The following is a 205,995-nucleotide window of genomic DNA, read 5'->3' on the forward strand; positions in this document are numbered from 1 at the left end:
TCATCAGCATCATGGCCGGTGTCGCCCGCAAGAGCCTCATCGAAGTGCTCGGTGAAAAGAATCAGGTGCTCCGCGTGATGCCGAACTTGCCGCTCACTGTTGGCAAGGGCTCCGTTGGCCTCGCCACCGACGGCGTCTCCGAAGAAACGCTCAAGCTCGCCGAAGAAATCTTTGGCAACATCGGCGTGACCTGCCGCGTTGCAGAATCCCTCATCGACGCCGTGACCGGACTTTCCGGCAGCGCCCCGGCATACGTCTTTGAATTCATCGAAGGCCTGACCCGCGGTGGCGTGAAGGCTGGCCTCACCCGCGATGTCGCCTTGAAGCTCGCTCTCGGCACCATCGAAGGTAGCGTCGAACTCGTCAAGCAGTCCGGCAAGAGCCCGAGCGACCTCTGCGCCATGGTTTGCTCTCCGGCAGGTACGACAATCGCAGGCATCGATGCCCTCGAAGAAGGCGCATTCCGCAGCACGCTTATCAAAGCTGTTGTCGCCGGTACGAACCGCAGCAAGGAACTGGGAAAATAAACAAGTAGACGGTAGACAGTAGGAAGTAGACTGTAATAAGTTTGGCGGCAAAGCCGCGATTATAGACTTCCTACTTTCAACTTCCTACTTCCAACTAAAATGCCATCCATCGACTTTTTCACAAAAGAAACTTCGACGTCCTCGTTCATCTTGGACGTCCTTTCTTCTGTGGATAACACCGTCGATGTTCACACCCCAACAAGCGACAAGGCGCCCGAAATCGCAGAAGCTTTGCGCACTCCGCTCGCCGCAATTGTCATCTGGGACCTCGATTCTTTCACTGCTAAAAATGCAGAATTGCTTTCGAGCCTTCGCGAATTCAGCCCGGATTCCATGATTCTCGCCTACGCGGAATCACCCGAACGCTACAGCGAAGTTTCAAGCAAGCTCTACGACACGATTCTCTCCGTCGAAGCGCTTCGCCTCCACCTGATGAGCAAGATTGCGAGGCTCAAGGAAATCTACAACGCAAAGCGCATTTTCCGCGAAAGAATGTCGCACCTCGTCGGCAAAAGCGAAGCCATGCAGCACCTCCGCAAAAAAGTGGAACGCGCCATCTTGCACACGGGTCCCGTCCTCATCCAAGGAGAATCGGGCGTCGGCAAAGACCTAGTCGCACGAGCCATCGCTTGCGTTTACGACAAATTCGTCACCGTCAACTGTAGCGCCATTCCAGAATCACTTTTCGAAAGTGAACTTTTCGGCCATACGCGCGGAGCATTCACAGGCGCCCAAAACGAACGCATAGGTCTTTTCGAAGATGCAAACGGCGGCGCCATCTTCCTAGACGAAATCGGCGATATGCCACTACACGCACAAGTCAAGCTGTTGCGCGTCATCCAGAATCACGAGATCCGCCCCATCGGTGCAAACAAGACGCGACACATCGACGTGCGCATCATCGCCGCCACAAACCGAGACCTCCGCGAAGAAATCCGCGAAAAACGCTTCCGCGAAGACCTTTACTACCGCCTGAACGTAATTCCGATGCAGCTTTCGCCGCTCCGCGACCGCAAAGAAGACATCGAAGACTTGGCGAATTACTTTATCCGCCAGTACGCCCCCGAAGGCGAGCCTTACACGCTCTCGCCAGAAGCTTTACAAAAGCTTCAGAACCACAACTGGCCAGGCAACATTCGCGAACTCGAAAACGTCATCCAGCGCGCCCTCTGCTTTACAGACCCAGGCATTTTACGTGCCGAAGATTTGCAAATCGACGAAAGTTCCGACAGCTATTCAACAAGCTTTACTAGCGCCGATCGTGCCGCGATAAAAGCATTCAACGCGAGCAATTACGAAGAATTCCGCGACTTGCAGCTCGACGAAGAACGTGAATTTTTGAAATCGACCATCCGCAATTGCGATGGTTCCGTAAGCCTTGCCGCCGAACGGCTCCGCATGAACCGCACGGCCCTCTACAACCGACTCACACGACTTGGCTTAAGCGTTAAAAACGTTCAATCTTAAAACCGCGCTTGCGAAGCGCATCAATCACGTTGTCTTTTTCAAGCGCCAAGTGCGCTACGCCGACCACAACAAAAACATTCCTATTTTCGCGCAAGAAAGATGCAATTGATTCGGCCATTTTAGCATTGCGATTCAAATAAACACGTTGTTCGAAACCTTCCTTAAATTTCTGATCGCTAGACGACGTTTCTTCACTTTCGTCTTCTTCGTCATCTTTATTCAGCAAACTACGCAACAAATCGTCATCACCCGTTTTCCAAGCGTGAATCAAGTTTTTCACAAGCGTTTCAAATTCCGCAATTTCACGCAAAGTCGTCTTTAAGTAATACACTCCCGCCGAATCCGATTCCGTCGTATCAGCAAGCGCGCCAATCTGTTCTTCAGCTGTTTCCAGACCGACAATGGCCTTGCCGTTTGCAGCCGCTCTGTCCAAAAGCACATAGTCAATCCCGTATTCAGGATTCAATCCAGCCTGTTCAAATGCATACGCACTCAGCGTTGTCGCTACAAGCCAGGGGCGCATTTTTTCAAATACCACCATAGGAATATCCCAGGCCGCACAAAGGCTATCCAAAGTATTCCACATTTCCGGCGGCAGAATATCACGGAGTAATCTTTCATCAAGCATTCCCTGCGAAACTGATTCCTTGCCAATCTCTTTCACGACTTCTTCATCGTTCATGTTGAGTTCTACGGCAAGCTCCTCCGCATGGGCAAACGCAGAATCAATCACAGGAGCAAGCGGGTACAAAGTCGAATCCGCCAAATGAATGCTTCCGAGCACCCACACCGAAGAATTTTCATCGGAGACCTTCCAAAAGAAATGCTTCTGTTCCGAGGTGCCAGCCGCACTCCGGTTCCCCGCACACGATGACAAGCAAAGCGCAACACAAAACACACCAATAGCGTAAAATAAAATCAAAGAGCGTCGCATATTTCCGTCCAGTCTAACAAACCCGTTTTTCTCGCATCAGCCGCAGACGCCACGCGCACAGCACCACCATTCACGACCATAATCTTATCGCAATAGCGCTCCGCATATTCCACGGAATGCGTCGAAACAACAATGCCCATTTGACGTTCCACGGCAATTTTTTTGAGCAATCTGAAAAGCGCATGGCTACGCGGAATATCCAAAAACGCATTCGGTTCATCAAGCAACAAGATTTTCACCTGCTGCGCCACAGCCTCCGCCAAAAACACACGGCTACGTTCACCATCGCTCAGTTCTGCAATCGGGCGATTCGCAAAATTTGCCACATCCAAAAGATCCATCGATTCTTTGACAATGCGGTTATCTTCATCCGTACGGCTGTCAAAAATTCCCGAATACGGCGAACGTCCCAAGCGCACAAATTCACTCACGCTCATTCGCGGGGGCACAGCACTCGACATTCGCACGAGCGAGATTTCCTGAGCGCGTTCACGAGGCGCCCATTCCGTAAGAGATTTACCTTCAAGCGAAACCTCGCCTGCCACCGGCGCAAGCAAGCCTGCAAAAGTTTTTAACAGCGAGCTTTTACCGCAACCATTCTCGCCCATCAAAGCCACAACCATTCCCGACGAGAGCGAAAAATCAAACGGGCTTTTCATTGTTTCAAGCGCCTTGCCATAGCCGACAAGCAAATCCTTACATTCCAACAAAGCGTTCTGCGATTCAACATTCGTCATAAAGCCCCCTAAATCCGCGAACCGGAACCGCGCACAAGCACCCACAAAATCACAGGAACACCCACCAGCGAAAGCACCGCATTCAACGGCACCGAAGCCGGGAATAGTCCGCCCAAAAGCGCAAGCGCCACACCACACAACGCCGCCCCGGGCAAAAGTACGCGATGATTCGTCGTCTTGAAAAGCAGATAAGCTAAATGCGGCACTGCAATCCCGATGAACGCGACAGGCCCGCAAAACGCCGTTGTCGCTCCCGCCAAAAGGCTCGCCCCGAGCAACACACAAATCTTGGAACGCTTCACGTTTAACCCAAGCCCATGCGCAAAATCATCGCCCAAAAGCGCCGCATTCAAATACCGCAGCGAAACGCCAATCATCACCAATCCCACAAGCACAGCGGCCACAAAAATCCAGACATCACCGAGCGTCACGCGCCCAAAGCTACCCATGCCCCACGCCACATACACGCGCAGCGATTCCGAAGAGTTCCCAGCAATCAAGACGCTTACAATCGAATCGATAAAGTAACCTGTCAAAAGTCCGACAATCAAAAGTACGCCCGTCTGCGCAAAACGCGTCGCCGCAAACATCACGACAAGTGTCACAAGCAAAGCTCCAAGCGCCGCCGATCCCAGTACGCCGACACTTCCAAAGCCAATACCCGCCAAAAGCGCAAGCGCCACACCGAGACTAGCACCACTGCTAATGCCAAGTACAAACGGTCCCGCAAGCGGATTCCGGAATACCGTCTGTAGCGACAAGCCCGACACAGCAAGCGACGCACCCGCCAAAATCGCGGCAATCATTCGCGGAATTCTCAAGTTCCACAAGATGTTCGACGAAACATCCGCACCCGGACTAAACAGCGCCTGCACCACCGACGAAAACGGAATGTTCACCGCGCCAAAGCAAAGCGTCGCCACGCACAGCAACACAATCAAAATCACCAACGCTATAAAACCAATCAACAACCGCCGCAAAACAATCCTCCAATTATTCAAACACAACCATAGAAAATTTCAATAAATTTATAAAAAGCTCCGATTCAATACATCTGAATAATACAAAAAAGCATTTGAGCGACAAGACAATAATTTCTATCTTTTTCACCATGCTCGACTATTCTCAAGTTCCAAGTCCCTGTTTCGTACTTGACGAAACACGTCTCCGCCGCAATATGGAAATCCTCGACGATATCCAGAAAAAGACCGGCGTCAAAATCATCTGCGCTCTCAAGGGTTACAGCTTCTGGCGTTCCTTCCCACTCATCGGCGAATACCTCGCCGGCGCCACCGCCTCTAGCCTCAACGAAGCCCGCCTCGCACGCGAAGAGATGAACAAGGAAGTCCACGTCTTTGCACCCGTCTACGAAGACGACGAAATCGACGCCATCCTCGATGCAGCGGACCACATCACGTTCAACAGCTTTTCTCAGTGGCTGCGCTTCAAGGACAAGACGCTCGCCCATGGCGTGAGTGCCGGCATCCGCGTGAACCCGGAATTTTCGACAGTCGAAACCGACATTTACAACCCTTGCGGTAAGTTCTCCCGCCTCGGCGTGACCGAAAAAGAATTCAAGCCCGAACTCCTCGACGGCATTGACGGGCTACACTTCCATGCACTTTGCGAACAAGATGCCGACGCCCTAGAAGGCGTTCTCGCCGCATTTGAAAAGCACTTCGGCAAGTACCTCCCGCAAATGAAGTGGGTGAACTTCGGCGGTGGCCACCACATCACCCGCAAGGACTACCACCGCGACGAACTCGTGCGCATCCTCAAGGATTTCTCCGCACGCTACCCGCACTTGCAGGTCATCATGGAACCGGGCGAAGCCATCGGCTGGCAGACCGGTGAACTCGTCACAAGCGTTGGCGACATCGTCCACAACGAAATGGACATTGCAATACTCAACGTATCCATCAGCGCCCACATGCCGGACTGCCTCGAAATGCCTTACCGTCCAAGCGTCATCGGCGCCGCATTCCCGGGAGAAAAAGCTCACACGTACAAGCTCACGGGCAATTCCTGCCTCGCCGGCGACCAGCTCGGTGATTTCTCGTTCGACGAACCGCTCAAGGTCGGCGACCGCATCATCTTCGAAGACATGATCCACTACACGATGGTCAAGACCACATTCTTCAACGGTGTGCGCCATCCGAGCATTGGCAAGTTCGACGAAAACGGCAAGTTCCACCTGCTGCACAAATTCACGTACGAGCAGTTTAAGGATAAGCTGTAGACTCGCAGAAATATAAAGTCAAGCGCTCCACATTTCTCTATTTAACACAAACTATTCGTTTTGCGTTTCCTATTACTAAAACATAACTGCCTTGCCGAGGCACGGGCACAACAATGTTTGTTGCGGAAACTGAGCCATTAACGACAACCTGTCCCTGCATGTCAAAAACCGCATAAGGAGTTCCTTTATGGAATCCCGAAACATATATCCTTCGGGATTCTAACTGAACTTTAATTTGAGGAATGACCTTAGAAATAAATGTTTCAGAGCCTACATGAGAGCTACTGGAAACACTATTTGAGCTACTAGAATTGCCTTGGGAGCTAGAAGACAGCACATCCTTACCGGGTTCAACAGGAGAAACAGTGCCATCGATATATTTCCACACAGAAGGAGCCTTTGCATTTAACGTATCCGCAAAAGCCCTTGACGAAAAAATATTTAAAGGCTTGCCGATCGCCTTCCCCGGTTCTCCATACGTTCCATTGCTGTTATAATAAAGTCGCATATCAGTAGTGGCGTTCATCGCTGTAGCGTAAATATAGCGGCTATAGCAATCGCTCGAAAGTTCCGATGCCGCAGAAAAGGAATTGAACACTTTTTTTGTATTTGGTGTAATCCCCCCTACATACGCCTGACAGTCACTGTTTGCGAAAACCGGTTGCATATTGGCGACAACATTTCCCCAGTTAGCATTATTTACCAAGGAATCCTGAGCATACCCCACCACACCGCCGGCAAAAAGCATGGCGACATCGCCCACAATACTCATTAAGATTGTCACATCTCCCTTATTGACAGATCTACTCACCATTCCGTGGGGAGCATAGCCGACGATACCTCCGACATAGCCATCCATACCAGCAAAACTCGTCTTGTTATCGATCATAATGTTTCCATAGTTTATGGAGTTTTCAATACGAGCCGACATCCCAGAAACCTCAGCAGCTATACCACCAGCATGAAACTTAATCGAATAAGTGATGGAAACCGTACTACTAGAGCGATTATCTTTTATAGCCTTTTCAAAATCACCTTTAACAGTAATATTTCCGCGGTTTATGCAATGGCTAACAATACCGTCTTCCATTTCACCGACAATACCACCCATAGAAAAGACAGCCTCGTCATTTGTTCCATTGAATTCACAATAAGAAATTGTTCCTGTATTTGAACCAACAATTCCACCCAAAAACGCGGGTCCCGAAGCGTTCATCCTATCATTGAAATCTTTAAAAGAAATATTTTTTGCATATTCCAGGTAATCTCGAAAAATCGCATAGACCTGCGTTTCAGTCTCTTCCAAAGAAGCTTCTACAACGCAGTCACTGATTGAACCCTGATTTACCGCAGCAACGCCTCCACCAAAGCCACTGTTTTCCGCAACTATAAGAGAAGACGTTATTTTTAAATTGGACACCATACCATTTGTGCCGATATAACCAAAAAGCCCTGCGATTTTACCTTTACTATAAATTCCTTGAATAGTAAAATCATCTCCATCAAAAATTCCGTCAAAGGCATGGCTTTCTTCAGAGCCAATCGGAATCCAAGAAAGTGAATTTGATGTTGCAGATTCGTTAATTACAATATTCTTTGTCAACACAGCATTTGCATTCGTATTCCCGTCATTCACAAATTCCGCAAACCAAGCCAATTCCTGCGGTGTTGATATGAGATAATATTTTTTCCCATTTCGCATCGATTGTTGCGGCTGAATCGTAGAACCATCCCAAGTGGCCATGGCAAAAGATGCACAAAGAAAGATCGTTATAATTATTTTTTTCATTGTACTCGAACCTTTTAAGCCCCCCAAAAGTAAACCTTCCACAATAGTAATAATAGCTTTTTCAATCACTCAAAAGAAACAAGCAATATTAAAAACTATATTTAGGCGTGATTATGCGTTTCACATCAGAACAAGACACATACAACTGGGCGCTTGGATTTGCGAAGGAACTCAAGGTCGGCGACAAAGTCGCCCTCTACGGAAACCTCGGCGCAGGCAAGACCGTCATTAGCCGCGGCATCTGCAAAGGTCTCGGTTTCGATGGCACGGTCTGCTCCCCGACCTACACCATCCTCCACGAATACCCAAACAACCCACCCATTTTCCACTTCGACCTGTACCGTCTCGAAGGCGGCGCAGACCTTTATGAAGTCGGCATGGACCCGGACTATCTCGAAAGCGGCATCAGCCTCATCGAATGGCCCGAGCGATTAGAAGAAAACGACGCAGGCATCACCCACGTCGTTAAAATCCAAATCATTTCCGAAACCGAACGCGAAATTTCTGTTGAGAAAATCGCGAAGTAATACCTTTTTTCGTAGAAATTGTCATTCCCGATTTAATCGGGAATCTCCATCTCGCTCATAAAAAGGCGATGCCGGAACAAGTCCGGCATGACATCTTAATTCCTAATTCCGAAATCCTAATTCCGAATTATTTTAGACTTTTTTGCGTTTCTTACGAGCATGTTTCTTGTTCGCTTTTTCAATGGAATCAGCAACAGCTTTTGCACGGAGTTCCGCAGCGACCTGTGCCAAAGAATCCGCAACAGCCTTAGCCTTCGCAATCGAATCGGCACGAGCAGCGGCAGCAGCGACACTAGCCTTGATGGCATCGTTTTCTGCAATGTTGTTCCAGTCCTTGCGGTCCCCCTGACTTAAAAGCATCGGCCCCTTGTAATCCTTCACGACATTGAATGCTGCAACGGTATCACGGGCAGCCATGGCACCCATAGCTTCAGCATACAGGTCCTTCTGCTGGTTGCGCAAGTCTTCAATCGCGCCCAGACGGTTCTGGCGGAGGATTTCCATGGAATCGCTCACAAAGCCCAAGTCCCACGTTTCGTTATAGCAGGCTTCGGCTTCCACATACTTAGCTGCATCCGTTTCAGCGGCTACATACAAAGCATCGCACTTAGCAAAAGCATCCGCACTCTTTTGCTTGGCATACTGGTAGTAGTAATAACAACCGACAATCAAGCCAGCAAGCACCAGCAAGAACACGCCGTCCTGCCAGCCCATAATCGGCGCCTGCGGAAGTTTCGGTCTCCCGTTAACGGTTTCACCGGCTTCCAGTTTTTCTTCAGCCTCGTCAAACGGGCTTTTTCCATTCAAGAAACTAAACATAGAGTCGTCCTATTTTTTTGAAATTGCGTCAAAGACGCGTGCGTATAAATAAATCTGTTTCAAAAGGCTTGCAAAACCGTTCGAGCGCGTCGGCGAAAGCCCGACATTGAGTCCAATCTGCTGGAAAAACGTCGGATCTACCGAAAGGATATCGGCAGGAGCCATGTCATTGAAAATCTGCAAGGCAAGCGCACCGAGGCCACGGCTAATGAGCGGATTCGTCGTACCGCCTTCCACGTCCATCTCAAAATGGATTTTTGCGCCATCAAATTTCGGCACAAGATACATTGTCGAAGCACAGCCCTGAATAATGAACTTCTCCGCCTTGAGGGAAGCATCCATACCCTTGTGCTCACGGGCCAAATCCAAGAGGAATTTCCACTTGTCATCCGGGTCTGTGAACGAAGCAAATTTTGCTCTAATCTTTTCTTGACGATCAACAATACTTTCTGACATAATCATATTAATGCAAAAAAGAACGCATTTTCCAAATTAAAGACGGACAGGACCAAAGCACGGCCCAGAAGATTCTAAACAGTGTCTGCTTTTCGCGCGGAAGCTTCGAAAGGCTCTTTGCAGCCTTATCAAACTGTTCGTCCTTGATTTTTGCAAAGCCTGACTTGGCTCGCGAAATCTGCAAATGAGTCTTACCCAGAGCGGCCATCCAACGATCAAGGACAGACGCCTCAATACGGGCACGAGAGTCATCATCTACAGCATTCAGCCATTCATTGACCGCTTCAGCTGTAATCTTTCCGCTAAGGAGCGCTTCGACAATGCCCGAACGGCTCATCGGATTCACGCAGCTCGCCGCATCGCCCGCCTTAAAGAGACCACACTTGGCAAGCGGCTTATCAGACTGCCCGCAAGCAATCATACCGCCATAAATAGCCTTCACCTTGGCATCCGGGTAATGGGTAGCAATAAACTGCTTCAGTTTTTCACGTAAAGGCATATCGGGCTTTGCATTTTTCGCAAGTACAAAGCCAATATTCACTTCCTTGCCATCACGCGGGAAAATCCAGCCATAACCGCCCGGAAACTCACTCCCATAAAGCAAATCAATATGGTCGCGGTCGTGCTTGATGCCTTCGGCCACGGCAAAAATTCCAGGTTCCAAATCAGTATCGCCCGATTCAATCCCTTCAAGGCAAGGAATATCACGTGTCAGACGGCAACCAGGGCCACTTGCGTCAACAAATGCCTCTGACGAAAGCGAAACAAGTTCGCCCCCCACCTGGACATCTAAATTCCAGCCATTTTCAGTCTTTTCGATTCTCTTGACGAGAGCATCAAAACGGCATTCCACGCCAGCCTCGACACAAGCATCGGCAATAGCGTGGTGGAACTTCGAGCGGTCGAGCAGCCGCCCGCAATCCTTGCTATAAAATTCAGCCTTGTATCCCTTTGGCGACGTAAAATAGATGCCCGAAAGGCTTCCACGCACCCAGGACTCATCAATAGGCCATAAATCGTTCAAACGGTGGGTAGATACAGCTTCTGCACAAAAAATAGGCTCCTTCCAGGGTTCCTTTTTATCCAAAAGAAGGATTCGTCCGGCACCGCCCGTCAATTTTCCAAGCTGGAATGCCGCCATAAGACCGGCCGGACCTGCACCGCAGACCACCACTTTGTAAGAATTTGAACGAAAACAAGTCATTTCAACGTAAAATTAGTATTTATTTGGTCACTTTTTATTTTTAGTTGTTAGTTTTGCAAATTTTTTAGTTATTTTAGGGCTATCCGTTATTTGATTTACTTTTTCATAAAGGGAATTTGACTATGAATATGAAGAACGTCTATAAATTTGGTCTTTGCCTCCTTAGTGCCCTTGCGCTCAACGTATCTGCGCAAGATTTTAGAGGTAAGGACCTGAACACCTCCTTCCGCGACAAGCGTATCGACAACTACCAGTTCCAGAAGGCAAGGGCCATCAAGGGCGTTACGGACTTCCAGCGCTCTGCCGGCGACTCTCCGAACTTCGAAGAAGCAAACCTCGCCGAAGTTTCTTTCCGCAATGCTGTGATTAGCGGAGCCAACTTCGAAAAGGCAAACCTCAAGGGTGCAACAATTAGCGGCGCAGACATCCGCTCTGCATCCTTCGAAGGCGCAAATCTCGAAAACGCAAACCTCTATCGTGCAACGCTTCTCGATAGCAAATTCCCAAAGGCAAACCTCAAGAACGCCCGTCTCGATGCTATGAAGGTCTCTGACGAATGCGATTTCAGCAAGGCAGACCTCACCCAGGCTTCCGTGATGGACATGGACCTCACCCGTGCTGACTTCAGCAAGGCAAACCTTACCAACACGAACTTCTCCCGTTCCTTGATGGCTAACAGCGACCTCCGCAAGACCACCATGGACAAGACAGACTTTACAGCATGTAACCTCATCGCTGCAAACTTCTCTGGCGTGAAGCTCAATAACGTGAATTTCGCCAAGGCCGGTCTTTCCCAGGCTGATTTCGACGGTGCAGACTTCATCAACGTCAACCTTCAGGAAGCAGACCTTTCCTTGACCTACTTCAATGACGTGGATCTCTCCAGAACGCAGCTCCAGAAGGCCAAGTTCGCTCAGTCCAAGCTCAAGAACATGAAGTTCAACAACCAGGACTTGAACGGTGTCGTTTTCGACAAGGGCGAAGTTTCCAAGAGCTCTTTCGACAAGACCAAGCTCAACAAGTCTTCCTTCTTCGATGCTAGCGTCAGCAAGAACGTGTTCAACTACGCTGAACTCATGAAGGCTGTCTTCGACGGTGCCTACGTTTTCAAGGACATCTTCGATAACGCAGACCTCACCAAGGCAAACTTTGCAAACTCCACCATCGAACGCTCTGCATTCAACAATGCCCAGCTCTCCGGTGCAAACTTCTCCGGTGCTAAGCTCATCAAGGTCACATTCATCAACGCCAAGATGGAAGGCGTCAAGATCGACGCAGATACCAAGATGGAAGACGTGGACTTCTCCGGTGCAGACTTGACCGGTGCAAAGATCGAAAAGTTCACTGCCAAGCGTGTTCTTTATAACGAAAGAACCAAGTTCCCCAGCGGTTTTGATCCGCGCGCCTTCGGTTTCTCTAAGCCGGGCGAAAAGCGCAAATAAGCCTTTTTGAATAACGGAAACGAGGGACGCTCACAAGAGCGCCCCTTTTCTTTTATTTCTTATCCATGAGCCAGCTTATCGCTTCGGAAAGCGTATGCACGTGCACAATTTTCATCCGCCCAACATTCTCTGAAAGTTTACAGCTCGCCGGCACAACCGCTTCAGTCATTCCCAAGCGACTCGCTTCCTTGAGCCTCTGTTCCAGAAGGCTTACGCCACGCACCTCGCCCGACAGTCCAAGCTCGCCAATCGCAATAGTCTGTCGAGAAAGCGGGATTCCCAAGTGATTGCTCGCCACAGCAAGGGCAAGAGCCAAATCTGAAGAGGCGTCATTCACCTTCATGCCTCCGGCGATACTCGCAAATACGTCCGAAGCACCAATCGTCACGCCACCGAACTTTTCCAAAAGCGCAAGGATAATCGTCAGGCGCTTCGGGTCAATACCCGCCGCCACACGCTGCGGCACCGCAAAATTCGTCTGGTTCACAAGAGCCTGCGTTTCGAACAGGAGCGCCCGCGAACCCTCCATCGTGCAACACACAGCACTCCCAGGTGTCGGCGGGACGCCTTCCTGCAAAAAGACCTTGCTCGGATTAAGCACCGGGTTCAGCCCGTGACTCGTCATCTCGAAAACGCCGATTTCATCGGTCGCTCCAAAGCGGTTCTTTATCGTGCGCAATAGCCTGTACTGGTGATTTCGGTCGCCCTCAAAATAAACAACCGTATCGACCATATGCTCCAGGATTCTCGGCCCTGCAATCTGACCATCCTTCGTCACATGCCCAATCAAGATCGTAATGCAACCGGAATTTTTCGCAAAAACCATCAAGTCTAGCGTACATTCACGCAACTGCGTCGCACACCCGGGAGTCCCAGCAAGATCGCTCTTGTAGACAGTCTGGATGGAGTCAATCACAAGCACCTGAGGCTTGACCTCTTTTGCCTGTTCCAGAATCTTTTCGAGGTTCGTTTCGCAAAGAAGCAACATATCGCTCCCTGAAACATTCAACCTTTCGCTGCGGAGCTTAACCTGACATGCGCTCTCTTCACCACTCACATACAAAGCCTTGACTCCAGCAGCGTTCATCGTCGCAAGCGTCGTGAGCACGAGCGTCGATTTGCCAATTCCAGGATCGCCCCCTATCAGCACTAAACTTCCTGGAGCAAAGCCACCACCAAGCACACGGTCAAATTCCGTATTCGCAGTACTCAGGCGACGCGTATTCTCCGTTGCAACATCCCTCAGCGGAACAACCTTATGGACTGGACCGCCAAGCCCTCGCCCAGTACGTCCCGCCCCCTCCGTAATCCGTTCAACGACATGTTCCTTCAGCGAACTCCACGCCCCACAGAATGGACACTTACCCGCCCACTTAGGAGTCGTATTGCCACATTCTGTACAGAGATACTCGATTTCTTTCTTAGACTTGTTTACTGCCACCATGAGCACTAATATAATAAAAACAGAATGTCAAAAGGTGACATTCTGCAAAATAGTGTTCAAAAAAGCAGTTTTTGTATTTTTTTGCAGCTTATTACTTGATGGAGAACTTCTTGAACCGACCCGCAGTATAAAGCAAATAGGAACCAGAAGAATTTAAAGTTACATCAATTGAGCCTGCAACTGCATAGCCGCTATGAACAAGGCTTCCCTGCATATTGAAAATCGCATATTTTTCGCCATGAGGAACACCAGAAACATGCAAAGCCTTCCCCGAAACATCTATATGGATACTCCGATACACAATGGAGGGAATGTCTTGCTTTTGCATTGAACTTGAAGATTTCTCCGCACTGAATGACGACTTACCGACACTTGAAGAAGACTTCACAGAGCTGGATGAAGGTTTCGTTGAGCTAGACGACAATTTTTCAGAACTTGATGAAGTGCCAATGACACTAGCACTGGATTGATTTTGTGAACTGGACGAAATTATACCGCTGCTAGACAGCAACATTTCAGAGGAACTAGATTCTTCAAAAGAACTGGAACTGATCAAAATCTCGATTGAACTTGAAGAGACTTCAAATTCAGAAGAGCTTGAAAGCAACAGACTTTCTGACGAGCTGGACATTTCTTCTTCTGACGAGTTTGAAAGAACAGGTTCTTCCGAGGAGCTTGATTCTTCAGAAAAACAGGAACTGATCAATTCCTCGATTGAACTTGAAGAGACTTCAATTTCAGAAGAGCTTGAAAGCAACAGATTTTCTGACGAGCTGGACATTTCTTCTTCTGACGAACTTGAAAGAACAAGTTCTTCCGAGGAACTAGATTCCTGTTGTTCAGATGAACTAGATTCTTCAAAGGAACTGGATGAAACTTCTATTTCTAAAGAATCATAGACGGCGTAATATTTTGCATCAGCTTTCGCAGGCACAACAGCCTTATCCCACCCCTTGAACGAGTAAGAATACTTTTCTGTAGATTCTCGCAGCGGAGTCCCTTCATACACGTACGTCTTGCCATACTGAACACTCTGCGATTCGATCAACGTAGAATCCCAATTAAAGAACGAAATTTCATAAAAGACATTGCTCATATCCTTGAACTTTGCCGAGACAGTCTCGTTCTGCGTAAACACGCTAGAAGCACTTACTTGTGTACCACCACTCGTAAACCAGCCCTCAAATACATAATTTTCTGCAGCCGAAGGCGTTGCCGGGAACGCGACTTGCCCCTTGGCATTGGAATATTGAGTAGACAAAGTCGTGCTGCCATTCTTAAAAACAATTTTATTCGTCTTCTTATCGCTGAGCATTGCCACATAAGCATAGCCTCCATTGATAGTCCAGACTCCATTACTAGAAGTTTTGGTGCCGCAAAGCATATTCATGTCGTAAGCAAATGAACCCACTTTCATTTGTGCTGTCGTTCTTCCCTCAACCTTTTTTCCAATCGATCCGTTATTCTTGCCAACGGCACTTTTGTTTGCCAATACTGTTTTATCATAAATGACGCAATCCCCAACCGTTCCTGAATTTACGGCTACAGCACCACCTACATAATAATCGCCACTAACACTCCCTTTTACTTTACTTGTGCTTAAGGCATCCCAAAGTTTTGCACCGTTATTACTCATACCAACAAGACCACCGGCATAAGCATACCCGTAATCTGTAGTAGACCCCGTAGATCTCGCCGACGCTTGCCCGACAACTTCGCCGTGGTTGCTCACGTGCTTGATTTCACCATCGTTCGTTCCACTTATTCCCCCGGCGTACGATGCGGCCATCCCATCATTAGCGGTCATTTGTGCCCCAACCCAAGCGTAGTTGGCACTGTTCCAAATGAGCTTTTCATTGACTGCTGCAATGCCTCCTGCATATCCGTAAAGCATCGACAAGTTATTCGAGGTTACGCTTGCCTTCGCGCTAATAGAGGCTTTATTGAAACAGTAACGAATTTCGCCCTTGTTTTCACCAGTAATACCACCAGCATAAAGATACGCCGTTCCAGAACTTACCGTACTTGTCACCTTGACACTGTTGTTACCGACATTGTAAATTGTTCCGTAATTATGAGCCGCCACAGCCCCCGCATATTCTGAACTTGTAACAGAGCCCACATTTAGGCGCAAATTTTTCACTGAGCCACTGCTACCGATATATCCAAACAAACCGACATTCGAACCACTCGCCTTAAGACCGTAGACGACCTTTCCGTTACCCTCGAAAATGCCATTGAACGGTTTGCTGCTTGAACCAATCGGAGTCCAGTTGGTACCACAGGTTTTCGTTTCATCGGCTCCCATGACAATATTCGCCGAAAGCACCGCATTTATCGTATTTTTTCCGCCATTCACCGTTGCGGCAAACCAAGCCAAATGATTCGGAGTGGAAATCGAGTAGTAGCTCTTGCCATTGATTGTAGTCGTTCCAGGCTGAATCTTGCCACCAGTCCATGCTGCGAATGCTTGATTAAAAAGCGAGAAAATGAGTAAAAAAACAAGGGACTTGATTTTCATGCGCGCAAATGTAAATATTTCGTAAGCAAAATTCAAGATTCTTTTTATTATGAAATATCACATTCCAATCCGCCACACATGCCTTATTCATGGCGTTCCCTCCCCATAAACTCCAAAATTATATATCTTAAAGGAAATAACAGCATTGAGGTGTATTAAATGAAACTCAACCTATCATTGAGGATCACTTCTGAAAATGACAAGAACATTTTCAGGACCTTTGTCGTCGAAAAGAAATTGATGTGGGATACCAGCATTTCAGTGGATTCTCCAGCTGAAGATTCTTTTGAAGTTTTACTTACCGACAATGCAAATGAAGCCATCAATGCTGTACAGGACAAGCGCCCCCAAAGCGAAGTCATTTATATCGGCGACATGTCCGAGGTGCAAAACATCTACACCTCACTTCTTGACGTCTGGCCAAGGGCCGAATCAAGTTCCATTCGCAGGATACGCATAGAAAAATTACTCCAGAATTTGCAGACCCGCTTTGACGCCTACCATTACCAGAATCTACTCACGACAGCAATCGACAGCGTCCCAGACCTCGTGTGGTTCAAAGATAAGATCGGCGCCCACATGATGGTGAATAAAGAATTCTGCAACACAGTCCATAAGACAAAAGAAGATATTCGCGGTCGAGGGCACTATTATATTTGGAACATCTCCGAAGAGGAATACAAGAAGGGCGAATACGTCTGCATGGAATCTGAAGAAGAGACGATGTCTTCTGGCCATACCTGCATTTTCGACGAACCGCTCAAGACAAGCGAAGGCATGAAGCAGCTCAAGACCTACAAGACCCCGCTTTACGACATGTTCGGCAATATCGAAGGTACAGTCGGGATCGCGAAAGACGTCACCGACTTTGGCAACATGGGGCTTGAGCTTTCAATTCTCGTAGAGAACCTCCCTTTCCCGCTTATTCTTTGCGATACAAACAGGAAAGTTCTCAAGATGAACGATTCCTTTAAAAAGCTTATCGAATCGATCGACGGGACCTTCAAAAGCTTCCAATACCAAGAATGGCTACAGCACAACATGACTCCCATTGGGGAAGAAGATGTTGATTTGGAAGGCAAGTCTAGAAAGAGAGAATATGAAATAAATCTCGCCGGACAAACGCGCTATTTTAAAGTCATCGAACAGGAAATCATTGACTACTTCAAGAATACATCTGGCTACTTCGTGATTTTCAATGACGTGACAATGGTACGCGAATATGAAAAGATGATTCTGAACGAAGCGAACACCGACGCCCTAACAGAGCTTTACAACAGGCGTTATTTCGAGGACTTCATCCACAACAACGCCAAAAAATCCATGACGCTCATTTACATGGACCTCGACCGCTTCAAGGAAATCAACGATAATTTCGGGCACAAGCGCGGCGACCAGATTTTGAAGGGTTCGGCAAAGTTCATCCAGGAAACATTCCCCGACGGAATTGTCGCACGCCTGGGCGGCGATGAATTTACAGTCATCTTAGAAAAAGAAATCACCGAAGAAGAAATCAAAATACGATGCGAAGAGCTGAACAAAAAGATTTGCACACTCATTCGAGCAAGCGATTTACGCATATCCATCAGCTACGGCATTTCTTCAACAGACGGCAGTCGCAACACGGATGAGCTTTTGCGCGAAGCGGATAAACGCATGTACAAAAACAAGCGGGCAAAGCAGGGATATAAATAAAAGGGGCATCGCCCCTTTTATTTATCAGTCGTTATATCTCATATTCGTTATGTCCGATATGGTAACGATGTATTTTTGAGAGCCTTCGTAAAGTACTCGTCCACGAACAAATTTAATCTGCCCATTCTCGAGCTTTAGCGATTTGCCATACGGTTCTCCCGAAGCACTATACAGCTTTGCACGTTCCAAGAATTCTTCCGCAGAGCAAAGCGGTATCTGGAAAAGCTTACAAAGGTTGTCCATAGAATTCGTAATCGTTCTCTGGACATACATAGGTTTTCCATCAACACAGGAAAGGCTCAATATTCTATCGTAATTGCCATCGATATAGATAATCTGGTCATACAGATTCAAAACAACAGCATCCGTCAATTCCTTATAGGCTTCGACATCGGTATCGTTTTCATTCTGGAGTTTCAGAATGACATCGCCTGTATCTGGATCTGCCATCATATCAAACGTGGACTTGATGGAGAACCATCCATTTTTAAAATTATAGCTCAAATTGAGCGGCGGAACAGGCCGCTTATTCACATAGTCAAGAATCAATTTTTCACGAGTGTAATCTGACACCTTTTGGACATTTACACAATCCTTTGACATAAGCCCTGTCAAATAATTGTAATGGACATCGTAAGTATAATTACCAGAAAAGCCTTCCGGAATATACGTTATGCCTTCCATTCTCAACACTGGAGAATTCTTCGTGAGGTTCCAGAACAGGAATGCCTTGTAACCCGGTTCATAAGACTTGGTATGCGAAGCTTCACCAGAAGACATGAACAATTTGAAAGCATTCTTTCGGCCAAAATAATTCTTTAGGGCCATATCGTCTTCGGAGACAAATACTGATAAAATACGTCCATACGGAGTATCTCTATAGAATCTGCCCACATGATAAATCCGCTTAACAACACCTTTCTTCGTCTTAATACGATATGTTGTCTGAGTCGGCATAGAGCTACCACTGCGGAAAAGCGTTTCAAGCTTTTCATCGACTCGCGCATAGTCTTCAGGGAGAACTGCACCTTCAAATTTATGCCCTGTCAACGCACGGAAATCATCCTCGTTATCGCAATCAAAAATTTCGAGCGCCTGCCCATTGACATAAAGAATGTCTCCGCTTACGGCTTCCAAAAGAACAACTCCGCCAGGAACATATTCCATATAGTTCAAAGCAAGCTGGTGGAGCAGCTCTGTATTCTTGATGGCACCATCAATTTTAGACTTGACCTGCTCCTTGTTTTTTATAGGCGTATGAATAAACTGATAAGCACCCAAACGGACACTTTCTTTCGCCAGTTCCATATTATCCGTCATCACCACAAACGGCATCTGGAATTCTCGCTTCTCGCCTCTAAATTTTTGAATAATCTTGAAGCCATCAATTTTCGGAAGAGCGGCATCAATCAGGGCAAGCGAGATTTTGTTACCGTACTCCAGCAAAATATTGAGGACCTGTTCACCATCATTAGCCAGCATCACGTTGTAATCCGGCCTCAAGATTTCTTCTAGGAATGCCCGATCTTGCGAGTTCACCGTTGCAAGCAAAATATTCTTCGCCTCGGCAGGGAACCTCACCATTTTTTGCGATGACGAAGCACTTTCAACAGCGCTCACATGCGTATTGCGGAACGTCAAATCATAAATATGGCAACCGTTAATATCGGCAATCAAACGCCCTCCCAAGAACACATAGGTTCCATGGCTAGCATAAGTCGTCTGTAACGGGGCCTTATACGCAGCGTGTTCAGCCTCGCGTAATTTTTCATAAACTGGATTACCAGGATCATTACAAGCAACCTCAACATCCTTAAAACTTGTAAATCCTAGACTCAGGAGTTGTTCTTCGTACTGCTGGTTTACAAACAGGAACTTAAACTTTCCATCTTCATAAGACATGATTGCCTTGGGAGTATCAACCAGATAATCGAGGCGCCCAAGCCTTGAATACACATGGCGAGCCTTCGGGTCTTCAATAGGCATTCCTATAGAAGTCATGTGTTTAAGCGTATCCTTCAAAGGCATCGGTTTTCCGTAATAGTACCCTTGAACCTTTTCGCAGCCAATGCCCTTCAAAAAGTCCATCTGTTCCTTAGTCTCAACACCTTCAGCAAGAGTCTTAAGGCCCAAATTTTTCGCCATACGAACTGTCGAACGGATAATGGTACGGGAAGTCTCGTTAAAATTCGCCAGGAACGCCATATCAATTTTCAGTTCATCAAACTTATAATCCTTCAGCGTATTTAGAGAAGAATAGCCGCTACCAAAGTCATCCATCCAGACTTCATAACCAGCAAGACGGAATCGTTCAATTTCGTTTCGGACATAAGAATCCGACGCAATGATACTTTCCGTAATCTCGACACGAATATAGTCACGATCAATTTTATATTTTTCGAGCGCTTCTTCAACAACTTCGAAGATATTGCAGCCAATAAAATCTAGACGCGAAAGGTTAAACGAAACCGGGACAACCTGATTTCCGCTATCGATTTCCTCTCGCATTTCCTTACAGACTATATTGATTACTTGGCTATCTAGCTTATGGATTTGTCCCGATTCTTCAAGAGCGCCGATAAAGACAGCAGGATTCAAGAAACCATATTGCGGGTCAATCCAGCGAGCAAGAGCTTCCATACCGCAGAATGTTTCCGTAATTGTACGGACAACCGGCTGATAAAAAACTTTGATGTAGCCATTTTTTATAGCTTCGTCAATGTGGTTCACAACGTAATTCTGCAAGAATAGCGCCTTGCGCAGATCTTCGTCATAATAACGAATAAATCCGTCACTAGCCTTCTTTTTGACTTTACATGCAATTTTTGCCTTTTCGCAGACATCAAGCATCGCCTCAAATTCATCGACTTTACAAATGCCGACGTTGACATCCATCGAAATTTTAGAAATGGTACTCTTGACAAACCTTCGAATTTCATTCAGTTTGCCTTCAACATTCACCATGTCCGCAACAATCGTAAAGTGATCATTGGATTGACGGCAAATCAAATTTTTCGGGAATAATTTTTTTAGGAATGCCGCGAAATGAAGCAGGAACTCGTTCCCCTTACTGTAGCCGTTGGCATTATTATAAAGCTTCATCCCGACGATGTCAAAGTAGATAACCGACGGTATACCGCCAGCATTTCTAATATCGTCCGCATAGTTTTCACCGCGCATGCGACAGTACTCCATGTTCGGGAGTCCTGTCAAAAGGTCGAAATAACGGTCCGTCCTTTCACTTATGCGATGGAAAATAGCATCCACACCATGCCATTTGATCAATGAAGCTTTTAAAATAAGGTCCCCGCCCGTACGCGAATTCGGCACAAGGACTTCGCCTCTTTCAAGAACCTCGTCAAGAGTAATCAGTTGCGGTTCTTTCGGATCAAAAAAGTATTCTTCAAAAGTGATTCCCGAATTAAAGGGCTTTACCGGCGTCCAGATTCTCTCTACAGAAGCGCTGATCATGTAGATTTCGTGAGTCTTTGCATCGACAATGACAAAAGGCTCGACAGTATCACTATTTAAAAATTCAATCAGGCTCTTATCAAATTCGAGACGCTTTTCCCTGTTCTGTTCCAGCGCCTCGGTCACATCGTCATAAACGACAACCGTATATTCCGTAGAATCATCCAAAAAATGGTGATAGCCTACGGAATGGATGGTACGGTATTCCTCTTTCCCATACAGTTTTTGACGGTAAATAACCTCGTAACGCCCGTCCTTTGATTTTGCAAATTCTTTGGCCTTGTTCGCTACATATACAATATCTTCATGATGAACATCCTTATACATGTCCGTATCAAGAAAATGCATCAAATCTTCACGTGTACAGCCAGGCTTCTGCCAGCGAACAAGTCCATTAGAGACGAGAATAGTTTCAAGATGTCCATTTGCAAACCGATAGACCGCAAGCGGAATATCGGAATTTTCCAATTCCTTCTTTATCCCCTCTGGAATGATATTTTTTTTCTGCTCAGACATAGCCACACATCCTCTACAAAAAGGGGAGCGAATGAATCTTACAGTAAAAAAATCAATGCTCCCCTTAAAAAAATAGCTTCTAATGTTTAAAATAATTTAATATTTCAAACTTCGCAAGTTTTTTAACATATTTTTATAATGTTTTTGATAAGAAATGTGATTTTCTTTACTTTTTATGGCCGCATAAAAAACTACGCAAATACTTTGCTTCCCGCTTCAACAGCATCCGCAATGTCCATACCCACGTAATCCTGGGCGCTAAACCAGCGACCGCTCTTCTTGTCGTCTAGAAGCACACTCACAAGAGCGCCCGGCACAACGCTTTCGGGAGCATTCGGGGCGTTCGGGCCACCAAGATCCGTGCGCAGCCACCCCGGATCCATGACGTTCATCATCACGTCAGTGCCGTTCAGCTTGCAGGCGAAATCCTTCACGAACTTCGTAAGGGCAGCCTTCGCGCAGGCGTAAGCGGCCAGCTCCGGCTCATTGGCGATTCCGCTCGTGGTGAGCTGCATGCGGCCAAAACCACGCTTGATCATGCCCGGCAAAAAGTGGTAGGCAATTTTCATCGGAGCAAAGAAGTTTACAGCCATTGCCTGACGGAAATCTTCCATCGTATTCGTCGTGTAATCGGCAAAATAGTGGCTCATAAGGCCCGCATTGTTGAACACGAGGTCCACCTGGACGCCAAAGGAATCGATTTCATCAAGGGCTGCGTCAATTTCGGCTTCATTTTCGAGGTTGCAGCCCACGGCCTTCACTTGAACACCATACGGAGCAAGTTCGTTAATGACCTTTTCGGCATGGCTCTTGTCGCGGCCCTGCAAAATAAGATTTGCACCGAGTTTTGCCATTTCAATCGCAATGAGGCGGCCAACACCACGGCAACCTCCCGTCACCAAACACCACTTCCCTTTGACGTCAATCATTCGTATCCCTTTGCGCAATGCGCGATAAATTTACCCTTACGAAAAATAATCAATCTTTTTCAAAACAGGCGCCAAAACGAAAGACGATTCTGTATACAAATGTAAAGACTTATCACACGCCCTTTAAATTTACACCAATTTGATTTTAAACAACAAAATTTTGAGTCAATAAATTAATAGACATTTTATGACAATAAATAAGAAATAAAATCCAAAATATCAAAGTTTTACGTCATTTTGCAAACTAAAGCATGCACTTAACATTTCCAAATTTTCATAAAATTATGCTCCAATGAATTACGAAACACTCCTATTACACGAAGCCATCAGGCTCCTCCTTATTTCGATTAGGCAACAGCGTCAACACACGCAGCAGTCCCTATCCATCGAATCAGGAATTTCAAGACAATTCATATCGCAAATGGAATGCGGGAAACGCGTTCCCTCAATAGACACGCTCTCCCAGCTCGCCATAGCTCTCAAAACAAGCATCAGTTCCCTTTCCGTAGAACTTGACCGCATATACCAGCATCTTTTTTGGCAAAAACACCCAAAACAAGCCGGGAAAAACGACGACGAGCCGCTCCAGAATGTCGCTGAAAATGATTTACCTCGCTTAGAGTACATACGCAAGGCCAAGGGATTACGCAAGCCCTAGCCCTTAACAAGAAGCTTAAAATTTTCTATCTTTACAGGATATGGAATGGCAGCGCAATATAAAAACTTTGACAACCGACGAGCTCAAAGCTTGGCTTCGGGATGTTGACGAAAAGCCCTACCGCGCCGACCAGATTCAAAAATGGCTATTCTGCCAGCAGGTGCGTTCTTACGACGAGATGGTGAACATCTCCCCTGCCCTCCGCGAAAAAATGGCAAAACAGTTCACGCTTTGCGGTCTCAAGGAAGACCAGCGTTCTGTTTCTGTCGATGGAACGGTAAAGTGGCTTTTCCAGACCGAAGACGGTCACCATATTGAAACCGTGATGATCCCGGCAAACGGTCGCTATTCCGTTTGCGTCTCGACCCAGGTCGGCTGCGCCATGAACTGCGCTTTCTGCCGCACCGCAAAAATGGGCTTCACGCGTAACCTCGAAGCAGGCGAAATTCTCGAAGAAATCATCAACGTCAACTGGTACTTGAAGGACAACGGCTTCATGAACGAAGAAGGCGGAGTCGCCCAGGTGACGAACATTATCTTCATGGGCATGGGCGAACCGCTCAACAACCTCGAGAACGTCCACCGCGTCTGCTGCACACTGCACAACCAGAAACTTTTCAACATGGGCGCAAAGCGCATGACCGTGAGCACTTCGGGAGTCGTCCCGAAGATCAAGGAACTCGTGGACCGCAACACGCCCTGCTGCCTCGCCGTGAGCCTCAACAGCACGAACAACGAATACCGTTCGTCCGTGATGCCGGTGAACAAGACCTGGCCTATCGAGAAACTTTTGGAAGCGGTTGACGAATACATCCGCCGCACCGACAACTATGTGACGTTCGAGTTCGTGCTCATCCAGAACATCACCTGCACACCCAAGGCAGCAAAAGAGCTCATCCGCATTTGCGCTCCGCGTCGCGTGAAGGTGAATGCCATCGTGCTTAACGACGGCGACGACCCGACGCTCCACGCCCCCACCCCCGAAGAGGTGGAAGATTTCCTCGCCGCCGTGCGAGCTGCTGAAATTCAAATAACGATCCGCAATCCACGCGGTAGGGACATCCTTGCTGCGTGTGGACAATTAGCGTACAAAAAGGAAGGTAAAGAATGTTAACGCAAAACCTCCCGGAATTCTGGGACAATCTCTATGCCGAAGGCAAGGACTACTGGAATTTCAAGAAGGCGACTCCGGCCCTGCTTGAGTTTTTCAAGCACCCCTCCTGCCCCGCAACCGGCTCTGTGCTGATTCCAGGCGCCGGGTTCGGCTATGATGCCGAGGCATGGGCTTTGCGTGGACATGATGTTTTGGCAGTCGACTTTGCTCCGACCGCCGTTGATGAACTGGACCACTTGAGCCGCAAGCACAAGAACTTGCGCTCCCTCGACCTCGACTTGTTCACCCTTTCTCCGAAGGATGCCAAGCGCGGTGGCCAGCAGTTCGATATCATTTATGACTACGGCACGTTCTCGGCAATCCATCCGGGCCGCCGCGACGAATTCTTCGAAGTCTGCTACAAGATGATGAAGGACGACGGCGTGTTCATCTGCCTCATGTACCCGCTCATGAACGGCAAGACCATGCAGGGTCCTCCGCACTGCATGAGCGAAGGCGAACTCTTGGCTCGTCTGGACGGCGTGTTTGACATTGTCGAACGCATCAAGCCCACGAACAGCATTCCGGGCCGCGAAGGCAAGGAAGAATTCTGGCTCCTGAAGAAATGCCTGTAATGCCTTTGGTCATTGGTCAATGGTCATCAGTCATTAGAATTTGAGTTCGTTGCGACTTTAGCTGTCATGCCCGCCTCCGAGCGGGCATCTCTTTTTTATAGACTTGAGGCTTGTAAAAAAAGCGCGAAAGACTCCACAGGCGCACCATTTTTTTGTATTTTTAGCCCAGTTTTTTATAAGGATTTTACTATGGCTAACGATTTATGCCCGTGCGGTTCTGGCAAGGCCTACTGCGACTGCTGCGAACCGATTATTAAGAAGACCGCCCTCGCCCCGTCCCCGGAAGCCCTTATGCGCTCCCGCTACACTGCTTATGCCAAGCACGAAATTGCATGGCTCAAGGATTCCCTCGAAGCCACCCAGCGTGACGACTTTGATGAACCGAGCGTAGAAGCCTGGAGCCGTCAGTCCGAATGGCTCGGCATCGAAATCAAGCAGACCAAGACCGAAGAAGAAAAGAACATCGGCTGGGTCGAATTTGTCGCCCGCTTCAAGCAGGGCAACATCACTCGCAACCACCACGAACTTGGCGAATTCCACAAGGTCGGCGGTGCTTGGTACTTCTATGACGGTCGTGCCGTGAAGCAGGAAACTGTCCGCCACGAAGGTCCGGTTGTCGGCCGTAACGACCCGTGCCCGTGCGGTTCTGGCAAGAAGTACAAGAAGTGCTGCGGCGCTAACAAGTAAACAGTAGGAAGTAGGCAGTAGACGGTAGACAGTATTAATTAGGCGGCTTTGCCGCGATTATAAAACTTCCTACTTCCGACTTCTAACTTCCTACCAATCACTAATCACAAACCACCAACCACTAACCACTATCCAATGTTCAAGATATTCGTAGATGGCGAAGCAGGAACCACTGGCCTGCAAATTTTCGAGAGACTTGCCAAGCGTAACGACCTGGAAATTCTCAAGATCAATCCAGAACTCCGCAAGGACGTGAACGAACGCCAGAAGATGATCAATGAATCTGACGTGACGTTCCTTTGCCTCCCGGACGCAGCGTCCATGGAAAGTGCCGCCCTCTGCACGAATCCGAACACGCGCATCATCGACGCCTCCACGGCTCATCGCGTGAACCCGGCTTGGACATACGGTATGCCGGAACTTTCGGCCGAACAACGCGAAGCGATTTCCAAGAGCAAGCGCATTGCAAACCCCGGTTGCCACGCCTCTGGATTTATCCTCGGCGTCCATCCGCTCGTTGCCTCGGGAATCCTCCCGAAGAGCGCAAACCTCGCCGCATATAGCATCACCGGTTACTCCGGCGGCGGCAAGAAGCTCATCGCCGAATACGAAGCCGAAGACGCCCTCAGCCACAAGGCCGGTGAATCGAAGGCCATCATGGCTCCCGCCCCATACGCGCTTGCGCTCGCCCACAAGCACCTCCCCGAAATGAAGAAGTACTGCGGACTCGAAAACGTCCCGTTCTTCAATCCGGTGCTTGGCCCCTACTACAAGGGTATGGCCGTGACGGTCGCCATCTTCCCGAACATGCTTTCGAAGGATTTCGGTCCGCAGGACTTGACCGAAATCCTCGCCAAGCATTACGAAGGTTCGAAGTTCGTGAAGGTCTTGCCGTACGAAGCCGCTCCGGTGCTCTTCAACGGTCGTTTGGACCCGACTGTTTGCAACGACACGAACAATGCCCGCATCCAGGTTTTCGGCAACGAAAACATCATGCAGGTCACGACGATCATCGACAACCTCGGCAAGGGTGCTAGCGGCGCCGCTATTCAGAACATGAATATCGCGCTCGGCCTCGACGAAACGATTGGTTTGGTTTAACCCGCATTCGTCATCCTGAGCAACGCGATATATGAAACTCGGCAACTTGTTGCCTTAGTTGAATTAGGTTCGTAGGAGCAGGATCCAGTCAAATTTCAAAAAAGCGCCAAAGCTCCATGAGTTTTGGCGTTTTTTGTTTTTGGAGGTGAAATTTGTACTCTATGAATTTCATCAAAAATTTCTAAATTTGGGCTATGTTCTTAGACGAAAAAAATATTGAAGTTCGCTCCGGCAGAGGCGGTGACGGCATCTGCAGTTTCCATCGTGAAAAGTTTGTACCCCTCGGCGGTCCCGATGGCGGTGATGGCGGTCGTGGCGGCCACGTGATTTTGCAGGTGAACGAGCAGTACACCACGCTCCTCGACATGGGCAACACGCACATTTACAAAGCAAAGAGCGGTCAGCCCGGCGGCGCAAAGCGCTGCTCTGGCGCATCGGCCGAAGATTTGATCATTAGCGTTCCGCGTGGCACAATCGTCAAGGACGAACAGGGCCACATCCTCACGGACTTGACCGAACCGGGCCAGAAGTGGATTGCGGCTCGCGGCGGCAAGGGCGGCATGGGCAACCAGCATTTCGCAACTCCGAAGGTGCAGGCACCGCGCAAGTGCACTCCGGGTGAAAAGGGCGAAGTCCGCCAGCTGTTCCTCGAACTCAAGCTCATGGCAGACGTGGGTCTCGTGGGTTTCCCGAACGCAGGCAAGTCGAGCCTCGTGAACAAGATTTCTAGCGGTCGCCCGAAGGTTGGTGACTATCCGTTTACGACTCTTGAACCGGTGCTCGGCATCGTCCAGGTGAACGGTCACAGCTTTGTGGTTGCCGATATTCCGGGTCTCTTGGAAGGCGCAAGCGAAGGCAAGGGCCTTGGCCACCAGTTCCTCAAGCACATCGAACGTACGCACACGTTGCTCTTTGTGATTGACGGTTTTGCCGAAAACGCCTACGAACAGTTTAAGGTTCTCAAGGAAGAGCTCAAGGCATTCCACCCGAAGCTTGCCGAAAAGAACTTTGTCGTAGCGCTCAACAAGAGCGACCTCGGCATCGAAAACGCCATCAAGGAATTCAAGAAGCACCGCCAGAAAGTGGTCATCACATCGGCGGTCACTGGCGAAGGTTGTGCTGAATTGCAGCAGGCTTTGGACGCTGCAGTGCCCCATATGCACAAAAAAAGCATCGGTTGGAGCAAAAAAGCGTAACAGTTGCTTAAAATTATTGTAAATTCTTTAATATGAAGGCGACTCCGTCCAACATAACTAAGAAGGAAATCGTTGATGAAATCGCTTCCCAGACTGGATTTACGCAAGTAAAAACCAAAGTCATCGTGGAAGAACTCATCGACGCGATTTCCAATTGCGTTATCGAGGGCAACAATATCGAGTTGCGTGGATTCGGTCGCTTCAAGAATAAACAGCGCAAGGAACGCCGCACCCGGAACCCCAAGACTGGCGAACTCGTGAACATCCCCGCCAAGGTGCGCCCGGTGTTCGAGCCCAGCAAGGACTTGATCGAAAAAATCAACAACGTTCCTTTCGACTTAGAAGAGGCTTTTGTCCCTAAAGATGATCAAGAAAGAATCTAGTACGCCCGTTATCCAGAACCGCAAGGCGAGCCACCTCTATTTTGTAGATGAAACTTTTGAAGTGGGAATCATGCTCATCGGTTCGGAAGTCAAGTCTATCCGTAACGGCAAGTGCACTCTGGGCGAAGCGTGGATCGATATCGACGAAAACAAGGATGAACTCTGGCTCGTCGGTGCGCATATCGATGAATACCTTTTCGCAAACCGTTTCAACCATTTCCCTGCTCGCAGGAGAAAGCTCCTCGCCCACACGCACGAAATCCAGAAGATGCGCAAGGCGAAAGAATTGAAGGGTTGCACAATCATCCCGCTGAAAATGTACTTTAAGAACCGTATTGCAAAACTCGAAGTAGGAATATGCCGAGGCAAGGATCAACACGACAAGCGACAGGACATTCTAGTCCGCGACGCCAAGATGGAAATGGCTCGCGCCGCAAAGGCACATCGCTAATTTTAGCTTTACTGCTAGTCGCATGTAGTCTATCCCTCGCTGCTACGGCAAGGGTCGATGTGGAGTCTGTCGCCCGCGAAATCAAGGGTTCGTTCCACTGGTATCCGGTGCAAAAGACATTCTCGATTGTTTCAGCAAAGGACACGCTCAAGTTCGCCGTCGGCATTCCGTACATGACGCGCAACGGTCGCACGGTCGATTTGTCGACAGCGCCGGAACTCGATAACGGGCATCTGTGGATTGCCGAGAACGACGCCAAAAAGATTTCCAGTAAGGTCGCGGCAGTCCCTGTAACGAAGGACGAGATTGCACAAGCCAAAGCAAAAGAAACAGCGACTGCCAAGCCGGTTGCAAAGCCCGCCGAACAGAAACCAGCACAGCCGGTTGTCGTAAAGCCGAAGGCTCCGAAGCAAGAAATCGCAGGTACGCGCGAAGTCCGCACCATCGTGATTGACCCCGGACATGGCGGCAAGGATCCAGGCGCATCGGGCAAGAAGTCCCAAGAAAAGGATATCGTTCTCGCCGTCGCAAAGCTCTTGCGCAAGAACCTCGCGGACGAAGGCTTCAACGTGAAGCTCACCCGCAGCAAGGACGTTTTCATTGAACTGCGCCAACGCGCAAACTTGGCAAACCAGTGGGATGGCGACCTGTTCATCAGCCTGCACTGCAATGCCATTGACGCAAGCGAAGAGCGCAAGAAGATTATCCAGGGCTACCAGTTCTACGTGCTGCGCGCCCCGGAAAGCGAAGAAGACAAGGCGATAGCTCGTCGTGAAAACGCGGTCGCCACGCTCTACGGCGAAAAGAATGCCAAGGACGAACTTTCACCGTTGGAATGGTTCAAGCTCGAAGCCCGCCTTGAGCAATATAAGCAGACGAGTTATCTGTTCACCGAAAAATTGCTAAACAGTTTTGAAGGCGGAAAAATCAAGAAGATGAATACAGGCGTCGGCGGTGCGGGATTCATGGTTCTCGTAGGCGCGATGATGCCTGCCGTGCTCATTGAACTAGGCTTTATCAGCAATGAAGAAGATGAAGCCTACATGATGACGAAGGCTGGCCAGCAGGACCTCGCCGACCGCATTGCACAAGCCGTCAGCAAGTACAAGGACGCCGTCCACACCTACCGCGAAACGCTCGGAAGATAGCGCCTTCGGCGCAGTTACTAGATACTAGTTATAATTTCTAGAACCCAGCTATTAGAAAGACGAAAAAAAGGAATCCGCAAGATTTGACTGGATTCCTCGTTACACTCGGAATGACGAGATGTTTGCGGAATGAAGTGAAACTTTCAGAATGACGAAAGGCTTTCGACAAACAAACTATTCAGCAGCCTTTGAATCTTTCTCAATGATTTTAAGGCATTCCGCAAGAATCGCATCATATTTTTTCTGATAAGTTTCAGTTGTTGCAGGAGTGCCATCATCGCAAGTCTTGGTCTTTGCAATATAGCCATTGAACCAATAAGCAGAATATTGACTCAACCAGGAATCGGATTGATCCTCATCATCCATGGTATAAGGGGCAAAGCGTCCCTTCAAAGTTTTATTCTCACGGTCCACAAGACTATTTAAATATTTTTGTTCCGATTCAGATCTGGCAATATCTTCCATGAGCCTTCCAGAAACAATCTCATACAGTTTTTTCTGAACATCGGCAAGGACATCCGTAAACAGGGCAAAATTTTCCTGCGGACAATTTTTCACAACAACATCAGGAGCGACGCCATGAGCCTCATTATATTCTTTTTCGCTCGTATAGAATTTCTTCCCATCTAATTTAACATCGACGTACGAGCTGTCGTTGGAACATTTCATGTCCACGAACATGCGCATCGGACAACCGCCATACGTAATGCCATAAAGAGGTTCTTCCCGAAACAGGTCTTTAACAGCACCGCAAGACTGGAGGGCACTTTCCCATCTCGATATAATTTTTTCGGATAAAGTTGTATCTGACTTTAAATACTTTTTATAATCATCACAGGATAGACTTTCTGTACTACCGCAAGATACCATTCCCATATAAGAACTTTTATAGCAAGTCACCGAAGGATCTCTCGCCAAGACATAGTCTGCAGTTCCAGAAGAGCTTTGGGCTTTTAGGCTACTCGAAGAAAGAGATGCGCTAGACGAGCTTCCAACTTCTGCCGAACTTGCTGCGGATTCTTCAGAAGAACTTTGCGGTAGAGCAATTTCAGATAAGCTTGAAGCTTGCGCTATCGTAGAACTCGAAGAATCCTCTTTTGCGTCACTTCCGCTCGCATCGGACGAAGAATCTGGATTTGCAGCTTGCATTGCGGGAAATTGCGGATTGGAATCCGTACCGCAACTCGCCCAAAAAAGTGATGCGACCGTCAAGTAACTCAGGCGCCAAAACTTGCGGATATTCATAAAATTCTCCTTTACTCTCTAAATTATAATTTATCAAAATTGATTTTTTAAAAAACATTCAATACAAACAAAAAGCGTTGACATTCCGTCAATAAGCACAACGAACACAAGTTGTCATTGTAAAAAAGAACTGTCACTTTCGCAACAGTTCTCTCCAAAATTGACTGGATCCTTCGAGGCGTTGCCTCTCAGGATGACACAAGGCTATTTACGGACTTGCACGGAGTGCTTGCTTATGGCCGGGCGACCAAGCAAGTCAAAGTATTTGAACTTTTTAATATTCGCCGCTGATCGGATTTTTCGGATTCCAATCGTCGTTTGGGGATTCACCGGAACCAAGAACAAATCTGTAACGCTGTAATGGGAATCGGTAATAAAATGAATCGTATCCCCTTTGGTCTCGTATGTAATCTTCTTGAAATTTTCATCTTCAGGATCGGTACCATCATAGCAAACATTATTGTTATTCGAATCCAAATAAAGAACAGACTTGTAGCCAGAATCATCCGTAAAAAGAGTATCGTTTCGAAGGACGAAAGATCCATGAGTCGTAAAATTTTCCCCTTCATCAACACTCGTATATTCAAAACTTATCGAGTCTGTACCGGCAAAATATTTGACACTGCTATAAAATTCTCCATTATTCTTTACGACGATTTTTTTCAAGCCATCTTCTGTTGTCGTTTCTTGTGTGAAGTTAAATACTTTCTTAACCGTTTTATTTTCATTCGCCATAACAATGCTATCAGGGAGATAATTTCCAGGCGTGTAATACTGTTTCTTGAACCACGGTTCGGATTCCATTCCTTCCTTAGGGGTTCTATAGAGACTATCAAGAACATAGTCTCCAGGAATATCAGCTTCCAAAATTATAGTCTTGAAATAAGCCTCAACACAATTGAGAGCGTTAGCGTAAATGGAAAGAGCGGCAAGAAAAAAGAGGGTCTTTTTAATCATAGTTATTTCGAGGGTTAAATATTGTACAAAATATACTCATTTTTCACATAAAAAAAGAACCGCTGCCAAAGCAACAGTTCTTTAAAGGAGATTCCCGCTCAGTGGCGGGAATGACATGCAAGACAAGCCACTCTTTCGTCTCTCGTCTGTAGCGAGCGACGCGAGCGTTCTCTCGTCTAATTATTGACGCTTACGCCTTCGGCTTCGGCGTCCGTCCTGCGGCTCGGTTATGGGATTGCAAGCAATCCCGCATCACTCGCCTTACGGACTATTCTGCGTCCATGTCAGCTTCGTCGATTTCGGCGTTGTGGTAGACTTCCTGAACGTCGTCGTGATCTTCGAACTTGTCGATGAGCTTGAGGAGCTTCACGGCGTCGTCGTGACCGAGCTTGACCGGGTCATTCGGGACGTAGCTGAGTTCAGCGCTCATCATTTCGATGCCTGCATTTTCGAGAGCCTTGGAAACAGCGTCGAAAGCTTCCGGAGAAGTGGAGATTTCATGAACGCCATCTTCGGTGCTCATGTCTTCGGCACCAGCTTCGAGGACGAGGTCCATGATCTGGTCTTCCGGATACTTTTCAGCATCGACGACAATCACGCCCTTGTAGGTGAATGCCCAAGAAACGGACCCGGATTCGCCCATGGAACCGTTGTTCTTGTTGAAGATGTTACGGATTTCAGCAACCGTACGGACCTTGTTGTCGGTCATGCACTGCACCATGATAGCAATGCCTGCCGGGCCGCGTCCTTCGTACAGCGGTTCCGTCATTTCGGTACCGGAGTTAGCACCCGTACCCTTGGCAATAGCACTTTCAATGTTCTTGGTCGGCAAGCTCTGGCTCTTGGACTTGAGAATTGCAGCACGGAGACGCGGGTTAGCGTCAGGATTGCCGCCGCCGAGCTTAGCAGCGATGGAGATTTCCTTAATCAGCTTGTTCCAAGCCTTGGCACGAGCGACGTCGGTTTTGGCTTTCTTGCGTTTGGTGGTGGCCCATTTGGAGTGACCGGACATAATTTACCTCTACTTGAGTTTTGTAATAAAATTTAGTAACTATTTTCCATTCATCTTGCAGCGGCGTTTCTGCTTGGCAGTGAGCTTGCGGCTAGAGCAATCAAGGTCATCGTGCTTTTTAGACTTGAACTTTGCCTTTTCAGCTCTTTCACGAGTCCTGCGGTCGGCCTCTTCCTGAGCCTTGCGCTCAGCTTCAGCAGCCTTAGCCGCTTGGCGCTTCTGCTGCATATCGATAAGCTTTGTCTTATCTATAGGAACAGCGGACGCCTTAGTAATTTCTCGTTCGTACTTACCGCTCCAGATTTTACCGAGAAGCGAACCAGACTGGAGAGCATCATCCAAGATGCTCTGTGCCCAGCCATCGTTTGCAGGCGGCAAAAGCTTGAACGACAAGTTGCGAATTCTAGTCGGTTCTTCGTCGTAATAAAGCATCATATCGAAGAAGCCCACGTTGTATTCTTCGCCATCGGAACCGGCAGCAATCTTGTCCGGAATATAGGCAAGCACAGCGTAAAGCGCTCTATCGAAAAGAGCTGTTATAAGGACATCGGAATCTCCACCGGGAGCCTGCACTTCGCCTTCCGCAAGGAATGCCCACGGAGCCACATCGACTCGGAGCCTAAACTTGTGGAAACCCTTCTCAGCCTTTTTCAGCTTGATCAAGGCGCCAGAGAAAGCCTGGAATTCCGGCTTAATGGAGCCTTCCTGCGCGAACACCATGGCACACGCAAGGAAGATGACCGTTAGAATTTTTTTCATTTCCCTAACCCAATTCGCTTAATTTGTCCTTAGTTCTTGAAGAACAAAGCCTTTGCAGCTTCGAACATCGGATCCTTTTCATCCGGGTTACGGCATTCCGTATAAATACGGACCTTCGGTTCCGTACCGGACGGACGCACGAGCATCCAGGAATCGTCGTCGAAGATGACCTTCACGCCGTCGAGCGTGAGGAGCTGCTTCACGGTCTTTTCGTTGTTGCCAACCATGACCTTTGCACCCGGCTTAGCGATATCGGCAATGGCGTTGACCTTGGCCTTGAGCGGTTCGCCAACGAGGGACTTGTCGACTTCGAAACCAGAACGGGTCGGGTAGAAGCGGCCGTATTCTTCATACAAAGCGTCGAGGTATTCGCCGAGGTTCTTGCCAGTTGTCGCAAGAATTTCGAGAGCGATGAGGAGGCCGAACTGGGCGTCCTTTTCGAGCGTGTTGTTGAGTCCGGAGATACCGTCAGATTCTTCGAATGCAACGAGAGCCTTCTGCTTGGCATTGCGGCTGAGCCACGGGCGGAAGTTCTTGAAGCCCACCGGAGTTTCCATGACAGGAACGCCGAGCTTTTCAGCAATGATGTTCACGAAGTTGGAAGTTGCAACGGACTTAGCCACGCAGCCCTGTTCCTTGCGCCAGGTTGCCATGTAGTGGAAAGCGATTGCACCGAACTGGTTCATGTCGATTTCGCGAGTGCCGTCGTAGAAACGGATACGGTCGCCATCCGGGTCAAAGATTGCACCGAGACGGAACCAGGACTTGCTTTCGTCGAGGACCTTGCGGACCTTTTCGAGGTTCTTGCTGGACGGTTCCGGAGCGATACCGCCGAACAAAGAATCATCTTCGTTGCGGAGCGTGATGAGGCATTCCGGATTGTCGAGGAGAGCAGCCGGACGGCGGCGGGTAGAACCGTGAACATGGTCGCACACAAGCGTGAGGCGGCCCTTCTTGATGAATTCCTTGATGCGGTCGAACTTGATCGTGCCCTGCTTCACGAGGAATTCCTTGTAAATCTTGAGGGAGTCGATAATTTCCCAGTCAACCTTGGAGACCGGTTCGAACTTCCAGGTAGCCATCATTTCGTTAGAAAGCTTGGTGATGACGTTCGTGATTTCCGGACCTGCAGGACCGCCGTCTGCCGGGTTGAACTTGATGCCGTTGTAGTGGCTCGGGTTGTGGCTCGGAGTCATGTTGATGGAGCAAGCAGCACCGAGCATTTCGATGGCAGCGGAGAATTCCGGAGTCGGCATTTCGCCACCGTAATAGACCTTCACGCCAGCCTTTGCAAACTGGTCTGCGACAGCTTCGCAGAATTCGTGACCGAGCAAGCGGTTGTCATGACCAACGACCACGCCACGCTTCTGGAGTTCGGCAAAATCCTTGACACCCAGAGCAGCGAAAAGTTCCGGAGTTGCTTCCTTGTACAAACGCACAATAGCAGCACCGACAACCTGCAAGTTGCGGAGTGTGAATTCAGAACCGATTTCACCGCGCCAGCCGGAGGTACCAAAGCTGACCTTAGCCGGTTCCTGGGAGGTCAAAGCGACCTGCTTCACGGTTTCAACCAGGTTCATATCGGTAGCCGGGTTGAATTCGGGGGACTGAATCTTTTTCCAAATCTGGGTAATGTTTTCCATAAGGGTTCCTTTGTAGTTTTTACGTCGCAAAGATAGAAATTTAGTAGGAAGTAGGAAGTAGACAGTAGGAAGAAACGCCTAAAACAAGGGGTTACAATTCTTGTAAAAAAAAGACTCACTTTTATGTGAGCCTTGACTTTTACCTATTTCTTAAATTGCAACGACTACTTCGATTTCAAAGCTTCAAGCCGAGCCTTCGCCTCAGCAATTTTCTCTGGGGGCAAGCCCATTGCCTGCATAACGCTTATAGCATCGGCATGGCCTTCAGTTTTGCCTTCCGACTTGCCTTCAGCCTTTCCTTCAGTCTTACCCTTGAGAAAATTCTCAGCAATAACGGCATCGTATGCATGCATTTCGTCGAACATGAATTGCTCCATTTTTTTCAAAAGTTCAGGATCAGCATTGCTTACCCGCAAGCGGTCCAAAGCGTTCTTGAGAAGCGGGTCTTCCGATTCGGGGACTTCAAGCGGGCCCCTTGAAATGAGCCTAAGCCAGAAATCTTCACGGGAGTTCACGCCCTTGCGAAGCTTCAAGAACTTAACCAAATCAACTATAATATATTTATTTTTCGGAAACAGCGGCAAGGCCATCCCCGCCTTTACATCGTGCTTACTATAAAGCATCCACGTGTCCTTATAAATCTCCCTCGACTCCAAGATCGGGAATCTGCAAAGCCAAATGGAAACAGTTTCAGGAACCTCGTAATAATGAGCCATCTTTTCCTTTTCGGACATCGCAAGGAACTGTTCCGACCGATTATAATCATGCTTGCCACGTATCGTTAGATACGCATTGTAAAGCTGCATACGGTCCAAAAAGAACGGATGTTCGCGGTTTTGTAACTCGATATTCATGAAGCGGTTGTCACGCGTCGCCACCCACACATCAAGCCGCATGGGCTCATCGCCAGGCATAAACACGTCGATATATTTTTCGAATGCGTAGCTGAGGTCGACAATTTCGTGGTCATTGTCAAGTTCAAGAATACTGTTCAGCAGGTCACGAATCGTATCCTTGTCATCCAGCAAGGCGCGGAACGTCGCCGGATAATACGGAAGCAAGTATTCTACGCCATCTGCGTTTTTGACAATATACGGTTTTGTTGTTGTATTATTTTCATTTGCCATTAGCATGTCCTTATAATGGTAAGGAACATCCCCTACCCGTTATATTAACACGCTTTTGACGCCTACGGCGTCCGCGGCTGCACTCGGTCATAGAAAAATGCAAGCATTTTTCTGCGACTCTCGTTTTGCACGCTTTTTTGCCCCATTTGGCCCAAAGCTTTTTTTTGAATTCGAGTAAAATGATTTTAACACAGACAACAAAACAATTTCGGACAAAGTTAATTTTTCAGCATCAAGCCGGGGCGTTACGGGACCGGCGTATGAGGCCCCGTTCGAGGGGGTGGAGAGCAACGAAGTGCGAACCAGGGGGACACACCCCCACCAACCTTAACTAGATTGCCGCGTCGCTACGCTCCTCGCAATGACGTTTTTTCAAGCTACAGCTCTTGATTTACAAGCCTTTAATTTCGCCACATTTTTCTCTCATATCTAGTCTTTGCTCGTGGCAAGCTCCGCGATATTCTTCACATTTTCACATGCAAAATTCCAATAACTAATAACCCAAATCTATCGGTAATAAAATTATTTGATGATGCAAATTCATTACTTTTGCAAAACGGTGCAATTCCAATAACAATTTACTGCCTACGGCCTACTGTCTACTGCCTACTTTATTATATTATGGCTACTATGCAAATTACAAACGCTTCTCAACTTACTGGTGTTTTCCCCGCGTTGTTCACCCCGCTCAAGAACGACGATCCTAAGAACCTTCGCAACTCCATCGACTATAAGAAGATGGGGCAGATGATTGACGATGTTATTGCAGCTGGTGCTAGTGGTGTGCTCCCCGCCGTGACGACGGGCCAGAGTGCAACGGTCTCTCCGCAGCAGCACTTGGATATCATTAAGTTCACGCTCGACTACGTTGACGGTCGCGTTCCTGTGATTGCAGGCGCAGGCTCCAACTGCACGCGCGAATCTATCGAGATGATCGAAAACGTTTTGAAGATTGCTCCGGTGGCGGTCCTCTGCGTTACAGGCTACTACAACAATCCGCCGCAAGAAGGCCTCCTCAAGCACTACCAGACGCTCAGCAGCGAAACGGGTGCCAAGATTGTTATTTACAACGTTCCGGGCCGTACCTCCAGCTATGTCCATCCGGACACCTTGATTGCTCTTGCCGAAGACAAGAACATCATCGGTCTCAAGCAGGCGGTTGAATTTGGTTTTGGCGAAAAGTTCCACGAAGACACGATGCGCGTCATCAAGGAAACAAAGGGCAAGGACTTCGCTGTGATGAGCGGTGAAGACGGTCTCTTTGCAGACCTCCTCGAAATGGGCGGCACGGGTATCGTGAGCGCAACGGGCAACATCCCGGAAGCTTGCAAGACTTTCGTTGACCTCTACAAGGCTTTCCAGGCTGGCGACAAGGACAAGGCTCACAACTTGCAGAAGGCTGCACGCGACTACATCGACGCCACGTTCTGCCGCAAGAACCCGATTCCTCTCGGAACGCTCTTCAACAGCCCGTTGTTCCAGCCGCTCGTAAGCGTGAAGGACACGGCTAACGGTGCCGACGCTGTTGCCCGCATCATGAAGCTCATCGACGAGAAGGCAACCAGTTTGAAGAAGTATCATATTTAGACGAAAGAACGCCGCTGCGCGGCTACAGACTAAAGACGAGAGATTGTTAAACAAGTTATTTGAATCTTTTCTCTCGTCTGTAGCAAAGCAACGCAGTTGCGAAGCGTTCACTCGTCTCTCGTCTATTTTTTTAACAGGAGAATCACAATGGCTAAGAATGAAAAATCCGTTACCGACTTGGTCTGCGAACACATCAAGAAGCAGAAGCTTCTTCCGATCCCGGTGCAGACTCTGAACGAAGAAGCCGAAGCTACACGCTACTTCGGCGGCGACCTCAAGGAATTCTTGGCAGCAGCCAAGACTCTCGGCGCAAAGGGAATCTTCGTTGAAACACTTTATCTGGAAGACGACGAATTCTACTACGACAGCGGCATCGATGACGAAGAATACCTCGCCATGAACGGCGACTTCAATAACGAATGCTGCTGCGGTGAAAACTGCAACTGCAAGAAGGGCGACAAGAAGAAGTCCAAGAAGGCTGAAGAAGACGATAAGGTTGACGGCGTTCTCTTGGAACCGGAAGACCTCGAAGGTCTTGACCTCTCTCTCCTCCGTCCGGAAATTGCTAAGTTCCTCGACCGCGTTGGCGAAAGCTGCGGCGTACGCTTGACGGTTCCGGGTGTGGATCACCTCGAAGTCGAAATTTTCGCTGACTGGTACGACGAATTTGCCGAACTCGTTGACGAAGCTTCTGAAATCATCGAAGAAGATCCGAACGGCGCCCTCGAACAGGTGGAAGCCATGTTCAAGGAAGCTGAAAAGGCAGCCAAGGATGAGGACAAGAGTGTGAAGAAAATCGCCGCTCATCCGCCGAAAAAGACCGCAAGCGCTAAAGCTAAGAAGTAATCTTAAGAAGTCTTCAACTTTAGACAAAGTATTGACGCGAGTTCCGTTTCGGGACTCGCTTTTTTTTGTGCACGAGATGCGCGGCATTTCCAACGTTCGCAAGCATCACGCGAAATTTGTTCAACATGCAAAAACGCTCCCCGACGGGGAGCGTTTTCACAGTCTTTGGGGAGAGAAACTTTTTACTTCACAAGAACGCGCTGCATGAAGCTGCCCTGCTTCACCATGTAAATGCCAGAGTTCTTGTAGTTAGACTTGAGAACCTGAGCCATAGATGCGCCGGCTTCGAGCTTTGCGATACCGAGGAAACGACCCTGCATATCGAACACCTGGAAGTTGCCACTCTTGAGTTCCATTCTTGGAACTGCTGCGTGAATTGCAGTCGTGCTGCTAGAAGATTTCACGGTCTTAGAAGAGCTAGACTTAGCTTCGCTACTAGAACTGGATTCAGGCTGTGGAAGCGGATGTTTCTTGTCGGTCATCTTGAAGTAGGTGACATCGAACGAACCAGAACCACCACCGGCTTCGACAAGCACCTTGGCTTCGTACATCTTACCCATTTTCATGCCGAGAGATTCCCATTTCTTGAAGTGAGCCGTGATGTCGATATGGCCACAGGAACGAGCACTCTTACGCACGCTGAAGAACTGCGGGAAAGTCTGATCCCCCTTAATGGAGGGCTTGTTTACACGAGTGTTCTGCCAAATTTCGTAAGTATCACCGTCAACCGTGAATTCACCCTTTCTCTGGCCAAGGAGATTTGCACCCGGCTTGCTGAACCAGTCATCAACGATGTAGTATTCCACGAGCGGATCAACCGTCCAACCATAGATACCAATGTAGTTGTAGCCACCGGCAGAACCCTGTTTTTTCCAGTTGAAATAGGCATCGATGGGGCCAACTTGTTCATAAGTCTGCTTTTCATCATACTTGAAGCCGACACGGGCAAGGAAGTCACCCGTATTACTCCAGCTGGCCTTATAAGTTCCGTTATCATAGTAGGTCATGGAGTTATTGCCACCCTGGTACCAGATTTCATAGTGGTACGGAGAGCTGCCGACATTACCCGTCACGCTAGAGTTGTTCTGCCCCTGAGTCGTCTTGCTGGAACCCTGGTGACCCATTTCGTCCTTGCAGGCGTCAATCGTACCGGAAACAGTGCTGCTGCCCTTAGAAGAGCTAGATTTCACTGTTCCTGCAGAAGAGCTGGAAGTCGGGGTTACTGGGCCATTGGAGACATAGACCTTGGCGTAATTAAAATCAATCTTTCCAGAAGCGCCCTGCTGTTCAGGATACTGACCAGCTTCGCCCAAAATCTTTGCTTCATACAAAGAGGAACCAAGAGTAATGCCCTTCTGCTTCCAAGCCTTGAAATGTTCAGTGATGCTGATGGTACCGCACTTACGGGCAGTGCTTCTCAAGCTGTAAATCTGCTTGAAGGGTTTATTGCCTTCAATACTTGCTCTGTTGGCGTCAGCCGTGAAGATTTCGTATTCGGCGCCGTCAACAGTGATTTTGCCCTGAGACGTACCAAGCCAATTCGGTCTAGAGGCCGGACCCCAGTTATCGACGATGTACCATTCGATCAACGGGTTCTGCATCCAACCGTAAATACCCGCATAAGCATAAGAAATTGATTTATCATTGGTAAAGGTCTTCATGCTATAATCGGCAACAAGGTTACCGACCGCGAGAGGATCCTTGCCACTGTTCATCCCGTAATAGAGACCTTCTCTGCACAGGAAGTCATCTGTATTGGAGAAAGAACATGAAAAAGAGCCGTCGGTATAGAAATCGGTTGTAGCGCTGCCGCTCTTGTTCCACTGTTCATAGTGGAAATCACCAATTTGTCCAGTTTCACCCTTGTCGGCACCCGCGCCAACGCTAAACGAGACCGTTTTCTTTGTGCCAGAATGACTTGCGTTGCAGAAATCCTGGGCAAAAGCACCAGAGGCAAGTCCTAAAGACAGGACCAATCCAATCTTGGCTGCACTAGAAATGTTTTTCATAGTAATGATACTCCTCACATTTTAGTTATGCTTAACATAATATATTAGAGAGTATTCTAAAAAGGACTCCTGAAAAAAAAGTTTGTTGTTTAGAAAAACAACGACATTTTGTTTACAGAAAAAAGTTAAAAAATGGCACAAAAAAAGCCTCTTCCCCAACATTTCAGGAAGAGACTTTTAAAATTTCGGGAACTAACGTTCCGTCTCAACAAGTTTAGCGATTATTCTTCGGTTTCCGTCGGGCCGATTTCCTGCTTTTCAGCATCGTCTTTTACAACGGAATCGTCATCGACTTCAACGCCTTTGACCTTGTCGAAAGTTTCCTTGGCATCAGCGCTATCCTGTTCGATATCTTCGACGCTCGGGAGTGCAGTTGCATCCTTCACGACGTCGCCATCGCGCAGCGTAATCGCCTTGACACCCTGGGCATTGCGGCCCGTGAGGCGTATATCGGCAGCCTTGATGCGGATGACCTGACCATCCTTACTCGTAATGATCAAATCGTAATCGTCAGCTACGCTTTCCACGAACACGGCGGCACCAATCTTGTCTGTAACGTTCAGGTTGCGGACACCCTTGCTGCCACGGCGGGTCACGCGGTAAGAACCCGGTTCAGAACGCTTGCCATAACCCTTTTCGGTGATGGTCAAGATCTTGTTACCAGCCTTGAGCCACAAGAGCGAAATGACTTCGTCGCCTTCGGCGAGCGTAATGCCCTTCACGCCATGTGTGCCACGGCCCATAGCGCGGAAGCAACTAATCGGGAACGTGACGGCCTGACCGTTCTTGGTCGCAATCATCAAGAGATCCTTCGGGATCGGACGGTTTGCAAAGTCTTCAGCATCGCCAGATTCAGATTCTTCGGCAACAGCGGCTTCGGCAGCCTGAGCTTCCGCGGCATTTTCAACGGCTTCTGCGGAATCGTCGTCAGAAGCGTTCTTGCTGGCTTCGTATTCTTCGGCAGACATGCCCACGAGCTGAACCTTGACCAATTCATCGTCTTCGTCGAGGCTAATGGCATTGACGCCAGCCTTGCGCGGACGGCTAAAGAGCGTGAGGTCCATCTTGTTGATGATGCCCTTCTTGGTCGCAAACACGAGGCAGAAGTATCCACCGAACTTGCGCACCGGCACAATCGCCTGCACCTTTTCGCCTTCCGTGAGAGCGACAAAGTTCACAATCGGGCGTCCCTTACCATTGCGGGCGCCTTCCGGCAAGCGGTAGACCTTTGTCCAGTAGACACGGCCCTTGTTCGTAAACACGAGCAAGTAGCTGTGCGTACTAGCCGTGAAGATCTGTTCCACATTGTCTTCGTCCTTGAGGCCTGCGCCGATGATGCCTTTACCACCGCGGTTCTGAGCCTTGAACGTGTCAATCGGGAGGCGACGGATGTAGCCTTCCTTGCTAAGCGTAATGACCTGTTCTTCTTCGGCAATGAGGTCTTCGTCATCGCTATCGTCAATCGCTTCGCCAATCGTCGTGCGGCGTTCATCACCATACTTGTCAACGACTGCATCGAGCTTCTGGAGCATGATAGCAACGCGGCGTTCGCGCTTTTCCAAGATGTCCTTCAAGTCTGCGACCGTTGCAATGAGTTCGTTGTATTCGGCTTCCAACTTTTCGATGTTCAAGCCAACCAACTGGGCAAGGCGCATGTCAACGATGGCCTGAGACTGAATTTCATCGAGTGTGAAGCGATCCTGCAAGCTCTGCTTTGCTATTTCGGTCGTCTTGCTCTGGCGAATAATCTGCACGACTTCGTCGATGTTCTGCGTTGCAACACGCAAGCCTTCGATGATGTGGAGACGAGCGGCGGCCTTCTTCAAGTCGAACTGCGTTGCACGCGTAATCACATCGAGGCGGTGGTCAATATAGACCTGCAAAAGATCCTTGAGCGTAAGAAGCTTCGGGAGGTTATTGACAAGCGCCAAGTTGTAAATGCTAAACGTCGTCTGGAGCTGCGTGTACTTGAACAAGTTATTCAAGACAACTTCACCAACTGCATCACGACGAAGTTCAATCACGATGCGGATGTCACGGCTCGACTCATCGCGGATATCCGTAATGCCATCTATTCGCTTGTCGCGGACGAGGTCTGCAATCTTCTTGCAGAGTTCGGCCTTGTTCACCATGTACGGGATTTCGGTGACGATGATACGCGGTTTGCCCTTTGCATCCGTTTCAATTTCGGTACGGGCGCGCACACGCACACGGCCATGACCCGTGAGGTAAGCTTCACGAATACCAGAACGGCCACAGACAATAGCGCCTGTCGGGAAGTCCGGGCCCTTCACATATTCCATGAGGTCTTCGCCAGTCAAGTCTGGATTTTCAGCCAAAGCATGGATAGCGGCACCGACTTCGCGCAAGTTGTGCGGAGCCATATTCGTCGCCATACCCACGGCAATACCCGACGTTCCGTTCACAATCATGTTCGGGAGCGCAGACGGGAGCACCAGCGGTTCTTCGAGCGATTCATCGTAGTTCGGGCCCATGTCGACCGTCTCTTTTTCGAGATCTTCGAGCATGAGGGCGCCGAGGTTGTTCATCTTGGCTTCGGTGTAACGCATGGCAGCCGGGCTGTCACCGTCGATAGAACCGAAGTTGCCCTGACCAAACACCAGCGGATAACGCAAAGAGAAGTCCTGCGCCATACGGGCAAGAGTATCGTAAACAGCAACGTCACCATGCGGGTGGTACTTACCGATAACATCACCCACGATACGGGCGGACTTGACCGTTCCCTTGTTCGGAACCACGCCCAACTTGTGCATACTGTACATCACGCGGCGGTGCACTGGCTTAAAGCCATCGCGCGCATCCGGCAATGCACGAGCGACAATAACGCTCATCGAGTAGCGAAGATAGCAGTCCTGCATGTCTTGTTCGACAAGACTCTTGAACTGCGATCCAGGTACCATTTCTTCTGACATTAGTTAACCTCTATAGTAGGAAGTAGACAGTAGGATGTAGGAAGTCTTTCCCTAAATCTTGCCGCCGCCTTCTAACATTTCTTTAATCACATCTAAACTTTCTTCATCGGTCTGGTCTATGCGGTGCGGTGTGATTGTCGCATAGCCCTTATCTAGCAAGTTGTCGTCCGAACCCTCGGGAGCCATCGACCACAGCTTTTCGCCATCCAAAAACCACAAGCCATCCTTGTGATCGTAGTGGTCGGTAAACATACCACGGTCCATCGTGCAAGCCTTAAATCCAAGGAATTCATCATCCTTGACTTTCGGGAAATTCACATTCCAGAAAACGCCCTTGGAAATTTTCTTGAACAGGTTCTCGGAAACAATCTTGCGCGCAAAATCAATCGCCACCTGCAACAGGTTACCTTTCAATCCACGGAGCGAAAGCGCCACCGCAGGCACCCCCCAAAGGGCAGCTTCGCGAGCACCGGCAACCGTCCCCGAATATAGCGACGACACGCCGGAATTTTCGCCCACATTGACTCCCGAAAAACATACATCAAAGCCTTCGGGAACAATCGTGTTATCATCAAGGCCGTAATTGGCAAAATGCCCCACGGCAAACTTCACACAGTCCGCAGGAGTGCCCGAAACCGAGTAAACCTCGTACGGCAACTTCGCCTTCCCCGGAACCGTTTCGACGTGCTGAATACGCAACCCGCGACGGATCGTAAAGGCGTGACCGACACCACTCTGTTCGTCTTCGGGCGCAAAAACATAGACATCGGAAACCTCGCTCAAAGCAAGAGCGAGAGCATGCAAATTGACACTACCAACGCCATCGTCGTTAGTGATCAATACCCTAGTTTTCCGTAATTGTTCCATTTATATGCAATTTAGAAAAACGGGTGATAAAAATGTTTCAAAATCCTTAAAAACACGCGTAAAAAAGCCATTTTTGAGCCGTTTAAAGGGTAATTTTCTATCATTTCAACCATGTACACGGAACCTAAATTTTTAGCCATGAAAGAGCCCTCAAAATTCAAGAGGCTCGCAGAACTTTTACGAGTAATCATCTTGCAATTAGGCGACGATGTTCCACGCGCCCGCCGTGAATTCGAGACCTACGCCGAATGGCTCCACCTGCCCGAATCCGAGAGATTGACCGGCAAGAACCAGGCGCAAATGATTGACTTGTACAAGACGTTCCGCACCCGCGCAGGACTTGGCTTTGAACGCGACGTGTACCTGGAACAAGAACCGGGCGATCGAGAAGTCGCAAACGAAAAGCCCATCCAATTCGCCGTGCTCGTGCACAATTTGCGCAGCGCATTCAACGTGGGTTCCATCATCCGCAGCACCGACTGTTTTGGACTCGAAGGCGTACACCTCAGCGGCTACAGCTGTAGCCCCGACCACGTGACCGTCAAAAGTGCTGCACGCGGCTGCCAGGAATGGATCCCCATCAAGCGCTGGGACAGCCCCTTCGATTGCATCAAGTGGCATAAGGAAAACGGTTACGAAATCATCGCCCTTGAAACCGGCGAAGACATCCCGAGTATAAACAACGTAAAATGGCCCGAGAAAGGCCTCATCGTTCTCGGCAACGAAGAACTCGGCATCGCCCCGGAAATCATGGCCGAAGCAACCATGAAAGTCACCATCCCGATGGCTGGCCGCAAGGCAAGCATGAACGTCGCAGGCGCATTCGCCATCATGGCATTCTGCCTCCGCAGCAACGCGAAATAAAAAAGCGATATTCCAAAAAGCAAAAAGCCGCAGCTTCAAGCTGCGGCAATTTTTTTACTAGTAACTCTAAACTAGTAACTAGCCCAAAAGGCGAAGTAACTATTTACTCGGAGCAAGCGCCTTCACGGCGTCGGTCAAGCGGTCAATAGCCTTGATGAGTTCATCCATCTTGGCATCGCTTACGCCACCGGCAATGGCGGCAGCAGTCGCATTCGCAGCCGTTTCAACAGCCTTAGCAGCTGGAGCAGCACTCACCGGAACATGCCCAAACCAGATATCCGGCCAGCGGTCGTTACCACTGTTGTATGTAATACGCGTTGCAGTTTCAACCGGTTCGCCAATCTTCCAAATATAGAGTTCGTAGTCGAACAAGTCGTGGTCGTGGCCCTTGTCGGTTGCGCCCCACACAAGCCACTTGCCATCTGGCGAGAGGCGCGGGAAGTATTCATGGCTACGGCGGCCAGGAAGGTCCATCAGCTTCACGTTCTTCGGAATTCCAAAGAAGCCGACCTTTTCCACCTGCTTGCCATCCTTAGCCGTGAACCACAAGATTTCACTCGGAGCAGCCGTACCACCGTTACCCGTAGGGTTCACGCGGTAGAGCTTGGAGCCATCGAAATTCCAGTCGATCTGGCAACCGTCACCGGACTTTGTCCAAGCGTTCTTAGCCAAGTCCCACACGCCCGTTTCACGCATCGAACCACGAAGCGTGATTGCAAGATGCTTGCCATCCGGACTCATGTTCGGTTCCTGCAAAATCACGCCAGCCTTATTGAACGCCTTCTCGCCATCGAGCACGAGCGTTTCTTTTTTGCTCGTAAGGTCCATCGTAAAGACCTTGCCTGCACGGCTAAACACAATCGACTTGCCATCCGGGCGCCAGGTGCCCCACGTGGCGTTTTCAACAATCTTCGTTTCGTTTGAGCCATCAATGCCGACAGTCCACAAGTCCCACTTTTCCGGGTAGTTGGCATCGTTTTCAGGAACCCAGCCACCCTTGCTGCGGTTAAAAAGAACCTTCGAGCCATCAGGAGCAATACGCGGGAACCAGTCCACATTATTGCTCTTGGTCAGCGCACGGGCATTCGTCCCGTCAGCATTCATAATCCAAATATCGTGGAGCGAATTCGCACGGCTCGTAGACCAGACAATCGCCCCTTCGAGCTTTCCCTTCAAGGCATCGAGAGCCTTCTGTTCTTCAGGAGTCGGGTCAACAGACGCACCCATGGGAGCGCCCTGTGCAGCAAAAGCAGATACGGCCAAAAAGCCAATTGCGGAAATCAATGCAAACTTTTTCATAATCATGTTTTAAAAGATAGCAACACAGAAAAAATTGTGGAATAGAACACTTTTTAAAGCATCACAATTTAGCCCAACATGCAAATAAGTTTTTTGTAAGATTCTAGCAAAGCAAAAAGAACGCGTAGAGAACATTTAATGTTATTAAAAGCTTTTTTCGCAACCGCTCAAAGAAATGTCAATATAGATTTACAATTCGAGGAATGATTATGAAGTTACAAATTACCAGATGCTTACTGTTTGCAGGCATACTTGCAACTGCGTGGAACTGTTCCGAAAGTTCAGCAACACAAGACAGCGCATCAAGCAACACTTCAAGTCTTCAGATACCGCAGAACATCGTCGTAAGCGAACCCAGCTACTTTTACCAGCTCGGATCCAACTACTACGTCATCGCCCCCACAACCATGACCGTAAGCGACGGCTCCGGGAATGTCATCGGCACATTCAACACATCCACAGGCGCCATCATGTCGCTCTCTGGAGAAATCATCGCCATCAACCTGGACTTGAGCAAAATGCCCGTTGTCGCCCCGGCCGCACCCGCCAAGACATTGATTGCCGTTGACCTGGACTCCTAGCAATTTTTATATTGCAGTCCATGAGTGACGCCCTCGAAAAACGCATCAAGAAACACATCATCGGAAAGCCCCATCGCTTTTTAGCCATTTCTCCGCTTGGCTTTGAACAAACGCTTGCGAGAGAACTTGATTGCATTTTAGGAGAAAGCGCAACAGAACCGTCGCACGTCACTGGAGACGGCAAAGTCGAGTTCACCACAAAACTGACTGAAGCGTGGAAAGCAGTCGCCGTAAGCCGCATCGCAAACCGCGTACTCATGGAAGTCGCAAGCTTCAAAGCCGAGAACTTCCGCGAACTCGAAAAGAAAGCAAGCGAAATCCCGTGGGAACTTTATTTAGACGCCAACGTCATCCCGAGCCGCGCGAGGGATCCAGTAAAGTTCACCAACGCATTAAACATTCACGTCACTTGCAAGCATTCCCGTCTGTACCACAGCGACGCCATCGCCGAACGTTTGTATAAAATAATAGAAGAAGGGGTAAGTGTCCCCCTCGCTCCTGCCGACACGGCATCCGCTACCCCCTCTGCGGGGACACCCCGCAACGCCCCGATGCAAAACGAGAATCGCGGCACACCTCAAAATCTTTACGTCAACTTCCTAGACGACCGCTGCACTATCTGGCTAGACCTCGCCGGAGAAGAACTCTACAAGCGCGGCTTTGAACGTTTCGTGAACGATGCCCCGCTCAAAGAAACCATCGCCTCTGCGATGATATTCGAAGCATTCCACTTCCTACCGTCTACTTCCTGCTGTCTACTAGATTTAATGTCCGGCAGCGGCACGTTCAGCCTCGAATCCGCCTGCATTGCAAACAAAATCATTCCCGGCACGTGCCGCGATTTTGCACTCAAGCACCAGCCCGCCTTCAAAGAAGCCACCTGGAATTTTATAACGCGAAGCGTCACCCTGAACGAAGTGAAATGCAACACATCTACGTTCGTCACCCTGAGTGAAACGAAGGGTCCAGTAAAGTCTTGCAACACATTCGCGACAATCGCAAAAATCATCACGAGCGATATTTCCGAACGCGCGGTAAGCATCATCAAGCACAACATCGAATGTAGCCCGCTCGCACAAATCGCGCCGAACGAAAACACGCCCACAATTTCTCCGCAACTCCGCGACTTTTTCAGCTACACCGCCAAAGAAATTGTAGACGCCTGCGACGACGCCTCGCCCGTTCTCGTGCTGAACCCACCCTACGGCAAACGCCTTGATTTCGACGCGCCCAAGCTTTACACGCAAATCGGCAAAAAGCTAACAGAACTCGCCCGCGACTTACGCAATTTGGGCAAATCACTCACAGTCGCCATCCTCGCTCCGAAAGACGACACCCGCGATGGCGCCAAGTACACCTGCACCGCAAACCTTTTGCGCGAATGCCCCGCCCTTTCAACAGAGATCAACCCAACCGCCAAAGTCGTCCAAACAAGCCACGGCGGCTTTAGCCTCAACGCCTTCTTTGCAACAATCTAGGCGCCATTCCATTTTCATCACAAGAATTAATTTTCTAACTTATAACCGAAATTTAAGGTGGCATATACAATGTCGCCGGAATTATTAAAGACAAAAAAGGATCATTATGCCGAAACTTCGTTCGCTCAAGACTATGGAAGGCCGCGAAATGGCCGGTGCACGTGCCCTTTGGCACGCAACAGGAACCAAGGTAGAAGACTTTGGTAAGCCCGTCATTTGCGTGGTGAACAGCTACACCCAGTTTGTACCGGGTCACGTTCATCTCAAGGATGTCGGCCAGGTTGTCGCACGCGCGATCGAAGCTGCCGGCGGTGTCGCTAAGGAAATGAACACCATCGCAGTCGATGACGGTATCGCCATGGGCCACGACGGTATGCTCTATAGCCTTCCCTCCCGCGACCTCATTGCAGACGCTACCGAATACATGGCTAACGCCCACCGCGCCGATGCCCTCGTTTGCATTTCCAACTGCGACAAGGTGACTCCGGGTATGCTCATGGCCGCTATGCGCCTCAACATTCCGGCAATCTTCGTTTCTGGCGGTCCGATGGAAGCTGGTCACGTCACGACGAAGGACGGCAAGGATCGCGCCCTCGACTTGATCGACGCCATGATCGATTCTGCAGACAACACCATCAGCGATGAAGAAGTGGCAGACATCGAAGCAAACGCTTGCCCGACTTGCGGTTCCTGCTCCGGCATGTTCACCGCAAACTCTATGAACTCCCTTACCGAAGCCCTCGGCCTTAGCCTCCCGGGCAACGGCACCATCGTCGCTACCCACGCCGAACGCAAGAAGCTCTTCGAAGCTGCCGGTAAGCGCATCGTGGAACTCTGCCACCAGTATTACGATTTGAACGACGAAAGCATCCTCCCGAGGAGCATCGCCACGAAGGACGCCTTCGAAAACGCCATGCGCCTCGATATCGCCATGGGTGGTTCTTCTAACACCGTTCTCCACTTGCTCGCCGTCGCTCAGGAAGCTGGCGTGGACTTCACCATGAAGGACATCGACCGCCTCTCCCGCAACACGCCGTGCATCTGCAAGGTCGCCCCGACCGTCCACAACATCCATGTCGAAAACGTGAACCGCGCAGGCGGCATCATGGGCATCATCGGTGAACTCGACCGCATGGGCCTCATCCACAAGAGCGCAAAGACTGTTCACGCCGCCACGATGGGCGACGCTCTCGAAATGAACGACCTCAAGCGTAATCCGACTGCCGAAGCCAAGCAGCGCTACCTCGCAGGTCCGGGCCGCAAGTACAACATCGAAGCATTCTCTCAGAACTTCATGTATCCGGATCACGACCTCGACCGCGCAAACGGCGCTATCCGCGATGGTGAACACGCTTACACCAAGGACGGCGGCCTCGCTGTTCTTTACGGTAACCTCGCTATCGACGGCTGCATCGTGAAGACCGCAGGCGTTGACGAATCCATCTGGAAGTTCACTGGCCCGGCAATCGTATTCGAAAGCCAGGAAGAAGCCGTGAACGGCATTCTCGGCAACAAGGTGAAGGCTGGCGACGTCGTCGTCATCCGCTACGAAGGCCCGAAGGGTGGTCCTGGCATGCAGGAAATGCTCTACCCGACCTCTTACCTCAAGAGCCGTCACCTCGGCAAGTCTTGCGCCCTCCTCACCGACGGTCGCTTCTCCGGCGGTACGAGCGGTCTCTCCATTGGCCACGCTTCTCCGGAAGCCGCCAACAAGGGTAACATCGGTCTCGTGCACACGGGCGACGTCATCGAAATCGATATCCCGAACCGCACCATCAACGTGGAACTCACCGACGAAGAACTCGCCGCCCGCCGTCAGGAAATGGAATCCCGTGGTAATAAAGCATGGCGTCCTGAACACAGAGACAGACAGGTTTCCAAAGCACTTCAAGCATATGCAGCAATGGCATCAAGTGCAGATAAAGGTGCTGTCAGAGACCTGTCTCTGATTGGAGTTAAATAAGGGCATCTCCTTTTCATACAAAAAACGGCACCGCGCAGGTGCCGTTTTTTCATCCATACAAATTCTAAACCAAACTACACGACAGTCAGAATATCTGAGAATCCCGTCACCTCAAAAATTTCCTTGATTTCATCGCAGACATTCTTGATAGTCATCTTGCCCTGCTTGTTCATAATCTTCTGGGCCGAAAGCAACACACGCAATCCCGCCGAAGAAATATAAGTCAACTTGGCAAAATCAAATTCCAAATCAACAACCCCATCCAGCTTCCCCTGAATTTCAGATTCAAGCAAAGGAGCAGTCATAGTGTCCAGACGCCCTTCTAGAGCGAAAGACATATTGGAGCCATCCACTTTTTTTTCGATTTTCATTATAGCCTCTCTTTGTATTTTAAATCAACAATAAATTAACCCAATTTTTTGACAACGGTTAAAATATTCTTCTGACCATCACGTTTATACTCAACACCATCCATAATTTTTTTCACGAGGAATATTCCAAGTCCTCCAATTTCACGGTCCTCTGCAGAAAGTGAAACATCTGGGTCCGTTTTCTTTAGCGGATCGTATTCCACTCCCTCGTCAATGAAAGTGAGCTTTGCAGTCAGCACATCCGCATTCACATTCAGAATCAACTTCATGTTCGAAGAGCCTGAATAACGAACAACATTGCTGAACAGTTCATCGATGGCAACGCCAATCTGCATGATAGCCTTTGGCGAAGGATGAAGCGGTTCCAGTGAACTTTCAACAAAATCTGTCAAAGTTCTAACATTTTCAAATTTTGAATCTACGACGATTTCTTTAACCCAATTCTGCATATTACCAGCCAAATATTTCGTAAATCATACAATAATTATACATTTATCTCGCAAAAATAATCAACAATTCTAAGAAAGTCCCCAAAAAAAGAGCAAAAAAACAAACAATTCTATATTTGAATCGTATGATCAACACAACCCTCTGCTATATCGAGCAAAACGGCAAATATTTGCTCCTCCATCGCATCAAGAAAAAAAAAGACATCAACAAAGATAAGTGGATTGGTATCGGAGGCAAGTTCGAAGAATGGGAATCCCCCGAAGACTGCATCCACCGCGAAGCGCTTGAAGAAACAGGACTCACGCTCATCCGTCCCAAATACCGGGGCATAGTCACCTTCATCAGCGACGGCATGGACCAAACCGAATTCATGCACCTTTTCACAGCTACCGAATTTACAGGTTCGCTCAAGGATTGCGACGAGGGTGTACTGGAATGGGTGGATAAGCAGAAAATTCGCGAACTGCCCCACTGGGATGGCGACCTCATATTCCTGGCTTTACTCGAACGCGGCGAACCATTTTTTTCGCTAAAGCTCACCTACAAAGGGAGTGAACTTACCGAGGCGTTATTGAACGAGGAACCGGTTACGCTGCAAGATTTCCTATAAAAATGTAATATTCCACATTTTTTTGAGGAAAAATGATATAACGAGTTAACAAACTGCTAAAAATTAAGCATATTTGTAATACTCCAAACCAACCCCAGACTCGGCAAGATGCGTATTCTTACGATATTGCCGAGTCGCTTTTTTTATAAGTGGTCAATAGTCATTAGTCAATAGTCATTGGCCAAGTGCACACCGCCCGCCATGCAGGAGTTCTCTAGTTTAACCAAAAATTACCACTTGGCAAGGGCGTTCGAAACGATCAGGTCCTGGAGCTTTTCAACGGCACGCGTCTGACCATGGCGGTCTTCGGTCTCGTTCGCCTGGACATCATAAACTCCGTCTGCAGAAAGGGACTTGCTCTCGTAGATGATTCTTTCTTTTACGTTATCATAAAACTTAACTTCAACGCGGATCGTAACGCGATATGTCTCGACATCGCTATTGCTGTTGTAGTTTTCAGGCTTGTTCGAATAGCTTAACAAAGTAATTTCAAAATCGGCATTGGCATCGCCATTCACGAGGCGCACACCACCCGCATTGCGTTTGAACATATCAACAACGGCCGTATGGATATTATTGGCGAGCACCGGGTCTAGAGTCTTGTCATCAACTTCATGAATGTTAACTGTTTTAATATGGCTCGGAAGCGTCGAAGCGGTAAAGCTGTAACAGCCATTCAAAAGAGTAGCAAGCAAAGCTACAGCAACAAAACAAAGCAAACAGGAGAGATTCTTTCGAAAACGCATGTCGATAATTTAGAAAAAAGCTATCTTTCCACCCGTAAAAAAATTTTCAACCGAGGCAATCAAATGCTTGATATTAAAAAGATCCGTGAAAATCCGGAATATTATATTGCTGAAACAGAAAAGAAATATACGACCGTAAGCCTTCGTGACGTGCTCGCCGTCGATAACGAACGCCGCCCACTCCTCACCGAAGTCGAACGCCTCAAGAGCGAACGCAACGCCCAGTCCAAGCGCATTGGCGAACTCAAGAAGAAGGGCGAAAACGCAGACGAAGCCCAGGCCGCCACGCGCGAACTCGGCAACAAGATCGACGAACTTGACAAGAAGCTCAAGGAACTTGACTACAAGCAGACCGAAATGCTCATGCACGTTCCGAACATCGCTCCGCGTTCTCCGGAAGGCAAGGACAGTTCGGACAACGTTGTTGAAAAAGACGGTCCGATCCCGTTTGACTACTACACCAAGAACGATGACTTCGCCCGCGTCGACCACAAGACTCTCGGCGAACGCCTTGGCATTTTTGACTTTGAACGTGGCGCAAAGATTTCTGGCAGCGGCTTTCCGGTTTACCGCGGTCTCGGCTCTCGCCTCGAACGCGCCCTCATCCAGTTCTTCCTCGACGAACACCAGAAGGCAGGCTTCGAAGAATTCACTCCGCCGTACCTCGTTACCCGCAACACCATGCGCGGCACGGGTCAGCTCCCGAAGTTCGAAGAAGACATGTACCGTTGCGACAAGGATGACGACCTGTTCCTCATCCCGACGGCAGAAGTCCCGCTCACGAACCTCTACTCTGGCGAAGTGATTCCGGAATCTGAACTCCCGAAGCGCATCTGCGCCTACTCCGCTTGCTTCCGCCGCGAAGCTGGCAGCTACGGCAAGGACACCCGCGGTCTGCTGCGCTTGCACCAGTTCAACAAAGTTGAAATGGTCTACTTCGCCCATCCGGAACACAGCTACGAAGACCACGAAGAACTCACCCGCTTCGGTGAAAAGCTCCTCGAAAAGCTCGGCCTCCCCTACCACCGCCTTGCCCTCTGCAAGGGCGACCTCGGTTTCGGTGCTGCCAAGTGCTACGACCTCGAAGTTTACGCTCCGGTCGAAAAGAAGTGGCTCGAAGTCAGCTCCTGCTCGAACTTCGAAGACTACCAGGCTCGCCGCGCCAACATCAAGACGAAGGTCAACGGCAAGAACGTCTACCTCCACACGCTTAACGGCTCTGGCCTCGCCACTCCGCGCGTGATGGTCGGCATCTGCGACAACTACCAGCAGAAAGACGGCTCGCTCAAGATTCCTGAAGTGCTGCGTCCGTACATGGGTGGGCTAGAGTTTATCAAACCGAAAGCCTAACCATGTAGTGAGGATTTTTCGCAAGAAAAATCCGAGTGCGAGGTTTCGCAAGAAACCTTGCCCGCTCATCGGGGTGGGCTTGAGTTTATCACCCCGAAGAAGTAATAATTGTCATGCCCGGCTCGACCGGGCACCACCCTCTTGTTATGGCAAGACGGGATCTATCGAATTTCAAAAAGCAAGTCCCCGCGGACTTGCTTTTTTCGTCGTCATCGTCATTCCGAGCAACGCGAGGACAACTCAGAAGGCGAGCGTTGCAAAAAAGAGTTAACTCTTTTTTATAACCGAGCCAACGAGTTGGGGCTAGCCCCATCCAGTCACATTTATTTCAGCTTTTCCAGCTTTTCATAAACGTCGTACAGTCTCTGCACCCCGTTTTCTAGCCCGTAGTAATGCTTCACGTACGGCACGAGCAATGCAAAGAACAGCACATCCAGCATCATGACCGGGATTTCAGGCACGACAACCACAAAAAGTATCCCGCCCACAGTCAAAAGCGCAAACAGAATCATCACAAGTTCGTGCACCAGCCGCTCATGCTGAAAAAAGCCGATATGCGTCCGCACCGACAAGAGCTGTTCTGCCGTCAAAGGCACCCCCGCCGCAACCATTTTCAAAAGTTCATTTTCGTAATTGCTCAACTTTTTCAGCATATTTATAATATACAGAAATCTTGAATCATATGCAATCATCCGATGCAACAAAAAAAAGAAAGAAGCGTCGGCCAAGGATGGGGAGGGTGCAGGGAGGGGCCCGTGCGGCCTTCGCAACTCCGAGCTGGGGCCCCTCCCGCATAACGTACTTTTTCACATTCAAAATACAGATTTTTTTAACGCCCTTTTTTTTAAAAAAATTTTTGAGCTATTGCAAAATAGAATGTTATTTTAAAAGCATGGAGTCTTTGGAATTCACATCCCTGCCGTCCATGTTCTTTGCAAACTGCGACAGGGCCGCTTTTAAAGGATGGTATCACCGTAAAAACGGTGAGTGGATTCACTATTCCAAAGGAACTCTCAAGCAAAACGTCAAGGCTCTCGCACTTGCCTTAAATTCACTCGGTTTAAAAGAAAAAGAAAGCGTCGGCATCATCGCCCCAAGTTCTCCAAACTGGATTATCGCAGACATAGCCATACAAATAAATCACGCTCACGTCGTTCCGCTTTTTCCAAACATTTCTTCTGAGAACTTTGAATACCAAAGTCACGATGCCAATATCAAGATCCTAATTATCAATTCCTTTGAAGAACTTGAAGAGCCTCTTTACGATTTGCTCCCGTCTTTTTCAAAAATCATCTGCATCGACAACGATTCGTTCCTCCCAGCCAATGGAATTTATTGGGAAGACCTGCTAAAAAAAGGATCCAAACTTCTTGCAGACAAGAACCAATCGGAATGGATCAAAAAGAATATTAAATCCATTCAGCCAGACGATATTTTTAGCATCATTTATACAAGCGGTTCTACAGGTCGGCCCAAAGGTGTGGAACTTACACACAGGAACATGTTAGTACAAATTCAAAACATCGCCCCGATGTTCAAGTTTGATACAAAAAAAGATTCATGCCTCACAATCCTCCCGGTCGCTCACGTTCTCGAGCGCATGGCCGTCTATTTTTACACGCTCAGCGGCGTCACCGTTTACTTTGGCGACAATCCCAAGAACCTTTCGCACATCTTGCGTGAAGTTCGACCGACCATCATGATCGTGGTCCCGCGCATTCTCGAGCGCCTTTACGAGAGCATGACAACAGCAACAGATCGCGCCAAGGGAATCAAAAGATTCCTAATAAAACACGCTATCAAGATTGCAAAAATCAAAGAACCCAATAAGCGCTTCGATCCTCTTTATTGGCTATTCAATAAGCTCGTCTATAAGAAAATGCGTGAAGCCGTCGGAGGCAACTTCCGCATGATTATTTCGGGTAGCAGTTCTCTCAACAAATCTATTTTACGATTCCTTTTGAACATCGGGCTACCCGTTTTTGAAGGCTATGGCATGACGGAATGTTCGCCCGTCGTTTCTGCAAACTGCCCAAAAGCGATAAAGCCCGGTTCAATAGGCAAGCCTCTGCCCCATCTCGAAGTCCGAATCGGGAAATGCAACGAAATCCAAGTCCGTGGTGAAAGCGTTTTTAAAGGATACCACAATCGCCCCGACTTGAACGCCAACATATTCACAGAAGACGGTTTTTACCATTCTGGAGACCAAGGCTATTTCGACGATGACGGATTCCTTTATTTTACAGGTCGCATCAAAGAACTCCTCAAGACAAGTACCGGCAAATACGTTAGCCCCAACCCCATCGAACTCGAAATCATCCGCCACCCGCTTGTAGAACAGGCGCTCGTCATCGCAAATGACCGTAAGTTCGCCTCGGCCATTATCTGGCTGAACCCTGTAGGCGCCCGCCGCATGCTCAAGCCGCAAAACGAAGATTACGATGTAGAAAATGCGCTAAAGTCACCACTTGTCCGCGATGCCATCAATCGCCACATCGAACATGTCAACGAAAAGTTGAATCATTGGGAACAAATTCGCAAGTGGACTCTGGTCGGTGACGAACTCACAATTGAATCGGGTCTCTTGACCCCCACATTAAAAATTCGGCGCACCGTTGCTGAAAAACGATACGCCGAACAAATTGAAAAGATGTATCAACAGTAAGAAGTTAGCAGTAGGAAGTCGGAAGTTAAATAATCGCAGCGAAGCTGCCTAACTTAACAACTTCCTACCGTCTACTGTCTACTGCCTACTAGAAGTGGATCACGCGGACCTTGATGACCTTGTCGAGCTTGGAGAGCTTTTCGACGATGGAATCATCGACCTTGCTTTCGACGTCAACGAGGTTGTAACCGATCTTGCCATTGCTCTTGTTGCTGAAAGAAGCAATGTTGATGCCTTCTGCACCGAACACCTTCGTGATTTCAGAAATCATGTTCGGAACGTCCTGGTTGATCACGACAACGCGGCTCTTGATGCCAGCATGCGGATGATCGACGAGAGCCGGGAAGTTCACGGAATTGCGGACGCAACCGTATTCGATGTAGTCCTTCAATTCTTCAACAGCCATCACTGCGCAGTTTTCTTCGGCTTCTTCAGTAGAAGCGCCGAGGTGCGGGAAGCAAGTGACCTTGTCGTTCTTGATGAGTTCTGCAGTCGGGAAGTCGCAGAGGTAACCCTGGAGGGAACCAGAAGCGAGCATTTCGTTCACCGGATCCATTTCAACAATGCCACCACGAGCAAAGTTCATGATGTAGGAACCCTTGAACTGAGCGAGGTTCTTGCGGTTGAGGAGGTTTTCGGTAACGCCCTTGATGAACGGAACGTGGACCGTGAGGAAGTCAGAATTTGCAATCACGGTGTCGAGGTCAGCAATTTCGACCTTGTTAGAAAGCTCATGCATGTTGTTTGCGTTCGGATACGGTTCGTAAGCGATCACGCGCATGTTCTTCCAACGGGCATAGTTAGCAACGAGCACACCGATCTTGCCAAGGCCAACAACACCGAGAGTCTTGCCGGCAAGTTCCATACCAGCAAACTTCTTCTTGCCGCTTTCGACAGTCTTTGCGAGGTCCGGATCGTTCACGTCGAGACCCTTGACCCAAGCAGCAGCCTTGTCAGCGTTACGGACAGCCATGCCGAGCACGGTCATCACGAGTTCAGCAACAGCGTTTGCGTTTGCACCCGGAGTATTGAACACGCAGATGCCCTTTGCAGAAGCCTTGTCAATCGTGATGTTATTCACGCCAGCACCGGCGCGAGCGACAGCCAAAAGGCCATTGAAGTTATCCGTATCGACCTGGGCAGAACGCACCAAGATAGCATCCGGGTTTTCGATAGCATCGGAAACCTGGTAGAACGGGCCAAACAAGCCCAAGCCTTTCTTGGAAATGTTGTTCATTGTCTTAATAGTTGCCATTTTTCATTCCTTTGTTTAAGTTAAAAAGTAACAAGTAGGAAGTTAGAAGTAGGAAGTTGAATAATCGCGGCTTCGCCGCCAAATTTATTCTGTCTACTTCCTACTGTCTACCGTCTACTAAATCAAGGTTCCTGCCAGCGACCACGTTCCTTGATGAGGTTCACCAATTCTTCGATGGCGTCCTCTTCGGGGATGTTCTTCTTCACTGCAGTCTTGCCTTCGAAAAGCGTAATACGGCCAGGGCCACCGCCCACATAGCCGAAGTCGGCATCAGCCATTTCACCAGGGCCATTCACGATGCACCCCATGATGCCAATGGAAATGTCTTGCAAATGTCCAAAGCGAGCCTTGATCTTGCCCATCACCTGCTGGATGTCGTAAAGCGTACGACCGCAGCTCGGACAGCTGATAAAGTTCGTCTTGCTACGGCGACAATAAGCGGCCTGCAACATATCGAATGCGAGAATCACAGAATCCTTCGGGTTCTTGTAACCGTCAATCACGACAGCATCGCCAAGGCCATCCGTCACGAGGCTTCCGATATCGGCAGATACACGAAGCGTATCCTTTTCACTATCTGTAATCTTTGCATAAAGGAGAATCGGATCCTTGCGGTTTGCGGCATACAAAGCAGAAGCGAGAGCGCGTACGCCCATCACCATTTCAGGCCCCGTATAGCAGAAGAGCGATCCTTCCGGCACGGCATTCGGATTTGCGGCAAAGCCTGCGATATCCATCGGATCCTTGAATTCCACGACCGGCTTTGCATCGAGACCCGGCAAAGCAAATTCAGCATTGCGGCGTTCGCCCGTGAGGCTCATGGCATCGGCCTTCATGCCGACGCGCACCGGTTCCGAACCGCCAATCTTTACGCCTGCAAGCGTCACCGGGATTGTTTCCCTGCGTTCGTAGTGGTACGGATCCTTTTCCAAAACCGGCACCGCAAACTTCGGAGCATCAGCCTTGAGTTCGCAAGCCTTGATGAGTTCCTGCGCCACCGGGACTTCCGCCACCGGATCTTCAGTCAAGGACACGCGAATCGTATCGGCAAGGCCATCGAGTAAAAGCGCACCGATGCCAGCCGCAGACTTCAAACGTCCGTCGGAACCAGCACCCGCTTCCGTCACGCCAACATGGAACGGATACGGCTTGAAGTGTTCCTGCTTCAGGCGAGCAGCAAGCAAGCGGTAAGCAGAAATGGCCACACGCGGATTGCTCGACTTGAGGCTCAAGACCACCTGGTCAAAATGTTCGGCTTCGCAAACAGCCAAATATTCGATGGCGCTTTCCACCATGCCTTCGACGGTGTCGCCATAGCGATAAATCATACGGGCGCTCAAGGAACCGTGGTTCACGCCAATGCGGATAGCACGGCCAAGGCGCTTCGCTTCTTGCACAAACGGAGTGAAGGCTTCGGCAACTTTTTCCTTGCCTTCTTCAAAGGACTTGTCCGTCTGCTGGTCAAGCGTCAAAATACCAGTATCTACAAAGTTACCCGGGTTGATGCGAACCTTTTCCACCCACTTGAGCGCTTCGAAAGCTGCCTTCGGCTGGAAGTGGATATCGGCAGAAACAGGAACCGTGCAACCGGCAGCGCGCACACGCTTCATGACTTCTTCAAGTCCAGCGGCATCGGCGAACGTAGGCGCCGTAATACGCACCAGACCGCAACCGACCTTGGCAAGCGCAAGCGTTTCGGCCACAGTCTTTTCGACGTCCTTCGGCTTGGTCGTCGTCATGGATTGAACTAAAATGGGGGCATTGCCCCCTATCAAAGCGTCGCCTACGCGAACCTGAACAGTTTCCCTGCGAACCGCCTTAAAACGGTCATCAACATACGGAAGTGTAGTAAAATCTAGCATGGCTCAAATTTAGAATTTTTTCCAATTTTGAGCCATGGTCATTCAAGCCAAAAGTGACAATTAATCAGCCTTTTCGGCTTCCGCATTTTCCGCAGCACATTCCTGCTTGTAGAATGCCTCCAGCTCTTCTCGGCTCTGTTCAAAATACTTCTTCAAACTCGGATCAAAATGCTTACCCATGGACTTGTCAATAATATCGTAAGCATCCCCAAAAGAAAATGCTTCCTTGTAACACCTCTTGCTCACAAGAGCGTCATACACATCTGCAATCGCCATCACGCGGGCTTCGAGCGGAATAGCCTCGCCCTTCAGCCCATACGGATATCCACTGCCATCCCAGCGTTCATGATGCCCGCCGGCCATGTTCTTTGCAATTTCCACGAAGAGTTCGCTCTGGAAATTCGAAAGCAGGTTCTTGATAATGATAGCACCCTTTTCAGCATGCGTTTTCATCTCGGCATACTCTTCTTCTGTAAACTTACCAGGCTTGCAAAGGACTTTATCATCAATGGCAATTTTACCGATATCGTGCATAGGAGCCGCCGCAATCATATCGTCATAAAATTCCTTCGAATAGTTGAGATTCGGATCTTTCTGCATTTTCGCCACAAGAATACTAACAACTTCCTTTGTACGCTTGAGATGCGCCCCAGTAAAGCCATCCTTGTTATTGACCATTTCGGCCATACCCACAAGCATCTGGTTCTGGAACAAGCGAATCTGATCCTTATTGTTCTTGATAAGAGCAGCAAGTTCTGTGTTGTTTGCGTCCAGGCGTTCTATATAGCGCTGGATATTGGTTTCATCTTCAATACGGAACAAGCATATCTGCAATTTCTTATTCTGATGCACATTGCGCATAACCGCCTTGAAGTAGCGTTCTTTATACGAGAAACGGTAAACTTTATCTCCGCTAGAATCTTTCAGCTGAGTCATGCCTTCCTTAAAGACATCCGCAATTTCAGCATCCTGGGGCAAATTATGGTCCACACGGCAATCCAACAGTTCCGGGAAATAGCGACTTGCAATATCATTGCAACCCAAATACAAGCCCTTCGGTGAGAACGCCAAATATGCAGCCGTATTTTCTGCTTCAAGAGATTCCAGCACACTGTTCATAACATCGTGCATCTTTACCAAGGCGCAGACATAAAGCAAGACCAGTTCATCAATCAAGTACACAAGCGGCATGAGCAAGGTGTCGTTTTCCATATTGCGAGCCAAGATAAAAGCACCGATGGAAACGAACGCCAACGCAGCAATAGCGATCAAAGTCTTATAACTAACATTGCGTTTTTTCTTTGCAGCAATGATAATGACAACCACATTGGCCAGCATGTAGAAATACAGCAAAATATTCCACAAGACATGCCCAGGGCCGTACGTCGGCATATAGCTGCCAAAGCCGTTCAGTACAACATACCTTACAGATTCATAAAAGACATCGCTAAAGCCAACCGTGCACGAAAGCCCAAATACAAGGGCGCTATACAGGAACAAAAATAGCTTGATCCACCTCGACAATTCAAAAGAGCAAAGGCGGCAAATCAAGAGGAACAAGAAGAGCGGCAGGAAACACGCCCCCAAATAGCACACTTTGTTAGCAACAATAGCCCCTTCAATGGTCGTCGAAAGAGCGAGAAACAAGTAGCCAAAATCGGCAAGGACAATCGAAAAGAAAAACGCCGTAAAATAGGTATTCAACGGCCTACGATAGAAAACAGAAAGTAGGCAGGCGTTTATCCCCGAAAAGACGCACATTGCAATCAAGTAATAGATAACAAACATACCACTCTTCCAAACAAGTTCAACTAATGATCTACAGAACAGTAATAATCCATCAGCTGGTCCTGGCATTCCAAGAAGCAATCTTTCAAACGCGGATCAAACTGTTTACCCATTGACGCAACAATTACATCACGGGCTTCCCTAAACGACATACGTTCCTTGTAGCAACGCTTACTCACCAAAGCGTCATAAACATCGGCAAGAGCCATGATGCGCGCTTCCATCGGAATATTATCCCCCGAGCGCTGTTCTGGATAACCCGTACCGTCCCAGCGTTCATGATGGTAAAGCGCCATATTCTTGGCAACATTGACAAAATAATTGTCCTTCACGTCAGAAAGGAGCTTTTCAATAATGTTAGCCCCCTTCTCCGCATGGGTCTTCATAATTTCACGATCATCGACATTGAAGCGTCCTGGCTTGCGTAGCACAGCATCGTCAATCGCCACCTTACCGAGATCATACATCGGAGCTGCGGCAATCAATACATCCAGGAACTTATCCGACAAATTATCAAATCCTTTTTTGCGCATCATCGAAACAAGAATCTTTACGACCTCGCTTGTACGCTTGATGTGACCATCCATGTTCCCAGCACGGCTTTCCGCCATTTGCGCCATGCCGACAATCCATTTTTCCTGCACTGAAAGTTTTTCGTTTTCAGTCTTTACCATGTTCTTCTGCAACATGGAATTGCTGCGGCCAAGAGCATCAATGTAGCGCTGTTCCTGCGTATTGTCTTCAATCCTGAACAAGAACACATTCTTTCCATGCACTTGCCTCAAGACCTTCACTTCGCACTTGTAATGACGCCCGGAATAATTGAACTCGGTCATCTGGCAATAATCCGTCAAAATCTTGGATTTCCTGTACTTTTCAATCCAGGACATAATGTGCTGCTGCAATTCTGTTTCACCTTTCAAATGAGCGTCAACTCTCATTTTGACAAGTTCAGGGAAAAAGTTCATTGCAATCCGGTTTGCACCCAAGTACGCACCATCGACCAAAAAAGAGAAATAGGCGCACGAACTTTCTGTTTCAATGGACTCGATAACGCATTCCGTAATATCGTACCATTTTACATTGTTACAAATGTAGAGCAAGAGGACCTGGTCAATTACATAGATAAGCGGCATAATCATCATGTCGCTTTCCAAGAAACGAGCCAGGAAGAACGAAAGAATCGTTGCGATTTCGCCAATGATCATTGCAATAATGTTCTTGAGCGAAACCATTTTCTGATGCAAAATTGCACGGATAATGACCCATATATCCAGAATAACATAGCTCACCAGGAACGCATTGAACAAGCTATGGGCCCAGCCATACGTCGCCACATAGTTGCCGACCCCAGCCTGAACCACATACTCCACCGTCTTGTAATATGCCGGGAAATACCCGACCGTCATAGCCAGTGCACAAATAGTAAAGCTCATCAGGATAAGCGTCAAGTGCAGCCACTTCGGAATGCTCATCTTGCATATTTTCAGGAGAGCAAAGAACATGAACATCGGAAGGAACGACCCTCCGAGGTAGTTCACCTTATTGGCTATAATCGCGCCTTCAACCGTTTCAGAAAATCCAAGCAGCCAATGGCCAAAATTCGCGACAAGAATCGCGTAGAAGGAGTAGTAAATGTAAATGTTCCGCTGATTCTGAAAACGCAGAGAAAGTACTGCCAGGTTGACAGCGGACAAAACAAACATCAATGTTAAATAGATATAACCCATATCCACAACCGGTATAGAACCGTTTATAAAGCTAATCTATTTTTGCAAGAAGGAACATCCGCCTCCTAAAAAAGTTCCACTCGCAAAAGTGTACAATTGCAAATATAAAAAAGAAAACGCATGGTCATAACCATGCGTTTCCTTTAGATAGTCTAATTGAACTCATCCAGGACTATGCTTCAGCCGGAGCTTCGGCAGCAGGTGCTTCCGGAGCAGCATCAGCGGCCGGAGCGGCCTTCGGAGGGAGCAAAGCCTTCATAGAGAGCTTCACCTTGCCCTTCGGGTCAACACCGAGGCAGAGCACTTCGACTTCGTCACCGACGTGAACGACGTCTTCGACCTTATCGACACGGCGGTCGGCAAGTTCGGAGATGTGAACGAGACCATCGCGACCCGGGAGGATTTCGACGAATGCGCCAAACGGCTGGATCGTCTTCACCTTGCCCTTGTACTTGCGGCCCGGTTCCGGTTCTGCAGTGAGTTCTTCGATCATGCGACGGCAAACTTCACCAGCCTTACCCGTCGGGGCGGCGATGTCGATATTGCCGTTGTCGTCAATGTTGATGGTGCAGCCCGTCTGAGCCTGCATGCCCTTGATGACAGAGCCACCAGAACCGATAACGTCACGGATCTTCGTGGTCGGGATGCGCATCTTGAGCATCGTCGGAGCCTTTTCAGAAACGTGCGGACGCGGGGCAGCGAGACCAAGTTCAGCCATCTTGCCGAGGATGTGGATACGGCCCTGACGAGCCTGTTCCAAAGCTTCGCGCATGAGTTCCGGGGTGATACCGCGGATCTTGATGTCCATCTGGAATGCCGTGATACCTTCAGCAGTACCCGTCACCTTGAAGTCCATATCGCCGAGGTGGTCTTCCGTACCGGTAATGTCGGTCAAGATCTTGATCTTGCCACCTTCCTTGACGGAACCCTTTTCGGAGATGAGGCCCATGGCGATACCTGCAACCGGAGCCTTGATAGGAACGCCAGCGTCCATCAAGCTGAGGCAGCCACCGCAAACAGAGGCCATGGAAGAAGAACCGTTGGATTCCATGATTTCGGAAACCACGCGGATCGTGTACGGGAAGTCTTCCGGGAGCGGAAGAACAGCTGCGAGGGAGCGTTCAGCCAAGTGACCGTGACCAATTTCACGGCGAGAAAGACCGAGCTTCTTGCATTCACCGACAGAGAACGGCGGGAAGTTGTAATGGAGCATGTAGCTCTTTGCGCCTTCGCCCTGCAAGCTTTCGAAACGTTGTTCGTCAGCCTTTGTTCCAAGCGTACAAATGACGAGACCCTGGGTTTCGCCACGCTGGAAGATTGCAGAACCGTGAGCACGCGGGAGCACGCCCATTTCGATTTCGATCGGGCGGACTTCGGTCGTGGTACGACCGTCAAGACGAACGCCTTCGTTCAAAATCATTTCGCGCATAGCCGTGCGTTCGAGTTCGCCAAAGATGCCCTTAGCATCGGCAGCGAGCTTCGGATCCTGAGCTTCGCCTTCGCCAATCACAGCGAGGATACGCGGATCTTCGAGCATACGAGCGCAGAGGTCTGCCATAGCCGGATAGAAGTCCGTCTTCACCATGTTGGAGTGGACGTCCTTGTTCAGTTCGTCCCAGACGACTTCCTTGACCAAAGCAACGAGCTTGTCGTGTTCTTCACCAACAAACTTCGGCTTGAGTTCCATCTTCGGCTTGGAGCAGCGGTCCACCAGTTGCTGTTGGGCCTTGCACATTTCCTTAATGACTTCGTGACCAGCGAGGATAGCGCCAATCATCGTGTCTTCGGACACTTCGTAAGCACCACCTTCGACCATGCACACAGAGTCTTCCGTACCGGCGACCACGAGGTCTAGATCGGCCACGGCAACCTGGTCATAAGTCGGCATCACGATGTTCTGGCCATCAACGACAGCCACGCGAACGGCAGCAACCTGCTGTTCGAACGGGAGTTCAGAAAGACCGATAGAAAGAGATGCTGCACTTACGCCAAGAACGTCCGGAGCGAACTTCTTGTCGGAAGAAAGAACCTGAACGACGACCTGGACTTCACGTGTGAAGTTTTCCGGGAACATCGGACGAATCGGACGGTCGATGATACGAGCAGAAAGAATTTCTTCATCGCTCGGACGACCCGGTTCGCGCTTGCTATAGCCACCAGGCAGGCGTCCGGCAGCATAAGACTTTTCGCGGTATTCAACTGTCAGAGGGAAGAAGTCACCATCCTTTTCTTCACCGTAGCAAACGGTAGAAAGGACAAACGCGTCCCCCATCTTGGCGACAGCAGAACCACGTGCCTGCTTTGCGATACGGCCAGTTTCAAACGTAATGACACGGCCATCCGGAAGGTTTACAGACACTTCCTTCGGGTCGAGCATCTTGCCGTATTTAGCTTGATAAGCTTCTGTTGACATAAAAATCTCCAGTCAGAGAATTAGCCGCGGAGACCGAGTTCCTTGATCAATGCACGCTGAGCGATAATGTCCTTTTCGCCGTAGTACTTGAGAAGGTTCTTGCGCTTTGCAACCATCATAGACAGACCGCGGAGAGAGTGGAAGTCCTTCTTGTTGGTCTTGATGTGTTCGGTGAGGTTCTTGATCTTTTCCGTGAGGATAGCGATCTGAACGCGGACGTTACCGGTGTCCTTTTCGTTAGCACCAAACTTAGCGGTGAGTTCTGCAGCCTTTTCTTTAGTGATAGTAGCCATTTTAGCCATTCCTTTTTTTTGATTGTTTGTTTCATTACATGTTTTTGTCCGAGTTTACTGCTCTAGCACCAGTGGAATTGGCGAATCTGGTCACAGGACCCAGGCAAAAATGCAATTTGGACTCATATATAGTAAAATTAGTTACTAGTTACTAGTTAGTAGTTACTAGAGATGCTACGAAAAAGCACCTAAAAAAGGGGGGATGGGCTATGGGGTCGGTCGCCTACGGCTCCCTTTGGGGTATGGGCTATGAGCTATACCTCAAAGCGAAGCGTGCTCAAAGCACCGCAGGTGCGTGCTCATACCTCAAAGCCCTACAAAAACCTCGAAAGTACTTCTTTCAGCTTGTTGACGTTCACGGGTTTTGCCACATGCTCGTTCATGCCGGCATCCAGAGCGGCCTGCTGGTCATCGGCAAAAGCGTTAGCCGTCATTGCAATGATGGGTAGACCTGCAACCAATTCATTGTCCAGCTTACGAATCAGGCGGGTCGCCTCGTAGCCATCCATAACCGGCATCTGGACATCCATCAAGATCAAGTCACAATCACCCGGCTGCACATGTTTCATGTACTCCACAGCCTTTTCGCCATCGCATGCCGTCGTGACCTGGATTCCGCAGTCTTCCAGAATTTCCTGGGCAATTTCACGGTTCAGTTCGTTATCATCGACCAGCAACACCTTCTTGCCATTAAAATTAATCTTCTTGTCAAACACCGGTGCTTCAGCATGGGCAAAACCAAAGCTCTGCATCAGTATATTCTTTGCATCGGACAAGAACACTGGTTTACTTACAAAATTATGGATACCCACCTCAAGAGCCTTATCCTCGATATCCGACCATTCATAAGCGGACATTACAATCACGAGAATGTCTTGGCCCAGAATTTCACGAAGCATCTTGGTCGTCTTTATGCCATCCATATCCGGCATGCGCCAGTCCACGAGGAACGCATCATAGGCAAACCCATCCGCCTTAGCTTTTTCCACTTTTTGCAAAGCATCCGCTCCAGAATAGCAACAATCCACATCGACGCCTAACTCGCCAAAAAGCTGCGGGAGACTCTTTATACAATCGACATCATCATCAACAACCAGAATTCTCTTGCCTTCCAGTTCCTTGATTTTCATGATTTCATGCCCAGGCTCAACAAGCTTGAACTTGAAATTCAGAACAACATCAGTTCCTTCATTCACCTTGCTCTTGATATCAATTGAGCCATCCATCATATCGACGATATTCTTTGTAATCGCCATGCCAAGGCCCGTTCCCTGAATGCCAGAGACCGTCGAGGAATTTACACGAGTAAACGCGTCATAAATTTTCGGCAAGAAATCTTCGCTCATGCCGATGCCCGAGTCCTTTATTCTAAACTCGTACACTCCGTATCCCGGATCAGAGATTTCCTTCTGTTCAACGGAGAACCAAATTGAACCTCCAGCCGGAGTATATTTCACGGCATTGGAAATCACGTTCAACAGCACCTGGTTCAGGCGGAGACGATCACAGACAACATTTTCATTGTGGATACCGATGCTATTGGCAAAGAACTGCAATTTTTTCGCATTGATATCCGCCTGCACAATATCCTTGAGCGTATGGACTATTTCAGGCAGGCGTTCCGGTTTTTCGTTCAGGTTCAACTTGCCAGATTCAATACGGCTCATGTCAAGCACATCATTAATCAGCGAAAGCAAGTGGTTCGACGAAAGTTCAATCTTTCCGAGAAATCCCTTGACCTGTTCCTTGTTGCCAATGTGCATGGTCGCAAGTTCCGTATAGCCAATAATTGCATTCATCGGAGTGCGGATATCGTGGCTCATGTTGTTGAGGAACATCGTCTTTGCCCTCGATGCAGACTTAGCCATTTCAAGAGCCTGTTCAAGGGCAGCCTGCTGCGCCATTTCCTTGCGGTAAACGACATCGTTGTTAAAGAGGCCAACAAGCACACGACGGCTCTTGGACCAGTCGCCCATTTTGGTCACTTTCATGCGATACCATTTGAGACCTTCGCTGGTCACTCGACGATAGTCCTGGAAGAACGAATTCTCATGCCGCAAGCGAGCGATAACTTCATCTCGATTAAGCGTCTGAAGAATCGAGTCCACGTCGTCTTTATAAACAATCTTGCGGACATTCTTTTCACGATCCTTAAAGAAATCTACGCCCTCGCCCGTCTGTTCATCGATAACATCATTAAACTTTCCACCCGTCAGAGAAACGCTAAACAGGCCCGTATCGATATTGACATCGAACACGACTTCGTACTGATCCGAAAGGCTCATGATGCGTTCAATATTTTCCTGGTGTTCCGTTTCAGCACGGTACTGGGCGTCCACTTCAACAAAGCCTACGGCAATAAGCTTTGGCGGGACGTCAATCGGTTCAGCCTTTGCAAACACCAAGCGCGTGTACTTGTATTCAGAACCATACAGGTGCCTAAATACAATCGTCAGTCGCTTCTGGTGCATCAGCTGTTCAGCCACAATTTCCCTTGAGGCCAGTTTGAAAAGTTTTTCGCGATCATCAGGGTGCGCCATATCGAGGACAAAAGCCTTAAATACATCTTCAAGCCTGTCACACGAAGCAAAAACATTATTCAACGATTCCCTAATATCTTCACGAACCGCAAGGACTCCGCTAGACCCGTCAACCAGATTAAAATAGAACAGCGACGAATAGTCTTCCGAAAGGATGTCAATGATTTCAAGGTTCTGCTTCAGGTTGGACTGAATTTCCATCTGCTTCTTGATTTCTTCATCAACACTGTGCAAGCCAAAAACAATGCCCTTAAGATTGCCGATTTCATCCTTGTCGGCAATAATCTTCATCTGGTAATAGACGTCCTTGCCATCAAGCTTGATTCTAAAATTGACATGGACCACGGATTCATCCTTCAACGTCGAAACAAGGCGATCACGGCTAGTCTGTTCACGGAACTGGAGCTTATCGGAATCACAGACAAGATATTTAAGCAGCAAGTCCATTCTCTTTGCAAAACTCTTTTCCGAAGACCACCCAGGAATAGACTTTAAAAGGATGGAACTTGCACGGTAAGTCACCACAAAATCTGTCGAAGCGTCATCACCAAGCGTTACGTAGTTCACAAAGTCAAAATCCGAAGCAAGAGATTCAATCACCCTATTGTTGCGATCCATTTCCTGACGCTGGGCAATCGCCTTATTGACCTCGGAATCAATATTTTCAACGGCCACAATCACATGATTTTCATCTTTACTGGACTTAATAGCCTTCATCCTATAGAACTGAGGAACACCGTCAATAACAAGCCTGTATTCGACAGCTGCACTAGCGCTTTCTTCAAGACGCTTGAGGAAAGCTCCCTTTTCCATAAAATGCATGACGACTTCAAGATCGTCCTCGTAAAGGTTATGCCGCAAGCTCGCGATGGACTCAAAGAAGAAATCCCGCCCATTCACCTCTTCGTGCAACTTGCTCATAAGCGTATCGGCATGGAACGTATCAAACGTATCATCCAGGACGTTCACATAGAAAATGCACTCGTAAGTTCCACTCAAGGCATCGGCAATTTCGGAATACTCATTCTTCTCGGCTTCTGCCATCCGGCGGGCATTCCACACCATGCGCAACAGGTACAACAGGATAACAAGCAACTCAATTGCAGAAATCCCTATATAGAACCTGCGAATTTTATCAACGCGGGCAAAAGCAATATTTTCATTGACATACAGAATCTGGGACCAGCAACCACCGAAAAGCGGTAACGCCACCAAAAGTTTCGCTTCATCCGAAGATTCCTCTCCGTATGCCATATGGGCCGCCCCGCCCTTAATTACCGCTGCCGCCCACTCGTCAAGCGAATACCCGCTCTTCGGCTTGAGCGTCCTAACAAAATCATTGAAATTCTTCCACTTTCCCGTTTTTTCGACAACAAAGGATCCATCGCGACGATCCACTACAATCAGAGATGTTTTCCCCTTAAACGCATTGGTGGCAACATAGTTATACAACGACTTGATTTCAGAGACAGCGGAAAGCATGGCCACCACCTGCCCCCTACGACGGACAGGCACAAGCTGTTCAAACACGATATTTTCGGAATGAACCACATCGCGGCCAACCTTAGAGACATACGGCTTGGGTGATACAATTTTTTTATAGTTCTCTATATAAGAGGAATCGAAAACAACCGCATGGTCTGCAATAATATGGCCATCGGGTAAATAAAGACGGGCGGCTGACACTAACGGTCCGATACGCGAACCACGAACCAAGCGCACCATGTTTTCCGATAGCAGGTTTTCTTCCATCCCCACCACAGTCGAAATGTTAGACAGAGCACTTAAAAGCGAACGGCCCAAAAAGCCCATCTTGGCTTCAGAAGCATAAGCGACTTCATCCAGGGAATCCCAGCTATCATCAATTGCTTTTCTGTTTATGTACAAAAAAGAGACATTCGTTACAATAAACAAAAACGCAACCAAAAGCAGCGATACGATTAAATTTCGTTTAAAAAAATGATCATTCATAAGTTTTTTGTAACATTTCAGGATATATTATACATTTTACAACGCAAAACTGAGGGGAAATTCTCAAAAAAATACAGCATTAGCCATTTTTTTTGCTAAAACGTGTTTTTTTTCACAAAAAGATGTTCGTAAGAAATCAAATCTTTATACATTGACGATATGAAAATATTAACGAAATTATTTCTCTTCCTGGCATTTTTAACCGCATTTTCACTTGCCGACACAACAGCCGTTGTCGCTCCGGTAAAAAAAGATTCCACAAAAGCTGAAATCTCCGCGCCCAAGAAACAGGCGGTCTGGATCAAGCTCGAAGGCGACGTTGACCCCGCCATGTACGAATTCTGTGCGCGAGCCATCGGCGAAGCCATCGAGAAGAAGCCCGACTACATAGTCTTTGAAATCAACACGTTCGGCGGTCGACTCGATGCAGCCTTCGACCTCGTCGATACCATCATGGCGGTCAAGGGTCCCGAAACAATCGCCCTCGTGAAAAAGAAGGCCATCAGCGCAGGCAGCCTCATCGCCCTTGCCTGCAAAAAGCTCTACATGCTCGAAGCGACAACGATTGGCGACTGCGCCCCGATTGTCCAAGGTGGCGACGGCACTCCGCAAATCGTAGGCGAAAAAATCCAGTCTCCGCTCCGCGCCAAGTTCCGAAACCTCGCCCAGCGCAACGGTTACCCAGAACTGTTGGCCTCCTCGTTTGTAACGCCAGAACTAGAGGTTCTCGAACTCACCGCCAAGCTCGACAAAGGCAAAGCGACCGAACGCGACACGACGCTTATTATCGAAGGCAAGAAATTCGCCGTACTCGACAGTAACGAAAAGAAATTCTGGGGTTCGCCCAAGATTCTCGTGAAGGAAGGCGAACTTTTGACCATGACCGACAAGGAAGCCGAAGAACTCGGATTTTCCAGAGGCACGTTCAAGAACCGCGAAGACTTTGAAACAAAGCTCGCTATCGAACGCAAAAGTGAAGTCGAAACGAACACGGGCGAAAAAATCGCAAGCGCCATCGCCGCCATCTCGGGCATTCTCCTAATTCTTGGTTTCGGCGCCCTTTACATAGAATTCAAGACGCCCGGATTTGGAATGTTCGGTATTATCGGCATCATCTTAATCGGCATCGTCTTCTTCGGGCAGTTCGCGCCGCAGCTTGACGGCTACTTCCCGGCCATCCTGCTTGTAGCGGGCGTGATTCTATTCCTCGTCGAGATATTCGTCATGCCGGGCACATTCCTGTTCGGCATCGGCGGCATCGCCTGTATGATTATCGCACTTATCATGAGCTTTGATACGGCAAACATCCCGGAATACGTCCCCGAAGCAGTCGAAACGACATTCGACGCAACGCCATGGCTATTCGGGCTATTCTTCGTCCTCGGGAGTGCAGCCGTTGCACTCATCATCCCGATTGCGGCAAGCAAGTACCTGATTCCGCTTTTACCCGAAGGCTGGACCCCGATGCTCAAGACCGACATGGAAACAGCTGTCTCCCCGACCGAAGATGTGCAGGAAGTCGCTATTGGCACGGTCGGAACCGCCAAAACATTCCTACGCCCTGTAGGCCAGGCAAGCTTTACCATGCCGGATGGAAGCACCAAGCTTTTTGACGTGCAGACTCACGGCGAGATCATCGAAGCCGGAGAAAAAGTCAAGATAGAAGCAATACAGGAAGGTCATATATGGGTTTCTCGTGTCATCCCCGCGTAGGCGGGGATCTCCTATCCAATAAAAAAAAGGAGATGCCCGCTCGGTGGCGGGCATGACAAGAAAAAACAGGCATGACAAAAAATTTAAAACAAAAACATACAACTTGGAGAAAAACAAATGGATACTCTTCTCACCGTTGGCATTATCATTGCCGCCATCGTCGTCATCATCATTCTCGCCTTTATCGGCAAGTTCTTTAGCCTCTGGCTCCAGGCCTTGTTCTCCAAGGCAAACGTGAGCATCTTCCAGCTCATCGGTATGCGTCTCCGTAAGGTGCCGCCGCAGGTCATCGTGGAAGCTCGAATTCTCAGCTGCAAGGCCGGCCTCCCGGTGGACACCAACTTGCTCGAAGCCCACTACCTCTCCCGCGGTAACGTGCTCCGCGTGATCCAGGCTCTCATCGCCGCCAACAAGGCAAACATCAAACTCGACTTCAAGGAAGCCGCAGCAATTGACCTTGCAGGCCGTAACGTGCTCGAAGCCGTGCAGATGTCCGTGAACCCGAAGGTCATCGAAACCCCGAAGGTCTCCGCCGTGGCTCTCGACGGTATTCAGCTCCACGCCATTACCCGAATCACCGTGCGCGCCAGCATCCAGAAACTCGTCGGTGGCGCCGGCGAAGAAACGGTCGTCGCCCGCGTTGGCGAAGGCATCGTATCTTCCATCGGTTCTGCACAGAGCCACAAGGAAGTGCTCGAAAACCCGAACATGATTTCCAAGAAGGTGCTCGCCTCCGGCCTTGACGCTGGTACGGCATTCGAAATCCTCTCCATCGACATTGCTGATGTGGACGTGGGCCAGAACATCGGTGCTATCCTTGAAACCGACCGTGCCGAAGCCGACAAGAAGATTGCTCAGGCCAAGGCAGAAGAACGCCGCGCCATGGCTTTCGCCGCCGAACAGGAAATGAAGGCTAAGGTGATGGAAATGAAGGCAAAGCTTGTAGAAGCCGAAGCCCAGATCCCGATGGCCATGGCAACCGCACTGCGCGAAGGAAAGCTCGGCGTAATGGATTACTACAATCTCAAGAACATCGAAGCCGATACACAGATGCGTAAAGAAATCGGTTCTGCGCCGGAAGCAAGCAAGTAATTTGACCAGAAGGGTTTAGCCCATGGAATCATTACTCATATTCATTGCGATTTTCGTCATCGATGCGCTGATCAAAAGGGCTAATGCGAAGAAGAAGTCCGAACAGCAGCAACAGCATGCTCCAACGGACGATTCGATGCAAGAGTTCGAAGAAGAACGTGATGACGAAAATTTCGACGAAAACGAGGACTCCCCACCCGAGACCAAGCCTTTCGCCGCTCGCAAACTGCAAGAGTACATCAAGCAGTTTGAAGAAGCGCAGCGAGAAGCAGCCCAGGGAACAATGGAATCCCCGATGCCGCCCCCCATTCCCGAAAGCCACCATCGCATGGGCAACCATGTGACGATGCGGGAAGTTGCAGAAAACATCATTCAGCTAGACGTTATCGATATCGAATACCTGATGGATGAATTTGGAATGTCCAAAGGAAGCGCTATCGAAATGATAAACTTGCTGCAACAGCACCGCATTATCGGGCACGACATGGGCGAAGGGGAATACGATGTCCTCGTGCAAGATATCACCGAACTCAACAACCTGCTAGCGCACGAGCAGAAAGCGGAAGTTTTTGTCCAAGCGGCAACAACCACGCCCAAGCCAAGCGCATCAACGGCAGCAAGCGATAAGCAGAACCAGCTGAAGATTCTCGAAGAACGCGCCCGCAGGGCACGAGAAGAAGCCGTCGCCATAGCCCGCCAAAGCGATATCGAAAACGGCTATTCAGAAGAACCTAGCGAAAGTGCAGACCTGCTCAACAAGCGCACCGTTGTGCGCTCGATAAGCAGGGAAAGCGTCCGACGCGGATTCATCTGGGGAAAGATTATCGATGAGCCTCGCTTCAAAAAGCGCTGGACGGCTCTAAGCAGGTAATTCGCGCAACATTTCGATGGATTAAGCAGTCGAACGCGCGACCTCTCGAAATCATACAATTCATCCCGGACGGTTCCACCGCCCGGGATTTTTGCAACCGATGGAGATGGCGGACCATGCTTCGACGATGCTCAGCACAGGAGTCCACCATGACATGCACAAAAACACAAAACCCCCGATCTTTCGATCGAGGGTTTTGAGCTGCTTCACTTGGACTCGAACCAAGGACAACGCGATTAACAGTCGCGGGCTCTACCAACTGAGCTATGAAGCATCGACGGGTCCAAATATAGATGTTTTTTATTCTTTTGTCAAGGCATTAAGGCTAAAAAATTTCTTTTTTTGCGATTGGCGCTGGAGCATTATTAGAGTTCCCGGCTACGCATCAAGGCTATTTCTGCGGCATACCCAGGCAACTCGTTCGGAGTCTCCAGATAGAACGGAAGTCCCTTCAACGCCGGGTGGTTCACGACATTCACAAGAGCCTCAAGCCCGATATTTCCGCCACCAATGACTTCATGACGGTCCTTATGGCTGCCCATCATGTTCTTGCTGTCATTCAAGTGAATCGCACACAAGCGCTTTAGCCCAATCACTTTGTCAAATTCAGCAAGAACATCGTCCAAGTGGTTCACGATATCGTAGCCGCCATCAAAAACATGGCAAGTATCCAGGCAGACACCAACCTTATCATCAAGTTCTACGCAGTCAATAATCCGGCGCAACTCTTCAAATGTACGCCCGACTTCGCTCCCCTTCCCCGCCATCGTTTCCAGAAGCACTTTAGTCTTCAAGTCTTTATGCAGAATATTGTTCAAATGCCGAGCAATAAGATCGATGCCGACATCAACACCCTGCTTTACATGGCTGCCTGGATGGAAGTTGTACATCGCATGCGGGAAATGGTCCATGCGATACAAGTCATCCTTCATGACATCCTGAGCATACTGCCTCAGCGATGGATCTGCAGCACAGGCGTTCAATGTGTATGGGGCATGTGCCAAAATCGGGGCAAAGCCATGCGCATCCATAAACGAGTTCAACGCTTCCGCATCGGCCTTGTCAAAAGGCTTTGCAGCGCCGCCACGCGGATTACGTGTAAAGAACTGGAATGTATCGGCTCCAATGGAAAGAGCGGTCTCGCCCATCGCCAAAAAGCCACCAGAAGAGGACAAATGACAACCGATATGCATAACTAGAAATCGTAATTGACGGAAACACTACCGTAGATATCTCTATAATCTTCAGACTTGTTGTCCGGACGATAGTTAAAGAAAGCGCCTAACGTGCACTCCGTACTAAACCGTTCTGTCAGCTGGAACTTTGTTCCTGCGGAAAAATCTAAATCCATTTCCATTTCATCAACATCTTTACCACTTTCCTTGCGGCTCATGAAAATCTGACGGATATTCCCGTGCAACATCAAATCAAGAAAACCCGGCTTCAACTGTATAGAGGCGTTGTCCAGAAGGCTCCATTCAAATTCGCTCATTTCATTGCGATTGTAAAGTCTGAACCTGGGCGTCAGCGCGACCGTATTACGGACCGTTTCAAGAGTCGTCGTAAGAGAAATCGGATAACGAGCGTCAAAATAATCACCGCCGTGGAAATAGTAGCCCAAGATACCATACGTTTCATCAGAAAAATCAAAATCTTCCAGCAAGTCATCCTGCTTAAATCTCGACATATCCGTGCGATACGTCCAGACGCCGCCAACCTTCAGCACATTTTTCGGGAACTTGAACGTGGCCACAACCTCGACAGTATGCTTCAGCAGGCGTTCTTCAAATTCAGTCGCCAAGTATTCTTCATCCTTTAATTCATCATACATTGCCCAATGTGCAGAATCAAGCTGAATCGTTCCATCTTCGGTTTTCACATCAACTGTAGGTTTTCCTTTCTGGATATCAAACCAGGAATCCGCATAAATTCCCGAAGAAGCAAAGTAATTGCCGTGAAGTCTCTGGGGCGTACTGCGGGTGCGGTAGTTGAGTGCATAACGGGCCATGACTTCGACAGAATCGCACACTTTAAAAGTATTCTTTAAATCAAAGTCATGAATATAGAGCGTTCGCGGGGCATCCTGTTCATGCTTTTCGAGCCAGTCATCATCTGCCCCCGGCAAAAGACCAAGCTTGGATCCTTCGGCAAATCCAAATACGTTATACGCATCGCCATGTCCCGAAGCATTTTCAATATTCAATTCATAACCAAAATTCAGCTTCCAGAAATCCTTGACCTGCTGGTCCAGTTTGGCACCCAGCTGACGTGAATTTTGCAGCAAGTCTGGAGAACCCGCGCTATAGTAATTACGACCGACAAAACGGAAATACGCATCAATCATCGTCACATTGTTTTTCCAGTTATACGCACCGGACAAAGCCAGATTTTGCGCAGTCCATTTCGAAGGATCCTCATTTTTTTCGTCTCGATACTTCTTCAGAACATCTTGCGCAACTTTCAAAATACGCTTGAGTTCGTCACGCATATCGTCTACACTCATGTCCATATTATCGCCGAAAATGAGTTCCAGTTCTTCGCGACTCATGCGGTTCACTGTAGAAGAATTATTCATCAATCGGCGCAACTGTGCAAAGCGGGATACGTCAAGCCCGGCCTCTTCAAATACGGAGTTCACAGCACGATGGGCCACAACATTCACAGTATCAGCACCACCAAAGCCAAACTGCACATTGTAGGCGCCTCGGCCTCCAAGAACTTTTCCGTTGATATCGCCAAAGAAAGTCCTTGAAGAATACATCGGATCAGATAAATTCACATTTTTTGTAGTTCCATCACGCAAGAAAGGATCCTCAAGATAATCCTTGCTCCCAATAAATCCTACTGTAGCGTCAAAATCCTTCGTTACATTCCAAAGCAACTTGCCGCCAAGTACCATTTTCTGCGCTTCAACTTCATCAAGACCAATGTACTTGTTGTATTGATCCGGGTCCTTGTCGCCCTGCAATTTAGGTGCGCGATTTTCACCGCCAAACGCGCTCAGGACAAGCAACGGTTTTGCATCCTTTTTCAGGTTCAAGTTGAAATCATAACTAGCACCAAGCAGATCTATACCCGCCAAGTACAATTCGCCACCCGAAACAAACATATCGCCCAAGACGAGTTTCTGGAAGCGGTCTTCGTAAGACGCCTGTATAAACTTCGGATCAAATTTTCTCCATTTATCGCTAGATGCATCCAACGTAAAATCTATTTTCTGCCCTGATGGCGATTCCATGTGAAGAAACACATTCCAGGCGCCAAAAATTCCAGGAACCTGAAAATAATTCCTGTACTTTTTCCCTGGATAGACAGAATCTTTGCCATTTACAAAAATTTCATCAGATTCATTTTTTTGAGTCACGACAGAATGGTAACCAAATTCTGCACCAACAGACCCATTTATAACCCACGAAGAATCACCTTGCGAAAAGTCCACAGAATCAACAGCCGATTGCGCCAAAGCGGGGATAGCCAAAAAAGAAGCTAGAGCGATTCCTCGAAAAATCATTTATCAACCTCATAAATTTTAGCCGTCCTAACGGCATAACCACTCTTGTGAACGACCTCAATATCAAAGCGGTTCTTGTGCGCACGCTTCAATTCTACAGGAATCTGATAATCCAGATTCTGGATTTGGGACAATCGTTCCTGCAAAATGACCTTGCCATCCTGCCGAATGGTAACTTTATTCAAAGAACTCGGATCATAGTCAGGTACACGGATCTGGAATTGCAGAGTCTGCATAATCAAATCTTCGATTCCTGGAATCGGAGGCGGAGGCGGCACCTGGATGTGTTCATGCCTTTTGCCAAAAACTTTTACAGAGAAAGGCTTCATGGGATAGCAGCCCAATTTCTTCCTTGCACTGCTACGCCCAACATCATTCTCTGCGACAAATTCATATTCATGAACGCCACTGCGTAAAGCAAGGCGTTTGGGCATATTGCGTTTTACAGAAATTTCAGAAATCGGCGTTCCATCCATCACCACGGACAAGTGAGCCTCAGTCCCTTTGGCTACATCTGACACCGAGACGTTGGCAACACAGCGCAACGAATCGTAAGACGAATACTTAATCTGCGGAATCATATTATCACGATCTCCAGCCTGCCGATCTGCAGCAGAGGACTTCCGCAATAGGGATTCCTGATAGACCGAGTCCGCATATATTACAGCCGCCTTCATTTCTTCCATCGTCAACGACGTGTCTGCAAGAAGCGTGTCTAGAATTTTTGCAAAGCCCATATCTCCAGAAGATCTAAGTTTCAACACTGCAAATTCACCCTTGCCAATGACGGTTTCGCCCTCGCCAATAGAAAGAGAATCAACGTTAACCGGCAAAATCATCAACCGGCCATTTTTCAGGCCCGCAAAAAAAGCATTTCCATTATCACCAATAAAGCCCTCCGTTCCGCGAATCGAAGCAGCAGCAGTCCCCGTACTGAAATCTACCTTATTGCCTTTATTTTTTTCAACATTAAAGCCCATATACCCCTTTCGGATATCAGGCTTTATAACATAGTTACCCGATCCATCGTCTTCAATAAGGTCCTTAATACTGACAACGGAATTTTCAGCAATAGTAAGAACGCTATTATCCCCTTTCAATTTCAGCTCAATAGCACCGCCATCACTGGTCTTAAAGCAGTTGTTCAGTTCAAATTTGGCTCCATACTTAGCAGCAGTCCAGTCCGAACTATCAGCACAGCTATTTTTACTCTTATAAGCTTCGGGAACAACACCACTAATTGTACCCACTTTGGGAGCCGCAGAAACAGACAATGGGGCGACTATCGCAAGTAATAAACACGACAACGACAGATGCTTGAACATAAAACTTCTCCAACTATTTTCTTACAATAAATTTACTTTTTTTGTAAGAAATGGCAATAGAATTTTAAGAAAGGCAAGCTAAATCACATCACCCACCGGCAAGCTTAACCGTATACCCCTTTTTCTCAAGTTCGGCCTTGAGAACGTTACGCTTATCGCCCTGGATCTCGATATTGAAATCCTTAACAGATCCACCAACTCCGCATTTTTGCTTTAATGCGCGAGCCAGGTCCTTAAGTTCATCTTCATCCATCGGCACTCCAGAAACAACACTTGCCATTTTACCACCGCCAAGGCGTTTCAGCATAATGCGGACAACGCCATCGCCCTGCGGACGACTCGCCTTCGGCTTTTCTTCCTTGATTCGGCCTACTCCACTTGCAAATACTAGCGTAGAACGTTCTTCGATACCCATGCAATACCTCATTTTTGTCAAAAGATAGTTAATAGCCAAATTGCGTTTTTTATTTATACAAAAGAATCCCGACCATTGCTGATCGGGATTCTTTTTTTAAGCTTTACGCCTTACTTTTTCTTCGAAGAAGATTTCTTGTTTTCCTTCTTAGAAGACTTAGAAGCCTTTTCGTTTCCGCGAAGCACCGGGCGTCTATAACCAAAGCGCTTCATCATTTCGTCGCTAGACTTCAGGATATCGCCAATCTTAGACTTGCTATCCACAGGCGGGACCACGCAACGCTGCTTAGAGCGAACTTCAACCTTGGTCTTCACGATATACGGACCTGTACCATAGAGGCGACCGTTTGCATCTCTCAATTCACCGTTCATATCCGGTTTCATTTCGAAGAAGAACTTCACAAGGCCAGCCTTGTCTACAAAATCAGGATCGTCGATATCATAATCGAACTTGTATTCATCGACAAACTGGCCGCTTGTCGTGAAGAACCAGAGTGTCACGCGAGCCTTAGAAGTGTAGAGCGTCGCCGCACTATAGTCCTTACCAAGTTCCTTCTGGAATTCTTCAGAGCAGTATTTCTTGACATATTCATCAACAGAAACCTTCTCACTGCCATCGGCATCGACACCTTCCAAAGCGACCATGTTACCGTTGATAATGATATCGTCCAAAGTCGCAAGACCACCAACAGCGCTAACAATCGGCAACTTCATATCTATGGTAACCGTCGGGCCAATGTGACCCTTGTAACCCGGATACGGTTCTTCACCCGAGCCCTTCTTAGATTTCTTCGAAGTTCCCTTAATGACTTCAACTTCCTTATCCGTCTTCGGATTATAAATGGTCACTGCATAGGTCTGATCTTCTTCAGGCGGATTCTTGTCATAGTACTTATTCACAGAATCAATAGAAACGATAACCATCGGTTCTTCAAGATCGATATTCACATCCTTAGCCTTCTTCATCATGACCTTAACTTCAGCAATCGTTTCGTTGCCAGCCTTGTCACGATAAATACGCTTGATGGTGTTCACACCCTTTTCAAGGCTCTGGAAGTTCAAGGTATCTTGCTTGACACAATTCTTCTTGTCGCCATCAACGGCAATGCACCAATCAACATCGACGAAGTTCGCATAGACAACATCGCCATCGGACGGAGAAAGGATTTCAACAATCGGAGCAAGCTTATCAAGCACCATGAACACGGACTTGTCAGCTGAGTTGCCAAACTTGTTCGTATAGGTGTATGTCACAAGATAACCCCTGTCACCTTCTTCATTAGCAACGATCTTGCCCTTTTCGTCAATGACGTAAGAAACTGTAGTCTTGTCGCCTTCTTCGCCCTTAGCAATGTAAGTCACCGTAAAGGCGCCAACACCAGTCTTCAAGTCAACATCGCCACTATCGCTATCCTTTCCAGAAAAACTCTTCGGAGCTTCAACCAGCAAGTTGCCTTCGGAATCACCATACAGGATCTGACCAGTCTTGGCATCAGCCTTGTAAGAAACAACCACCTTCTTGCCCTTGACATCGACAGTCTTGGAGACCTCAATCACTTCGATGCTAATCTTCTTGCCATCTTCATCAATCACGGTAGACTTGACCATTTCGCCCTTGTCATCGACAAAGTAAGACACAGTAACCGAGTCTCCGTTCACGACCTTTGTATACGAGATCTTCTTTTTGTCTCCAATCGGCTTTTCATAGACATCCGTTTTCGGATTCTTTTCAAGCGTGATTTCAGACTTGGAAACGCTGACCATGTCCTTTACAGTCTTATCCGAGATCGCAAGCGTATCCAGGACAACGACAACCTTGAACGATTCCTTGACGCCAGAAGCAGAATCCTTCACAGAAACCGTAACTTCCTTCGTCTTGTCGTTCACGTAAACAGACGAGTCCTTTTTATCGACACCTTCGACAATCGTGTAAATGTTATCGGCTTCGACCTTGATCCTCTTCGTATCGATATCGACAACCGGAGCGGACTTGCTGAAGCATACTTCAATAGAATCAGAGCCTGCAACATCCTTACTCTTATCCTTATAGGACTTGGTAATAATCTGGCAGCCTTCCTTCAAGGTATCAAGACTAGACATGGGCTTGCCATCCTGTTTCCATTCGACAGTGATGACTTCCTGGTTCGTGTAAATCGTCTTGTTCTTCGGCTTGATATAAACAGAATCACCAGCTTCAACACGAGTAATCTCGACTTCAGACTTTTCAACAACGTTACCAACCTTAATGGTAATATCGGTGGTGTCAGAGAACTCGCCATCCGTCACATAGACCTTAATTACATAGGACTTTTCCTTTTCGTAGTCAAGATCACCCTTCAGAACAATGTCGCCATTCGTCTTGATTTCGAACTTATCGTTTTCGTCAATCGGATAGAACTTCAGTGTGCTGAATTCCTTGTTCTTGGTATCAGGATCCTTGGCTTCGATCGGCCCCTTCTTGGTTCCCGGCTTGGAATCTTCAGGGAACGTGAATTCCTGCGGATTAAGCGTCGGAGGTTCATTCAAGTCATTGACCTTGATGACAATTTCACTTTCAGAAGACATGCCATCAATATCTTTAACTCTCACCTTGATAGTGAACTTCTGCATTTTTTCATAGTCAATGTCAGCACCCTTAGCAACCTTGATTTCACCTTCCGGAGAAACCGTCACATACGGACTCTTTTCAGCAAGTTCAAAGATGAGAACGCCTTCGCCATCCGGATCTGTAGCCTCGAGCTGACCGATAAGAACGCCTTCTTCAGCACCTTCATCAACATCATAATCCTTCTTTGTGATGACAGGAATTTCAGGAGCATCCTTAAGCGTAATTACAATCGTCTTGCTCGTCTTAAGTTTCGGGTATTTTTTCGAATCACGATCAGACAACGTAACGTCTAATTCAAAGACCTTACGTTTTGCAGTTTCATAGTCGAAATCACGCAATGTCTTAAGCTTACCATCCGCAGTAATCGTAAACAGATCCGTATCGCCCCCTACAGCGGCAAACACGTTATCCGTAAATACCTTAGAGGTATCGATATCATCTGGGTAGAGCTTAGCGAAAGCAGAATTTGCACCCTTGTTTTCGTAAAGGACAAACTCAGAACCACCCGAAATAACCGGCATTTCGTTCACGTCAACAATCTTGATAGTCTTCGTAACTTCGTCAGTTTCACCATCGGCATCCATTACAGAAACATTGACCTTGTGAGTGTGGGTAATGGTTTCATAATTCAACCTGTCGCCATTCTTCACAATGAGGCAGAGCTGATACTTAGAATCGACTTTCTTGATTTTCGCATCAAACAGACGGTCAGCATCCGTATTGCCGGCATCCGTCACGTAAGGAACGAGACTTTCCACTTGAGGTTTGCCATCTCGTACGTCTTCATCATGGACGTCATAGCAAGCTATTTCGAATCCTGTCGGAGCATTATTATCAATCGTATTTTCCTCAACATCATAGCCTTCCTCGCCATCATCTTCGATGATCGGCTTATCCGCATCATCCAGGAGATGAATGATCGCAAGGGTTGTAGCGCTATAATTCTTGAAGCCCCTGGATTCACCGTTATCCGTAGCCGTCACCCAGACATAATAGTATTCCTTCTTTTCGAAGTTCAGGGCGTTAGAAACGAGATAGATCTTACCGTCTTCAATCTTGAACGCATTTGCATCTTTAGAACCCGTTTCATAATCAGAAAGGGAATATTTCAGCACACTCCAGGAATCTTCATCATCGGCGACAACAGAGCCGACAAATTCGCCCGCCTTCGCATTTTCATGGACTTCAAACGGGTATTCTTTCTTTTTATACGTCGGAGCATCGTTCACATCATTAACCTTGATCTTGACATCGATACCATCAGAAAGCGTCGGCTCAGCAGCATCGGTCACGACAAGATGGACAATGTATTCATCCTGGACTTCATAGTTCAATATGCTGTCCTTAGCCACCTTGATAACACCATCGACATACGTAAACGCCTTGTAATCATCAGGAGCGATTTCTGATGCCGTGATAGAATACTTCGGAGATTTGCAAGTAGTGCTGAAGGAACCCTTGCAGTCATCATCTATGGCAAGCACTTCACCGACTTTAGTTCCCTTCAAAGTATTTTCGTCAACAGTAAGGACTGGAATATCCGAGAAAACAGGCCCTTCATCTACATTTTCAACATTGACAGTGACAACAGCTTCCTTTTCGAATTCCTTATCCGTAACGACGACCTTGAAAGTATAGAGTTTCTTGGTTTCGTAATCGAACTTTGCGTTATTGATCGTAAAGATTTCGCCAGTACGTCCATCGATATCGAACAAGGCCGATTCTTCACCCTTAAGCGAGAAATACAATGTACCGAAGCTGGGATTATAGATATCAGGATCTTCAGCCTTTGCGATACCCAAAGAGGTGGACTTCGTTGTATTTTCACTAACCTTAAAGTTATAAGGCGGATTCTTAAATGCAGGTTCTTCATTCACGTCGATCACTCGGATCTTTGTATCCTGCGTTGTCTTATTTCCCTTAGTGTCTTCAACCGTCAATGTAACATTAAATACGGCATCACCTTCAGTCGCCTTATAGAGTTTTTCGTAATCAAGGTCAGCAATTGTCTTGATCACAAACTTGCTCTTTAAGTTAGCATCGGTCTTACCCACCTGAACAACTTCAAAAAGCTCTGCAGCATCAAGCGCAGCTGTAGCGTCTTTATCCGTTATCGTAATTTTCAGTTTATCCTTATCGGCAGCATCCTCATCATAAACGACGATATTACCACCATCCAAAACCGTTCCGATATCGGCACGTTCTTCCACTTCATAAGGACTTGTCAGCACTTCGAACTTAGAAGGTCTATTCACATCCGTAACAAGGATGGTAATTGTTTTCGTTGTCGATTGCGGCGGGTTTTCAGGATCCCGAGAACTATCCGTCACTCTTGCCACAAACATGTACTTATTCTGCTTTGTATAATTCAGTTCCTTGCCTGGAGCAACAGTAATTTTTCCCGTAAAAGGATCCACGTTAAACGGGAAATCCAGGCTTCCATTAACTTCGAGAACTTCATCCACCTTATAAGTCAACTTATTGAAGAGATAGGGATGATTACCATTCGGGCATGCAGATGCAGAAACTTTAGAGCAGAAATCCGGATCCGTAGCTTCAATGTATCCAATAGCGCCATCCGCGTTCGTTTTTGTTTCAGGAACAGAAATCGCAGTGGAATTTGTAATCGTTGGCGGTTCGTTAACATCCGTGACAACAATTTTTCTGTTAATCGTTATACGAATGAGATTATTGGTGGAATTATATCCAGAAGCAACAACAACAACCGTATAGGTATTATTCGGATAAAGAGACTCAAAGTCTAGCGCTGACTTAACAGTAATGATACCCAACTGGTCCTGAATATCAAACAGGTTCTTCGCACTAGCACTAGCATCTTGATCAACTTCATATGTAAGATCACTCTTTATTTCTTTCAACTTTTGCTGGATTTCATCATCTTCAATTTTCTCAAGGACCTTAGAAAAGTCTTCAACGATTCCTTCACTACCTTCCTTAACCAAAGCTGAACCTTCTGTATCATATTCAATCGTAGGTTCAACAATGTCGAGAATCTTCACAGTAACTTCGACTTCCTTAGAAAAATCGCCATCAGAAACAGTCACCTTGAATGTATATGTTGATTTTTCTGTTTCATAATCAAATTCATGATTAGAATACAATTCACCATTGTACCTGTTAACCGTAAATTTGCTGGCATCAGCAGTATTGGTCGTAGACATTACATATGTCAGATTGCTGAACGAAGGATTATAGATGTCAAGATCAGAAGCGGTAACACGAGCCACCTCCAAACAGTCACCAGGCTTTTTGTCAACAGTTTCAGCATAAGTCTTACAAACCGGGCTTCCAATCGGCAGGTGCTCCTGGAGACTGAAACTTCCACCCTGGGCCGTAAGCGTTTCATTGACATCTAAAACAGTAATCTTGGTCGAAGCAGAAACAGAATGGTTCGCCTTATCCGTTACAGTAATCTTTACAGGATACGTAGCATTACCTGTAGAAGCCTTATAGAGAGCTTCGTAATCGAGCAGGGACTGGTTCTTGACTTGAATAGCCACATCTCTCTTACCGCCATTCGCCTTGACTTCAACAACTTCAAAGATATCGGCCAAAGTCTTGTTTTTCAACGTTGTCGTAGCAGCTGCGGCGCCCGTAATAGCACCGGACAATTCATACTTCAACACTTCAAGGCTTCCGCTAACTTTATCGTAATCTTCAACAACGAACGTTGGAGGCAACCTTGTTCCCTTGGGAGAATTTTCATTGACTTTATATTCCTTTTCCAAAACAAATTGCGGAGGCGGTTCATTCACATCCGTGAGGTCCACCGTAATTGTAGCCTCAGCAGATTTTTCACCATCCGTCACAGAGAACTTGAAAGTCCAGGTCGGCTTGGTTTCGAAATCAAGCTTACTACCATCCGTAATGACGAGTTTAGCAGTTCCATTATCAAACTTGAACGGAACGCCCGATGTTATGACGCTATAGGTCAAAGGATCACCATCAGGATCATCTGCAGAAGTCACCTCACCTACGGGTTCGCCACTCGGCCAGTCCTTACCATCCGGATTTTTCTCAGGTTTCGTAAACTTTTCGTTCCCAACAGTCGGGGCATCGTTGTCATTCTTGATATTAATCGTAATCTTAAACTTATCAGATGTTTCCGGATGCTTAGGAGCACTTTCTGTTGCAGCATCGTCCGTTACGGTTGCATAAACAACGTATTTGCTCTTTTTGTTGTAGTTCAATACGGCACCAGACTTTACCGTGATTGTCGCATTCTGATTGGACAACTTGCTAATATCAAATACCTTCTTGAATTCCGCATAGTCACCAGAAGTTTCATCCAATTTGTAAGTATAGGTATCCTTACTTCTTTCATTAGCCAAATCAGACGAAGAAACATCAGCCGTAGAAATATCATTTACAACAATCGGGCCGCCAGACACAAGGTGATCCAATTCACTCACAAAGAAAGTAGCATCAGCAACAGTAGGCTTATCATTTACGGCAGCAACATTAACCGTAGCCGTGTATTCCTTAGAAGTGACATCGCCAGCACCATCGCCAACAACTTTATACTTGAATTTAGCATAGCCGTTGCCATAATGGTTTTCTTCAGCACGATAAACCAACTTACCCAAATTAGCAACAGCAACCTTATAGCCAGAACTACCAACGGACGTAATCACCGAGCCATTGTACGACAAAGTTCCCTTATTCGGGAGACCGCTTATAATAACGCTTGCAAAATTTGAGGTGTGCAGGAATTTAAATTCACTTGCCGTAAATTTATAATCAGTATCTTCCTTAGCATTTACAACAAGTTCACTAGAAACTGTAGGCAGTTCATCGTTACTGACGATGAAAATCTTATAGCCCAAATTAGCTTCATAATCACTAGATAGTTCTGCGCCCTTGATGTTGTTGATCTGGAACCAAAGAGCTTCGTCTTTTTCGACATAGCCATCGATTAAAGGCTTGATATTGATGCCCGTGGCCTTGAGCTGACCAACAGGAATTTCGCCTTTTCCAACTTCACCCTTATTGCATATCGGGAATTTATGGGAAGCATCAGCGGTGCCAACATCGGCATAACCGGCATACGTATTTTGGACACCCTCACCATTCTTGTCAAATTCAAAGCAATAATCAAAAGTAACCTTTTCTTCAGATTCTTTATCCAATACAATATCAAGGGGTTCCCACTTATCGCTTTCCTTTATCCTCTTTGAATTATTGTCTACAATAAGTTTCGCAGTGGGCCAAATACGCTTAAATGTAAAGTTTTTAGCATCAATTTCATTACCGATAACAATTTTATTTGCAATAAATTGACCAGAAATAATCATATTGCATTTCATAGTAAGCGTACCATTACTAACCAGGGTACCCATAATTTGAACGTTATCAATATTTTCGAAAGTAATGTCACCATCGACATATATCACCAAGTTGCCTTTATATTCCGAAGGAGCGAGATCCTTGCCAGCGACAGGATCACGGACCACAATTTCCGGATGTGTTTTCAAATTCAGGCTCTTAGTAAAGATACGTGCAATTTGCTTTTCAGGGATTGAAATAACGAGACGACTATCATTTTGGAAATCAATAGAGCTATAATACAAGTCACAAGTACCACCAGAGCATGCAGAACTTACATCAAGAAGCGTTCTTTTGTTAGAATTATTACCTACAGAGAGAGATCCACCCCATGTAACGCCACTCAAAGTCGGAACCTTAATGTTCGAGCGATAGTCCGGAATAATCGAAGGATCACATTGACCAGTCGATGCAGTCATGCTACAAGTCTGGACTCCATTACGGACTATAGCTCCATTTGAACCGCCCACACGAACAGGGCCTGTCAAAATTTCAAAATTCTGACCACTATTGGTAATGCTGCCACCAACAACAATAGGGCCATCAAGCCATCCGCCATCACCCACTGAAGAGAGATTCTTCACTGTACCTACAGCACCAAGCGTCAACAAATCGATGTCTGCAGGATAACTCATTGTAGATTTATCGAAATACTTTGGATCGTAAAAACCAGGGCGGTTACCCAATTCAATACCGTCGGTTCCCCAAAGCTTATACTGCGTCAGGTAGTTCCAGTTGTTTACATCCGAGCTTTCGCTACCAAACGTCAACGGAGAAATCGCGGTAGCAGCCATCGACGAAACAGTCCCTACCAATACCAAGGCGGCCACTTTAAGACTTGTTTTACCTAACCACATAATATTTTTATGCTCCTTTTGCTACGGCAAATATCCTCACACAAATTTGCCACAGTTTTCCACGCCCCAAACATCCATGTTATATCTTATACTAAAGAAATATAGTAACGACCTTATTTAATGCAATAGAAAATTTTAAAAAAAGTAAGAAAAAAGTACCATTTTTTCTGTTTTTTCAAAAGTTCTACAACAGGTCTTTATCTTTTGTATTATATGCAGCCGAGAGATAGGAAAAGGGCGGAACCGAAGTTCCGCCCTACAACTTATCAACAAGCGATTCACCTACTTATTCACGGGACGTCTATAGCCGAACGGTCTCAAAAGTTCATCGCTAGTCTTGATGATGGCGTTCTTTTTCTTGCTAGCCTGATCGTCGCTAAGCGGCGGCAAGTCGCAACGGAGCTTGGAACTCATCCTGACTTCAGTCTTGAAGAGATAAGCCCCCGTACCATAGAGACGTCCTTTTTTAGTCCTGATGTCACCATTCTTGTCGGGCTTCATTTCGAAGTAGAACTTCAAAAGACCACCATCATTCACGTAATCAGGATCATCCAGATCGTAGTCGAAGCTGAAGTAGTCCGCAAACGCGCCCGTATTTGTATAAACCCAGATTTTCACCTTGAGCTTGGTCGAATAAAGATTCATATGGCTGTAATCCGTAGACTTCATGGCCTTTTTGAAGTCGTCCGTGCAGTACTTGTTCACATAGTCTTCCACAGGGATCTTCTTTCCGTTAGCGGCGTCCACACCTTCCAGTGCAACCATTCCGCCTGCGCTCATGATGTCATCCAGCGTAGCCAGTCCGCCCACGGCATTGACAACCGGCACACGAGCGTCAACCATCAATGTCGGTCCGAGGTGTCCGCCTTCAGAATTTTCATAGGGTTCTTTGCCAGATCCATCCTTGGCTTTACCATGGATACCAGCGATAACTTCGGTCTCCTTGCCAGTTTTTTGGTCAACAAATGTCACACTGTAATCCTGATTGTCCTTAGGAGGATTATCCTTGTAGTACTTTTCAACAGAATCGCGGTCAACCGTCGTCACCGGCTTTTCCACATCAATGTCTATTTCCCTCGCCTTCTTCACCATGACATGCACAGAATCGCGAGATTCGTTGCCAGCCTTATCACGGAACACGCGAACAATTGTATTCACGCCATTTTCAAGGCCCTGGACTTTCAAAGTATCCTGTTCTTCGCCATTGACAGTCCACTTGACAACCGTGAAGTTCGCATTGAGGACGGCATCTTCATACGGAGATTCAATCTTTACGACAGGTCCTTTCTGGTCCAGCACGACAAAAATATCTTTCCTGGATGAGTTGCCAAAGATGTTCACATAGGTATACCCAACATTGTACCCAATGTTACCTTCGTTGTTCTTTGCAATCTTGCCCTTTTCATCCAAGAAATAGGAGACATCTACAGTGTTGCCGCTCTTGTCCTTGTACGTGTAAGACACCTTGTACGAACCCGTAACATCATCGCCATCAGCAGAAAGCACAGACTCGCTATCGGTAAGTCCAGTATTGAGCGTCACACGTTCACCCGTAGAAGCATCGGCGAAGTACGAAAGCGTAACATCCTTGCCTCCGACATTGACCGTGTAAGAGACTTCAATAACGGCAATATCCTTCTTTTTGCCCGAAGAGGTAATCACAGAGCGCTTAACGTCCTTACCCTTGCTGTCCGTGTAGTAGGTCACCGTCACCTTGATGCCATTGACTTCTTCGGTGTAGGAGTTCTTCGTATAGGAACCATTTTCAGGAATCGTCGTTATTCCAGAAGCTGGGTCCTTCTTGCGAGTGACTTTACTATCGGCAACCGACTTGATATTCTTGAATTCCTTTGACGATACGGCAACCGTATCAAGTTCCAGCTTCACGGTAAACGACTTGGAAACATTGGATGCGGAATCCTTGACCGTCACCTTGATATCATTCTTCTTGTCGTTCACATAAATAGCACTATCGTTCTTTGTCGCTTTTTCAACAACGGTGTAAATGTTTTCTGCTTTAACATCTTCGCCACTTGCAGAAACAGTCACAATCGGGGCCGCCGTGCTATAAACGATCACTACCGTAGCAGAACCCGGAGCATTCTTAGTCGGATCCTTATACGTCTTGGTAATCGGATTTACGCCCAGATGAAGCGTATCGCGGCTAGAACGAGGCTTTCCATCGGCAGTCCATTCAACATCGACGACCGGCACATTCACATAAACAGTATCCGGCTTGAGATAAACCGAGTCCTTCGTTTCAACACGAGTTATAACGACTTCAGACTTTTCGTAGACATCCTTCACCTTGACCACAACCTTCTTGGTCGATGTCAAAGTTTTATCGTCCTTATCGGTTACGCGAACCGTAATCACATATACAGAATCCGATTCATAGTCAACAGGCTTCAGGAGAACGGCATCGCCATTAGATCTAATAAAGATGACATCACTCTTGTCTGTATTTTCATAAATGTTGTTACGGAAATCCGAGTTCTTAGTATCAGGATCGTCCTTATCCGTCTTGACTGAACCGAACGGTTCCTTAATGACCTGATCTTCGTACACATAAATCGTATCGACAGTAACAGACGGAGCTTCGTTCACGTCGATTATGCGGATCGTCACGGTCGTATCCGAGGAACCGCCATCAGCATCCTTGACGCGAACATCAAGAGCATAGGACTCATTCTTTTCGTAATCCAGCGCAGAGGCAACAGAAATCACCCCAGTCTCAGGATTAAGCTTAAACTCCTTGGTCGCAGAAACTTCCTTGCCTTTTTCGAGAATGTAGAACGTATACTTTCCAGAGCCATCAAGATCATCGGGGTCGATGGCTTCAAGAGGCTTCTTTAATTCCGTTCCAACAGCTGCATCTTCAGGAATTTCAAACACGACTTCCTTCAGATACGGATCTTCGTTGGCATTGAGAAGTTCAACAGTGACAATTCCAGAATCGATAAGGCTCTTGTCCGAAGCATCGTAAATACGGATCTTCAGGTCATATTTTTTCTCTTCCGTTTCGTAGTCGAACTTGCGTGTCGTCGTGAGAACGCCTTTAACCGGATCCAGATAGAAGCCATTGACATCGCCAACAAGCTCGAACCTGTTGTTGCGGAACTTCACCACCTTGTCATAATCATCAAAAAGAAGCGTGTCGATGACGTACCCCTTAGCATTTTCCGGGAACGAGAGTTTCTTCGTCGGTTCGACAAAGATCGGCCTTTCATTAACATCGATCAGGTTGACAACGACTTCAGCGGTATCATACTGAGCCGTCTGATCAACGATGTCGGCCTTATCCGTAGCCACCACCTTCATCTTATATTCATTCTTCTTTTCGTAATCCAGGATTGCATTTTCAGCAACCGTAATCACGCCGGTCTTTGGATCAATTACAAACGATTTAGATTCGTCCAAGAGACTATAGGTAATCGTAGCTCCAGCCTGCGTTGTTGTCGCAATAATCGGAGACTTCATCTTGACCTTGGTCTCTGCCGGAGAATTTTCTTCGACAGATCCATTGTAAGCGCGAGCATCAAACTCCGGGCCGTCCTTAACATCCGTCACGACAATTTTAAAGACCATTTCATCGTAAAGGTCAGGATAAATCAATTCTCCTTCGGAATTACGAGAGCCATCGTGGACTTGCAACGTGAGTTTATATTCATTCTTTACTTCATAATCGAGAACCACACCCCTCTTCGTCTGGACAATGCCATCCTGCGTTACCGTAAAGACGTCCGTATCACCGCCCACAGCGATAACTTCATCAAACATCGTAAACAGGCCATTAGTATTATACTTGTCCAGATCAGCAAACTTAACCGTATCCGTAGCACTCGTTTTATTTTCGGCAATGCGGATTACATCGGTAGAGGTAAAGTACGGTTTTTCATTGACATCCTGAATGCTTACCTTGAATGTAAAATCATCGCAAAGCAAGACATTATAGGAAGTCGCCTTGGCATCGCAAATTTCAACCTTGATGTCGTAAGGTTCCTTCGTCGGATCGTCCTTTTTCAACTCGTACCAGGCTTCGTAATCAAACGGATCGACGCCATCCTTCATGGTAACAACGCCAGTCGTCTGATTGATATCGAACAAATCCTTTGCAGTACCGCCTACAATACGGAATCGGAAAACATCGCCTTCGTCATCGACAGCGCGGATAGTTCCAGCTATTGCTTTTGTAGCATTTTCAGGAACGGCAAGGTTTGTTTTCTCAGGATTGATAAAGTGCGGTCTACGATTATTAGAATCGATAAGCTTAATCAAGAGACCGCCATCGAATCTATTACCAGAAATAGTCGCACCATTCAAGTTGATAATTCTGAACAACATGAATTCATCATCTTCTACAGTTTGATCATCGACAACTTTTATAAAAGCCGACAGAGCATCAACAGTCGGTTTACGATTGCCTTTCTTGATCACAAGCGTTCTCGTCTTACCTTCTGCACAGAACGGCATAAAGTGAATGTCGCTTTCGTCAGTCGGGTTCTCACCTAAATCTTCACGCTTGGCAAATTCTTTAGAAATGCGACCTTTATAGGCTGCATACTTCGTATCCGCACCTTCAATTTCGTCAAAGAACGAGAAACAATATTCAATGGAAACGTCGGTATGGGCAGTGTCCGTCAGGTAGAACTGCATGTTATACCACTTGTAATTATCTTCCTTAAAGCCATTGCTGTAGAAAATATCAGGCTTAACTTCGATAGCGTTGAACGGAACGTAATGGAACTTTCCATTAAACTTTGCACCAAACGAAAGATTCTTGCCGGCAATAAGCTGTCCAGCAATATTCATGTGATCCTGAATGGAAAAATCACCCGCCGTCATGTATGTTCCCTGCAAATCAGTAGCTCCGTCCGATTGCATTTGGGGCCATAAAATATCAGCAGGAGTATAGAACAAAAGATTTCCGGCGTATTCGTCATCAGAAACGATTTTCAAATTCTCTTCAGTAATTTCTTTATACTCGTCGCCATCTTTGAATTTCCATGCATTATCCACCCACTCTACATCATCATTAACATAAGCGACCAGTATTCTAGCATCACTAGCCGATCCTTGAATATTGACACCTTTTTGCGAGAATATTCTTGTTAAACGACCTGTTTTAGGGTATTCGCACTCACCACTTCCGCTTACCAAAGTTGCATCACAGTTCTGCTTTTCCGAAGGCATCACGATATAGATCGTTTTTCCATGATTTTGAAGGAAAATATTCTCAACAAACTTATCATACCAGAAATGTTCATTTTCAAGGTCATTTAAAGTAACAGGAGGAATATGAACATATTCTGTCTGAGTATCACCCCCATCAAGGCTTATAGCCGATTCCCACACGATACCATCATCGTTGAGCAACGGCACGGTAAGATTGACTTCCGGTCTTGGGACATCATCTGGGCAATTTTCAAAAGGACCATCCAACTTGATCCTTGCGATTTCTTCAGCTGTAAACACTGAGGGATCAACCCAGTCCGCATAGATTTGTCCCCCATTGTTGTGAATAACTTCAACATATTGACTAAGGACCTTAATATAATCGTCACGTTTTTCAGTTAAATTTGGGATATCAAACTCAATTTTGCCTTCAAAGCAATAAATTCCTTCGTACGACTGGTCTCTGCCATTATTCCAGTTATCCGGAAGTTTAAGATCTTTTGCGTAAACAGGACCTTTGATAAACTTATCATGCTCCGTATTGCCGGCTTGAAAATTCAGATTCTGCGCAGAAACGATCGGCCCGCCAAGCGTATGGGAATGTTCCTTAAACCAGATATCGCCATTCGCAGTTCCGGTGTAGCCACTTGGTTCTTCAATCTTAAATTCTTCTTTTGTAGAAAACGATTCCGTTCCCCAGAGCTTATACTTCATAAGCTCGTTCCAGAGTTTCTGGTTTTCCGCTTCAGTTGTCGCCCCTTGAAAATAAAGCGGTTCCAACTTGATGATATCACGTTCAACAGCCGGTTCATCTTCAGCCGAAACTGGCACTGCCAGACCCATCGCGGCCACAACCGTACTCAAAAATGTTCTCAAATTCAAATTTCCTTTTTTCATAACAGACCCCCAAAAGATCTATATCCTCAAACACCTCTTACTGAATATAGTAACAAAATTTTAACAGTAAAACATTAGTTACGAAGAAAAGTACAAAAAATGGGGTATTTTCGACCACTTTTTTTAGGGAGCTTCAAGGAGGGCGTATTATATGGGACATTTTGTTTCACAAAGCGGTACTCCCCTTGCAAAAACGGTTGTTTGATTCTATATTTCGGGGTCCTAGGCCCTGCGCAATGATTATTTGCGGGCAACTCGCCAGGGCGAAAGCAGCAACGGACTTGCGGATCTTTATGTGCTCAGGTAGCCTAGGATTTTTTTTCGCCCGTCAAGGGCGTTTTTTATTTAAAGAATGTCACTGGATTGGGCTAAAGCCCCAACTCTTTGACTCGGTTATGACAAAGCAAGCTTTGTCGCAACACTCGCCTGCTGAGTTGCCTTCGCTATGCACAGCCTTACAACCTATAACTTAAGAGCCTATCTATGATTCTTTGGACGATTCGACACACCAAGCCTTACAACCCGAAAGACGTTTGTTACGGAAGACTAGACTTTGACGTTTCCCCCACTTTTGAAGAAGAGTCCGACAAGGCGCTCAAGGCGCTCGTAGAATCAGGAGCAAAGCCAACCCGCTTGTTCTCAAGTCCGCTAATCCGCTGCACAAAATTTGCCGACAAGGCTTCTAAAATGCTAGGACTGCCCGTCGAAAAAGAGCCAGCCATAATCGAACTTAACTTCGGTACTTGGGAAGGGCAAAAGCTCACGGCTGTCCCACGCTCAGAAATGCACGCCTGGACAAGCGACCTCCGCGGATACCGATTCCCCGAAGGCGAAAACTTTTATGACATTGATAAACGTGCAGGAAAATTCCTGGACACACTCCCAGACGATGGGGAGTTCCTGTGCATCACGCATGCAGGCGTGATCGCATCGCTACAACATTCCCGCTGTGGACTGCCAGACGAAGTCTTTGTTGAAGGCATGTTCACTTATGCAATGGTGACCCGTTTCGAATTTATGCGCAACGCAGACGGAATGTACCACGGGACGTTTACGAAAATCCATGACGGCATACAAATGCCCGCACTCAAGATGGAAAAGGCATAGACAAGATTTAACTGGATTCTTCCGCTTTCAGCGTCAGAATGACGAGAGGCGTCGTTAAAAATCGAGTGACATGACGGCCTGGGCACCACCATCTAGATTCGGAAGAAGGGCCATGTGCAAGGGGCTGTCGAAATCGCTTAAAAGCGCATCAACGGCGGCATCGGCAATGGAGTACAAGTAAATCAGCACACCACCCCAGATGTACGTATTGCGGTTCTTACGATAGTATGTCACGCGCTCTTTGATGCGATCGTATTCTTGAGAAGTCGGATTTTCCTTTTCGATCAAATGTTTACGATCCAGGTAATAATTAACCATGTTCTGGGATGTGGAAACACTTGCCGCCGCACCAAGAAGGCCCATATAAACTAACCCGGCCTTACCAAAGTCACGATTGAAAATTTGTCCGCCACCAGGCAAGAGCGCCCAAAGAAGTGCTGTTTTCATATCACGATATTCGGTGCTTCGATGGTTGTTGTTGTACCAAATTCCAAATGTATCAAACATTCCATAGAGGTGAACACCGATAAGCCAGGCTACCTCAGCCTTACGCACGTCTTCCTGCTCCATCTTCTTATCGCTCTGTGCACGTACGCGGTCAAGAAATTCCAGGCGCTTGCTGTGATAAAATTCCACGCTATCGCGAGGAGCATTCATAAGCTTTGACGTAAAATAAAGAACGGAATCCTGGAAAGGACGCGCACGGTCAAGCAGACGATCACGCTGATACCCTCTGTTAAAAAAGACATCGTAAATCAACAAACCTTCAATACCCGTCAAGAAACCGCCACGGACATAATGTTCCGTATAGTACTGGCCGCCACCGGGAAGAAGGCTAAAAAGCATCGCGTATTTAAGGGAATTCCTTTTTGTAGGAATGTCCCACTCATTAACAGGAAGCGTATCTATGGCTTCAATGCCTGTTTTACCTTTCAAAAGCGGAGATGATGATACTTCAAAATTTTCATCGGCTGTAGCTTCAGCCACCCCTTCATCTTCATCCTCTTCAACATCAGCTACTGAATTTTCGCCTTCATTTTGAGCTGGAACCGCAATGCTCCCCTGAACCGAGTCAGGTGAGGCAACGGGCACCGTCTGTGCAAAAGCTAACGCACACAGCGCAAAAATTGCGATTATCGAGGATTTCAGAGTCATCGAGGGCGAATATAGAAAAGTTTATACGAGCGGCGCCAGAGCAGAGAGCTGCAATAGCAAGAATTTATTTAATTTTTGCGGCAAATGGAGATTCCCGGTCGGAGCCGGGAATGACAACGGAGCCGAGCGATGCAGAAACATATTGCATGTTTCTATATCCGAGGCAAACAAGTCAAGCCCCGTAAGGGGAACGACAAGAGTCGGCAGGATGACGAAAGTGCGAAAAAAAATTTCGAGTTTTCATCAACATGTCTGTTTTTGACATTTAATGTTTTTAACTTATGGGTGTAATGATGAACGAAGCAATCAATATCGAACACGAAATTCACGAACTAGCCATGAAGATCAAGGAAGAACTGATCAAGCGCGGTGAGATGATGGCAACGGCGGAATCCTGCACAGGCGGGCTTATCGCCTCAAGCATCGTCAACGAGCCAGGTTCCTCTGCGATTTTGAAGGGTGGAATCGTCGCCTACCAGAACGAAGTCAAGCACGAAATACTTGGCGTCAGCGATGAGATCCTCGAAAAATACGGGGCTGTCAGCGAACAGACCGTAAAAGCCATGGCCGAAGGCGCCCGCCAAAAATTCCACTGCGAATGGGCGGTCGCCACATCGGGAATCGCAGGCCCTACCGGTGCAGAACCGGGAAAACCTGTCGGAACCGTATGGATGTGTGTCGCCAATAGTTTGCAAAATGAAGCTTTTTGCGAAATTTTTGCAGGAAACAGGGAACAAATCCGTGAAAAAAGCGTGTATAAGATAATGAGCAAGCTCCTTTTTTTGCTAAATAGCCAAAAAAGCACTTGCACAAAAGTTCACTAATTAGTATATTAACAGAAAAAAGATAAAAAACGGAGTCAAAAATGGCCAAGAAAACAACAACACCCACCAGCAACCTTTCCAGCGAAAAAGCAAAAGCAGTCGAAGCGGCAATTGCCCAAATCGAAAAGAATTACGGTAAAGGTTCTATCATGGCCCTCGGTCAACAGCCCGTCGAGGATATCCCGGTCATCCCGACAGGTTGCATCCAGCTCGACATGGCACTCGGCGTAGGCGGGTTCCCCCGCGGGCGCATTATCGAAATTTACGGACCGGAATCTTCCGGTAAAACAACACTCGCATTGCACGCAATTGCCGAAGCCCAGAAACTTGGCGGCGTTGCAGCATTCATCGACGCTGAACACGCTTTTGACGCCGTTTACGCCCGCAAGCTCGGCGTCGATATCGAATCGCTCCTCGTGTCCCAGCCGGACACCGGCGAACAGGCTTTGGACATCGCCGAAACGCTCGTCCGCTCTGGCGCTATTGACATCATTGTCGTGGACTCCGTGGCAGCACTTGTACCGCAGGCCGAAATCAACGGCGAAATGGGCGACAACCATGTGGGCCTCCAGGCCCGCCTCATGTCCCAGGCACTCCGCAAGCTTACCGGCATCCTCTCCAAGTCGAACACCTGTATGTTGTTCATCAACCAGCTCCGCATGAAGATCGGCGTGATGTTTGGCAACCCGGAAACAACCACCGGCGGCAACGCCCTCAAGTTCTACGCCACGCAGCGTATCGACATCCGCCGCATTGCCGCCATCAAGAATGGCGAAGAAGTCATCGGTAACCGCACTCGCGTGAAGATCGTGAAGAACAAGGTCGCCGCTCCGTTTACCCAATGCGAATTCGACATCCTCTACGGCGTGGGCATTTCCCGTGAAGCATCCATCCTCGACCTCGCCTGCGAACTCGACATCATCCAGAAGAGCGGCTCCTGGTTCAGCTACAACAACGAACGCATCGGCCAGGGCCGTGAAAACACCCGCCTCTTCTTGAAGGACAACGTAGACCTCTGCAACGAGATTGAACAGAAGATTCGCGAAAGCATGAAGGACGTGGAACTCTTCAAGCTCGGTGAAAACGACACCGTTGACCTCGGTGACGACGGTGAAGGCGAAGCCAGCATACAAGAAGACGCTTAAGGAGCCCCACTCTGTGGTGGGCATGACAATCCATTGTCCGCACGTTAAATGGCGGACACGACACTCCGTTCCGGAACGGAGTCCGAGATGACAGGCCGGGGTGACTAACGCCAACTGCCTACCGCCTACTTTCTACAGCCTACTACTTAAATTTCTTCCTGAAAAAACATAAACCTCGGCCTTTCCTTTAGCCATTGGGATGGGCTGGGGTTTTCTTTTTTATACAAGTTTACACAACTTTAACTTTATGTATTAACTAAACGCCCCTAAAATTATCTATTTTAATTTTATGTTTCTAATCACAAAAAAAACAGTTATCGCCATCAGTTTTTTAACGTCTGCACTGATGGCCAATACCAGTACGCAAAAAATTTGCCCTCGCCTTTTAACGAACTCATCCATGATCGTGAACATCGAGGGAAAATTCATCAACGAAGAGCGTAACAAAACGAGAGCGTCCATCGAATGGAGACACCATAGCGATGCTCTTGACACCTTTTTTGTGAACTTGAACGACAGCCCGTCGTTCACTTACATTACCGCAGGCAAATACCGTTATATGGAATTCAAGGAGGGGAAGGTCAAAAGGCAGCTTGGACTACACCACCTTAGAGACAATATCGGAAAAACGCCTTTAAAACTAGACGACCTGGAGCTTTTAGCAAACGGTTATTTCAAATGCCCGGACACTACAAAGCAAGAACCTAATGTAAACGTGCTTTCAACGGCAGCATCCAATACCTGGTGGAGCATTGTCGTCGATTCACTTCCCAATCCAGAAAAAATGGTCATGCGGGGAGCAACAAAAAAGCCCCGCTACTTCTCCTTAGCCAACTGGAAATCCTACGCTGGAGAACTCTTCCCTACACTCGCAAGCGTTTCAAGCGAAGACTACAGCGGAAGCCTTTGGATTCGTTCCGCATATCCGTCGCAGGCACTTGAAACGGACCCGCTACAGAAGCCCGTCAAGCCAAAAATTCTTTTACCGGTGCCAAAATTATTTGGGAAAATTGCCATGGAAGGGGAAAGAAAAATACCCCTTATACTCAAGCTGAACAAGCAGCTTCTGAGCGAATGATCCGTTATAGAAACGCGTTTTGTCGCGACTCCACAAGCCAGCCTTAACAATAAAGCTGCGAAGGCCTTCCTTCCATGAAATATGGGTTCCAAGAAGGCACATTCTATAACTTAAAGATTCCTTCTTGACGCTCCCACCACTACGCAATATTCCTGTTTTCAAATACGATCCGTCATATACAACTGCAATATTGTTATTGATCGGAAAGCGTCCAAAGCTTTCTAATTCAACAATATAATCGCGGCTAAACACGGGAATATTGCGCTTGTAGTCGTAACTCTTGCCATCAAAGTCCGTGCTGATATCAGAAAGGACGTAATGAGCAACAACACCTATGATGCTGCCTCGCGAAAAGGTGTAGCTCAGATTGATGCTCATATCGAACAACTGCGCGTAATCAAATTCCGCAGTATCCGACTTTCCGACATTGTCGAAGATATAATCGGAATTCCAGGTTTCCGCAATGCGGCCATTCCCCTTCACATCAGCATTCACCATTTCCAAGTTGGATTTGAAATAAAAGTAGCTTTCATAAATAAAATTGAATTCGACTTGCGGATTCACCTTAAACGGTCGAAGTCCAAGCCCGGCGCGGTAGCCACCATAAAATGGAGAAACCTCAACAGAAGCATCCATCTTGAGGTACGCCGAAGCTAAACCAAGCGGGGTCCCGTAATTCATTTCCCCAAGAGGTTCCAGCCAAGTGTAACGAACGCCCAAATTCATCTGAGGCACCCATTGCCCCCAAACCAGCGGAGTATTCACCATGCCGCCCCATGACAGGTTCGGACCATAACGAAGACCAACCAAATTAGATTGGTCAACCCCCATCGCGGCGATGCTCAAGGACGCGCAAACGGCAATATTAAGTAAAATAATTTTAAACAAGGCTTTAATCTTATTCATTTCAGTGTAAAATCTAAAAATTATTTAGCTACTCGCGCAATAAATTCTTATTTTGTGGTCATTGAATACAAGGAGATCCAATGAAATTTTCCCATCTGTGCATACTATCCCTTGGTGCACTCATGCTCTTTGGATGTACAAACAACAAGTATTCCTCTCCCGTGCTGATTGAACGCGGCGTTGGCCAGAACGAATACGAACGTGAGTACTTCATTTCCAAGGAAAGCATGGGCATCGACAAGCACTTGCAGAACACCTTCAAGCAAGGCTATATCGAAGAGGGCATGACGACCGATATGGTCAACCTCCTGTGGGGACCACCCGACCACGAAACTGCCGACGGCAAGGTTTGGGAATACTTCACTCGTGAAGGCAAGCTCATCACCCGCCTCTTCTGGAAGGCTCCGGAACAGGCCCGTCTGAAAGGCTACGAAGCAGAACTCGTCCTCGACAAGATCGAAGGCGACCGCTATGGTGGATCTCCTCCGCCGTCTTCTAGCCGTTCGAGCAACTACGAACACTAGTTTTGGTCATTGGTCTATAGTCAATAGTCTTTAGTTTGTATTGGCGGCAATGCCGCGGAGATTATTCTAATAACCAATAACTATTGACCATGAACTAAATAAAACTGCTCCCCTTGGTTTAACCGCCAAGGGGCTTTTTTTATATGCCCGGTTTAAAATAGGCACTGTATCCGTCCCCCTTACGGGTTCAGGATGACAATTCATATTGCAGGGATGACGAATCCCCTAAAAATTTTCTACATTTACGCGCGTTAAATTTTAAACCTCTCAAGGAGTTAATTATGCGTCAGTATATCATTGCTGGTAACTGGAAGATGAACAAGACCGTTAGCGAATCCGTTCAGCTCGCTAAGGATATCGTTGAAGCCGTTAAGGATGTGAAGAAGACTGAAGTGGTCATCGCTCCGACTTACCTCGCTGCAGCTAAGGTTGCAGACGTTATTAAGGGCACGAACGTGAAGCTCGCCATCCAGGACATCCACTGGAAGGACCAGGGCGCATACACGGGTAAGGTTTCCATCGACATGGTCAAGGAAATCGGTGCTGAATACGTGATCATCGGTCACTCCGAACAGCGTCAGTACTTCCACGAAACGGAAGAAACCGTGAACCTCAAGGTCAAGAAGACTCTCGAAGCTGGCCTCAAGCCGATCATCTGCATCGGTGAAACTCTCGACCAGCGCAACGGCGGCATCCTCAAGGAAGTTCTCGGCCTCCAGGTCAAGGGCGCTTTCAAGGACGTTTCTGCTGAAGACGCTGCAAAGTGCGTTCTCGCATACGAACCGGTTTGGGCAATCGGTACTGGCGTTACCGCTACCGACGAACAGGCTGAAGAAACTCAGGCTTATGTCCGCTCCGTTGTTAAGGAAATCTACGGCGAAGCTGTTGCAGAAGGCATGCGCATCCAGTACGGTGGCTCCATGAAGGGTGCAAACGCTGCTGGCCTCCTCGCTCAGAAGGACATCGACGGTGGTCTCATCGGTGGTGCAGGTCTCAAGGCTGACACCTTCAAGGCAATCATCGACGCCGCTGAAGCCAAGTAACTTTTAACGAAAGGAACGTCACAAATGACAACTCTCTTTTGGGTATTGATCGTCCTCCACGTGTTTCTCTGCTTCTTCCTTGCTCTTCTTGTTCTCGTTCAGAATGACAAGATGGGCGGTCTGGCAGGTCTCGGTGGCATGACTTCGCAATCTGCATTTTCTACCGCCGGCGCAGCGACCTTCATCCAGAAGTTGACCCGTGTCGTTGCTGTGATTTTCTTCATCGTGGTTTTCGCTCTCGGCCTCATCACGGCTAAGCAGGATCAAGTTGTGGAAGAATCCACCATGCAGAAGGCTACTCGCGAAAACGCTTCCGAACAGGCTGTTCCGGAAATTCCGGCTCTCCCGGCAACTTTCAACGCTCCGGCTGAAGCAGCTCCTGCTGCACCGGCTGCCGCTGAAGTGAAGGCAGAAGCTGCTCCGGCAGCTGTTGCTCCCGCCGCTCCGGCACCTGCCACTGAAGCTGCACCGGCCGCTCCGGCTGAAGCTCCTAAGGCAAAGAAAGGCAAGAAGAAAGCCGCGAAGTAAAAGTTTCGATTGACTTGATTTCAAGTCGGTCAAACCGCATTCAGAAGTCCGCCCTTGTCGGGGCGGATTTCTTTTTTGCATTTTAAGTAATTCTATACAAATTAATCAAACAACTTTTAAACCATATCATGATAGGGATAGGCGCCCATTTGCGGTAAGGGTTGCTAAATTTTAGTCGTTAGTTATTAGTCGTTGGTCATTGGTCTCTGGTCATTAACTTATCAACTAAAGACTAAGGACTTGCGATCATTTTCAGAGGTTATATGCAAAACACACTCGTTTCTCCGGTTGGAATTTTGGGTTTTGGCGTTGAGGGCCAGAGCACGTTGCGTTACCTTTTCCGCGAAGGTGTCAAGGACATCGTCGTGATGGACAAAAATCCGGTGACACTCCCGGATGTGCCCGCAGGCGTGAACGTCAAGGTTTGCAGTGGCGAAAATTATTTGGACGGACTTAAGGACTGCGTGACGGTCGTACGTTCGGCAGGCGTTTATCCGATGAGCAAGGAGCTGTTCCAATTTCAGATGAACGGCGGACTCATGACAAGCCAGATTCAGCTGTTTTTAGAACAAACTCAATCTAAAGCAACTGTGGGTGTCACGGGGACTCTCGGCAAGGGTTCTACCGTGAGCATGATTTCGCATATTTTAGACAAGTGCGGCAAGGCAAACGCCATTGGAGGAAACTTCGGCGTACCGGCTCTGGACTTACTCGAAGACGAGACTCCGGACCGCATCAGCATCTTGGAACTTTCAAGCTTCCAGCTTATGACTTTATCTGTATCACCGGATGTAGGCGTCGTACTGCGAGTTTCGACGGAACATCTGGACTGGCACAAGAGCGTTGAAGAATACCGCGATGCAAAGGCAAATCTCGTGCGTTGGCAAAAGCGTGAAGGCACTTGCGTTTATCTGAAAGACGCAGAACCGACAGCAAAGATTGCATCGGAAAGCCCGGCCAAGACAAAGTACGCCGTAAGCCTCGCCGATGGTGCAAGCAATGGAGACGGAGACGCCGTAATTGACGGCGCTACACTTACGATTGACGGCGTGACGCTGTACCTCGCCGACTGCAAAGTGCGCGGCATCTACCAGCTCGAAAACATGGCTGCAGCAACGCTCGCCTGCAAAGCTTTGGGCGTTAAAGTCGCCGACGCGTTCGAAGCGCTCAAGAGCTACGAGACACTCCCCTTCCGCATGGAATTCAAGGGCGAAAAGCGCGGCATCGAATTCTACAACGACAGCTACGCCACACGTCCGGACGCAACGATTGCAGCGACCGGCAGCATGAAGCGCCCGTTTGCGTTGATTCTTGGCGGTTCGGAAAAGAACGCCGACTTCACGGAACTTTCGAACATCTTGGTGAAAGATCGCCCGAATCTGAAGCGCGTAGCGCTGATTGGCGCAACCGCAGAACGCATGCTCGCCGACTTGAAAAAGGCTGGCGTAGATGAAGCAGGAATCAAGACCGCCATCTTCCCCACGCTCGAAGATGCTTTTGCAGACAGTTTGAACATTGGCGAAGGCGGAACGGTCATCATGAGTCCTGCATGCGCAAGCTTTGGGCTGTTCAAGAACTACAAAGTTCGCGGACAAGTGTTTGACAAGCTCGTTGAAGGGGTTTAAGGTCAAGCCCTCGCGCAAAAAAATGATAAAAATGCGCGCACCCCCCTTTACAAGATCAAACATTTAAACTAAATTTGTGCCGTTCCGCTAAGGACCACGCGGTCGTGGTGGAATTGGTAGACACGCTAGCTTGAGGTGCTAGTGGGAGCAATCTCATGACAGTTCAAGTCTGTCCGACCGCAGAAAAAGACTCGATGAAAATCGAGTCTTTTTTATTTAGTTTAAAACGCAACTAAAAATGCGTACGCCAACCCCGGAATAAATCCGGGGTGACATCGTCAAAAAAAATTCAATTATTTTTGCAACAAGAGTTTCCAAAATCAAAAAATTATACTATCTTTGTGTTCGTTCCGCTAAGGACCACGCGGTCGTGGTGGAATTGGTAGACACGCTAGCTTGAGGTGCTAGTGGGAGCAATCTCATGACAGTTCAAGTCTGTCCGACCGCAGAAAAAGACTCGATGAAAATCGAGTCTTTTTTCATTTCTGCGAAAAGGGAGATTCCCGCTCAGGGGCGGGAATGACAAGCAAGGCGAGTGCAGTAAGAATGAGTATACTCATTCTTATTGCCGAGCCGCAGCAGTCAGGTCACGAAGTGAAATGACAGAGCATAAAAAATGTCTTCACATCCATTTCATAAAATTCTACATTTGCGACCATGAACCGTTTTGAACTGAAAAAGACGTCGAAGAAATCCAAGGCCCGTCTGGGTGTTTTGCATACCGACCACGGCGACATCCAAACGCCGATTTTTATGCCGGTGGGCACCGAAGCGACTGTAAAGGCTGTAACGCCCGCACAACTCAAGGAAGACATCAAGGCCCAGATTATCCTCGCAAACACGTACCACTTGTACTTGCGCCCCACAACGCCAAAGATTGCTGCCGCAGGTGGCATCCACAAGTTCATGAGCTGGGACGGCCCTGTGCTTACGGACAGCGGTGGATTCCAGGTGTGGAGCTTGAAGGAACTTCGCAAGATCAAGCCCGAAGGCGTGGAATTCCGAAGCATTTTGGACGGTTCTAAGCACTTTTTTAGCCCGGCAAGCGTGATGAACGCCCAGCGCGAAATCGGCGCGGACATCATCATGGCGCTCGATGAATGTACACCGTACCCGAGCACGGTCAAGGAAGCGGAACACAGCTTAAACTACACGCTCCGCTGGACCGCCGAAGCAATGGAATGGCTCAAGGAACACCCGCCAATCCACGGTTACGACCAGCAGTTTTTCGGCATTATCCAGGGCGGCATGCACACGCATTTGCGCAAACAGGCTATCGAACGCATCGCAGAACTCGGCCCCGATGGCTATGCCATGGGCGGGCTTTCGGTCGGCGAACCGACCGAAACAATGTACGAAATTGCCGACTTCTGCACCGACTACTTGCCTACAGACCACCCGCGCTATGTGATGGGCGTCGGAACGCCGTGGAACTTGCTGGAATTGATCGGACGCGGTGTCGACATGTTCGACTGCGTGATGCCGACGCGTAACGCCCGTAACGGCATGCTCTTCACAAGCGAAGGCGTACTCCGCTACAAGGCTGCCCGCCACGCCGAAGAATATGACAAGCCGGTAGACCCGAATTGCGACTGCTACTGCTGCCGCAACTTCAGCCGTGCTTACTTGCGCCACCTGCACCACGCCGGCGAATCGCTCGGCTACACGCTCGCGAGCATCCACAATTTGCACTTCTACTTGCACTTGATGCAAGAAGCGAAGGACCACCTCGCCGATGATACTTTTGAAGAGTGGGCGAAGGCTAAGTGCGAAGTATTGCAGAGAAACCTTGAATAAATGCCGTTGTGCTTTGGGAAAAGGTAGGTCTTAGGGAGGGCGTGAGCCCTCCCTTGTCATAGATGCCTTGCGATAAGCAAGGCATCGAACCCAATGGGCAAAAGCGAAGTGCGAAGTATTGCAACGCGATTTGCAATAAGGAGTGTTTAGGGAGATGCCCTCCCCATACGCGGATCATGCTCACATAAGTGCTGAAGCACTAAGTGATCAAAGAGCTCGGTGGCGGGCATGACACAATCGCTAAACTTTACTAGATCCTTCCGCCTTCGGCGTCAGGATGACGAGACTGAAAAAACGCCCCGGACTATTGTCCGGGGCATTTTGATGGTTACTTAAGCGCTCCGCAAAGGAGCGCATCAGTCTTTACTTGATGGAGATACGGGCTGTTTTTGCAGCGCCGTTCATCATCACGCGAACAACGTAGTTGCCATTGCTCAAGTTCTTGAGGGAGAACTGGCTTGCACCGGCATTCACATTTTCGCTGAAGCTTTCAACGACATGGCCCATAAGGTCGAAGACCTGGACACGAGCCTTGCCAGCCTTGTTGAAGTTCACATTCAAAACGTTGCCGTTCATACCGAACTTGATACCGCTAGCAGCGCGAGCAACTGTCTTGATGCCAACCTTCGCTTCGACACACTTGAGGTCGTCCACATAGAGATAGTTGATCTTCGGCTGATAAACAACGCCCTTGTAGCCAACAACTTCCCAAGCCATCTTCTTGATAGCACCCCAGTTGAGGTCCTTCGGGTCATTAGTCCAGTTCGGCTGAACAATGTCTTCGACATTGATAACCAAGGTCTTCCAAACCTGGGAATCATCAAGCTGATATTCGTGGTAAGCATAGTCCGTCACAGAACCGTCCTGAACCTTGAAGGTATGAGCGGAGCCCTTGTAACGATAGCTGATAGCACCGCACTTGCTCAAGTCAATACCCTTGGAGGTATCGGCATTCGTATTGAGGCCAAGAGCCACAAACGGAGCTTCGGTATAGGTTCCCTGATCCCAATTGATGTCCTTCAAACCAACAAAGCCCTTAGTGCCATTCGTCTGATCTTCCGTACCCGGGAAAACAACCACATAGCCACCAAGCTGTTGGTCATAGACGTTAGAAATAGAGGACTTTCCACCCGGTTCCTTATCCGTGTAAGCATACCAGGTACCAGTCGTCTTGAGAACTTCGTCAAGATCTTCGACATCGTCGATATCCACAACAGTCTTTGCAACAACCGTAGAAGAAGAACCCGGAACAATTGCGCTAGAAGAAGTCGGAGCAATGACGCTGCTAGAAGAACCAGCAACAACAGAAGAAGAACTCTGGCCAACAGCAGCACTAGAAGAAGACTTCGGCGTATCGCTAGCGCCACCGCTAACAGCAGTGAAGGAAAGACCATCGCACTTCACGTCATCGATGTAGAGGTACGGATACTTGGGCTGGTTCAATTCGTCCGGATACTTTTCGAGGCCCTTGATTTCCCAAGAAAGGCGTGTTGCATTTTCCATCTTGATCGGCTTAGAGCGAGAATCGTCACCCCATGTTTCCTGCTTCAACATGTCCGTCGTAATTTCGACTTCCTTCCAACCTTCAGATGCATCCTTGTTCACGCGGTGATAGTTGTAGTCAGTAACGTCGGTCGTTTCGATAGCGAAGTTGTGGCTTGCACCCTTGTACTTGTACTTGATAGTCTTGCACTTTGCAAAGTCTGCATAAGCCTTCGGAGAATCCTTAGCCGGTTCCTTCAAGAGCGTGAGGAACATCTTGATGTACGGACCGTAAGAGAGAGAACCCTTACCAATCTTGACATCCTTAAGAGCGGCAACATACTTGGACGTATTCTTGTTATCGCCGCTGACCGGATAGACAACCTTGTAAGTCGTGTTGCCGAAATCGTCTTTGATCTTTTCGTTAGAAATGGAGCTTGCGCCACCGTTTTCCTGATCTTCGACAGCAGCCCATGCACCACCGAGGTAACCATAACGGTCGCCATCTTCCATGTCATCGAGGATAGAAGTCGTAGCACCGTTTGCGACACCCGTAGAGAAGCCGGATTCTTCTTCGGCATCACCATTCTGGAGGCCGCAATCCTTATAAGAAGCGCCACCGAGCTTGCCCTTCACATACTTACCAGAATTGGTGTAAGTGAAACCATTTTCGAACATGGCGTTAGCAAATGCAGCAGAAGTTTCGTTCATAGCAGAAGCGTTCCAGTTCGTCCAGGACACGCCCTTCTGAGCCATCCATTCTACCCACTGGTTACTGGAGCCTTCATCCGGCTGGCCATCACCGTTGGCATTGACTGTCCCCCATTCGGTAGCGAACACGGGAACGCCCTTGCCCATTGCAGATTCGGCAGCCTTGTTATAGCCGCCATCGCCCATTCTGTGCGTTGCTGCGTAGAAGTGGAGCGTGCAACCATAGTTCTTGTCGTTGATACCTGCGTTAGCGCAAGCGTCCGGCTGGCTCGACCATCCCGGGCTGCCCACGAGGATGAGGTTATCAGAATACTTACGGATAACCGGAATCACCTGGTCGGCATGCTGCTTCACGGCATCCATGCTACCGGTCGGTTCGTTCCAGATTTCGAAAATCACGTTATTGTACTTACCGTATTCCTTAGCAGCATATTCGAAGAATTTGACAGCATCGTTAGTAAAGCCTTCGGAAGATTCGATGTGCCAGTCAATGATGACGTAAATGTCCTTATCGACAGCAGCATTCACTACGGACTTGAGCAAAGCCTTCTGGAAGCCTTCTCCACCCGTCGTGTAAGAACGGCCTGAGCTATTGAACTTTTCGTCTGCTGCACCGAGAGCAAAGCGCACAACTTCGATACCCATGTCGTCAACCAGGCGGTTGATACCCTTTTCGGAGTAGAAGTCGGTAGAATAGGTGTTGCCCGAGCTCCAGAAGAGGCTCATACCCTTGACCTGAACAGCCTTTTGAGAGTATTCCGGGCAAGAACCAGAAAGCTTGCCACCATTTGCGACGAGTTCACCGTATGTGCTCACAGGGCCAACACGGCTTGCAGTGACTGCCATAGCAGAAGTTACGGCAGCACAAGTCAAAAGTGCGAAGACTTTTTTCATAAACATCCTTTTGGGTTCACCCAATCTCCGCAACCATATAATCCCAAGCGAAAGATAAATATTATGGGGGAAAATAGATGTAATTTATTTAGAAACATTGATTTTCATTCAAAAAAGGCTATTTGGGATAGAAAATTTTACAGAAAAAAAACTATTGGTCATTAGTCAATGGTCAGTAGTTATTGGTCAATATTTTTTATTGTCACCAAAAGAGCTATTTCAACCAAAGACTAACGGCCAGCAACCAGAAACCAACAACTAGTTCTTTGCAAACTTCATGGTCCGCAAGCCAAGAGTGGTCTTGAAGCGTACGATATAGACGCCTGCACGAAGCGCACTCAAGTCCACAACTCGGGCGTCACCTACGTTCTTAAGGCCAGCAATATTGACACGGCGGCCGTCGATACCGACAATATCCAAACGGGAGACGTCGGAAGTTCCGATGACAAGGTGTGCAGAACGGGAATCGTAGAAAATCTCGCGAGACACCGCCGGCATGACATTTGCAATCCCAGTCGTTTGAGAAGAACTCGAGCTTTCGACCTTTTCGCTGCTGGAACTAGACTTCGGCGATTCCGAAGAGCTTGAGGATTCCGGATCGGGGTCCGGAATGACGCTAGAGGAACTTTCACTGGATCCTTCGCTCGATGAACTCAGGCTGACGGAAGAAGATGAAGAACTCTGGGTGACGGAAGAGGAAGAATACTCCATCACTTCGCCGTTACTTCCCTTGTAAGCCATGAGTGCGTCCTTGAGTTTCTGGTTCACGTCTGAGGAGGCGTCATCAACAGAATTGTCAAACGTCCACTTGAAATCGCCCCCCTGCAAGCGGCCAGCATAGGCACGAACGTTCGCTACAGCCTGTTCCGGAGAATCCGCCGTGTAGCTGTACATGATGGACTTGTCCGTATCGAAGTTGTTGTAGGTATTTGCGCCCGAATAGGACTTTACGCTAGACGGCACCTGATCATTGCGATTACTTACAACGTAAGCGTCAAAGTCAGCTTTGGAATCAATATCGCCAATTGCAGTTTCTTTGCCTTTAAGAAAATACTTGCTTGCACCATACGGAATGAACGTGTAAGAGCCTTCCATATAATTGTTGTAAGCCTTGATTGTACCGCCAGCTTCCTTGCTGAACGTACCGTTGTTTGTCGGATCACGCTTGGTTCCGCTTGCATAGACGTCGGTCCCTTGCAACGAGGTCATCATCGGATACTTGCAATTGCGGAAGTAGTTTGCTTCCATGAACACGGACGAACCGAGCGTAGAACCTGCGCCGTACTTGGCATTGCCATCGTAATAGTTGTTGTAGACATGGGCGCTGTAGTAACGCACACGCGGATGACGGCTATCGGAATGGTCGTACCAGTTGTGGTGATACGTGATATAGTAACCTTCGCTCGTCCCTTCCTTGAGGCCAAGCAAGTTCGACTTGCCGTTATCCCAGAAGTGGTTGTAGCTGAATGTGATGAAAGAAGACATCTTGCAGTCCAAGGCGCCATCGCCCTTGACCTGGTCCTTGTCGCTACCAGCATGGCCGTAGAAAAAATCATTGTTGTGTACCCACACGTACTGGTTGTTCTGCTGCAAGCCGATGTTGTCGCCTTCGTCAGAATCGACATTCATGAGGCCCAGGTTGCGGATTTCCACATTCTGAGCATTCTTGATGCGAATGCCCCAGCCGTTTACGGTTGCATCGTTACCGATACCTTCCACCGTCACGTAGGACGTTTCGGACTTGCCGAGATCAATCATCATGTCGCCCTGCACAAGCGAATCAGAATCCGTCACATTGCCAATGAAGCGCAAGTCGAGCGGAGTCGTCTCGTAGCCCTTCTTGTAGCAATTCAAGATGCCCTGAAAGCTCTTGCAAGTATTCTTTGTGCCCTTGGCATTCATGGTCACATCCATCGTCACCGAATTCTTGGTACTCTCGGTTACATAAATCACGGCGGCACCATCCTTGAGCGTACCGTCAGCCTTGTAGGCACCCGGAACACGGCCATTGCTGAACGCAAAACCAGCTCGGTCATGAGCTTTGACCGTCAAAGATTTCGAGGTTGTCGAAGCGGTTTCCTTGCCGCCTTTTACAGACGCGACCTTGAGCGTGTAGCTACCGGCCTTGAGGCCGACCACGTCCACACGGTACTTGGAACCGTATTTACGGATGAGCTGGGCATCCACTTTAACATCGTTTGCACCAGCGCCCGAATAATAGACGTTGTAGCTATCGGAACCATCAGATGCCCATTCGGCATAGGCCGATTCTAAAGCACCAGAGGCTGTCTGAAGAGAAACTTGTGCGTTGGCCACAACAAAAAGGCCTGCACACGCAAAAACTGAAACTACGTGTTTCATAAAACATCCCACCACAAAAACGGGCTAACAAATAGCCCCACACCAAGTATTAATATACAGCAATTGTCAATTTTTCGCAACATATTTTTTCGTTGCATTGAAAAATCTGATAAAAGACGCATTTTGTCGCTTTCACGAAAGGTGAATTTTATTTTGCGTGAAATTTTCCAATAAAATTTTATATTGTGGACGCTAGAGTGTGGATGGGAAACCTTAGAGGATGACAATGTTAAAAAAGACTTTTTTAGCAGGCCTTGCTGTATTTGGCCTCGCATTCACGGATAGCTATGCCGGTTTGAGCGATGACGATTACATCGAAGCCGCATGGATGACGACCCGTTTCTATGGAGCCCAGCGTTCTGGTCAGGGTCCGAACTGGATCCTCGACGGAACAAATAATCCCACCAGCTTTACAAACGAAAAATATAACGGTAAAGACGTAAGCGGCGGTTGGTTCGACTGTGGTGACCACGTGATGTATGGCCAGTCCCAGGGTTACTCCTCCTACGTTTTGGCACTCGCATTTGCAGAATTTACTACAGGTTTTTACGACCTCTACACCGGTGATTACACCGACTACAAGGCAAGCAAGGATTATACCCGCAAGGGTGGCAAGCCAAACGACGTGCGCGATCTTCTCGAAGAACTCCGCTACGAAGCCGATTTCTGGGTCAAGGCTGCCATTGACGAAAACAACTTTGTGACCGTGAAGGGCAACGGCAACCAAGACCACAACAAGTGGGTGACCGCCGGTGCCATGACTAAGCTCGGAACTGGCGACGGTGGCGAACCGCGCGAAATTACAGGTAACGCAAACGATGCTTATACACCGGGTATGGCCGCAGCAATGCTCGCCGTGATGGCCCGAATCGATCCCGATGAATCAGCCCGCGAAAAATACCTGAAGGCAGCAAAGACTGCATTTGCCTACGCCAAAAAGCACAAGGGCGTCACAAATTCCCAGGGATTCTATGAAAGCAGCTGGTGGAACGGCATCTGGGAAGACGGTCCGTTCCTTGCGGCAACAGAACTCTACCGTACCACCAAGGATGAATCTTACAAGACCGAAGCCAAGAATTTCTACGACAAGATCGACTTCGACAAGAATAGCTACTCCCGCTTTAGCTATTCTGATGCAAGTCCGCTCTCTAACATTATGGGCGAATACACTTTCAATTTCCATCCGCCTGCAGACTTTTCTGGAGCGGTAGGCTACCTCGACAGAATGTACCTGGAACAGACAGACAGCAAGGGTATTTACAATAAAGAAACGGGTGGTCCAGGCAAGTTCTCTACACGCACACCATCTGGCGGCGCATTCCTTTATGCCCTTTATTCCAAGTTTGCAAAAGACGATTCTTACGACGAAGCCATCGAAAAGAATATCGCATACCTCCTCGGCGACAACAGCAACAAGAAATCTTACGTTGTCGGTTTCGATCGCAACGGAGCCAAGGCGCCGAGCAGGCCGCACCATCGCGGTTACTATGGCAACGAAGATCCAGGTCGCGACGTCAATGGTGCAGGCAATCCTCCTGAAAAGAACAAACTTTTGGGCGGCATGATTGCAGGCGACTTCACGAGTGGCAGCCACAACGGTTCTACCGCAAACTGGCAGGTGAACGAAGTTTGCGTAGACTTGAACGCACCGCTCGTTGGCGCTCTCGGCTACATCTTGAGCAAGCGCGCCCCGGTCAAAAAAGTCGGAAGCGATATTGAAGTTCCAGAAGAAAAACCTGATTCTTCAGGAAAAGAAAGCATCATTGGCGGACGCATGCTGAACACAATGGCTTTCAACGTCATCCGCAATTCGTCATCGCTCGAAATCAGCAGTGCAAACAACACCCCGTTCAAAGTTCAAATTTTCAGCTTGAGCGGCAAGCTTGAACAGGAGTTCACAAGCAAAGGAACAAGCCTGAATGTGAGCCTCAGAAATAAAGGCATGCAGATTATCAAGGTTATGTCCAAGAATGCAACAAAGACATTCAAGGTGAATAATTACTAAAGCGGCTTCGCCGCACATAGCAAGAGTGCGCGGCACTCGAAGCAATTTGATCGAACTTAGAAGCCCGTGCAAGATGCGCGGGCTTTTTTGCATTATTGTTTAATACGTTCAATCGCTTCTTTGAAAATCGCAGGGTCTTGCAACAAGCTCATCACAACCCAGCCATCTTCGTCAAAGTCAAAGAAGAAGCCTGGCTGCACAAGCACATGCTTTTCACGAAGCACGCGGAGCGTGAGTTCTTCGTCGTCATCGCCGAGACGCACAACGGCGTACCAGCCGCCGAGAACTTCGGGGCAATACTTGGACGGAAACGCTTCGCGGAGCGTCTGCCAATTCTGTTGCAAGCGGTTAAGAACTTTAGATTCGTAAGCTTCGGAAAGTTTAAGCAGAGATGCGCCAAGAGCCTGCGCTGGCGCAGAAACGCTCAAGTATGCGTCTTCGACGAATTCAAGAGCCGCGCGAATTTCTTCGAAATTTTCGCGAGGGGCGTAGAACGCCATCCAGCCGAGCTTTAGCTGCGGCGAGCCCACGGCCTTGCTGAGACCGTTCAGCCAGAAAATCGGGCACTTCGGTCCATCTTTTGGAAGGTTGATAAAGTCACCTCCGCCCGCATCCCAGAGATCCTGCTCCTTCGAACCTAACTCAACTAAGTCAACAAGTTGACTAGTTTCGTATATCGACTCCACTTCGTTTCGCTCAGGATGACAAGGCGCGAAAACATATTGCCAAGTGCGCGAGACTTTATCCGAGAACGCATAATCACCAAAGACTTCATCGACGACGAGAATCATGTTGTTCTCTTCGCAGAATCGCACCGCCTCGTTCCATTCTTCACGCGAGATGCAATGACCTGTAGGGTTATGCGGCGAAACAAGCAACAAGATTTTCGCGCGTTCCGGCGCCGCCAAGAGGCTATCGGAATCCAAAACAAAGCGGAAACCAGATTTTACTGGATTCTTCGCTCCGCTCAGAATGACGTTGTTTTTTGCAGCAATTTTGTCATTATGGGAACGTGCGCCCTCTCGTCTAATCTTCAAGAAGTACGGAGCACATTCCAGATGTTCGAGCTGCACAAGCGTATCCAAAAGCGGATAGCCGGGCATCGGCGTTAAAATCACATCGCCCGGATCGCAGAAGGTCTTGAATAGCACGGAATAAGCTTCACTCGTGCTTGCGGTAAGGATTATCTGTCCTGCCGTAAAATTACCACCGCGTTCACGGTAATACTCCACCACCGCCTCGCGAGCTGATTTCCAACCCGCAGCATCGGGATTCCAATTGCCAAAAGCTTTACGGCCTTCATCGACCGCATCATCCAAATCCACCGGCAAGCCAGCCTTCACAGGCGAGCTCACAGTCATGTCGATAAACGGAAGCGCATCCGAATTTGCGCACTCTGCAAGAACATCGGCTTTTGCGCGTTCCAGTTCAGCAAAGAACGGCGACGGAGAAAGATCTTTAGGAAGTCGAGAAGAAAGCATGGTAGCTCAAATCTAGCAAATGCAAATGGCTCTCTAAAATCCGACTCCCTAATTCACAATTCCATCAGTCCCTGACGCAACGGACGTAATGTCCGTATTTTTTCTTTATAGAGCGTATATTCGTAGTATTGGATGAATAAGGAATATTCATACGATATGCATAATCATCATTCTCTGGGGTTGAGCTCCAAAAGAAGGCGTTATCTCCCAAATAAAGATAATTGACTTTATCATGTTCGCTGTCATCAATAAATCTTCCACCTGCAGGCAAAGCCGAAAAACCAAATTCATCGTCGCCATTATTAGAAAGGCTCCCCGCTTGAGCCTTAAGGTACTGCCCCGCCATAATTTGTCCACCATATTTAGATTCCAACACCTTCCATTCATCATAACTCGGCAGATGCCAACCATCCGGGCAGACATCCTTTGCGGCTGTCCAATTATAAAGGCGCCCTAGCAACTTGCAGTATTCAGGTTCATCATTATAGCACCAGCTTCCATTCGCAAGGCTTGGAGTTTTTGTGCTATCCGCATAATTCAAATTCTGAGCCATCCATACCTGTTTGCCAATTTTCTTTGTCTTGTAAACCTGTCCATCTCGAGGATCCACAAGAGAATCGTAGATAACATTAGGGTTAAGATATTCCTCTCGAGAAACCACACCTAACCATTCGTCAACATGTTCTAAATACAGCGCAGGAGCTTGGATTTTAGGCAAAGAATCTTTATCCATAACGCAACGAACAGGGAGAGGATACCCCTTGCTATCGTCAATCAAGGATACATATAGACGATCTTCATAAATTCTGAATTGATACGCACCTATGGAGTTTACCTCTGTAGAAGTCCATGCATGCGTTGTCTTTCCGACATCAGCAAAATCACCTGCTGAACCGAGCTTATAGCCCGTAGGCAACGCAGAAAAACCATAATCATCAGCATTGTCTTCAACCGACCATCCTCGCTGGGCACGGAGTTCTGCTGCGACGAATTCATTATTGGTACCGCCGTACTTGCCAACGTTGTCGAACAATCTCAGATACTCGTCTTTCGAGGGCAAATGCCAGCCCGCAGGGCACACGCCTTGCACACTTGGTGGCAGCGAACAAAAATTACCATGTTCACAGCCCTTTCTATCTACCGCGGCAGACCACAAATAATAACGACCATACTTAGCACAATCATCATCGGTACAATAGCTATATGCCGTTTCGTAATTCAGGTTTTGAGCCATCCATACTTGATCGTCAATAATAACAGTCTTATAAACCTGATTGTCTCTTTCGTCGAGGATTTCACCATAATCCCCGGCGGCAAGCATTTTCTGATTCAGGTATTCCGTCGTAAAGCACTTGTATTTTTTGCAATCGTAAGTACCAGAGGGTTTTACCTTCGAGGCTGCATAGGTCTTGATTTCTGAAGAACTCGATGTGGCGTTCTTATCCGACGAGCTACTTGACGATTTTGCGGAGCTTGAAGAACTTTCAGTTCCAGATTTCGCATCACTTGATTTTTTCGTTTCACTGCTAGATGAATTAGATTCCTTTTTTTGAGAATCGCTAGACTTTATCGCCGCTTTTTCTGACGAACTTGATTTAACGGATTTTGAGTCACTGGATTTGTCGTCATCTTGAATTTCGGATGATGAAGATTCTACATCATTTGCAATGGGATTATTTGATTCATCATCTCCACAAGCGATGAAACTAGACAAAAAAATACAGACGAAAAAAAACGCAATGTGCTTATTCATAATAAGCTCCTTCCTTATTTTGTAAATATACAAAAATTTATTTGGACAAAAAAAATCCGCACAAAGGCGGACTTTATATGAGGAGCGCAATTGAAAAGTGCGCAGCCAACGTGTTTACTTCTTGCGCTTTTTCAAGAAGCTTGCAAGGGCAAGCGCAAGGACAATTCCCGCCGGGAGAACAACGGCAATCGTAAGGAGAATAAGCTTTTGAACATCGCTTAAGCCCTTGAGAGATTGCTTGAAGTTCTTGAGTTTAGTACGCAGGCCCGGCTTTGCAACCTTGCCGTTTTCACCATCTACGGCGCCGTCAGCATCGTTAGCATTAGCCAAGTCTTCGGAACCGGCGAAAGCCTTGAATCCGGGAATCAGAGCAAACAACTTAGACGCCGAATCCTTGACGGGTCCGACAAAACGGCTGACATAAAAGCGCACCTTGCCATAGACTTTTTTGAAAGGGCGTTTCAGTTGTTCTAACATAATTTTCTCCCGTTTTTTTAAGAAGGAGATTCCCGCTTACTTCGACTGCGCTCAGCACAGGCTCCGGCGGGAATGACATTTCCTTGTTTACTTCTTATACAGCAAGTTCACGCCGCCGAAGAGAGCGCGCATGTTCGCCTTGAGCGTATCGCTCGAGACACCGCGACCTTCAACTTCTTCGCCGTTAGCCTTCAAGACAATGCGGCTTAAGCCTCGACCTGCCCACATCTTATCCTTTTCAGGAACGACGAGCTGGCGGTACTTCACGAGTTCGACCGGCAAGCCGATTTCACGCATGAGCATAAGAGCGGCTTCAATCGGGCCTTCGGCCGTCACGGACTTCACAAGCGCTTCTCCATCCTTCTTGAAGTGGAAAATGAAGCGGTTTTCGTCTGGGATAACTTCGATGTTGTTGAACACCAGGCGACCGTTCACATTGACGAACTGTTCGCGGAACACATCAAGCACGCGATCGGCACTGAGTTCGCCTTCCTTTTCGCTCAGTTGCTTGAGGACCGGCTGCAACTTGGAGGCTTCCTGCAAGGTCATCTTGTAGCCGAACTTCGTGATGATTTCGTACACGGCGGTACGGCCGCTCTGGCTCGTGAAGCAGAGCGTATCGTTCTGGTTACGACCGATGATAGAGTAATCAATCGGACGATAAGCGCCCTTCTTCATGTCCTTCGTCTTGGAAGCGCCATCCTGATGGATGCCACTGCGGTGGACGATAGCTTCAGTACCGATCAACGGAGCGCGGATGTATATAGGCACGCCGCTCCAATGGCTCACGAGAATTGCCGTTTCGTAAATACGTTCGAGATGCAGCCCCGTATCGACGCCGGAGTTATGCAGGCCAATCGCGACTTCGTAGAAGTTCGTGTTACCGCAACGTTCACCGAGGCCGTTCAATGCGACTTCGAGCTGGGTTGCACCGACAAAGAAACTTTCAACGGTAGCAGCCGTTGCCATGCCAAGGTCGTTATGGCAGTGCACAGAAATCGTGATGTTCTTGGGCAGAGCTTCATAGACCTGCTTGACCTGGTCGACGTAGAGCTTCGGGCGATAGCGTTCCACCGTGTTCGGCAGGTTGATCGTCGTCGCACCGGCTTCGACAACAGCCTTCAGAACGTCAATCACAAAATCCATGTTTTCGAGGCAGTCGCCAAAATGTTCGGCGCTGAATTCCACATCGCCCTTGTCGCCGACGAGCGACTTTGCAAACTTCACGCACTTCACAGCCTTTTCCTTGACCTGTTCAGGCGTCATGTGCAGCACGTTTTCCATGGACAAAGGGCTTGTGGCGAGGAACGTGTGGATGCGCGGATGCGGAGCGTACTGGACAGCTTCCCAGCAGCGCTGGATATCGCTTTCGATGCAGCGAGCGAGGCCAGAAACCACGACGTTCTTTGCAGTTTCGTCGCCTTCTTCCGCCATCTGCGCGGTGAGCTTTGCAAGTTCCATGACCGATTCAAAATCCATTTCGCTAGACGCAGGGAAACCGACTTCGGCACCTTGCACACCGAGCTTCAAGAGCAACAGATAAACATCTTTTTTCTGGGCGTTGTTCCAGGGCTTCGGAAGAGCCTGGTTACCATCACGCAGTGTTACGTCATAGAAGAATGGTTTTCTCGTTTCAGTCATTTTTATCTCCTTGCCGGCTTCAAGACCGCAAAGTTCCTTTAATTTTTCAATTCCAAAAATAGAATTTCGCCATAAAAAAGAACCCGCTTCGTTCTCGAAGCGGGCGCTTTTAGGTTTAAATTCTTTGAAAATCTTTGAAAAATCCCTAAAACCTCGCTTCGGTAGCGATGCTAAGTAGAAGTAGAAGGTTCAAGGTTTTTCTCATGTGCATGAATATACAAAGATTCGAGGGGAATGGCAAGGGGGGAGCAAGCCCAATTGTTGGTTATTTCACACAAAATAATGTATATTGAAAAAGTCGATTTTTACAGAAGAGTTTTTCAAGCATAAATAAAATGATGTTGCGAGTTGATTTCATCAAGATGGCCGCTATCGGGCTTGCCGTAGCCAGCACTTCCTTGTTTGCAAAATCCACCGACACGCAGTATCAGCAAAATGATTGGTTTGCCGAATTTGGAGGCAACACCTCGATGTATGTGAACCCGGCTGGGATTTCTGAAGCCGATCAGCTCGAATTCAGCGCAGCCTTCTTCAGCACCACAGATGGCGAAGGTAGTCAGGAATACGTCAGCTTGACGTACCCGATTGACTACAAGCACACTTTGGGAATCTCCCTTTTTGAAAATGGCGCTCCATTTGAAGATGGAGAGTCTTATGGCGAAATTGCCGCTCAATTCGGTTACGCGTACAGACTTTTCCACTTGCTTTCTCTTGGCATGAACCTCGATGTACTTTACATCAACCAGTTTGATAAAAACTATCAGCTCAAGGTTAATGCTGATGTGGGCATGAGCTGGAACCCGCTTGCCTCTTCAAAGTACGGTTACTTGCTCATCGGCGTTGCCATGCAAAACCTCCTTGCTCCGACTGTCAGCGAAACAAATGGCGACGATTACAAGCTTCCGACGAACTTAAACCTCTCTTTGTTCTATCGCGGATTTAACCGTCTTCTCGAATTTAAGGCCGAACTTTCCGTAATTAACCTCATCCACGATTCTAAGGATAGAGGGAAGTGCGACCTCGAAATGAGCTTTTCTTTGACCTATTATCTTTTTTCGCACCTCGGGATTCGCGCCCGCTTTACAAAGGAAGGCAATCCGGTCCTCGGAGCGACAATTAAATTCAAGGACTTGAGCATCTTCCGTTACCTCGCTTTTGATTTCGAAATGTCTCACGACGATCTTTGGGCTAAAAAGAACCGCGGCTTTGTGTGGGCTGTCAAACTCACGACCCGATTCGGTGACACTCGCGAAGAGAAGGTCGGCGAAGAACGTTATCGCCGTTTGAAAATCCAACCTGAAAACGACTATTATGCAGCAAAGAGCCTTTACTTGAACCGTCAGTTTTTGGACGCTGCATACGCCTTCGGTGAAATCCAGACCAAGTACCCGACATTTCGCCTTGTGGACCAGGCTGCTTTCTACGAGGCAAAATCTTTCGAAAAACTCCGTATGCACAAGGCGGCTAGGGAAATTTACCGAGATGCCATCAAGCGCTATCCGCAGAGTGACCAACTTGCCAAGTATCACTTCCAGTTGATGAACATCGACTATAAGGAAGGAAAATATACAGAAGCAATGAATAAGTACCAGTACATTGCTCAGAAGTTCGGCAAAAGCGATGCGAAGGCTGACGCTGACTACGTTGCCGGCCAAATCAAGTTCGAACAGGGGCTCTATAAGGAATCCATTGACCTGCACGCATCCATCCCTCCGGGTAACGCAAACTATCTCTACGCCCGTTACACCATGGGCATCGCTAACAGTCGAATGAGCAAGTTTGACGAAGCCGAAAACTGCTTCCGCGCTATTACGGAACTGCCAGTTTCCAACAAGTCCGAACACGACATCCAGAATGCAGCCAAGGTCAAGCTTGGCCACCTATTCTTCTCTGCAGAAAAGCCGGACATTGCAGCCGCTGCTCAGATGTATGGCCTTGTCCAGAAGGAATCTCCGGTGTTCGATGAAGCAATGCTTGGTATCGCATGGGCCTTTATCAAGGCCAACAAGCTAGATGAAGCTATGAAGTATGCCAAGTGGATTATTGATAACCTTCCAGAATCTTTCCTCGTGTCAGAAGCTTACCTCGTGCTTGGTTACTGCAACTTTATTAAGAAAAACTATCGGGAAGCCATTGATGCTTTGGATGAAGCTGGGAAGCGTACGGAACAGCCGATGGTGTCTGTTGCTTCTCGCGACAGTGCCCGTCAGGCTTACGATGCAATGCAGAGTGAATTAGACTCCGTTCAGGTTCTTGCCTTGGATTTTGCAAGCCAGTTACCGACGCCACGTGTGGAAAGCAAGCGTAAAGCATTACGCCCGACGTTAGACAAGGCCAACCAGGCTATTGAAGATTACGCTTCGTTCATGCAGAGAGCTATCCAAAGTGACCGCTTCGAATCCAACCGCAAGCGCATTTTGGAAGATGCTTTCCCTACAAAACCCCTATATAATCCTCCACTTCCTAATTATAATAAGCCCAGTAAACCCAATTATGACTCATCTATTTCACTTGAAGATGATTTGTAGCGTATGGAATTTTAAGGGATTAAAAGAAATCGATTTTAAAAGTGGTTTGCAAAATGCAAAAAAGAAAACCCGACTAAATCGGGCTAGATTTTTCACTTAATAAGAAAAGCAATCACCGATTTCTTGGTAAGATTTCCTTTTTAGGAACCTTGAAAAGTTCAGCCGCTTTCTCTGGGGTCAATATTCCGGCATCGACCATTAACTGAGCATCTTCTTTATGGGCATCGTCATGTCCTTGAGCATAGGCCCCTTGTCTCTCGTAAAGCAAGTCTGTCATACCGTCAACCTCGTTCAAAAGAATTTCGTCGGTGTACCCTGTCAAAGATACATCTTTGATGAAATCCTTGTCAAGTAGGCTTTTTAACTTTTCTTCGGGAATATCTTTTTCTTCAAGGACATCGCGGAAAATGCGTAACATATCAGCTCGGGTAGACTGTTCTCGAACTTCTAGGGGTGTTCTATCTTCTATTGCGAAAAACTTTTCGAGTTCTATCAAATAGACATCCAACTTGTCATAAAAGTGACGCCGATTGCGTACGAGTTGTGAGTGATGAAGATAGGTGTTTCTTTCTAGAGGAAATTGGTTTTCGGTCAAGATTGAGAGCACATAAATGTGTGGCAATTTGTAGGTTTGCGATTTTTTAACGGTGCGGGTAAAAACCCGAGATGTGTAATAAATAAGACGATCAACGAAAAATTTGTTGTAATTCTGCTGAACTTCGATAAGGATGGGCGCGCCTGCTTCCGTAGTGCCGTATATGTCAAAAATGGCTGTTTTATCGTTTAGAACACCAGGATTTTCTTGAACACCTAAAGTAAACGATTTGATGGCGTTTCCTCCTGTAAGTTCAAGCATAGCATTCAAAAATTTTACTGTACGTTCGGGTTTTGCCTCGTTCGCTATAAGCATTTTGAAAATGCCATCGCTAAAAGGATAAACGTTCCTATACGTTTTGCGATATTCTGCCAAATGTTCAGGATGCTCATGGACGTCTTTTACCATAGCGAAAAATTCATTGCGATTCATAATCATTCCCCTATTTGGTTTAGGGCAAACAAAATACATCAAATATTTTTGAAAATGTGAAAGTTTGCAAATTTTGCAAACAACCGTTAGCAAAAATTGAAAGATTGCAAACAATAGCCAACATTTAGAACCATTTCCCAATTGGTCAATTTCGTAAAGCCCAGATTTTGTATATTCAATCTGTTGTATGCAAATAAATAAAATAACGATCACCCAGGCGATTGAATTTTTTAAAAAGAAGGATTTGTGGGCGAAAATCGCCTTTACCATAATCTTTCTTTCGTATTTATCTTTTTGTCACACGTGTTTTAATCCAATTGCGGGGGAAGACTTTCCTATTTATGAGAATAATTATCCGGGGGATTTGTATGGCTTTCGGGCGAAAAATAAAGGCGCAAAGCAATGCGAGTTGGATGGCAAGAAAATTTTCCTAGAACGGGAGAATCAGAACGAATCTTTTTGGTATGACTTTTTTGTTGAAACCCATGCTCCCTATGTTTGGCATCTCCAGTATCAGGACGATGACAATGCAAGAAAAAATATTTTGACATATCGGTTTGAGCCCCGTGGAGGTATTGGGGCAGTTGTTCAGGGAACGGGCATCGGAATTGATGAACGGCAAGATTCTATCTTAATTTTTTATGATGCTGAACCACTAGATGGCTTTACAATTGAGCCTAGTCCGTTTAGCAATAAAATTGTAATCGAGAAAGGGAGTCACTATCGAGGTAGTAGTGTAGCACGCTGTTTTATGAGGTGGTTCAATTGATCAAGAAACTAATAGATAAACTCTTTACCTTGACTGCTTTTATTTCTGCAGTGTGCTTGGCAGTTCATTATGCGCCAACGTCCATGATTTTTGTAGATAATAGTCTTGATTCTGTTTCCGACAGACCGGATGCGCTGTTGTTTTCTTTAGTGACGCTTGCGTCGGCTATTTTGTTATTACTGGATGTATTCTCGCTGAAAATTAAGATTGTCCAAAATCAAGTTTGGAAGATTTTTGCGGCGATTGGAATTATTCCGATTCTGCCTTACGCCTTGTTTGGGTTAATCTTGTTCGTGTTTGATATCATCTACTATATAAAAACATTTTTTTAATTTTTAGTCAGTTTGTTTTAGCGGGTATATTAAAAAGATTGATAGTCCACAAGTAGACTAAAATCCCTTAAAAACTGAAATTTTATATCTTTTCGGTAATTATGATTTTACTCGTCGCCGAAAAACCTTCTGTTGCCAATCAACATTACAAGCCAATGCTGGAGCGTATTGAGGGTGAAAAGTTTACGCAAGGCGACGGATGCCTAATCGGCAAGAACCATTGCATCACATGGTGCGTGGGTCACTTGATTACGCTTGCTCCGTTGGACGCCTACCCCGGTTTCGAGGGCGGTTGGCGACTTTCGAACTTGCCGCTTTTGCCTGAAAAATTCAAGTTGATGGAAATCGAGAGCACGCGAAAGCAGCTCGCGGTTGTGCGCGACATGATGGCAAGGGCGGATGTTCTTGTGAACGGCGCGGACGCGGGTCGTGAAGGTAATTTGATTTTCGACTTGATTCTCGACTACACGCCGGACTTCCGCAAAAAACAAATCAAGCGTTTGTGGGTGAACAGCTATGTGGCAAAGGACTTGGACAAGGCTTGGAAGAATCTGGAAGACGCGACGGAACGTTTGAACTTGAGCTATGCGGCAAGGCTCCGCCAGCGTGCCGACTGGATGGTCGGACTGAATGCGACTCGTGCATACACGCTCACTGCCGGGCGCGGAAAGATGATTTCTGTGGGGCGTGTGCAGACACCGACACTGAACTTGGTCGTGGAACGCGATGCAATTGTCGAGCAGTTTAAGGAACTGTTCTATTACAGCGTTGTGGGGACGTGGAAAGGGTTCCAGGCGCAATTATTAGACGAAAGACGTGGTTCGGCAGGCTCACCAACCTTGACGAAAGACGAAAGGGGACAACGTCATCCTGAACAACGTGAAGGATCCAGTGAAGTAATAAAAGGCGATGCAGGTACGGCATCCGGCACGACAGCAGAGGCGAAAGTCGCGACAGAGGCGAAGGTCGCGGCGGACAAGCAAAGCAATTTAAAAGTTGCGATTTTCGAGAAAGAAGAACCAGCGCAGGCTGTTATAGACAAATGCTCGCCGCCGGAAGAAGCAACAATTGCAAAGGTTGACATCCAACAAAAAAAGCAGTTCCCGCAAAAGCCATTCGACTTGACGGAACTGCAAAAAGAGGGCAACAAGCGTTTTAAATACAGCGCCCAGCAAGTTCTCGACTGCGCCCAAAACTTGTACGAAAAGAAATTGCTCACCTATCCGCGTACAGACTCACAATACTTGCCGGACACGATGCAGCAAGAAGCATACGCGCTTGCACAAAGGCTTGCCACACCGCAAGAAAAATCAGTCATGCGCAGCGTGAACGAAAACTTTGTCTTCATCAACTCCAGTAAAGTCACAGACCACTTTGCCATTATTCCCACGGGAGAAGAACCGCAAAACCTCCCTGAGATGGAAGAGAACATCTACAAGCTCGCAAAAGAACGCTTTGTGCAGGCATGGCTCAAGCCGTATGTTTGGAGCGAAATGGAAGTGCTACTACAGACGAGAGACGAGAGAGGAGAGACGAGTGATAGCAACGTCATCCTGAGTGATAACGAAGGATCCAGTGACAATTCAGCCCTTCAACTGGGCGCAGGGACCTCGGAGCTGTTCCGGTTGAAGCTCAAGCGAAATGAAGATTTAGGTTTCCGTGCACTCGTCAAGGAAGAAAAGAAGAAAGGCAAGAAGACGAAAGACGAGAGACGAGAGACGAGAGATAATGCAACAGCGGAAGACTCAAAGGGCGATGGCGATGACATCACGAACATTGTCGAGACGTTCCCGGAATGGAATCTCGGGGACCATGCTCCATTTGACAGTCTAGAACTGCAAAAGAAAAAGAAGAGCAAGCCCAAGTACTTCACCGAAGCAACACTCCTTGCCGCGATGAAAACGGCGGGCAAGCAAATCGAAAACGAAGAACTTGCCGAAGCCATGAAGGAACGCGGTCTCGGAACGCCAGCCACGCAAGCAGGCATCATTGAAACGCTCAAAAAACGCGGATTCATCGAAGCGCAAAAGAATTATCTTGTCAGCACCCAGCGCGGACGCGAAGTCATCGCGCTCATGGACGAAAAAGTCAAATCGCCCGAAATGACCGGTGAATGGGAATTCAAGCTTTCGCAAGTTGAGAAAGGCAAGCTCACGCCAATCGAATTCCGCGACGGCATCGTGAATTACGTCAAGGAACTCTTCGAACATTTGCGTCAAAAATACGGCAGCCAGTTCGAACGCGAAACCGTCACCGACGCGATTCCTTGCCCGAAATGTTCCAGCCCGCTCGAAATTGCGCCGTGGGGCTACGTCTGCAAAAATGAGGAATGCGGTTTCAAGGCGGGCCACACCATTGCCGGCCGCACATTGAGCCATGCCGAAATGGCGACACTCCTCAAAACAGGCAAGTCCGATTTGCTCAGCGGATTCAAGAGCAAAAAAGGAACAACATTCAGCGCCACGCTCACATTAGGCGATGACGGCAACATCGGCTTTGAATTTTCCGACGACGCCCGTGCCAAAACGCCAACCAATTACAAATGCCCCAAGTGCGGCAAAATGCTTTTGGATTCCGGGAACCGCCTCATCTGCGAAGGGAGCGACGTCACCACATCGAACAACGAAAATGGCGACCCGACACTCACGCCAGACACAGCCCCGACTTGCGACTTCGTTTTCTACAAGACGATTGCCGGGCATGTCATGAGCGACACGGAAATTGCAGAACTTTTCAGCAACGGCACGACCGAAATCATCTGCGGATTCTTGACCAAGAAAGGAACGACTTTCAACGCCAAAGTCGTCTGGGACAAGGATTTCAAGGCGACATTCGCTTTCGAGAACGACGGCCATTTCCACGGCACCGAAACCAAGTTCAACTGCCCGCTCTGCAAAAAGAAACTCGAAGAAAACAAGAACGCCATTTTCTGCCCAGCTTGTAACTTTACCCTGTTCAAGTCCGTTGCTGGCAAAAAGCTCCGCGTAGCAGACATTAAGGCTCTCCTCACCGGCGGCAAGACAGAACTGTTGACCGGATTCAAGAGCAAGAAAGGAACAGAATTCGACGCCTACCTAAAGCTCGGCGAAGATGGTCGCACGAATTTTGAATTTGTCCACAGAGACCTTCCCTGCCCTTGTTGCGGCGACCAACTGCGATTCCGTAGCGGCACGACCACGCAAACGCCAAACGGAGAAGTGCAAACACTTGCCGCCTACGTGTGCATGAATCCCGCCTGCAATTACGGGATTCCCAAAACATTCTTCAAGCGTGATTTTTCCGACGAAGAAGTCGAAACGCTCCTCAAGAACAAATCTACGCCAATCCTTGAACCGTTCAAGAAGAACGACACGACATTCAGGGCTGCGCTAGAACTCCGCGAAGGCGGGAAGATAGCATTCAACAAGCTTACCGTGGAAGTGATAAAGAAGGGGTAACCATCAAAACCCGCCGAAGCATCCATCACTACCAGCAAGGCGAGTGAAGCGAAAACAAACTTGTTTGTTTTCATTTCCGAGCCGTAAAGGGAGGCGCTTGCGCCTCAACGAGGTTCGAGATTTTCAATCTTAAAATTCTTCTTAGAATTTAATCTCGAACGAGTCGCCTTTTTTCCTGTTTTTTTAGAGGATTTGGAGTTTTTACGGGAGTTATTGTTCATTTGACGCCTACGGCGTCCGCGGCTGCACTCGGTTATAAAATTATGCAAGCATAATTTTGCAACACTCGTTTTGCACGCTCTTTTGACATAAGGATTGCCTTTGGTGTATATCCATACACCGATTTTAATTAAACTTTTTTTGTGGAAAACGAACTCCCACCCATGGGAGTTCTTTAATCTTTTAGAATTTGTTAAAATGTTTACTCAATTTTAACACAACGAACAGAATATCCGTTCGACTTTTCTCCACGACGATTCTTTTGTGTACCTGTATTATCATCGCTATTTACAGAAACAAAAGCAGAATATGCAAATAAAGTGACATCATATTCTTGTTCCTGCGGATATGTCCAAAAAACAGCATCTGTCAAATTTTTAAATGTTCCATTTTCAAATCTAACCCCACCACCGATTAAGGAGAACCCACTAGCATTGTTACCATGGAAACATTGCGAACGAAGACCTTTTATTCCATCACCATATTCATCATTATAATCTCTTATTATTTCGAAATCATCCCAAGTAAACAAGCGCCATCCATCAGGGCAAATTCCCTGATGATCACGTCTAATTTTTTTATAACAACTTTCAGTATTGCATCGGCTCGGCAACTGCATCATTTCAGCCCACTGATACAAGCCACCATACTTGTCACAATTCGTGGTATCGTTATTGTAGCAATAGCGTTCGATCTTCGTATCGTCATTTTGGTCATTTTCACCAAGAACCATTTCACCGATATTCAAATTTTCGGCCATAACGGTTACCTTTTCCCCAGTCTTTGAAGAAACTGCGGTATAGTAGTAATAACTACGGCCATTACGCGGGTCGGTAAACTGTTTGTAGATTGTATCCCTAAGATTCCAATTATCCGCAAGACATTTAAAATGGTCATACGGAACATACTCGCTACTGGAGGATACTTTTTTACTTGAGCTCGATGCAGGAGCGACAGAAGATGACGAGACAATCTTTTGGCTAGAACTGGATTCTACTTTTTTGCTAGAAGAGGATTGCTTACTGCTACTGGATCCTTCGCTACTGCTCAGGACAACGGAAGAAGAAGAAACCGTCTTGACGGAAGACGAGGAAGTAATCTTTTGACTAGAACTTGATGGATCCCCTTCGCTACGCTTCGAGGATGACGACTTCACGTCATTGCGAGGAGTCGAAGAGGACGAAGCAATCTTTTGGCTACTAGAAGAAGATACATCCTTCTTATTGCTTGAAGAGGAAGAAGATTCTTCCTTTTGAATACTGCTGGAAGAATCTTTTTCTTCGCTATTGGGTGACGTACCGCTATCGCCGCCACAAGCGATGAGGGCTATGGACAAGAAAAGAGCTAGCAGAGATTGCTTCGCTACGCTCGCAATGACGCTATTCATTCCAAACTTTCTCATTCTGTACTCCTTTTTCAGCAGCAAGCGCAAAACAAGCACATGCCGCAGACCTCTTCCATATACCCAATAAATATTAGAAATTTATTATTAAGCACCTCAAGAGGTCCTGAGACCATAGGCCACAGAACCCGTTTGAGGTGTAAGAATTAACCCTTATTGACTTCCGGGATACCGATTTCGATTTTTCCGTACTTGGCTTCGTATGCCTTGAGGGTTGCACCAAGCATAATGGCAAGGCGCTTTGCCGTGAACGGAGTCATCACAACGCGTTCGGCGAGATCAACATCGACTTTTTCCTGATTCATTTTCCAGGCGCGATTTACGCCCAAGAGCACCATAACTTCTTCGCGACCGGCAACAACATTGGTCGCATTCACATAAAGGCTCTTCATGTTCGAGTCGTTCCATACGACTTCAGGCGGGCGGCTTCAGAATGACGCGCAAGGATGGCGACCCCGGAACAAGTCTGGGGTGACAAGTGGCGGGCATGACAGACCAAGGTAACAAGGACAAATCTCAAGCCTACCACATCTATAGGTTAAACCAGAATTGGGGACATTTCCTTTAGAATCGCTCCCACATTTTACTATCTTTGCACTCGTTTAAAGCGGGTTAAAGATGAGCGAAAATTACAAATACGGATTTGTCACTGATATTGAAAACGAAGCCTTCGAAAAAGGTCTTAACGAGGATATCATCCGCAGGGCGTCAGCGCTCCGTGGCGAACCGCAGTTTATGCTCGATTTCCGCTTGAGAGCCTACGAAAAGCTCAAGACGATGGAACAGCCCAACTGGGGCGAACTCCACTTCAATCCTGTCGATTTGCAGGACATCGTCTATTACTCCGCACCGAAGACCAAGAAGAGCCACGAAAAAATTGAAGACGTGGATCCGGAACTCTTGGCGACTTTTGAAAAGCTCGGCATCCCGCTCGACGAACAGAAGCGACTCGCAAACGTAGCCGTCGATGCCGTGTTCGACTCCGTCAGTATTTACACGAGCCACAAGAAGAAACTCATGGAAATGGGCATCATCTTCTGCTCCATCAGCGATGCCATCAAGGAATACCCGGAACTCATTGAAGAGTATCTTGGTAGCGTGGTCCCCGCTGGCGACAACTACTTTGCGGCCCTCAACAGCGCAGTCTTTGGCGACGGAAGCTTTGTGTACATTCCGCCTGGAGTCAAGTGCCCCATGGACCTTTCCACCTACTTCCGCATCAATAACAAGGAAGCAGGCCAGTTCGAACGCACGCTGATTATCGCCGATGACGACGCGAGCGTGAGCTACCTCGAAGGCTGCACCGCCCCCGAATTTTCGAGCAAGCAGCTCCACAGCGCCATTGTGGAACTCGTAGCTAAGGAAAACGCCAAAATCAAGTATTCTACCGTGCAAAACTGGTACGCAGGCGACCGCGAAACGGGCGCAGGCGGCGTGTACAACTTCGTCACGAAGCGTGGCAAGTGCGCAGGCAAGAACAGCCGCATCAGCTGGACGCAGGTCGAAACGGGATCTGCCATCACGTGGAAGTACCCGAGCTGCATTTTGCAGGGCGACAACTCCGTCGGTGAATTCTACAGCGTGGCCCTCACGAACGGCCACATGCAGGCTGACACCGGCACGAAGATGATCCACATCGGCAAGAACACCAAGAGCACGATCATTTCGAAGGGTATCAGCGCGGACTACTCCAGCAACGCCTACCGTGGCGAAGTGAGCATCCGCAAGTCCGCCACAGGCGCCCGCAACTACACCCAGTGCGACAGCATGCTCGTCGGCACCAAGAGTGCCGCCCACACGTTCCCCTACATCACAGTCGCGAACGCGAGCGCCCAGACCGAGCACGAAGCTACGACCAGCCGTATCAGCGAAGACCAGCTGTTCTACTTCGAAAGCCGAGGCATCAAGCGCGAAGACGCCATTCAGGCCATGGTGGGCGGTTTCTGCAAGGACGTGTTCAAGGAACTCCCGGGCGAATTTGCCACCGAAGCGCGCCAGCTCCTCACCCTCAAGCTCGAGCACAGCGTCGGTTAATGCAGTTTAGAGCCATCTAATTCAATCGTGGACATTTAATTCAAAAGGAAAGGGCCGGAAATTTTAGTTTCCGACCCTTATTGGTGTATATGGAGTACTTTATATATAGCATTTTTTAAATTACATAGTGTCATTTATTTCCTTTTTTTAATAAAAAAATATTTTTTCATACAAACATTGTACTTATAACTTCACAACTTAAGAACTAATAAACAAATTATAAACTGTATATAAAAAATTCTCTATAACTTTATAGAGAATTTTTTTACATATGAGTTTGTTCGATTTGTCAGTTTTGGTGTATTTTAAGGCTTTTCGCTTAAATACCTCAAAAATTTAAAATGATACAAATAACTTATCTTGCCACTATCTGGCGCTGAATCTGTTCTGAAAGTTCCACACTACCGATTTCAGCGATGCACTTTAGAGCAAATTCTTCTGCCGAACCCGGTCCACGGCTCGTAATGATGTTTCCATCGACCACGACACGTTCTTCCGTAAATTCACGACATACAAGTTCCTTCTCGCAGCCAGGGTAACATGTAGCCTTTCTATCCACGAGAATCCGGGCCTTGCTGAGGACTGTCGGCGCGGCACAAATGGCAAGAACCCATTTATTATCGTCATTAAGGCTGCAAATTGTGGTTTCAACAGCGGCGCTAGCCTTGAGATTCTGGACACCGACACCGCCTCCAGGAAGGAACACAGCATCAAAATCGGTAGGTTCAAGCTTGCTCAAGGCTACATCTGAGAGGATTTTCAGCCCATGAGCACCTCCTACAACCTCGGCCCCCGAAACTGAGGCTACCGTCACCTTAAATCCGGCACGGCGCCACAAATCTACAGGAACCACGAATTCCGTTTCTTCAAAACCATCTGCCAGCAAGACAAGTATCTGCATAAAACCTCCGATAACTTTATTTAATTATTATAGCTTTTTTTAGTTTATTTATCACATTTTTTAGTAAAAATAGCGCATTCTCAATCCATTTTTCATCCTGTTCTAAATCGGCAATCCCGTTAAATTCTATATTTGGGCTATGAATTTCAAAGATAGAATCATCCGTGCGACGGGCAAAAAAACGCCCTTCCGCCTTATTGTGGTCGATTTAACAGAGACTATGAACGAAATCGGCCGGCACCACAACGCTAAAGGTTTTGCACTCAAGCTGCTTGCAGAAAACTCTATCGCAAGCATTTTCCTCAGTGCTGGGCTTAAATTCGCAGGAACCGTTTCTTACACCACCACATTTGGCGGCGAAATTACAAAGATTCAAACAGACTCCACTCCGATGGGTCTTGTCCGCGCCATGATTCCGCAGGCAGAACTCCAGGCTATTGGAGCAAACGAACCCGCGCTCGTTCCACAACACGTTCAAGTCGTAAAGCTGAACGAACAGGGCAAACGTGTCCACGAAAGCATCATCGAAGCTCCGTCCGTCTCCGTAGGCCAGAACCTCGCCACATACCTCTTGCAGTCCGAACAGATTCGTTCTGCCGTGGGCATTGAAGCTCAGTACAATGCTCAGGACCCGAGCATTCTCGACTACGCCGCAGGTTTCTACATCGAGGCATTCCCGGACCTTGAGGACAAGGACATCAACCTGATCGAAGTTATCGTGCAGAACCTCCCGAAGTTCTGCGACATGTACAAGGCAGACAAGGGATTCGACCTTGACGAACTTTTGGACCAGCTCCGTGGCCCGTACGACATCGAAGTCGTGCGCGAAATCGACCCGAAGCCATTCTGCCCGTGCAGCAAGGACCGCATGCTTGCTACACTTGCAACGCTCCCGCTCAAGGACTTGCAGGAACTCAGCAGCGAGAACAAGGACTTGAACGTCGTCTGCGACTTCTGCCGCACAAACTACACGATTACACCTGCGGATATGCAAGAAATTATAGACGAGAGAAAAAAAAGTTCCTAGTTCGGAGTTACTAGTTACTAGAGATCCTTCGACTTCGCTCAGGATGACACAGCAACTAGTTCTCTGACAAACAATAAAACTATTAACTAGTAACTATCAACTAATAACTAATCATTATGTTTACTAAGCAATGTGTTGTCACTCTTGACCTGGAAGGCGTTCTTGCGCCAGAAATCTGGATTGCCGTCGCCGAAAAGACGGGCATCAAGGACCTCCGCCTCACCACGCGCGACATACCCGACTACGATGTGCTCATGAAGGGCCGCATCAAGATTCTCGAACGCGAAAACATCAAGCTCTCTGACATCCAGAACGTTATTGCAAATCTCGGACTCCTCGAAGGTGCCCGCGACTTCATGGACACACTCCGCGACGAAGCCCAAGTGATCATCCTCTCGGACACGTTCCAGGAATTTGCCTACCCGATCATGAAGAATCTCGGATTCCCGACGATTTTCTGCCACAATCTCGTGGTCGAAAACGACATGATCAAGGGTTATCACTTGCGCATGAGCGACCAGAAGACGAAGGTCGTAAAACACTTGCAGGAACTCAACTTCAAGGTGTTCGCCTCGGGCGATTCCTTCAACGATACGGGTATGCTCAAGCAGGCCGACAAGGGCTGCTTCTTCTGCGCACCGGATTCCATCGTCGCCCAGTTCCCGCAGCTCGAAGCCACAAAGACCTACGCAGAACTTTTGGACAAGTTCCACAAGTTCCAGGAATCTCTTTAAATTGGTAGACAGTAGGACAAATGCGTAAACCGAGAGTCGCGCAAAAACTTATTTTGGCATGACCGAGGTTAGCATTTGGTAAATGAGCGTAGCGAATTTACAAGTCGGAAGTAGACAGAAAACTGTTTATACAGAAAGAGCCTCGCAATCGCGAGGCCTTTCTGTTAATGACTAACGACTAAAAAACTACTTCAAGCTAGGTGTTTCCCAGTCAATCCATTCAGACTTTTTGAAGTTGATGGTTTGAGTATTCTTGGAATAGTCAATCTTACCCGTCTTGGCATCCTTGCCGAGCAAGAACTTGTTCATAAAGTCCTTGACTTCGTCGAACTGTCCGTTCGGAAGCTGGCAGTGACCGTGACCGCCTTCCTGGCTGTAGGTGTAATTTTCCGTTGCACCGAGAGCGTCATAAACTTCCTTAGAAGCTTGTCCGCAATAGTTCGACGGAACTTCACCCAACCATTCCTGGCCGGCATTGTCGAGAATGAGGAGCGCACGCGGTGCAACCATGGCCACCAACATGTGCTGGTCGAACGGGAGCGTATTTTCCCTGCCATCGTAGCTCTTGAAGCTAGAAATCATCCACTTGCCTTCGGTACCGGCACTAGCAAGGCCCTGCACAAACTGCTTGCCCTTCTGCTTGTTGACTTGAGCTCCCACGCGCCAAAGCGATGCGCCACCGGAACCAGATTCTTGCGGAATGGTGAGAGCGATACGTTCATCGAACGCGCCCACGGCAAGAGTACCCTTGCCCCAGCGAGAGCAACCCGTCATCGCAAGATGCTTCACGTCGATACCCGCTTCCGGAGTCTTTTCGAGAGCGTCGATAATGCGGCTTACGCCCCAAGCCCATGCAATGATGGTGCCCTGACCCTGGTTATAAAGCTGGAAGAACATACCGCCACCGCTTTCGGGAGCGACGTCATCCGGGTTAAACGTAATCTGAGCGATATCAAGACCGTTCGTCGCGTTGCCGAGGCTTCCGCAACCGCCCATCATGCCACCGCCAAAACCGATCATGGCCGGCTTCGGCTTATCCTTCGTACCCGCGTTGCTGATTTTCACGGAGAACGAACCGGATTTGCCCTTGTCGGTCACCTTGATGGTGAGCTTTCCGCCGGAATAGCTGCCTTCAACCTTTTCCGGGTTACGCGGCTTTGTACCGAACATGAGCTTTTCGTACATAGCACCGATTTCTTCGCGACGGCACTTCCAATCGGCCTTGGACGAAATGCGTGTACCATCAAGCTTTTTGAACGGGTCCGGGAGTTTTGCGTTGTCCACGCTCGACGGGATATTGCCAATCTGGCATTCGCTGCGGTGGTCTTCAACAAATTCATTCACCGGGGACGGCGGCGGTTCAGTAGCACTCGAACTCACCGGCGCTACAGCAGAACTCGATTCAACCGGAGGTTCTGCTACAGAGCTGCTGGAACGATGGTGATGTACGCTCGAGCTTGAGCCTTCAAGCCCAGAGCTTAGCGATGCAGAGCTAGAAGAACCTTCGACAGGTCCAACACCGCTACTGGACAAAGTCCCGTCCATACCGCTCGATGGAGATTGCTGATTGTCCGAAGAACTGGACTCACCCGCCTCTTCTGCGGATGAGCTAGAACTAGCACCATTGTCAGGCGCTTCGCTCGAAGAACTCCAATATTCCTCAAGACATTCTGGTGTTAAACATTGCACGTCTGATGGCAATTTGTCATCACCGCACGCCAATAAGCCAAAGGCAGCTACTGCCATAGGCATTAGTTTCATCCACTTATTCATTGTATACCAACCCCAACAACAGCCGAGAATTCGGCAAAATTGTTGTCCTTTAAATTAATCTAATCTAAAAGAACAAGACTCGGTGTAATATTATTTTTGTTGTAAGAGTTACAACAGGCTAAAAACATTTCAAATCTTTTTTTCTGATTTTTTACGATCTTTAAACCGAAGAACGCATTTTTTTGTCTTATTTTTGGCATATTTCCAAAAAAAAAGACGCTTATGTATCAAATTATTAGATAAATTGAGAATGATGGATCAGGCTAAATTTACAACGAATCAGGAGCACATTGTAAATGTGCTCCTTAAGAAGAATCCAAAGCTAGACGAAGGGATTCTTAGAAAAGCTATAGCCTTTATTGCCGATGCCCACGATGGTCAATACCGCAAAAGCGGCATGCCCTACACAGAACACCCTTACGAAGTGGCCAAGATTCTTGCAGACTTAAAGCAAGACCAGGCAACGGTACTAGCAGGCTTATTGCACGACGTGGTGGAAGACACCCCGCATACCCTCAGTGAAATTTCAGAACTTTTTGGCGAAGACACGGCGTTCATGGTCGATGCGGTAACAAAGATTACCGCCGTCCAGGAGGCAAGCAAGACGGCGCAAAAGGCAAGCACCTACCGTAAGCTCATTACGGCCATGGCGAAAGACCCGCGCGTCATCATGATCAAGATCGCTGACCGCATCCACAACATGCGCACCATGCGATACATGAAGCCCGAAAAGCGAAAGATTATCGCCCAGGAAACGCTCGATATCTACGTACCGCTCACCCATAGGTTCGGTCTATACAAGCTGAAAACCGAACTCGAAGACTTGAGCTTCAAGTACGTAAACCCGGATGAATACCAGAAGCTCGTCGATGCCCTTATCGAGAACAAGGAAAAGCGCGAGAACTACGTACAGTCCGTGATTGGGCCGCTCCAGATCAAGATGGCCCTCGAAGACTTCGACTGCACCATCCAGGGACGTACCAAGAATATATACAGCATCTATAACAAGATGATCGCGCGCGGCTGCGGGTTCGAAGACATCTTCGACATTTTCGCCATCCGCATCATCGTCGAGACGATCCCGGAATGCTACCTCGCCCTCGGTTATGTACACAACCTCTGGACGCCGCTTCAAAGCCGCTTCAAGGACTACATCGCCACCCCGAAGCCGAACCTTTACCAGAGTATCCATACAACGGTCATCGGTCCTGAAAACAAGATGGTCGAAGTCCAGATCCGCACAAAGGACATGGACTTAACCGCCGAAAAAGGATTCGCCGCCCACTGGGCCTACAAGATGGAAACGCAGCACGAAGGCGAAGAACTCGCCTGGCTTGACCACATGGTCAAGCTGCAATCCGAAATCTCGGACTCCAAGGAATACCTCGACTTCTTGAAGGTGGACCTGAAACCCGAAGGCATGACGGTGTTTACTCCGAAGGGCGCTTCGATTGAACTCCCTGAAGGCGCCATCGTTCTGGACTTTGCATTTGCGGTTCATTCGGAACTTGGGCTGCACTGCATTGGCGCCCGCATTAACGACAAGGTCGTAAGCCTTGATGAACCGGTGCCGCATGGCGCCACGATCCAGATTTTAAAGAGTCCGAACCAGGAACCGAGTCCAGAATGGCTGAACATGGTAAAAACCATCAAGGCAAAGCAAGAACTCCGCAAGTGGATGAAGACAAGCATCATCATCCAGTCCCGCAGCCTCGGTAAGGAAATCTGGACACGCGAACTCCGCCTCCTCAAGATCGAAAAAGACAAGAGACCCAAGGACGAAGCCATTCTACAGTACTTCGGCATGACGAGCCTCAATGAATTTTTCGAAAAGCTAGGCCAGGGCGAACTGCCGCTCCAGGACATCCACCGCTTCTTGAACGGCGGAAATGATATTTCCAAGGAAACGACAGCGCTCCGCTTCTACCCGAAATTCGGAAAGGACATGGACAACACGCTCACCGACGAAATGCCGTTGATGATCGGTCACGAGACCAGCCTCCTTATCCATTTCGCAAGCTGCTGTGGTCCAGTTCCAGGCGATAAGATTGTCGGCGTGATGCGCCCGCAGATCGGTATTGAAGTCCACAAGAGCGATTGCCCTTGCCTCAAGGACTTGCCGACCGACCAACGCCTGCCCGTTGACTGGAGCGCCGATGTCACAAAACCATTTACAACGCACCTCACGATTGAAACAGACAACCGCAGGAACTTGCCATTAAGCATCCTGATGGTTCTGAAAGACGAAAACTTGTCGCTAGACAGAATGAGCATCGCAAGCGCCCAGTACACAGGACGCATCCGCATGGAATTCAAGGCGTTCCGCAAGGACCAGGTCGATGCCATTGTGACCAAGATAAGGCAAGTCGAGGGCGTCAGAGGGGTTGAAAAAGCATGATATCGTCCCTACACCATTGCGACTACACACAAAAAAACCGTGCGTTCAACTGCCGCATGAGGAACCGCTATTACGAAGAAGTGTATTACGCTTTCCGTGCGCTGTTTCCGAATGAAATTGCAGAAGTCAAGGAATCTACGCCTGAAGAAAACAATGCATGGTACCAGCATTTGAGCAAGGACATCAAGCGTTATGAACGTCTCCTGATGACATGCCTCGAATATGCGCAAGCTGCGATTTTCTACGGCAAGGCGGAAAATTCTTCGCTTTACTCTAAGGACAAACGCTGGGGTATCTTGCAAGAAGAAATTTTCCTTGTGCACTTTTTGCAGGAGTTGCTTTCGACGACGCGATACGTTATCGCAAGGATTGATACGGACAAAGTGTTGCAGCAATGGAGTGGGGAAATGCAGGGCATGAAATCGAGTCCTGTCGTTTACGGTTTCGTGAGTGATATTCAAGGCAAGTTGAATACCATGAACGCAGGCACCATTGATGAATTTAAGGACTTGTTGAAACACGTTCTGGACCGTTTCCAGATTGCAAACACGCTATTCGGAACCGTCCAGGACTTGCAGAATTTCTATTAAAGACCAACGACTATTGACCATTGACTAATAACTATGTCTGAATACATCATTCTATCCATTTTCCTTTTTCTGGGCGCGTTTATCGCGGCGGCGGCAACCGTCACGGGCCTATTGCTAGGCTACCGCACCAAGAATACAAAGAACAAGATGGCTCCGTACGAATGCGGTATGGAAACCATCGGCAACGCAAGAATTCAGTTCAAGGTGGGCTACTACCTGTTCGCCTTGCTCTTCCTCGTGTTTGATATCGAAGCGCTGTTCCTCTTCCCCGTCATGATGAACTTCAAGGAAATCATGGCTGGCCACACGGCGCTCCCGCCATCAGTCGTCGTTATCGACCTTATCATCTTCATTGCGATTCTCGTTTCGGGCCTTGCTTACGCCTGGAAAAAAGGAATTCTCAAATGGGAATAATCAATTTAGCTCCAAAGATCTTGGACCCGATTCCCGGTGGAAAGTACGTTGTAAACGCCATCGACTATGTTGTGAACTGGGCCCGTGCAAACTCCATTTGGCCTCTGACATACGGTACTAGCTGCTGCGCCATCGAAATGATGTCGAGTTCTATGGCTCGTTATGACATTGCCCGTTTTGGCTCTGAAGTGTTCCGCTCGTCCCCGAGACAGGCGGACTTGTTTATTTTGGCAGGTACGATTACCCGCCGCATGGCTCCCGCCATCCAGATGCTTTGGGAACAAATTCCCGGTCCGAAATACGTGATCGCCATGGGCGCCTGCACGATTAGCGGTGGTCCGTTCATCTACGACAACTATTCTGTTGTCCGTGGTGCACAGAACTTGATTCCGGTCGATGTGTTCGTTCCCGGTTGCCCGCCGCGCCCCGAAGCACTTTTCCATGGACTTTTGACGCTCCGCGAAAAGATCCTCAAGGAAACTTGCCGCAACCCGTGGCACGAAGGCGAACCGAAAGACGTTTCGACGATGGACCGCTATCGCGAAGCCGCAAAGACTTGGGCCGCTCTCGAAGAAATGAAAGACGAGCAGATGGCCGAAGCCCGCGCGAAGTTCAAGGAAGAAAATCCGGACTACAAGAGTGCCTTCAAGCCCATCCGCGTCAAGAAGCCGGATATGCCGGAAGTGGAACGCGTACCCGCCAAGCGCTTTGGCATGACGCAGCTTGAACTTTTCACAAAGCTCCGCGCCAAGTTCCCGAACGTGACCGTGCATACGCGCGGTGAAGACACTCCAGAAGATGTCGTTGCCAAGTTGCCGGCGGATTGCCCGCTCGAAGTCATGCTCGAAAAGGAAGATTACCTGAACGTCGTTGAATTTGTCAAGAATGATCCTGAATTCAAGATGGATTACCTGATTGACGTGACCGCGATTGACTACGACGATCACTTCGACATGGTGACAATGCTCAGAAGCCTTGAAATCGGTCACAAGATTTTCCTTTGTGTGCAGCTCAAGAAAGACTTCTCGATTGACGAAGAAAAGCGCCCGACATCGCTCCTCGCTAGCGTCCCGACCATATCGCACCTCTACCCCGGTGCCGAAATCAAGGAACGCGAAGTTTACGACATGTTCGGCATCAAGTTTGAAAACCACCCCGACCTTCGCCGCATCTTCTTGGACAAGGACTTCGTGGGTTACCCGCTCCGTAAAGACTTTACTCACCCGGAAATGATTAGGAGGCCTATATGAGTCATCAGTTACCTCCGGGATTTCGCCTCGAACGCAAATCGAATACTGAAGAATTTTTTATCAACATGGGTCCGCAGCACCCGAGTACTCACGGTGCTTTGCGACTCACGCTCCGCATGGACGGTGAGACCATTGTAGAAGTTGTCCCGCACTTTGGCTATATCCACCGCGGTATGGAAAAGCAAGCGGAATCGATGAGCTACTTGCAGTACATCGCGATGTCGGACCGTCAGGACTATTTGACCGCCATCCAAAATAACTTGGGCGTTGTCATCGCTCTTGAAAAGGGCATGAACGTGGGCGTTCCGCTCCGTGGCGAATACATCCGCGTGATGCTCCAGGAACTTGGCCGCATCGCCTCGCACTTGGTGTTCTACGGTTGCTTTGGCGGTGACCTTGGCGGACAGACTTGCCTCTTGTTCGGCTTCAAGGAACGTGAAATGATTCACGACATGCTCGAAGAAGTGACTGGTTCTCGCCTTACGACAAACTTCTTTAGACCGGGTGGCAGCCGCTATGACGTACCGGATACGTTTATCCCGCGCGTGAAAGCATTCCTCGACCACATGGAAGATACGATGAAGGACTACGAAAGATTCCTTTCGAAAAACATCATCGTGTTGGAACGCAGCATCGGCATTGGCGTTTTGAGCAAAGAAGACGCGATCGCTTACGGTTGCTCTGGCCCTGTGCTCCGCGCCAGCGGCGTGAACTTTGACGTGCGCCGTGCAAATCCGTATAGCATTTACGACCAGCTCGACTTTGACGTACCCGTGTTCCATAACGGCGACTGCTACGACCGCTACCAGATCCGCATTGCTGAAATTCATCAATCGCTCAAGATTCTACGCCAGTGCGTCGAAAAGTTCCCGACCGAAGGTCCGTGGCGCAGCAAGGAAAAGCCAGTGCGACTCCCAGTGGGCCGCTACTACAGCGAAATTGAAACCGCAAAGGGTCTTTACGCGACATACGTTGTCGCCGCAACGACCGGTGAAAAGCCGTACCGCATCCACACACGCGGTCCGAGCTTCCCGCATATTGGAGCGATTAACAAGATGGCTCAAGGTCACAAGATTTCGGACCTCGTGACCATCATGGCAACGTTAGACCCCGTGATTCCAGAAATTGACAGGTAGTTTATGTTTGTACCTTCAGTAACACATCCTATTGGCGACTTTGTCCGTGATTGGGTCCCGCGCCTGGCAGAATATCTGCCCGCAAACATCCAGTCCGAAGACCTCAACAGCGTCGTCGCCTTCCTCATCAACGCCGTGATTTGCATTATCGCCGTTTGCGTGGTAAACATCGGTTCTGCCCCGATTCTCATTTACATGGAACGCAAGGTTTGCGCCCACGTGCAATGCCGCCTTGGCCCAATGCGTCTTGGCTGGCACGGAACGCTCCAGACCATCGCGGACGTGATCAAGATGCTCTTCAAGGAAGTGTATGCTCCGAGTGGGGCAGACAAGCTCATGTTCTACTTGGCTCCGCTAATCGTCTTGATTGCACCGTTTATCGTCTGCGCTTTGATTCCGTTCGACAAGAACCTTGTCGTGGCCGACGTCTCGATGGGCATCCCGCTCATCATCGCGGTGAACGGCTTTGGCGTGCTTGGCATTTTGCTTGGCGGCTGGAGCAGTAACAACAAGTATTCCTTGCTCGGTGCGCTCCGCAGTGGCGCCCAGATGATCAGCTACGAAATCTCGTTTGCGATGATTCTCCTGTTCGTCGTCATGATTTCTGGTTCTACGAACCTCATGAGCATTACGATGGGCCAGGAAGGAACCATTTTTGACTGGTGGATTTTCAAAATCCCGGTCCTCGGTTTCATAGCATTCATCCTCTTCTTTATTTCTAGTACCGCCGAAATGAACCGCGCTCCGTTCGACATTGCCGAAGCAGAACAGGAACTCACGGGCGGTTACCACACAGAATACAATGGCACTCCGTTTGCCATGTTCTACCTCGCCGAATACATCGCGCTCATCACAAACTCCGCACTCGCAACCACATGCTTCCTCGGTGGATTCTTCCCGCCGTGCATCGGCATTGCCGCTGTGGACAACGTCTTGAACATGGTGCCTGGCGTCGTATGGTTCTTCGCAAAGATTTACTTTATGGTCTGGTGCTACATGATGGTCCGCTGGACGTTCGTGCGCCCGCGTGTAGACCAGCTCATGGACTTTGAATGGAAATTCCTTTTGCCGGTAAACCTAGTGTTGCTCGTCGCTGGCGCAGCCTTTATCGCAATTGGTGGTTAGTTTATGCAAGAAAAGATTTCAACATTACAATATATCAAGCGCTACTTGAAGCGTTGCATTACGGGTCCGTGGAGCCTTATTTGCGGATTGTCCGTGACGCTCAAGTATTTTTTCAATCCTAAGCGCATCGTTACGGAACAGTACCCCGAAAACAGGAAGACGCTCAAAATGCACGACCGCTACCGCGGCCGCCTCGAGATGATCGAAGATGCAGATGGCAACAACCACTGCACTGCTTGCGGCATGTGCGAACGCGCCTGCCCGAACGCCTCCATCAACGTGCTTGCCACAAAGAACATTGCGGGCAAGAAAGTTCTCGGACGTTACGTGTACCACTTCGCGAGTTGCACCCAGTGCGGCCTCTGCGTGGAAGCCTGCCCGTTTGGAGCCATCCAGATGAGCCCCGCTTTCGAAGTCGCGACAACCGACCCCAACGATCTCGAAATGATTTTAAATAAGAAGGAGGGACAAGGTTAATGTTCCCGGATTTGCCTTTATCTTTCCCGATGGGTGGCATGGACATTGCGTTCTATGTCGTCGCATTCGTGATTTTAATGACGGCGGTTTGTTGCGTTGCCGTCAAAAACATCTTGCAAAGCGCAGTGTTCCTCATCTTTAGCTTTGTCACGACAGCCATCCTCTACATGCTCATGCACGCAGAATTCATTGCGCTTGCCCAGGTGATGGTTTACGTGGGCGGTGTCGTGATTTTCGTGGTGTTTACAATTCTTCTCACAAGCCATTTGGGAGAAGACGCATTCTCAACAAAGATGCCGCGAATTTTCACGGCGTTCGTACTCTCCATCGCGTTTGTATTCGTGATGGTCAAGTGCGTTTTGCCGACTCCAGACTTGGCAAGTGGCATCGTGAACTCCCCCGCCGACTATTCTTCACTCCAGAACTTCGCCTTGCGCTTACTCGGCAATGATCCGAACGGATTCATCATCCCGTTTGAAATCGTGAGCGTACTCCTCTTGATGACGCTCATTTGCGCTATCACGGTCGCCCGCCGCACCAAGGAAGATGCCGAAGAGGAGGCTAGCAAATGAACCTTTTGAATTGCTTGATTCTCGCATTTTTGCTGTTCGGGATTGGCGTCTGGGGCCTGATGCGCCGCCGCCATCTCATTGGCATGCTCATTTCCATTGAGCTCATGCTGAATGCCGCAAACATCAACTTTATCAGTTTCGCCTACTTCACCGCACACGATGCGACCGCAGGCGCTCTGTTCAGTATCTTTGTCATTGCCGTGACGGCTTGCGAAATGGCCATCGCCCTTGCGATTATCGTGACCATGTACCGCCGCCATAAGAGTCTTGACGTTGACCAGTTGAGGGACCTCCATGATTGATGATATCACTCTCGGCTATTTGATTCTATTATTCCCGCTCATCACGTTCGTCGTGAACGGGCTCTTCCTCGGAAACAAGTGCGCAAAAGCGGCCGCGATTTTCGCAGTCCTCTGCAACGGCCTTGCATTTGCCGCCGCAGGCACACTCGCCTTCCACTACTTCAGCTCGGACTTTGCTCCGCAAAAGGCGATTCTCTTTGACCACACGTTTATCCCGTTCATCGGGGATTTGGTCGCAAGAATCGGCATGCTCGTAGACCCGCTCTCCGTAATGATGCTTGTGGTCGTCACGTTCATCAGCTTCATGGTGAACATCTACAGCATCGGCTACATGCGCGAAGACCGCGCCGCCGGGCGTTTCTTTGCACTGCTCTCGCTGTTCAGCTTTAGCATGCTCGGCCTCGTCGTCGCGACAAACCTTTTCCAGATGTTCATCTTCTGGGAACTCGTTGGCGTTTCGAGTTACTTGCTCATCGGTTTCTGGTACCACAAGCCAAGTGCCGTGAGCGCATCCAAGCAGGCGTTCATCCTCACCCGCTTTGCCGACAGTTTTTTCTTGCTCGGCATCGTGCTCGTGAGCTACGTCGTCGGAAGCTTCGACTTTTCGACGCTCAATTCGCTTAGCCTCATTGATTTCCAGAAAGACTTCATCAACCTCGGTCTCGTGACTGTTTCGAAATCCGAAGCACTCGTTCTCGGTTCCATCTTGATTTTCACCGGTGGCTGGGGCAAGTCCGCCATGTTCCCGATGCATATCTGGCTTCCGAACGCGATGGAAGGTCCGACACCGGTCAGCTCTATCATTCACAGTGCAACGATGGTCGTCGCAGGCGTTTACTTGGTCGCTCGACTCTTCCCGTTCTTTGCCATTTGCGATAACGCCCTCACGCTCATCATGTGGGTTGGCGCCTTCACGATGGTATTCGCCGCCGTCATCGCTTGCACGCAAAAGGACATCAAGCGCATCCTCGCCTACTCCACGCTTTCGCAGCTCGGCTACATGATGTTTGCGCTTGGCGCTTGCAAGATTGGCCAAGTTGTCGCCGTTACTGGTTGGACAGCTTCGACATTCCACATCTTTACGCACGCCTTCTTCAAGTGCAGCTTGTTCCTCATCGCCGGTAGCTTGATTCATCAGGTCGGCACGAACGATCTCGATGCAATGGGCGGTCTCGGAAAGAAGATGAAGCTCACTTACGCCTGCACACTCATTTCGATTCTCGCGATTTCGGGCATTCCGCCATTCTCCGGATTCTTCTCCAAGGACGAAATCATTCTTGCCGCATTCCAAGGGCACCATTACGTTGTCTTTGGGCTAGCACTCCTCACGAGCGGTCTCACGACATTCTACATGTTCCGTCTGTTCTTCCTGGCGTTCCATGGCGCTCCGCGTCACGAAGGCGTCAAGGCAGGCCATGTGCACGAAGATTTCGCGATGACACTCCCGATTGCAATCCTTGCGATTCCGGCACTTGCAAGCGGTTTCGCCGCCCAGCCTCTTTTCGAACAGTTCTTTATTCCGGGCCAGTTGAATGTTCCGCAGCTCGTCAAGCTCGACCATGCTGAATGGCTCCCGTTTGTCGCCGTCGGCATTGCCGTTGTCGCACTCGTGATTGCCTGGTTACTTTACGCAAGCCCGTGGGCAAAAGTGAAACGCGCCCTCGACGAATCCAACCGCAGCGGCATCTACAAAGTCATTTACCACAAGTTCTATTTCGATGAAATGTACTACGCCGTCGTCCGCCAGTTTATCTTTGGCGGTATCGCACGTGTCGCCCGCGCATTCAACGATTACGTGATTGAAGGACTCCTCGCCTTTACGGTCTGGTTTGTCCACAAGCTCGGTGACTTGGTCCGTTTTGCCCAGGCCGGCTACTTGCCGTTCTACTTGGGTACTTTGATTGTTGGCGTTCTCCTTTGGCGATTCTTCGGCCAGCTTCCCCTGTAAGGCGCACCCATGAATACAATACTTTTTAACTCCATTTGGGTCCTCCCCCTCTTAACGGTTCTCGCCTGCGTACTGATTCCCGCCACGTACGAAAAGACGCTTAGAACCATCCATGTCACGTCGGCAACGATTGTCCTTGCAATTGTCTGCTACTTGACTTACGCTATCTATGCCCTCTCGGGAACTCCGACAGATCCGGCTGCCGCACCGCTTGCGCTCCGATTCTTCACAGACATCCCGTGGCTCTCGATGTTCAATGCCCACTACATTGTTGGCGCTGACGGTCTCAACATGCTATTGCTTGCACTCACGGCGTTTATCGTCTGGGCAGGTGTGCTTGTAAGCCTCAAGATCAAAGGGAATCAGAAGATTTTCTTTGCACTTATCCAGCTCTTGGCCACAAGCGTTTACGGCGTGTACATGAGCTTTGACTTGGTGCTTTTCTTTGTGTTCTACGAAATGGAAGCACTCTGCATGTACCTCATGATTGCCTGCTACGGCAGTGGCAAGCGCGACTATGGTGGTAAAAAGCTCACATTGACGCTCGCGTTCGGTTCTTCGATGATTCTTGCAACGCTCTTCGGACTTTACTTCGAAAGTGGCGCTACAAGCTGGAACCTCATTGAAATTGCAAAGACGACACTTCCGATGAATTTCCAGATGTGGGCGTTCCCGCTCATGTTCATGGGATTTGCCGTTTCGAGTTCGCTCTTCCCGTTCCACTTTTGGAGTCCGGACGGTCACTCCGCCGCACCGACCGCCGTTTCGATGCTCGCTGCCGGCGTCATGATGAAAATGGGTGCCTACGGATGCCTCCGCGTTGCCATGTTCCTCATGCCCGAAGCCGCCAAGATTTGGCTCCCGTACGTTGTAGCGCTCCTGATTTTCAACGTGGTTCTCGGCCCGTTCATCGCCATCCGCCACAAGGACCTCAAGTATATCACCGCTTACAGTTCCATCAGCCACTTGGGCCTCATCTTCTTAGGACTTGCAGCCATGACGCCGATTGGACTTCGTGGCGCTAGCCTCCAGATGATTTCTCACGGATTCTTGACTGGGCTTTTCTTCGCGACCATCGGCATGATTTACGAACGCACCCACACCCGTGACATCACGGAAATGGGCGGTATCATGCGCAAGATGCCGTTCCTCGGCGTAGGCTTTGTGCTTGCCGGTTTCGCAGGGCTTGGTCTCCCGGGCTTTAGCGGATTCATCGCCGAAAGCACCATTTTCATTGGCGCGTTCCAGCAAGATTCCACGCTCACGCGCATCGTGACGATTCTCGCGATTCTCTCCATCACGACGACCGCCGTCTACATTTTGCAAACAGCGAACCGCATGCTTCATGGTCCGCTCCCGCAGAAATACGAAAGCCTCACCGATGGATGCTTCCGCGAAAAGTTGGTCATTGTCGTTCTCGTTGCCTGCTTGTTGTTCATCGGTGTTTGCCCCGGCTGGATTTCAGAACTCCTGGACCAGAGCATTGCACCAATCTTTGAAAAGATTTCATCGGCAGGTTTATAGTAGGTTTAATTATGACAAATTTTGCAATTCCAAACTTCATTCTACCTGACGTTTTGCTGCTGATTTTCCCGTTCGTCGTGATTGGGATTCGCCTTTTCGTGACCACGCAATCCAAGGTCCCTTGGCGCATGGCAAACATCGGCTTTATCGCCATTTTCTTCTTGCTGAACGTCATCCCGCTCGCCAGCGGCAACGGCAAGTTCTTTATCTGCAACTGGAAAGTGGACGACTTTGGCGTACTCATGCGCGAAGTGCTCATGGTGAGCGCTCTGCTTGGCATGTGGCTTTCCAAGGACTACTTTGAACACGGCGCCGACAAGAAGCCTCCCATGCACCAGATTGCCGAATTCATCGGCGCCATCGCATTTGCAACGTTCGGTGGATTCACGGTCGTGAGCGCTTGCGACTTGCTCACGTTCTTCCTCGGCCTCGAAATTGCAACCATCCCGATGTACGCACTCGCCGCCTGGAACAAACGCGACCAATACGGCTCTGAAGCCGCTACCAAGTACATCTTGATGGGATCTGTCGCCACAGCATTTGAACTGTTTGGCTTCAGCTACCTCTACGGTTTCTCCGGAAGCCTCCACTTCAACGAAATCCAGACCGCTGTCGCAAGCGGTTCTAGCCCGCTCTTGTGGATTGCCGTGCTGTTCCTCTTCTGCGGAATCGGATTCAAGCTCACGCTGTTTCCGTTCTACACCTGGGCTCCGGACGTTTACGAAGGCGCTCCGACGCCAGTAACCGCAGTGCTATCCGTGACTTCGAAGGCCACAGCCATTGCGTTCCTCGTCGTGCTCGTCTATGGCCCGCTCTCCCCGATTCAAGACAAGATAGCACCGCTCATTGCGCTCCTCGCAGGCGTCACGCTCTTTGTCGGTAACCTCGGTGCATTAAAGCAGAGCCGTCTCCGCCGATTCATGGCTTACAGCTCTATCGCTCAGGCAGGCTACATCATGATTGCCTTGCTCGGCCCAGCAACAACAGCAAAGACAGCAATCATCTATTACCTCTTTGTCTATGCCGTTTCGAACTACCTCGCATTCTTCGTATTCGGCATCATCGGGCATCACCGCGAAGAAACATTCCAGTCGCTCCGCGGACTTTCAAAGCAAAACCCGAGCCTCGCCATCGCCCTTGCGATTTCAATGTTCAGCTTGGCAGGCATTCCGCCTCTCGCCGGCTTCTTTGGCAAATTCCACCTGTTCTTCAGCGGAGCCTCGACAGGACATTACGCACTCGTGGCATTCGCCGTCTTGAACAACGTCATTGCGCTCTTCTACTACTTGCAGCTCATCAAGGCTGCATGGGTCGATGAACCGGACGGACATTTGAACCCGCTCCGCCTCACCAAGCGCCAGCGCGAAGTCATCATTTTGCTGAGCATCGCGGTAATCCTCCTCGGCTTTGTACCGTTCCTGAGCAACAACATCTTTGCCGGATTTATGAATTAAACAAGGGGAAACGCCTTGATTCTCCTAACGGAGAATGACATTACAATTTCGCCTCCGACTAAGTCGGAGGCGTTTTTTCGTTCTATAAAAAATACCCGAGGTCTTTGGAGTAGATCTCGGGTGAGATTTTTAGCGCTGCATTCGCCTCTGTGCTAGTGGACTCCTACGGAGTCCCTCGCTGTTCGGCTCAGCAATGCAGAAATGCGAGCATTTCTGCGCTGCATTCGCCTCCATGCTAGTCCTGCAAGCAACGTACAGAGTAGGCATAGTCCTTATTGAAGTTGCCCAAATTCGCTTTGTCGCGGCTGCTACCCAGGGACACTACATAAGCGTAGTTTTCGCCCTCGTCCCACTGCGTGGTTCCCCAAAAGCCGCAGCTGCCGCCAGCATTAGCGAAGGTAAAATTGACATACTTAAAGCCAGCAGGGAGCGCCGAAAAACCGTATGCATCCTCGTTCTCGATGTCATCGACTGCATTCCAAAGAGTCTGAGCCTTGAGTTTTTGGCCCGCCGTGGCGCTCCCGCCCACAGCGTCGATCAGGGTTTCCCATTCCGCTTGGCTCGGCACGTGCCAGCCGTCCGGACAAGCACCCTGAACATAGCCCGAGCCAAGGTCGCATTTGAAACGGCCGCACTCGCGCTTGTCCACAGCAGCTTGCCAGGTATACAGGCGACCGTAGGTGTCGCAGTCTGCTCCCTCATAATCAGGACTTTTGGCACTGCCACCGCACCAGCTGTCTTCAATTTCATAGTTCAGGTTTTCAGCCATCCAGATCTGTTCGCCGATTTTCACCTTCTTGTAGACGCGTTCCACAACATCGCCTCGCTTTGCACAGAACTGCGTTCCACGGTCATATTCACTTTCACCGCAAGTAAATTTCTGTAATTCGTTTTCTACGCATTCAAACTTCATCGGATTGTAATCCTTGCCATCGCATAGGTCATACACAACCTTAGCATAACAGAACTGAGCATCCATGTCATAGAGACTATCTTCGCAATCTTCAGAATTGCATTCCGAAGGGCACAACTTCAGTCGTTTTCCGTCCTTACAGATGACATCGCTAGGATTATAGGCCTTTCCGCCACACAGTTCAAGGACAGCAAAGACTCCTTCTTTTTCATTGAAATTGCAGAAGTGGGTTTCCGGATCAAAAGGCTCGTTGTTGCACGTTGCCTTGTAGAACTTTTCAATCTGGACATTCTCACCCTTGCCGCACTCAAGCGTAACCACACCAGCCTTGTCGCCAACAACCCTGCAAGCATCGTCACTGGCATCTTTTCCATTTGTGCCGTCCTTGATGACGACCGGTTCGGATTTGCCACAGGTTATTTCAACGCCGCCTTCGACTGACTTGGTCGAGCAGCTTTCGCCCGCAGGTCCGGTAACGCTTTCGCCGTCTTTTCCATTCGTGATCGTAACAGTTTTATCACCACAAGTCAAATCGTAACCGTTCTTTTGTTCATTGACTTTGATGGAGCAACTTGAACCCTGTGCGCCCGCCAGCGAAGCAAGCCACTCGGCTTCAGTTCCCTTGAAGCCGTTCTCCTTTGCGATTTCGTATGCAGACTTGCCGTTCGAGCCGTTGGTTCCGTTTTTGCCATCGGCTCCTTTAGCACCGTCCTTACCATTCAAAAGAGTCCCGACCTTTTTGCCACCGCATAGCACGTCATATCCAGAACCGTCTTTCAGAGGCTCTACGGTACAGGATGTTCCATCTACCCCATTCTTACCGTCTTTGCCGTCTGAACCATCTTTACCATTCTTGCCGTCAGAGTCCTTGACATCAGAGAGACTCACTTTTTTCCAGACACTGTCGGAACAGAAGTAAATAGCATCGGAACTATCGACATAAACCATGCGGCCTTTGTTCTTGGAATTGCAATCGCCCAGGTCTTTAAACGATGCAACCGTATTTAAATCGGCATTTGTAAGTTGGTCAAGTTCTTCACCGCAAGCGGTCAAAAGAGCCGTTGCAGATAATGTACCTGCAAGCGCAATAAGCATCTTTTGGGTTCTTGTATTCATGTTATTGATCCTTTAGGTTAAACTCATATGTGCAGAAAGTAATAAAAGTAAGCTTTTTGTAAGCATAAAAACACCACAAACAAAATATAGGCTATACGAAAGAAATTGTCAAGGATTTTGACAACAAAATTATATGAAGGTCAGGCGAAAATCCGGCCTAAAATTCGTTCCAGATGTCGTTGGGGAGTTTGCCAATGTCGCGGAAATCAAGCTTGCCGCTTGTGGCAGAATTCATGCTCACGAGACGTGCCAAGGGCTTGCCAGCGCGTTCAATGACGATTTCTTCGTCCTTGATAGCGACCTGGTTCAAGAGCGTCCCAAAATTCTGACGCATATCCATTGCTGAAACAACTTTCGACACGGGGAGTCCTTTTTATACCAATTTAATTATTATTATAATTAACGTCAAAGGAGATTCCCGCTCGGAGGCGGGAATGACAAAGCAAAAGGTGGCGCCCCCAATAAATGGATCAAGAAGTTCGCACATTTTCGGTCACGCAGTACATGCGTTCGCTCAAGAACACCGTAGAAGCAACACCTGCGGTTTGGGTGCACGGGGTCATTTCGCAAATTGCGGAAAAACCGTCGGGCGTTTATCTGAGCATTGCGGACTTTGCCGATGGTGACGTGAAACCGAAGGCGACCCTCGCCCTTTACTGCTACACCGCCAAATACGATGCGATTCTTGCCAAGATTTCTAGCCTTTCGCAGCCGTTTACGCTCAAGCACGACTTGAAAGTCAATTTTCTCGTGCGCGCGGAACTGTACATCCCATACGGCAAGTTGCAAGCGCAAATTCTGGACATCGACCCGGTTTATACGATTGGCGAACTTGCACTGACCAAAAGCGCCATCCTGAAGCGCCTTGCGATGGATGGCCTGCTCGAAAAGAACAAGCAGCTCGAACTTGCCGAAGTGCCGCTCCGCGTGGGGCTTATCACAGGCGAGAATACCGCAGCGTACAAGGACTTTACCACGCGACTTGAAGCGTCTCCGTTCGCATTCGAAGTCACGACCGTCTACGCGCGGATGCAAGGGAACGAAACCGAAGGGAGCATCATCGCTGCACTGGAACAGCTCCAGAGCGATTCAAATTTAGACGTTGTCTGCATCGTGCGCGGAGGCGGCGCCAAGACGGACTTGAACTTCTTTGATAGCGAAGCGCTTTGCCGCGCGGTCGCAAACTACCCCACCCCCGTCTTTACGGGAATCGGACACGAAATCGACCGCTGCCTTTTGGACGAAGTCGCCTACCTCTCGTGCATCACGCCCACAGACTGCGCCAAACGCCTCGTGGAACGCGTCACAGACAGCTGGAACCGCATGACAGAGGCGATGGCAAGCATTGCCGATGGCGCCCGCGATTTGCTCACCGAAAGCAACAAGCAACTCGGCACGATGGGAAACCAGCTCCAGCAAAAAGTTTTCGGATTCATCCAGAACGAAAAATCGAAGCACGTCCTTATTGCGGCATCCATCAAGAAGGACTCCGCATTTTATATAAAATCCGAGCACGAGCGCCTCGACCGCAACCGTGAAGGTTTAAAGCAAGGTTCCCGCAAGATTCTCGACCTCGCAAAATCTCAGTTCGAACTTGTAAACGAGAAAGTCAAAAACGCAGACCCCAAGACGACTCTAGCCAAGGGCTACTCGCTCACGCTAGATGCAAACGGCAAATTTATCCGCAAGGCAAGCCAGCTCAAGAGCGGCGACACCATCAAGACACGCCTCGCCGACGGGGACGTTTTGTCTGTGGTAAAGTAACACTCTAACCAAACATTGGCAAACTTTCGATTTTCTTGAAACGGCGCGTCACGGGATCCAGCTCAAAATAGCGCACAGCATCGCCAAGCGCAAGCATCACGTAGTTCGGCGTCAAAATCTGCAAGTACTTGTTCAGTTGCTGTTGCAACACGGGCCAAGTGTATTCGCCCGGAGCCTTGCACTCCACCAGGAGCCACGGCTTTGCTAGAGGCGCCCCCGCCCGAAAATTGTGCACCATGATATCCACGCGATCTGCCGTCTTCGCATCAATCGACGAAAGCGGGAATTCCACCGCAATCAAGTGTTCCGGCACCTTCACCACATCAATCAAATAACGCACCGTCGCCTGACGGACATGTTCTTCGGGCGTTGCAGGGACTTCTTTTTTGCGAATCGGGTCAAATAGCGTATCGTGAGTCATTGGCGTGAATATAAAAAAATCACAGAATCATGAAGGGAAAGACACTACTTCAAACAAATCATTCAAAAAATGTAAAATCAAACAAGCCGAATCAATTTATTCATACTATTTTTATAGAGGCTTTTTTGGTCAAAGAAGGAGCAATCATGGATTTACAGGAATACGTTGATCAATTCGATTCGATGACCTGCATCATGTCCGTTGAGAAAAAGCCCAACGGCTATGGCAAAATGCGCATTGAAGTCGGGAACAAGGCTTATATCGACTCCTTCAAGAGAAATAACGACAATCTTATAGATATGCCATTCGGCAACAAGTTCGTGCCAGGCCAGGAATACACAAAATACATTCCCAAGGACCTGAACTTCGAAAATTTTATTTACAGCAGCGCCATCCTCAAAAAGCCGATGCACGCATACATCCACTCAGAAAGGTTCAATGCCTGGTTCAACATCTTCAGCCTGCCAATCGATTTTGAAGACCCGTTCAAATGCTACTGTACCTACACACAAGAACTCTCAACCGACATCAATACGAATTCTTTGCAGAGCCTTTCAGCAAAGACAATCTCTGACGTGCTAAAGACCTGCATCAAGCTCCGCAGCACAAAGAACTTCCTCAAGACCATGGATGAAGTGATCGCGGACATCCGCAACATATGCAAAGCAAACTTCTGTTGCATCATGCTGACGGATTTCAAGGCTCGCAAATGCTCTTTACTCAGCGAAAATGCCGCTCCCGAAATAGGCAAGCATACGCTTATGGACTTCCTGAACGACGAATTCATCAACTACGCCAAATCTTGGCTAGACATCATCAATGGAAGCTCCTGCCTGATTATCAGAGACGAAAAAGAAATGGAATATATCAAGGAGCACAGTCCCAGCTGGTACGAATCCCTTAAATCAGCCGGCATCCAGAAAATCGCCTTATTCCCGCTCAGGTACAACGACGAGACCATAGGTTTTATCTGGGCCACCAATTTCGCTCTCGAAGAAACAGACCATATCAAGGAAACACTTGAGCTTTCTACATACTTCATCGCCTCGGAGATTGCAAACTACAAATTGCTCCAAAGGCTTGAAACGCTAAGTTCCACAGACCTCTTGACTGGCGTAAGAAATCGCAACGCGATGAACAACCGCGTAATCCAAATTGCGTCTGGACGCGAACGAATGCCGACCTCCTACGGAATAATCTTTGCAGACCTGAACAGCCTCAAGGCTGTAAACGACAGAATCGGCCACAACGCCGGAGACAAGCTTCTGGTGGACGCCGCCGAAATTCTTCAGACAACATTCAGTGGAAGTAGCATTTACCGCGCCGGCGGCGACGAGTTCCTGATTATCGACTTGGAAACGCCCAAAGAAGTCCTAAGCAGCAAAGTAGAAGCACTACGAGAGAAGTCGGACAATACGAACAATATCAGCTTTGCCATTGGTTTTTACTATGAAGAAAAAGGCGGCGATATTCGTGTGGCCATGCGTGAAGCCGATTCCCGCATGTACGAAGACAAAAAAGCTTTTTATGATAGACACCCTGAATGCAGGAATCGCTAAATGATGGACTTGCAGGAATTTGTAAATAAATTTCATACGATGACAAGTATTTTGTCAGTCGAAAAGCGCGATGACGACAAAATTGGAACCATACGCATCGAAGCCGCGAACAACCTGTATATTCACGCCATGGAAAAAGTCGACAAAGACGGAAATGTCGTCTTTAAGGAAAAATTCATCCCTGGCAGTAGTTACGAACGTTACATGAAGAAGGAACTCAACTTCGAAAACTTCTGCTACGAATGCGCCATCAAGAAAAAGCCCGTTCACGCATACATCCGTCCCGAGTACTATAATTTCAGCATAAACTTGTACATGATGCCGCTCAACATCAATGATCCAAAAAAGGCATATTGCAGCTACTCGCAAGAGATTTCTTTCGAAGAAAATATTGAAGCCATGTCCAATATTTCGGCGACAACATCTTCCAATGTTTTACAGGCCTGCATCAAGCTACGCGGAGCCGCAGATCTGCAAAAGACGATGGACGAAGTCATCGAGGACATCCGCCAAATTTGTGACGCCAGCTACTGTTGCGTATTGCTCACGGACTTCAATGAGCACACTTGGTCTGTATTTAGCGACGCTCTGAAAAAAGATTCAAGCATACACTCCATTCGTGAACTGAAGGACCAGGACTTTGTTGAATTCGCAAAATCCTGGATAGACACGCTTGCCGGTAGCAATTGCCTGATGATCAAGAACCAATACGATCTTGAAGTCATCCATAAAGCAAACCCGACATGGTACGAATCGCTCACGGGAGCAAATGTCAAGAGTCTTGTTCTTTTGCCCTTGGAATACAACGGCACGACGATCGGCTTTATCTGGGTTGCAAATTTCAACACGTCAAATACACTGATCATTAGGGAAACGCTTGAACTTACTGCATTCTTTGTCGCTTCAGAAATAGCAAACTACCAATTGCTAGGAAAACTCGAAACACTCAGCCGTATAGACCTCTTGACTGGCGCCATGAACCGTAATTCCATGAACAACAAGGTTACACAGTTCATGAACGGAGAAGTGCAGTTCAAGTCTCTAGGCGTCATCTTTGCAGACTTGAACGGTCTCAAATCAACAAACGACAATCAGGGGCACGATGCCGGCGACAAGCTATTGAAAGATGCAGCCCAGATTTTAAGAAGCTATTTCAGCGACTGCGAACTTTACCGCGCCGGCGGCGACGAGTTCTTGGTCATTGCCCTAGACAAGCCAAAGAAGGATCTTGAAGACAAAGTCAACAGGATCCGCGAGGAATCGATGATCCCAGGCAAGGTCAGTTTTGCCATCGGACTCTACTATTGCGAAAACGGGGAAAGCATCTGTACAGCCATGCATAAAGCAGACGGACTCATGTACGAAGACAAGAAGCGTTACTACGACCGGTTTCCCGCCAACAGAAGGCGATTTTTATAAAGCCTCAAAACGCTCTTGACATTTGCATTAAGCGGAACTATATTTTTGCACATGATTATCTTTGGACAGAACACCATCGCAGCGAAAGCGATTGCAGCAAGCCCGGCAGCAGCCCGAGCTATTATGGGGCTGTCCAAAGAAACCAAGATCTGTAAAGCATAACGCGAAAAACTCAGATTAAAAGTTTCAAGGGCAGCCCCGCAAACGGCTGTCTTTTTTTATACCCTAAACTTTTATACCCAAAAAATTAACCATAAAACAAGGAATCGAAAATTCTTACCTAATAATGCTCTGGATCCTTAGCCCTTTACAGGGTTCAGGATGACGCAGGCATAACATTACAGAATGAATATTATTCTATAATTACGCAGTAAAAAAGTGAATTTTCGATACCGCTATAGGAGTCTAAAATGCGTAGAAGATTGTTGAGCGAAGGTGCTAAGGAACTTTCTTACGAAATCCGCGAGATCGTGAAGAAGGCGAACCAGCTCAAGGCACTCGGCTTGCCAATCCATTGGGAAAACATCGGTGACCCGATTGAAAAGAAATGTCAAGTTCCCGACTGGATCAAGGACATTGTCGTTGACCTCGTCCGCACGAACCGCAGCTACGGCTATTGCCCGTCCAAGGGTATGCTCGAAACGCGCGAATTCTTGGTGAAAGAGAACAACAAGCTCGGCGGCGCACAGATCAACGTCGAAGATATCGTTTTCTTCAATGGTCTCGGTGATGCTATTGCCACCATTTATAGCCTTCTGTCGATGAACACCCGTATCATCGGACCGGCACCGGCATACTCTACGCATAGTTCAGCCGAAGCCGCCCACGCCCACACGGCTCCTATCACTTACCGTCTGCAGCCGGAAAACCACTGGTACCCGGACCTCGAAGAACTCGAGAACAAGGTGAAGTACAACCCGAGCATCGCGGGCATCTTGATTCTGAACCCGGACAATCCGACCGGCATGGTCTACCCGCTCGAAATCCTCCAGAAGATGGTCGATATCGCCAAGCGCTACGGCCTGTTCATCATCTGCGACGAAATCTACAACAAGATTACGTACAATGGCGCCCATGCTTATGCGCTCGCCGAATACATCGGTGACGTTCCGGGCATTGCACTCAAGGGCATTTCCAAGGAATACCCGTGGCCGGGCGCTCGTTGCGGCTGGGCTGAATACTACAACCGCGACAAGGACGAACAGTTCGACGCCTTCTGCCGCGCTATCGACAATGCAAAGATGGTGGAAGTCTGCTCGACAACGCTCCCGCAAATGACGATTCCGCGCGTTCTCGGCGATCCGCGTTTCATGGAACACCGCAAGGCGTTGAACGAAAAGATCGGTCGCAGGAGCGCCATCATCAACGAAATCCTCTCCGACATTCCGGAGCTGTATTTCAACCCGACTTACGGCGCATTCTACAACACCATCATCTTCCGCGAAGGGACCCTCAACAATCACCAGACGCTGAAGATCGACAATCCGATTATCAAGAAGAAAGTCGAAGAATGGTGCAGCAAGACGACGAATCTCGACTACCGCTTCGTGTACTACCTCCTAGGCGCAAAGGGCATCTGCGTTGTGCCGAGCACGAGCTTCTGCACGGACCTCAAGGGCTTCCGCGTGACGCTTTTGGAAGAAGACGAAGACGAACTCCGCAGCGTGTTCACCACGATTCACGACGCAATCATCGAATACCTGCATAGTTAGTCGTTGGTTATTGGTCATTAGTCATTGGTCAATAGTTTTTAGTTGCTAGAGTCCTGACACACAAAGTGTCAGGATTTTTATTTTGTATATTATATAAAAACAAATAAAAGAATGAATGTATGATCAAAAAATTAATCATCGGTTTTGCTTTATTAGCAACTTTGTCTCATGCGTCATGGGACAACCTTCCCATTCAAAAAGAAGGCTCTATCCAAATTGCTGGTCAAATTAGCTACATGACTATGGATCCAGTTTCAGGTCCGATGCTTGCTGCGGGCGCTCGTTTTTCACCGCTTAGCTGGCTTGAGCTTTCTGCAATTGTACCATTTGGAATCTTCAGCACCGACAGTACCCATAAAGAAATTGACGAATCCAACCTATTCGGTATTATGAATTCACAAATCGGTTTGAAATTTCAGCTTTCAACGGGATTCAGCCTCTATGTAGACGGCTACCTGCCAGGCACAAACTATTTAAAACAAGGTAATTTTGCTGTCGATTTGGGCATGCAGCATTCAAACATTTTCACAAGCGTTATATGGTCCAAGTATATTGGCATCATGCTGGGCGACGAATGGATCAATGAATACCTCCACTTTGGTACCGAAATCGACATCTTGTTCAAAAGCTTTACAATTTACACAGCCCTCGAAATCATCAAGGGGAAAGAAGCCCCCTACAACAGTTCCACCGAAATCACTTCCACTAATTTCGGTGTTATCTTTGATATAGGAGCGAAGATCGAGCTTTCTGACAATGTGACTCTGGATGCATCCATAGAGATTACAGGAGGCAACCGACACAAACCTAAAGAAATCGACGAACCGACGGCATTTAGCATATCTCTTTTCTACAACTTCGATTAAGAATAATATTTCTATAAAAGAACTCCCGGCATGTCAAATGTCGGGAGTTTCTTAATTAAGTTAATTTAACTGTTAAATGTCGTCTGATTTCTTTATTGGAATCGGAAGGAACGGCGGCTCGAGTTCCAGGCAGATCGGGCAATGGTCAGAACCCTTCACATCGCTCAAAATTTCGGAACTTACCACATTCGGCATGAGCGCGGCATCGACAAAGCCATAGTCCAAACGCCAACCCACATTCCTTTCACGGGCACCAAAACGGTTCGACCACCAGGAATAGGCATCGCGGGTGTCCGGGTGCAATGTACGGAACGTATCGACAAAGCCGTTTTCAACGTACTTGTCCATCCAGGCACGTTCAATCGGCAAGAAACCGCTCACGTTCTCGTTTTCCTTCGGGCGGGCAATATCGATTTCCTTGTGGCAGGTATTGTAGTCACCGACAGTCACCACATGCTTGCCATCGCGCAACCACTGCTTGGAATTTTCAAGGAACGCGTCGTAGAAGCGGAGCTTGTAGTCCAAGCGATCATCGCCCTGGCCGCCATTCGGGAAATAAATGCAGTTGAGCACCCAGTCCGGGAACACCAGCTGGAGCACACGGCCTTCTTCATCGAATTCCTCGATGTCAAAGCCATAATTGACCGCATCCGGTTCAATCTTTGAATACACGGCCACACCACTGTAACCCTTCTTGCGCTTGCAAGCGTTCCAGTAGGTATAATAGCCTTCACGGCTTGCCACTTCAGCAACCTGGCTTTTTTCGGCGCGGACTTCCTGAAGGCAAAGCACATCGGGATCGGTCGCAGTGAACCAATCTTCAAAGCCTTTTTTCAGTACGGAACGAATACCGTTGACGTTCCAGCTGTAGATCTTCATTTTGACCCCAATCTCAATTTTACAGCCAAAGATAGAATATTTTTTGAATATCCAAAGGGTACTAAGCCTCCTACCCGGCCAAAAAGTTTATAAATGTTTACAAAATCGCATTTTTGTACAGAAAAACACACCTATTTTATTCATTTTCAAAAAAAATTTCACAAATATGTCTAATAATCTTATATTTGAAAGCATGAAGAATAATATCTTGTTGTCCTCTTGCTTTCTTGCAATTTCGTTCTTAGCCGGTTGTGCAGGTTCTTCTGCACAAAAAGGTGAAGAACTCGTTATCCCAACCGATCTCCCGCCTATTTGCCGCGACATCGACTTTGTCGCAAATCCCGACATGCGTGAAGTTTGTGGGGTCCGCAAGGCTAGCCGTCACAACATCGCCTATAAGAACATCCCGCAACAGCGCTATCTGATCAAGCCTTCTGAAACATCGATTGTAAAAACGAACGGCAAGCTCGAACTCCGTTTCCAGAACTCCCTCCCGATCAACCTTGAAGGGCCGATCACGCATGAACTCGAATTCGGCCTGGATAAGCGTCTTGAAAAGATCAAGAACACTTACGATTACCACGAAATTACAAATAAGGGATCTGAAAGACTCCGCATTTTCAAAATGGGGATTCCAACCGATAAGGGAAACAAGTACGACTACTGCTTCCGCATCCCAGAAAAAAAGGGAAATGACAGAACCCGAAGCAAGGCAATGGGTGTAAACATCGAGACCATGTCCTGCACAGAATTCGATAGAATCATCGCAAACCGATAAAAACAAATCGAACAAGTTTTTAGCAGCTCTTAAGGGGCTGCTTTTTTTAGTGTCATTTTTTTGATTCTCTTTTTTGCTAAATTATCGAACGGTAAAAAAGTGAACGAAAATAAGTACATACACAACGCACTGCGGCAGATCCACGTCGATACGCCGTGCTCGCCCATTTCTGGATTTTCCATTTCGGGACTTGCGACGTACATCCAAATTCCAGAGCTGGATTTTTGCATTGACATGGGCGAATGCCCGCTCTCAGCGATTCCACTGAACCACGTGTTCCTGACACATGCGCACGGCGACCACGCGCGTTGCCTGATGCGTCACCACAGTTTGCGCAAGATGATGGGCGTAGAACGCGACAGCGTTTATTACATGCCCGAATGCGTAAGCGAAAACGCAAAGGCTTGGATCAAGGCAGAAGCTTTGTTCGAAGGCGTTGGCGAATCGAAATTCCGTTACCCGGAAATTGAACCGGTCACCGCAGGCGAATTGCAATTTTTGAGATACCGCAAGGACCTTGCGCTCGAAGCGTTCGAAGTCAAGCACTCCATCCCGGCGATGGGCGGTACGCTCTACTTTTACAAGAAGAAGCTCAAGGAAGAATTCCTGGGAAAGACGCCGACTGAAATCATCGAACTCCGCAAGAACGGGGTCGAAATCACGCGCGAAGTTTATGAGCCGCTCGTGAGCTTTATGGGCGATTGTCTTGGCGAAAGCCTGCTCGACAACAGCCGCGTTTTCCAGTCGAAGGTGCTGATTACAGAATGCACGTTCCTCGACGATGGCGAAGAAGCGATGAGCAAAAAGAAGGGCCACAGCCACTTGAAAGATATCGTGCATGCACTCAACGAACTCGACGACGAAATCAAGTGCGAGAAAATCATCCTGAGCCACTTCTCGATGAAGTATTCCGAAAGGCACATCCGCGAGATGCTTGACAAGGCAATCCCAGACAAGTTCAAGGAGAGGATCGTAGCGTTCGTTTAGTAGACGGTAGGAAGTAGGAAGAAAAATGCACGGACAAACCGCAGAACAAGAAGCGCAAACAGTGTCATCCTGAGCCCGTTCGACAAGCTCAGGGTAAACTCCGTCGAAGGATCCAGTAAAGTTTAATAGGAACAAAAACATGGCAGAAGAAACCAACAACGAAATTTTAGAAGAAGAAAAGGCTCCGAAGGAAGTCGTGATTCCAGAGTTTTACCGCGACTTGAGTCAGGACCCGCAAATGAAGGCGCTGTGGCATTACGTATTCCGCACAAATGGCGACCGCAAGCCAATCAAGACGCCAGACGGCTTGCCGCACAAGCTTGACTTCACCTGGAAGGACATGTTCCCGAACGAAAACGGACACATCGAAGTCGAAATCGGAAGTGGCAAGGGCAACTTCATGACAGACTACGCCGAGAAGCATCCGGACTACTTTATCATGGGTAGCGAATGGGACTTCACTTGGGCCGCTTTTGCGCACGAACGCATGGAAAAGCGCGGTATCGTTGCTCAAGGCAATGCCGCCATGTTGCGCGGTGACGTTTTCTACTTCTTGCGCGATGCCGTGAAGGACAACACAGTGGACGCATTCCACATGTACTTCCCGGACCCGTGGCCAAAGGAACGCCACCACAAGAACCGCTTGCTGCGCCCTGACTTCCTTGATGAAGTCGCCCGTTGCCTTAAACCAGGCAAGCGCATTTTCTACTGGGGCACCGACCACAAGGAATACAACGAAATCGCCCTTGAAACGTTCGACGCCTATCCGACTTGCAAGGTGCTTGTCCGCAATACGGCAGAACCTACCGAAGGCATCATGACCGGATTCGAACGCAAGTACAAGAAAGAAGGCAGACCTATTTATAGAAGTATTATAGAGTTTGAAAAATAGGAATTAGGTTTTCAGGTATGGGCTCGGTCGCCTTCGGCTCCCTTTGGGCTATGGGCAAAAGCACACCCCAAAGCGAGTTTACGAGCGACCCCATACCCCATAGCTGATATTATTTATTTTTAACTTATACAACATGTTAAAGCAACTCACAATAAACAGCTTTACACTCATTGCCGAGGCAAGCGTCCCGTTCCATGAAGGTTTTACTGCAATCACGGGTGAAACTGGCGCCGGCAAGTCCGTCTTGATGAAAGCGCTCCGCATGGTCTGCGGAGACAAGTCGCAAGCGTCGATGGTCCGCACAGGCGAAGAAAAAGCGGTCATCGAAGGGACATTCGACATTTCGAACGAACCCGAAGTCAAACAAATTCTTGCAAAGTTAGAACTCGACGATGACGATGAACTCATCATCCGCCGCGAGATTCTTGAAAACGGAAAGGGACGCGCCCGCGTGAACGGTTCCGTTGTGAGCCTCTCGGATTTGCAGGAGCTTGGCGAATCGCTTATCCAGATGCACGGGCAGAGCGAACAGCTGTTATTGCGAGACATCCGTACGCATGCAAAGATGCTCGATGAATACGCGAACAACAATGAGTTGCTAACAAACTATTCAAAAAGCTACAACGCATGGAACAACGTTCTCGCCGAAATTCAAAAGACTGAAGCGCACGCCAAAGATCTGGCGCAGCAAAAGGACTTTTTGAAATTCCAGTACGATGAACTTTCAAAGGCGGCACTCCGCGATGGCGAAGAAGAAGAGCTTGAAGAAAAAGTCAACGTTGCAAGCAAGAGCGAAGCGGAACACAATCTGCTGAATGAAATTCAAGGATTGATTGGTTGCGATAACGGCATCTTGGAACAGGTCCAGAACCTTCAGTACAAATTGCGCAGTCTCGCTCAAAAGATTCCGCATTACGAAGAAGACTTGAACGCACTCGTTGAAGTGGCCGATCCGTTCGAAGGAATTTGCAAGGACTTGCAAAGGCTCCGCCCATCAAAGTCCATGAGTCCTGTTGAAATCGACCGAGCCAATTCTAGGATCGCAACGATTCAAAAGCTCAAGCGCAAGTACCGCACCGACGTCGCCGGACTCATCGCGCTCACCGAACAACGGAAGCAGGAACTCGACAGCCTCGAGAACCTCGATGCCGACCTTGACGAACTCAGGCGCAAGGCAGAGGCTCACAAGGCTGAGACTTACCGCCTCGCAGCAAGTCTCACCGAGAAGCGCCGTGAAGCCGCTCAGCGCTTCGACTCGGCCGTGCAAGAAATCTTGCACAGCCTCGGCATGCCGAAAGCCAAGTTCTTCACGAGCATCACCGAACAGGACCCGACGCCAAACGGCGCCGACCGCATCGAGTTTTTGCTCGCCCCGAACCCGGGCGAAGGCGAGAAGTCTTTGCAAAAGGCAGTTTCGGGCGGCGAACTCAGCCGTGTGCTGCTCGCCATCAAGAGCGTCATGGCAGACCTCGACAAGGTCCCGCTCCTGATTTTCGACGAAGTGGATTCCGGAATTTCAGGAGAAACAGGCAACAGCATCGGCGATGCACTGCGCAATTTGGGCAAGCACCACCAGGTACTTACCATCACCCACTTGCATCAAGTCGCAAGCCGCGCCCAGAATCAGCTCGCCGTGAGCAAAAAAGAGGTTGAAGGTAGGACTTTTACGACCATTATCGACCTCGACAAGAACGGACGTATCGAAGAAATTGCTAGAATGTTAGGTGGAACATCTGAAACTGTTCATACCCATGCAAAGCAACTGTTGGAGAATAATTTATGACAGAACCAGAAAATACTTCTGATGTTCGTTTGAGATCGCGCGTATGGAGCATTTTACGCGCACTCATCTTTGTCTGCGTCATAATCTTCATTTGGGAAGACTGGACCACGATGGCGTGTTCCTTTGTTGGTATCGCGCTCATCATGGGCTGGGTGAACCTGTTCCAGCTCAAGAGCCAGGAAATCGAAAAGCCCTACTACAGACTTTGGCTTAATACCATTGACGGTTTTTTACAGTTTATCGTGATGGCAAGCATTTTTGCCCGCGACCTGATCCAGAATGAAAATGTTGAAAAGATTTTAGCCGTCGGATGCGCCGTTTTGCTGGCGCGACTCATTGCGCATACCCTATTTTCGCTTGGAGTCCTCCGCGAAGGTAAGCAGCTCCCCCGCAAGCGCCGCTGGAGCAAGCTCGCCAATCTCTCCGTGACAATTACGATGGGCGTCTATCTATTGAATCTGGAAAACCTCCAACAAATCATGATGGTCGTTTCCATCTTGCTCATCGCCGCTTCTACCGCCGCATACGCATACTGGTACTACCGCGACCCGGCACATCGCAAACCTCTTTCAATCGCAAGCCAGCTCACCATGAGCCGCATTGTGCTTACGCCGTTTTTCCTCTGGGTGTTCTTCTACGATAACGATCTGGATTACAGCAACAACAATCTCGTGTTTAAAATTCTTGCGCTTGTAATGGTGCTGGGCTTTATGCTCACGGATTTTTTGGACGGCAAGCTCGCCCGCTCGATGGGCGAAGTCAGTACGCTCGGCAAGTACCTCGACCCGTTCAGCGACAAGATTTCGAACATGACGATTTTCATGTGCTTTATCGCAACAGGCTATGCCTCTGTTTGGATGGTCGCCTTGATTTACTTCCGTGAATCGAGCGTGGAAACACTCCGAACACTCGCCGCAAGTGAAGGCCTCATTATGCCGGCACGTCGCAGTGGTAAATGGAAAACAGCGTTGCAAGGGATCGGCATTGTCGCAATTCTCCTCGGAGCTATCGAACCTGTCCGTGCTTTGATTCCAGGATTCGAAGGGATTTGGCATCAGTTCCCCATTATTGTGATGGGGATCATAACAGCTATTACACTCATCAGCGGAATTGATTATTTCTACGCAAGCAAGCACATTTTGAAAAAATTTGTGTAATGGAATTTCGCTTAAAAACGGCGGAAAAAACATAAAAAAAGCTTATTCTGCAATTTACTCTGCACCTTAGGCTTGCCAAATCTATTATTATTTTCTATATATGGATCAACCTCGACGCGGGGTGGAGCAGTTGGTAGCTCGTCGGGCTCATAACCCGAAGGTCGCAGCGTTCAAGTCCTGCCCCCGCTACTAAAAAACGCAGATTTCAATCTGCGTTTTTTTTGTTTTTAAGTTCTAGTAACTAGTAACTCAGAACTAGTAACTCCAAAATAAATATATTTACAGCATGTCTCGCATTTCAGAACAAGAAGCTCTCGATTTATTTTTGAACGCACCGCTCGACGAACTTTGCGCACGCGCCAACGCCGAAAAAGAAGCGCGCCACGGCAAGTCCGTTTACTGGGTGAATAACCGCCAAATCAACTACACGAACGTGTGCGTGCTGCACTGCAAATTCTGCGCATTCAGCCGCATCAAGAAAGATAGCCCGACCGCTTACGACTGGAATTACGAAACCATCCGCGACAAGGCCGCCGAAGCAATCAGCAAAGGTGCCCGCGAACTGCACATTGTCGGCGGTCTCCATCCCGACCATCCTTTCGATTACTACATCGAGATGTTGCGCAAGCTCCGCAAGGAATTTCCATCCGCGAACTTGAAGGCATTTACCGCCGTCGAAATTTGCCACTTCGCGAAGATTTCTGGCCAGACGCCCGAACAGATCATGGCAACGCTCAAGGACGCAGGCCTTGATGCGCTCCCCGGCGGCGGCGCCGAGATTTTAGTACAAAGTGTACGCGACAAGATTTGTCCGGGCAAGGAAACTGGCGAAGAATGGCTCGATGTCCATCGCGCCGCGCACAAGCTCGGCATCCCGACGAACGCGACCATGCTCTTTGGGCACATCGAAAAGATTGAAGATCGCATCGCGCACATGAAGATGCTCCGCGACCTACAAGACGAAGCTCCAGGATTTTTCGCATTCATACCGCTCGTGTACCACCCGGAACACAATGCACTCCACAAGATTGTCCCGAACATCACAAGCGAAGAAGATATCTTGCGCACGGTCGCCGTCTCGCGCCTGTTCCTGGACAACTTCCCGCACATCAAGGCTTACTGGATCCAGATGGGCATTGAAACCGCGATGAAGGCGCTCCACGCCGGCGCATCGGATTTGGACGGCACGATTATCGAAGAGAAGATTACGCATGCCGCAGGCGCCACGGTTCCCGTGGGCATGAGTCCGGAACGGATGAAGAGCCTTATAATAAAAGAAGGCCTCGTTCCGGTGGAACGAGACGCCTTGTACGAAAGATTCTCGTAAAACAAGAAATAATGGATGGGGCAAGCCCCAACCTCTTTGGCTCGGTCATATCCATACGAGTATGGCTGCGACTCTCGCCTTATGAGGTTGTCTTCGGGCATTCGCCCTCAGGATGACGAAGTAGCAATGGCGGCGCACCTACGCGATTACGCCGATTTCCTTGAGGTAACGGCCAAGCGCATCTTGCCATGTGGGGAGCGGCTTAAAGCCAGCTTCCACGAGTTTACTCTTGTCCAAGCGGCTATTGAACGGACGGGCCGCCTTCGAGAGACCGTATTCCGCAGTCGTCACCGGCAACACCTTTGTCGGAAGCCCAGCCTGCTTGTAGATTTCCTTCGTGAATTCATACCAGCTGATGAATCCGCCTTCGTTCGTAGCGTGATAATAACCGTACTTGTCCGTTTCAATCATATCGACGAGAAGTCGGCTCAAGTCGAGCGTGTAAGTCGGCGTACCAATCTGGTCGTAAACGACGCGGACCGTATCGTGAGTCTCGCCCACCTTGAGCATCGTCTTGATGAAGTTCTTGCCATTGAGGCCGAACACCCAGGCGATACGTACAATGAAATACTTTTCAAGCGTTCCGCTTACGGCAAGTTCACCCTTGAGCTTGGATTCGCCATAGACGTTGAGCGGTTCGTAATCCTTGCAGTCCGGTTTCCACGGAGAAGTGCCACGGCCATTAAACACGTAGTCCGTGCTGATGTAGACCATCTTTGCATCAATTTCTTTAGCAACGCGAGCAATGTTTTCCGTGCCTTCGGCGTTAATTGCAAAGACCTTCGCCTTCTTGTCTTCGTCTTCGGCAAGGTCCACCGCCGTCCAAGCAGCGCAATGCACAATCACATCAGGCTTCACACTCTTGATGGTTTCTGCAACCGCAGCTGCATTCGTAATATCCATCGGAACATAAGGCATCGTGGTCACAGCGCTACCGTCGGCTACACCAGAATATGATGGAGCGATATCGCTACCAATTCCCTCGTAACCGCGCTTTGCAAGTTCATTCATCACATCGTGACCCAGCTGGCCACCAACACCCGTCACTAAAACTTTCATAGAAAAAACCTCTACGACAATAATAGCAAATAGTAATTGTTTATTGTCTGCTTCAAGTTATTACAGTCAGTTCTTACGTCATTCCGGCCATCGAGCCGGAATCTAGACTAGACGGCGGATCAAGTCCGCCATGACACAGTGCGTCTGTTAGCCAGGATGTTTATCAGATTTGCAAATTTCTATCTTTGGGCACGATGTTTGAAGCGTTAAATTTTCATTTTTCAGCATACGACTGGCTGCTCGTTTTCATGGTCACCGCTCTCGGCACCCTGAGCGCTTACCTGAAGGACCCGCAACTCAAGGCGGTCACAGCGACCATTCCCATCCCCTGCGGTTTTGCCTACATCGCCGTCGGCCTCCCGATGGGCACCGAGAACGCAGTCTCGGGCTTCATGTGCATGTTGTACGTACACATTGTACGCATCCTCCACTACAAGGTAAAAGTACCTATCGTACCGTCAATTATCGCAGGCCTTGCGTTTTTCGTCGCGCTCGGGACATTTTTGCACTCGCGCATCCCTGAAGGCGAAGCGTACTTTATCGGCGCATGCGTTTTTGACTTTGTCATCGGCGTGATTTTCTTCCAGAAGCAAAAATACAAGGCCGGCGTGCGCTACAAGACCCCGCTCCCGGTTTACATCAAGGCGCCCGCCATCGCAGGCGTCGTTTCCGGCCTCATGTTCATCAAGCGCCTGATGGGCGGTTTCTGCACCAGCTTCCCGATGATGAATTCCATCGTAAGTTACGAGAGCCGCTATTCGCTCGGCGACCAGTGCAGACAGCTCCCGCTCTTCCTCATCGCAGGGCCATTCATGTTTGTAACGATGCGCTACATAGAAATCGGCTTTGGACTCAACCACTGGATAGTACTCCTCATCGGTTACATCGTTTTCGCCCTGATTTACTGGCCGCTCAACAAGGAACTCAAGCGCCGCAACGAAATCAACTATAACTCAGTAGACAGTAGGAAGTAGGAAGTGGGCTGTAAACGGGGCCTTTTGAAGGTATTTGGAAAAATTTACTTGAAGAAATCCCCCAACAAGGGTAAATTTAAAGAGATAAAACAAGGAATTTCACGCAATGCATAAAATTTCCCGTATTTCTTTAGCTTTTACCGGCGCCATCCTCTCCGCCTCGCTTTTAGCCGCCTGCGGCGAAGACAACCCGACTAACGCTTTCGACAAATTCATGTCAAGTTCCTCGACCACCCAGTCGGATCCTCTTTCAAGCGTTACGCCCCCCGGTTCTTCAAACGACAATCAAGACCCTACAAGTTCTGCCGAGGCCACATCTAGCTCTGCAATAAATCCAGGTGACGGCACCAGTTCCTCGGACGCAAGCGTTCCGCCTGCATCAAGTTCTGAAGGATCGCTTGACCCGACTTGCGTTGAAACGCCAGTCGCAACCATCGCCGTCGATTCCATCGGCCTCGCCGATATCGGCGACGTGTTCAAAAGCGTCCGCTGCAACGAAAAAGCTGTTTTTGTGATCCGCCACGGCGAACGCAGTGACGCAGAGACCGGTCCCGAAACTCCGCTTACCCACTGGGTAGGTGAGCCAGATACCATCGCCGGTCAGCCAACCGATGGCGTTCGCCAATCCATCGCCGTCGGTAAAAAACTCATCAGTGCCGACGAATTTACATACACGCACACCAAATACGTCCGCACAGAACAGACTTGCTTCTACATCGCACAAGGACGTGGGCAGCAGACATTCCCGCACGATTCTTCTGAAATTTATTCCATCAGCTGGTACAAGAAAGACAAGGAACGCTATAAATATTACGAAGACTCCACCAAGAACGTCCGTCTCGTTATTGCAGGCTGGGCCTACGACAATCTTTACGCCGACGCATTCTACGATTTGACTGAAAAAACGAACGAAATCATCAAGACGCATATCGCACCGGACTACGCATCTATGAACAAGTTCCGCGTCATTTGCTCCCACGATGACTTCGTCCTCCCCCTCGCCGTTTTCGCCTCGAACGGAACGGTGAATTTCAGATTCCACGATCCAGCTTCGAGACACTGGCCGTACTTCCTCTCTGGCGTTGCCGTCATCATCGACAACAAGAACCAAATCAGGTACGTGCCGTTCAAAGGACTTGGTATCGGAGCTGAATAGTTTTTTTTGGTTATTGGTCGTAGGTCAATAGTCATTAGTTACTTGATTTTTTGACGATCCTCTCGACTTGATCGAGGGGATTTTTTGTATTTGTAGTGCATTTTTCCAGCATTTTCGAAATGTTCTCAAAATATTTCTCAAATTAAGGTTTAAATAAGAACCACTTTTTTGAATATTTATATATATTAACAACGATTGTAAGGGTTTAAATTGTTCTCAAAATTCCAACGGAGACGATATGTTTGGTAAAATTTCATTGATCGGCATCGCCACTTTGGCAGCTCTCGCCACGACCGCTAACGCCGAAAAGTACGAATGGGGCAACGTCCGCTTTGATGGAGGCGGATTCGTGAGCGCCATTATGCCGAGTCCGACAGTCGAAGGTCTCATTTACGCGCGTACCGACGTGGGCGGCATTTACCGCTGGGATGCCACAAGCAGCCGTTGGATTCCGTTGATGGACTGGATCAGCCAAAACGACGTAGGCCTCTACGGCACCGAAGCTTTTGCACTCGACCCGCAAGACCCGAAAAAGATTTACGTGCTCGGCGGCACCGGCTACTTTAGTAAGGGCCGCACCGCTGTTTTGCGTTCCTCTGACATGGGCGCCACTTGGGACACAAGCTACGTGGAAATGCTCGCCCACGGTAACGGCATGGGCCGCCAGACGGGTGAAAAGCTCGCCGTGGACCCGAACAAGTCTAACATCGTCCTCTGCGGCAGCCGCACGAAGGGCGTTTACAAGAGCACGGACTCCGGCAAGACCTGGACAAGCCTCTACAAAGTTGCACTATCTACCGCAACCGAAAGCAGCCTCAACGGCGTAAACGGCGTAAGCTTCGTGATGTTCGACCCGGCACAGGGCAAACTCGCCGACGGCAGCACCGCAACAATTTACATTGGCACTTCCGAAACCACGGACAACTTGCAGGTCAGCCATGATGGCGGCGCCACCTGGGAAGTCATCAAGGGCGCTCCGAGCGGTCTTATGCCGCATCGCGCAAAGATTGTGGATGGCAGCATGTACATCACGTTCGCCGATGGTCCGGGTCCGTATAACATTTCTCGCGGCGGCGTTTTCAAGTACAACATCAAGGCCAGCACTTGGACCGACATCACCCCGTTTGACGATAACGAAAAAGAAGACGGCACCATCGCCCACGAAAAGAATAATTGCTCTTACGGTGGCATTGCCATTGACCCGAAGGATCCGAAGCACATCGTCGTTTCAACGCTCGGCCAGTACACCGGACGCCACTTCTTCAAGGACAAGACCGAAAACTACGGCGACCGCATTTATGTGACAACCGACGGCGGCGAAAACTGGACGTTCGGTCAGCACTACGGCGACGGCGTGAACATGGACGAAAACGGCAACAACTGGATTCACGGGAATGCCATCCACTGGGCAGGTTCCATTGAGTTCGACCCGTTCAACAACAAGAAAGTCTGGGTGACCAGCGGTAACGGCATTTTCCAGACCGATGATATCACCGCCAAGGTTCCCGTTTGGAAATTCCAGTCCGTGGGTATCGAAGAAACGGTTCCGCTCGACATCGTGAGCATTCCGGGTGGCCCGCTCGTCACGGCCATTGGTGACTACGACGGCGCAGTCTACACCGACATCAAGAAGAGTTCCCCGCGCCACACGCCGATTATCGGCACGACCGAAAGCATGGCATACGCTCCGCTTTCCGGCTCGCTCCTCCGCACGGGCATCATCACCGTTTACGGCCAGTACGAATCGATCAATTACAACGTCATGTACCGTTCCGAAGACATGGGCGCCACTTGGGATAGTGTGAAGACCACGCTCAAGGGCGGCAAAGGCCTCGTGGTTCTCTCCGCAGACGGCAAGGTCATCCTCCACCGCCCGGACCAGAGCGCAACCGTTTACCGCTCCGACGACAATGGCGCCACATGGACCGCCGTTGAAACCGGCACACAGACGCAGTACGCCCGCATCGTCGCAGACCCGGTAGATCCGAAGACGTTCTACGTGATGGGCGCAATGGGCACACTCTACAAGTCCACAGACGCCGGCAAGAACTTCACCGCACAGGACGCTCGTTTGCAGAACGAACAGGCTGGAGAATACTACAACGGCGCAGGCCTCATCCGCACCGTTCCTAAGAAAGAAGGACACCTCTGGGTTCCGATGGATCAGGCTCAAGTTTGGCAGCCGAAGGGCTTCACGGAATACGGTCTTGCTTACACGGAAGACGGCGGCAAATCCTGGAATCGCTGCGAAGGCGCCAAGACCGCAATCTCCGTTGGCATCGGCAAGGCTAAGGAAGGTTCTGACTACGAAACGATTTTCATCTGGGGTGCAGCCAAGGAAGGCGACCCGATCGGCATCTACCGCAGTACCGACAAGTGCAAGACCTTTGAACGCATAAACGATGACGCCCACCAGTATGGCGGTCCGGGTAACGGAAACTTCGTGCAGGGCGACATGAACACCTTCGGCGTTGTCTACATGAGTACAGTCGGCCGCGGTCTCGTGGTTGGCGCACCGGAAGGCACTGAATTTGTCGAAGTTCCGCCGACAAGCCTCAACAAGGTTGCACACAACATAGGCAAGGCGACGCTCACGCAGCAGAATAGAACTCTGCAAGTGAACGTTCCGAGCGAAAGCAAGCTCGAAGTTATCGCGCTGAACGGCAAGACGCTCCTCTCCGCAGACGTGAACGGCAACAGAAGCGTAAGCCTCAAGAAGATCCCGAACGGCAAGTACATCGCAAAGGTTGTCAGCGCAAACGGCAAGTTGCTCTTGAAAAAGGCTATTGCGATTAAATAAAGTGTATTAAAGGTGATGCCCGCTCAGCGTCGGGCATGACAACAACAAAAGTTTCAATAATCATCAATCCCACACTTCAAAAGGCTAGAGTGCAAAGCGAACGCTTTTAAACTCTAGCCTTTCTTTTTTGCTATGTTGTTAGGCGATGCAAGAACTGACGTTTAAAATCATTGCGAGAATCAAGAGCGACTTTCGAGAAAAGTTCGGCATCCCGCGACAGAGCGGGCTTGTGCAGAACTTGCGTTCCACGATACGCTTTGAGCCGGAATTCCGCAATGCCGATGCGCTCCGCGGTCTCGAAGGATTTAGCCACCTGTGGATCATGTGGATTTTTTCGGAGAACATCCGCAGCACATGGAGCCCGACCGTGCGCCCGCCAAGACTCGGCGGCAACAAGCGTCTCGGCGTTTTCGCCACGCGTTCGAGCTTCCGCCCGAATCCGGTCGCACTTTCTTGCGTGAAAATCGAAAGCATCAACCTAGATACGCCTGAAGGCCCGGAAATCATCGTCAGTGGCGCTGACCTCATGGACGGCACACCGATCGTCGATATCAAGCCGTACCTTCCCTACACGGACGCGCATCCCGAAGCAGTCGGCGGTTTTGCAGACGCCGTGAAGCAGAACAAAGTTCACGTCAAGAATCCCGATGCACTCGCAAAGCTAAGTGCAGATAAACGCACAGCACTTATTGAGGTATTGGAACAGGACCCGCGCCCCGCTTACCAGAACGATCCCGAGCGCGTTTACGGGTTCAACTTCGCAGAACACGAAGTCAAGTTCAAAGTCGTAGGCGACGAACTGGAAATTATTAGTATAGCGTAAAAATAAAGAAAGAACCCCGTGCGAACACGGAGCCCTTAGCATTGAGGAGAACTTATTATTGTAAATTCACGCGCTGCACAATGTGAGATGAAGCCGTCACCACGCTTATCATGTAAACCCCAGAAGAAATATTCTTCCTAGATATCAGGACATCGCCTTGCCCAGCGGACAACAAGCGGTTTGCATAAGCCACTTCGGAACCAAGCGCAGAATAAAGACGAACGCTTATGACACCCGAATGTGCCATAGACACAGGCACACGCAAGAAAGCCCCATCAAAAGAGACTTTGCCAACGCTCACTGTATGAACGGCATTAGGTATAGCAAATCCACCTACAGTAGAACCAGAAGAACCCATACTGCTGCTAGAAACCTCAGACGAACTCGACAAAGCCTCGCTACTGCTGGATTCAGTCGAGACAGGCTTGAGGTCATCCCCCAAAACCTCTATCACTTTTTCAGCATAGCGCTTGCCAAAATCACGATACCCCTGCGACGAGAAATGGATACGCAACATGTCTAGGTCATTGAGTCCCTCGGCAGAAACGAGATAGAAGTTCTTGGATTTGTTCGGGAGCTTCCTGATGTTGTTGTTCGTCCCTTTGGAACTGCCGTTATACGGAACCTCACCCGCAAAAAATGGAATGTTTTCATCAAGCCCAACATCCTTGACCAAGCGGTCATAGACTTTCTTGACCTTGTTCGGCCAATCACTGTCACCCTCATCCGTTTCGCCCTGATGGAAAATGATTCCTTTGATGACACCGTCTTCCTTTGCCTTTTTCGCCATATCGACCAGACGCTGGTAAGGATCGCCACCATAATCCCTGACGATATCCATAAACCAGCCCGCCTGCTGACTCCAATAGCTATCGCTAACCGGGGGATCGAACAATACAATGCTGCACCCTGCAACCGCGACCACGACGACCCCCACCTTAATCTGGGGGTCTAATCTTTCGACCAAGGTACGTCCAAAATAATCCGTGGGGCCTAAACCGCCGTGCTTATTTGCTAAAGGCGGAATCGCATCGTTCCACGTTCCGAGCTTGCGTCCATTAAAGTTATCAATCGTCGAAAACATCTGGAAACGAGAATCAACCGTCTTGTCCTTGCTTTCAATCGTGCCTTGGCCTTCCATATTGGATTGTCCAAACGCGAGATAAATATGGAAATTAGGATCTGGCGCAGCAAAGGCCGATGAAACGGCTAGTTCCAAACCCAAAAACATGCTCACGACACGCGAGACAGCCATCTATCACTCCTTGAGGCGCAAAAATCCCTAACACCTTAAATATACCCTTCAATTAAAGGCTTTAATAAAAAAAAGGCAAAACTCGTTGTAGATATCTGCAACGCCATTTTCGCATATAAAAAAGCCCTGCACGGGTCTGCGCAGAGCCTTTGCCTACAGGATCAAAACTAGCGATTCAAGTCAATACGCTTGGTAATACTTGCAGAACCCATCTGGACATTTAGCACATAAACACCAGAATGCAAGCCCCTCTTGGAAAGAGAAACCGTTTTCGTTCCCTGTTCAACAGACTCGCTGACATTCGCAACTTCATTGCCAAGCACGGAATAAAGACGAACATTCACCACGCCAGAACGGGAAAGGGACAGCGGGACCTGTAAAGCACCACCCACAAAAGAGACCTTCCCCACACTCAATGTACGGGCCGCATTGGGGATAACAATCCCACCAACGGTGGAACTAGAAGAGACCGCACTGCTGCTAGAAACCTCAGACGAACTCGACAAAGTCTCGCTACTGCTGCTAGACTCTTCAGCAGAAACGGGCTTAAGCTTGTCACCAAGAACTTCAATCATCTTCTCGGCATAACGCTTGCCAAAATCGCGGTATTCCTGAGCCGTAAAATGGACATTCTGTCCATCACCAAGAGCCTGGTTAAAGCCCTCGGACGAAACGATATAAAAGTTTTTCGACTGCTGCGGGAGTTTTGCAATGTTGTTATTCGCGCCCTTGCTCGAACCGGTACGCAGGACCTCGCCCGCAAGGAAAGGAATGTCATTTTCCAGCCCAAGATCCTTAATGATATTGTCATAGACTTTCTTCACCTTGGAAGGCCATTGGCCATCGCCGGCATCAGTTTCACCCTGATGGAAGATGATTCCCTTAATGACGCCATCCTCCTGGGCCTTTTTTGCCATATCGATCAGACGGCCATAAGGGTTTCCACCGTATTGATTGATATATCCCGTCATCCAGCTCTGGGTATTCTTGACCGAATTGATGTAATTCTGGTAATTTGCCTTATCAAACAACTGGATGCTGCAACCCGCAACAGCAACAACGATAACGCCTACCTTGATTTTGGAATCGGTCTTTTCGACCATCGTGCGGCCAAAATAATCCGTTGGGCCAAGTTTTGCGTTATTGCAATGCGCAAGAGGCGGCTTTGCCGTGGACCATTTGCCCTTGGAAGCCCCCTGGTTACAGGACGCATTATCGGCAGACCAAAGAACCCGGAACCGCTCATCGACAGTCCTATCCTGGCTTTCGATATTGCCCTGGCCTTCCATATTGGATTGACCAAACGCTAAATAGATGTGAAAATTAGGGTCTGGCGCTGCAAAAACAGAAGAAACAGCAAGGCCCATGCCCAAAAACAAGTCCACTATCCGTGAGACATTCATCTTACACTCCTTGGGACCCCAAAGTCCCCCAACAACTCTTCCTAATATATCCTAAACTACAGGACTTTTGTTAAATCTTTGGAAAATCGCGTTGTAGGATTCAGCAACATTGAATTTTTTATATATATTCCCATAAAAACGAGGACTTTATGACAATCAAATCTTTGACATTCATTGCCATTGCAGCAACTATGTTCACCGCCTGTGCCGAATCTACAACAACGCCACCATCAAAGGCTCAAGAGTGCGCCGCAGGACTCACAGCACAATGCATCCTGGGAACCTGGAGCACCGAAGGCCCAACGATTCCTCAACCTACCGGCGAAGGATTTATTTATATCATTGAACCAAGCCATAATTTCAGGGAAGATCCTGCAACCCTAAAATTCTACGTCGATGAAAAGAAAGTAAACAAATTCGAGTTTACGAATTCATCAAAAAGCACCGCTGAATGCAAACCGACAAAGATTTATGGAAACTGGGAAATCATCAACAATTCCATTCATCTTAACGCAACCGCCGGTAACGACTGCATAGACCGTTCTCAAAATGACAAGACGATTCAAGCCGAAATCAACATTGACGGTAACGATGTCGCGTTGACCATTAAGGAACTTTACTTTTTGGAACCTGAAATGAAAAGCGCCGATGCCGTTGTCAAGGCAAACGCCTACGAAGTCTACAATTTCGTTTCTTCGAACTAGTTTTTACGCCAGCGGTTGCATTCATATTCCTGCAACTGCTTGAGCGCAAAAGAACATTCCTGATCAAAGCGCGAGTCCTTGAGGCTCGCCTTTTTTGATGCCTGCACATTTGCCTGCACGTTATTTAAAGCGAGTTCTACACGTTTGGCAAAAGAGGAAACCGTCTCACCGGGAGCGCGACTGAAACCCAAGCGAGCAAGTCGTTTTTCGGCATCGGCAAGGAGGGATATCCATTGGGCTGCATTTTTAGAGACCGCTTGCAACTTGTGCTGTCGCCGGGAACTGCGTAACCTGAGCAAAGCAAAAAACAGGAGCAAGATAGCAAGGACAACATAAAGAACAGGGCTTGACACTAGACGTTCTGAAGCTGCTTGCCAGCCATCGACGATGCGGCGCCATTCACCATCCTTGAGCAAATGCATCACATAAGAGAACCGGCCTTTCACACCTTCAAGCTTTACTGCCAACCATGAGGGTCTTGCAAAAGACATTTCGGTCAATGGTGGAGTCGGGTCAAAAATATACCACTTTCGGTCGATGTAAACTTCAACCCAGGCATGGCTATGACGGCGGCGGAAAGTCGCATACGGGCGCCCCGAAACATATTCGGGATGCGCAAAGCCTGTCACATAGCGCGCAGGGATTCCCTGATGGCGCAAGAGGAGTGCCGCAAGCGTTGCGTAATACTCGCAATAACCTTCCTTGTTTTTCCAGAACAAAGCAATGGGATCCGTTTTTGAATCTGGAGTTCTACCGGGAATAATGTACGAATACTTAAAATTACGGATAAAGTACGACTCTATTGTTTTTAAAGTTCTGACGGCGAATTGAGCGCTATCGAGAAGAGCGAGATTCGCAGAATCTGTATCGAGATGAGCGCTATCGAGATGCGCGGCCGGGAGAGACATTGACGCGGCAATTGTATCTAGGAGAGATTTTTCTCTATTCGGGATCTGCAAGAATGCGGAAAGATTTTCTGATTCCAACGAAGAAAGCGCCAACGAATGAGCCGCAATCGCAAGAGTTTCCGCAGAATCCGGCACATAATAATACCAGTCGCTACGCACACCGTTTGCATCGGCAAAAACATTCGTCGAATAGTAATTCAGTGAGTCCGCATTTTTGCTCGCCACGCCCACTACATTCGGAGGGGCAAACATAAAGCCGAAATTATCAAGAGTCGCCTGCACCCAAACGGATTTGACGTTCGGCGCAGCCACCGCAGAATCTTCGGATTCAAAGACAGCGTAATCCACCCGATAGCGCGCCGGATAAAGCTTCTTTTCGGGCGCAGCCGGGAGTTTCCAGATGCCCGCCACATATTTTTCATAGGCGGCAGCCCGCAGGTACATGGGAGCAAGAGTGTCCCAAACGCGGAGGACAATTTCGCTATTGTACTTGGAATTGTAATTACTGGAGAAGGAACCCAACGCAGCCACGGGATCAAATCCCATCACGCGATTCTTGACGTAATATTCTTCAGCCCAACGGCCACTGTAATAGCGATTGCTCTTCCAATATTTAAAACCGAGATACGACGAGCCGCACAGACTCGCATAAAGCAACACGAAAAGCAATCGTTTGTAAAGAGCTACACGCGGACGGCCAAAAGCATACACAGCAAGCAAAAGCGCCACAATTGCGCTTACCACGATTGCGCGAGACGCTTGGAACAGTCCCATGAAAAGTGCAGCAACACCATTGAACACGACAAAGACTTCGTAACCGCCATTCCCGAGACTCCGCTTTTGCAACCAGGCCAAGTAAAGCAAATACCACGCCGGAATAAAAACCAAATAAGGCGAAACGCCCATTTCAACGCTCGGCGTGAGCACCCACCACAGCGCACACGGAACAATCGCACCGTAAGCGAAAACTTTTCTGTAGCGCGGGATTTTTCTCTGATTCGTTGCGGACTTTGAAAGCACAAATTGCTTGACGTGAATCGCGATAAACAAGCCCGCAAAAACAACGCCAAGAATTTCAAAACCGCTTGAAACACCCAAATTGATAGAGACGATGCAGAAGAAAATCGTCTTGCAAATTTCACGGAAGTTCATCATAGACTGACCTCCGCTTCATGGGAATTTTCAAACGAACGTTCCTGAAACGCTTTTTCGAGATGCGCGGCGTTCACAGACAAAACATCGTCAGAAATTGCGTTTTTAGATTCGTCTGTCAACTTGGAATGAGCATCCAAAATCACTTGCTTATGCACGAGCGGATCATCGGTCGCGAAAAGTCCCATGCGGAGCACAGGGCCAAGCGGGCGCGCCGCAGGAGACCAAAGCTTCTGCGCGCTTGTCGCATTTCGAGACGTGCGCGTTTCCAGCCAAGACGTCGCCGGGATTCGCGCAAGCGCTTCCAAGAAGCTCACGCCGCCATCGCCCTCTACAAGTGCAATTTCATCATCGCCAATGAAAAAACGTCCTAGCGCCTTACGTTCCAAGAGCCACAAACCAACGCCAGCCGCTAAGCGGATCAGCATTTCAACAGATGATTTTTCGCGCAAGCTACGTGCCGTCACATCCAGCACGAGAATCGCACCCGCACCACGTTCAGTTTCAAATTCCTTCGTGAAAGGCTTGCCGTAACGTGCAAAAGCTTTGTGATGCAAATCGCGTAAGGAATCGCCCTCGCGGTATTCGCGCACACCTACAAAGTCCATCCCGCGCGTAAGACTCGGCATCAGCAGCGGAGCAAACACAGCACCGCTCGCACCCGATGTCAAAAACGGAAACGCCCCCACGCGCAACGGGCGCGGGAACACGAGCAATTCGGCCTTCCCAGCATTTGCAGCATAACGCAAGGCGCCATTGATTTCCGGGATGATCAACGCCACTTTCGGGATTTCAAATGCGCCGCGCTTTTTCGTCTGGATTTTGCAAGTGAGTTTCGCCGTCTCGCCAGCATCAACCATCACAAGCGCAGATTCCTCACACTTGAGCGATGGATCCATACGGAAGCAGCCAAGCGACACTGCATTTAGCTTATCTTCAGCGAAAACATGCAAGTCAACGGTAGTCGTTTCACCTTCGTAAACATTCCGAACAGAAATGTCACCCGCCTTAAACTTGCTCTTGCGTGCGGTCATGAAAAGGCACGGCACGAGCGCAAGGAAATACATGAAGTCCAAACCGCAAAACACCCACGCCGCCCAGAATCCAGGCACCGCCCCTGCAAACATCGAGAACAGCATCAGCGCTGCCGCCGCGTGCCCCACTTGCGTAAAGCCTTCTTGCCAAACGTAGTACAAACGCATCAAGAGTCCCTTGCGCTTGGGACTTCTTGGAATAGCGTTTATAAAGAAATGGAAGAGGGACATATTTTCAAGACTTCACTGGATCCTTCGTGGCTACCGCCACTCAGGATGACAAGAGCTTTCACACAGGATGACTATGCACATTATTTAGGCACTTTCACTTGCTTCAAGATTCCTTCGAGAATTTGCCTGGAGGCGCCGGGCGTATTCGAATCCTTTGCAAATACGCGATGTTCCATCACCGGGAAGAACACATGCTGGATGTCATCGGGATTCACGAAATCGCGGCCCGCGACATACGCGCAAGCTTGCGCCATCTTGATGAGGTTGATTCCCGCACGAGGGCTTGCCGCCAAGCGCACAGCCGGATTCACACGCGTCGCCTGCACCAGCGAAACCACGTACATTTCAAGCGATTCGTCAATGTGAATCTTGCGGACATCGTTCCGCGCCGCAATAATTTCATCGGGAGTCATCACCGCCTTGAGCGTATCAAGCGGCCGACCATCGCGATGTGCGCGCAAAATGCCAAGTTCCGTTTCCGCCGTCGGATACCCGAGCGAAAGGCGCACCAAGAATCGGTCCATCTGCGCTTCGGGCAGCGGAAACACGCCGTGAAATTCCACGGGATTCTCGGTCGCAAGCACCATGAACAATTTCGGGAGCGCATGACGTTCACCTTCCAGCGAAACCTGGCGCTCTTCCATCGCTTCCAAAAGCGCACTTTGCGTTCGCGGAGATGCACGGTTAATTTCATCCGCCAGAAGCACCTGCGTAAAGACAGGCCCCTTGCGAATTTCAAACTCGCCCGTATTCGCCTTGAACACGGCACCACCCGTCACATCGGCAGGGAGCAAGTCCGGCGTAAACTGGATACGTGCAAAGTCCGCACCAATCGCCGCAGCAAGCGCTTTCGCAATAGTCGTCTTGCCTGTTCCCGGCACATCCTCGATAAGCACGTGACCATCGGCAAGGAGCGCCATCACAAGCATTTCCACCTGGTCCTGCTTACCAAGCAGAACACTATTCAAAGACTGTATAAGATTTTCAACCATACCCATAATATATATAGATAATGGTCAATGGTTAATAGTCAAAAGTTCAGTCACTGACACAGCGGACAGAAAAGGCGTAATCTTTCATCTCTTTGGTTATTTCAACATTGGGATTTTCATACTGCATTCGTACGGAATATACAAACCTTGTACTGCTCTCTGTAGAACTCCAAAAAACCGTGCCATGGTCCACACTGTAGAAATCACGGTCATGTGAATAACCTGCTGGCAACGCCGAGAAACCGTAAGTATCCTCGCCATTTTCCCCACTGGACCATACTTTTTTAGTCTTGAGTTTTGTGGCCGCAACGGAGGCACCTCCAACTTCACTGAACAAATAACTCCAGTCTTCATAGCTAGGCAAGTGCCAACCGCTTGGGCAAGCGGTCATCGCGGCAGACCACGTATAGTAGCGGCCATATTTCTTGCAATCGGCATCCTTTTCCACATTACAAAGGCTGTTTGCCGTATTGTAATTGAGATTCTGCGCCATCCACACCTGGTAGCCAATAATTGCGGTCCTGTAAGTTTGACCATCGCGCGAGTCGGTAAAGCTCCCTACGACGGCTGTCGATGGCAAGTCTGCCGGATCAAAAGTCTGCTGATTCTCCCCATGCTGTTTGACCCACGCTTCATATTCATCATCAAGCATTCCTTCGTAGTCGGTACATGCAGCAAGAAAAATTGCAGAGCAGACGAAAGCAAACAGGCCAGAGACCATTCCAAGCCCAAGTTTCAAATTTCGTTTTCCTAATCTCATCGCCGCCTCCTAGAAAAAGAAGCCAAATCCGATGCCCGCAGCACCGATGATGGTCAAGGCAATTCCCACACCGCGCTTCATCTGCCCGCTATGCGCCTTGTCCTTGGCCTCCTCATACTCGGCCTTATTGCTGAAGCCTAAATCGTGAGCCAATTGCGCATCGGAATTGCCAATTGCCGCAAGTACAATACCCGACGTTACCAACACACCACCGCCAATGAGTGCACCCCAGCGAATCCATGAATTTTTCGCTCTATTTTTTACCGCAGGAACATCACCAATTGGCTTTGACGACCTAAGAACTTTTTCTTCATCCTTGTCAGCAGGAGCTGAATCAAGATTCACGCTACCGACACTGATTTCTTTGGCTTCAGATTCTTCAGAGGATTTATTTGAGCTGAGAAAATCACCAATGCCGCCTGCGCCCTTATTCACGCGACGCCCCCCATACTTCGGAGATGACGGACTTTCGCCTTTCACCTTGCGGAAAAATTCAGGAGCGCTCTTCTTTATTTCACTCAAAAGTTCTTCTACACTTGCCCCATGCCCGTTGAAACTTGCAACAAGCTTGTTCCCAGCCGTTTCGTAGATTTCAGCCGAGATTGCAAGCTTCGAACCGAATTTTCCCACGCGGGCCTGGCAAACGTAATCGGCGGCAATGTTGCGCCCCGTCTCCACAAGGCAGCTACCTTCGCACTCCTCAAGAGCTTTCCCCGGCGGAAGCATCTCGCTGATATTCTCGCGAGTCATGATCGTAAAGTTCTGCGAGGCTGGAAGTTCCTTAACCGCCTCTTCACGCAGAACATTCGTAAGGTACTGCCGGTCAGACAGAGACACCTTCTTTTTTACGTCTGAATCTACGCCCGTTTCAAGCACAGCGACATGCGCCGCCATTGCACACGAAGCGGAAACCAGCAAGAAAAAAAGAGTCTTCAATAGATGATTCATAATACTAGGCTTCTATAAATTTGATGAAAGTCAGACGGTCCAACTACTCCGAGAACGTGAACGGAATAGTCACGGTCGTATTGCCCTTCGTCACCTTTCCGAACGTCCACGTGCTTACGGCCATCTTGATGATTTCATCAAACCCGCTATCGCCAGTATTTGATTCCACGACAGAAATTTCACTGACATCACCATTAGGCGTGATAGTAAACTTCAGCTTAATCCTACCCTGCAATTTTTTGTTTTTCTTGCGATACTGGTCGTAAATCTTTTTGAGGTCTGGAGTGCGCTGTTTGACAACCAGGTCGATGTCACTGCTTGTGCGTACCGAAGAAGTTTCATCTTCGCTATCGAAATTGCTTTCGAAGCCTCCGAACAAAGGTGCCCAGTAATAGGAGTAAACATCATCAACTTTAACGTCAGGGACTTCATTGCCGCCCTTCCAAGCTTTGTACTTTGTCACCTTGATCGTACAATTATTTTCGTCACCCTTCACATCGATGTAATAGCGGTGTGAAATAGAACCGACCACACCATATCCCGCATAAATAGCGATCAGATGCTTTTCCGTAACAATCTTGCCTTCCTCAGGATCGGCCTTGGTGAGTTCGACGCCCCTATCCCTGAAAGTAACCACCACCGCATTGTAGCACACATCGCGAGGCTGATTATAACTTCTCGTAAGATACTGATCGTAGAGAGCGGGATCGTTCAACTGCATGGTCTTTGCACACCCAACGAGGAGGGCAATCATGGATACGAATCCTGCTATAACAAGAATCTTTTTCATAGGGTCTCCTTTTTTATCTTTGGTAATATAAAAAAATAAGACGGCCTACATTTTTTATGACTGATCCAAGAATCTATTTTGCACACAAAAATGCAACTGAACTAAAAATCGTAAAGAAAAATCAACCGTTAATTTTAATTGTTAGCAGGAATCACTTCACTCACATGCAAAATCTACGAACAACCTGCCGCAAGACGCGCATGCCATACGTGACCACGTTGAGGTTTGATTTTTCGCCAGCGTAACGTGTGGGAATCGGGAGTTCCGCAATCGCAAAACGGAAAGCATCGGCAATGGAAATGAGTTCCAAGTCAATATCAAACGAAGTACTTAACCGATTCAAATCAACCGTTTTCAAAAATCTCGAAGAATAAACGATAAAACCACTATGGCGGTCCGTAAGTTTCACGCGGAAGGCCAAATTTTCAAGCGCCGTCAAGAACGCGCCACCAATGCGCTTATACAAAGGCATACCGCCACGCTTTGCACCCCCTGCGACCGCATGGCGAGACCCCTGCAACAAGTCCAGATTCCTGTTTTCCATTTCGGCAAAAAACTCGCCCAGTTTTTCCGCAGGGTATTGACCGTCTCCGTGCAAGCAAGCGACAAACGCAGCGCCCGAGGCCAAGCCTTCGGCAAGCCCTTTTTTGACAACGGCTCCGTAACCGCAATTTTGTTCAAACTTAAAATATTCAAAATGCGATTTGAAGTCGAGCGCATTTTCCGACATAAAGCGCTCAAACGCTTGCGCCGTTCCATCACGTGAGCCGTCGTCTATCACAAGCACATGCGCACGATCCAAGACAGATTCGTCGATCTTGGAGAGGACTTCACAAAGCGTACGCTCAACGTTGTACGCAGGAACGAAGATGAAGTAGTCAATTGCAGAACAAGACATAACTGGATCCTTCACTACGTTCAGGATGACATAGAAGCTGTATCAGGATAACAATTCGGATCCATAGTGATTAACAAACCACGTCAAGGATTCGCGCAGAACAACATCAATCGGGGTCTTGGCCTTAAAGCCAAGCAAGCGTTCGGCCTTTTCTACAGACGGCAAACGGCGCATGGAATCTTCGTAGCCTTCGCCGTAATATTCCACGCCAGAAACCACTTCCGGCTCAGGAATAGAGTCCACTCTTACGCCCTTGATTTCTGCAAAGATATGGCGCATTTTGTATGCAAGTTCTGCGATCGTAAGTTCGTTGTCCGGATTCCCGATATTAAAAGCCTGCGACAACGGCGTTTTTTCCGCAACATTTTCAGTTGCACTCGAGACATTCTTAACAGCACACGAATTCATTCCGACAGCATTCGCCGAGAATCCGGCTTCGAACAGCGCGAACATAAAATCGACCGCATCAAACACACTCGTGAAACTGCGCTTTGCAACACCGCCATTCACAAGTTTCAAAGGCTCGCCGCGTACAAGCGCCGACGAGAAATTCGCAAGCACACGCGGAATGCCCGAACCATCGACGCCCGGCATAAAGTCCATGTACGGCCCGACAAAGTTGAACGGACGAACCACGGTCCACTTCAAATTCTTGAGACCCGCAATATAGCGTTCCGTCAAGAGCTTTGCGGTCGCATAGCTCCAGCGGCTCGCCGTCACCGGCCCAAAAGTAAGTTCGGATTCGTCCTCAACGAGCAAGCCAGAATCGGCCGACGTGCGCCCGTAAATTTCGGACGTCGAGAAATGAATGAGCCAAGAGCCTGACTTTGCACAAGCATCCGCCAGCGCCGCCGGATGGTCGTAATTGCTGCGGATAACTTCAGGAGCTTCAGCCATATAGCGGCTCGGTGTGCAAATCGCCGCAAGGTTCACGACGACTGGATACTTTGCAATACGTTCAACGACTCTCTTATCGGCGAGGTCCGCCACCATAAACTCGCAACGTTCGTCGTTTAGTCTATGCTGGATCCTGTAAAAATCCAAATCAACGCCAAAAACGCGCCACTGGGTGCGCGTCAAAATAGCATCGAGAAGGTGACAACCAATAAAACCACCGCAACCGACAATAGCTACGGTGATACTTTGGTCATTGAACTTTAGGTTCATTACTTCGTGACCGTGAACTCACCAGAGTTCGCGCCCTTATTCGTCTTATTGTACGGAACTACACGAATATAGCCGGTCTTGGTTTCCTTAACCTTACTTGCATCAAGAGTCACTTCCGCTTCATAGCAAGTCTTACCATCGGCCTGGCCTGCAGGACCAACAGATTCTGCAGTAAGACCCTCGCCCTGATCGTCTTTGCCTGTTTTGAACTTGATCATATAACCAGAATCATCAACATCGGAGCCAAAGATAACGGTGATTTTCTGACCGATCTTGAAGGTTTCGCCTTTGGTCGGATAAACAACCTTGACGCCACCCGTCACAGAGCAATCGAACTTGTCAGTTGCATTAGACGGAGAATCTTCTTCACCGCAAGCAAGGAATGCAAGGGAGCTAGCCAAGAGCAGAGCATGAGAAAACTTCATATAAACCTCTATTGATGTTTAGTTTAACTGTTTAACAATATAAAAATTTGGGAAGACAACAAGATAAAACGGTCACTTATTTCATTGATTGTATCAAGGAATCCAGTTTTCGCGTAAGTCTTTGACCACCAACATAACTCAAATGGTCGTAATCATAGGCCATTTCATCTGTATAGTCATGGTCACCCATTTTATTTTCATCTACAAATACGAAATTCGAATACTTTTTCTGCCAATTCTCTAAAGAATCAATCAGCGATTTCGCAGTGCTGCGACGCATTCCGTGACGGCCATAGGAACCTGTAGTTTTGTAATAGGGAGATTGCGGGAATACTACGCCAATAAGAACAACATCTTTTTCCTTGGTTGCTGCAATCAAATTTTTAAGGCGGTCCATATCCTTTGTATAGGCACGACTGTCGCTCCACGTAGAATCTTCGACAATCGGATTTTCATTATAACCACCAACCGTCCATCCAGCAGATTCCAGCCAAATCCATCCATGATTTTCATTCATGAGATCTCTCAAATAATCGATTCCGTTCGTATAAACTGCATTCAGTTCCTTATACTGAGACGGAACGCCATCCTTCCAATAGGAATGACTCTTATCGTACTCAAAACCAATATTGCCACTAACATTCTTATTGAAATTCTCACCTTTCTTTTTATACCACAAATCAAAATCAAGACTAACAATAAGATATTTCAGTTTTTTACAGTGCGGCAATACATAATTGTCAGCCAAAGTGCCAATAACATCCATGTCGTTTGGAATGGTCGCCATATTGAATGCATAACCGGACTCCACCTCTTGAGCAACAAATCCAGAACTCACACGGGATGATCCCAAGGCAACAATTTCAACAGTATCAGAAACAGCCCAAAAGCCGTTCATTTTGTGAGTGATAAGAGGGGCGTCTTGTCCAACATAATACATGCCGGCACTATCCAGATCAAGTTCATCATAGTGGGCTGCATTCATTGGACTTACCCAGAAACTCGGATGCCACAGTTCATCGCCTTCAACAAGTTCCACGATATCAGAAGTTTCAAGATTGACAAGAGCAATTTTGGCATGAGCGTCATTTACATTAACAAGAGTTACAATAGCATAGTCTTTCAAGCCGCTCACCCATTCAGTATGATCAAAAGTGAATCCCTTGGGCGAGGCAACAGATTTAATCAGCTTGCCTTTTTTATCCGCAATGAGAATGCGTTCATGTACGCGATAGCTTTTTCCCACAAATTTCCTTCCTGTTTCACTGCCAAAGTCAAGGAACAGCGTACGATGGGAATCATCTTTGGCCAAGGAAACATTGCATGCCTGTTCGCCGTTATACCAGACGGTGTCACGGGCAGAACCTTTAGACGGTGTAATCCGAGCGCGTAAAAGCTTGGAACCCGAGACCGCCAACGAACCATCCGTGCTGACACCACCGTGATACGCGCCATCAAATAACTTCTGCGGTGTTCCGAACTTTTCACCCGCAAACGAGACTTGCCATGTCGACTTTTTCTTGAAGGTCGCATCAACGCTATTATCGCCAGCGTCGCTCACAAATACAATGACAGTATCCCCATCCGGGAGAATACGCCATCGCGGGATGGCTGCGTTTTCAAAGTCAAGTTTCTGGAGTCCCGTACCAGCATCGGCTAAATCACGAACATAGACTTGGGATTTACTGGACGTACCTTCAAGACCAGTACAGAATACGACACGTCTACCATCTGGAGATATTTCAGGATGATAAACTTCTATAGTATCCTTGATTTCCATGATGTTTGAAAAACCATTTGAGTAGTCAATGAAGACAAGATTTCCCGAGACTTCGTTACGAAAAGCAAGCTTTACCCTGAAAGACCCCACCAAAGAACGCACCCTTGTAAAATTGGCAACAGCTTTCATAGTCCCCGTCTGGTCGGTCCCTTCATCACCAGCCCAAGATGCATTTGGGATGGCTCCATACGCAAGGCGAAATCCGACATATTCAGCGCGAGTTCCCGAAGTCACCGTATAAATATCACCACGACTGTAGAGGTTTATAGCACCGGAAGCATCGCGGTAGCTCCCACCTTTAACCACACGCTGTCCAATGGCGCGACCTTCTGATGCGCCGACATAATTCAGATAAGTCGTGTCGCGGAAATTTCCCATCCAGTCATTAACAAATTCCAGAGCGTTCCCCATGATGTCGCAAAGCTCATTTTTCTTAGTAGCTTTTGCACAAACCGGGTGCAATTCGTAACCCGAATTATCGGAAGTCCAGCTGTTTTTCTTTTTTCCAAATTTATTGGCGGCAAAGACCCATTCGGCTTCGGTCGGCAAGCGGAAGGCTTCTTTTTCGGGACTAAACACAAGGGATTCCAAACCTGTGCAATGTTTTTCTTCATCAAAGGAACTCTTGCTATAAGTGTAGGCCGTATCTTTGCCAGCAGCCTTGCTTTTCGCATTAGCGAAGAGAACCGCGTCGTAATAAGAAATATCCGTTGCCGGGAGGCTATCGTTTGAACATTTCAGAACAAGGCCTGTTTCTGTGCGCATAAGACTATCGAACTCGCCGCAAGTCACCTCGCTTTTGGCCATGTAAAAATTGTAATCGAATTCGACCTTCATCTGCGGGCGTTCGCTAGGCTTTGCATTTTCATTGTCCGTACCAAGCGTAACGTTGGCGTTCGATGCAGGAATCGGCAACAACCCTTCCAGAAATGCCGGTAAGTCATCAAGATTGTCTGTAGAGGAACTATGCGAACCCGATTCCGAGCACGCAAGGAAGAAAAGACAGGAGAGTCCAAGAATATAGAAACGCATAGCATAAATATACAAATCTATACGAATCCAGATGCAATTTTTTGAGCAGGTTTATGCTCGGCTTTTTTAATCTTTCAGCAGTTCCGGGTGTTTTTCGGAGATGCGGCGGGCAAGGTACACAAACGGCGTGTCCATGAGCGACGTCACGATGAAAATACCATAGCCGAACACGAGAATTTCGCCAATGGTATTCCACGGGAAAACGCCCGCAAACGCAAGCAAGTTGAACACGACCACGTTAATCAGCTGGCTCACAAGCGTAGAACCATTGTTACGCAACCACAGGAATCCTTTGCGATTGCCGAACTTCTTTTCGGACCATTTCCAGACGGCGTGGTAAGCCCAAACGTCATACGCTTCGCAGACGGCATAGGCAAACAAGCTCGCGAGCATCACGCGAGGCGTATTCGAGAACACCGTACGGATCGGTTCGGCCATTGTATCGCCTGCAGCCGGGATGTACAAAAACCAGCTTTGCGAAATGAGAATAAACGTCACATTCGCGAGGATGCCGATTTTCACGCAACGGCTCGCCTCCTTTTTGCCATAGATTTCGCTCATCATATCCGTTGCGAGGAAGGAGGATGCAAAGATGACATTGCCGAGCGTCGTATCAAGCCCAAAAGCGTGCACGAGAATCAAGACTTCGATATTTGCGGCAATCGTTGCAATGACGGTCCAAGCGAAAATGCCCTGTTTGCCAAAGAAGCGGAAGAAAGCGACGAGACCTCCAAAGAACACGAAAATGGAGGCAATCATAAGGAGTTCGTTTTGTAGAGGCATGGGGTATGAGGTCGGCGCTTCGCGCCTTTGAGGTTGTGAGGTTAAATTTTTTAGAATTGTAAAATAAAGAATTTCTAGCTTTTTCTTTAGAATATAAGCATTAGCTCAAAGCGAGTGTAACGAGCGTACCCATACCCCAAAGCAGCCCTGAAAGGGATGCGTGCTCAACGCCTTCTATCTATCGCAGAAAACAAGCGATTCTTGGCGATAGCTTCGAATTCGGTACCCGGCTTGCCGTAGTTTGCAAACGGATAAAGCGAAATGCCACCGCGCGGCATAAAGATGCCTTCGACTTCAATGTACTTCGGGTCGAGTAATTTCACCAAGTCCTTCATGATGATGTTCACGCAGTCTTCATGGAAGTCCCCGTGATTGCGGAACGAGAACATGTAAAGCTTGAGCGACTTGGATTCCACCAAATACTGGTCCGGAATGTAGTTGATCTTGATTTCGGCAAAGTCCGGCTGACCGGTTTTCGGGCAAAGGCTCGTGAATTCCGGGCAGTTGAACGTGACCATGTAATCGTTACCCGGATGCTTGTTCGGGAACTTTTCGAGCACTTCGGGGCTGTAAGTGGTCTTGTACTGGGTCTTGTTATTGCCGAGCAGCGTAACGCCTTCGAGTTCAGCTTCTGAACGCATAAAGTCTCCTAGTTTTGTTTTAAGTCAGGATGGTTTTCGAACTGACCGATTTTGAGCACAAATATAGAAAAAAGAATGCTAAGCAATCTTTCGCACGAATCAAAAAGCAAGTGCATTCACCCAATAACAGACAGCGGTAATCACAGAAAGCGGCGTCATCACAATTTTTTCTTTTTTGCTTTTCGAGAACATATTTCCGAAACAATTCAGCGTCAAATAAACCGCAAAGGCTATTCCAACAATTTTAGTGACTTTATGAGAAAACCACAGGGACATATAGCCACCGAGCTGCAAAAGTATAACGGCAAAGAAAACCTGCAAAAGCAACTGTACCGCAAGCACAATACGCAATTTTGCAGGAAAAACTTTAAAATGACCACCCAAGGTGAACGCGCCTAGCGGAGCTCCGAAAATCAAGGCAACACTCATTATAACAACGAGAAATAGCAGAACCGCACCGATTATTGCTGTCATAAGAACCTCCAAGAATTGATTTAAATATAACTCCAAAGCAAGGACTTATTAGCAGTCAACTAGAGATTCATAGATGTTTTGTCAATGGAAGTTTTCACCCCAAGAGGGACATTCCTATGTTTTCGAGGTATTTTATTGTTACGTGCTGTTTCCTAAAAAAATCTGGGGTCGCAATGAGTATAAAATCAACGGTATTTAAGGCACTCGCTTTTACATTCGCCGCATCAACATTTTCTTTTGCGGGTGTAGGCATGGCCGATGGAGCTTCCAAATTTTTAGGCAACACCACTACCTTTGGCGAAATCCCTGACGACTTTGGAACTTACTGGAACCAGATTACCGCCGAATACGAATGTACTTGGATTAATGTCGAAAAAGAACGCGGCAAGTACGACTGGTCAGGCTGCGACCTCGCCTACAACTGGGCCAAAGCAAATAACGCCCATTTCACATTCCACACCCTTTTGTGGGGATCCCTAAAACCAGAGTGGTTGAACAAGCTCGATGTTAACGAAACAAAAAAGGCTTTTACTGATTGGCTCGATGCGGTTAAAGAACACTACCCCGATCTCGAAATGATTGAAGTAGTCAATGAGGCCGTCAAAACGAGCAACAACTATCACTCCAATTTTAAAACATCCAAGCTAATCGAGGCTCTTGGCGGCAACGATGACGACTACAAATTTGTGGTGACCGCGTTCAAAATGGCGCGTGAGCGTTGGCCAGAGGCAATACTCATATACAACGACTACAACACAATTTTGTGGCAAAAGAACGAGGGGATTGACCTTATCAAGAAAATCAAGGCCCAGGGCGCTCCTGTTGATGCTTACGGAATGCAGTTCCACGAAACAACACTACAAGGCTCTGGTTATCAATGCCTCCGTTCTACGACACTCAAGCGCGTTCTTCATGAAGCCCATGAGCAAACCGGCCTCCCGATATACATCACCCAATACGATGTCGGAACCAACAATGACGATTTCCAAAAGGAATGCTACCAAGAACATATTCCCTTGTTGATGGAAACAGAATATGTGAAGGGCATTACCCTTTGGGGCTACGTTTATGGCAAGACATGGCTTACAGAAGGCAACTCCGGCCTTATCAAAGACGGCGTTGAACGCCCGGCATTGACGTGGCTCAAGGAATATTTCAAGAATCCGAACGCCGTCCGTTACGGTCGTGGAATAGCCGATGGGGCATACAAACATCTTGGCAACATGATTGCCGACAACCAGGAAATCCCCGAGGATTTTCAAGCCTACTGGAACCAAGTTTCACCCGAAAATGCATGCACGTGGACCGTCATCGAAAAAGAACGCGGCAAGTACGACTGGACGGGCTGCGATAACGTCTATTACTGGGCACAAACGAAGAATGTGCCATTCAATTTTCGCAGCTTGCTTTGGGGAACTCATACACCCAATTGGCTCTACAACCTTGATGTCGATGAAACCAAGAAGGCCGTTGAAAACTGGTTTGACAAAGCCGCCATGCGTTACCCCGAACCATACATGATCGAAGTGGTAAACGGGGGTTCCCGCGACAGCTATGGTCATTACCATTCAGGATTCGGGAGCGGCAATAAAATCATCGAAGCTCTCGGTGGCGACAATGATGACTACAAATTCATAGCCACGGCATTCAAGATGGCCCGTAAGCGCTGGCCCAAAGCAATCCTAACTTTGAACGACTACGATGATTACGGCTGGAAAAACAATCAAGGCGCCGAAGTTATCAAAAAAATCCAGGAGCAGGGCGCACCCGTCGATGCGTACCAAATAATTTTCGCCCCACTCGTCCAAGGCTCCGGCCCGGAAGCGCAATGTTTTAGCTCCGAACGCATCCAAAGCGGCATTCAGGAAATCTACGACAAAATAAAGCTCCCGTTGTTTATTACTGAATATAGCGTCGGCACAAGCAGCGATAGCCTTCAAAAAGCATGCTATTCCGAACATATCCCGCTCTTTATGGAATCGGAATACATTGCAGGCGTCGCCCTCAATGAATCTAATCCCGGACTTATTAAGGACGGCGTGGATCGCCATGCAATGACTTGGCTCAAGGAATATTTCAACGAGCACTTCTACGACAGCAAAAACATGTGGTACGAAAAAGGAATCGAGAGACATCCGCTAGATTCGCTTGATTCAATCGCCTTGGAACAGCCAATCGCCATTGGCGATAATGGTGGCAAGTTCGGCAACAAGATTCGCTTAGAACAGAACTCGCTCCAGAATTACGATGTGTTCGATGTGCAAGGCGTACGCTTGGGCAAGCTCTCGGCCTACAGCTTTAACGATGCATCAACAAAGCTCAAGTCCGCCAGCAACGCGAAAACTTCGGGAATCTACTTCTTGCTGAGCCGCACCACCGGCAAAATGCAAAGCGTTAGAGTGGCGAGATAAGGAAAATCGGCGTTGACGCAATCTCAATTTTATATAAAAAAAGAGAATCCCCACAAAATTATTTTTTGTATATTACACCTTGATCTTTTTAAAAAGGAGTACAAATGAAAAAGTCAATTATTGCAGGAATAAGTGTATTGGCATTGAGTCTTATCGGTTGCGATTTATCGACCGATTCCGATAATGCCGGTAGCAAAGTCAACTACCAGTGTTCCGTTTCTTATAGCGGTCGCGCCTTGGATGTTGTCATTGATCATCCGGATCTCAAACAAACACTTAAGGCTCGCGTTAACTTAGGTGGCGCTGGTGAAGATCCGTTCTACGAAATTGAATCGACATACAGCTACAACACCGCAGAAGAAGCAGAAGCCGCATGCGCCGCCAAGAAAACGGAAATTGAAAACGGTCTCAACTACGTAAAACCAGGCCGTGTAGAATGCGCATCAAATTCGGTGACCACTTACGAATACACCGAAACCAAAGCATCTGATAGCTATCGCGATACCTACCAGAAGAAGTGCGACGATTTTGCAGCAGCCAATCGATAACACAACTCGTATCAACTTTTCAAATATAGGTTCCGCGATTTGCGGAACTTTTTTTGAACCCATCAGCTTTTTGCCCTAATGAGCAGTAAAAATTTTTACGGCAGAAAATTTTTACTACATTTCGAGCCATGAATCAAGAAACACCCGATACTACTCTAGGTTTATCTAACGTCAATCACCTAGAACGACTTTATGACGGCTGGTTCCTCGATTACGCCAGCTATGTGATTTTGGACCGTGCGGTCCCGTATTTTGAAGATGGCCTGAAGCCTGTTCAGCGCCGTATTTTGCATTCCATGTTCGAAAACCACGACGGACGCTACCAGAAGGTGGCGACGATTGTCGGTCGAACGATGGCTTACCACCCGCATGGTGACGCCTCCATCGGCGATGCTCTTGTGGGTCTCGGTCAGAAGAATTTGCTTATCGACACCCAGGGTAACTGGGGTAACCCCTACACGGGCGACCGCGCTGCAGCACCCCGTTATATCGAAGGCCGCCTCACGCCGTTCGCTGTCGATGTCGTGTTCAACCCCGAAACGACAGAATGGATCCCGAGTTACGATGGCCGTAGCGAAGAACCGGTCACGCTCCCGGTCAAGTTCCCGCTGCTTTTGGCTCAGGGCGTCGACGGTATCGCCGTCGGTCTTTCGACTTCCATCCTCCCCCACAACTTCCGCGAACTCTGCGAGGCTAGCATCGCCTGTTTGCGCGGCAAGAAGTTTACGCTTTACCCGGACTTTTTCACGGGCGGCATTATCGATGTGTCGGACTACAACGACGGTCAACGCGGGGGCAAGGTCAAGGTCCGCGCGAAGATTGAAAAGGTCGACAACAAGACGCTCGCCATCCGCGAAATTCCGTACGGCACCACGACCGTCAGCTTGATCGAAAGCATTGTCAAGGCAAACGACAAGGGCAAAATCAAGATCAAGCACGTGGACGACAACACGAGCCAGGGCGTCGAAATTCTCGTACACTTGCAGCCGGGGACGGACCCGCAGGTGGCCATCGATGCTCTCTACGCCTTTACGGACTGTGAAAAATCGCTTTCTCCATGCACGTGCGTCATCATCGACAAGCACCCGAAATTTGTCGGTGTTTCTGACATCTTGAAGCTCAACACCGAACACACCGTAAAGCTTTTGGAATGGGAACTCGCCAACGAGCTCAAGCACCTCGAAGACAAGTGGCACATGACCACGCTCGAAAAAATCTTTATCGAGAAGGAAGTCTACGAAGTCATCAAAAAGGCTAAGGACCGTGAACAAATTATCCGCCTCGTTCGCGAAGGCCTCACGCCGTACCTCAAGCGTCTGCACCGCCAGACCGTTACGGACGAAGAAATCGGCAAGCTCATTGAAATTCCGATCCGTCGCATAAGCCATTACGACCGCGAAAAGGCCGACCAGCTTTTGCAGGAACTCGAAGAAAACATTGCAAAGTGCAAGTACAACCAGGAACACATTATCGATTACGCCGTGAACCACTTCAAGAACATCTTGAAGAAGTACGGCGAAGGCAAGGAACGCCGCACGCAGATTGCCGAATTCGGTAAGGTGAACGCCGTACACGTGGCGCTTGCAAACCAGAAGCTTTACGTGAACCGCAAGGAAGGCTTCGTTGGCACAGGCATGAAGAAGGAAGAATACCTCTTCGACGTGTCGGAATACGATGACTTGATCGTGTTCAAGGCCGACGGAAGCTTCAAGGTCGTGAAGGTCAGCGACAAGGACTTTGTCGGTAAGGATATCATTCTCGTTGAAAAGTTCAACAAGGACGACGAACGCCATATCTATAACGTCATCCACCAGGATGGCAAGGATGGCTACGCTTACATCAAGCGCTTCAACGTCGGCGGCGTGACTCGCGACAAGGATTACTACATGGGCAAGAACAAGCCCGGTAGCAAGATTCTTTACATGTCGAGCAACATGAACGGCGAAGCCGAAGTGGTCGAAGTTATCTTGAAGCCGCGTCCGCGCATCAAGCTGAACTTTGAAGTGGACTTCAGCGAAGTCGAAGTCAAGGGCCGTGGCGCTCTCGGCAATATCGTTTCGAAGTACCCGGTCAAGACGGTCAAGAGACTCCGCAAGGGCGTTTCGACGCTTGGCGCAAGAGTGCTTTACTTCGATGCTCCGAGCGGTATCGTCTCGACGCAGAAGAAGGGCGATTGCCTCGGTGAATTTGGCGAAAACGACAAGCTGCTCATCATCAAGCAAGATGGTAGCGCTCGCGTCCACAACATGGCAGACCCGATTCTCGTGGGTTCGAACATCAAGTATCTGCACAAGTACGACCCAGCACAGGTCTTTACGGTGCTCTACTTCGAAGGCTCGAATTTCAACTACATGGTCAAGCGTTTCAACCTCGAAGGCTGCCCCATGACGACGGAATTCAGCGTTGTTTCCGACCACAAGGATACGAAGCTCATCGAGTTCTTTGCAACAGAAGACGCCCGCGAACTGATGGAATACCAGGTCGGTCGCGAAGTGCAAAAAGAAGAACTCGACTTGACGGAAGTAGCAGAAGTCAAGGGCTACAAGGCTCTCGGCAGCAAGTTCACCGCCAAGAAGATCAAGCGCGTGAGCCGCATTTCGCCGGCAGACCCGTTTAGCGACGGCAGCGGTGAAAGCGAAGGTTCAAGCGAAGATCCGAGCTTGTTCTAGGAAAGAAAGCTCCGCTTTGATGTCATGCCCGCCTCCGTGCGGGCATCTCCTTTTTTAGGACGAGAAGGTGATTCCCGATTAAATCGGGAATGACAATTCGAGGGGGTTCGCAATGACGTAATTAATGAGTTATACCCCGCGAAAAAGCGGGGCATTTCTTTTTACAGAATATCTCTGTTGAGTAATTCGCCGTGGCTGAGTTCAAGACGGCGGAACGGGCTGTTCAGATAAAAGTCTGGGTTATGCGTTGCCATGAGGATGGTCGTGCCGCGGGCGTTGATTTCCTTGAAGATGCAGAAGACTTCTTCAGCGTTTTTCGGATCCAAGTTACCGGTCGGTTCGTCAGCCAAAAGCAAATACGGGTTATGCACCATCGCACGGGCAATCGCCACGCGCTGCTGTTCACCGCCCGAAAGCGTGTAAGGCATTGCAAAACGCTTTTGGCTAATGCCCACGAGTGCAAGCGCGTCAAAAACAGCTGCATTAATCTTGTTACTAGGAGTTCCCACAATGCGGAGAGCAAGCGCCACATTCTCAAAAACATTGCGGTCCGGCAACAGCTTAAAGTCCTGGAAAATAATTCCCATCTTGCGGCGAAGCGCCTGGATCCTATCGTCCGGAGTGTTCTTGCTATCGTACAGGACGTTGTCCGAGAACTTGACCATCACCTGGCCGCCGCGCTGTTCGTCCGGGCGTTCATCCATGTAGATGAGTTTCAGCACCGTCGATTTTCCGGCGCCGGAATGCCCCGTCAAGAAAACAAACTCGCCCTTATTGATGCGGAAGGTGACGTTATTCAACGCCTTCCAGTTGGCTTCGTAAGATTTCGTGACGTGGGTAAAATGGATCATACTATTCCGTCATTCTGATTTCGACGAGAACTTCCTTGCGCCACTTCTGGATGAGCTTCTGGAGCTTTTCATTTTCCAAGTGCGTTGCAGCCATGAGTTCAATCTTGCCGTAATCTTCTTCGAGCGTGAGTTCGCGCACCTGGCGGGAATCATCGAGACGGAACAAATGATAAACACCATCAATCATGACCGGTTCAGAAATTTCGCCGACGTTCAAGTTTGCGACCGGATCGACATAAGCAGGTTCCATTTCGTTACGCTGGAACCAGCCAAGCAAACCGCCCTGGAAATTGCTGGACTTGTCTTCGCTGAACTTCTTGGCGGCATTGGCAAACTCATCCTTAGTCTTAATATTCTTGCGGAGAGAATCGGCAAGAGCAACGACTGCAGCCGAATCCTTTGCGGTAGGAATCGTGCGCAATAGAATTTGAGCAGAACGGACACCATCTTCCTTACGGCCAAGCACACGAACAATATGCCAACCCAAGTCCGTCTTGACCGGAGTCGATGCGTAGTGACCATTCTTCAAATGCTCAATAGCCTTTTCAAATGCAGGATCCAAAAGACCGCGCTTAAAGTAACCGAGGTCACCACCCTTTGCGGCAGAGCTATCCTGCGAATGGCGCTGAGCCAAAAGTTCAAATTTGATACCTAGGTTGAGGCTATCGATCAGCGCTTCAGCCACGCGCTTCACGGAATCCACCACCATCGAATCCGGCTTAATCGGAAGCTGGATGTGGCTCAACAAAACGCAGTTGAACTGGCGCGGAAGCGAGTCCTTGTAATCCTTATAGAAAACGTCCACTTCCTTCTTGGTCGGGTGAATCGTGCCCACGTGGAGCTGACGCACACGGGAAATTTCCATGTGATTGCGGATCTGCTTACCCAGCTGTTCACGGTACTGGATCATCGAAAGACCAAGCTGAGCGCGCACCGCCTTTTCAAGCGTAGCCATATCAATCTTCTGGCTTGCGGCAATAGACTGGAGATGGCTAGTCACACGCTGATCCACTTCGGCATCCGAAATGACGATGGAATCACGGTCAATGCGACTGAGCAGAACCTTTTCCTCAATCATGCGGTCCAGCACGGCTTCTTTCTGCTGCTGTTCCGTCATACTGGAAGCTTCAGGAGTATCCTGGAACCTGTAAAGATTGTTCATGAACTCCGAACGCATAATCGGCTTGCCATCAACAACGGCCGCAATTCCCTCCATCAGTACGGGTTCAGCAAAGCAGCCAACAGTAAAAGCAAAAACTAAAGAGGCAATTCGATTACTGATCATTATTTTTCCTTTTCACTAAGAACGTTCATCTTCGTAATTATGGGAATCCCTGTTTTCCATTCGTCCTTGAGTCGCTTCAGAACGACTTTCTGATGTTCCACCCAAGCCTGCATTGAAACATCTTCAATCACCTCGTCGAGCGGTCGCGCATCAGCAGAATCAAGACGGCTTGTCACAACAGCGATCTTAGCAGCCCCATCGCAAACCTTCATCGGCGTAATACGCCCCACAACCGCGCCCCGAATTGATGGGATCATGCACGGATCAGGCGTTTTATCAACACCGTCAAATTCCCTCATGCGCTTTACCAGACGATGGTTAGGCGGAATCGATTCAAACTTGGTGTTCTTGAATTCCTTGTAATAGATCACAGCAGACTTCCAGTCGGCAAATGAGAGAATCGCTCCCGAAACCGTAGTTTTGCCATTCAGATACAAGTTCTGGTTCTTATGGTAGAAGTCAATCTTTTCACCATCGCTCACCATCATCGTATCGAGGAAGGTCTGCATGTAGTAATCCGCAATAATTTTTCGTTTCGTGCGTTCAAGCATCTGAATTAAAGCGGAATCCTTCAAAGCTCCATTTTTCACAGCCTGCTGATAGACGAGTTCTTCCTCAATCCAGTGCTGCAAAAAAAGAATGCGCTCGTTGTCACCCCAGGAATCCCAATCAGGAGCGTATGTGTAAATTTCCGACTGATGTAGCTTGGAGTCGCCCACCGTTACAATAACAGGGTCTTCGGACTTGCAAGCGGCAATCAAAGCCAAACAAAAGACAAGCAATATGTGGATCAGGGATTTCATCGCGACAAATTTAGCAAATTCAAAGCCACAAGAGTACTTAAAGCCGTCCAAAACGGCCTTTCAACCTTGCTAAAGCGTCTTCTTCCACGATATCTTCGGCGTCATTTCCCTTGCGCTTGTACTTGAGAATTTCAAAATCTTCAAGCATTGCCTTCGCCTGCAAGTAAAGTTCAGCAAATTCCGGGTCATCCGTTGGCGTACGGTCGATTTTTCCGAGGAGTTCACGGGCATTTTTCAGTTCGAGGTCCTTCAGGTAACGCGCCTTGAGGTACGGGCGGAAATACTCGCGGAGGGTACCCGCCGAAAGTTCCGTATTTTCGCGGGATGAGGAATCACGAGATGCGCCAAACGAGAGTTCTATATTGAAAAGTTCTGCAAGAACGCGCAGGCGCTCAAACAAAGTAAGTTCTTTTTGGTACGCCGTATGGATCGCAATTATGGTTTTATTTTTTAAGGTCGATTTGCCGTTTCCACTCCGCATTTCCACGCTGAAATTTTTAAGCAAATTCCAGTTCTTTACAAAAGCTTCAGCACTGATAAGGCCCGATTCGTATGTAGCTCGCACGAGCGAGAGGCGGATTTCTTCATCTTCGCTGCGGGTGTTTGCAGCAAGGCTCTTGAAGTCGCGAATTTTTTTGCCACGCGAGAATTCAAGCCCCGTAAAGCGTACACAGCGAGTCGCATCAAGGTTATCGGCAGCGAGCGATTTAGCCACCCAAATCTTGAGAGCGGTTTCAAAGTTATCCGCAAACACGCCGCCCATTTCAAGCAAGTTCAAGCGGTCGGCAATGAGCTGTTTCTTTTCTTCCAAGAGAGCGTTTTTCTGTTGTGCGGAATGCGCCGCAGTCTCGGGATGCGCTGCGGATTCGAGATGCACACCCTCCACTCGCTTGCGGAACGCCTGCCAGAAACGCGATTCATCCGACACCATCAACGCTGACTCGCCAAGACGCCAGCCAAAGCGCATATTTTCAAGCGGGAAGTCAATGCCAAACGTCACCAAAGCCGGGCGGACCGCCAAGAACATGCGGTAAGAGCCCCATTCGGGCGACACCTCGATTTTATAAGGTTCCGGGAAGCCCGGCTTTGAAACAACCAAATGCAGGCGCAAATGATTTTCTTTGTCGGGGTTCACCGTCGGAACGTCGATGCTTGCGCCGTTTGCACCCGAGCGGATTTCCTTTGTATTCGAAAGGACTTCGTAAAGCAACAAGAGCGGTGCTTTATGCGGGAAGTTGTCGAGCGCCGCAAAGAATTCATCGTCAATCGCCGTGCGCTTGGCTTCGAGCAATTTCTTGACGCTCTTAGGCATTTCGCGAATCACGGATTCAATCATCCATTCGCGCCATTGCTGGATGCTCATCGCAAATTTTGCCGGAGAAATTTCAGTCAGCAAGTCATAAGGCAACGAAAGCGTAATGCCATCGCAATCGCGAGTCGCATCAAAGACCATCTCGCCTGTGACAACGCGCTCGCCAATGCGGAAATGCTCGATGGAACCGCCTAGAGTAGGTGCTGGAGCCGCATCCTTAGACTTGACTGGATTCTTCACCCTTTCAGGGTTCAGAATGACATCGCCAGCATTCGTCATCCTGAGCGCAGCGAAGGATCCAGTGCGGAACCCGTCAGCATCACTTGTCCAGGTTGTTCCACTCGTGCCGCCATCCAACTGATCCAACCAATACTTTTCATCAAATTTGAGGAACTGGTCGGTATGCTCGTAGATGTAGCTTTTGAGCGTTTTGATGGAATTGACGTTCCCCGCAATTCGCGTGTAGTATTCCACAAGTGCATCTTCGCTCGGAGCAAGCCCGAACTGGCGTTTACGCGCTTCGAGCGCATGCAAATTTTCTACAACGCGGTCGTTGTGCTTCATGAAATCGAAAGGCCTTGCCACCTCGCCCATCACGACCGCTTCACGCCAGAATATCTGAGCGCAGTCTTCGGGATTCACGCGAGCGTAATCCACACGATGGCCACGGCTAATCACAAGCCCTCTAAAGCTCACTTCTTCAACCGCTTCGACAAAGCCGCGTTCCTTATTCCATGTCGGTTCAAACCAACGGCGTGTACAGAACGGTTCTGCCACTTGCAAAATCCATTCCGGTTTAATCTCGGCAGCCTTCGTAAGGAACGTGCGGCTCGTCTCGCGCACTTCGGCGCTGAAAAGCCATTCCACGCTCTTGGCGTACAAATCGCTACCCGGGAACACATGCGTTTCGCGACCGCTCACCAAGCGGTAACAGCCGTTTTCAATATCACGATGCGCAATCCCACCCAAGAATCCGGAGAGGAGCGCAATGTGCAAATTGTCGCGATGGAACGAATCGAACGGACAAACTTTATTTTCAAATTTCACTTCGAGAATGCGGCTGAACTGTTCGTACAAATCAACCCATTCACGCAAGCGCAAAAAGTGCATGCTGTTCTTATCGCAGAACTTGCGGAGTTTGTTCCAAGTTTTGCCGTCCCAGTCCGTGCAGAAAGCATTCCACATCGAGACGTAAACGAGAAAATCGCTCTTGTGGCCGCAGAATTTGCGATGCAGCTGACGAATACGAGTGCGTTCCGGTTCATCGTTCGGCACCACACGCGGATCCTGGATGCTAAGCGCCGAGCATACGATAAGCGCCGGCTGCAAAACGCCCAAATCACGGGCGCGCAAAAGCACTGCCGAAAGCGAAACGTCCATCGGGAGGCGCGTCATATCGCGGCCAAGCTTGGTCACATGACCGCTAGAATTGTCGGCGGTGAGTGCGCCAAGTTCAAACAAAGTCTTGTAAGCGCCACGGAAAGCCGAATGCGGAGGCGACTGCAAGAACGGGAAGTTTTCGAGTTCCAGCCCGAGACTGCGTAACTGCAAAACGACATTTGCCAAATTGCTACGGCGAATTTCTGGCTCCGTGAATTCATCGCGCTTTTCAAAATTCTCGGGAGAGTAAAGGCGAATGCACACGCCGGGCTTCACGCGCCCCGCGCGTCCAGTGCGCTGCCGCGCGCTGGCCTTCGAAATTTCTTCGACGGGAAGCCCCTGGATTCTCGCCTGCGCATTGTAGCGCGAGATTCGAGCCATACCCGTATCGACAACGTAAGCAATTCCCGGAATCGTAAGCGACGTTTCGGCAATGTTCGTCGCCAAGACCACGCGAGTCTTGCCCGTGTGCTTGAAAATGCGACGCTGCTCGTCAGGACTCATGCGCCCGTAAAGCGGGAGCACATCAAAAGTCGCGGCATCTAGTTCGTGTGCAAGTTCGCCAGCCAAGTCCTGAATGTCGCGTTCCGTCGGCAAAAAGCAGAGCAAATGGTCGCGATGTCGCGTTTCCAAATCGAGAATCGCATCGCGAGCTTCTTCAATCAGCCCCGAATCGCCCTTGCCGCTGATGTCGCGGAAATCCTTCGACTCCGGGTTACGCCCTCCGCTCAGGATGACACAATTCTCTCGTCTCTCGTCTCTCGTCTCTCGTCCAAAATAATATTCCACATCCACAGGGTACGTGCGGCCTTCGGCCTCCATCACGCAACTGTTGTCATAAAACTCTTCAAAAAGTTTTGCATCAAGCGTTGCCGATGCAACAATCAACTTGAAATCTGGACGACGAGAAAGTACCGTTTTGAAAATGCCAAGCAAAATATCGATGTTCAACGAGCGTTCGTGCGCTTCGTCAATCATGATGGCGTTGTACTGCCGGAACAAGCGGTCCTTGCGGAACTCCTGCAACAAGATACCGTCCGTCATCACCTTGATGGGGGCTTCATTTGTACCTTGTTCCCAAAAACGAATTTTCGTCGAGACAAGTTCTTCGTCCTTGAGTTCTTCACGCAAGCGGTCAGCAATGGAAATCGCCGCCAAACGCCGAGGTTCGGTAACGCCGATTTTAAAGGAACAGGTATTAGGTTTTAGGTTACAGGTTTTAGGAGTCTCCGAATGACACTCCCCATCACTTCCTACTTCCGACTTCCTACTGTCTACTTTTTCTAAAAACCACTCCAACAAAAACTTCGGTAATTGCGTGGATTTGCCGGAACCGGTATCGGCCTTGACGATGATTACTTGATGTTTTTCTAAAAGCTCAAAAAACTCCTCCCGATGTTCAACAACGGGAAGCTCCGGGTACTCAATATTTAGACGAAAGAACGCTCGCATGCTCGCTACAGACGAAAGACTAAAGGATTATAACCGCGCCAAAGCGCCCCAACTTAAACCACAGACCAATGACCAACAACCATTGACCAGTCACTGTCTACTTCCTACCGCCTACTTCCTACTCTTTTATATGCCCGCATTTGTCGCAGGTGAGTTTATAGCTGTTATCGGGGTCTACGACCATCACGCCGTCACATTCTGGCACTTCGCACGGGAGTTCGCCCGGCATCACTTCTCTATAAGTCTTTTTTTCTTCCATAATAACCTGAATATAGAAATTCAAGACCCTGCTCGCCCACGACAATATTTATTTTTCGGATATGGAAAACGCAAAGACAGTCAAGCAATCTCAAGTCGAAACCCGCGACATCGTTCACCCCTCCGACGTCAACGCCTACAATTTTGTATTCGGCGGACACCTAACATCACTCCTCGACAAGGCTGCCTGCATTGCCGCCTGCACTCATTCCAGACGCAAAGTCACAACGGTCTCGATCGACAACGTGCGTTTCTTCAAACCCGCTACTGTCGGAACCATTCTTACCATCAAGGCATCCGTAAACCGCGCTTTCAACACCTCCATGGAAATCGGAGTGAAGGTCTTGGGAATCGACCCGCAAGTATCCTGGCAGCCCCAAGTCATCTGCCACGCTTATATGACATTTGTCGCCCTGGACGAAAACGGAAGACCGACCCCGATTCCCTCCATCATCCCCGAAACAGAAGACGAAATCCGCCGCTACGAAGAAGCCGGCATCCGCCGCGAAGCCAAGAAAAAACTGGCAGCATCTCTAGAAAACAAATAAATTCTACGTCTAATAAAAACACTGGATACAGTCGAAAACATTTTATTAAAAACGACCCTTTGACGGGTCCTTTGTTGTTTCTAGATTTTTACACATGAAACAGGTAGATGTCAAAGACCGCTCGCTCATCAGCCTTTCGTGGCCGCTAATCCTCACGTTTGCCGTGAGCATGATCCAGCCCATGATGGACAGCTGGTTTTTGTCGCGCACTTCCGAAACCGCAGCCGCAGGCGTTGGCGCCATGCTCCCGATTCTCGGGGCTCTTTTCACCGCGCTCCACGCTTTTGCGCAATCCGGCGCAAGTATCGTTTCGCAATACATTGGCGCGAAGCAGAACAGCCATGCAAGCAGCACACAAACGATGGTCCTTTTCGGGAGCATCCTTCTCGGCATCGCGCTCACGCTCATCATTTATCCGCTTTCCGGGAACATTCCGCAATGGATGGGACTCACCGAAGAACCTGCTAAATTCGCCACGCAATTTTTAAGCGTTGTTTCGTTTGGGTTCGCCTTCCGCGCCTTGCAAACTATTTTGACCGCCCTCATCGCGACCCACGGCCTTACCATTTGGAACTTTGTCGGAAACACGCTCACGATTGCCACAAACGCAGCCTTGAACGTCGTATTCCTCGAAGGGCTTTTCGGACTCCCGAAAATGGGCGTTCACGGAGTCGCCCTCGCGACCGCACTTTCCTGGCTCATTTCTTCGTGCATTCTCTGGCTTGTGCTCAAGTTCAAAGTACACCACCACAGCAAAACCCGCGACTGGAAACGCACCCGCGTTCTGTTGCCCGACTGGATCCGCATTGGCCTCCCCGCCGCCGCAGAACCCATCAGTTTCCAGCTTTTCCAAGTGTTCATCACCGCTATGGTCGTCTACATCGGCACAACAGCAATGACCGCCCGCGTGTTCGCAGGGAACTTTGCCGCGCTTTCCGTCATTCTCGGAGTCGGCCTCGGCAGCGGAAACCAGATTCTCGTGGCACACCTCGTCGGTGCTCATGACTACACCAAAGCAAACCGCCGCGTTCACCAAACACTCGCCGTGGGCATCATCAGCGGATTCTTGCTATCCGTCGCAGTAGCACTCCTCGGCGAACACCTGCTCAGGCTCTACACCGACAATCCAGAAGTTCTCCGCCTCGGTAAAATATGCCTCTGGTGCGATGTCGCTGTGCAACCATTCAAAGCAGTGAACTTCATCGTCACCACATCGCTCCGTGCCGCAGGCGATTCCAAATTCCCGGCACTCGTCGGTAGCGGCATGATGTGGACGCTCGGCCTTGCGACTTCGCTCATCCTCGCATTTGTCGTTGGACTTGGGCTCCCCGGCCTTTGGCTTGGCATGGCCGCCGACGAATTCTACCGCTCGTTCGCGAACATTTGGCGCTGGCGTAGCGGTCGCTGGAAAAGCAAAGCGGTGGTTTAACATGAAAAAGTCCGGCGGGAAGCCGGACTTTTTTAACTAAAGAACTTCATCAATTTACGATTGGTCGAGAGCAGCCTTAATCGCGAGAACATCTGCTTCAGATAGCTCAGTATATTTGACAATTTTATCAACAGATTCATTATCCAACAGCATTTTCTTCGCCATTTCTTGCCTAGCAACATTCAGCCCCTGTTGCAAGCCTTGACGCAAACCTTGTTGCAAGCCCTGTCGCAAGCCCTGTTGCAAGCCACTATCAATAGCCGCTTTATGGATTGCGTAGTTGTC

At 48.6% G+C, this 205,995-nt stretch carries 152 protein-coding genes, 4 tRNA genes, 1 other RNA gene and 2 pseudogenes (1 of these 159 only partly in view); 81 read left to right on the top strand and 78 right to left on the bottom strand.

All coding sequences use genetic code 11. The features are described from left to right. Both proC and B7990_RS05970 read left to right on the top strand, forming a co-directional pair. On the top strand, positions 1-527 hold the 3' portion of the coding sequence (gene proC, locus B7990_RS05965) for a pyrroline-5-carboxylate reductase (protein WP_014547045.1). The gene continues 280 nt to the left of window position 1, outside the view; 527 of the gene's 807 nt are visible here — the last part of the coding sequence; its start codon lies beyond the left edge, outside the window; its stop codon occupies positions 525-527. A 99-nt stretch (positions 528-626) separates the two neighbouring features. Further along, a complete protein-coding gene (locus B7990_RS05970) occupies positions 627-1,994 on the top strand; it encodes a sigma-54-dependent Fis family transcriptional regulator (RefSeq protein ID WP_088640107.1) in 1,368 nt (455 codons plus the stop codon). Here B7990_RS05970 and B7990_RS05975 read toward each other — a convergent pair. The 3 genes from B7990_RS05975 to B7990_RS05985 are packed head-to-tail and all read right to left on the bottom strand — an operon-like array spanning position 1,975 to position 4,633. Beyond that, entirely contained in the window at positions 1,975-2,928 is a 954-nt protein-coding gene (locus B7990_RS05975; protein WP_088640108.1) for a TraB/GumN family protein, read from the bottom strand. The genes B7990_RS05970 and B7990_RS05975 overlap by 20 nt on opposite strands. Further along, the gene (locus tag B7990_RS05980; protein ID WP_254917352.1) at positions 2,913-3,665 is read right to left on the bottom strand and encodes an ABC transporter ATP-binding protein; all 753 of its coding nucleotides are present in this window, start codon (positions 3,663-3,665) and stop codon (positions 2,913-2,915) included. Before B7990_RS05980 ends, B7990_RS05975 begins: the two co-directional genes overlap by 16 nt. Before the next feature lie 8 nt (positions 3,666-3,673). After that, positions 3,674-4,633, bottom strand: a complete 960-nt coding sequence (locus B7990_RS05985) for an iron ABC transporter permease (RefSeq protein WP_254917354.1) — start codon at positions 4,631-4,633, stop codon at positions 3,674-3,676. 143 nt (positions 4,634-4,776) lie between these two features. On the opposite strand from B7990_RS05985, the gene nspC reads away from it, so the two are divergent. Continuing rightward, complete coding sequence (nspC, locus tag B7990_RS05990) at positions 4,777-5,904, top strand: carboxynorspermidine decarboxylase (RefSeq protein WP_088640247.1); 1,128 nt, start codon at positions 4,777-4,779, stop codon at positions 5,902-5,904. A 37-nt stretch (positions 5,905-5,941) separates the two neighbouring features. Here the strand turns inward: nspC and B7990_RS05995 are convergent, their stop codons facing one another. Continuing rightward, on the bottom strand, positions 5,942-7,762 hold the full coding sequence (locus B7990_RS05995; RefSeq protein WP_141099225.1) for a hypothetical protein: 1,821 nt from the start codon (positions 7,760-7,762) through the stop codon (positions 5,942-5,944). Between the two features lie 44 nt (positions 7,763-7,806). Here B7990_RS05995 and tsaE point away from each other — a divergent pair, with 44 nt between their 5' ends. Beyond that, positions 7,807-8,220, top strand: coding sequence for a tRNA (adenosine(37)-N6)-threonylcarbamoyltransferase complex ATPase subunit type 1 TsaE (gene tsaE, locus B7990_RS06000; protein ID WP_088640110.1), 414 nt, complete (start codon positions 7,807-7,809; stop codon positions 8,218-8,220). 132 nt (positions 8,221-8,352) lie between these two features. Here the strand turns inward: tsaE and B7990_RS06005 are convergent, their stop codons facing one another. From B7990_RS06005 to B7990_RS06015, 3 genes are read right to left on the bottom strand one after another with little or no spacing between them, the layout of a single operon-like run. Next, complete coding sequence (locus B7990_RS06005) at positions 8,353-9,039, bottom strand: hypothetical protein (protein WP_088640111.1); 687 nt, start codon at positions 9,037-9,039, stop codon at positions 8,353-8,355. Positions 9,040-9,048: 9 nt separating this feature from the next. Beyond that, positions 9,049-9,495 carry a SufE family protein gene (locus tag B7990_RS06010; RefSeq protein WP_012820171.1) on the bottom strand — a complete coding sequence of 149 codons (447 nt, stop codon included), beginning with the start codon at positions 9,493-9,495 and terminating at the stop codon, positions 9,049-9,051. 7 nt (positions 9,496-9,502) lie between these two features. After that, entirely contained in the window at positions 9,503-10,699 is a 1,197-nt protein-coding gene (locus tag B7990_RS06015; protein WP_088640112.1) for an NAD(P)/FAD-dependent oxidoreductase, read from the bottom strand. Positions 10,700-10,821: 122 nt separating this feature from the next. On the opposite strand from B7990_RS06015, the gene B7990_RS06020 reads away from it, so the two are divergent. Next, positions 10,822-12,141, top strand: a complete 1,320-nt coding sequence (locus tag B7990_RS06020; RefSeq protein WP_088640113.1) for a pentapeptide repeat-containing protein — start codon at positions 10,822-10,824, stop codon at positions 12,139-12,141. A 52-nt stretch (positions 12,142-12,193) separates the two neighbouring features. On the opposite strand, the gene radA is transcribed toward B7990_RS06020, so the two are convergent. Continuing rightward, a complete protein-coding gene (gene radA, locus B7990_RS06025; protein WP_088640114.1) occupies positions 12,194-13,585 on the bottom strand; it encodes a DNA repair protein RadA in 1,392 nt (463 codons plus the stop codon). 91 nt (positions 13,586-13,676) lie between these two features. Beyond that, the gene (locus tag B7990_RS06030; RefSeq protein WP_141099226.1) at positions 13,677-16,106 is read right to left on the bottom strand and encodes an InlB B-repeat-containing protein; all 2,430 of its coding nucleotides are present in this window, start codon (positions 16,104-16,106) and stop codon (positions 13,677-13,679) included. A gap of 159 nt (positions 16,107-16,265) precedes the next feature. Between B7990_RS06030 and B7990_RS06035 the strand changes: the two genes are divergently transcribed. Then, positions 16,266-17,801, top strand: coding sequence for a sensor domain-containing diguanylate cyclase (locus B7990_RS06035; protein ID WP_088640116.1), 1,536 nt, complete (start codon positions 16,266-16,268; stop codon positions 17,799-17,801). Positions 17,802-17,825: 24 nt separating this feature from the next. Here the strand turns inward: B7990_RS06035 and B7990_RS06040 are convergent, their stop codons facing one another. Further along, positions 17,826-21,788: an EAL domain-containing protein gene (locus B7990_RS06040; protein WP_088640117.1), complete on the bottom strand. Its 3,963-nt coding sequence runs from the start codon at positions 21,786-21,788 to the stop codon at positions 17,826-17,828. Between the two features lie 191 nt (positions 21,789-21,979). Further along, positions 21,980-22,717 carry an SDR family oxidoreductase gene (locus tag B7990_RS06045; RefSeq protein ID WP_088640118.1) on the bottom strand — a complete coding sequence of 246 codons (738 nt, stop codon included), beginning with the start codon at positions 22,715-22,717 and terminating at the stop codon, positions 21,980-21,982. Positions 22,718-23,009: 292 nt separating this feature from the next. On the opposite strand from B7990_RS06045, the gene B7990_RS06050 reads away from it, so the two are divergent. From B7990_RS06050 to B7990_RS06090, 9 genes are all read left to right on the top strand, one after another. Continuing rightward, a complete protein-coding gene (locus tag B7990_RS06050; protein ID WP_088640119.1) occupies positions 23,010-23,375 on the top strand; it encodes a helix-turn-helix domain-containing protein in 366 nt (121 codons plus the stop codon). Positions 23,376-23,415: 40 nt separating this feature from the next. Then, on the top strand, positions 23,416-24,489 hold the full coding sequence (gene rlmN, locus B7990_RS06055) for a 23S rRNA (adenine(2503)-C(2))-methyltransferase RlmN (RefSeq protein ID WP_088640120.1): 1,074 nt from the start codon (positions 23,416-23,418) through the stop codon (positions 24,487-24,489). Continuing rightward, complete coding sequence (locus B7990_RS06060) at positions 24,483-25,103, top strand: methyltransferase (RefSeq protein WP_088640121.1); 621 nt, start codon at positions 24,483-24,485, stop codon at positions 25,101-25,103. The genes rlmN and B7990_RS06060 overlap by 7 nt, the downstream gene beginning before the upstream one ends. A 189-nt stretch (positions 25,104-25,292) precedes the next feature. Next, positions 25,293-25,790, top strand: coding sequence for a YchJ family protein (locus tag B7990_RS06065; RefSeq protein WP_088640122.1), 498 nt, complete (start codon positions 25,293-25,295; stop codon positions 25,788-25,790). A gap of 135 nt (positions 25,791-25,925) precedes the next feature. Beyond that, positions 25,926-26,891, top strand: a complete 966-nt coding sequence (argC, locus tag B7990_RS06070; RefSeq protein WP_088640123.1) for an N-acetyl-gamma-glutamyl-phosphate reductase — start codon at positions 25,926-25,928, stop codon at positions 26,889-26,891. A 194-nt stretch (positions 26,892-27,085) separates the two neighbouring features. After that, positions 27,086-28,087 carry a GTPase ObgE gene (obgE, locus tag B7990_RS06075; RefSeq protein ID WP_012820189.1) on the top strand — a complete coding sequence of 334 codons (1,002 nt, stop codon included), beginning with the start codon at positions 27,086-27,088 and terminating at the stop codon, positions 28,085-28,087. A gap of 32 nt (positions 28,088-28,119) precedes the next feature. Further along, complete coding sequence (locus tag B7990_RS06080; RefSeq protein ID WP_088640124.1) at positions 28,120-28,470, top strand: HU family DNA-binding protein; 351 nt, start codon at positions 28,120-28,122, stop codon at positions 28,468-28,470. After that, positions 28,439-28,921, top strand: a complete 483-nt coding sequence (smpB, locus tag B7990_RS06085; protein WP_254917356.1) for an SsrA-binding protein SmpB — start codon at positions 28,439-28,441, stop codon at positions 28,919-28,921. The genes B7990_RS06080 and smpB overlap by 32 nt, the downstream gene beginning before the upstream one ends. A gap of 59 nt (positions 28,922-28,980) precedes the next feature. After that, the gene (locus B7990_RS06090) at positions 28,981-30,069 is read left to right on the top strand and encodes an N-acetylmuramoyl-L-alanine amidase (protein WP_088640125.1); all 1,089 of its coding nucleotides are present in this window, start codon (positions 28,981-28,983) and stop codon (positions 30,067-30,069) included. A gap of 174 nt (positions 30,070-30,243) precedes the next feature. On the opposite strand, the gene B7990_RS06095 is transcribed toward B7990_RS06090, so the two are convergent. The 6 genes from B7990_RS06095 to B7990_RS06120 all read right to left on the bottom strand — a co-directional run bounded on the left by B7990_RS06095 (position 30,244) and on the right by B7990_RS06120 (position 36,812). Beyond that, positions 30,244-31,314 carry a hypothetical protein gene (locus B7990_RS06095; protein WP_088640126.1) on the bottom strand — a complete coding sequence of 357 codons (1,071 nt, stop codon included), beginning with the start codon at positions 31,312-31,314 and terminating at the stop codon, positions 30,244-30,246. A gap of 204 nt (positions 31,315-31,518) precedes the next feature. Continuing rightward, entirely contained in the window at positions 31,519-32,271 is a 753-nt protein-coding gene (locus B7990_RS06100) for a hypothetical protein (RefSeq protein ID WP_088640127.1), read from the bottom strand. Positions 32,272-32,539: 268 nt separating this feature from the next. Next, positions 32,540-33,283, bottom strand: coding sequence for a YebC/PmpR family DNA-binding transcriptional regulator (locus B7990_RS06105; protein WP_073424666.1), 744 nt, complete (start codon positions 33,281-33,283; stop codon positions 32,540-32,542). 39 nt (positions 33,284-33,322) lie between these two features. Next, complete coding sequence (locus B7990_RS06110; protein WP_088640128.1) at positions 33,323-34,042, bottom strand: hypothetical protein; 720 nt, start codon at positions 34,040-34,042, stop codon at positions 33,323-33,325. Positions 34,043-34,071: 29 nt separating this feature from the next. Next, entirely contained in the window at positions 34,072-35,685 is a 1,614-nt protein-coding gene (locus B7990_RS06115; protein WP_088630356.1) for a phosphomannomutase, read from the bottom strand. A 164-nt stretch (positions 35,686-35,849) separates the two neighbouring features. Further along, on the bottom strand, positions 35,850-36,812 hold the full coding sequence (locus B7990_RS06120) for a PD-(D/E)XK nuclease family transposase (protein ID WP_254917358.1): 963 nt from the start codon (positions 36,810-36,812) through the stop codon (positions 35,850-35,852). A 630-nt stretch (positions 36,813-37,442) separates the two neighbouring features. On the opposite strand from B7990_RS06120, the gene dapA reads away from it, so the two are divergent. Then, the gene (dapA, locus tag B7990_RS06125) at positions 37,443-38,399 is read left to right on the top strand and encodes a 4-hydroxy-tetrahydrodipicolinate synthase (protein WP_088640130.1); all 957 of its coding nucleotides are present in this window, start codon (positions 37,443-37,445) and stop codon (positions 38,397-38,399) included. A gap of 147 nt (positions 38,400-38,546) precedes the next feature. Further along, positions 38,547-39,245 carry a hypothetical protein gene (locus tag B7990_RS06130; protein ID WP_088640131.1) on the top strand — a complete coding sequence of 233 codons (699 nt, stop codon included), beginning with the start codon at positions 38,547-38,549 and terminating at the stop codon, positions 39,243-39,245. 182 nt (positions 39,246-39,427) lie between these two features. Here the strand turns inward: B7990_RS06130 and B7990_RS06135 are convergent, their stop codons facing one another. The 3 genes from B7990_RS06135 to surE all read right to left on the bottom strand — a co-directional run bounded on the left by B7990_RS06135 (position 39,428) and on the right by surE (position 45,027). After that, positions 39,428-41,254 (bottom strand): glycoside hydrolase family 11 protein, encoded by a 1,827-nt coding sequence (locus B7990_RS06135; RefSeq protein WP_088640132.1) that lies wholly within the window; start codon positions 41,252-41,254, stop codon positions 39,428-39,430. Between the two features lie 221 nt (positions 41,255-41,475). Beyond that, the gene (gene gyrA / locus B7990_RS06140) at positions 41,476-44,187 is read right to left on the bottom strand and encodes a DNA gyrase subunit A (protein WP_088640133.1); all 2,712 of its coding nucleotides are present in this window, start codon (positions 44,185-44,187) and stop codon (positions 41,476-41,478) included. Between the two features lie 51 nt (positions 44,188-44,238). Beyond that, positions 44,239-45,027 carry a 5'/3'-nucleotidase SurE gene (gene surE / locus B7990_RS06145; RefSeq protein ID WP_254917359.1) on the bottom strand — a complete coding sequence of 263 codons (789 nt, stop codon included), beginning with the start codon at positions 45,025-45,027 and terminating at the stop codon, positions 44,239-44,241. A 165-nt stretch (positions 45,028-45,192) separates the two neighbouring features. On the opposite strand from surE, the gene B7990_RS06150 reads away from it, so the two are divergent. After that, positions 45,193-45,918 (top strand): TrmH family RNA methyltransferase, encoded by a 726-nt coding sequence (locus tag B7990_RS06150; RefSeq protein WP_254917360.1) that lies wholly within the window; start codon positions 45,193-45,195, stop codon positions 45,916-45,918. Between the two features lie 99 nt (positions 45,919-46,017). On the opposite strand, the gene B7990_RS06155 is transcribed toward B7990_RS06150, so the two are convergent. Next, positions 46,018-47,217, bottom strand: coding sequence for a hypothetical protein (locus B7990_RS06155; protein ID WP_254917361.1), 1,200 nt, complete (start codon positions 47,215-47,217; stop codon positions 46,018-46,020). Between the two features lie 209 nt (positions 47,218-47,426). Here B7990_RS06155 and B7990_RS06160 point away from each other — a divergent pair, with 209 nt between their 5' ends. The 3 genes from B7990_RS06160 (at position 47,427) to ilvD (ending at position 51,239) form a co-directional block, all read left to right on the top strand. Beyond that, positions 47,427-47,798: a hypothetical protein gene (locus B7990_RS06160; protein ID WP_088640248.1), complete on the top strand. Its 372-nt coding sequence runs from the start codon at positions 47,427-47,429 to the stop codon at positions 47,796-47,798. Between the two features lie 20 nt (positions 47,799-47,818). Continuing rightward, complete coding sequence (locus B7990_RS06165; protein WP_088640137.1) at positions 47,819-49,276, top strand: class I SAM-dependent RNA methyltransferase; 1,458 nt, start codon at positions 47,819-47,821, stop codon at positions 49,274-49,276. A gap of 106 nt (positions 49,277-49,382) precedes the next feature. Further along, positions 49,383-51,239: a dihydroxy-acid dehydratase gene (gene ilvD / locus B7990_RS06170; protein ID WP_088640138.1), complete on the top strand. Its 1,857-nt coding sequence runs from the start codon at positions 49,383-49,385 to the stop codon at positions 51,237-51,239. Between the two features lie 74 nt (positions 51,240-51,313). On the opposite strand, the gene B7990_RS06175 is transcribed toward ilvD, so the two are convergent. Both B7990_RS06175 and B7990_RS06180 read right to left on the bottom strand, forming a co-directional pair. Beyond that, positions 51,314-51,610: an STAS domain-containing protein gene (locus B7990_RS06175; RefSeq protein ID WP_088640139.1), complete on the bottom strand. Its 297-nt coding sequence runs from the start codon at positions 51,608-51,610 to the stop codon at positions 51,314-51,316. 35 nt (positions 51,611-51,645) lie between these two features. Continuing rightward, positions 51,646-52,059 (bottom strand): ATP-binding protein, encoded by a 414-nt coding sequence (locus B7990_RS06180; RefSeq protein WP_088640140.1) that lies wholly within the window; start codon positions 52,057-52,059, stop codon positions 51,646-51,648. Positions 52,060-52,184: 125 nt separating this feature from the next. Between B7990_RS06180 and B7990_RS06185 the strand changes: the two genes are divergently transcribed. Further along, positions 52,185-52,670 (top strand): 8-oxo-dGTP diphosphatase, encoded by a 486-nt coding sequence (locus B7990_RS06185; protein ID WP_088640141.1) that lies wholly within the window; start codon positions 52,185-52,187, stop codon positions 52,668-52,670. Positions 52,671-52,900: 230 nt separating this feature from the next. On the opposite strand, the gene B7990_RS06190 is transcribed toward B7990_RS06185, so the two are convergent. Next, entirely contained in the window at positions 52,901-53,416 is a 516-nt protein-coding gene (locus B7990_RS06190; protein WP_088640142.1) for an LptE family protein, read from the bottom strand. Between the two features lie 63 nt (positions 53,417-53,479). Here B7990_RS06190 and serS point away from each other — a divergent pair, with 63 nt between their 5' ends. Then, positions 53,480-54,766 (top strand): serine--tRNA ligase, encoded by a 1,287-nt coding sequence (gene serS / locus B7990_RS06195; protein ID WP_072827301.1) that lies wholly within the window; start codon positions 53,480-53,482, stop codon positions 54,764-54,766. Between the two features lie 323 nt (positions 54,767-55,089). On the opposite strand, the gene B7990_RS06200 is transcribed toward serS, so the two are convergent. Continuing rightward, positions 55,090-55,419 carry a hypothetical protein gene (locus tag B7990_RS06200; protein WP_088640143.1) on the bottom strand — a complete coding sequence of 110 codons (330 nt, stop codon included), beginning with the start codon at positions 55,417-55,419 and terminating at the stop codon, positions 55,090-55,092. 239 nt (positions 55,420-55,658) lie between these two features. Between B7990_RS06200 and B7990_RS06205 the strand changes: the two genes are divergently transcribed. Next, positions 55,659-57,431: a long-chain fatty acid--CoA ligase gene (locus B7990_RS06205; RefSeq protein ID WP_254917362.1), complete on the top strand. Its 1,773-nt coding sequence runs from the start codon at positions 55,659-55,661 to the stop codon at positions 57,429-57,431. Positions 57,432-57,519: 88 nt separating this feature from the next. Here B7990_RS06205 and B7990_RS06210 read toward each other — a convergent pair whose 3' ends face one another. The 7 genes from B7990_RS06210 to B7990_RS06240 all read right to left on the bottom strand — a co-directional run bounded on the left by B7990_RS06210 (position 57,520) and on the right by B7990_RS06240 (position 71,199). After that, entirely contained in the window at positions 57,520-58,686 is a 1,167-nt protein-coding gene (locus B7990_RS06210) for a phosphoglycerate dehydrogenase (RefSeq protein ID WP_088640144.1), read from the bottom strand. A gap of 122 nt (positions 58,687-58,808) precedes the next feature. Next, positions 58,809-60,548: a (E)-4-hydroxy-3-methylbut-2-enyl-diphosphate synthase gene (ispG, locus tag B7990_RS06215; protein ID WP_088640145.1), complete on the bottom strand. Its 1,740-nt coding sequence runs from the start codon at positions 60,546-60,548 to the stop codon at positions 58,809-58,811. A 60-nt stretch (positions 60,549-60,608) separates the two neighbouring features. After that, positions 60,609-62,336 (bottom strand): HD domain-containing phosphohydrolase, encoded by a 1,728-nt coding sequence (locus B7990_RS06220; RefSeq protein WP_088640146.1) that lies wholly within the window; start codon positions 62,334-62,336, stop codon positions 60,609-60,611. A gap of 23 nt (positions 62,337-62,359) precedes the next feature. Next, positions 62,360-64,066, bottom strand: coding sequence for an HD domain-containing phosphohydrolase (locus B7990_RS06225; protein WP_088640147.1), 1,707 nt, complete (start codon positions 64,064-64,066; stop codon positions 62,360-62,362). 172 nt (positions 64,067-64,238) lie between these two features. Continuing rightward, positions 64,239-66,443 (bottom strand): polyribonucleotide nucleotidyltransferase, encoded by a 2,205-nt coding sequence (gene pnp / locus B7990_RS06230; RefSeq protein WP_368668110.1) that lies wholly within the window; start codon positions 66,441-66,443, stop codon positions 64,239-64,241. Between the two features lie 56 nt (positions 66,444-66,499). Beyond that, positions 66,500-66,772 (bottom strand): 30S ribosomal protein S15, encoded by a 273-nt coding sequence (gene rpsO / locus B7990_RS06235; protein ID WP_088640149.1) that lies wholly within the window; start codon positions 66,770-66,772, stop codon positions 66,500-66,502. Positions 66,773-67,086: 314 nt separating this feature from the next. After that, positions 67,087-71,199 carry a response regulator gene (locus tag B7990_RS06240; protein ID WP_254917363.1) on the bottom strand — a complete coding sequence of 1,371 codons (4,113 nt, stop codon included), beginning with the start codon at positions 71,197-71,199 and terminating at the stop codon, positions 67,087-67,089. A gap of 243 nt (positions 71,200-71,442) precedes the next feature. On the opposite strand from B7990_RS06240, the gene B7990_RS06245 reads away from it, so the two are divergent. The 3 genes from B7990_RS06245 to B7990_RS06255 all read left to right on the top strand — a co-directional run bounded on the left by B7990_RS06245 (position 71,443) and on the right by B7990_RS06255 (position 74,959). Further along, positions 71,443-72,996, top strand: a complete 1,554-nt coding sequence (locus B7990_RS06245) for a nodulation protein NfeD (RefSeq protein ID WP_088640151.1) — start codon at positions 71,443-71,445, stop codon at positions 72,994-72,996. A gap of 117 nt (positions 72,997-73,113) precedes the next feature. After that, positions 73,114-74,088, top strand: coding sequence for a flotillin-like protein FloA (floA, locus tag B7990_RS06250; protein ID WP_088640152.1), 975 nt, complete (start codon positions 73,114-73,116; stop codon positions 74,086-74,088). Between the two features lie 22 nt (positions 74,089-74,110). Beyond that, positions 74,111-74,959 carry a hypothetical protein gene (locus B7990_RS06255; protein ID WP_088640153.1) on the top strand — a complete coding sequence of 283 codons (849 nt, stop codon included), beginning with the start codon at positions 74,111-74,113 and terminating at the stop codon, positions 74,957-74,959. Positions 74,960-75,160: 201 nt separating this feature from the next. On the opposite strand, the gene B7990_RS06260 is transcribed toward B7990_RS06255, so the two are convergent. From B7990_RS06260 to B7990_RS06290, 7 genes are all read right to left on the bottom strand, one after another. Further along, positions 75,161-75,233, bottom strand: a tRNA-Asn gene (locus B7990_RS06260). A gap of 91 nt (positions 75,234-75,324) precedes the next feature. Next, positions 75,325-76,152: a deoxyribonuclease IV gene (locus B7990_RS06265; RefSeq protein ID WP_088640154.1), complete on the bottom strand. Its 828-nt coding sequence runs from the start codon at positions 76,150-76,152 to the stop codon at positions 75,325-75,327. A 2-nt stretch (positions 76,153-76,154) separates the two neighbouring features. Beyond that, a complete protein-coding gene (locus B7990_RS06270) occupies positions 76,155-78,470 on the bottom strand; it encodes a hypothetical protein (RefSeq protein WP_088640155.1) in 2,316 nt (771 codons plus the stop codon). Beyond that, positions 78,467-79,795 carry a FecR domain-containing protein gene (locus B7990_RS06275; protein WP_088640156.1) on the bottom strand — a complete coding sequence of 443 codons (1,329 nt, stop codon included), beginning with the start codon at positions 79,793-79,795 and terminating at the stop codon, positions 78,467-78,469. Before B7990_RS06275 ends, B7990_RS06270 begins: the two co-directional genes overlap by 4 nt. A gap of 88 nt (positions 79,796-79,883) precedes the next feature. Beyond that, a complete protein-coding gene (locus tag B7990_RS06280) occupies positions 79,884-80,210 on the bottom strand; it encodes a stress response translation initiation inhibitor YciH (RefSeq protein WP_088640157.1) in 327 nt (108 codons plus the stop codon). A 110-nt stretch (positions 80,211-80,320) separates the two neighbouring features. Then, the gene (locus tag B7990_RS06285; protein ID WP_088640158.1) at positions 80,321-89,020 is read right to left on the bottom strand and encodes a cadherin repeat domain-containing protein; all 8,700 of its coding nucleotides are present in this window, start codon (positions 89,018-89,020) and stop codon (positions 80,321-80,323) included. 282 nt (positions 89,021-89,302) lie between these two features. Further along, on the bottom strand, positions 89,303-95,092 hold the full coding sequence (locus B7990_RS06290) for a cadherin repeat domain-containing protein (RefSeq protein ID WP_088640159.1): 5,790 nt from the start codon (positions 95,090-95,092) through the stop codon (positions 89,303-89,305). A gap of 220 nt (positions 95,093-95,312) precedes the next feature. Here B7990_RS06290 and ffs point away from each other — a divergent pair. Together ffs and B7990_RS06300 are read left to right on the top strand one after the other, a co-directional pair. Beyond that, positions 95,313-95,409: signal recognition particle sRNA small type (ffs, locus tag B7990_RS06295), an RNA gene on the top strand. Positions 95,410-95,575: 166 nt separating this feature from the next. Continuing rightward, positions 95,576-96,199, top strand: a complete 624-nt coding sequence (locus tag B7990_RS06300; protein ID WP_088640160.1) for a histidine phosphatase family protein — start codon at positions 95,576-95,578, stop codon at positions 96,197-96,199. 54 nt (positions 96,200-96,253) lie between these two features. Here B7990_RS06300 and B7990_RS06305 read toward each other — a convergent pair whose 3' ends face one another. Beyond that, positions 96,254-97,291, bottom strand: coding sequence for a DUF5683 domain-containing protein (locus B7990_RS06305; protein WP_141099227.1), 1,038 nt, complete (start codon positions 97,289-97,291; stop codon positions 96,254-96,256). A gap of 353 nt (positions 97,292-97,644) precedes the next feature. On the opposite strand from B7990_RS06305, the gene B7990_RS06310 reads away from it, so the two are divergent. From B7990_RS06310 to B7990_RS14825, 3 genes are all read left to right on the top strand, one after another. Continuing rightward, on the top strand, positions 97,645-98,178 hold the full coding sequence (locus B7990_RS06310) for a CinA family protein (protein ID WP_217897539.1): 534 nt from the start codon (positions 97,645-97,647) through the stop codon (positions 98,176-98,178). Positions 98,179-98,219: 41 nt separating this feature from the next. Next, positions 98,220-99,323: a recombinase RecA gene (recA, locus tag B7990_RS06315; protein WP_088640162.1), complete on the top strand. Its 1,104-nt coding sequence runs from the start codon at positions 98,220-98,222 to the stop codon at positions 99,321-99,323. A gap of 400 nt (positions 99,324-99,723) precedes the next feature. Beyond that, positions 99,724-100,401 carry a hypothetical protein gene (locus B7990_RS14825; protein ID WP_173353703.1) on the top strand — a complete coding sequence of 226 codons (678 nt, stop codon included), beginning with the start codon at positions 99,724-99,726 and terminating at the stop codon, positions 100,399-100,401. On the opposite strand, the gene B7990_RS06325 is transcribed toward B7990_RS14825, so the two are convergent. Continuing rightward, positions 100,321-101,307, bottom strand: a complete 987-nt coding sequence (locus tag B7990_RS06325; protein WP_141099229.1) for a hypothetical protein — start codon at positions 101,305-101,307, stop codon at positions 100,321-100,323. The genes B7990_RS14825 and B7990_RS06325 overlap by 81 nt on opposite strands. An 80-nt stretch (positions 101,308-101,387) precedes the next feature. Between B7990_RS06325 and B7990_RS06330 the strand changes: the two genes are divergently transcribed. The 7 genes from B7990_RS06330 to tgt all read left to right on the top strand — a co-directional run bounded on the left by B7990_RS06330 (position 101,388) and on the right by tgt (position 106,824). Further along, positions 101,388-101,831 carry a hypothetical protein gene (locus tag B7990_RS06330; RefSeq protein ID WP_088640165.1) on the top strand — a complete coding sequence of 148 codons (444 nt, stop codon included), beginning with the start codon at positions 101,388-101,390 and terminating at the stop codon, positions 101,829-101,831. Between the two features lie 281 nt (positions 101,832-102,112). Beyond that, positions 102,113-102,874 (top strand): triose-phosphate isomerase, encoded by a 762-nt coding sequence (tpiA, locus tag B7990_RS06335; RefSeq protein WP_088640166.1) that lies wholly within the window; start codon positions 102,113-102,115, stop codon positions 102,872-102,874. 24 nt (positions 102,875-102,898) lie between these two features. Then, positions 102,899-103,402 (top strand): preprotein translocase subunit SecG, encoded by a 504-nt coding sequence (gene secG, locus B7990_RS06340; RefSeq protein WP_088640167.1) that lies wholly within the window; start codon positions 102,899-102,901, stop codon positions 103,400-103,402. A gap of 263 nt (positions 103,403-103,665) precedes the next feature. Continuing rightward, a complete protein-coding gene (gene murD / locus B7990_RS06345) occupies positions 103,666-105,027 on the top strand; it encodes a UDP-N-acetylmuramoyl-L-alanine--D-glutamate ligase (protein WP_088640168.1) in 1,362 nt (453 codons plus the stop codon). Positions 105,028-105,125: 98 nt separating this feature from the next. Then, positions 105,126-105,209: transfer RNA gene (locus tag B7990_RS06350), tRNA-Leu, on the top strand. Positions 105,210-105,391: 182 nt separating this feature from the next. Further along, positions 105,392-105,475, top strand: a tRNA-Leu gene (locus B7990_RS06355). Between the two features lie 209 nt (positions 105,476-105,684). Continuing rightward, a complete protein-coding gene (gene tgt / locus B7990_RS06360) occupies positions 105,685-106,824 on the top strand; it encodes a tRNA guanosine(34) transglycosylase Tgt (protein WP_088640169.1) in 1,140 nt (379 codons plus the stop codon). A gap of 363 nt (positions 106,825-107,187) precedes the next feature. On the opposite strand, the gene B7990_RS06365 is transcribed toward tgt, so the two are convergent. Both B7990_RS06365 and B7990_RS06370 read right to left on the bottom strand, forming a co-directional pair. Beyond that, positions 107,188-109,911 carry a cellulase family glycosylhydrolase gene (locus tag B7990_RS06365; RefSeq protein WP_254917364.1) on the bottom strand — a complete coding sequence of 908 codons (2,724 nt, stop codon included), beginning with the start codon at positions 109,909-109,911 and terminating at the stop codon, positions 107,188-107,190. Between the two features lie 258 nt (positions 109,912-110,169). Further along, positions 110,170-112,272 (bottom strand): pectate lyase, encoded by a 2,103-nt coding sequence (locus tag B7990_RS06370; protein ID WP_088640171.1) that lies wholly within the window; start codon positions 112,270-112,272, stop codon positions 110,170-110,172. Positions 112,273-112,498: 226 nt separating this feature from the next. Here B7990_RS06370 and B7990_RS06375 point away from each other — a divergent pair, with 226 nt between their 5' ends. Then, positions 112,499-114,277: a glycoside hydrolase family 9 protein gene (locus B7990_RS06375; protein WP_176407222.1), complete on the top strand. Its 1,779-nt coding sequence runs from the start codon at positions 112,499-112,501 to the stop codon at positions 114,275-114,277. A gap of 92 nt (positions 114,278-114,369) precedes the next feature. Here B7990_RS06375 and B7990_RS06380 read toward each other — a convergent pair whose 3' ends face one another. The 4 genes from B7990_RS06380 to leuA2 all read right to left on the bottom strand — a co-directional run bounded on the left by B7990_RS06380 (position 114,370) and on the right by leuA2 (position 119,629). Next, positions 114,370-115,758, bottom strand: a complete 1,389-nt coding sequence (locus B7990_RS06380) for a pyridoxal phosphate-dependent aminotransferase (RefSeq protein WP_088640173.1) — start codon at positions 115,756-115,758, stop codon at positions 114,370-114,372. Between the two features lie 64 nt (positions 115,759-115,822). After that, positions 115,823-117,511, bottom strand: coding sequence for a fibrobacter succinogenes major paralogous domain-containing protein (locus B7990_RS06385; protein ID WP_088640174.1), 1,689 nt, complete (start codon positions 117,509-117,511; stop codon positions 115,823-115,825). Between the two features lie 114 nt (positions 117,512-117,625). Beyond that, positions 117,626-117,988 carry a hypothetical protein gene (locus B7990_RS06390; RefSeq protein WP_088640175.1) on the bottom strand — a complete coding sequence of 121 codons (363 nt, stop codon included), beginning with the start codon at positions 117,986-117,988 and terminating at the stop codon, positions 117,626-117,628. A gap of 87 nt (positions 117,989-118,075) precedes the next feature. After that, a complete protein-coding gene (gene leuA2, locus B7990_RS06395; protein ID WP_088640176.1) occupies positions 118,076-119,629 on the bottom strand; it encodes a 2-isopropylmalate synthase LeuA2 in 1,554 nt (517 codons plus the stop codon). Positions 119,630-119,964: 335 nt separating this feature from the next. Between leuA2 and B7990_RS06400 the strand changes: the two genes are divergently transcribed. After that, positions 119,965-122,157 carry a tetratricopeptide repeat protein gene (locus tag B7990_RS06400; protein WP_254917365.1) on the top strand — a complete coding sequence of 731 codons (2,193 nt, stop codon included), beginning with the start codon at positions 119,965-119,967 and terminating at the stop codon, positions 122,155-122,157. 112 nt (positions 122,158-122,269) lie between these two features. Here B7990_RS06400 and B7990_RS06405 read toward each other — a convergent pair whose 3' ends face one another. Then, complete coding sequence (locus tag B7990_RS06405; protein ID WP_074208018.1) at positions 122,270-123,184, bottom strand: PD-(D/E)XK nuclease family transposase; 915 nt, start codon at positions 123,182-123,184, stop codon at positions 122,270-122,272. A gap of 187 nt (positions 123,185-123,371) precedes the next feature. On the opposite strand from B7990_RS06405, the gene B7990_RS06410 reads away from it, so the two are divergent. The 3 genes from B7990_RS06410 (at position 123,372) to B7990_RS06420 (ending at position 127,722) form a co-directional block, all read left to right on the top strand. Beyond that, on the top strand, positions 123,372-123,953 hold the full coding sequence (locus B7990_RS06410) for a hypothetical protein (protein ID WP_141099230.1): 582 nt from the start codon (positions 123,372-123,374) through the stop codon (positions 123,951-123,953). Further along, positions 123,950-124,285: a hypothetical protein gene (locus B7990_RS06415; protein WP_088640178.1), complete on the top strand. Its 336-nt coding sequence runs from the start codon at positions 123,950-123,952 to the stop codon at positions 124,283-124,285. Before B7990_RS06410 ends, B7990_RS06415 begins: the two co-directional genes overlap by 4 nt. Positions 124,286-124,386: 101 nt before the next feature. Next, positions 124,387-127,722, top strand: coding sequence for a type IA DNA topoisomerase (locus B7990_RS06420; RefSeq protein ID WP_088640179.1), 3,336 nt, complete (start codon positions 124,387-124,389; stop codon positions 127,720-127,722). Positions 127,723-128,143: 421 nt separating this feature from the next. Here B7990_RS06420 and B7990_RS06425 read toward each other — a convergent pair whose 3' ends face one another. Both B7990_RS06425 and B7990_RS06430 read right to left on the bottom strand, forming a co-directional pair. Then, on the bottom strand, positions 128,144-129,343 hold the full coding sequence (locus tag B7990_RS06425; RefSeq protein WP_088640180.1) for an FISUMP domain-containing protein: 1,200 nt from the start codon (positions 129,341-129,343) through the stop codon (positions 128,144-128,146). A gap of 146 nt (positions 129,344-129,489) precedes the next feature. Beyond that, positions 129,490-129,750 (bottom strand): annotated as a pseudogene (locus B7990_RS06430) (DUF3467 domain-containing protein); the annotation flags it as partial. 211 nt (positions 129,751-129,961) lie between these two features. On the opposite strand from B7990_RS06430, the gene sufB reads away from it, so the two are divergent. Beyond that, the gene (gene sufB / locus B7990_RS06435) at positions 129,962-131,377 is read left to right on the top strand and encodes a Fe-S cluster assembly protein SufB (protein WP_088640182.1); all 1,416 of its coding nucleotides are present in this window, start codon (positions 129,962-129,964) and stop codon (positions 131,375-131,377) included. A gap of 355 nt (positions 131,378-131,732) precedes the next feature. On the opposite strand, the gene B7990_RS06440 is transcribed toward sufB, so the two are convergent. Beyond that, complete coding sequence (locus tag B7990_RS06440) at positions 131,733-132,278, bottom strand: DJ-1 family glyoxalase III (RefSeq protein WP_088640183.1); 546 nt, start codon at positions 132,276-132,278, stop codon at positions 131,733-131,735. 139 nt (positions 132,279-132,417) lie between these two features. On the opposite strand from B7990_RS06440, the gene B7990_RS06445 reads away from it, so the two are divergent. After that, positions 132,418-133,305 (top strand): Hsp33 family molecular chaperone HslO, encoded by an 888-nt coding sequence (locus B7990_RS06445; protein WP_088640184.1) that lies wholly within the window; start codon positions 132,418-132,420, stop codon positions 133,303-133,305. 116 nt (positions 133,306-133,421) lie between these two features. Beyond that, complete coding sequence (thrH, locus tag B7990_RS06450) at positions 133,422-134,039, top strand: bifunctional phosphoserine phosphatase/homoserine phosphotransferase ThrH (RefSeq protein WP_088640185.1); 618 nt, start codon at positions 133,422-133,424, stop codon at positions 134,037-134,039. A 186-nt stretch (positions 134,040-134,225) separates the two neighbouring features. Here thrH and B7990_RS06455 read toward each other — a convergent pair whose 3' ends face one another. Further along, positions 134,226-135,791 carry a hypothetical protein gene (locus B7990_RS06455; RefSeq protein ID WP_254917367.1) on the bottom strand — a complete coding sequence of 522 codons (1,566 nt, stop codon included), beginning with the start codon at positions 135,789-135,791 and terminating at the stop codon, positions 134,226-134,228. A 271-nt stretch (positions 135,792-136,062) separates the two neighbouring features. Between B7990_RS06455 and B7990_RS06460 the strand changes: the two genes are divergently transcribed. Genes B7990_RS06460 through B7990_RS06515 form a run of 12 tightly spaced genes read left to right on the top strand, consistent with a single transcriptional unit; the run spans position 136,063 to position 149,002 of the window. Then, positions 136,063-138,210: a bifunctional (p)ppGpp synthetase/guanosine-3',5'-bis(diphosphate) 3'-pyrophosphohydrolase gene (locus B7990_RS06460; RefSeq protein ID WP_088640187.1), complete on the top strand. Its 2,148-nt coding sequence runs from the start codon at positions 136,063-136,065 to the stop codon at positions 138,208-138,210. Beyond that, complete coding sequence (locus B7990_RS06465; protein ID WP_088640188.1) at positions 138,207-138,800, top strand: hypothetical protein; 594 nt, start codon at positions 138,207-138,209, stop codon at positions 138,798-138,800. Before B7990_RS06460 ends, B7990_RS06465 begins: the two co-directional genes overlap by 4 nt. 33 nt (positions 138,801-138,833) lie before the next feature. Further along, positions 138,834-139,214: an NADH-quinone oxidoreductase subunit A gene (locus B7990_RS06470; RefSeq protein WP_014546976.1), complete on the top strand. Its 381-nt coding sequence runs from the start codon at positions 138,834-138,836 to the stop codon at positions 139,212-139,214. Beyond that, positions 139,205-140,464 (top strand): NADH-quinone oxidoreductase subunit NuoB, encoded by a 1,260-nt coding sequence (gene nuoB, locus B7990_RS06475; protein WP_088640189.1) that lies wholly within the window; start codon positions 139,205-139,207, stop codon positions 140,462-140,464. Before B7990_RS06470 ends, nuoB begins: the two co-directional genes overlap by 10 nt. Continuing rightward, positions 140,461-141,600: an NADH-quinone oxidoreductase subunit D gene (locus tag B7990_RS06480; RefSeq protein ID WP_088640190.1), complete on the top strand. Its 1,140-nt coding sequence runs from the start codon at positions 140,461-140,463 to the stop codon at positions 141,598-141,600. The genes nuoB and B7990_RS06480 overlap by 4 nt, the downstream gene beginning before the upstream one ends. A gap of 3 nt (positions 141,601-141,603) precedes the next feature. Then, positions 141,604-142,725: a complex I subunit 1 family protein gene (locus B7990_RS06485; RefSeq protein WP_088640191.1), complete on the top strand. Its 1,122-nt coding sequence runs from the start codon at positions 141,604-141,606 to the stop codon at positions 142,723-142,725. Positions 142,726-142,728: 3 nt separating this feature from the next. Further along, positions 142,729-143,202, top strand: coding sequence for an NADH-quinone oxidoreductase subunit I (locus tag B7990_RS06490; protein WP_088640192.1), 474 nt, complete (start codon positions 142,729-142,731; stop codon positions 143,200-143,202). Beyond that, entirely contained in the window at positions 143,202-143,774 is a 573-nt protein-coding gene (locus B7990_RS06495; RefSeq protein WP_088640193.1) for an NADH-quinone oxidoreductase subunit J, read from the top strand. Before B7990_RS06490 ends, B7990_RS06495 begins: the two co-directional genes overlap by 1 nt. Further along, the gene (gene nuoK / locus B7990_RS06500) at positions 143,771-144,076 is read left to right on the top strand and encodes an NADH-quinone oxidoreductase subunit NuoK (RefSeq protein WP_014546971.1); all 306 of its coding nucleotides are present in this window, start codon (positions 143,771-143,773) and stop codon (positions 144,074-144,076) included. Before B7990_RS06495 ends, nuoK begins: the two co-directional genes overlap by 4 nt. After that, positions 144,069-146,024 (top strand): NADH-quinone oxidoreductase subunit L, encoded by a 1,956-nt coding sequence (gene nuoL, locus B7990_RS06505; RefSeq protein ID WP_088640194.1) that lies wholly within the window; start codon positions 144,069-144,071, stop codon positions 146,022-146,024. Before nuoK ends, nuoL begins: the two co-directional genes overlap by 8 nt. 9 nt (positions 146,025-146,033) lie before the next feature. After that, positions 146,034-147,548: a NuoM family protein gene (locus B7990_RS06510; protein ID WP_088640195.1), complete on the top strand. Its 1,515-nt coding sequence runs from the start codon at positions 146,034-146,036 to the stop codon at positions 147,546-147,548. Positions 147,549-147,559: 11 nt separating this feature from the next. Continuing rightward, positions 147,560-149,002 carry an NADH-quinone oxidoreductase subunit N gene (locus B7990_RS06515; protein WP_088640196.1) on the top strand — a complete coding sequence of 481 codons (1,443 nt, stop codon included), beginning with the start codon at positions 147,560-147,562 and terminating at the stop codon, positions 149,000-149,002. Positions 149,003-149,237: 235 nt separating this feature from the next. On the opposite strand, the gene B7990_RS06520 is transcribed toward B7990_RS06515, so the two are convergent. Together B7990_RS06520 and B7990_RS06525 are read right to left on the bottom strand one after the other, a co-directional pair. Then, the gene (locus B7990_RS06520) at positions 149,238-151,031 is read right to left on the bottom strand and encodes a fibrobacter succinogenes major paralogous domain-containing protein (RefSeq protein WP_088640197.1); all 1,794 of its coding nucleotides are present in this window, start codon (positions 151,029-151,031) and stop codon (positions 149,238-149,240) included. Between the two features lie 157 nt (positions 151,032-151,188). Further along, on the bottom strand, positions 151,189-151,392 hold the full coding sequence (locus tag B7990_RS06525; protein ID WP_254794303.1) for a type II toxin-antitoxin system Phd/YefM family antitoxin: 204 nt from the start codon (positions 151,390-151,392) through the stop codon (positions 151,189-151,191). 104 nt (positions 151,393-151,496) lie between these two features. On the opposite strand from B7990_RS06525, the gene xseA reads away from it, so the two are divergent. Beyond that, positions 151,497-152,795 carry an exodeoxyribonuclease VII large subunit gene (gene xseA, locus B7990_RS06530; RefSeq protein ID WP_088640198.1) on the top strand — a complete coding sequence of 433 codons (1,299 nt, stop codon included), beginning with the start codon at positions 151,497-151,499 and terminating at the stop codon, positions 152,793-152,795. Between the two features lie 4 nt (positions 152,796-152,799). Here xseA and B7990_RS06535 read toward each other — a convergent pair whose 3' ends face one another. Next, positions 152,800-153,216: a type I restriction enzyme HsdR N-terminal domain-containing protein gene (locus tag B7990_RS06535; RefSeq protein WP_088640199.1), complete on the bottom strand. Its 417-nt coding sequence runs from the start codon at positions 153,214-153,216 to the stop codon at positions 152,800-152,802. A gap of 146 nt (positions 153,217-153,362) precedes the next feature. On the opposite strand from B7990_RS06535, the gene B7990_RS06540 reads away from it, so the two are divergent. The 4 genes from B7990_RS06540 (at position 153,363) to B7990_RS06555 (ending at position 158,772) form a co-directional block, all read left to right on the top strand. Further along, positions 153,363-154,775 (top strand): GGDEF domain-containing protein, encoded by a 1,413-nt coding sequence (locus tag B7990_RS06540; protein ID WP_088640200.1) that lies wholly within the window; start codon positions 153,363-153,365, stop codon positions 154,773-154,775. Next, complete coding sequence (locus B7990_RS06545; RefSeq protein WP_088640201.1) at positions 154,776-156,194, top strand: sensor domain-containing diguanylate cyclase; 1,419 nt, start codon at positions 154,776-154,778, stop codon at positions 156,192-156,194. Positions 156,195-156,604: 410 nt separating this feature from the next. After that, a complete protein-coding gene (locus tag B7990_RS06550) occupies positions 156,605-157,906 on the top strand; it encodes a pyridoxal phosphate-dependent aminotransferase (RefSeq protein WP_088640202.1) in 1,302 nt (433 codons plus the stop codon). Positions 157,907-158,025: 119 nt separating this feature from the next. Next, complete coding sequence (locus B7990_RS06555; protein WP_088640203.1) at positions 158,026-158,772, top strand: hypothetical protein; 747 nt, start codon at positions 158,026-158,028, stop codon at positions 158,770-158,772. A gap of 72 nt (positions 158,773-158,844) precedes the next feature. Here the strand turns inward: B7990_RS06555 and B7990_RS06560 are convergent, their stop codons facing one another. Beyond that, a complete protein-coding gene (locus B7990_RS06560) occupies positions 158,845-159,651 on the bottom strand; it encodes an exodeoxyribonuclease III (protein WP_088640204.1) in 807 nt (268 codons plus the stop codon). A gap of 193 nt (positions 159,652-159,844) precedes the next feature. Between B7990_RS06560 and B7990_RS06565 the strand changes: the two genes are divergently transcribed. The 7 genes from B7990_RS06565 (at position 159,845) to mqnE (ending at position 166,575) form a co-directional block, all read left to right on the top strand. Then, complete coding sequence (locus B7990_RS06565; RefSeq protein ID WP_254917368.1) at positions 159,845-160,429, top strand: hypothetical protein; 585 nt, start codon at positions 159,845-159,847, stop codon at positions 160,427-160,429. A gap of 99 nt (positions 160,430-160,528) precedes the next feature. Further along, the gene (locus B7990_RS06570; protein ID WP_254917369.1) at positions 160,529-161,416 is read left to right on the top strand and encodes an MBL fold metallo-hydrolase; all 888 of its coding nucleotides are present in this window, start codon (positions 160,529-160,531) and stop codon (positions 161,414-161,416) included. 139 nt (positions 161,417-161,555) lie between these two features. Then, a complete protein-coding gene (locus tag B7990_RS06575; protein WP_088640207.1) occupies positions 161,556-162,308 on the top strand; it encodes a tRNA (guanosine(46)-N(7))-methyltransferase TrmB in 753 nt (250 codons plus the stop codon). A 133-nt stretch (positions 162,309-162,441) separates the two neighbouring features. Continuing rightward, a complete protein-coding gene (recN, locus tag B7990_RS06580; protein ID WP_088640208.1) occupies positions 162,442-164,091 on the top strand; it encodes a DNA repair protein RecN in 1,650 nt (549 codons plus the stop codon). Beyond that, positions 164,088-165,248 carry a CDP-alcohol phosphatidyltransferase family protein gene (locus B7990_RS06585; protein ID WP_088640209.1) on the top strand — a complete coding sequence of 387 codons (1,161 nt, stop codon included), beginning with the start codon at positions 164,088-164,090 and terminating at the stop codon, positions 165,246-165,248. The genes recN and B7990_RS06585 overlap by 4 nt, the downstream gene beginning before the upstream one ends. A 115-nt stretch (positions 165,249-165,363) precedes the next feature. After that, positions 165,364-165,437 (top strand) — tRNA-Met (locus B7990_RS06590). Positions 165,438-165,534: 97 nt separating this feature from the next. Further along, positions 165,535-166,575, top strand: a complete 1,041-nt coding sequence (gene mqnE, locus B7990_RS06595) for an aminofutalosine synthase MqnE (protein ID WP_088640210.1) — start codon at positions 165,535-165,537, stop codon at positions 166,573-166,575. Positions 166,576-166,713: 138 nt separating this feature from the next. Here the strand turns inward: mqnE and rfbD are convergent, their stop codons facing one another. Then, the gene (gene rfbD, locus B7990_RS06600; RefSeq protein WP_088640211.1) at positions 166,714-167,634 is read right to left on the bottom strand and encodes a dTDP-4-dehydrorhamnose reductase; all 921 of its coding nucleotides are present in this window, start codon (positions 167,632-167,634) and stop codon (positions 166,714-166,716) included. Between the two features lie 194 nt (positions 167,635-167,828). On the opposite strand from rfbD, the gene B7990_RS06605 reads away from it, so the two are divergent. The 4 genes from B7990_RS06605 (at position 167,829) to tsaA (ending at position 173,387) form a co-directional block, all read left to right on the top strand. Continuing rightward, positions 167,829-168,608: a hypothetical protein gene (locus B7990_RS06605; RefSeq protein WP_088640212.1), complete on the top strand. Its 780-nt coding sequence runs from the start codon at positions 167,829-167,831 to the stop codon at positions 168,606-168,608. A gap of 106 nt (positions 168,609-168,714) precedes the next feature. After that, positions 168,715-169,764 (top strand): histidine phosphatase family protein, encoded by a 1,050-nt coding sequence (locus B7990_RS06610; protein ID WP_088640213.1) that lies wholly within the window; start codon positions 168,715-168,717, stop codon positions 169,762-169,764. A 238-nt stretch (positions 169,765-170,002) separates the two neighbouring features. Then, positions 170,003-172,564 carry a 1,4-beta-glucanase gene (locus B7990_RS06615; RefSeq protein WP_088640214.1) on the top strand — a complete coding sequence of 854 codons (2,562 nt, stop codon included), beginning with the start codon at positions 170,003-170,005 and terminating at the stop codon, positions 172,562-172,564. A 145-nt stretch (positions 172,565-172,709) separates the two neighbouring features. Next, a complete protein-coding gene (gene tsaA / locus B7990_RS06620) occupies positions 172,710-173,387 on the top strand; it encodes a tRNA (N6-threonylcarbamoyladenosine(37)-N6)-methyltransferase TrmO (protein ID WP_088640215.1) in 678 nt (225 codons plus the stop codon). 55 nt (positions 173,388-173,442) lie between these two features. On the opposite strand, the gene B7990_RS06625 is transcribed toward tsaA, so the two are convergent. Both B7990_RS06625 and B7990_RS06630 read right to left on the bottom strand, forming a co-directional pair. Next, positions 173,443-174,642 (bottom strand): sialate O-acetylesterase, encoded by a 1,200-nt coding sequence (locus B7990_RS06625; RefSeq protein ID WP_088640216.1) that lies wholly within the window; start codon positions 174,640-174,642, stop codon positions 173,443-173,445. Between the two features lie 167 nt (positions 174,643-174,809). Further along, positions 174,810-176,045: a sialate O-acetylesterase gene (locus B7990_RS06630; protein WP_088640217.1), complete on the bottom strand. Its 1,236-nt coding sequence runs from the start codon at positions 176,043-176,045 to the stop codon at positions 174,810-174,812. 149 nt (positions 176,046-176,194) lie between these two features. On the opposite strand from B7990_RS06630, the gene B7990_RS06635 reads away from it, so the two are divergent. Beyond that, positions 176,195-176,749, top strand: coding sequence for a hypothetical protein (locus tag B7990_RS06635; protein ID WP_088640218.1), 555 nt, complete (start codon positions 176,195-176,197; stop codon positions 176,747-176,749). On the opposite strand, the gene B7990_RS06640 is transcribed toward B7990_RS06635, so the two are convergent. From B7990_RS06640 to B7990_RS06700, 13 genes are all read right to left on the bottom strand, one after another. Continuing rightward, positions 176,746-178,812, bottom strand: a complete 2,067-nt coding sequence (locus B7990_RS06640) for a transglutaminase family protein (RefSeq protein WP_088640219.1) — start codon at positions 178,810-178,812, stop codon at positions 176,746-176,748. The genes B7990_RS06635 and B7990_RS06640 overlap by 4 nt on opposite strands. After that, complete coding sequence (locus B7990_RS06645) at positions 178,809-180,074, bottom strand: DUF58 domain-containing protein (protein ID WP_088640220.1); 1,266 nt, start codon at positions 180,072-180,074, stop codon at positions 178,809-178,811. The genes B7990_RS06640 and B7990_RS06645 overlap by 4 nt, the downstream gene beginning before the upstream one ends. A gap of 80 nt (positions 180,075-180,154) precedes the next feature. Continuing rightward, the gene (locus B7990_RS06650; RefSeq protein WP_088640252.1) at positions 180,155-181,066 is read right to left on the bottom strand and encodes a MoxR family ATPase; all 912 of its coding nucleotides are present in this window, start codon (positions 181,064-181,066) and stop codon (positions 180,155-180,157) included. 46 nt (positions 181,067-181,112) lie between these two features. Further along, entirely contained in the window at positions 181,113-181,826 is a 714-nt protein-coding gene (locus B7990_RS06655) for a fibrobacter succinogenes major paralogous domain-containing protein (RefSeq protein ID WP_088640221.1), read from the bottom strand. Positions 181,827-181,835: 9 nt separating this feature from the next. Continuing rightward, a complete protein-coding gene (locus tag B7990_RS06660; RefSeq protein WP_088640222.1) occupies positions 181,836-182,774 on the bottom strand; it encodes a hypothetical protein in 939 nt (312 codons plus the stop codon). Between the two features lie 43 nt (positions 182,775-182,817). Further along, positions 182,818-183,564, bottom strand: a complete 747-nt coding sequence (locus B7990_RS06665) for an AgmX/PglI C-terminal domain-containing protein (RefSeq protein WP_088640223.1) — start codon at positions 183,562-183,564, stop codon at positions 182,818-182,820. A 160-nt stretch (positions 183,565-183,724) separates the two neighbouring features. After that, positions 183,725-184,462, bottom strand: a complete 738-nt coding sequence (locus B7990_RS06670) for a glycosyltransferase family 2 protein (RefSeq protein WP_088640224.1) — start codon at positions 184,460-184,462, stop codon at positions 183,725-183,727. Between the two features lie 42 nt (positions 184,463-184,504). Beyond that, on the bottom strand, positions 184,505-185,629 hold the full coding sequence (locus B7990_RS06675; RefSeq protein ID WP_088640225.1) for an NAD-dependent epimerase/dehydratase family protein: 1,125 nt from the start codon (positions 185,627-185,629) through the stop codon (positions 184,505-184,507). Continuing rightward, positions 185,629-186,054 carry a hypothetical protein gene (locus B7990_RS06680; protein WP_088640226.1) on the bottom strand — a complete coding sequence of 142 codons (426 nt, stop codon included), beginning with the start codon at positions 186,052-186,054 and terminating at the stop codon, positions 185,629-185,631. The genes B7990_RS06675 and B7990_RS06680 overlap by 1 nt, the downstream gene beginning before the upstream one ends. A gap of 76 nt (positions 186,055-186,130) precedes the next feature. Beyond that, positions 186,131-188,866, bottom strand: a complete 2,736-nt coding sequence (locus B7990_RS06685) for a TIGR02171 family protein (RefSeq protein WP_088640227.1) — start codon at positions 188,864-188,866, stop codon at positions 186,131-186,133. A gap of 66 nt (positions 188,867-188,932) precedes the next feature. After that, complete coding sequence (locus B7990_RS06690) at positions 188,933-189,625, bottom strand: queuosine precursor transporter (RefSeq protein ID WP_254917370.1); 693 nt, start codon at positions 189,623-189,625, stop codon at positions 188,933-188,935. Positions 189,626-189,813: 188 nt separating this feature from the next. After that, complete coding sequence (gene queF / locus B7990_RS06695) at positions 189,814-190,290, bottom strand: preQ(1) synthase (protein WP_088640229.1); 477 nt, start codon at positions 190,288-190,290, stop codon at positions 189,814-189,816. Positions 190,291-190,389: 99 nt separating this feature from the next. Next, on the bottom strand, positions 190,390-190,764 hold the full coding sequence (locus B7990_RS06700) for a hypothetical protein (RefSeq protein WP_088640230.1): 375 nt from the start codon (positions 190,762-190,764) through the stop codon (positions 190,390-190,392). A 173-nt stretch (positions 190,765-190,937) separates the two neighbouring features. Between B7990_RS06700 and B7990_RS06705 the strand changes: the two genes are divergently transcribed. From B7990_RS06705 to B7990_RS06715, 3 genes are all read left to right on the top strand, one after another. Next, positions 190,938-193,175, top strand: coding sequence for an endo-1,4-beta-xylanase (locus B7990_RS06705; protein ID WP_088640231.1), 2,238 nt, complete (start codon positions 190,938-190,940; stop codon positions 193,173-193,175). A 104-nt stretch (positions 193,176-193,279) separates the two neighbouring features. Further along, the gene (locus tag B7990_RS06710; RefSeq protein WP_088640232.1) at positions 193,280-193,723 is read left to right on the top strand and encodes a hypothetical protein; all 444 of its coding nucleotides are present in this window, start codon (positions 193,280-193,282) and stop codon (positions 193,721-193,723) included. 128 nt (positions 193,724-193,851) lie between these two features. Continuing rightward, the gene (locus B7990_RS06715) at positions 193,852-196,392 is read left to right on the top strand and encodes a DNA gyrase/topoisomerase IV subunit A (protein ID WP_088640233.1); all 2,541 of its coding nucleotides are present in this window, start codon (positions 193,852-193,854) and stop codon (positions 196,390-196,392) included. A gap of 161 nt (positions 196,393-196,553) precedes the next feature. On the opposite strand, the gene ftsE is transcribed toward B7990_RS06715, so the two are convergent. From ftsE to B7990_RS14935, 5 genes are all read right to left on the bottom strand, one after another. Beyond that, a complete protein-coding gene (ftsE, locus tag B7990_RS06720) occupies positions 196,554-197,243 on the bottom strand; it encodes a cell division ATP-binding protein FtsE (RefSeq protein ID WP_073425045.1) in 690 nt (229 codons plus the stop codon). A gap of 1 nt (position 197,244) precedes the next feature. Next, on the bottom strand, positions 197,245-198,528 hold the full coding sequence (locus B7990_RS06725; protein ID WP_088640234.1) for a peptidylprolyl isomerase: 1,284 nt from the start codon (positions 198,526-198,528) through the stop codon (positions 197,245-197,247). Beyond that, the gene (locus B7990_RS06730; protein WP_254917371.1) at positions 198,528-199,331 is read right to left on the bottom strand and encodes a hypothetical protein; all 804 of its coding nucleotides are present in this window, start codon (positions 199,329-199,331) and stop codon (positions 198,528-198,530) included. The genes B7990_RS06725 and B7990_RS06730 overlap by 1 nt, the downstream gene beginning before the upstream one ends. Positions 199,332-199,368: 37 nt before the next feature. Next, complete coding sequence (locus tag B7990_RS06735) at positions 199,369-203,475, bottom strand: DUF3418 domain-containing protein (RefSeq protein ID WP_088640236.1); 4,107 nt, start codon at positions 203,473-203,475, stop codon at positions 199,369-199,371. A 118-nt stretch (positions 203,476-203,593) separates the two neighbouring features. Continuing rightward, the gene (locus B7990_RS14935; protein ID WP_012820363.1) at positions 203,594-203,734 is read right to left on the bottom strand and encodes a hypothetical protein; all 141 of its coding nucleotides are present in this window, start codon (positions 203,732-203,734) and stop codon (positions 203,594-203,596) included. 61 nt (positions 203,735-203,795) lie between these two features. Here B7990_RS14935 and B7990_RS06740 point away from each other — a divergent pair, with 61 nt between their 5' ends. Both B7990_RS06740 and B7990_RS06745 read left to right on the top strand, forming a co-directional pair. Next, complete coding sequence (locus B7990_RS06740) at positions 203,796-204,281, top strand: acyl-CoA thioesterase (RefSeq protein WP_088640237.1); 486 nt, start codon at positions 203,796-203,798, stop codon at positions 204,279-204,281. 94 nt (positions 204,282-204,375) lie between these two features. Next, a complete protein-coding gene (locus B7990_RS06745; RefSeq protein ID WP_088640238.1) occupies positions 204,376-205,710 on the top strand; it encodes an MATE family efflux transporter in 1,335 nt (444 codons plus the stop codon). A 54-nt stretch (positions 205,711-205,764) separates the two neighbouring features. Here B7990_RS06745 and B7990_RS14940 read toward each other — a convergent pair. Next, positions 205,765-205,995: pseudogene (locus tag B7990_RS14940) on the bottom strand (transposase); the annotation flags it as partial.

It is taken from the genome of Fibrobacter sp. UWB4 (assembly GCF_002210345.1).
Classification (GTDB): domain Bacteria; phylum Fibrobacterota; class Fibrobacteria; order Fibrobacterales; family Fibrobacteraceae; genus Fibrobacter.

Excerpts from the sequence above, each read along its gene's own strand:
- B7990_RS05975 (WP_088640108.1), bottom strand. The coding sequence starts at position 2,928 with ATGCGACGCTCTTTGATTTTATTTTACGCTATTGGTGTGTTTTGTGTT.
- B7990_RS06655 (WP_088640221.1), bottom strand. The coding sequence starts at position 181,826 with ATGAGATTAGGAAAACGAAATTTGAAACTTGGGCTTGGAATGGTCTCT.
- radA (WP_088640114.1), bottom strand. The coding sequence starts at position 13,585 with ATGGTGGCAGTAAACAAGTCTAAGAAAGAAATCGAGTATCTCTGTACA.
- ftsE (WP_073425045.1), bottom strand. The coding sequence starts at position 197,243 with ATGATCCATTTTACCCACGTCACGAAATCTTACGAAGCCAACTGGAAG.
- xseA (WP_088640198.1), top strand. The coding sequence starts at position 151,497 with ATGGATCAAGAAGTTCGCACATTTTCGGTCACGCAGTACATGCGTTCG.
- B7990_RS06310 (WP_217897539.1), top strand. The coding sequence starts at position 97,645 with ATGATGAACGAAGCAATCAATATCGAACACGAAATTCACGAACTAGCC.
- B7990_RS06510 (WP_088640195.1), top strand. The coding sequence starts at position 146,034 with ATGAATACAATACTTTTTAACTCCATTTGGGTCCTCCCCCTCTTAACG.
- B7990_RS06030 (WP_141099226.1), bottom strand. The coding sequence starts at position 16,106 with ATGAAAATCAAGTCCCTTGTTTTTTTACTCATTTTCTCGCTTTTTAAT.
- B7990_RS06670 (WP_088640224.1), bottom strand. The coding sequence starts at position 184,462 with ATGTCTTGTTCTGCAATTGACTACTTCATCTTCGTTCCTGCGTACAAC.
- B7990_RS06610 (WP_088640213.1), top strand. The coding sequence starts at position 168,715 with ATGCATAAAATTTCCCGTATTTCTTTAGCTTTTACCGGCGCCATCCTC.
- B7990_RS06460 (WP_088640187.1), top strand. The coding sequence starts at position 136,063 with ATGATGGATCAGGCTAAATTTACAACGAATCAGGAGCACATTGTAAAT.
- B7990_RS06660 (WP_088640222.1), bottom strand. The coding sequence starts at position 182,774 with ATGAATCATCTATTGAAGACTCTTTTTTTCTTGCTGGTTTCCGCTTCG.
- rlmN (WP_088640120.1), top strand. The coding sequence starts at position 23,416 with ATGGAATGGCAGCGCAATATAAAAACTTTGACAACCGACGAGCTCAAA.
- B7990_RS06270 (WP_088640155.1), bottom strand. The coding sequence starts at position 78,470 with ATGATTTTTCGAGGAATCGCTCTAGCTTCTTTTTTGGCTATCCCCGCT.
- B7990_RS06400 (WP_254917365.1), top strand. The coding sequence starts at position 119,965 with ATGATGTTGCGAGTTGATTTCATCAAGATGGCCGCTATCGGGCTTGCC.
- B7990_RS06325 (WP_141099229.1), bottom strand. The coding sequence starts at position 101,307 with ATGAATAAGATTAAAGCCTTGTTTAAAATTATTTTACTTAATATTGCC.
- B7990_RS06565 (WP_254917368.1), top strand. The coding sequence starts at position 159,845 with ATGAAGAATAATATCTTGTTGTCCTCTTGCTTTCTTGCAATTTCGTTC.
- murD (WP_088640168.1), top strand. The coding sequence starts at position 103,666 with ATGCAAAACACACTCGTTTCTCCGGTTGGAATTTTGGGTTTTGGCGTT.
- B7990_RS06120 (WP_254917358.1), bottom strand. The coding sequence starts at position 36,812 with ATGGCAAATGAAAATAATACAACAACAAAACCGTATATTGTCAAAAAC.
- B7990_RS06275 (WP_088640156.1), bottom strand. The coding sequence starts at position 79,795 with ATGTTCAAGCATCTGTCGTTGTCGTGTTTATTACTTGCGATAGTCGCC.
- B7990_RS06700 (WP_088640230.1), bottom strand. The coding sequence starts at position 190,764 with ATGACAGCAATAATCGGTGCGGTTCTGCTATTTCTCGTTGTTATAATG.
- argC (WP_088640123.1), top strand. The coding sequence starts at position 25,926 with ATGTTCAAGATATTCGTAGATGGCGAAGCAGGAACCACTGGCCTGCAA.
- B7990_RS06675 (WP_088640225.1), bottom strand. The coding sequence starts at position 185,629 with ATGAACCTAAAGTTCAATGACCAAAGTATCACCGTAGCTATTGTCGGT.
- B7990_RS06550 (WP_088640202.1), top strand. The coding sequence starts at position 156,605 with ATGCGTAGAAGATTGTTGAGCGAAGGTGCTAAGGAACTTTCTTACGAA.
- B7990_RS06535 (WP_088640199.1), bottom strand. The coding sequence starts at position 153,216 with ATGACTCACGATACGCTATTTGACCCGATTCGCAAAAAAGAAGTCCCT.
- B7990_RS06080 (WP_088640124.1), top strand. The coding sequence starts at position 28,120 with ATGAAGGCGACTCCGTCCAACATAACTAAGAAGGAAATCGTTGATGAA.
- B7990_RS06725 (WP_088640234.1), bottom strand. The coding sequence starts at position 198,528 with ATGATCAGTAATCGAATTGCCTCTTTAGTTTTTGCTTTTACTGTTGGC.
- B7990_RS06625 (WP_088640216.1), bottom strand. The coding sequence starts at position 174,642 with ATGGCTGTCTCGCGTGTCGTGAGCATGTTTTTGGGTTTGGAACTAGCC.
- B7990_RS06545 (WP_088640201.1), top strand. The coding sequence starts at position 154,776 with ATGATGGACTTGCAGGAATTTGTAAATAAATTTCATACGATGACAAGT.
- B7990_RS06730 (WP_254917371.1), bottom strand. The coding sequence starts at position 199,331 with ATGAAATCCCTGATCCACATATTGCTTGTCTTTTGTTTGGCTTTGATT.
- B7990_RS06370 (WP_088640171.1), bottom strand. The coding sequence starts at position 112,272 with ATGAAACACGTAGTTTCAGTTTTTGCGTGTGCAGGCCTTTTTGTTGTG.
- B7990_RS06485 (WP_088640191.1), top strand. The coding sequence starts at position 141,604 with ATGTTTGTACCTTCAGTAACACATCCTATTGGCGACTTTGTCCGTGAT.
- B7990_RS06035 (WP_088640116.1), top strand. The coding sequence starts at position 16,266 with ATGAAACTCAACCTATCATTGAGGATCACTTCTGAAAATGACAAGAAC.
- B7990_RS06490 (WP_088640192.1), top strand. The coding sequence starts at position 142,729 with ATGCAAGAAAAGATTTCAACATTACAATATATCAAGCGCTACTTGAAG.
- B7990_RS06365 (WP_254917364.1), bottom strand. The coding sequence starts at position 109,911 with ATGAAAAAAGTCTTCGCACTTTTGACTTGTGCTGCCGTAACTTCTGCT.
- B7990_RS06205 (WP_254917362.1), top strand. The coding sequence starts at position 55,659 with ATGGAGTCTTTGGAATTCACATCCCTGCCGTCCATGTTCTTTGCAAAC.
- B7990_RS06105 (WP_073424666.1), bottom strand. The coding sequence starts at position 33,283 with ATGTCCGGTCACTCCAAATGGGCCACCACCAAACGCAAGAAAGCCAAA.
- ilvD (WP_088640138.1), top strand. The coding sequence starts at position 49,383 with ATGCCGAAACTTCGTTCGCTCAAGACTATGGAAGGCCGCGAAATGGCC.
- B7990_RS06605 (WP_088640212.1), top strand. The coding sequence starts at position 167,829 with ATGTTTGAAGCGTTAAATTTTCATTTTTCAGCATACGACTGGCTGCTC.
- B7990_RS06265 (WP_088640154.1), bottom strand. The coding sequence starts at position 76,152 with ATGCATATCGGTTGTCATTTGTCCTCTTCTGGTGGCTTTTTGGCGATG.
- B7990_RS06065 (WP_088640122.1), top strand. The coding sequence starts at position 25,293 with ATGGCTAACGATTTATGCCCGTGCGGTTCTGGCAAGGCCTACTGCGAC.
- rfbD (WP_088640211.1), bottom strand. The coding sequence starts at position 167,634 with ATGAAAGTTTTAGTGACGGGTGTTGGTGGCCAGCTGGGTCACGATGTG.
- gyrA (WP_088640133.1), bottom strand. The coding sequence starts at position 44,187 with ATGTCAGAAGAAATGGTACCTGGATCGCAGTTCAAGAGTCTTGTCGAA.
- B7990_RS06495 (WP_088640193.1), top strand. The coding sequence starts at position 143,202 with ATGTTCCCGGATTTGCCTTTATCTTTCCCGATGGGTGGCATGGACATT.
- B7990_RS06685 (WP_088640227.1), bottom strand. The coding sequence starts at position 188,866 with ATGCGTTTCTATATTCTTGGACTCTCCTGTCTTTTCTTCCTTGCGTGC.
- sufB (WP_088640182.1), top strand. The coding sequence starts at position 129,962 with ATGAGCGAAAATTACAAATACGGATTTGTCACTGATATTGAAAACGAA.
- B7990_RS06420 (WP_088640179.1), top strand. The coding sequence starts at position 124,387 with ATGATTTTACTCGTCGCCGAAAAACCTTCTGTTGCCAATCAACATTAC.
- B7990_RS06385 (WP_088640174.1), bottom strand. The coding sequence starts at position 117,511 with ATGAATAAGCACATTGCGTTTTTTTTCGTCTGTATTTTTTTGTCTAGT.
- B7990_RS06645 (WP_088640220.1), bottom strand. The coding sequence starts at position 180,074 with ATGTCCCTCTTCCATTTCTTTATAAACGCTATTCCAAGAAGTCCCAAG.
- B7990_RS06300 (WP_088640160.1), top strand. The coding sequence starts at position 95,576 with ATGATTCTTTGGACGATTCGACACACCAAGCCTTACAACCCGAAAGAC.
- B7990_RS06110 (WP_088640128.1), bottom strand. The coding sequence starts at position 34,042 with ATGAAAAAAATTCTAACGGTCATCTTCCTTGCGTGTGCCATGGTGTTC.
- floA (WP_088640152.1), top strand. The coding sequence starts at position 73,114 with ATGGATACTCTTCTCACCGTTGGCATTATCATTGCCGCCATCGTCGTC.
- B7990_RS14825 (WP_173353703.1), top strand. The coding sequence starts at position 99,724 with ATGATCGTGAACATCGAGGGAAAATTCATCAACGAAGAGCGTAACAAA.
- B7990_RS06560 (WP_088640204.1), bottom strand. The coding sequence starts at position 159,651 with ATGAAGATCTACAGCTGGAACGTCAACGGTATTCGTTCCGTACTGAAA.
- queF (WP_088640229.1), bottom strand. The coding sequence starts at position 190,290 with ATGCGTTCAGAAGCTGAACTCGAAGGCGTTACGCTGCTCGGCAATAAC.
- B7990_RS06680 (WP_088640226.1), bottom strand. The coding sequence starts at position 186,054 with ATGAAGTTTTCTCATGCTCTGCTCTTGGCTAGCTCCCTTGCATTCCTT.
- tsaA (WP_088640215.1), top strand. The coding sequence starts at position 172,710 with ATGCAAGAACTGACGTTTAAAATCATTGCGAGAATCAAGAGCGACTTT.
- B7990_RS06330 (WP_088640165.1), top strand. The coding sequence starts at position 101,388 with ATGAAATTTTCCCATCTGTGCATACTATCCCTTGGTGCACTCATGCTC.
- B7990_RS05970 (WP_088640107.1), top strand. The coding sequence starts at position 627 with ATGCCATCCATCGACTTTTTCACAAAAGAAACTTCGACGTCCTCGTTC.
- B7990_RS06255 (WP_088640153.1), top strand. The coding sequence starts at position 74,111 with ATGGAATCATTACTCATATTCATTGCGATTTTCGTCATCGATGCGCTG.
- B7990_RS06705 (WP_088640231.1), top strand. The coding sequence starts at position 190,938 with ATGAGTATAAAATCAACGGTATTTAAGGCACTCGCTTTTACATTCGCC.
- nuoL (WP_088640194.1), top strand. The coding sequence starts at position 144,069 with ATGATTGATGATATCACTCTCGGCTATTTGATTCTATTATTCCCGCTC.
- B7990_RS06190 (WP_088640142.1), bottom strand. The coding sequence starts at position 53,416 with ATGCGTTTTCGAAAGAATCTCTCCTGTTTGCTTTGTTTTGTTGCTGTA.
- B7990_RS06005 (WP_088640111.1), bottom strand. The coding sequence starts at position 9,039 with ATGTTTAGTTTCTTGAATGGAAAAAGCCCGTTTGACGAGGCTGAAGAA.
- B7990_RS06050 (WP_088640119.1), top strand. The coding sequence starts at position 23,010 with ATGAATTACGAAACACTCCTATTACACGAAGCCATCAGGCTCCTCCTT.
- B7990_RS14935 (WP_012820363.1), bottom strand. The coding sequence starts at position 203,734 with ATGGAAGAAAAAAAGACTTATAGAGAAGTGATGCCGGGCGAACTCCCG.
- B7990_RS06245 (WP_088640151.1), top strand. The coding sequence starts at position 71,443 with ATGAAAATATTAACGAAATTATTTCTCTTCCTGGCATTTTTAACCGCA.
- B7990_RS06015 (WP_088640112.1), bottom strand. The coding sequence starts at position 10,699 with ATGACTTGTTTTCGTTCAAATTCTTACAAAGTGGTGGTCTGCGGTGCA.
- B7990_RS06630 (WP_088640217.1), bottom strand. The coding sequence starts at position 176,045 with ATGAATGTCTCACGGATAGTGGACTTGTTTTTGGGCATGGGCCTTGCT.
- B7990_RS06405 (WP_074208018.1), bottom strand. The coding sequence starts at position 123,184 with ATGAATCGCAATGAATTTTTCGCTATGGTAAAAGACGTCCATGAGCAT.
- obgE (WP_012820189.1), top strand. The coding sequence starts at position 27,086 with ATGTTCTTAGACGAAAAAAATATTGAAGTTCGCTCCGGCAGAGGCGGT.
- B7990_RS06735 (WP_088640236.1), bottom strand. The coding sequence starts at position 203,475 with ATGCGAGCGTTCTTTCGTCTAAATATTGAGTACCCGGAGCTTCCCGTT.
- dapA (WP_088640130.1), top strand. The coding sequence starts at position 37,443 with ATGCAAATTACAAACGCTTCTCAACTTACTGGTGTTTTCCCCGCGTTG.
- B7990_RS06455 (WP_254917367.1), bottom strand. The coding sequence starts at position 135,791 with ATGCCTATGGCAGTAGCTGCCTTTGGCTTATTGGCGTGCGGTGATGAC.
- B7990_RS06740 (WP_088640237.1), top strand. The coding sequence starts at position 203,796 with ATGGAAAACGCAAAGACAGTCAAGCAATCTCAAGTCGAAACCCGCGAC.
- B7990_RS06185 (WP_088640141.1), top strand. The coding sequence starts at position 52,185 with ATGATCAACACAACCCTCTGCTATATCGAGCAAAACGGCAAATATTTG.
- leuA2 (WP_088640176.1), bottom strand. The coding sequence starts at position 119,629 with ATGACTGAAACGAGAAAACCATTCTTCTATGACGTAACACTGCGTGAT.
- B7990_RS06285 (WP_088640158.1), bottom strand. The coding sequence starts at position 89,020 with ATGTGGTTAGGTAAAACAAGTCTTAAAGTGGCCGCCTTGGTATTGGTA.
- B7990_RS06480 (WP_088640190.1), top strand. The coding sequence starts at position 140,461 with ATGAGTCATCAGTTACCTCCGGGATTTCGCCTCGAACGCAAATCGAAT.
- B7990_RS06690 (WP_254917370.1), bottom strand. The coding sequence starts at position 189,625 with ATGATTGCCTCCATTTTCGTGTTCTTTGGAGGTCTCGTCGCTTTCTTC.
- B7990_RS06540 (WP_088640200.1), top strand. The coding sequence starts at position 153,363 with ATGGATTTACAGGAATACGTTGATCAATTCGATTCGATGACCTGCATC.
- B7990_RS06440 (WP_088640183.1), bottom strand. The coding sequence starts at position 132,278 with ATGCAGATACTTGTCTTGCTGGCAGATGGTTTTGAAGAAACGGAATTC.
- B7990_RS06115 (WP_088630356.1), bottom strand. The coding sequence starts at position 35,685 with ATGGAAAACATTACCCAGATTTGGAAAAAGATTCAGTCCCCCGAATTC.
- B7990_RS06225 (WP_088640147.1), bottom strand. The coding sequence starts at position 64,066 with ATGGGTTATATCTATTTAACATTGATGTTTGTTTTGTCCGCTGTCAAC.
- nuoK (WP_014546971.1), top strand. The coding sequence starts at position 143,771 with ATGAACCTTTTGAATTGCTTGATTCTCGCATTTTTGCTGTTCGGGATT.
- B7990_RS06575 (WP_088640207.1), top strand. The coding sequence starts at position 161,556 with ATGGCAGAAGAAACCAACAACGAAATTTTAGAAGAAGAAAAGGCTCCG.
- secG (WP_088640167.1), top strand. The coding sequence starts at position 102,899 with ATGACAACTCTCTTTTGGGTATTGATCGTCCTCCACGTGTTTCTCTGC.
- B7990_RS06665 (WP_088640223.1), bottom strand. The coding sequence starts at position 183,564 with ATGAAAAAGATTCTTGTTATAGCAGGATTCGTATCCATGATTGCCCTC.
- B7990_RS06095 (WP_088640126.1), bottom strand. The coding sequence starts at position 31,314 with ATGAATATCCGCAAGTTTTGGCGCCTGAGTTACTTGACGGTCGCATCA.
- B7990_RS06635 (WP_088640218.1), top strand. The coding sequence starts at position 176,195 with ATGACAATCAAATCTTTGACATTCATTGCCATTGCAGCAACTATGTTC.
- B7990_RS06290 (WP_088640159.1), bottom strand. The coding sequence starts at position 95,092 with ATGAAAAAAGGAAATTTGAATTTGAGAACATTTTTGAGTACGGTTGTG.
- B7990_RS06165 (WP_088640137.1), top strand. The coding sequence starts at position 47,819 with ATGAGTGACGCCCTCGAAAAACGCATCAAGAAACACATCATCGGAAAG.
- B7990_RS06425 (WP_088640180.1), bottom strand. The coding sequence starts at position 129,343 with ATGAGAAAGTTTGGAATGAATAGCGTCATTGCGAGCGTAGCGAAGCAA.
- B7990_RS06515 (WP_088640196.1), top strand. The coding sequence starts at position 147,560 with ATGACAAATTTTGCAATTCCAAACTTCATTCTACCTGACGTTTTGCTG.
- B7990_RS06160 (WP_088640248.1), top strand. The coding sequence starts at position 47,427 with ATGAAGTTACAAATTACCAGATGCTTACTGTTTGCAGGCATACTTGCA.
- B7990_RS06175 (WP_088640139.1), bottom strand. The coding sequence starts at position 51,610 with ATGAAAATCGAAAAAAAAGTGGATGGCTCCAATATGTCTTTCGCTCTA.
- B7990_RS06155 (WP_254917361.1), bottom strand. The coding sequence starts at position 47,217 with ATGAAAAAGTTTGCATTGATTTCCGCAATTGGCTTTTTGGCCGTATCT.
- serS (WP_072827301.1), top strand. The coding sequence starts at position 53,480 with ATGCTTGATATTAAAAAGATCCGTGAAAATCCGGAATATTATATTGCT.
- B7990_RS06060 (WP_088640121.1), top strand. The coding sequence starts at position 24,483 with ATGTTAACGCAAAACCTCCCGGAATTCTGGGACAATCTCTATGCCGAA.
- B7990_RS06135 (WP_088640132.1), bottom strand. The coding sequence starts at position 41,254 with ATGAAAAACATTTCTAGTGCAGCCAAGATTGGATTGGTCCTGTCTTTA.
- B7990_RS06555 (WP_088640203.1), top strand. The coding sequence starts at position 158,026 with ATGATCAAAAAATTAATCATCGGTTTTGCTTTATTAGCAACTTTGTCT.
- B7990_RS06040 (WP_088640117.1), bottom strand. The coding sequence starts at position 21,788 with ATGTCTGAGCAGAAAAAAAATATCATTCCAGAGGGGATAAAGAAGGAA.
- B7990_RS06615 (WP_088640214.1), top strand. The coding sequence starts at position 170,003 with ATGTTTGGTAAAATTTCATTGATCGGCATCGCCACTTTGGCAGCTCTC.
- B7990_RS06390 (WP_088640175.1), bottom strand. The coding sequence starts at position 117,988 with ATGTTAGAACAACTGAAACGCCCTTTCAAAAAAGTCTATGGCAAGGTG.
- B7990_RS06650 (WP_088640252.1), bottom strand. The coding sequence starts at position 181,066 with ATGGTTGAAAATCTTATACAGTCTTTGAATAGTGTTCTGCTTGGTAAG.
- B7990_RS06280 (WP_088640157.1), bottom strand. The coding sequence starts at position 80,210 with ATGGGTATCGAAGAACGTTCTACGCTAGTATTTGCAAGTGGAGTAGGC.
- B7990_RS06470 (WP_014546976.1), top strand. The coding sequence starts at position 138,834 with ATGTCTGAATACATCATTCTATCCATTTTCCTTTTTCTGGGCGCGTTT.
- B7990_RS06585 (WP_088640209.1), top strand. The coding sequence starts at position 164,088 with ATGACAGAACCAGAAAATACTTCTGATGTTCGTTTGAGATCGCGCGTA.
- B7990_RS06445 (WP_088640184.1), top strand. The coding sequence starts at position 132,418 with ATGAATTTCAAAGATAGAATCATCCGTGCGACGGGCAAAAAAACGCCC.
- B7990_RS05980 (WP_254917352.1), bottom strand. The coding sequence starts at position 3,665 with ATGACGAATGTTGAATCGCAGAACGCTTTGTTGGAATGTAAGGATTTG.
- pnp (WP_368668110.1), bottom strand. The coding sequence starts at position 66,443 with ATGCTCGACCCGAAGGAAGTGTCTGTAAACCTTCCGGATGGCCGTGTC.
- rpsO (WP_088640149.1), bottom strand. The coding sequence starts at position 66,772 with ATGGCTACTATCACTAAAGAAAAGGCTGCAGAACTCACCGCTAAGTTT.
- B7990_RS06020 (WP_088640113.1), top strand. The coding sequence starts at position 10,822 with ATGAATATGAAGAACGTCTATAAATTTGGTCTTTGCCTCCTTAGTGCC.
- recN (WP_088640208.1), top strand. The coding sequence starts at position 162,442 with ATGTTAAAGCAACTCACAATAAACAGCTTTACACTCATTGCCGAGGCA.
- B7990_RS06100 (WP_088640127.1), bottom strand. The coding sequence starts at position 32,271 with ATGATTAAAAAGACCCTCTTTTTTCTTGCCGCTCTTTCCATTTACGCT.
- B7990_RS06715 (WP_088640233.1), top strand. The coding sequence starts at position 193,852 with ATGAATCAAGAAACACCCGATACTACTCTAGGTTTATCTAACGTCAAT.
- B7990_RS06710 (WP_088640232.1), top strand. The coding sequence starts at position 193,280 with ATGAAAAAGTCAATTATTGCAGGAATAAGTGTATTGGCATTGAGTCTT.
- B7990_RS06200 (WP_088640143.1), bottom strand. The coding sequence starts at position 55,419 with ATGCTGAAAAAGTTGAGCAATTACGAAAATGAACTTTTGAAAATGGTT.
- B7990_RS06010 (WP_012820171.1), bottom strand. The coding sequence starts at position 9,495 with ATGTCAGAAAGTATTGTTGATCGTCAAGAAAAGATTAGAGCAAAATTT.
- B7990_RS06220 (WP_088640146.1), bottom strand. The coding sequence starts at position 62,336 with ATGTTTGTTATCTATTACTTGATTGCAATGTGCGTCTTTTCGGGGATA.
- thrH (WP_088640185.1), top strand. The coding sequence starts at position 133,422 with ATGTTTACTAAGCAATGTGTTGTCACTCTTGACCTGGAAGGCGTTCTT.
- tgt (WP_088640169.1), top strand. The coding sequence starts at position 105,685 with ATGAACCGTTTTGAACTGAAAAAGACGTCGAAGAAATCCAAGGCCCGT.
- B7990_RS06465 (WP_088640188.1), top strand. The coding sequence starts at position 138,207 with ATGATATCGTCCCTACACCATTGCGACTACACACAAAAAAACCGTGCG.
- tsaE (WP_088640110.1), top strand. The coding sequence starts at position 7,807 with ATGCGTTTCACATCAGAACAAGACACATACAACTGGGCGCTTGGATTT.
- B7990_RS06745 (WP_088640238.1), top strand. The coding sequence starts at position 204,376 with ATGAAACAGGTAGATGTCAAAGACCGCTCGCTCATCAGCCTTTCGTGG.
- B7990_RS06520 (WP_088640197.1), bottom strand. The coding sequence starts at position 151,031 with ATGAATACAAGAACCCAAAAGATGCTTATTGCGCTTGCAGGTACATTA.
- B7990_RS06210 (WP_088640144.1), bottom strand. The coding sequence starts at position 58,686 with ATGGCAACTATTAAGACAATGAACAACATTTCCAAGAAAGGCTTGGGC.
- B7990_RS06130 (WP_088640131.1), top strand. The coding sequence starts at position 38,547 with ATGGCTAAGAATGAAAAATCCGTTACCGACTTGGTCTGCGAACACATC.
- nuoB (WP_088640189.1), top strand. The coding sequence starts at position 139,205 with ATGGGAATAATCAATTTAGCTCCAAAGATCTTGGACCCGATTCCCGGT.
- tpiA (WP_088640166.1), top strand. The coding sequence starts at position 102,113 with ATGCGTCAGTATATCATTGCTGGTAACTGGAAGATGAACAAGACCGTT.
- B7990_RS06640 (WP_088640219.1), bottom strand. The coding sequence starts at position 178,812 with ATGATGAACTTCCGTGAAATTTGCAAGACGATTTTCTTCTGCATCGTC.
- ispG (WP_088640145.1), bottom strand. The coding sequence starts at position 60,548 with ATGCTAGATTTTACTACACTTCCGTATGTTGATGACCGTTTTAAGGCG.
- mqnE (WP_088640210.1), top strand. The coding sequence starts at position 165,535 with ATGTCTCGCATTTCAGAACAAGAAGCTCTCGATTTATTTTTGAACGCA.
- nspC (WP_088640247.1), top strand. The coding sequence starts at position 4,777 with ATGCTCGACTATTCTCAAGTTCCAAGTCCCTGTTTCGTACTTGACGAA.
- recA (WP_088640162.1), top strand. The coding sequence starts at position 98,220 with ATGGCCAAGAAAACAACAACACCCACCAGCAACCTTTCCAGCGAAAAA.
- B7990_RS06410 (WP_141099230.1), top strand. The coding sequence starts at position 123,372 with ATGCAAATAAATAAAATAACGATCACCCAGGCGATTGAATTTTTTAAA.
- B7990_RS06375 (WP_176407222.1), top strand. The coding sequence starts at position 112,499 with ATGTTAAAAAAGACTTTTTTAGCAGGCCTTGCTGTATTTGGCCTCGCA.
- B7990_RS06380 (WP_088640173.1), bottom strand. The coding sequence starts at position 115,758 with ATGCTTTCTTCTCGACTTCCTAAAGATCTTTCTCCGTCGCCGTTCTTT.
- B7990_RS06150 (WP_254917360.1), top strand. The coding sequence starts at position 45,193 with ATGAAAGAGCCCTCAAAATTCAAGAGGCTCGCAGAACTTTTACGAGTA.
- B7990_RS06180 (WP_088640140.1), bottom strand. The coding sequence starts at position 52,059 with ATGCAGAATTGGGTTAAAGAAATCGTCGTAGATTCAAAATTTGAAAAT.
- B7990_RS06045 (WP_088640118.1), bottom strand. The coding sequence starts at position 22,717 with ATGATTGACGTCAAAGGGAAGTGGTGTTTGGTGACGGGAGGTTGCCGT.